The sequence below is a fragment of the Novipirellula caenicola genome (assembly GCF_039545035.1).
In the GTDB taxonomy this organism is placed as follows: Bacteria; Planctomycetota; Planctomycetia; order Pirellulales; family Pirellulaceae; genus Novipirellula; species Novipirellula caenicola.
The window spans coordinates 288,358-519,043 of sequence record NZ_BAABRO010000004.1 but is presented as its reverse complement, the minus strand read 5'-3'; the positions used below and the strand labels follow the sequence as shown (position 1 = coordinate 519,043).

Below are 230,686 nucleotides of genomic sequence, written 5' to 3'. Positions count from 1 at the left end.
GCAGGCTGTATGCTGCATCACTTGCAAAAGCAGAAGCAGGTGATTGAAGAAGGGGATATCGAAGAGGGGTTGCGTGCTGCGGCGGCAATCGGTGACGACCGACTTCAGAAGCGAAGCCGAGGTTACGTCGACGTTGAATCGTTCACGCATGGATCCAGCGCGCAGCGGTTGCGGTGGTTTCGGCTAGGGCTACAAACCGGCGATCTTCGGCAAGGCGATACGTTTAACACGAAAGATTTGTAGGGTATGGCGAACGAAACGAATTTGGCACAACGCGTCATCGAACTTGAAATCAAGATCACGCATATGCAACACGCTTACGACCAATTGAATGAAGTGGTTACCGAACAAGCGATGCGGCAAGATCGTCTGCAAGCGGTGCTCAAAGCGATGAAGGAGAAAATGGAGGATTTGAAGGCGGCCAAGGAACCGGCTCAGGATCCGCTGGACGAAAAGCCACCTCACTACTAAACGCGTATCGCTGAGAGAGCTGCGTCAGCCGATTTGGTTGGCGAGTTTTTCTGCAGCCGCAATCACCGGAGCGATACCGACCCCGTCCAGCGCGTTGCTGATCAAGTGAATTCCCGGGGCGGAGGCGATCGATTCGCGAATTCGCTGCACCCGTTCGACGTGACCGAGCGTGTACTGAGGCATTGCGTCGTTCCAGCGAACGACGCGAGTGAGGACAGGGGTACCGCGAAGCCCAATCAGTTCTGCCAATTCATCACTGGCAATGTCCACAAGGGTTTCGTCATCGTGTTCTAGCAGTTCTCGTTGCAGTGTCCCTCCGATAAAGACACGCACGATGACGTGATCTTGTGGTGCGCGTCCGGCATATTTCTCGCTGGCAAAGCTGGCTGCCAAAATGCGTCGGCGTTCGATCGGCGGAACGACAAAGCCGAACATGCGACGTTTTTCGGCAATGTCCTCTCGGCGAACTGCCATCACGACGATCGCTGTCGAAGAGGATTCGATCGAGGAAAGCTCGGCAGCCGCAGCGGGAGCGATGTCCCGCAAAAATGTTGCACTGATCCGCGGCGGGGTCGCCAAGACCACATCGTCGTACTGCCCCGAGCCGCCTTGGGTATCCTGGACCAACCACTGATCCTCGAGTCGCTGGATCGACTGAACGCCACATTGCAGACGAACCGTTCCGACGGGCAAGGACTCGCTGAGCAGTTTGGGCAGCTCGATCATTCCGCCGGGGAAGGCCCGAAATTGTTCGTAGCGAGCTCCGGCACTGCTGCGTTCAACCGAGTCTTGTCCCGATCGGCGACGTGCAAGCGTTGCTCGTGTCAACGAACCGTATTGACGCTCCATCTCGACGAACGGCTTCATTGTCGCGTTCATGCTGAGCGATTCAACGTCAGCGGTATAGATGCCAGCGACCAAAGGGCCAACGATCCGCTGCAGCACTTCGTTTCCGAGCCGTCGGCGGACAAAATTGGCCACGCTTTCGTCATCGAGCGTGTAGCGTTTGGGCACGAACGCCTCAGCCGCCATTCGTAATTTGCCACGCAGCGACAGCAGCCCCGTTGTCAGCATCGGCAGCATTTTGGTGGCCCGCATCAAAACGAAACCATCCGGCAGCGGTTTTAGCTTTCCGTGATGAACGATCATCGCCCCACGGCCGGTTTGATTGGGCAAGATCAGACGGTCCTCGGCACCCAGCTGACGGCACAAATTGATGGCCGCGGGAGGGTTCAATGCGAACATGTCGGCGCCATGATCGAGCACAAAATCGTCGATTCGCTCGGTATGGATCACGCCGCCCACGCGGGGGGACGATTCGAAGACCGCAAGTCGACGATTGGGGTTTTTCAGATGCAGATGGACGGCGGTGGCGAGTCCCGACAAACCGCCACCGACAATTGCAACGGTGGGTTCCGTTTTTTCCGACACGCCTGATAGGATTCCGATCGAGAGTATTTCGCTTGTATCACCGAGGCCCCGCCCCAACGCCAGTCGACCTAGTGCCAGCCGACCTAGTGCCAGTTGCCCCAACGCCAGTCGACCAAATCAAAGGCTGCCCTCGATCACGGTGCGTCCGAGTTGTATTGCATTTCCATTTCTTCGCGATACGCTTCGTCCGGGTAACCGTCGCTCCGCTGTTGGTTGCTGGAGGATTTGGCGGGTTGCCACGGATTGGAGATCCCCGACGAATTTCCGGCAAGTCCCCCAAGCACCGAAGCAAAGGTTTGTGCTTGTTGAAACACGGTTTCCATCGCTTGATGAAATTCTTCGGCGGTGTTTGCAGCGGAAAGCGTATCAATCGTTGGTTGCAGCATCGACCCCACTGCGGTGATTGCGGGCGAACTTAGCAACGACATCAATCCCGAAGAAGCTGCCTTTTCTTTTTTTGCCGCAACGGATTCCTTCCAGTTCTCGGACAACGATTTTGGAATCCAGTACCCATCCACTCGGACCATGTCGAGAATCACCGAACGTCCGTTTTGCGTGACTTTGACTTTCGCTTCATTGGATTCCGGCTTGGGTGGCGTCGCGGCATCCGGCTTGGCGGGTGCGTCGCCGGGAGGTCCTTCTTCGCCCGATAATTCGGCGATTTCCATGCTTGAATCGTAATCGGGGTCATAGCCGGGTTCGTCACCGTAGCCTCCGTACGGATTCTGTTTGCTTGCGTCGTATTCTTCAAACGTCACGGCAGAGGCGGGCAGCACGCTTTGCAGAGCATACAGGTACGGAGCAACGGCGCGGTCGCGCTGGACCAACCAGTCACGCAATTGCATCGAGTCAAGTTTCTCGGCGGTAAGGGCAGCCGGGTCCAGGGTGGCGCGGATCGCGCCGGCCGCATTGAGAAGCAGCGTACGCAAGGTTTCTCGGGTGTTGCCGTCAAGCATTTTCATTCGTGGATGACTGAAAATCCAATTTTGATGCGTGACAACAAGATCGGCTGCATTGTAGAGCGGGCCAACGCTGGAATTGATGCTCGCAGCGTCCAGCTTCGAAGTTCCCGCTTTGACGATCCCATCGAGGTCGGCGCGATATTTCGGGGGTAACGAATCAAAGTAGGCCAACAACAAATGACCCGAGGAAGATTGGTCCTGTAGGTGCTGTAGCGTTTCGATCGCCGTCGCATCCTTGTCGAGCGGTCGGTATTCCGGAGCCTCTGGCGGTTCAGGGAGCGTGGTCGGCGCGGGGGCCGCCGCCTCGGCCGCTTGAGCCTTGAGCTCGCTGACCAATTCGGCGCGATGCGTTTGAATGGTTTCGTTGACCTTGTTGGCGTGAATCCGGCTGTCGCTAATCAGGTGGATCAACGGAACCGAGACGCGCCGGCCGTCGGGCATTTTTAAGATCGCATTGCCTTCCCAAATGCCGAGCAGTTCGGCGTCCACGCTGTGGTTGCCTCGCAATGCGGTCCAGGTTTCCGCTTGAACCGGCCCCGGCACCACCAACCACGCGGACAGAATCACCAGCAATGGCATCACCACTGGCAAGCGACGAGTGGTCAGAAGTAAGCGGGACACGCAATCCGCAGCAGGATGGATTGCAACAGACCGCAATTGGAGGAATTGCATGGAACGCTCGTCTAATGAAACGACAAAGAAACGGTTAACAAGAACAACGCCTTTGAAAAATATTCAGTTTGCGCCGCGATTTGAAGCCAAGTTATCAAGACTCGGCTGATAAATACCTATTATATTGATTCAAAGACGGCTTTAGGTCACGAATTGAGTCGCTAATCCCTATTTAGGGTGATTCCCTTCAGTATTCACGGTGGAGAGTTCGCATTGAGTGAGACGATAGATTCGGGGCCCCTGACCGCCGAGCAGATCCGCAGTTTGCAGGAAAAGCATTACAACGCGACCATCATCGAGCGGATCGACTCTCACACGGACTTGAGCCGCTTTCGCATCCGTCCCGACACCCCGTTTGAGCCTTTCGAACCGGGGCAGTACGTGACGTTGGGGCTGGGCAACTGGGAACCTCGGCTGGCTGGGACTCAGCGAGAAGTGCTGCCTTTTAGCAAGCAATCCAAGGTCGTTCAGCGAGCCTATTCGATCTCGTGCCCGATGCTGGATCCGTTGGGCAATCTCAAGTCGGTCAACTCTGTCGATTATCTCGAGTTTTACGTCACGCTGGTTCGCAAAGCCGATTCAACCGAGAAGGGGCCACCGGCGTTGACGCCGCGATTGTTCCGGCAACAGGTGGGCGACCGATTGATGGTCGGCAAGAAGATCGTCGGGCACTACACGCTTGGCCCCGAGATTCGTCCGGACGAGACGATCTTGATGCTCGGCACCGGAACGGGCGAAGCACCGCACAATGCGATGACCACCGAGTTGTTGGTGAACAACCATCGCGGACGAATTGTCAACGTGACCTGCGTCCGCCACCGCAAAGATTTGGCGTATGCCAAAGAACACGCTCGGCTGATGGATTCATTTGGCAACTATTGTTACTTGCCGGTGACCACTCGCGATCCAGAGAATCTCGATCCGCATCATCCTCGTTACGTCGGCAAACAATACATCCAAGAGTTGTTCGTGTCGGGACGATTGGCGGAAATGGCCGGCGATCCACTCGATCCAAAGCGGACGCATGTTTTTCTGTGTGGCAATCCTGCGATGATCGGTTACGTGCCGCCTGGAGCGGAGCCGCCGGTCGATCCCGGGATGATTCCATTGTTAAAACATGCTGGTTTTCAAGACGCTCACGATTATCACGGACCTGGATCGATTCGTTTCGAGAAGTATTGGTAAACCCGACCTGAATAACACTTCGCGCCCGCATGCGAGCAGGTTAAAAAAACGGGCTCCCCCTTTTCCTACTTCACTCTTCGAAATCCACGAAAACCGTGCGACAGCGATGTGCGTTTTGGGGTGACAGGGCACCTGCCACTTAGAAGCTTTTCTTACTTGGATTAACTACGAGATTTGTCATGGACCTAAAAAATACGATTGCTTTGATTCTGGGTGGCGGTCGCGGAACTCGCTTGTTTCCGTTGACGAAAATCCGTGCTAAACCCGCCGTCCCGTTGGCTGCCAAGTATCGCTTGATCGACATTCCGATCAGCAACTGTATCAACAGCGGACTGAATCGCGTTTACGTGCTGACGCAATTTCTGTCGGAAAGCTTGCATCGTCACCTGCGGCAAACGTATCACTTTGACCACTTCAGTGGCGGTTTTGTCGAATTGCTAGCCGCGCAGCAAACGGTCGACGAGTCGACCGATTGGTACCAAGGCACTGCCGACGCGGTGCGAAAAAATCTAGTCCATCTGCAAGAGGACTGGATCGAACATGTGCTGATCCTGTCGGGGGACCAACTGTACCGAATGGATTTTCGCGACATGCTGCGGACCCATATCGAATCGGGCGCGGATGCCACCATCGCTGGGATTCCAGTTTCGCGAGGCGACGCTTCGTCGCTGGGAATCATGCAGGTGAATGACTCTGGCCGAGTGACCGGGTTTGTCGAAAAGCCTCAGACCGAAGAAGAATTGGCGACGGTACGCATGGATCCCGCTTGGATCGATGCACGAGGCGTCGAGAGCCACGGACGTGATTGTTTGGCCAGCATGGGGCTTTACATTTTCAACAAATCCGTGATGGTCGATCTGTTGAACGAATCGTCGCACGAAGATTTTGGCAAGGGAATTTTCCCGCAGTCGCTGCAATCGCACAAGGTTCAAGTGCATCTGTTCGATGGCTACTGGGAAGACATCGGAACGATTCGTGCCTTCTACGAGGCCAATTTGTCGCTCGCTGGCAAAGCACCTCCGTTTGAACTTCGTGACCCCAACGCGCCGATCTACAGCCGGCCTCGTTTTCTGCCTCCGACGATCATGGGCGACGCGCATATTGAGTCGAGTTTGATCGCCGACGGTTGCCGCATTGGTGATAACGTCACGATCAAAAACAGTGTGATCGGGCTGCGGACCGTGATCGGCGACAATGTCACGATCAAGGACTCGGTGGTCATGGGAGCCGACGATATCGAATGCGAAAAAACCGAGCTTCCTGCGGGCGTGTTGCCGATGGGAATCGGCAGCGGTAGCGTGATCGAGGGAACAATCTTGGACAAGAATTGTCGCATCGGCGAAAACGTCAGGATCACCAACCAAGCCGGGGTAGAGAATCAAGGCGAAGACGAAGCGTTGCAAATCCGTGACGGCATCTCAATTGTGATCAAGGAAGGCCAGATCGAATCGGGACACCAAAGCTGACGCAGTTCAGTTGAGGCGGCAGCAAAGGCTCAAGTCCCGCACGGTCGCATCTCAACTCGTCCGCGAGTTTGTTAATTTTTCAAAGGGTTCGCCGTGACATGCGGTGAACCTTTTTTTATGGACTCGCCAAAAGTAATTGGTCGGGGCCTTTAATGGGCGTGACCAAGGCCAAACTTGCGGGTGGAAACCCGTCTTGAACAATCACGATTGCATCGGTACCGCCCCCAATAGTCTCTGCACCGCGTGATCACGCATCTTGAGCCCGCAGTTTGATCTCCAGTGCATCGCAACTTAGACTGGTGTTCCGCAGTCGCCGGATGGTGCCCCCGAAAGTCGCCGCATGACGCGACTGAGCGTTGGCAGGGACAATCGGTTTAGCAAGATCACTTGAGGTAACAAATGAGACGGATCGCAACGGCGGCATTCCTGTTGGCAAGTGTGGTGGGGGGATATGCCGAGGCACAAAATCGTGTGGGTGAAGGTCCGACGGAGTTCACGCCTGCGCAGAAAACGGCACTGGCTTCACTGCCTCGCAACAACGGTGCGGCGAATCCTCCGCTTGAAATGGTCCGAGAAGAATCCCAGCGGATCGTCGGCACTTTGCAGGGCTCGTTGACCACACCGTCGATGGCGGTCGATACGTGGGTCGTGGTCGTACCGAAAGTGCCAATGTATGCCTGGGACGCTGCCAAACTTTTGGCTCAATCACGCGCCCCAGCGTTCGGCAAATTGCTGGACCACGGGACGCTGTCCCAATCGCGGATTGATGTGTGGCCGCGCAGCTAGCAGTGCCGCCTGGGCGTCGCTGATCGACAGCCCGCGATGTTTGATCAACCAGCAAATTGCTACGGTTGCACTTCGTGCGCGGCCAGCCTTGCAGTGGATATAGACTTTACCTTCGTTCTCCACATGCTGCTGGACAAACTCCACCGCGTTGCACACATCCTTCAGCAACGGATGCGTGAAATCGGTCGTCGGCATGTGGAACTGTTCGATCCCAAAGGATTCGTAGGCCCTCAAGGGACCTGGATACTCTTCGCATGTATTGACGACCGCGCGAACGCCTTCGGCCGAGAGCCCAGGGACATCGCGAGCAAACGGGTAAGCTCCGACAATGACGCTAGGGTCGATGTAATCCCACCAACGACGCACTCGCAAGATTCGCCCAAGCGTGAAGTTCCAAGCCAAGGTGGGGTAAAACACCGAGCGTGCATAAAGTCGTTGCCGTATCGATGCAGCGATGCGAGTCGCAGGAAGTTCGCTAAGATCGACTTCGCTCACGCCGGCCTCGTGCGATGGGAGTTCGATATCGCGAGCTAGCGGCATCGCAGGCCGATCCGCTGGTGCTTGCTGCGTTTCGGCAGCATCCCAATCTTGGTCGGAGGCATTGGCGGCCCGGGGCCCTTCACTGTCACTTGGCATCGCGTTGACTCGGTATCGCGTTGGGGTGGTTAGCGTCGCAGACTTAGCTGCATCATTGCGACTAATTCGACGAATTGACGCAAATTATCGCAATGAGCGGTATAGCGTAACCGTGGCCGAATTTCATCGCAAAGCGCTCGGCCGCCCACCAGCAGCGGAATGTGCTCGCCGAGGTCGGCTGCCAATTGGGTTTCTTCGGCGATAAACGCCGCAGCGTCGGTCAGTGCTGAAACGCTCAACCAGACCAAATCCGACTGATAGTCATGTGCCGCCTGAGCAAAGCTTTGCAGTGGCAAATGGTTCCCCAAGCACACCGAATTCCAGCCTAGCTCGCGAAGCGCTAGCTGGACCAACATCATCGGCAGTTGATAGTGATCGCCCTCGGGGGCCCCTCCCACAGCGGTCAACGCCGTCGATTTTGGTGGCGGCAAGGTGGCGGTCAGTTCGGTGATCAGCTGATGGGCGATCCCACAGGCACGACGCTCTTGGTAGACGTCCAATTCGTTGCGGCACCACGCTTCGCCGAGTCCGTGCATCGCGTCGGCGATCAATAATTCCGCAATTTCGGCACGCGTTTGCCCCTGCTCGGTTTGGCGAAGTTCAATTTGATGATGGAGGATTTCGCGACACGCTGGTTCGTCACCGACCGCCAGCGCACTGCGGAACTGTCGTTGGTAGTCCGTTGCCGCTCCTGAAATCTCGGTTTTTCGGCAGGAAATCAGGGCAGGAAGTCCAAGAACGTCTGGATTGACCAACGTGCGGTCGGCCTGTGACAGAAAGACCTGCAGCCCATCCAAAGTGATGCGGCGATGGCCGCCGACGGTGCGGATGGTGGGGATCGTGCCGCGATCGCACCAGCGTTTGACCGAGGATTCACTGACTTGAAGGGCGTCGGCGACTTGCTTGGGAGAGTAATGAGGTTGTCGAGCCGCCACGGGTTTGTCTCCGGAAAGGCCAAGTTTTGAGCGACGAGCCCATCGTGAGCTGCGGGCTTGATTGAACCAAAAACGTCCAGGCCGGACTCGTTTTGAACGTTTAGGACGTTTTGCGATCGAATTAGAAATCGCCAGTGATTGTAGGAGTCGAGCCAAATTCGCCAACGGGCAATGACGCGATAACTCAGCAAAAAACGTGTTTTTAATTGGTTCCTAGTCATCCGCTGCGGATTTTCGGTGGTTTTCGTGTTTTATTTTGTTGTTTCTACACACCAGCGACGGTCTAACGTATTGAACGGTTTTGGCGTTCAAGACGTGCATGTAAGCTGTCGGGCGTTTTGGCCTGTTCTTTGCGTTAGGTGCTTCGGCCTCGCGTGATTCGTACCGCTGCCGGGCGCTACGGTCGCTGTTCAACGCGGTCGCTGTTCAACGCGGTCGCTGTGAAGCGAAAACTCAACCCCTGTGATTTTTATGACTACCACCATTTCAATATCAAATGAGCCAGCGGCTAGCGAAGTTGCAGCAGCAAAACGTTTGACCTCCTGTCTGTCGTCGGACCGCGAGTCGGATCCTCCAGCGGTCCACGCAAGTGCAGAGCCGGCTCCGGTACCTGCGCGAGCGGGCAGCTGGATTCGATCGCAGGAGTTATCCGCGGCAACTGCGGCGATCGAACCCTACATGACCGACTACGAGTCGATGGACAAAGACGAATTGGTGCGTCGCACTAAGGTTCAGCTTCGTCACGAGATCAGCTTCATTGCCAACAAGGACTTTGCCGACTCGAAGCAGGGCGACATTGTGTTTGCCGCGCCGCTGAATTTGGCGGATCCCACGCCTGCGGTCGGAGCACGGATCGTTTCTCGCAGTGGCGCGGATCTGCCGATTCACCTCGGTCGACTGTGTGAGGCACCGCTGTTAAAGCCGGAGCAAGAGGTGATGCTGTTTCAGCGGATGAATTTCCTGCTTCATCAGGCTGCGGTGCATCGCCGGCTACTCAACCCGAAACGCCCGTCCCGCGCCCGTTTGGCTTTGATTGAACGGTTGATTGCATTGGCGAATTGGCACCGCGATCGAATCGTCGAAGCCAATTTGCGGTTGGTGTTTTCGATCGTCAAAAAGTTTGTCAATGGAAACAATCCGTTTGACGAACTGCTTAGCGATGGGATCGTGGCGTTGATTCGAGCGGTCGAGAAGTTCGACTACGATCGCGGGTTTCGCTTTAGCACCTATGCAACGCAAGTGGTCCGGCGCAATGCGTACCGTACCGTGGTGTTGAACCAGCAAGAACGTCAAAAGGTGATGGGCGGGTTGCAGGACATGAACTTGGATTTGACGGACGAGGGATCAGAATCATCGATCAGCGAAAACCGCTGGCACGAGCTGCGTCGACGGTTGGCCGAGATGTTGGACGAACTCGATCGCCGGGAAAAATTGATCATTCGGTCTCGTTTTTCGCTTGGCCCGCATCGTAAAGTGCGAACGCTACAATCGCTGGCCGACCGCCTCGGGATCAGCAAGGAACGGGTCCGCCAACTCGAAAGCCGAGCGATGGAGAAATTGCGATTGATGGCGAACGAAGTGAGTTTGGCTGAGCTCGAAAGCTAGGGGGTGTGTCCGCAAGCCATCGCATTGACGTTACGATGAAGCGATGACCACGGTGGTGCAAGACTGCCGGCCGGGATACATCCGTTGCCTTTTCTAAACAAGCATCATCGCTGATGGGTTCAAAAAATCATTACCGCGTCACCACTCCGCTTCCCGTTTCGGTGGCGGACGCATTCGCTTATCACGAACGGCCCGGAGCGCTGCAGCGTCTGACTCCGCCCTGGGAACACGTGACGGTTGAATCAAGCGACGTGGGCTTGGATGTCGGCAACGAAGTGGTGTTGAAAACCCGTTTCGCCGGAGTGCCGCTTCGCTGGGTCGCTCGACACACCGAGTATGATCCGCCCCGTCATTTTGCCGACACCCAGGTTTCTGGCCCATTTGCATGCTGGAATCATCATCACGAATTCCGCGACCGCGTCGGGGATCCATCGGAAACCGGATCCTCGCTAACCGATTCCATTGAATACGAACTGCCTGCGGGTGCATTCGGTCGTTTTTTTGGTAGTTCGATCGCACGTCGCAAGATTGAGTCCATGTTTGCCTACCGCCACCGCGTCACTGCGGACGATCTGCAGTTGGCTGCTCGTTATCCGTCTACCCCGCTTCGATTTGCGATCTCAGGTTCGAGCGGGTTGGTCGGCTCAGGCTTGACGCGTCTGTTGACACTTCTGGGGCACCAGGCGACTCCGATTGTGCGATCCAAGCAGGATCCGAGCAGCGACCTGCAAGGTCGTTCGATCGCCGCATGGGATGATGCCGACGAAATAAAGAAGTTCAGCGAAGTCGATGTGGTCGTCCACTTGGCCGGAAAATCGATTGCCGGAGGCCGCTGGAGTGATCAGGTCAAGCAGCAGATTCGTGATAGCCGCGTGGTCAAGACTCGTCAACTTTGTGAATCACTTGCCTCGCTCGAGCGAAAACCGTCCGTGTTGGTTTGTGCGTCGGCCACCGGAATCTACGGTAACCGCGGTGAAATGGTGCTCGACGAGACATCAGACGCTGGCGACGACTTTCTGTCCGATGTGGCCGTACAGTGGGAGGCCGCTTGCCAACCGGCGGTCGATGCAGGCATTCGTGTCATCAACGCCAGATTTGGGTTGGTGTTATCGGTCGCAGGCGGCGCCCTCGAGAAGATGTTGTTGCCAGCCAAGATGATGGGCGGCAAATTGGGCAGCGGAAAACAGTGGTGGAGCTGGATTGCGCTGGACGACGTGCTGGGAGCGATCTACCACTGCGTGCAGCGTGAAGGGATTTCTGGGCCGGTGAATTTCGTCTCGCCTGAACCGATCACCAACGCCGACTTCACCCGTGTGCTGGGGCGTGTTTTGAATCGGCCTCCACTCGTGCCAGCCCCCGCATTTGGGCTGCGATTGGCGCTCGGCGAAATGGCGGATGCGTTGTTGTTGTCGAGCACCCGAGTCATCCCGAACGTCTTGCAGCAATCGGATTACTCATTCCGCTTTACCGATCTCGAGGCCGCGCTGCGTTACTCGCTCGGGCGTGACCGGCTGCAATCCGAAGCGGTGTAAGACGAGTCATCCCAGATGTCGATCCAAATGGATCTCGGAAAGCGTGATAGCGCCGCCAAAGCATTGTTCGACATCCAGTCCCGGTTTGCGTGGTCGCGAGTGGAAATCGCTTTCGAAATGGATCTCGGATTCACGATGATGCGCTATTCGTGTCATTGGTTCCCAATCAACATCACATCGCACCCGTGGCGGCTGCTCGATTTCCGGATCGATGGCGGGCAGGTTCAGGTTCCACAGCAGCGGCGAATTTTGTTGCTCACGCGACACGTGCAAGAATTCACGGATCGTTTCTTTGGTCCATCGAGGGACGTGGTCCCAGGTTCTCTCGATCTCGGGGCGGCGGTAATGCGACAACGCCAGTGCGGGGACTCCAGAGATTGCCGCTTCCCGCGCAGCGGCGAACGTTCCGCTGACGTGTAGGTCGACCCCCAGGTTTGCTCCGGCGTTGACGCCCGAAAGTACCGCGTCGGCTCCTTTGGCTAACGCGCCCAGTCCGGCACGCACACAATCCACCGGGGTACCGTCAATCTGGAACCAATCCGGGCGAACGGATTTGACCGCAAGCGGGCGTCCGGTTGTCACGCTGTGTCCACACTCGCTGCGTCCGCGATCGGGGGCCACGACAATCACGTGGACATTGTCGCCCATTGCATGAAGCACCGATTCGACCAACGCCGTCAAACCAGGGGCATCGATGCCGTCATCATTGGTGATCAGCAGTTTCATGGATTTCCTAATAGCTGACAGAGTTCAAAAACGTCCGCTTCGTCGATGAGGAGCGCTCGGTGGTCGAGCACACAGATTTCGTTGGCGAGGGCTTCGGATCGATCCAGCGGGACCGGTTTGCGGCAGCGCCGCTCGCTCGACCGTGCCATCGAGCGAAAGCCATGTCCAAGTGGCAAATGGTGTTCCGCAGCGGTGGCGATGACGCGATCGCGGATCGATGACGAAGCGGCACGCAGTGCGAGTTTGTAATAGGCGGGATCGATGCCATCACGAGTCTCGGCCATGCACTTCAGTGTCGAGTTTTGTCGTTGGAGTTGCTGTTGAATTTGCCGAGCAATGTGGTCTCGCTGCGTATTGTCGCTTTGCAGTTCGGCCAATTGCGGAACCAGCACACTGGCCTGCAACGCACTCAGCGGAAACGCCTCGCTGGGGCGGTCGAGCAATGCCGCCATCCGCGCGGCCATTCGGTCATCGCGGGTCAAGATGGCACCGCCATTTCCAGAGGACAATGGTTTGCTGCCGCCAAAACTAAGTGTGGCCAAATGGCCAAACGATCCTGCCGGTTTACCGTTGACCCTCATTCCGGGGGCCTGGCACGTGTCTTCGATCAGCACCCAGCCCTGTTGGTCACACAAATCGCGTAGCGACGCAATGTCGCAGGCGTGGCCATACAGATGCGATGCAATCACCGCGCGAACACGCGTGCTGGCGGCGGCCGCAACCGAATCCACGTCCGGACCAAAATTTTCGCGAGCCACATCCACGAGCACTGGTTTTCCGCCCAGCAATTCGATGCAGCGAAAATTGCCTGGGTAATCAAAGGCCGACACGATCACTTCATCGCCGGCGGTCACCCCAGCGGCACGTAGCGAGATTTCGATTGCCGCCGTTCCACTGCAGCACAATCGCACGTGCGGGGTCTCGAAAAGCGACTCTAACGCCGCAATTAGCGTCTTTTTTGCTTGGCTTTGGTAGCTCCCCCAATCGGCTGATTCGATGCACTGCGACACCGCCCTGGAGATTTCGGGGGTTTGGCGAGGCCAGGGGGGAATCGTCAGTGGCATGAAAGTGGCGTGCTTGGGCAGGATGGGGGCTGCCGCAAGGGCGGCCATTTTGACGGTCAGAATCGCAGGTCCGCTACGCTCCGCTGGGGTCAGGGCGGCTACGGAGACTGCACTACGGGTCAGGAAGATACGTGTCCGTCACGTAATAACCGCCGTGCTGGGCTTGTGACGTTTTTTTCGCTTCCATATCATGCCGCATTCGCTGACCCAGCCCTAGTGGAGGCTGCGCGGCTCTACTGAGACGCTTTTCAGTAGAGTTACATGATACCGCTGATTGCGTAAAGGACGTGTTTTTGTTCGCTGAATTCTATCCTGGTCTTGCTTCGATCGCATCCGAATTGATGGTAGCGACGGTTACCATTTTTGCCCAAGAGGCGGCTGCGCCCGAGGATTTGAATTGGATTCAGCAATTATTTAACAATCCTTTGCTGCCTTTTGTGATTCTCTTTTTCCTGGCTTTCCAGATCTTTATCGCTCCGGAACGTCGGCGAAAGGCAGAAGAGGCCAAGATGCTGTCCACTTTGAAGAAGAACGATCGTGTTGTGACCGCTGGCGGTATTCACGGAACGGTGGTTTCGACCTCGTCCGAGACGAACACGCTGACGTTGCGAGTCGACGATAACAATAACACTCGGATCAAAGTCAATTTCACGGCAATTGCTCGTGTGATCGACCCAAACAAAGAGAATAAGGGATCGGATCACAAGGATGCCGATTCCAAAACGAAGAGCTAGAACCTAATTTACTTCTGCGATAGCTCACGATGCGCTACTCGCACGACTGACGAATCCCTCCTTCGATTCAGAAACCTACGATGGACTGCAATTTCTTTTCCCAATCGTTTTTCGATTCCTTCGTGATGCCGCTGGCCCAAGCGGACGAGCTCGCCGAGCCGGTCAAGGAAGGGATCACAATCGATCAGTACATTTGGCTCGCTGCCGCGTTGGCTGTCTTGATTGTCCCGTTCATCCTGGGTGGGTGGCTGGCGAAGATGCTCAAAATGCCTAACTACTCAACCCGCTTGGGGTTGGTGTTGTTGGCTGTCATCGCAAGTTCAACGGTTCTGATCAACAAGCGGCCCAGTCGCGGTGTTGACCTGCAAGGGGGAACGATCCTCGTTTACGAGATCGACCAAAGCAAGAATATCGGCGAAGACAAGGCGACGGGGCAACGGATTACGTCCGAAGACCTCGTTGAGCCGCTTTCACGCCGAATCAACCCCAGCGGTACCAAAGAGATTGTGATTCGCCCGTATGGCGAAAGTCAGATCGAAATCATCGTGCCGGCGAAATCCAGCGGCGATGACGAAAACCGCGAATCGAGTGGGGTTGGCGAAGTCGACGAGCTTGATCGTATCAAACGCCGTGTCGAAGAAGCCGGGATTTTGCGATTTGCGATTCTTGCCAACCGTAACGACCACCAACGCATCATCGACTTGGCCATCGAGCAGTCCGAATCCGACAGCCAAGCCGAACGCACCAGCCCCGTCGTGATGGATGTGAACGGCGAGATCGTCGGCCGTTGGGCACGTGTTGACCAAGAAAAGAACGAGAAGCAAGGCGTTCGCCCGTTGCGAGTGAACGTGGGCAACGCGATTGTCCGCAATCCAGAAACAGGCCAATTGATCGAGCTTCCCGTCAGCGTGCGGGGCGATAACGGCGAAGTCAAAATCGTCAAATGGATGCAGCAACAAGGCCTCGACAGCATCGAAACGCTGATGATTGTTGATCCAGATTTGGACATCAAGGGAGACGATTTGGCGTTCGCTGCAAGCACGTTCGACCAAAATGGCGCCCCCGCCGTGGCGTTCAATTTGACCGACGAAGGATCTGGACGCTTCTTTGCGTTGACCACCAACAATGCTCCGGTGGGAACGATGCAGCGACAATTGGGCATCATCTTGGATGATGATTTGCTATCAGCGCCGAACATTCTGCAACCGATTCGCAAGGAAGGCCGCATCACCGGCAGCTTTACCAAGGAAGAGGTTCAGGATTTGGTGGCGGTTCTCAAGGCGGGGCAATTGCCAGCCGCGTTGACCCCGCAGCCGATTGCAGAAAACCAGATCGACCCGACGCTCGGTAAAGACACAATCAACAAGGGATTCTTCGCGATCGGATTGTCCTTGAGTTTGGTGCTTGTCTTCATCCTGTTCTACTACCGCTTCGCCGGCGTGGTCGCTTGTATCGCGTTGGTGCTGAACTTGGCCATGATCTTGGGCACGATGGTGCTGATCAACCAACCGCTGACGCTGCCTGGACTTGCAGGTCTGGTTTTGACCGTTGGTATGTCGGTGGACGCCAACGTGCTGATTTTTGAACGTATCCGCGAAGAGCTCAAAAAAGGTGCGGCACCTCGCATGTCGATTCGCAACGGTTTCGCCAAAGCGACCGTGACGATCGTCGACGCGAACTTGACCACCTTGATCACCGCGATTGTTTTGTATGCGATCGGAACCGACCAGATTCGTGGTTTTGCTGTCACGTTGATTCTGGGGATTCTGTACTCGATGTTCACCGCGATCTACATGTCGCGAACGTTCTTTGACATTGCCGAACGTCATGGCTTCTTGACGCTTAGCATGTCCGACGGCGTCAACTCGCTGCGAGGTATGTTTACCCGTGGCGACAACTTCGATTTCATGGGCAAAGGCAAGATCGCGTTGGCGGTTTCCTCGCTGCTTGTGATCATCGGAATCAGCTCGATCTTTGCTCGCGGGCAAGGCATTTTTGATATCGACTTTGCCGGTGGTTCGTCGGTTCAGTTCCGAGTCGACAAGCCAACCGAAACGGACACGATTCGAAAGATCGTCGGTGAAGTGATGGTGGCCGAAGACGGCCAGCCGATCCAGTTCACCGTCAACGGCGTGACCATGGAATCGAGCCCCAATGGGACCGTTTACAAGGTGGATTCGTCGTACGAGCAAGTGGATCAGCTGAAAGATGCGATCTCGGCTGCGTTCGCCCAATCCGAGGACGTTAATCTCGTAACCTACAAGATTGATATCTCTCCGGCTGATCCAAAAGCGCCGCTTGCACCGAAGGCCTCTTCGCTGAATCCGCTCGAATCAAACGGAACGAAGTTGGCGGTCTTCTATCCTCAGGATGATGCCGAAACGGATATGGTTGCTGAGGAGGAAGACGACGCCGAAGCGGAATCCACAACGCCAGCGGTTTCAGATCGATCGTCGATCGTCTATAGCACCGCACTGATCAAACTTGGCATCGAAGGCGAGGAAGGCGGTGCCGGGATCAACGCTCCGACCCTGGTCGAAACGCTGATGAATGCGGCCAAGGCGGTCAACGTTCCACTAAACGAACGTGGCATCGAACTTACGCCGATTGGCGAAGGGGCGGACAAGTGGAACACCAAGTCCTCACTCTCGTTCAGCCAATGGACCGTCAAGTTGCCTTTGGAGTTCGCTCAAGCCGATGCGATCATGGAACAAATCAAGGACAGCCTTGGCAACAAGCCGGTTTGGATCAGCAGCAGTAGCGTCGGAGGCCAAGTGGCCGGCGACATGATCGGCCGTGCACTCGGTGCACTGTTTGGCAGTTTGTTGTGTATCATCGGCTACATTTGGTTCCGTTTCCAACGAGTGATGTACGGTTTGGCTGCAGTGGTCGCGTTGTTGCATGACGTGATCGTCACCCTAGGTGCGATTGCGGTTAGCTACTGGCTTGCCGATGCACTCGGCTTCCTGCTGATCGATCCATTCAAGATCAGCTTGACGGTCGTCGCAGCTCTGCTGACGATCATCGGTTACTCGCTCAACGATACGATCGTGGTGTTTGACCGTATTCGTGAAACCAAGGGCAAATCGACTCACCTGACTGGCGAGATGATCAACACCAGCATCAATCAAACGCTCAGCCGTACGTTGCTGACTTCGATCACCACCTTGATCGTGGTCGTGCTGCTGTACGCGGTCGGCGGAGCTGGGATTCACGCCTTTGCGTTTGCCTTGGTCGTCGGCGTGTTGGTCGGAACCTACAGTTCGATTTTTGTGGCCAGCCCCGTGCTGTTGTATTTGATTCAACGCAACGAAAAGGTTAACGCTGCGTAATCTGCGGCGAGCGAACAATCGTGTCCGGCTGACGTAAAGCTAGTCGGACACGCTTTTGGATCGGTTAGGCAATAGGAGTGGATCGATGCGTACCCTCGGAGCGGTTTCTCTTCTTTTTGCCTATGTGATCCTTGGAAGTCATCCGATTGGTGCGGAGACGCCGTCGGCTGGACGTTCCGAGTCGCGATGGCAAGCTCAGCTGCGTGCAGATGTGGTTCATTTGGCCAGCGACGAGCTTCGTGGTCGCAGCGTCGATGACGAGGCAATTCATGTTGCTGCCGATTACGTCGCCGACCGATTGGCCGAGAGCGGGTTACGCACCGATCTTTTTCAGGGGACACCGTTCCAACAGCTCGAGATCCCCGTCGGCGCACGTGCGGGTGACGCCGATCAGAATTTCGTGCGGATCTTCCGCACGCCAACTCCGACGGGAATCGTCACCGACACCCGCGCGGATGCCCAGGTGCCCGCGGAGATCGCGAATCTGGTCGAGATCGATGAGTCGTTGTCGATTGGCATGAACCCCATGTCGATTGGTGCAGCCACCGGCGACGTTGCCGCTGAGCTGTGTTTTGTTGGCTACGGCATCACCGCTGCGGATCTGGACTACGACGATTACGCAGGGATCGATGTTCAAGGCAAGGTCGTCGCCGTGCTGCGAAAAGAACCGGGCATGCGTGATGCCAACAGCCGTTTCGAAGGCACGAAAACCTCGCCCCACGCCTATTTTCAAACCAAGATTGAAAATGCGATCAAACATGGCGCTGCGGCGGTGATTTTGATCAACGATCCTGCCAGCATCGAAGCGAGCGTCGCCGAGGCCGAAAAGAAACTTGCCACTGAGCTCAAGCGGCTTGAAGCCGTTGGGGAACAGCTCGACCGATTGCCCCCCGAAGCCGAGAACATTCGAGCGACGTTGACTTCGCGAATCGCGGGGATCGAAACGATGATTGACGGGCTCCGCGACGATGTCCAGCAAAAACGTCGTGGTGTGTTGCAGATCGCAGAAGCGGGTGGCACCGTCACGGTGGCATCGCCCCGGGCGGCCACCACCGAATCGGTCGATGGCGAGCAGCCCGCTGCGGAAAAGAAAACCATTCCGGTCGTCTCGTTGGCACGTGACCGGTTTGAGCTCGCGATGCAGGCAACCACCGGATTCACGCTGTCGGAGCTCGAATCCGAAATTGATAGCACCTATCAACCTCACAGCATGCAGCTGCCCGGTTTGACTGCCCACGTCAGCGTCCAACTGAAGTCATCCAATGCTAGCACCGCCAATGTGATTGGCGAATTGGAGGGACGAGGTCCGCTGGCCAACGAGACGGTCGTGGTCGGCGCCCATTATGATCACGTGGGAATGGGGGGCTATGGTTCGCTTGCCCCCGGAACGGTCGCGATCCATAACGGTGCCGACGACAACGCCAGTGGAACATCGGCAATGCTAGCATCGGCATCGCTATTGGTTGATCGTCTCAGCGAGCTGAAGTCGCACCGCCGCGTGTTATTCATCGGATTCACCGGCGAAGAACGCGGGTTGGTTGGTAGCAAATACTATGTTCGTCATCCTCGATATCCGCTCGATTCGACCGTGGCGATGATCAATTTGGATATGGTCGGGCGGCTTCACGACAACGAATTGACGATCTATGGGACCGGCACGGGTGACGGGTTCGAGCCGATGGTCGATGGATTGAATCGAACCTATCAATTTAATTTGTTGAAGGTCCCCAGCGGTTACGGTCCGAGCGATCACCAGTCGTTTTACGAGGCGGGCGTGCCTGTATTGTTTTTCTTTACGGGGCTGCACAACGATTATCATCGCCCAAGTGATGATTCCGACAAAATCGATTACGGTGGACTAACCCGAATAACCGATATGGTTTCTGATGTCGCGTTTGACTTGGCGACCCGCGAAGTGCGTCCGAGATATGCCGAGACCGAGAAACGCGTCCAGATCCGCCGACAATTAACGGCGTTTATGGGAGTTTCTCTGAACGATCGGGCGGATCATGTGGTGATCTCAGGATTGACTCCGGGAGGCCCCGCAGAGCGAATGGGTTTGAAGCCAGGCGATCGACTTGATCGGCTGGGGAAAAAGTCGGTTCGAACGGCGGTGGATGTGTTGGATTTACTTCGTCATCGCTCACCAGGCGATGTGTTGAAAGTTTCACTGACACGAAACGGCGAACCGCTGGAAATCGAGCTCCGATTGGATGCACGTCCCGGTGGATGACAAGCAAACGCGACGGAAAAAAACAGAGTAATTTTTTTCGGGGTTGCTCAGATCTGCACAGATTAGTCTTTACGGCAATCGGTGTGGCTGGCACAATTCCGAGTGAGTCAGTACTGCGAGTGACAGTTCTGATCGTGTCGGCGTGAATGTCTCGGCGATGGCGATGGACGCCACGTATACGAGTGTTTGCATTCGCGTCGAGTCAAGACCTGCGCACCCATAACGCAAGGAGAGCGGACGTGCGATTTAACTGTGTAGCGGCCATTCTAGTGGCCATCCTTACCATGACAGCCGTCGTCCCTAGTGTCGCTACGGCTCAGGAAGCATCGAGCGGACACCGCGTCGCCGTGGTGGATGTCGCTTACATCTTCAAGAACCACCCCGGCATCAAAGCTCAAGTCGAGCGAGTCGAAGGCGATTTGAAGAACTACGATGCTCAGCTTCAAGGCAAACGTGAAGAGCTAAAGCAAGCTGCTGAGCGTCTGAAGACGTTCAAAGTAGGTACCCCTGATTACACCGCTCAAGAAGAACAAGTGGCATCGATGGAATCGAAGCTTCGCTTGGACATGGCGCGTAAGCGTAAAGAGCTAGCGGATGCCGAAGCACGCATCTACTTCGAAAACTATCAACGGATTGCATCGGGCGTTCAATTCTTGGCCCAGCACTACAAGATCAACATGGTTCTTCGCTACAACAGCGAAGAGATGGATCTTGAACGGGGTGACTCGGTTATCCGTGGCGTCATGAAGAACATCGTTTATCATGACGAAGCACTCGACATGACCAAGGGTGTGATGCAGTACTTGGACAAAGCGATTCAAGAAGACGTTGCCAAACGAGGCGGAGCGGGAACCACTCGCTAGTTGAGACTCGATTGCGTAATCCGCGATCAAACGAAGTAAACCGACCTGTGGCATTTGAAACGAATCAAATGCCATGGTTCGGGGATTCTTCACCGCCGACGATTGCAACGCGATCGTCGACGCAGTGAATAACGTAAACAAACAAGGCTCTCGCAAGGATGTGAGAGTGGGCACGGCAGGGGAGGCCGAAGCGTGACACCATCACGCAACGAACATACAATCGCAGTCTCGTGCGAAGTCCGTGGTCGAGGCTACTGGAGCGGTCGAGACGTGCGTGTCGTGATGCATCCGGCCCCGGTGGGCACCGGAATCCGCTTGGTCCGCAGTGATTTGCCATCCAAACCAATGTGCCAAGCGTCGGTCGAGAAACGACACGATGCAAATCTTCGCACCATCTTGCAGGATGGTGAAGCTCGGTTCGAGATGATCGAACATTTGATGGCTGCCCTGGTGGGACTCGAGATCGATAATTGCGTGGTCGAGATCGATGCCGAGGAATTGCCGGGACTCGATGGCAGTGCGGCGGCGTTTGTGGCTGCATTGCGAACCGCCGGGCTGATCATCCAATCAAAACCCAAGCGTCGCTTGACGGTGCGTGAGCGAATCTACGTCGAGTCACCTGCTGGGTGGATCGAAGCAACTCCCGCAGAAGATGGCCGCACTTCGTACGAGTATCGCTTGAGTTTCGATGGTCCTTCGCCGATCTTTGATCAAACCTTCACACTGCGAATGACACCGGAACGATTTATCCGTGATGTCGCTCCGGCTCGAACATTTGTCACGGAAGCCCAGGCTCAATCACTGCGACAGCAGGGGGTCGCGTCGCACGTCACCAATCAAGATTTGTTGGTGATCGGCGAACACGGTCCGATTGAAAATACGCTACGCTTTCGCGACGAATGTGCACGGCACAAAGTGCTCGATCTGATTGGCGACTTGGCGCTTGCTGATGTCGAATTGGTCGGGACCTTTGTTTCCTATCGTGGCGGACACAACCTTAACGGCCGCATGGCTCAGCGATTGGCTGAACTTGCTGCTTCGCAGATTCCCCTAACCCCTGTCTCGCAGTCGCGTCGAAATGTTGCTTAGCCATAGCAATGATTGGTCGATGTGGTTGTGGGATTACAACCGAGAGATGTTTGGAGCCGAAACATGAGTACCCAGATTGCTCAGACTGCGGTGGTTGATCCACGTGCCAAGTTAGGGACGAATGTACGCATTGGTCACTTCTGTGTGATCGGGCCAGACGTCAGCATCGGTGACGATACGCTGCTTGAAGACCATGTTGTTCTTTCCGGCGTGACCTCGCTTGGTGAAGAGAACCATGTGTTCCCGGGCTGCGTGATCGGTGCAGACCCGCAAGACACCAGCTACAAAGGGACGCCGACGCAGGTCCAAATCGGTGACGGTAATGTTTTCCGCGAGTACTGCACCGTCAACCGCGCAACGGAAAAAGAAGATGGCGTGACACGCGTGGGCCATAACAACTACTTCATGGCTCACACTCACATTGCGCACGACTGCAAAGTGGGTGACCGCAACGTGATGGCAAACAATGTGATGATCGGTGGCCATGCGCATATCGGCAACGACATCACGATTGCCGGCGGCGTGGGGATCGTGCACTTTGCATCGGTCGGAAACATGGCATTTATCAGTGCGATGGCGCGAGTGCTTCATGACGTTCCGCCCTACATCATCGTCGATGGTCAACCCGCCAAACCTCGTGCGGTCAATACAATCGGGATGAAGCGACATGGGTTTCCCAAAGAAGACATCGAAATCCTGACCAAAGCCTACAAATTACTCTATCGATCCTACGTGGGACTCGATGCCGCCAAAGAACAATTGTTGTCCACCGGCCCCATTCGGCCTGTGTTACGCGAACTGTTCAATTTCATGGATACAACGGTTGCCGGTCAAAAAGGCCGTGGTCGCGACCGAAGGAGAAAAGCAGCGTGAGTCGGTTACGAATCGCAGTCATCGGTGCAGGTCATCTAGGGCGTATCCATGCCAAGTTGTTGCAACAAGTCGACGGAGTCGAGTTGGTTGCGGTGACCGATCCGTTTGAGCAAGCTCGAGCGAAAGTGGAAGAGCTGTTTTCGGTCCCCACATTCGCGGATTATCGCGAGTGTATCCCCAAGATCGATGCGGCCGTGGTTGCCGCCCCGACCGATCTGCATGCGGAAATCGCAACCGATTTGCTCAAAGCGGGTAAGCACGCGTTTGTCGAGAAACCGTTGGCAGCCAACGGCCCCGATGCCCAGCGAATTGCCAATTTAGCAAGAAGCCGCAACTTGACGCTACAAGTCGGGCATGTCGAACGATTTAACCCCGCCTTTGCGGCACTGGAAGATTTGGCGGTGGACGCAAAATACGTCGAAGCGGTTCGCGCTTCACGCTTCCCCGGTCGCTGTTTGGATGTCGGCGTCGTGATGGATTTGATGATCCACGATCTTGACCTTGTGCTGTCGCTGACCAACGCACCCGTGCGGTCGGTATCGGCCAGCGGTATGTCGGTGATCAGCAGTCATGAAGACATCGCAGAGACTCGCATCGAATTCGAATGTGGGTTGGTCGCCAATCTGAAGGCGTCGCGGCTCAGCCCGACCCCAGCCCGACAGATGCAAATTTTCGGTGCCAACGGCTTCGCCGATATCGATTTTGGCAAACCTTCGCTGACTTCGGTTTGCCCTAGTGCGTCGGTTGTCGACCGCACCTTCGATCTCGATAGCGAGGTGGCAAATCCGCTGGGATGTGCTGACCAAATCTTTGCTGAATCGCTGAAGTGCGTGACCAAGGAACTCGAGCCGCGAAATGCGATCCTTGATGAACTGCACGACTTTGCCATCAGCATCCAAACCGGCATCTCGCCGGCCGTCAACGGAGACGCAGGTGCAAGGGCTGTGGTTGTCGCCGACCAAATTCTTGATTCGATCAAGCGGCGAACTTGGTACCGCGATTCGAGTACAACCGAAGTCGGGCCGCATGCGATGGTTCGGCAGCGAATCGAATCGATCAGCCGTCGGGTAGGACAAGATCGACGCGCTGCGTAGTCACCGCGTTTCACCTGCGTGATTCACCGCCGCGATTCGCTTCGGCGTGCGGTGCAAACGGCGAATCGGTGTTGTGACGCCGACACCTTCCCCTCATTCAGAGGTTGCCACTCCGTCTGCAGGGGCATTGGGAAGCAGGCGATTGCGCGGGTGATTTTTTTTTGAGCGGCAGTGACGCCGCTGCGGTTGGTCGTTTCAGAAGCCGGTCGCTTTCGCCCGTTTTAAGTGCCCTTCTGCATTCACCCAAGTGCCATCCACGCTGATCCATAGATGATGCTGGATTAGGTTGCCCCCCCGCGTAGATGAGAGGGCTAGCACAACCACTATGCGGGTATCCGAAATCGCTTTCTAAAGCATGGTTTCCTGCGGAGGGGATACGGTCGTTAGGACGGCATTGCGACCTCGTTGAGGAAATCGTTGGCATCAAGATTGCCGCTGACGTTCGATTCGGATGTCAAAACGACATCGGAAGTGGTGGGCATGCACTGCGGCTCGTTAGGGATTGGCGTGCATCCAGCCGAGGGACTTGCTACACTAACTGACGTGCGACTGCGCCGGAGCACTTCAGAATCGAAAGCCCCCTAGATGATTTATCTTCCTGAAATTTTGTCCTCGATCGAAGACCCTACCGGTTTTCTGCTCGAGTCAATTAAATCAGCGCTGCTCATTGATGATGTGACAGCGCTGGTCGCCCTTTTGGACGAGGTGGAGAACGCATCGGCAACGTCCCTGCTTGAAAAGCTGCAGTTGGATTCCGAGTTTCGTAGCAAGGTCTTTGCTGGGATTAAAACGGTCACGTTCAACGAAGCGGCAATTGAGTTGTTCGAGGCGGATTCGATTGAGGAGTTGAGTCGTCGTGCCTCCGAAATTGCGCCTCCAGACTCGCTTTCGTCGCTAGCGATCTACCTGCAAGCAATTGTTCGCCGCGACCCGAGTTTCAGCGATGATGTTGCTTTTTTGACGCTCAAAGGAAAGCGGATCTATGTCCGAGCCAACGTTAGCGTTTTCGAGAATGGCGACAAGACGTTTGCCGTCAATTCGTTTACCAACATCACCGATTGGTTCAACGACCGAAACGCGCTTGCCGCAGTGCGAACGCGTTACGCGCTCGCGTTGAAGGGCAGTCAGTTTGGAGTTTGGGATTACGATATTGTCAATCAACAAGTGATCCGAGATGCCGAGTACCACCGCATCCTTGGCTATGGCGAAGGCGAGCTTGATTCATCGGTGATGGGGGTGCGTGCGTTGATGCATCCCGAGGATCTAAGCCAGCTCGACGCGATGTCAGAGTTTCCCGATTCGTTCGATTACGAATTTCGTGTTCGACGCAAATCCGGCGAGTATCGTTGGGTTCGTCTCGAAGGATCGGTTTGCGAATGGAACGCTGCGGGTGAAAAAATCCGTGCGGTGGGAACGGTGCGTGACACCACCGTTGAACGCCAGCAGTTGGAGTTGATGAATCTTGAAAAAGAGATCTTCAAATATGCATCCGAAGGAACGTCGGTCGAATCATTGATTTCGCTTGTGGCCAGCAAGCTTGACGTCGCCTTTCCAGCACTGCGTTGCTTGGTGCTGATGCTTGACGATTCGCGTCAATCGATCCGGTATGCGGCTGCTCCTTCGTTACCTGAGGATGTCCGCAAGTCGCTGCTGGGATTTCCGATCATGAGTGAGCCGACGACTTGTCGCGCGGCGATGCAAGCGGGATCGTTTCAATTCATGCACGATGAGGGACAGGTTCGTCAATTCTCAACCACCGCCGCGTTCTGTGCATCGGTTGGGATCAAGACCATCGGATCGATGCCGATCACCGACAGCACCAATACAACGCTGGGGACGATTTGTTTGGCGTCCAACGACTCTAACAGCAGTCCGCCTGAGGATCTTGTCAGCGTCGAGCGCGTGGCGAGATCGTTAGCATTGGTGATCGAACGTGAAAAGCAGCGAGACCGGGCGCGAAAACGTGAGCTGCAAATTCAGAACCAGCAAAAATTCGAAAGTCTTGGAAAACTGGCAAGTGGCATTGCGCATGATTTCAACAATTTGTTGACCGTGATCACGACCAACGCCGAGCTGTGCAGTTTCAATTTGCCGTCGGAAAACCAAACGGCCAACGACAACTTGGATCAAGTCGTCTACGCAGCCGAGATGGCATCATCGCTGTGTAAACAAATGCTGACGTTTGCGGGTCAATCGAAATCGAAAACGCAACACGTGGACCTCGCTCAAGCCGCGGCCAAGGTTGCTAGTTTGGTGGGGTCAGCGACGAAGAAAGGGATTCATATCGATTTGCAAATCGCTCAGGGAACACCGAACGTTTGGGGAGACGTGACCGCGCTTTCACAGGTCCTGTTAAACCTATTGACCAACGCGATCGAAGCGATCGGGGAATCCGGCGAAGTGCACATTGACGTTGCCACCAAACAGGTCGAGCAAGCCGATATTGATGGGTTCGTCTATGGTGGCAAGATTCAACCAGGCGAGCATGTCTATGTCACCGTCAAGGACAACGGAGCGGGGATTTCACCTGAGACGCTGCATTGTATTTTTGACCCTTTCTTCACGACCAAATCGACGGGGCAAGGGGTCGGGTTGGCCACGGTACTCGGAATCGTGGAGCAGCACGGCGGCGCCATCGATCTGCAGTCCTCGGTAGGATCAGGAACCGAGTTTACCATCCTGTTTCCCGCGTTATCCGATTTGCAGCCTGCTGCCGAGAAATCGGTTGCCAATTAAAGTGCAGCGGTGTTGCCGTTTGCGACAGCGATGCCGCCGCAAACGGTGCTTCGATCCAGTTCGCCCTAGGTTAGCGATTCGCCTTCTTATTCGATTGGCGTTTCTTTATTGCCGTCGCGAAGGAACGGGGCGCGTTCTTGTTCGCCCACTGCGGGTTTGAACTCGCGGATCCAAATGTTGCGGAATCGCACGGGATTGCCGTGATCTTGTAGCGAGATTGGGCCGACGGGCTTGTGGGCTTTGTATTGGGGCGGACGGTTATACGGAGTGTCCCCTTTGAGTTCGAAGTGATTCAGGATCAAGACTCCGTTATGAACCACGGTAACGTAAGCGGGCGAAACCAATTTTTCGCTGTCGTCAAAACGGGGGGCGGTCCAGAAGATGTCATAGGTATTCCATTCGCCTGGCGGACGAGTTGCATTGACCGCTGGAGGCGTTTGTTTGTAGATCGCTCCGGCTTGTCCGTCGAAATAGGTTTCGTTGTCGTACGAATCGAGCACCTGGATTTCATAGCGTCCCATCATGAACACGCCACTATTGCCTCGGCCTTGTCCGTTGCCTTTGACGGGAGTTGGCGCAGACCATTCGATATGAAGTTGACAATCACCGAATTCTCGCTTCGTCGAGATCATTCCTTTACCGGTACTTGCAACGCCGTCTTTGACATTCCATTTGTCTCCGTTGTTCCATTCGGACAAATCAGCGCCGTCAAACAAAATGATGGCGTCCGAGGGGGCGTCCGCATTGGTTTCGCCTGGCGTCACCTTGGGCGGTTCCTGCCATTTGATCCCATTAAGGTACTCTTCGGCCGCGAGCGATGAAGCCGACAATGCGACCGACAATCCGAGGCCGCTCAATAGGGTAAGGCGAGTCAAAGCGTGGAAAACACAACGTTTCATGAAGTTTCTCAACGATCGGGGGGAAGGTTTCAGGAGAGGTTTCGTAGGGATCGAGTGCCGTCCAAATCAAACTCGATCGGACAAGGCGTTCTCGAATAAATCAGAGTTTACACGCCGTCAAAAGTGTTGACGAGCACGAAGCTGCCGATATAGTGAATTAGCGGTTCGCGATCTCTCGCTATGAGAGATCCGGCCCACTCCCGCCCGCCCTTCTTTGGGCTACTCGTATCAGCCTGTAGCGTACTGATACTGGATTGGCGTTATCAGACTCGCTGTTCTCTGAAATCCAATCGCTCTGATCACTTCGAGTTTGCTGCCCACGCACAGGCGCGAAGACAAAACGCTATTGGCATGACTTTCAGAGGGCTGCGTGCAAACGAACTCTGTCAGCCCAACTCTGCCAGCACGAGTAATGCCATGGTCTTTCGAACGATCTTGTTCGCAGTCGTTTCCCTGATCTGTGTGGAATTAACGGCGAACGACGATTCAGTGGCAGGCGAGCCCTCCGCTTCCAAGGCGTCGCCTAGTTTCGCTCGCGACATCGAGCCGATCTTTCGCAACAAGTGTTTTGGATGCCATCAACCGGCAAAACCGCTCGGCCAATACGTCATGACCGACTTTGCGTCGCTGGTTGCCGGTGGTGAAAGCGGCTCGCCGGCGATTGTTCCTGGCAAACCCGACGCCAGTTATCTGATCGACCAAATTACGCCGATCGATGGGCATGCCGAGATGCCAAGATCTCCGGCCAAACCACTGCACGCGATCGAGATTCAAACGATACGCCAGTGGATTTCCGAGGGAGCAAAGGATGATTCGCAAACATCCGCCGAGCCGATCTTCACCGCTGAGTATCCGCCCGTTTACGTCGGTCCGCCGACGCTGCCATCGGTTGATGTTTCTCCCGACGGAAAACAGATTGCTGTCGCAGGGTTTCATGAAGTCATCTTGCTTCATAGCGACAACGGGGAAACCATTGCACGATTGATCGGCATGAGTCCGCGAATCAATGCGGTCCGCTTTTCGCCCGATGGGAAACGGATCGCCGCGATCGGAGGCACGCCTGGGGTGCAAGGCGAAGTGCAGATCTGGGACGCCGCATCCCATGAATTGCTGATGTCGCGGCCGTGGACGCATGACACACTTAGCGGTGCCAGCTGGTCTCCGGACGGCAGCAAGCTTGCGTTCGGCGCCACTGACAACGTCGTTCGCGCTATCGATACTCAGTCGGGCGAACAGGTGCTGTTTCAAGGGGCGCATGACGACTGGGTTCGCGATACCGTCTTTACCCCCGATGGATCTCATTTGGTTTCAGTCGCTCGTGATATGTCGTGTAAGTTGACCGAGGTTGCCAGCGAGCGTTTTGTCGACAACATCACCTCGATCACGCCTGGAGCCCTTTCCGGCGGACTTAATAGCGTTGCGATTCATCCCCAACGCAATGAAATCTTGATCGGAGGTGCGGACGGGGTCGCCAAGGTCTATCGTGTGTTCCGCGAAACCGCTCGCAAAATTGGCGACGATGCCAACTTGATCCGCAATCTGCCAGCGATGCCAGGCCGAATCTTTAGTGTGGCGATCAGCCCCGATGGATCTCGGTTGGCCGCCGCATCGACGCTCGATGGTCGTAGCGAGGTGCGTGTTTGGAAGTACGATTTCATGGGGACTTTGTCGGACGAAGTCAAAAAGATCATGGCCAAACGAGCCCCTCAGCGCTCGGCTAAAGAAAAGGAAATGTTGGCAGCGTATCAGTCCAAGGAGACCACCGAGATCGCGAAATGGAATAGCGATACCGCCGCCGTCTACGCGATCCGTTTCTCGAGTGACAATCGCTTGGTGTTTACTGGGAACGACGCGGTGTTGCGGCAGATGGATGCCAACGGATCACAGGTGTCCGAGTTTCCCATCGTGGCGATCGAAAACGAATCGAGCACGAAACACCACGCCTTTGATGCCAAGGCATGGATGAAAATGCAGGCCGCGACCGCAGTATCGTTGACCGATGAGTCAGGGGTGAATGCCAAATCAGCCGCGAATGCTACATCGGCGGTGGACGCTAAATCGGTACGTGGATTGACAGTCTATCCCGCGACGATTCGTTTGGAATCGCCTTATGCCTATTGCCAGCTCGTCGTGATGGCAACGCTTGCGGACGATTCGGTGGTGGATGTAACGCGTCACTGCGACATCAACGTTCCCTCGCTAATTGCCATCAATGATCGCGGCTTGATCCGGCCTATCGAACAAGGGCATCGCGAGCTTGTCGTTCGTTTTGGCGAGCTGACTCAGACGGTCGCTGTCGATGTTCGCTTGGACGGTAACGATGCGAACGGTAACGATGCGAACGGTGACGGCACGGATGGTGACAACGCAGCGCCCGGCAGCGTCGATTACATTCACGACGTCAATCCGGTGCTCAGCCGATTGGGATGTAATCAAGGAACCTGTCACGGGGCGCAGAAGGGCAAAAATGGATTTCGTTTGTCGCTTCGTGGGTATGATCCCGTGTTCGATTTGCGAGCACTCAAAGACGACTTAGCAGCGCGGCGGATCAACCCGGCTTCGCCGGATGATTCGTTGATGCTGAGGAAACCGCTCGGTTTGACGCCGCATCAAGGGGGCGTGCTAATGGTCGACGGCGACCCGAACCACGCGATCCTGCGACGCTGGATTGCCGATGGAAGCCACGTGGATTTACAGTCACCCCGTGTCGCATCGATCGAAATTTTTCCAACCAACCCGACGGTCCAAGCGATTGGGGCGCGGCAACAAGTGCGAGTGGTCGCCACGTATCGCAACGGCACTTCGCGTGACGTGACCGGCGAAGCGTTTATCGAGAGCGGGAACTCCGAAGTGGCCACCGCCGATGCCAATGGATTGCTGACGACGATTCGCCGCGGCGAAGCCCCCATTCTTGCTCGTTTCGAAGGTGCCTATGCCGCAACAACCTTGACCGTGATGGGCGATCGCTCGGGTTACGAGGATCCGCTGCTGGTGACCCACAACACGATCGATGAACTTGTCGCCCGGAAATGGCACCGAGTCAAAGTCGTCCCCAGCCCGTTGTGTGATGACGCGACGTTTCTACGCCGCGTCCATCTCGATTTGACCGGATTGTTGCCCACCAGCGACCAAGTCAAATCGTTCTTGGCCGATTCGACCGAGTCACGCGTCAAACGATCCAAGGTGATTGATCAGTTGATTGGTAGTGAGGCCTACATCGCCTACTGGACCAACAAGTGGTGCGATCTGTTGCAAGTCAATCGTAAATTTCTCGGGGTCGAGGGAAGCACAAAGTTTCGCGAGTGGATTCGTACCTGCGTTGCAGAGAACCGGCCCTATGACGAATTTGTTCGCCAAGTGTTAACCGCCAGCGGATCGAACAATGAAAACCCTCCGGCTTCGTATTTTAAAGTGCTGAGAACGCCTGAAGATACGATGGAAAACACCACGCACTTGTTCTTGGGAATTCGTTTTAACTGCAACAAGTGCCACGACCATCCGTTTGAACGTTGGACGCAAGACCAGTACTTTGAACTGGCGGCCTACTTTGCTCAGGTTGATCTGAAGAAAGACCCCGCCTCGGGTGATCGCAAAATCGGTGGCTCGGCCGTCGAAGGGGCCAAGCCACTGTTTGAAATCGTGGCTGATCAATCCAGCGGCGAAATCAAACACGGCAGGACCGGAGATGTCGTGGCCCCGGATTTTCCCTTCGCCGTCGAGCATCCGACAAGTGACGATGCGTCGCGTCGCGAGCAGCTTGCTCGCTGGATGACCGATGCCGACAATCCCTATTTTGCCCGCAGTTACGTCAACCGATTATGGGGCTATCTGCTTGGCGTCGGTTTGATCCAGCCGATCGACGATATCCGCGCCGGCAACCCGCCGACGAACCCCGAGCTGCTGGATTTTCTGACGGATCGTTTTGTTGAATCCGGCTTCGACGTACGGGCGATGCATCGTTTGATTTGCAATAGCCGCACCTATCAATTGAGCATCGAGTCGAACCCGCTAAACGAAGACGATCATCTGAATTACTCGCATGCCATGCCGCGGCGATTGCCGGCCGAAGTGATTTATGATGCGGTGCATCAGGTCACCGGAGCGGTCAGTTCCATTCCCGGAGTGGCCAAGGGGACACGAGCCGCCGCGCTCCCCGATTCCGGGGTGAAACTTGCCGATGGATTCCTGCAGAACCTGGGCCGACCAGCCCGTGAAAGTGCGTGTGAATGTGAGCGATCCTCGGATCTGCAGCTGGGACCGGTGATGGCGTTGATCAGCGGTCCTACGGTCGGCACCGCGATTTCGGATCCGCAAAACGAACTCGCCAAAATCGTCGAAAACTGCCCCGACGACCAAACGCTTGCCGAAGAGGTTTTCTTGCGTGCGCTTGGACGCCGCCCCAGCGAACCCGAAGTCGCTGCGTTCAAAAGCATCATCGACCAAGTTCAACGCGATCACGATGCGCTGCAAAAACAGCTTGCTCAATCCGAGGCCGATTGGAAGCTTCAACGGGCTGAGTTAGAAGCCGTTCGTGAAACGAAACTTGCCGAGGTGGTCGCGGAGATCGCGAAACGTACTGAAGCGATCAAACCCGAACGAACGCGGCTCGAAGCAGAGCGGGCGAAACGGATCGCCGCGGCTGAAAACTCGCTTAACGAAGCACAAGCGAACTTGGTCACAACGACCGAAAAACGGTTCGCCGGTGCGGCGGACGTGGAGTGGCATCCCTTGGCAGCTCGCGAATGGTCGGCGTCGAACAAGGCGGTGTTGACACCGCAAGCGGACCGATCAATCCGAGCATCCGGTAACGCGGATAAAGGAATCTACACGATCAAGATGTCGACGGGGCTAAAGCAGATCACGGGGTTCCGGCTCGAAGCGTTGCCGGCTGACGATCTGCCTCGTGGTGGACCGGGGTTGGCCGACAACGGCAATTTTGTTGTCACTGAATTGCTGATCCAAGTGCAAAACAATGGCAAAGATCAGAAGCCGGAAAAGGTTGAAATCGCCAAGGCTGAAGCTGACTTCACTCAAGGCGGTTTCGACATCAAGGCCACGTTTGATGGAAATGCAAAGGACCAAGGCGGTTGGGCCGTGTCGCCTTCACTCGGCGTTGTTCATTGGGCCACGTTCAAGTTGAAAACTCCGATTGCGAATCCCGAAGGTTGTACGTTGACGTTCGAACTGCATCAATTTCATAACGCAGCGAAACATCGGTTAGGGCGATTCCGCATCTCGGCCACCACGGCCGAAGGTGAAATTCCGCTTGGCCAGAGCGAATCGATTGCCGCGGCGCTTTCGACTCCTGCGGCGCAGCGCAGCGAAGCGGCAACCAAGTTGATCGTCGATTACGGGGCGGCCACGGACAAAGGCATCGCTGATTTGCGTGCGGCATTGGCCGAAGCTAGGAAGCCGGTTCCAGCGGACCCGACGCTGGTGCAGTTGGAACAGCGTAAAAAGGAATTGTCGGTCGCGACGCCTGACGATCCCGCCCTGGTCCAACTTCGCAAAGACCTTTCCGAAAGTACGAAGCAGCTCGGCAACGTCCGTTTGACGGCGGCCGAAGATTTGGCGTGGGCGTTAATCAATAGTCCCGCGTTTCTGTTTAATCACTGATTCACCAACCGAGAGACCAAACGATGTTGTCATTCAAAGGGTTCAAAGCCAAGGATCTTTGCGATCCGCATCTCTCGCCTACCCGCCGCACGTTTCTGCGAGTGGGGGGTTGTGGCATGCTCGGTTTGTCGTTGCCATCGCTGTTGCAAATGCAAAGTGCTGCGGCCTCGGAAAAGCATGTCGGCGGTCCGGGATGGGGCAAAGCCAAAAGCATCATCCTGCTGTATTTGCAGGGCGGCCCAAGCCAATTGGATTTATGGGACCCTAAAGAAAATCTGCCCGACAACGCCAAAAGTGTTTTCAAGCCGATCAGCACTAAGATCCCCGGAGTCAAATTCACGGAAAACCTGCCAAAGCTGAGCCAGGTGAACGATCGCTTCACGATGATTCGGTCAATGTCCTACACGCCCAATGGTTTGTTCAATCACACCGCGGCGATCTATCAAATGATGACCGGCTACACGACGGACAAAGTCAGTCCGTCGGGGCAACTCGAACCGCCATCGCCCAAGGACTTTCCGAATTTCGGCAGCAACATCGTCAAAATGCGTCCGCTTGATGAGCCGATGCTTCCGTTTGTCATGCTGCCGCGACCGCTGCAAGAATCCAACGTCGTCGGCAAGGGAGGGACGGCGGGGTTCCTCGGTAAAGCGTTTGATCCGTATACGCTTTACCCCGACGGCGATGACATGGATATGGACAAGATGAGTCGCATCAAGATTGATGATCTTCAATTGCGACCCGAGGTGTTCAGCGTCCGTTTGCAACGGCGTGCCAAACTTCGTGATCTGTTGAATGCTCAAATGCCTCAAATCAATGAAGCAGTCGAGTCGTTCGAACTGGACCAGTACTACGATCAAGCATTGTCATTGATCGTTTCGGGGCGTGCGCGAGATGCGTTTAATCTGTCCGCGGAATCCAACGAGATCCGCGACGCTTATGGACGCAACACGTTCGGCCAGAGCTGTTTGTTGGCTCGGCGATTGGTCGAAGCCGGGACTCGCGTGGTCGAAGTCATTTGGCCCAAGGTGGCCAACAGCGACAACCATTCGTGGGACCATCACACCGGGCTCAGCAAACGGATGAAGGATCAATCGGCTCCGATGCTCGACTCGGCACTATCGACGCTGATCACGGACATGGACACTCGCGGATTGCTCGAAGATACCTTGGTGGTGGCGGTAGGCGAATTCGGTCGCAGTCCCCAGCGGGGCGTCAGCACCAGCGGAAACAACAACAGCGACGATGGCCGCGACCATTGGCCGTATTGCTACACCGCGGTGGTGGCTGGGGCGGGAACCAAACGCGGGTACATCCATGGCAAGAGCGACAAGACCGCTTCGGCGCCGCTGGAAAACCCGGTGCATCCGGCGGAGTTGTTAGCGACGATTTACCACAGCTTCGGGATCGCGCCAGAGACGATCGTCTACAACCATCTGAATCAACCGCGTGAATTGGTTAAAGCCGAAGCGATTTCCGCACTGATGGCATGACAATCGGTGCGGCGAGGTTTGAGTGCTTGCCGGCATTTTCGCCAATTTTTGGCAGCATTCAGGCTAACAACGGCGGGTGAAGGGGAATGGGCCGAACTTTTGTGGCTTCTAAGCCTGACAAAGTTGGCGCTATGGTTCCTCAGTTCGCATTGGAAACGTATATTTTTAGCTTCTCGGAAACGTTTCCCTTGTGCGCGAGCGCGAAAGCCCCCTTAAAGTCGATGAAGATTCACGAATATCAAGGCAAGCAACTGTTCCGCAAAGCTGGTGTACCGGTTTTAGAAGGACATGTTGCGAAGACCGCTGACGAAGCGGCAGCCGCATTTGACAAACTCGGCGGTTCGATTGCTGTTGTCAAAGCCCAGATCCATGCGGGCGGACGCGGTAAGGGAACCATTATCGATAACCCAGAGCAACGCGGCGTCGTGCTTGTCAAAAGTGCCGACGAAGCTCGCGCAGCAGCCAACGGATTGCTTGGCAAAACGCTGGTCACCATCCAGACCGGCGAAGAAGGCAAGGTCGTCAATCAGGTTTTTGTCGAAGCCGGTTGCGACATTGCCCGCGAATTGTACCTCGGCATCGTGGTAGACCGCGAAGCGTCCCGCCCGGTTTTGATGGTCAGCACCGAAGGGGGTGTTGAGATCGAAAAGGTCGCCGAAGAGACCCCCGAACTGATTTTCAAGGAACACTTTGACCCCGCCGTCGGGCTGGAGGCGTTCCAGGTTCGCAAGCTTTGCAAAAAACTCGGAATCGAAGGTCCCGCCGCCAAGGCTGCGTTCAAGTTCATGACCGCGATCTGTCGCTTCTTTGTCGATTACGATTGTGCGATGGCCGAGATCAACCCGCTTGTAATCACCGGCAGCGGCGAAATGGTCGCGTTGGACGCGAAAATCACCTTCGACGACAACGCAATGTTCCGTCACAAGGACTTGTTGGAACTGCGAGATTTGTCCGAAGAAGAGCCAAGCGAAGTGCGTGCTAGCGATTCCGGACTCAGCTACGTCAAGCTCGATGGCAACATTGGTTGCCTCGTCAACGGTGCCGGATTGGCGATGTCGACGATGGACATCATCAAGTACCACGGCGGCAAACCTGCGAACTTCCTCGACGTTGGTGGTGGAGCGAACGCTCAACAGGTGACCGAAGCCTTCCGGATTTTGTTGTCGGACCCCAATTGCAAGGGCGTGTTGGTCAACATCTTTGGTGGGATCGCACGCTGTACCACGATCGCATCGGCATTGATCGAAGCGAGCAAGACCGTTGGCTTTACCGTTCCATTGGTCGTCCGGCTCGAAGGCACCGAGGTCGAAGAAGGCCGCAAGATGCTTGCCGAAAGCGACGTGAATGTCATCAATGCGACCGACATTACCGACGCGGCCAAGAAAATCGTGGCTGCCGCAGCGGGCTAACGCGGCGGGTTCGCCAGACCGCGGACCGATACAAGCCGCGGCAAGAGACAAAACCGCGTCAAATCCGCCGCGATCAGCGGCGGAGGACCATTACCAAGTCGGTTCAACATTCCATTCCTACACGTTCTCTACAATAGTCATTCGGTCATGAGCATTCTGGTTGACGGAAACACAAAAGTCATCTGCCAAGGCATCACGGGCAACGCCGGCACGTTCCATAGTCTGGGGTGTCGTGACTACGGCACCCAAATGGTCGGCGGAGTCACTCCGGGCAAAGGCGGCCAAAACGTCGAAGGCATTCCTGTTTTTGACACCGTCGAAGAGGCGGTTGAAAAAACAGGGGCGAACGCAACGATGATCTTCGTTCCGCCGCCATTCACCGCCGACGCAATCCTCGAAGCAGTCGACGCTGGGATCGAGATCATTGCCGCGATCACCGAAGGCGTGCCTGTCATCGACATGGTTCGCGTCTACGAAAAAGTACGCGCGAGCAAGTCGATCTTGATCGGCCCTAACTGCCCCGGTTTGATCACCCCAGGATCTTGCAAAATCGGCATCATGCCCGGTTATATCCATAACCCAGGCAAGGTCGGGGTGATGAGCCGCAGTGGTACCTTGACCTACGAAGCGGTCTGGCAAACCAGCAGCCTCGGTCTTGGGCAGAGCACCTGCGTTGGACTCGGTGGCGACCCGATCGTCGGCACCAGCTTTATCGATCTGCTAAAGCTGTATCAAGAAGACGATCAAACCGAAGCCATCTTGATGATCGGTGAAATCGGTGGATCGGCTGAAGAAGAAGCCGCAGCGTTCGCCAAAGCAAATGTCACCAAGCCAATGGCCGCGTTCATTGCCGGTCGTACCGCACCTCCCGGAAAGCGAATGGGGCATGCCGGAGCGATCATCAGCGGTGGTAAGGGAACCGCCGAAGAAAAGGTCGCGGCGCTCGAAGATGCTGGCATCGTGGTTGCCCCCACCCCGGCCGATATGGGGCAAGCGGTGGTCGAGGCGATTGGTCGCAAAGGCTAACACGCAAACGCGGCGTGTTTCGCTGCGGCGATCATTCGCCGCTTTGCACGCGGACGTAAAAACCCGCGTCGAGACTGCGTCCCGATTGATCTTGAATTGTGGATCGGCCCGTTTTGAAACGGAGCCGATCTTTTTTTTGCGCCGCTTTGATTGCCGCCGATTGCATCAAGTACTCAAGCACGTCGCTGGCGTCAACTTGAGGGGAATGTCCCGTGATCAGCATCCGGAAATTCATCGGATCGATCAATTCGAGACAGTCATTTACCAGCGGCCAAAGATCCCGTTCTAACCGCCACGTTTTCCCTTTGGGCGAGTGCCCGTAAGCGGGGGGATCCATCACGATGGTGTGGTACCGCCGTTGGCGACGGACCTCGCGTGCTGCAAATTTCGCAGCATCATCGACCAGATAGCGGATCGGGGCGTCGGATAGCTGATTCGTTTCGGCCGCCACTTTCGCGGCCGTCACGTTGGGCTTGGCCGCATCAACGTGAACAACCGAGAAACCAGCGCGTGCCAGCGCCATCGTGCTTGCCCCGGTATAGCCAAATAAGTTCAGTGCAAGCGGTTCATGGTCGCGATGCTCGGTCGATAACCATTGCCAATTCTTGGCCTGTTCGGGAAACAAGCCGATGTGGCCAAACGGAGTGGGGCGGACTGGCATTTTGAAATGTCCACAATCCAGCGTCAGCGATTCAGGCCACTCGGTGCGGTGATTCCATCGTCGCTGCTGCCCATCGTAGGTCGCATCGGCGTCGGTCCAGCGGCGTGGATGTTTCTGGCGAATCCCTTCGGCCGCGGGCGAAGGCCGAGAAACCAAATAACCGCCTAGCGATTCAAGCTTCAGCCCGTCGCCGAAATCGATAAGTTGATAGACATTGCTCATGGTCCGCAGGATTGTAAACCGAAACTGCGGGTGATGCCGAGACGAGAGACGCCGCTTTCGTTCGAGGACGGTCAAAGCCCCAATGCCGCGCGGCCTTGGAAAACGCCCGTGCGTATGAGAGTGGATCGCGCCAAGAGAACACTAACGGGTTTCGCTGGCCGGCTCTTCTTTTTCATCCGACGGTTCGGGCGGCTGCGAAGCGATCGCCATCGCTTCGTCCGATGTTGCGTCGACGGGGCCTTCGATGAAATCCAGGAATGCTCCGTTGCTGTCAAACACAGGCCAGCCATCTTGGAATCGCGTTTCCGCCGCGTAGTTGACCGGAGGGCGGGCAAAATTTTGCTGCGGCGAATCCTTGTGCACGGTCCCACCAAATCTCAGGTACTTGCTGCCTGCCAATTTGGTGCGTTCGCGGATCGAGCCGCTTTGGAAGGGGCCGATCCCAAGCACGTAGGTGTCTCGGGCTGTCGCGTTGGATTCACGGATCCCCGATTGCCAAACGACTTGGCGGCTGTCTCGCTCATACGCAAACGCAGCAATTTTTGCCGCCCCCTCGCGGGAATCACGTCGTGCCAGCGAAAATTCAGGCATCGCGGGCAAGCTAGGCGAATTCGGCAGCAGCGATGCGGCGGATGACAATCCGTTGTTCTCGGGAATACCAAAGGTGACTCGGTGTTCGTCGGCACCGAGAGTCCCGATTCTCGCTTCGACGATGATATCCGCGTCTTTATTGGTGTCTTGCAACAGACAGCCCGCCGCCGCAATTTGCTGGCGAAGCGAACTGGTGACATAGTCCGCGTTGACGAAACCCACGTCCTTGGCCTGACGCAAGTAACTTGTGTCGAGATACACCTTTCGTCCTGATAACGGACGAAAGTCGATCCCTGCCACGCTGCGATCGATCGCCTTGCTAAGCACTAATTGCTGAGTTGCCAGCTGTTCTTGGGTGGTTCCGCACCCTGTCACTGCCGTTGCAATGGCCATCCAGGCCAATGCAAAAACGAGGCGGCAGTTCGCTGGGGCTGGAGATAAACGCATCGATAACGATGATTCGGTGGGAGATTCTTTGGCGGGAACATAGCTGTATGACACGTTGAATGCTGCTTTTAGCGTAAAACGCCGCGTGTGGGCAACCTCGATCTTGAATCCGAAATGCTGGCAAATGATGCCGATGCCCTCAACGCTCTGCTTACTTCATTCGAGATACGTACTGCAGATGCCCTTCGCGGTTCACCAATAACTTCAGCTTGCCGTATCGAATCAATTGGCTGGTTTCAAACGAAGGGCCCGATCGCAATCGGGGCGCTTCAAACGGAAAGAGGGGGCGGGCGGCGTCAGGGATTCCGAAGGTACGCAGCAGGTAATCGGCGTCGACAAGGCTCGAGTACGCCAATCGGCCATGAGGCGACACAAACCGGCGTCCGCGGGTCGCCGGAAGTCCTTTTTCAATCGAGGTGATTGCGTCGGCGATAGGAAAATCCGGTTCCGAACCGCGAACGACGTCTGCGGGTCTCGGTTCGCTAGGCATTGATTTGAGTTTTTCAGCAACGTTGGTCACCGTCGGGGGCGAAAACGGCTGCAAGCGTATCCAGCCTGCCATCATCGTCTTTTCTCCTTGGCTCCAGCGGACCGATGACAAGTATCCAATCAATAATGCATCCGCATCGCGTCGTAAAAAACAATCTCGTAGCGGACGCCCGGCAATCGTGGGCGGCGAGGACATCATGCCCTGGAATCGCATATGCCCATCGGTCGGCTGGACCGGGGAATGAAGGTGTTTGGGATCGATCACGTCATAGCTGGCTTCGATCGTTTGCGGGCTCGAAAACTCGGGGGCATCGCTGTGGCGATCAGTCCACGAATAGTCTCCGGTCCACGACCGGCCATGCGGCGAGAAAATCACGCAGGTGCCATCGCTGCGAAACGAAATCGCAAGCGAGGCCGGTGGTTTTGGCAGGGGGGCGGTAGACGCGGTTCCGGTAGATACGGTCTCGGGGGACACCGTCTCGGCAGACACCTCAATCCAATCGCCGAGAACACGATCTAGCGGCATGCCTGCGGTTTGATATCGTGATTGGAAAATGCCGGCCGCTGCAACCGCGGACAACACGGCGAGCGACCACATTGCCACCGGTGACCTGCGCCATGGCCGGATCCGCGTCGCGAATTGTCCCAACCATTCTCGTGGACGCAGCCGATCTCGTAGACGCAGGCGGAATCGTTCGCGATGCGAGCGATCGTTCGTTACATCGGCTTCGGCTTTGGGGGCTTCCGCATTAGAGGATTCTGCCGCAGCGGATGCATTGTCCGGCCGTGGGGTATCTGTGGTGACGGTGGCAAATGGGCGATCTCTGAATTCATGTTCGGATGACTTGATGCTGGCATCGCTGTGGTGTTGCAGCGATCTCGCGACCGTGGCCGGAGCGACTGCAGCGGCATAGGTTGGCGTCGCAGTGTTGGGAGGGCCAACCAGTCGAGGAGACGCCGGATCGGTTCGCCGCTGAATTTCGCCTTCTGATCCAAGCAAGACCAGGTCGCCGTCCAAACAGGCTCTCAAAACATGAATGCGGTCGACTGGAATCCAGGTTTGGGTCACATCACTTTGGATTTCGGCGTCAGCCGCCAGCATTCCGCGAGCGGCAAATCCAATCAATTCCCTGAGTTTGAAAGGGCCCTGGGCGGCTCCGAGCATGCCGCGAACGTGATAGTGAGGGACGACGGTCCCTTCAGGGTGCGAAAGTGCGATTCGCTTCTCGGAAAATAATCCGATGGCCAATGCGGGATGCCAAGGGCCTGCTTGGGTGTCCCCTATCAACGAATTGGGACCAATGATCCCTGACAACGTAGCTTCGCGGAGTTCGACCCCGGTAAAAGGGCCCGCAGCGGAATGCTCGGTTTTTACAAAAAAGCCAGCCATAGGTCTTAACGAGCCCCTGCTGTGTCCCTCATGTTCAGCCCCGTGTTCTTGATATCCCGCCCTTCATGTCTAGCTACGTTGCTAAGATGAAGTGATGCGGAAGCGTCATGACAGTGCCCGTCATTCTGTGTCATCGTGAATGGGCTCGTCATTTTTAGAACGCGACCCAGTCATGGGGGGTACCCAGATGATGATCGATAATCGTCAGAAAAGCCGAGATTCCGCCTCGGAAGATCACTGTTCACATTTCCACTGTTTCGTAACTCACTGCTTGGCGCCTCACTGCTTGGCGTCTCACTGTTCGGTAACGCACCGTTCGGTAACTCACTGTTCGGTAACTCACCGTGGCTGGCGTCGATCGCCCCACCGCCTCGGCTTTACCTTGGTTGAATTGCTAGTGGTCATCGGCACGATTGGCGTGCTGGTGGGACTGCTACTGCCAGCGGTCCAAGCGTCGCGGGAATCGGCTCGGCAAACGCAGTGTCTGAATCATCTAAAGCAGATTGGGCTAGCGGTCCAGAACTTTCATGCTCAACGCAACGAATTGCCGCCAAGTCGAAATTACGATCACTACACCAGTTGGGCATTTCTGCTGCTGCCGCACTTAGAGCAGGCTGCATTGTCGGACGAGTGGGACGATTCGCTTAAGTATTACTACCAAAGCGACACGGCAAGGATGACGGCGATTGCACCGTATTTTTGTCCCTCACGTCGCGACGCCAATCTTCACAGCACCCAGGGTGACGACATTTTGTCTCCCTACGAAACCAGCGGTCATGTCCCGGGGATTGTCAGCGACTATGCTTGTTCGGCGGGGCATGGGCCATCGGGAGTATGGAATTGGATCTATTCCAATGGAGCATTTGTGATGGGCGAAGGGGTAACCGATCCGGAAACGGTGCCTGACGGAAACTTTGCACCTCCCAATGCCAAGCTGGTCACGTGGAAAAGCCGCACTCGGTTCGCCAGTCTCAGCGATGGAACCAGCCACACCATCATTGTCGGTGAGAAACACGTGCGGCCGTCACGACAAGGCATCGCGCCCGAGGATGGCGCGATTTACAACGGAGATCATCCGGCGAATTTTTCACGCTGTGGCGGTCCCGGTTATCCGCTGGCACGCTTTCCGACCGACCGCTTTCAAACCAATTTTGGCAGCTACCATGTCGGCGGATGCAATTTTGTCTATGCCGACGGCAGCGTGCATGTGATAGATGTCGATATCTCGACCGATTTGTTAGGACGGCTGACCCATCGAAACGATCACCAAGTCATTGATGCGTTCTGAGCCGCGTCTAAGACTGCTGTTTGTCTTCCGCTTTGGCGTCATCGACCAAGGCTTGAAATCGCTCGAGTTGTAAGTGGTCCGAGGTCAGGCCAAGGTGCCCGACCGCTCGAGCAATTTCGGCCAACGTTGAATAGCCAAGCTTGCGTCCGATTTCGGTCTTATGTCGCTCGATGGTACGCGGACTACGGTGCAGCATCTTGGCGACCTCGGGAACACTCTTGCCATGTCCCAGCAAGATGAAAATTTCGAGTTCGCGATCACTGAGCGTCGACAAGCAACCGAGATCCACGTACTGGCTTGTCACCGTTTCGATCTCTTCGGTCGCATCCAGCGGGGCTCGCCGCGAAAGGATCAGTGCGTATTGAGCGGCGCCGGGATCGTCGTCAGGATTCGCCTGCGGATCGTCGGTTGAACCGACGGAGGGCTGCTCTTCATTTGCTTGGCCGGTGATGTCACTTTGACCAGTCCTGTCGGGTTGGCTCGTCGCGTCACTCTGGCTCGTCGCGTCACTTTGGCTACTAGCGTCACTTTGGCTTGACACGTTGTTTGGCTTGGACGTCTCCATGCTTCTGAGCAGTTCACCCCCATCGCTGATGGGGTAAAACGTGGAAACCATCTGGTGGCCGTTGTAGATATGCCTAGCTCGCAACGGCTTGCCGTTGTTGAGGACCTGTTCGATCCACGCCATCCGTTCCCGCACAAATTCGGGATGGAACAGGGCGCTCAGATGGCGATAGGTGCCTGGTTCGGCTGACGCGACACCAAACAGCGAACGAGCGGCCTCATTACTATATGCCACCCGCCCGTCTCGAGTGACGATCGTCACTCCTAGCCCAACTTCCATACGGAAGATGTCTGCCCAATTGATCGAGCTAAATGGACTGCTCATAAAGAATTCAATTCAATTCAACTCATTGCTTACCGAGGCGTGTTCACGTGAACCCGCGAGCGACGTGATAAGCGAATCACACACGCTTCCATGACACCTGTTAAAAAAACTACCTAAAACATTCTGCATTCACCGGAGCAGGGCTTTGCCCCCATGGCCGAGGTACCAATCCAAGTCTAGCTTGCTTTCTCGGGGGGGTAGCACGCGGTTTTCCGCAAATTACGACAATTGCCGCAGCTCTGTGGAAGAACCAGGGCGATCCTACGTGTTCACGAAAAAAGCGAGTACAGATGATTCGTCATCCTGAGCCGACGAGAGGAGACATCGCCCGTCGCGTTGATCGGATGCTCACGAGCCCCACTCTTAGCCCGCTGCTAGATGATAAGAAACTTTGCTTTCAATGCACTAGGACTGAAGCGATTTCCACCGCAAGAACCTAGAATCTTTGTGGTTGTTGGTACCTCAGCAAACGGTGGCTTGGCGCGGACTAATGCTGAGTGTCCCTTTTGTGGGGTGTCAGGACTAGTCCGCTAGTGATGGAGGATGGCGGTGACGGCAGGGCGGCGGTTTCGATTCTTGACCGCGTCATGGTCGATCATGCTGAATCACGCCGCCGTTAATCGAGGAAACCGACCAAGCTGTTGACCTCGTCGTGCTGCTGCAATTTCCGCAACGCCCGCCGTTCGATTTGCCGCACTCGTTCGCGGCTGATGTTGAATACCTTTGCCACTTCCGATAGCGTTTGAGGCGAGTAGTCATCAAACCCGAATCGCATTCGCACGATGGCCTGTTCTCGTTCATCGAGTTGATCGAGCAACGATTCCAAACGGTGGCTCAGCGAATTGGCATCCACTTCGTCGCCCAACGGGGTGGTCTGTTCTTCCTGCAGGATGTCACGCAGGTTCGTGGGGACCTCGCCCGCAGAGCTGTTATCCAGACTGTAGCTGGTGCTCAGTGAACGCTCCAGTACGACCAATCGCTCATCGCTCAGCCCCGCGGTATCGGCCACTTCACGATGGGTGGGGCGATGACTCAGTTGCTGGTAAAGATCGCTGATCGTTCGTTGCAGTTCATTCATTTCGCCAACGACGTGCACCGGGATCCGAATCGTGCGACTTTGTTCAGCCACGGCACGTCCAATCGCTTGGCGAATCCACCAAGTGGCGTAGGTCGAAAGTTTGAATCCTTTGCTCGCTTCGAACTTCTCGACGGCCCGCATCAATCCCGAGTTACCCTCTTGAATCAAATCCAGAAAGGCTAAGCCGCGACCGCGATACTTCTTCGCAATGGAAACGACCAAGCGTAGGTTGGCTTCGACCAGCTTCTGTTTGGTCGAGGTGTAAAGCGAATAAGCTCGTTCGAGTTCTTGGACACGTCGATCGAGACCACAGCTGGAGTGCTGAGTCCGACGCAGAATGGTTTCGTACTCGGCATGCTCTTCGAGGGTTAACTCCGAGCGACGCTGACGCAAAATCTTGAGTCGACGGTTCATCCAGAGCAGGTTTTCGTAGTGCTGTTCAATCGCCGGCAATCGCAACCCGAGCTCTTCGATCAGCGTCACGATGGATTCTCGTCGACGCAGATAGCGGCTGCGAGCCTCGCTTCGTTGGGCCAACGTCAATTGACGATCACGGATCGCTTCGTAGTCGGCATTGTTCAGCGATAGCAGCGACTGCAGTGTTTGAACATTCGGCTCGAGCCGGCTTAAGATTTGACGCTTGACCTTCTCGTCGGTCACGGCGTAACTGAGGCTTCGATCCGCCCTCGCGTCACCTGTGACAATTTCGCGAAGGGATGCGACGGCATCCTCGGCAATAAAACGAACGCGAAGCAAGTCATGTCGAAATAGGGTACGGGCATCATCCATCTGCACTGCCAACGCCAACTCTTGGTCGGCTGACAACAGCGAGGTGCGGCCCATCTGTTTCAGGTACATCCCCAGCGAATCCGAAAGCTCTTCCTGACTTCGCAATGGATTGTCATCCTGTCGCAACGTCGGAGTATCGAAGCCGCCGCGTATCGTCGTGTGTTCGGAATTCGAATTGAGAGAAACCATTTCCTATTCCTTTTATCTAAAATGAGAAAGCGGTTGTGGCTGACCGTTCAAGCCGGAAAATCAGACTCGCAAAGCCAACCCCGCAAAGCTCTTTGCCCGGAAGAGCTCTATTCCTCTTTCTCAGCAATGTTTGTATTCACGCACTCACCATTTCAAGGACGCCAATGAATCCACCGGAGTGACGCACGCAATGAATCACGTTTAGACAGACCGTATTGCGCTCACTGTGTTTACGCATTGAGAGACTCGAAAGTTCCCACGGGTTCGACTAATCGCCTAAACCCACGTGAGCCAGTTTGCCAATCTCTCACCCTCGGTGCTTACAAAACGCTCCTACAGTGACGCCTTGTTTTGCCGTTTTTGACAGCCTTTTCTAACCGTTTTTTGGTAATTTCCATAACACGCAAAGATCATGCCGCGTGTGGTTTATTCCGCTTCGACGCCAATTCGGATTGCCCTCGGACATCCCCTCAGAACCCCCCTTCGTATCTATCGTTTTGGTCTGTCACCTGAGGTTGAAACGCTATGATTGTAGGACGATTTTTGGCGTGAAATTGAACGTTTGGGGGGGCGGGAATCCATTACAATCCAGCGACGCACGGGGCCGTCAACCGCAGTAAACACTGCAATGCGTGACCATGTCGACGCGGTCAATCAACGTCGCCCTATTCTGAGAATATGGCTATCTGCAGTGACGCTGGCGTCCTGAATTAGTAATGGACATCGGGCATAATGCCCCGCCTGGGGCAAGTTGCCATCCAAAGGGGACGCGTTTCGGCAGTGCCATGATTCCGAGGCCGTCAAACGCGTCCGCCGTCCTGTCCACCGCCCGCCTTTTTGACCACGTAGCCATGACGTCCACGATCAAGCCGTTTCACATCTATCTGTATGGGCCCGAGCAAAATGGGCCTCAGCGAATTGGGCCCGAACAAGATGGGCCCGAGCAACAAGGGCCCGAGCAAAGCCCGCTGCCAACTCGTTTTGAAGATGCTGCCGCGCGATTGCAATTATTGCCACGACTCTATTTCGAGCTGGATGGATCGTTCGTTTGGTCCGCCGATCAGGGACAGCAAGTCGAGGGAATGCTCTACGACGCCAACGACCAACTGCAGTATGTCGATCTTCAAGGACAATGCACCCGGGGAACTTGGAACACCGTCTTGCAAGCAATCGTGGGTAGCAGTGCGGCAGATTGCATTGTGATGGTAATTCCGGCTAGATCGTTGAAAAACTTACCAACGTTTGAACAGTCGATCTGGGGTGACTAAGTTTTTTAAGAAATCGGCGAGCAAATAAAAACCGGCTCTTTTACGGTGTTTTTGCTGCTTTTTGATGCGAAATTGCCTTTGGCAGGCGAACTTTCTCACTTTTTCGACGCTCTGTCAGGTTGGGTTGGCATCCTGATTGCTTCTCTCCTGTTTCGTCCTCGGCGATGTCAGCCGATGTGGCGAATACAAATGTAGCTGAAGCCTGAATAACGCCTAAGCGATTACTTTCCTGGAGGGATTCATCAATGTTGACCGCTACTCGTCCTGAGACTGTCTCTAAATCAACTTCGTCGACTCAAAATGAGATTCGGCTTTCAGATGCTGAGATTTCACGCCGAGTCGTGGCGATCCGCTCTGGCTGGAGCATTGCTGAGCGAGTCCGCCGTCGACGTGAAGCTGACAAACGCTTCCTCGATTTGATCAGTGCGTTGTCGGCTTGCGAAGCCGCTTAATCATTACCGTTAGAACGGTGTTCGGGATCTCCCGAGCCGTTGTCTAAAGCGTCGGTTGACTGCTTTGATCGCTAGTTTTTTTGATTTCAAATAGGAAGGATTCGACCATGTCGACAATGATTTGTGAGAAGAAAGTGACCCCCACGATCGCCGCTAAGCCATCGAAAACAAATCGCACGAATGTACGTGTTTCGGACGCTGAGATTTCGCGTCGCGTGCTCGCGATTCGTTCGGGCTGGAGCATTTCAGAGCGGATTCGTCGTCGACGTGATGCCGACCAACGCTTTCTTGATTTGATGGTGGCATTGTCGGGATGTGACGCCGCATAGAGATGGGCCGGCGATCTACGTAGCCTTTGTAGCGGCGGTGAGTCGCCCAAGGCGGGTTCGTTGAATCGCCAGAATCTGACCAGTTAATCTGAGCCAAGTAATCTGGGCCAGTTAGAACGCCCGCGGCGGGGTCAAGCTGAAAAGCCTAGTCAATCGATTCTCCCTTGCTGGGGATTGGTTCGCTTGACGGTTTGCCCACAATTTCGCCTCGATAGCGACACGCTTCGATAAATGACTCGAGGATCACCAAGGCGGCAACGGCGTCGATTCGTTTCTTTTTGCCTTGACGACTGTAACCCGCAGCCCGCATTCGATTGTTGGCGTCGGCCGTGGTAAATCGCTCGTCGAACAACCGTACCGGTTTACCGGTTGTCTTGGAAAGCCAGCGAGCAAATTCGCGTGCTTGAAGGCTCTTTTCACTCTCTCCACCATCCAAGTGGATGGGAAGCCCGACAACAAAAGCGGAGATTCGCTCCGACTTCGTCAATTCGCGGTAATAGTCGCCGTCCTGCTTCCATTGATCCGCTGCGCGGACCTCCAACGGGCTTGCCAAAATTCGATCGGGATCACATATCGCGATCCCAATCCGCACACTGCCAAAATCAATCGATGCAAGTCGCCCGGCCAAGGGGAAGTCGTCTGTGGGTGCGGTCATCAAAATGCAGTCAGGGGTACCGAAGAGTTCGAGAGACGGTAACGAAGGGACGCCATCCGTTCTTGCCAGCCGGGATGATGGCTTACCCCACATTACTGATTTTCCAGCCATCTGCAATGCAGCTCGAAATGCGAGTGACGGCGAATTCCCATCACTTCAACCTCGCTAATGCTTTGCATCCCCTTCGAAATAGCGTTGTAGAAATGCCTTTCGGTCTTCTGGTTCTGCGGCCAGCTGTACCATTGCGTACAAACGCTGTTGGTCACGTCGTTTTTTTTCCGCCAACGACTCCTGGTTTAAGAAATGGTCCGGAGCTGCGGTCAATAGATCGAAACACTGAGGCGGATGGGGGCCTGCGATGACTCCGGCTCGATCAAGCATGGCAAAGGCGGTGGCGATGCGGTGGTCGTGACGACTAACACGTTGCAGTCGCTCGTTCATCCAATCGACTCCGAATGCGCGGCACGATTCGTTATGTTCGATTAGCAAATTGAGTAGTCGACCGTAGAAATCCGCGTCTGGGTTGGACCATTCGATGAACTGCATTTGCGTCATCAAATCGCTCTGGTCATACAGCCACACGCATCGGCTTGGCTGATTGTCACGGCCGGCACGGCCCACTTCTTGGTAATAAGATTCAATCGAACCCGGCGTTTCCGCATGAATCAAAACGCGGATGTTTGCTTTGTCGATCCCCATTCCAAATGCGTTAGTGGCCAGCACCACATCAGTGTCACCATTTAAAAATCGATTATGAACTTGTCGGCGTTTTTGGCTTGGCAAGTCGCCGTGATAACACTCGTGGTCGACGCCTTGGCTGAGTAAATGGTCGCTGAACCGAGTCAAGGTTTTGATCAACGAAAAGTAGATCACCACGCTGCCGCCGCGATACTGATCGTCATGAAGCAACCGCTCGATGGCATCAAGTTTCTCTTGATCGCCCATCACGTGTTCGACATCCAGCCGCAGATTGGGGCGTTCGATGCCCTGATAAAACAATTGGATCTCGTCCTCCGGGATTCCCAACTGAGAGTAGATATCGCGACGGCACTCCTCCGTTGCAGTCGCTGTCAATGCGATCGTGGTGGGAAATCCCAACTGTTCTCGGATCTCGCCGACACGCGAGTAGTCGGGGCGAAAATCGTGTCCCCACTGACTGACGCAGTGGGCTTCGTCGATTGCCAACAACTTGACATGACGCTTCGCGATGATCGTACGAAACTCTTGCTTGCGAAATCGCTCGGGGGTCACGTACAGCAGCCGGTACTTTCCCGATGCGACTTCCTGATAGCGAGTTTCGCGAGTCGGGCGGTCCAGCGATGAATTGATGTAAGCTGCATCAATGCCTCGCGATCTCAAATCGCTGACTTGATCATGCATCAATGCGACCAAAGGAGACAAGACTAAGACGATTTCATGAGCGTCCGCTTTGGGGTCGGCTTGCGGGATGGTCAGCGCTGGAATCTGGTAGCACAACGATTTTCCCATTCCCGTCGGCATCACCACCATCGCATGGTTCCCAGCCAAGACGTGTTCGATCACCGCCTGCTGCGCAGGGCGGAATGACGGATAGCCGAAGTGACGAGCCAAAACGGAATGGATTGATTGCGGGTCAGGCATAAAAAGTAGCGTCGCTCTAATCGAGCGAGTAAAGATGAGTGATTAGGAAACAGGAAATCAATGGCAACAAGGATTACAGTAAAGTCCAACTACGCGCGGTTCGCAGACGCAAAAACTTGCATCCCTGCCGGTGTTGGCAGCGAACTGGATAAATTAGCAAATTTCCCGAGTCTTTCCGATGCTGCGGCAGCGTTAGCCTGAAGGCCAATTGCCATCGGGGACACCCACGCTAGGTGCTTCGGAGGTCCGAAACTTGACTTGCGTGTGGTTCTGGGGGGTGGCGATCCACCGTGTCGTTTGTGAAGCAGTTTGTTGCAATTTGCCGTTAAAACTTCATGTTTTTACGTGGGATAAGCAACCAACGTTGTGCTAGTTTAAGAGTTGTTCTCTCCTTTCTTATTTTGTTTGTCTATTTGGAGTGATGTTTACCGTGAAGGCCAAAAGAGATCCGCGGCTTGCCGACATATCGTCTCGGCATTCCAATGCCGCTGCCGATTTGCCCATGCCATCGATAGCGATGGAGCCCCCAACCAAGCGAAGAAAGGAACCGCCTGCGATTCCCACTCGCTCTCGATTTCGGTGGTCCAACCGTCCCGAATGGCTGACGACGTTTCTAGCCGCGTTTGGGGTTTTTTTGGTGGCGTTGGTAATCTATGGAGCCAGCCATGAAATCAGCAGCACGCTAAAACGGAATCAACACCACCAAGCGATCACCGACGTGTGGCGTCAATTGTTGGTTTCCAATGTCGCGGTGTCCGGGTCGCCAACCCGAATTGTCGAGGCAGACCTGCCCGTGTTTCCCTCGGTCTCATTTCAAGCCGTTCGTTCCCCGCTGGAACTGAACCGCAACTTGCGACTCGCCGCGGCGCTGCCCGGTATTCGCCGAATTGATCTGTCCCCCGAATCCACGCGTTTTATCGGTGGCGGACACGCTGACGATTCGACGCTGGAAATTCTAGGCCGCAGTTTTCGTGAACTCGACTCGTTGGACCTGAGTGGGACCGCGATCAGCACGCTCAAGCCGATCGAATCGTTGAAGGTGCGTGAATTGCGAATCATCAACTCAACGATCAAGCCGGACAATTTGTCATCGCTGAAGTACTTTGATTCGGTAACCGATTTGTGGGTCGGATGGTACGGAAACGCCCAAGACGGCGACAGCATCTTTCTTTCGGACGCCTATCGGGCTCGCGTCGTCGATGCCATGGCGGAAATGAAGGGGCTGAAATCAATTCACCATGTCGACATGGCGTTTACCAAGGAACAGCGTGAACAACTCTCTCGGTTCAACCTGATCCAAGTTAAATAGGACCCGCTAAAATCGGCCGCTCGCCGGTGGTTACGACATCCAGTATTCGTCGACCTGCAATCCCCCGCATCGTTCATCGATGCGGGGGATTTTTTCTTTGGGGGAGGAGAGCATTCTTAACTCCGAACCTTGGCGAAAAATGACTTCGTTACTTGTCCGCTCCGCAAAGCACGCTTTTCGGTCCCCACGTCGCAATCGCTACCCAAAGTGGATGCCGTGGTCCGTCGGCCACCCTCTCGCATGCAAACCCAACCGCAAAAATTCCCTCGGTTTAGGCCACGCTCCACTGTGTCAACGCGGGCATGCTTAACTCGCTAGCACTGCGATGCCTAAGAAGTGTGCGTCAAGTGGGCTGTCCTAAATCCTTCTGTCTACAAAGGGTTAGCCATGAAAATGGAATTGACAAAAATTTTCAAAAAATGGCGGGTGGGTAAGGGGACGGCAAGGCAGTGAGAAGATCATTCAGAGCGAGACTATGACCCATTAATTGCCCCGCCCCCTCTGGCGGTCTGGGTCACGCCGTCGTGTGGTTTGGGTGTCGGGCATTCGGATTGCTGAACAGGTGCCAGTGCGTGAATTTCATTCCGATCGAAAGACCGGGGTGAAGTTTAGTTTTTACATCAAGGTTGAAGCATTAGGAAAAGTTATTTCATGTCGATTCTCAAATTCCAGTACGCCCGACCCGTGCGTGCTGAGCGGCGCAGCGGTTTTACATTGGTCGAGCTATTGGTTGTCATTGCGATCATTGGCGTATTAGTAGGACTGTTGTTGCCTGCCGTGCAGTCGGCCCGCGAAGCCGCTCGCCGTATGTCGTGTTCCAACAACTTGAAGCAACTCGGTTTGGCACTACATCTCTATCACGACACCTACCGTTCGATGCCGCCCGCAGTGATTCCTGCAACCGCGACCAACGACCGTCCGGCGTCGTGGCTCGTTCGCATCTTGCCCTTCATTGAGCAAAGTGCTGCCTTTGAAGCATCGACATTCAGCGGGACCGATTGGGCGTCTCGTGACACCGGCGTCAATCGCAATTGGGAAGCGTTCCACGGTTTGGTGGTTCCTGGTCTGAACTGTCCTTCGAGTGCGCTTCCTACTACCCGGCTCGACAACACAAGTGCTGCCACCAAGGCGTTGGGAGCGCCGGACCAACTCGAGATGCAAATTTCGAACTATGTCGGTGTGGCGGGACGATTCAGCAATAACAACACCAACTATTCGACGTGGAACGGATACCACGGAATGACCGATCACAACGGCGTGATCGTGGCGTTGGATAACTATTACAACCAACCCGTGCGTTTCGCATCGATCCTAGATGGAACCAGCAACACGCTGATGGTAGGCGAGCAATCCGCTGAGATCCGCATTCGTAATTCCGATGGAACCTCTAGCTTCTATGACCAACGAGCCGGCAATTGGTATGGCGGTGCTTGGTCCGGTGGCGGTGGTGCAAACCACAATGAATCCGAAGCTTACTGGATGAACATTGCGTCGACGCGTGTCGGTATCAACTATTCGTCGACCAGCCGTTATTCGCCTCATGGAATCGGCCCCTATTGGTACGGACGACCGGGCCGTCACACTGTGTTCAACTCGACGCATGGTGGCGGAGCTCAGTTCGTGCTGGCGGACGGAAGCGTTCGTTTTATCAGCGAAAATATTCGTTTCGATATTTACGCTCTGTTGGCGGATCGCCAAGACCGTACTGTTTTGAACGAAGAGTACTAGGATTCATTCTTTGCCTGACAATGCAAATCAATACACCTTTTGATCTATCTAGAAACTCATTGATGAAAATGAACCACGTCTCGAAACTTTCGCTGGGCCTAGCAATGTTTTTGCTGGTCGGCACCCTTGGATGCAGCCGAAGTGACAAGCCATCGTTGGCTGAGGTCAAAGGCAAGCTAATGAAGGAAGGGAAACCTTTCGTCAACGCTCAGGTGGAATTCTATCCAACGGTCAACGGCGCCGCTTCGTATGGCGAAACCGATGAAACCGGTAGCTTCACCCTGTATTACTCGACCGGCGATCCGGGGGCCGCCATTGGCGACCACAAAGTGACCGTCATCGGAGGGCACGTCGCTGGCGATCCCAGTCCGCCAGCACCGGCGGAGACCATCGCGCCGACCATTTCGACCGAAGAAATGGCCGAAGGAACGCTGCAACCCGTCGGGATGGCTCCCCAAGGTCGCTCTCGATCCAAAGATGGTTCGCCAAGCCGAGTCGAAGGCTTGACCGCCAAGGTTGAAAGTGGGCCAAACGAGATCATCTTGAGCTTGTAGTTCGTTTGCTGCGAATCTTGATCCAATCATCGCGACGATTGAGGGTGACCCAGGTTGCCCTCAGTCGTTTTTTTTTGCACATCGGGACAAGGAATTGACTTGGCAGCCCCCAATGAACAGACTGGTGGGCCGTGATTTTGCCGTCCGCACCGAGCGGACGGTCTATCGACTTCCCTGTTGACGTTCAAAAAGAGATCAAGATGGTTCGGTTTACGCGAAGGGTAGCACTGGGGCACTCATCCGGCGTCCGACCGACGCTGATCCCAATGTTTTGGCAATTCGCGTTGTTGGGATTGCTTATCGGGGCTGTGACTATGATCACCGTTGCCGACTCCGCTGCACAGCAATCAAGTGCACCTGCCGCGACACGACCGGGGCAACCATCGCGTCCCAATCTGATTCTGATTCTCGCGGACGATCTAGGTTACGGTGACGTCACCTGCAATGGAGCGACCGATGTGCAAACGCCGCATCTAGACCAATTCGCTTCCGAAGGAATGACGTTGACTCGGATGCGAGCCAATTGCACGGTGTGCTCACCGACGCGAGCTGCGATCATGACGGGAATGTATCCCGATCGTGCGGGCGTCCCCGGAGTCATTCGCACGCATGCCCGAAATTCATGGGGATACCTGCGAACCGATGTACCAACGCTGGCCGACCGGCTCGGCGACGCAGGGTATCAAACCGGCATCATTGGAAAGTGGCATCTCGGGTTGGCGTCGCCCAACACACCATGCGAACGTGGTTTTGACCACTTTCACGGGTTTCTTGGTGACATGATGGATGACTACGACACGCATCGTCGCCATGGACACAATTACATGCGTCTGAATGATCAGGAAATTGATCCCAAGGGGCATGCAACGGAGTTGTTTACGCAGTGGGCTGATGATTACCTAACCGAACAAGCCGCCGCGTCCGAGTCGCCGTTTTTTCTTTACCTTGCCTACAACGCCCCTCATTTTCCCATCCAACCGCCCGACGCGTGGCTAGAGCGTGTGCAACAACGTGCTCCACATCTTGATGCCAAGCGGGCGTTGAACGTCGCGTTTGTCGAGCATTTGGATGACCAAATCGGAAAATTGTTTGCTCGTATCGATGAACTCGGGCTGCGTGAAAATACGGTGATTGCGTTTACGTCGGACAATGGCGGTTCATTGCCTCATGCTCAAAGCAATGATCCTTGGCGTGACGGCAAACAGAGTCATTACGATGGTGGGCTTCGTGTTCCCGCGTGGGTGCGTTACCCCGGCAAGATTGCTGCGGGAAGTCGCAGTGATCAACCTGTATTGACGTTTGATCTTGCCGCAACCTTTCTGCAATACGCGGGCGTACCACAGCCAAGCGAGATCGACGCCATTGGATTGAAGGATCTGCTCCACGGCGATTCGTCTACCTTCGCTTCCGCCAATTCAGATCGCGAGCTTTATTTTGTCCGCCGCGAAGGAGGCGGTCATTACGTAGGGCACGCTTATCACGCACTGATTCAGGGGCGATGGAAGTTGATGCAGAACGATCCGTTTTCTCCGCTGGAACTATATGATCTCGAGAGCGATCCGCAGGAAGCCAACAACCAGATCGCCAAACAAGCTCGGGTGGTCGCGAAGATGAAACCGCGTTTGGCGGCACAGATTCAGCAAGGGGGACGTATTCCTTGGCAAGCCCCACCGTCGACCGAACCCTCGGAAACGCCTGCGCAGTAGCGTCCACCGATGTGCGCATGATCGGTGTTTCAAAACGCCGCACATGTATCACTTTGCCTTAGGCTGCTCAGTCGGTTCGATGTGAAAAACGCGGTAAAGCGTGCTTGGCATGCTTTGTGCCTTGTTGTTTCGGTGCTGCTGGTTTGATCGCGTCACATCGACGTGTCGATCGAACCCACTTCGCCAAATCAATGACAAGGGATTCCAATGCGTTGTTTGCCAATCCGTCGCGGTATCGTCACCGCCGCAGTGTTGCTGTGGATCGGTTCGTTCTCGAGCCACAATTTTGTGGCTGCGAATGAACCGGCGGTTTCCATTGCGTTGTTCGAAGCAATCGATTCGAAACAGGTTTCTGTCCAATTCATTGCACTCGATGCAAACCGCGCGAATGTGTTGATTGAAAACAATACAAATCACGTCTTACATCTCGAACTGCCTGATGCGATTGCCGCAGTTCCTGTGTTGGCGCAATTTGGATTCGGTGGACAACAACAAGCCGGATTCGGAGCAGCGCAGGGGCAAGCCGGTCAGAGTGGCGGCAACCAAAGTGTCGGCGGAGGATTCCAGCAAGGTGGGCAACAGGGCGGCAATGCCTTTGGCAATAATTTCGGCAATGTCGGCGGCGGGAATGCGCGGCAAAATGATGGTTTCGGGATGGGGTTCATGCGAATTGCCCCTCAGAAGACTCGCAAATTGGTCGCCACGACGGTCTGCTTGGAACAGGGCAAACCCGAACCCAATGCCAAGGTGAAGTACCGCATGGTCCCGATCGAGCAGTACACGCAAGACGCGAGATTGATTGAACTTTGCCGTCAATTGGCTCTTAAAAACGTATCGCAAAACGTGGCCCAAGCGGTCGCATGGCATTACGCCAACGGTCTAACTTGGGAAAAACTTGGCAAACTCAATCGCATCGAGTCGCGGTATCTTGGCAACGTGCCGATGTTTCGGGCTCAGGAACTAAAGGATGCGAAAACGCTGGCCGAGGCACTTGAAACGTCACATGGTGAGAATTCCCAATCGCAGCTGGAGTCATCGCTCTCGCAGGATTTTTCTATCTCGCAGGCCCCCGAAACCTTGACGAGCAAATAAATGGCCGGATTTGACCTTTTCGACGTCAAGCGGGTTTTGGTATCTGCAATGCACGATGAAGATTATTGCATTCCCCACCCCGCGTTCTCGGCAAGCAACTCCGCATCTCTCTGATGGCGGTGATGGCGGATCGGCTGGACGTACGTCGCGTGTACCGGCGAAACCGAAATTGTTGGGTTTCGATGCGGTTCGCGGCGTCGCTGCGCTTGCCGTGGTGCTGCTTCACGCTTGTGTACCGTACCTGCAAAACCCGATGCCGGGATTGGTGTGGTCGGTTCGTGATTCCGCCAGCCCATCGGTTGATTGGCTGTTCTGGGGCATCGAAGTCTTCATCATGCCGTTGTTTTTGGTGTTGGCGGGCTTTTTTGCTTGGCAAACCTTCTCCAACCGGGGCAGCGGTCCGCTTGTGCGAAGTCGTGCCAAACGATTGTTGGTGCCACTTGCGTTCGCGGTGTGTGTGATCTTGCCAATGGACCTATACACCTGGGTACTTGGTTGGGTCGGCGAGGGCATCGTGGAACCGGTCAAGTTAAAAAGTTTGAAGTTCGACGGCGTCGTCGATCAAGATTTATGGGGCCTGAGCCATCTTTGGTTCTTGCACTACGTGTTCTTCTACGTGGTGGTCGTCGCGGCAGTCGCTCGCTTTGATTCGCTGCGAAATCTATGTAGTAAGATTGCCGAGCGTTGGCCGTTGGCGTTGGCATTGCTGGCCGGAACAGGCGTTGTCACGCTGTTGGTTGCACCCGAAGTCGTGTGGGGATTTCAGCACGCTTATCTTCCGGTGCTCAGCAAGTGGGTTTACAGCGGAACGTTCTTCGCCGCGGGAATGTTGATTGCCAAAGTGGATCCCAGTTTGGTGTTTTTTGAAAACCGAGTCACATCGATGGCGATTGCAAGCGTGATGCTGTTGCTGACCGCCGTTTCGCTAGGACGATGGAATCTGCAATACGGCGACAGCCTGTTAGCGCATTCAGGACTTGCCGTGGTGACGGTGTTGGCGGCTTATAGCGTGACTTTTTTGGCGATCGCGGTCAGCCGAAGAATCAATCATCTTTCACTGACGCTTCAGTATTTGGCGGCCGCTTCGTTTTGGATCTACCTGGTTCATCACCCCATTCTCGGGTTGGTGCATATTGATCTGAAACAGTGGATGCCTGCGACGCCGCCAAGTGTCAAGATGGCGGCAGCTTTCTGCATCGCGGTCGGACTGAGCTTGTTGACCTACGAAGGGCTGGTTCGCCGCACACGACTAGGGCGGATGCTGGGAATGCAGTGGACACCTCCGACGCAGACGGTCGAAGTGTTGTCAATGCGACGCGAGTCTGTGGCGACCGAATCGGTGCCGCAACGCCGCGCGGCTTGATCGGCGTCGAGGAATTGCCGCAACTGGCTGCTACGGCGATGGCAGCACAATTTCGACCTGCGAAGGGACGCTCATCGAATCGATGGGAATTTCGCTGCTGAATGAGTTCATCGGTTCGAGACATCCGATGCCGCATCCCCCGATCATCTCGAGTTCAACAGAACCCCCGTTCACACGAACGCGAGGATGATGGTTTGGGCAGTCGGGGTTCCGGCAATCTGGAGTGTTGGGACAAAGGCTGGCGTACGGTACTTGGTCCAATAGAGCGTTGGCCACACAGGCGGCTTGGTTCTCGCGAAGCGTTCCCGCGGCGTATTGGGTAATGATCTCTGGCTTTAGAAAGACGATCAACTCACTTTCGCGAACCTCGCTGCCGTGGCTACGAAACAGTCGACCGATGTATTTGACATCTTTCAAATAGGGGACTCCCCGTACGGTTTCGGTAATGCTCTTTTGACGCAGCCCTCCCATCGCAAACAGTTGCCCATTGCCAACGCGGACCGTCGTCTCGGCATTGCGGCTGTCGATCACGGGGTAGGCGTCACGATATTCGGCAACGACGCTGTATTCAGGTCGCACCTGCATTTCAATAGTCCCGTCGCGGCTGATCCGCGGCGTGACGTTCAAGATGATTCCCGCTTCCTCGAACTCGACCTGCGGAATGGACCCGGTGCTGGTCACGATCGAAGTGACGATCGGTAGCCGCTGGACAATTTTGATCGACGCTTGGCAGCGATCGCCCACGGTGACGGTTGGGTCCGCAAGGATCTTGGCTTCGGATGTGGCGCTGAGTGCTTGCAGTGCCACGGTAGCATCATAAGAGTTATTGAGCGTGCGAAATCCGAGGGAGGACGTCGGGCTGCCCAGCCCCAAATCGGTGCCCGCTTCGATCGCATTTCGAAAAACGCTGATCTCTTCGTCGGTGCCCGCATTGAGCAAACTCGTCGCTCGGCTATGAGGACCATGCGACCAATTCACGCCAAGGCCTTCGGCCTCTTTCAAAGAAACGTCATAGATCAATGCGGTGATGCGGACTTGGGGACGAGGGATATCAAGTTGTTCGATGGCTTGAGCCGCCAATCGCAATTGATCCGGGGTTCCCTTGATCATAATGCGATTTTCTTTCGCATAGGTTGCCACGGTGATGGTGTCACCGAGCGCCGCTTGCAACGACTCGGTCATCTCTTCGGCTTCGGTGAATTGAGGCGTAAAGTAGGCGATGCCGTCGGTCGCGAGAAACGATTCATTGGTCGGTAACGTTACCGCAGGTGCGGGCAGATCTTGGACCGCCGGACTTGCCGCAGCGTGTTGTGGCGATAGATGCGAGATTAGCTCTTGCACGTTGTCGATGCGTTCGGGGCGGTCGACGATCAAGATCGCTCCGTTGCCAAGTTTGCGGATTTGCCCCCGGTCGCTCAGCAATAGCTGCACTGCATCGATCGTTGTATCGGAATCGCCTGCGGCAGATGGCAGCTGGATCAATCGCGATACAAAATCAGGATTGTCGGACCCTACTTGATCCATCGGCAACACGATCAAACTGTTGCCCGTTTGACGGTAGCTGTAGCCGGATGAATTGAGGACCGCGGACAAGACTTCGCGCAGCGGGGTTTCAAAAAAGGTACCACTGACCTCACCGTTGATCGTATCAGCCGCGACGATGTTGACCTTCCAAAGGTCACTCAGCAGAAAGATCACCTCGTTCAGCGGCGTTTTGCGAAACGTGATGCTACCTTTTGCGTCCAGCTGTGCGGCGACGTTGTGCGGACTCGTCTCGGTTTGCCGCGAGTCGGAGAGGTCGCGAGGATTTGACGCTGTGGTTAGATGCGGTTCTGCGGGCAGATGCGGTTCGATGGGCAGCGACGTCTTGCTGTGATTCGCAGCAGAGCTGGGTGGTTGCGGTTGCAGCGGCGAAGGCGGCAGCGGCACAACGGGGGACACTGTGTTCAGGGGCGCCGGTGCATCGGCCGCAATCAACACACGGCCTTCGGGTTTGACGATGACGGGGTGACCGCTGCCGGGAATGGGGATTAGATCAGGGACGTCGGCGACCATCAGATTCGTCGCCGCTGCATCCGCATTGAAACCTTCGGCGGAGCCAATCGATTGCTCGCCCACCGCGCTGCCCAAGCCGCAACCAGCGACGAAAATCGTGATCACGAGTCGTCCGAATAGACCCCGCGTCGGTGCAAAGCACGTCGACGAGGCGATAGAATCATTTTGCGACATTGTGCCATCCATGGCATTTGTGTTGATTCAGCTAGTTCTGGTCGGCATTACGTTAGCGGATACACGTGGTCTAGTAAAAATGTCGAATGCCCCGGGGGTGACGAGCGAACTCGTCTTCATCTTCGTCTTCGATTGGTTTGGGGCTAAGCCCAAACACAATCAATCGCATCTCCGACGCGACAACCGGCAGATCCCCTTCCGTGGGCATCATCACCATGCTGTTGGTCGTCATGTACCATCCCTGCTTGGCGATGCCCTGCAGGATTTGGGTTACCTTTTCGAGGGACCCATCAATTCGCAACTCAATTTCGTGAGTATGCAAGATGTAATCCGATTCGTCACTGTATTGGGGAGGCGATTCCTCTCGAGGATCATCATTTTCGATGGCCCACGGTCGGACACGTCCCTTGCTAATTTCGAGACTTCGTAGTCGTCCTCCTGCATCGCGAATGATCGCGATCAAGGTGCTGCGAACCTCTTGGCTTTTTTCGGGATCGATGGAACGATTCAGATGAGAGACCAAGTCGGTGCTGATGCGGTGTTCAAGTTCGCGTAAACGTTGTTGATTGTTTTGCACTAACCTGAACTGACCATCCATCGCACGAAGTTCGCGTGCTTCACTACGCAGCCTAAAGTATTCATCGACCCATGGAATACCTATCGCGATGATCGCAAGCAAACTTACGCTCGCGACGATTGCTCGGGTTGCCCGGCTATTCAAATTATTCATGTTGTGCTGGCTCCACAGAGTGGGGGTGACGCGGAGTCATGGTCAAACGAATCGAGAATCGGGTCGCTTCGGAATTCGCTTCGGGCGTGGTGGAATGCAGCGCCACTTCGCTAACCTCAGGCAATTGTCGCAATTGTTCGAGGATTTCGTACACCACGCGCTCTTCGAGCACCGTGCCCTCGATCCGAACATGCGAACCCGATTCGATTCGATATTCATTTAATTTCGCCAGATCCGGTAAACATTGTGTGATCTGACGCAGCAGCGCCATCCAATCGACTTCGGCGGAATGACGTTCAACGGTCCTGAGATGTTCAAGCCATTCTCGTTTGCGTGCCAGGTCGGTCATCCGTGCTTGAGTGGCAACCACCTGAGCCTGGACCTGTTCGGTCCCCTGTTTCAAATCTGCCGCGTGACGGCGAGCATGACCGAGCAAGCTGAAGCTGAGTATGAGAAACAAAGCCGCCACCAACGCAGGCCATGCGACACGCAGGAATTGAGCGGGCAGCGAAAGCTCGGGAGCTCGGCGGACATCACGAAGCAGATCGGGAACTTGATCGACCGTCACACCAAGCATCAGCGGCAGCACCGAAGCGACGGCGGGAACACAGTGCGATTCACAATCCACGCTGCTGATGTCGTACAGTTGCGGGCACGGGGGAACCCGGAGGACGACCGCGTCAAATTCGACGCTGCGGCGAAACCGTTCCGCGGCATCGATGACTTTCTCTGCGGTGCCGCAAATCAATAGTGTCTTCAGTCCGCCACCGTCGATCCCCAAGTGGCGATGACAGAAACGTTGTAGTCGGGAAATGTGCCCGTCCAACGTCGCCTGCAGCGCTTCGACCGTTTTGGCGGTTGCCGGACGGTAATCCAGAATCAGCCGCCCTTCATGAATGATTCCCACGTTCCAGCGTGTCCCCGTTCCATCGGCGATCAATTGCGGATGAGGGGAATCGATGCTGGTGTGGCCGATCAATCGAGCCATGCTGATCAACGAAGGTTCCGCCCAGGCGACTTCGATATCGCTTTCACGCAGTGTGTCGTAAATCATTCGCATGACCGATTCATTTGCCACGCTGGTAGCGGCGTAGTCGGATTGCGAATCGATGCGAGTTCGCTGCAATCCGGTGACCTTTTGGCCTGGCCCCAATTGCAGATAGCGTGGCACGCGATGTTGCAGCGTCGACAATTCATGGTCGACCGTGTCGGACGTACCGAGCGTGATTCGATTGACGCAAATGTCCCCATCCAACGACAAACAAACCGTGCCACGACGCATGTCATGACGATCGACCAACGTGGCAATCGCGTCGGCAAAGGCCGAAGCATGCGACGCGGTTAACCAGCCGTTGGCCATCGGACAGCGAATCGCGTCAATTTCAAGCCGATAGCGTTCCCCTTGGATCGGGGTGGCGATCGCAACTTGAACCATTCGGTTTTCAATCCACAAACCAAACAGCTTGCCGCGTTCAATGTCGTTTTTTTGTTGGGATGACGGACTCGTCATTGCAGGAAATCCTCCTGCGTGAAGCCTAGGTCGCGGTTAACGCCGCGAAACAAAATTTAGTTTGCAAGCATTTTCACTTTGACGGTCCTGTCGATCGTGCCGGTTTGGCAAGATGGAGTGATGGTAGGGGGGGGATTTGGCCGATGAACCTAGTGGAATTGGAGGGACAACGATGGTCGTTCCCATCTAAAACTCGTTCGCCTCACTGTTTCGCAATCGCCATGCTCGACACACCGGTCGCCTTTATCGTATTCAATCGTCCTGTGCAGACACGGCAGTCGTTTCAAGCGATCCAAATGGCTCGTCCAAAGGACTTGTTCATCATCAGTGATGGTCCCCGAGACGATCGGGATGGCGAAGCCGAATTGGTCGCACAATCACGGCAGATTGCCGAACAGGTTGATTGGCCGTGCGAGGTCACACGGATCTATTCGGATCACAATTTGGGCTGCGCCAAGCGGGTTAGCAGCGGCATCACGGCGGTGTTTCAGCAGGTCGAACAGGCGATCATTTTGGAAGACGATTGCGTCCCCAACCAAACGTTTTTCCGCTTCTGCAACGAACTACTCGATCGCTATCAAGATGACACCCGCGTGATGGCGATCAGCGGCGATAATTTCCAGCGAGGGCCACTTGACCCAGCGGATTCCTATTACTTCTCGAAATATTTGCACTGCTGGGGTTGGGCGACGTGGCGCCGCGCTTGGCAACATTACGCAGGCACGCTCGAGGCATGGCCCGAGTTTCGTGACCGCGGTGGTCTGCAGACCGTTTGTCACTCGTTGAGCGAACGAGATTATTGGACGCGAACGTTCAACCGCGTGCACGAAGGAAAAATCGACACCTGGGATTTCACTTGGTTGTTGGCGTGTTGGATGAACCACGGTTTGACCGCACTGCCGACCAAGAACTTGGTGTCCAATATTGGATTCGGCGAAGACGCGACTCACACTTCGCACTCAAGTCCGTTTGAGAATTTGCCCACTTACGAATTTAAGACGCTCGAGCATCCGAAATACGTCAGCCGTTCGGTCGAAAAAGATCTGGCGACCGATCGGATGATGTTCAGTCGCGGCAAGCTGCGGTTCCGCCACGTGATCCAGTTTGCTCGGCAGTACGTAACCTCGGATCGTCACGCCGCTTGACGCTTGTGATTGGTTTACGCTGATTGGGCGACATGGTCGTCGCAACCAATCTCGCTTGACAATCGGCCGAAGCAAGCGATCGAACCAAGCCGACCGAACCAGGCGATCGAACCAATACCGCAAACCGAGGGCAGAGCGGCAGAATCGGTTGCCGCCGTTTCGCATTGGCCCAAACTACGTGTGTGTTGGAGTCGGCTAAACGCGTTAGCCCCGATCATGCGTTACGCAGCACTGCGGGCCGAGTAGTGGAAGTGGTCAAGTCGTTCCAACATGTCGAACTCGTTGTTGTGCACCGTAAAATCGGTGACACCCATCCGTGGGAAATCGACATAGTTACCATGCAACTGTTCGCCACCATAGCGATGTAACAACATCAATTGCCCGGGGAACAACGCGTTCATGTAGGCGGCACCGCCTTGGACCGAAATCCTGTGCTGCGAATTCGCAAGCAGACAAAGTTGGAATTCATTGAACGAAATGTGTCGATAGTTTTCGTAAAGCTCTTCGGCGAGCACCACGCCCTGTTCGCGTAGATGTTCTTTTTCGTTCAAATTTCCGACTGGCATGTGGTCGTGAACGATGTGGGCCGTCGGACGCAAGTAAATGATGCTGAATCGATCGCTTGCCTTTTGAACAACCCGGTCAAGGAACGGTTTGGACAAAAAGTTGATGGGCGGATGATCCCATTCGATGTTGTATTTGTTGAAGATCAGTAACAACGGTTTGGCAAAACTCAGCTCGATTTTGTCGCGGTAATGGGCGGCAAAGTTTGGCGGTTCCCAACGACTCGCAACGGGGCTTTCGTGCGGCGTTTGAGCAATCGAATCCATGTACTTCACGAATTGCCGTCGGTCATATAATTCGCGATGGTCCGGCGAAAAAAAGTAGAAGCAGCTGGTGCCTAAACAGCTGACCGTGCGCTGCAGACAACCGATTTTCGCGAGATGGTAGGCGTACGGTACGTGGTAAAACATCTCGTAGCCAAATTCACATCCTTGGGTATCGACAATCGAGCTGGGATAATTGCCGATCGGGCGAACATTCGGTTTGCCTTGTAGCCGATGCTTCAGCGCCGAGAACCGATTGGCAAGTGAAATTTTGGGTGGCACCGCGCGGTGGAGCGGCGTCGATTGGCTGGGATCATGCGGCATTTTTCGTTCTCCACAATTTCGCATTGTGCGTCGTGTGATGTTCGCCATTGGGGATGGACGATCCGGTTTGGCAATCAGGCGGCTCGCCGCGTGGGCGATGCATGCTTGGGGATTTGCAGGATGCGTCCCGAACGACGCGTGATCTCTTTGTCGGCTAAGTGCATTGCCGACGCGATCACTTGGTGCATGTCGTAATAGCGATACGTTGCCAAGCGTCCCCCGATCAAATAGTTGTCCGGCAACATGTCGACATAACGCTGCTGCAATCGTTCGCCTTGATCGTTATTGACGGGGTAATACATCTCATCGCCCACCTTCCAATCCGCAGGGTACTCGTGGGTGATCACGGTATGATCGCTTTGGACGGGATCAAAATGCTTGTGCTCGACGCACCGCGTGTATGGCGTTTCGGCGTCGGTATAGTTGATCGCTGCGATGCCCTGGTAATCGGACACGGGGATGACTTGTCGCTCGAATCGTAGGCCTCGCCAATCGTGGGCGCCCAGCTGGTATTCGAACAATCGATCCAATGGACCGGTGTAGACGATGCGTTTGCTACGCGATTCGAAACGGTCACGATCACTCAGGAAATCGACATCGGTTTCCACGGCGATCCCAGACAACAAGTTCTTGAACAGTTGGGTGTAACCGCCTTCGGGAATCCCGCAGAATCGATCGTTGAAATAGTCATCATTCCAGGTCAATCGAATCGGTAAGCGGCGAATGATCGAGCTGGGCAATTCTTTGGGTTCGCGGCCCCACTGTTTTTTGGTGTAGCCGTACACAAACGTTTCGTAGATTTCCTGGCCAACTTGCGACAACACCCATTCTTCGAGATTGGCAGGGGCGTCGATGGGCACGCGTTCCGCGGCCAATCGCTGCTCCGCTTCCTGTGGTGTTTTGACGCCCCACAGTTGATTCAGTGTTGTCAAATTGATTGGAAACGAGAGCATCCGCCCCCGGAAATTGACTTTGGGCCGATAGCTGAATCGACTGAAGCGTGCGAACTGATTGACAAAGTTCCAAACGCCTTCGTCGTTGGTATGAAAGATATGCGGGCCGTATTGGTGGACGTGGATGCCATCGACGTTGTCGGTATAGCAGTTTCCCGCGATATGGCTTCGTTTTTCGATGACCAGACACTTTGAACCCGCGTCGGTCATCCGTCTTGCGAAGACCGAACCAAAGAATCCGGCTCCGACGATTACGTAGTCATACATCCTTGTCTCACTTCAGCCATTCTGGCGAATTTGCCGCGATCGAGCACACCGATGTTGTCAGTCGGACGCGTCTTTCTGAAAGTAGCGGTCGCGCGCTTCCTAACGGTCAGCTTCGTCTGGAATATGCCGATTGCTTGAACAAAAAACTTGACTTTCGTTGTTTTGGTGAGTGTCATGTTGGGTGACAATAAGATCTCGGAAAATTCGCTATAACAAGCGAATTCGCTCTTATCCGATCGCTTGCCCCTCCTTTCGATTTAGTTTGTGCTTTTTGGAGTCAAACGCCATGCTTCCCCCGCTGCGACGTCGTAAATTGCCCGCCACCCGTTGCCGGGCTCAGCGTCGCGATCGTTTGACTTGGACGTTGGCTGCTTTAGAGCCACGGGTGTTGCTCGCAGGCGACGCGGGTGCCGCCGTCGGCACCGCGGTTGATTTTGTCGAGGTCGGACCGCCGGCGGGTAACGCTGCGGCATCACCGGCTGACTTGGCCGCGACGAACGTCGCCGGAAAAGGGCACGTCACTGGCAACGATGCGAGGCAATCGGTCGTGTCACGCTGCATCGTGTTTGTCGATTCGGACGTCGCGGACGCCAATCTATTTGCCGACGCCACGTCGCCGGATGCCGAAGTCGTGCTGTTGTCGGCCAATCAAGACGCGATCTCACAGATCACCGAGACGCTTGCCCGCCGACATCACGTGGCGTCGATTCATATTGTCAGCCACGGAGCCGCCGGACAATTACAACTCGGGGGTGAAATCCTGGACGCCGCGGCGGTTCACGCGCGGGCGGATCAATTGGCCAAGTGGTCGTTTTCGCTCACACCCGATGCGGACATCCTGTTGTACGGATGTGAAGTAGGGGCGGGCCGTGGCGGCGACGCGTTGATGCGAAGCATCGCTGCATTGACCGGCGCCGATGTTGCCGCGTCGATCGACACCAGCGGGGCAAGAACGCAAGGAGCAAATTGGACGCTCGAAAAAACGATCGGCCAAATCGAATCGGGACTCGCGTTTCAAGCCAACGTGCTGGCACGCTACAAACACACGCTGCCGGTCAATACGTCGTTGGTGAATCTGAACAGTTTCTCGTCGGCTGATTCCATAAACCTCAATGGCGGGGCTTCGATCAGCGGCGACGGCAAGTTGCAGCTCACCTCGTCGGCGATGTACCAAGCAGGATCGGGATTCTTCGCAACCCCGGTCACTCTTAGCGAGAACACGTCGTTTCAAACCAGCTTTTCGTTCGAAATCAACGGGGGATCGGGCGCAGGTGGTGCCGACGGACTTGCGTTTGTCCTACAGAACTCGCCTCAAGGAGCTGACGCCGTCGGCGGAAACGCGGGTTGGTTGGGGTATGGAGGCATCGGACGCAGCGTCGTGATCGAACTTGATACCTGGAAAAACAGCTGGGATCAATTCAGCGACGAAATTGCGGTCACCCTTAATGGTGACTTCAAAACGCAAATCGCCGCGTCGCAGTCGCCGATCAACCTCAATTCCGGTTCGGTGGGCTACGCGTGGATCGATTACGACGGAGCGACCAACACGCTAAGCGTTTTTGTTTCCGATTCCAACAGCAAACCGAACACGGCATCGTTGGTGACGAACGTGGACCTGCAATCGCAGCTTGGGGATCGTTTCTTTGCCGGGTTCACCGCAAGCAATTACAACTTGCCCAATGCTCATAAGATCGGTTCGTGGTCGATGGAGATCCAGGATGACTACGGCATCGGAGGCGTGACCACTTATGCGGTCGGGCAGAGTCAGATCTCGGTGGGCGAATCGGCCGGGACCACCCAATTCCAAATTGTGCGAACCGGCGACATTTCGCAGGCGGGTTCGGTGCGTTACCAAAGCAGCAACCTATCGGCAACCGCCGGCAGCGATTACACAGCGGTCAGTGGCATCGCCAACTTTGCCGCCAATCAATCGGTGGTCCAAGTGCAGTTAACCATCTTGGATGACGACGAAACCGAATCGGCTGAATCGTTTCGGCTGTCGCTGAGTGATCCCGACGCCGGCGTGTTGGGGACGCGACAAACAACGACCGTGACGATTTACGATGACGAACAAGCCGTTCCTAGTTTCGCAAGCTTTGCATCGGGAGACCCGGTCAAACTCAATGGCGGAGCCTCGATCACGGGCGGCGCGTTGCAGGTGACGTCGGATTCGCCTTACCAGGTTGGATCGGCGTTCTTTAACTCACCCATCAACGTCACCGAGAATACCTCCTTTCGAACAAGTTTTGCCTTTCAAATCAATGGCGGGGCGGGGGCCAGTGGCGCGGACGGATTTGCGTTCGTGCTACAGAACTCGCCGAGCGGCAGCAGTGCGTTGGGCGGTGGCGCAGGATGGCTCGGGTATGGTGGCATCTCACGAAGCGTCGCGATCGAATTTGATACGTGGCGAAACGGATGGGACCAATTCAATGACGAAATTGCCGTCACACTTAATGGTGACTTTCAAAATCAACGAGCCGCTGTGGTCGCGCCGACCAATCTGAATTCGGGTTCGGTCAAATATGCTTGGGTCGATTACGACGGGACCACCAATGAATTGACGGTTTACGTTTCCGATACCAATCAACGCCCCACGTCACCAAGCTTGACGACGCAAATCGATTTGCGTGCGGTGGTTGGCAGCCAGTTTTATGCCGGATTCACGGCAAGTAACTACAACGTGCCCAACGCGCATCGGATTGTTTCTTGGGCAATGGACGTGGACGAACAAGCGATTGATCCACCGTCACCCACGTTTGTATTGAACAGCAACCGAGTAAGCGTTGGTGAAAAAGACGGCCAGGTTGTCTTGCAAGTTCGCCGCACCGGCGATCTGTCCCAAGTGGCGTCGGTTCGCTACGAAACGACCAACCAAACCGCGATTGCGGGCAGCGACTACACCGCAAAAAGCGGAACGTTGTCGTTTGGCGTCAATCAATCCGTCGCCGAAATTGTGATCGACATCCTGGATGATGCCGAGGCCGAGTCGCTGGAATCCTTCACCGTTTCGTTGTCCAATCCGAGTGGTGCGGTACTGGGCAGCATTCAATCCGCGGTGGTGAATATTCTAGATGACGAGCAGTCGCTACCGAATTTTGCCAGCTTTGATGCTGACAACCTCATCACCCGCAACGGTAGTGCCTCGGTGACGGGCGGGCGTCTTCAAATCACGTCGGCGGCGCCCTACCAAGCGGGGTCGGCTTTTTACAATGATGCGATTGAGCTGACCAGCAACACCTCGTTCCAAACGAACTTTTCGTTCGCCATCAATGGTGGATCCGGATCGAGCGGCGCCGATGGATTTGCGTTGGTGCTGCAAAATTCGCCGCAAGGTCTACGGGCGCTCGGCGGAAACGGGGGATGGCTCGGCTACGGTGGGATTGCGAAAAGTGTTGCGATCGAATTTGATACTTGGAAAAACAGTTGGGATGCGTTCAGCGACGAGGTGTCGGTGAATCTGAACGGGGATTTTCAGAACTCCATCGGCGCTGCCGCATCGCCGATCAATCTGAACTCGGGTAGCGTCGGCTACGCCTGGGTCGACTACGATGGAACGACCAACACACTGCGTGTTTATCTGTCGGAAAATAACCAAAAGCCAACCACTCCGACGTTGGTCCGTAACATTGACTTGGCCGCCACGTTAGGCAACCAATTCTATGTTGGCTTTACCGCCAGCAATTACAATCTGCCCAATGCGCATCAGATTTTATCGTGGTCGCTGAACCTTGATGTGCCTGATGATCCAAGCAACAGCGGTCCAGGAACATTCGGGTTGCAGTCGTCTCAAATCACCGTGAATGAATCCGCGGGCGAAGCAATCGTCGGCGTTGTTCGTACCGGCAATGCATCGAGTGCCGCTTCGATCAATTATCAAACCTATGACAAGACCGGGGCACAAGCGGCAACCGCATCTGCCGACTATTTACAAACCAGCGGCGTGTTGCGATTCGAAGCAGGGCAACGTTATGCCGAGATCCGAATTCCACTGTTGAATGATGATTTAGAAGAAGGGCTTGAAGCGTTTGTTTTGACGATTGACAACCCGGTCAATGCCGAACTAGGGGTTCCGCGAACTGCAACGATTTCGATTCTCGATGATGAACAGCAACTTCCGTCGTACGTTGATTTCAGTTCGTCCGAATTCATCAATCTCAATGGAAACGCGTCGCTGAGCGGTGGCTATTTGCAATTGACATCCAATGCGGCCTACCAAGCCGGATCGGCGTTTTATTCCAACTCGATTGACGTCACGTCGACATCGTCGTTCCAAACCAGTTTTAGCTTCCAGATGGACCAGGGCTGGGGCAGCGGTGGTGCTGATGGCATCGCGTTTGTGATGCAGAATTCGGCGGCGGGTTCCGATGCGATTGGCTATGGATCGTATGGACTCGGCTACGGTGGACTCGCCAACAGTGTCGCGATTGAACTTGATACCTGGAAAAATGGGTTTGATAAATTCGGTGACGAGATCGCGATTGTCGTGAACGGCAACGTGCAAAACGCACTGGCGCAGGCCCCTGCCCCGATCAATCTCAATTCAGGCGGAGTCTATTACGCGTGGATCGACTACAACGGTGACAGCAACGTGCTTGCCGTCTACGTCTCCGACACGCCCGAAAAGCCAGGCTTGGCAAACGTCCGAGCGACGATCGCACTGGATCAGATCGTTGGCAACCAAATGTACGTGGGCTTTTCTGCCGCTGATTATGATCGCCCCAATCGCCACCGGATTGCATCGTGGTGGATGAATTCGCAGACTCCGGTTGCGGATCCCGGAGTCCTGCCCACCGGCGAAATCCAGACGAAAATTGTGCATAGCGGTTTGAACCAACCGACGGCAATCGATTGGTCGGATGATGGTCGCAATCTATACGTCTCGGAGAAAGCGGGCGTCGTTAAGGTTTACCGAGACGCCCAACGGGTTTCGGATCCGATCATTGATATCTCGCGGATCGTCAACAACGTTTCGGATCGTGGGTTGCTTGATGTTGCGGTGCATCCCGATTTGGAAAACAACCCTTACATGTACCTGCTGTATACCTATGATCCACCGGAGGTGTGGAATCATGTCGGCAATGGTTTAGCGGGACCTGATGGAACGGGCAATCGCGTTGGACAATTGATGCGAATCACGCTCGATGAGACCACGAATTTCACGACGATGGTGGCGGGATCGGAAACGATTCTGTTGGGTAATGCGAGCACTTGGGACAATTTCAACGCGTTCACCAACAGTGTCACCAATATGGCCGAGCCGCCTGCGGGACAGAATGCGGATGGTTCGTACATTCAAGACTTCATCAACAGCGATAGCACGACGCATTCGATTGCGTCGCTCGAATTCGCCCCCGACGGCAGTCTGTTTGTTTCGATCGGTGACGGTGCCAGTTACAACCAAATGGATCCGCGTGCCGTGCGTGTCCAGGACATCGATAGCTTGTCCGGCAAAGTGTTGCGAATCGATCCGGTCACGGGCCAAGGCTTGTCCGACAATCCGTTCTTCAATGGCGACGCCGACGCGAATCGATCCAAAGTCTATCAACTCGGACTACGCAATCCGTTCCGGATCGCCGTGGACGACGCCACCGGCCGATTGTTCATCGGCGATGTGGGCTGGACCACGTGGGAAGAAATCAACACCGGCGACCCAGGCACCAATTTTGGCTGGCCTTACTACGAAGGCGGGCAGGGCTACAACATTGTGACGCCCGGAGGCTACCTTGGACTTCCGGCTGGACAACAGTTCTTGGCCAATGGTGGGGAAGCCACTCCGTCGATCATCGCGCTCAGCCATGCGGGGGATGGCATCAACGCGATTGTGATGGGGGACGTCATTCGCGGCGGCGACCTCGGACTGCTTTACGAAGGCGACATTATCTTCAATGATCTTGGTCAAGGAATCGTGCGACGTGCGTCCGTGGACGCCGATGGAAATGTCACCGATGTGTCCGTCTTTACCACCGGAGCTCAGTACGTGGTCGATATGCGTCAGGGGATCGACGGCGAGATGTACTTTGTCGACCTTTTGGATGGCCAGATCGGCCGCTGGGAAGTGGTCTAGCCGCCAGGTCTTTTTACAGCGGAGCGGCGCGAGCCGCCCGGTCATAATCGAACGACTTGCTTAGAAGCGGCGATTGACGGCAAATTCGGCAATCGCATTGAGCGACGCTTTGGCGGGAGAATCCGCCAACACGTCAAGCGCCGTGATCGCTTTGCGTTGATACTGCAACGCGGTTTCTCGTGTGTATTGGCGAGCATCGCTTTGGTCCAACCAAGGCATGATCGTCTCGGTGCGGCGACGACTTGGCTCGGCCAACAATTGTAGAATCTGGTTTCGTCTCGCTTCGTCGGCGGTTTGCAAAAGTCGAATGACCGGCAAGGTGATTTTGCCCTGCTGAAGATCGGTCCCGAGCGTCTTTCCGACGCGCTCGTCGCTACCCCATAGATCGAGGTAGTCATCGGCAATCTGAAAGGCGATGCCAAGTGAGTCTCCGTACTCAGCAAGCGATGTGGTGACTTCGGGGCTGCCATCAGCGAAATGGGATCCCAATTGGCAGGCGACTCGGCACAGTTCGGCGGTCTTACCCTGAATCATCTCGATGTAGGTCGTCTCGTCGATATCCAATACATCTCGCTTCAACACTTGCCGCATTTCGCCTTCGCACACCAATCGCGCCGCTTCGCCGATCCAGCGACATGCTTCGGTCGAGGGCAAGGTCGCCGCCAAGCGAAAGCTTTGGGCAAACAGGTAGTCGCCCAACAAGATGCTGGTGTGATTGTTCCACTTGGCGTTGACCGTGGGCACATGCCGGCGGGTATCCGCATCGTCCAGGACGTCATCGTGGATCAGCGTGGCGGTGTGCACCATTTCGATCACCGCCCCCAGCACCACGTGGTCCTCGCGGACCGATCCAACGGCCGAGGCGGCCAACAGCAACATCGCGGGTCGCAGCCGTTTTCCGCCTAGTTGAGTACCGTGGCGGAGCACCGGGACGAGCGATTCATAGGGCGACTGCAGCTCTTGGTGGAATCGTTTTTCGACAAGCAGAAGCTCTGCGGCGACCGGGCCATACAACTTGGCAAATTGGTCGGCCAAGGCACCCGAAATCGCGTGGCCGTTGGATTCGCTAGGGCGAGATTCGCGATGATTTTCCGTCGTCAATTGAGCAGCGTGAAAGGTTGAGGTCGAATCCATTTCGGCGAAACCGTAAAGTGAAACAGGATGGACGAGCCGATGCGGCATACCACATTCCGATGGAACCGCAATAAAGCACGCGAAGCAACCGACAATCCCCCCGCTAGCTTGCTAGAAATTTAACGATTTCTAGCCGCGACGTTAATTCCAGCCATAGCTTGGCAACAAATCGCGGTTTTGGCGATAGGGCTTAGCCTCTCACGCCCCGCCGAGCTCTCGTTGACATCGACGCTTTCGAGCCGCATACTTCGGCAAGACTTGGGTGCTGAATCGACCTGTCGTCGCTTCAGAGAATAGGGAAAACGGTGCAAATCCGTTGCGGTCCCGCCGCTGTAACCGGAAATGAACCCCGCACAATGCCACTGTGGTCGAATCGACCTCGGGAAGGCGTGGGGGACAAATAATCCGGGAGCCAGAAGACCTGCCCAAACGTCATTTTTAGTTGTGGTAGTACCCTCGGGGAATTGGGAACTATCGCGTCTCTACCTTGATGATTTCGGGAATTGGTATCGCGACCGCAATGTGGGCGTGATGCGATCTTCGTTTGTCTGCGCCAGAGTCGTGATACGTGATCGATTGATCCTGCCGGGGGGGCTGCGCCGGAGGTTCACGCCTCCGCTCATTCACTCGAGGAACAAGATGAGCAAGCGTTATTGTCGGTCACAAGGTTTCACGTTGGTCGAATTGCTGGTGGTGATCGCAATCATCGGCGTCTTAGTCGGGCTGCTATTGCCCGCGGTCCAGGCCGCCCGCGAGGCGGCGAGACGAATGCAGTGTGGAAACAATCTGAAACAGATCGGATTGGCACTGCACAATTACGAGTCCGCGTATCGGGTTTGGCCAGCGCAATCGTCCTCTCCGAGTCAAGGAAAAGGGTTCATTACCAAACGCGGCAGTTGGTTCACGGCGGTGCTTCCATTCATTGAACAAGATGGCCTGTTCCAATCCTTTGATGGAAATTACCACTGGCACGATCCGCAAAACGCGGACGCGGTCAGCGCCAAAGTGCCCGCCATGAGCTGTCCGTCGGTTCCCGATCGTCGTGGTTTCGAATGGACCGTGCTGGTCGATTACGCCAATGCCACGACGACCTCGTACACATTGTCCGCTCGTGACTTTTACGACGGTGCAACAACCGATTACGCCAACGTCGGTGGCGTTGGGACGCAGCTCAACGCCGTGTTGCCCGCATCGCAGCAACTGCATGATCCTCGGAATTGTGGGATCTTAAAATCGACCGCCGTGCGGCTATCGGATGTTATCGATGGTCTGTCAAACACCCTGCTCGTTGTCGAGTGTGCCGGTCGACCCGAACTTTTCCAAAACGGTCGACTCGTCGGCGATGGGGCGTCTCCGAAAACGTGGAGCGGCAGTTCCAGTGTCACGCGTCCGTTTCCAACCGGCGGCGTGTGGGCCAGTCATAACAAAGGCTTCACCGTGGATGGGGCAACGCCCGAAGGCAACACCGCGATCCGCCCAGGATCGTGTTCGATCAATTGCAGCAACGACAACGAAGTCTACTCGTTTCATGTCGGTGGGGCACAAACCTTGGTCGCCGATGGTTCGGTGCGGTTTTTGACGAGCTCGCTGCCCATCGATCAGCTTGTCGCACTTGTGAGCCGCAATGGACACGAAGTGGTGACGTTGGACTAAGCCGATCCTCGGACAAGCTTTGCCTTGCTTCCACTGGGGCGGTGAGCGTTCATTTGGCTCGACGGGAAGTGTTCGTTCGGCTTGGCGGGAAGCAAGGCACGAAAAAATTGCAGCAATGAAAGTGAGACAACGATGACCGCCAAGACATTGATGATCCAAGGAACGAGCTCGTCGGCGGGCAAGAGTTTGCTGACTGCGGCGATCTGTCGTTGCTTTGCGCGTCGGGGTGTCCGCGTTGCTCCGTTCAAGGCTCAAAACATGTCCAATAACGCTGCCGTTTGCGCGGACGGATCCGAGATTGGGCGTTCTCAAGCTCTGCAAGCGATCGCCGCAGGGGCGCCCCCGACCGCCGATATGAATCCGATCTTGCTGAAACCCGAGGGGGACTCGCATTCGCAAGTGATTGTCAACGGTCGACCGCTCGGATCGCTCGCAGCGGCAGCTTACTTCCGCCGTCGCAGCGAATACTGGGGTGTGGTTACCGATGCATTGGATCGGATGCGAGACGAATATGAATTGGTCGTGATCGAAGGGGCCGGCAGCCCGGCGGAACTCAACCTCGCCGATGTCGAAATGGTCAACATGTCAGTCGCTCGTTATTGCCAATCGCCTGTGCTGCTGGTGGGCGACATCGAACGAGGCGGTGTGTTTGCTCAGCTGCTGGGTACCCTTTGGTTGTTAACGCCCGAAGATCGAGCACTCGTGCGGGGGCTAATTGTCAACAAGTTTCGTGGTGATTTACGGCTGTTTGATCGCGGTGTCGAGATGCTCCAAACGCGAGGCGAGGTTCCTGTTCTAGGCGTCTTGCCCTGGATCGATTCGCTGCGGTTGCCCGAAGAAGACGCGGCCACGCTGTCCGAGAAATCTTTCAACCCTGCACCCACGTGCGACGCCGGCGGGATCAATGTGGTCGTCATTCAGTTCCCTCACATCGCAAATTTTGACGACTTCGATCCACTGGAGAATGAACCGGGCGTGTCGCTCCGTTACGTTCGTTCGTCGGGATCGTTCGGACGCCCCGATCTGATTATTCTGCCAGGCACCAAAAATACGATCGCGGATTTGGATTGGCTGCGATCAACCGGATTGCAGCAGTGCATCATGGCGTCCCATGACCAGGGATCCAGGGTAGTTGGGATCTGCGGCGGCTATCAAATGCTCGGTCGCCGAATCAACAACCCTCATCATCTCGAACATGTTCGCAGCCGTGTCGAGGGTCTCGGGTTGCTCGAGATCGAGACGACGTTTCAGCACGAAAAACAAACCTTTCAAGTCGAAACTCAAATTACCGACGACGCAATCGCGCCCGGTACACAGGGACAACGGGTCCGCGGCTACGAGATTCATGTGGGCCAAACGGTTTCGCAATCGACATGGCTTCAGCGAGCAAATTTGTCGACTGGATCGGTGCCGCCTGCGAACGCATCGGACGGTGCCCGTTCCGCCGATGGTCGCGTGTGGGGCTGTTACCTGCACGGTCTGTTTCACAACGACGCCTTTCGTCATGCATGGCTGAGAACATTCCAAACATTTTCGCAAGACTCGTCCTCGGTCAATGCCGACGACGTTCTGACCACATCGCTGGATCGGCTTGCGGACGCCTTTGAATCGCATATCGACATCCAACAACTCGAACAGATTATCTGGCATCAGGAGACTTCTAAATGAATCCAGCAAACGACGGACACCAAGAACGCGACGTTAACCAAGAACACAAAGCGAAGATGGTTCGCATCAACGAGGCTGCCGATCGGAAGCTTGCCAAAGCAACGATCGAAAAAGGGTTGATCATCGTTCACACCGGAGCCGGCAAAGGAAAATCGACTGCGGCGTTTGGGATGGCGATCCGGGCACTCGGGCAAGGGATGAAGGTCGGGATCGTCCAGTTCATCAAAGGAGCGATCCCGACCGGGGAGGCCGCGTTTTTTGCCAAGCTCGATCTACCCGTCGAAATGCACACGCTCGGGGAAGGGTTCACTTGGAAAACGCAAGACCGCGAGCGGGATATCGCAACCGCTGAAAAAGGCTGGCAAAAAGCAGTCGAATTGATGCGAGATCCATCGTTCGACATGGTGATCCTCGATGAATTGAACATCGCGACCAAATATGACTATGTAGCGATTACGCGAGTCATCGATGAATTGAAGCAGAAACGACAAATGTTGCATGTCGTTTTGACCGGCCGCAACGCAAGTCCCGAATTGATCGAAATCGCCGACCTCGTTTCCGAAATGAAAGTCATCAAACACCCGTACGGGCACGGTGTGAAACCCCAACGCGGAGTCGAGTTTTGAGCGACATGCTTCACCCCCAACGCAAAGGAACGCTGACCTTGGTCCTAGGCGGTGTGCGAAGTGGCAAGAGCCAATTTGCACACTCCTTGGCGCTCGAGCTGGGCCATGACGACGTGCTGTTTGTGGCCACCGCCGAAGTGGGCGACCAAGAAATGTTGCAAAGGATCGAACTGCACCGCCGGTCACGCCCTGCGACGTGGCAGACACTCGAACGGACTCGCGGTATCGGTAAAACGTTAGCCGCGATGCCATCGCTGCCCGCGGTGGTGCTGGTGGATTGTCTGACGCTTTTAACCAGCAATGTGATGCTGAGCGAGGATCCTGTGCACGATCCCCTCCACAAGGATAATCAGGCCCCACGCGAACCTGTCATCGAAGCCACGGACGCGTCGATCGAAAGTCGTTTGGAAACCGAAGTGGATGAATTGATTCAATTCGCCGAACGTCACTGCGTGCATCTGATCGTCGTCTCCGGCGAAGTCGGCATGGGGATCGTGCCGGAGTACTCGCTCGGACGTCAGTTCCGAGACTTGTTAGGACGAGCCAACCAAACGCTTGCGGCCCACGCCACCGCGACCTACTTGATGGTGGCGGGATTACCCGTCGAGGTGTCTGCGATTGCGACCACGGTGCAGCAAGCGTCGAGCCATTTACAGGCGACGAGCACCAAGGAGATTCGATGACTCAGAACGTTATTATCCTCAGCTTGTTGTTGGCCATCCTTGGTTGCCACGACCACTCGCCACAGAGGCCCGCGCCTCCTACGGGTGCCAGCGTCGTGGTCGTTGATCGCTTGGATCGCGAGCTGCGGTTCGAAGCGATACCACGACGGATCGTTTCGCTATCCCCATCGACGACGGAGTTATTGTTTGCCATCGGTGCCGGTCCTCAAGTTGTCGGGGCCACGAAACATTGCAATTACCCCGATGCCGCCACCGAGGTGCCTCGCGTGGGAGCCGGAACGTTGGAAAGCATTAGTCGTGAAACCATTCTCAGCTTGCAGCCGGATCTCGTGCTTTGCAAATGGGATACCCATCAACCGCTAGTCGATCCGCTGACGCGACTCGGCATTCCCGTGATCGCGATCGGTCCCGAAAACCTTCAAGCCCTGTTTCAAGAAGCTCGCTTGCTAGGAAAGGTTCTCGGCCGAGAATCCGAAGCCGACGCGTTAGTGAATTCGATGACGACGCGACTCGATCACGTGACCTCGTTGGTCGAGCAGATACCGCCGCGTGAGCGTCGAAGCGTGTTTTATGAGGTTTGGGACGATCCGCTGATGACGGCGGGGCCGAATTCGTTCATCGGCGAATTGCTGACACTTGGCGGTATGAAAAACATTTTTGCCGACACATCGGTGCGCTACCCCAAAGTCAGCAGCGAAGTGGTGGTGCATCGAAATCCCGAGGTGATTTTGGCGCCCTCGACCCACGCTGACCAAGTCAGTGTTCAGCAATTGCTCTTACGCCAAGGTTGGAGCGAGATTGCTGCGATTCGCGAGCAACAAGTTTTCTTGATTGATGGCGATCAAGTTTCACGCTGCGGGCCGCGACTGATCGATGCACTCGAACAAATGATCACCGCGGTTTATCCCGATCAAGTGGTGATGATGAAGGGATCCGATCTTTGAACCGTTGTATTTTTGTCCTTGTCGCTTCCTGCGTGCTGTTGTTGGTGCTGGCGTTAGTCAGTCTGATCGTCGGGCCGATCCCCATTCGACTCGCCAGCGTCGTGCAGTGGTTGATCGGCGGCGATGGCGTCAGTTTAACTTCGACCGAACAGGCGATCTTGTGGGAGCTCCGCTTGCCACGCATCGTGACCGCTTGTTTCGTCGGCGGATCGCTTGGAATATCGGGCGTCGGTTTTCAAGCCTTGTTCCGTAATCCGTTGGCCGACCCGTACGTGATTGGTGCCTCCAGCGGCGCAGCGTTGGGGGTGACACTAGCGTTGGTCACGGGGTTTCAGGTCAGTGTCATGGGGCTTGGCGGCACCGCACTCGCAGCCCTGTTGGGATCGATTCTCGCGGTGATCGTCGTCTTTGCGATTGGATCGGTCGGTCGCGACGGTTCTTCACTTTCGCTGCTGTTGGCCGGAGTGGCACTTAGCAGCATGATCAACGCCCTGGTTTCACTGATGATGTATTTGCATGAGGAAAAGGTGGTTGTGATCCTGGCGTGGTTGATGGGCAGTTTAGCGGACAATGATTGGAACGTTGTGTTCGCGACTGCCATCGCATCGTTTGCGGGATTCAGCATTCTGTTCAGTTTGTCGCGAGCACTCGATGCGTTCTCGCTCGGGGACGTTGCCTCTCAATCGTTAGGCTTGGACTTAGTTCGCTTTCGCATTTTGATGGTCACGGGATCCAGTTTGGCAACGGCCGCCGCCGTCGCCGCCGCTGGCATCATCGGATTCATTGGCTTGATCGCTCCCCATATTGCCCGAGCGCTGGTGGGGCCGCGACATCGCTTTTTGATTCCCATGAGTGCAGTGGTGGGAGCCACCTTGTTATTGATTGCCGACGGTTTGGCACGCACGATTGTGGCTCCGGCCGAGCTGCCGGTGGGGATTGTTACTGCGATCCTCGGCTGCCCTTTCTTTCTGTTTTTACTCAAAACGCGTGCAAAAGTAGGAGGCTTGGCATCATGACTCGTTTCTATGCCCAAGGGCTGACTTTTTCGTACGCCGATCGTTTGATTCTCGATTCGATCTCGTTGGAATTTTGCGCAGGCGAAATCTTGGTGCTGCTGGGAGCCAACGGCGCGGGTAAAACGACGCTGCTGCAATCGCTCAGTCGCCAATTGAATCCGGTAAATGGCGTCGTTGGTGTCGACGGCCGCGATATCCAAACGATGTCGCGACGTGCGCTCGCTCAATCAATCGCGTTCATGCCTCAGCAAGAGAACCGGGGAACGCCGCTGCGAGTGATCGATGTCGTTCGACTCGGCCGCACACCGCATCGCGGTTGGTGGATGCCTTTGACCGGCGATGATTCTGAAATTGTGGATCAATCGCTCGAGGCCGCCGGGTTGATGGAACTGCGAGATCGTGTGATTACGGAGTTGTCCGGCGGTGAATGGAGGCGAATGATCTTGGCGAGAGCATTGGCTCAAGCGTCCCCGATTGTTTTGTTGGATGAACCCACCGCAGGGCTTGACCTGAAATTTCAATTTGATGTTCTCGATCGCGTGCGTCAGATGGCCAAGCAACGGGGGCTAATCGTCGTGGTGACATTGCATGACCTGAACCATGCGGCGTTGTTCGGCGACCGTTTGGCACTGCTGTCGCAGCGTTCCATTTTGGCGCTCGGTTCGCCGCAAGAAGTTTTGCAGCCGCACCTTATCGAGCAGGCCTTTGGCGTTTCGGTGGTGGTGATCGAGCATCCCGTTCATGGCACCCCCTTTGTCGTTCCGTTGGGTGAGTCGCGTCCGAGTGAAACTCAACACCGCCACGGCAAGGGAGCGTCCCGTGAGTGAAGTGACCGCTGTCTGCGTCCTACTAATCGCCGTGGTTCTCGATGGCGTACTGGGCGACCCACCCAATTCGCTGCACCCCGTTGCATGGATGGGACGCTTTGTTGGTTGGGGACGTAAACGAAGCCGCGCGACGCAAAATTCAGTCCGTTTTCTGCAAGGATGTGCGGTGGTCGCCGGTGGCGCCGTCATCGTAGCCACGGTGGGAATCTTGATTCAGATCGCTTGTCGACACTTCCCCCACTGGTTTGCCATCCTCGTTCAAGCGGCGGTGTTGAAGAGCACGTTTAGCGTTCGCTCACTCGCGGGCGCCGCGGGATCCGTTGCCAAGGCGTTATCAAACGAAGATCTAAACACAGCACGTCACCAAGTTGCCTATCATCTGGTCAGTCGCGATGTGACGAAGCTCGATGCGTCTCAGTTATCTGCTGCGACGATTGAGTCGGTCGCCGAGAATACAAGCGACTCGTTCATCGCTCCGCTTTTCTATTTTGTCGTCGCCGGACTCCCCGGAGCACTGCTGTATCGATTCGTCAACACGGCCGATGCGATGCTCGGTTATCGCACTCAGGAACTCGAGTGGTTTGGCAAACCCGCAGCAAAAATCGATGATCTTCTGAATTTGATTCCGTCACGATTAACGGCTCTCGTGATGCTGATGATCTATGCCCCCTACGTGCGCCGGACCAATCCTGCGATTGCGATTTGGTGGCGAGACCATTCGTTGACGGCAAGCCCGAACGCGGGGCACCCGATGAGTGCGGCGGCTGGCGTGTTGGGGATCGTGTTGGAAAAACAAGACCACTATCGTCTTGGTGAGGGGCAACCGCTGCCCGGCATCCGGTCGCTCCAACAATCGATCGCGATGTTGTGGACAACCGCCATCGCCGCCGTTGTCTTGAGCGTCGCGGGGTTGCTGATGTGGAGAACGTTATGAGACGAGTCAGCTCTGAATACGTGTTGAGCCGCGGTCATCACACCGAAGCGGTTCATGGTGGCTTGGATCCAAGTGAACTAGCACACTACGGCGTTGCCATCGATACCGTGCTTGATTTTAGCAGCAATCTATTGCCATTTGGGCCTGCCCCGAGTGTTCGCCGAGCGGTGGAGTCGGCGCCGCTTGACCGTTATCCCGATCGCGATTGCAATGAGCTTCGTGATGCGATTGCCAATCGGTATGGCGTTGATCGCGAAGCGTTGTTGGTGGGCAACGGATGTAGTGAATTGATTCACTTGGTGGCATCGGAGTTCGTGGATTCCCATCGGCACACGCTGATTGTCGGACCCACGTTCACCGAGTACCAGCGGGCAACGCGTATCGCCGGCGGGACGGTGCGTTTCGTTACCGCCGAAGCAAACGACGGCTTTGCCGTGGATGTGGACGTCATCGATCAAGCTGTCTCTTCGCAAACATCGCCCAAAGTGGTTTGGATATGCAATCCGAATAACCCCACCGGCCAGAGTGTCGCAAAAACGGATCTCGTCGATTTGATCCAGCGACACCCGCAGGTGGTCTTTGTGGTCGATGAGTCCTACATTGAATTTGCAGAGAACACCGAATCACTGCTCGACACCGAGCATGAGAATTTGGTGGTGCTGCGTTCAATGACCAAAGCCTATTGCATCGCCGGATTGCGATTAGGGTTCGCTAGGCTTCCGGAAAACCTGCACCGCACGCTTCGTGGTCGCCGCATCCCATGGTCGGTCAACAACATCGCTCAAGCCGCTGGCGTTGCCGCGATCCAAGACGTGTCGTACTACCGCGAAGCGATGGCACGCTTGCAGGATGCGAAACGGGATTTTCTTTGCGAGTTGACCGTACGCTCGCTGACACCGCTGGCGAGTGACACAGGATTCTTTTTGCTGCCTGTCAACAATGCGTCACAAATCCGAAAGCAATTGATCACCCAAGGCATGGTGGTCCGTGATTGCCATTCCTTTGGACTGGATGATTTTCTGCGAATCGCGGTACTTGCCCCGCCACACAACCGCCGATTGGTTGAGGCACTGACACGACTGCTTTCGAAGTCGGCGTCCCCAACTTTAACACCATCCCCTCTGCCCTCTTTGCGTGATCCGAGGATCCAATGACCGATACTGTCACCCACGTTTACAGCGATCTGGTTCGTGATCGTCTGAATCGACTGTGCAAACCGCCAGGCAGTTTGGGGGATCTCGAATCGCTGTCGCATCAATTGTGCACGACACAGCAAACGTTGACGCCGAAAACGACCCCGCGACGCACGGTCGTCTTCGCCGCCGATCATGGAGTCACGCGTGAAGGGGTAACGGCGTGGCCCAGTGAAGTGACCGCATCGGTCGTCCGCTTGATGCAACAACAACGAACTGCCAGCGGGGTGTTCGCCCGAGCGCTACAGTGCGATTACGAAGTCGTGGATGTTGGTTTGTTGCATCCTGTCGAGTCTGTGTCGTCAAGCGTCCAGTTTATCAATGCCGCGAAGCGACGTGGGACCGGTAATCTGCGATGCGAACCGGCAATGACGGAGGACGATTTCGATTATGTCTGGCAGGTCGGTGGACGACGAGCCGAAGCGGCCGCGAACGCCGGATGTCATTTGGTCGTCGGCGGCGAAATGGGAATCGGCAATACCACTTCGGCCAGTTGCATCGTCGGTTTGCTTGCCGATGTAGACGCGTCCCAAGTCGTCGGGCGTGGGGCGGGAATTGACGACGCCGGATTGGTTCGCAAACGCGGCGTGGTCTGCGACGCGATTCATCGAGTTCGCTCACTCGGTGACACCGATGCAAAACAAGTGGGACGTCAAGTTGGCGGATTGGAGATCGTCGCGTTGGCGGGGTTCTACGCACGTGCCGCCGATCTTGGTTTGACCATTGTGCTGGATGGTTTTATCGCGACGGCAGCGGCGATTCTTGCGGAATCGATATGCCAAGGAAGCGTGCAGTGGATGATCGCGGGGCATTGTTCTTCGGAACCGGGACATCGGGCGGCACTATCGCATTTGGGGCTGTCGCCGCTGCTGGATCTGAACTTTCGACTCGGCGAAGCCACTGGTGCTTTGGCGGCACTTCCGCTGATCGATTTGGCCGCCGCGATGATCAATGACATGGCAACCTTGGATGATTTGGAAAACCCATGAGTAATCTCGAAACGACCATCGCCGACGATGATGCCATGTCATTGCGACGGGACTTCTTCACCGCGGTTCAGTTCCTGACTCGCATTCCGATTCCTCATGATGGTGATGCAACGCCCGAATCCTACACACACTCGCTCCGCCGATCGGTCTTGTTTTTTCCACTGGTTGGCGGATTGATCGGGCTTGTCACCGCGACCGTGGCATTGACGACGTCGATTGGATTTTCGCCGCTGGTCTGCGGATTCCTGGCGATCGGGATCGAAGCGTTGTTGACGGGGGCGTTTCACGAAGACGCACTCGCCGACACTTGTGACGCTTTGGGCGGCGGATGGACTCGCGAACAAGTGCTCGAAATCATGAAAGACAGTCGGCTGGGCACCTACGGGACGCTTGGTTTGGTCGTGGGGGTGGGGGCGCGGGTAGCCGCCACTGCAACGCTGTTGTCCGCCGGTTGGATGTGGGCGATGGCCAGCATCGTGGCGGCGTCAACACTCGCTCGCATCGCGATCATCGCCATGATGATTTCGGCGCCACCCATTACGAGTCGGCAATCGCAAGCCAAGGACGTATCGGGGATGCAAACAACACGGACCCTGATCGTGTCGGCATTGATGACGATGCCGCTTTGGGTGGGATGGTTTTGGTTGTCACCGATGACCGCGTGCGGATCGACCCTCGCTGCGTTCATTGTGTTGCTGTGGTTTCGACGCAAAATCCTTTCACGCGTTCAAGGCACCACCGGTGATTTATTGGGGTGCAGTGCGTTTCTAGTTCAGCTTGTCATCTTGATAGGGGCTACGTGGAGCATCCATCATGGCTGAGCTGATCATGATTCGACACGCCGAAGTCGAGGCTCGTTGGAAGTCGATATGTTATGGCGCGAGCGATGTGCCGCTCAGCGAGGCTGGATTGCTGCAATCGCAAAGGCTCGCTGATCGTTGGAAACATCGGTCACAACCGATCGCTATTTACCACAGCGGCGTGCGGCGAACTGAGCTGCTTGCACGAATGATCGCGGATCATTTCCCCTCGATGAATCTCGTCGTGGACAAGCGGCTTTGTGAGCGTGACTACGGCGATTGGCAGGGGAAAAGCTGGGACGAGGTCTACGTCGCCGATCCTGATTTTCATCGTCTGATTCATCAACCCGAGACCTATCGCCCGCCTCGCGGCGAGTCAACGAGTGTGATGCAGTCGCGAGTCGTAGCTTGGTTCGCGTCGGTCACCAAGTCGACACCCGAGGGAACGGTGGTCGCGATCAGCCACAGTGGACCGATTGCGGCGCTGGCGGGTCACTGCTTGGATCTACATGCTTCGCAGTGGGAACCGTGGATGATGAAACCGCTCGAAGCGATGCGGTTGTGGTGGGATCGATGCGACGGCAAGGTTCACGTCAATCGTGATGGACGCCGGTAATCGCCCGACTTGCCCCCGGATTTAGCCTCCAAGACCACCGGCCCGATTTCGATCCCGCGGTCGATCGATTTGACCATGTCATAGACCGTCAGCGCCGCGATCGAGGCCGCCGTCATCGCTTCCATCTCGACCCCGGTCTTCGCGGACGTTCGCACGGTGACATGACAGAGCAGCGTCGCCTGAAGCTCTCCGGTGACAGCGGTGGACTCGTGATCGGCTTTCCAGCTGAAATCGACGTTGACCGATTCGATCGGGATCGCATGGCACAGTGGAATCAGTTGCGAGGTCAACTTGGTTGCTTGGATTGCGGCCAAGCGGGCCACGGCCAACACGTCGCCTTTGGCGGCTTTGGATCCTCGGATCACTTCGGCGGTCGCCGGGGCCATCACGATTTCAGCCGACGCGATCGCTTCGCGTACGGTGACCGGTTTGGCCGACACGTCGACCATGTGGGCGTTGCCCGAGGCATCAAAATGAGACAAGGGTGAATCCGAATTGCGAGGAGGTAGCTGGTTTCCCATTGAAACCGAATCTGCAGGGATCCATTTTATCGGGAGCGCGTCGCGATTTTTCGGTTGGAAAATAAAAAAACGTCGCACACCTCGGGATGGTGTGCGACGTCTTTGATCGAGGCATTCAGGATCATCTATCAGCGGCGAACCGACTTGTTTCAGCCGCCTTGGTTTGCTGACTAGACTAATTCTTTCTTGCTTCCGACGAGTGTTCGCAGGCGTTCGGCGAGCAGATGCGCGTCGAATGGCTTCTTGAACGTCTCGTTGATACTGCTTCGGTCGAAGCTCATCGGTTGCCCGTCGTCGGGAAGCAATGCAATCAGCACGATATCGGTAAAGTCGATGTTCTTGCGGAGATTTTGGCAAATCTGAACCGCTTCGATCTTACCGATCGAGAAGTCGACAATGATACAGTCTGGATTGAAGCTTTCCGCTTGAATTCCCGCTTCGAAACCGCTCGCGGCCACAGCCACTTTGAATGCTTTTTCGGGTGGAAGTTCACGCTTGAGGTTCTCGATCAGCACCTGGTCTTGGGCGACGATCAGGCATTTAGCCATCGCTTCGTCTTCCAAGTCGCCTAGGGGCATACCGTGTTCCTTCAAGAACTTGATCAGGTACTCACGCGGAATGCGTCGGTCCTGAGATCCTGGAATGCGATAACCTTTTAATCGTCCCGAATCGAACCATTTTGATACAGTTCGGGGTGCTACTTTACAGATCTTGGCGACCTGTCCAGTTGTGAAGACCTTCATACTAGGTACTCCATAACGCCTCGTTTAATTTTCCCTCGACCAATGGTGCGTCGGTAACCATTGATCTAGCGGCCTTGTTCGTCCTTCATTTCCTGTTCAACCGGTCCTGAGTCGGTCGTCTTGTGTTCGTAGTGGGTTACGAACGCAAAGTTGACAGTCATGATTAACGCTGGGTCGGGCCAGCCGGCTCGCATCCTGCGACGCTTACCGAGCGGGATTCCTCGCGGTTTGTTTATTAAAAATTAGGCGAACCCATTTACATGAGATCGTTTTTCAGGGGATAGAAGCTGCGAGTTGTCGTGACAAACCGTTATCGCGAGATTGGACCCCCAACGTTTCGAACACCCGTGCCGAAGTAACAAGGATGTTGGTTCGCTGTGGATTGCAAGCCCATGCCATATTGGTCGTTCGTACTCGCGGATCGCCAAACCAGCCACACAGATGCAGCAAGGTGTTGATGATCGCGTTTCCCAGATTCCCCCCTGGGTAGATCGAGGCTAATGTCTTGGTTGCTCTTCGCGAAGAATCGCTGCCATGCTTTTGAACGAATCAAAAAAATCGCAGCGTTCGACGCGTCAAGAAAAGACACCTCGATCCGAGAGTTAATGTCGAGTAAATCAGGGTCAACTCTTTAGTGCGTTTGATCTCGAAAAAGCAGTATCAACGGTTTCGCCTGTCAAGAGCGTTTTGACGACCACAACGCCCAATCGGGATGTTTCGCAAAAACTCTTGTGTTTCTCACGCTTTCGACGCACTGACGACGTGCCAAACCACTGGCAATCCCACTCGAATTCACCATAAAAAAATTTTTGGGCGCGATCGGTTTTTCGGAATTGCGCGATCGGAGGGGGCCTTCAGAGCGGCCAAAACCTGGGAAAAGATCCGAGAAAACGCCGTTTCGCGACGAACTTCCCTCAAGTTTTTTGATGCGACATCGAGCTCGCAGGTGCTGCTTCTTCTTCCTCTTTTACTCTAGTCTACCCGCTCGCTTTGAGGTTCCGCTAAACTTTGCCCACGAAATCGATTTCAACGTCCACCCGTCCACGTTCAATAATCGCGTTTCGCTCTGATCTGCTTTTCACTTTGCCTGCTAGCATTCACTGACATCCACAGGAAACCCTTTAATGCAAGACGCCGCGCACGCCTTCTTTCGGTCCGCGATCGAAACCCCCAGTCCGTCGGGGTTTGAAGAGCCGATCCAGTCGCTCATTCGCGACTACGTTCGCCCTTTCGCCGATAACGTCCGCTCGGATGTGCATGGAAACTTGGTCGCCAGCGTTGGCGATCTATCGGGCCCGCGGCTGATGTTTGCCGGTCACTGCGACCAAATCGGGATGCTGATCTCGCATATCGATGAACTGGGGTTCCTGTACGCCCAGACGATTGGCGGGTGGGACCCCCAACAATTGATTGGCCAATCGATGACGATATGGACCGCGCAAGGCCCCGTCGCCGCCGTCATCAGCCGCAAACCGATCCACTTGCTCAATGAACAAGAGCGGAAGCAAGTCGTTCAGCTCAAAGAGATGTGGTTGGATATCGGTGCCAAAGACGAGGCCGAAGCGAGGCAATTGGTTCGTATTGGCGACCCGGTGACGTTGGACCTGACCTACCGTCCACTTCTGGGGGATTTGGTCAGCGGGCCAGGAATGGACAACAAAACCGGCATGTGGACCGTCATGGAAGCGCTGCGCCGGGCATCCTCGTCGGTCGACTCGCTTCGCTGTCACCTGCACAGTGTGTCGACCGTCCAGGAAGAAATTGGGCTTCGCGGAGCCAAAACGGCCGCGGGCAGCATCAATCCCGATGTCGCGATTGCGGTGGACGTGACCCATGCATCGGATTGTCCGACGATTGAAAAGCAACAGCAAGGCGATATCCGGCTCGGACGCGGGCCGGTGATTTTCCGCGGGCCGAACATCAATGCGAAAGTGGCGGATCGCTTGATTCAATTGGCGGAAAAAAACTCAATTCCCTACCAGTTGGCCGCCATCGGTCGGGCCACGCCCAATGACGCCAACGTGTTGCAAATCCACGGCGGAGGGGTGGCGACCGGTCTCGTCTCGATTCCCAATCGCTACATGCACTCGGCCGTCGAGGTCATTTCATTGTCCGATATCGACCATGTCGCCGAATTGTTAGCAAAGTTCGCACTATCCTTAACATTGGATGATGATTTTATTCCATCATAGACAAGGGTGCTTGAGGATGATGCGAGCATCGATGGGAGTGAATGGCGGTTTATGGCTCAGGACAGCGGATTTCTTGAACGCGTGTTTGCAGATGCACGCTCTACCTACCAGGCGCTCGCCGATGCGCTGCCGGTCAGTCTGCTGATCAAAGATACCGAAGGCCGGCGACTGTTCGCCAACAAAAAGTATCTTGAGCTGCGAGGCCAATCGCTCGGCTCGATATTGAACAAAGACGACTTCGACCTGTTTCCTGTCCATTTGGCGGCAAGCTACGTGGCGGATGACCAAGTCGTGATACGAAGCGGCGAGGCGTTACACAATATCGAAGAGACGGTTTCCGCCGATGGCAGCCCTCGCTGGATCGAGCGGATGAAGTGTCCGATCAAAGACAGCCACGGCAAAGTGATCGGCATTCAGCTGATGTTCTGGGACGTGACCGAGCGGATCGCTGCCGAGAAAGAATTGCGGCATGAACAAAGTCTGTTGAAGACGTTGTTGGATAATATCCCGGATTCGATCTACTTCAAAGACACCGAAAGCCGCTTTCTAAGAATCAGCAATGCCATGGCAAAGAAATTTGCGATGGAAAACGCAAGTGATGTCATTGGTAAAAATGACTCGGACATCTTTACGTCCGAACATGCGTTGTTGGCTCGCAAAGACGAATTGCGAGTGATGCAAAGCGGTGAAGCGTTGGTGGACCGCATCGAACGCGAAACGTGGGCCGATCGCGAAGACACATGGTGCATCTCGACCAAAATGCCTTTTCGTGACGAGTCGGGGAAGATCATCGGCACCTTCGGGATCAGCCGCGATATCACCGAGTTGACCAAGTCTCAACAACAACTTCGTGAAGCGCGTGATGTCGCTACCAAAGCGAATGAGGCCAAGAGCAATTTTCTGGCCAACATGAGCCACGAAATCCGCACTCCGATGAACGCCATTATCGGGATGTCCGAACTGTTGGCTCAATCGGATCTGACGCCCGAACAGCGTGACTACAACACGCTGGTTCGCGATTCTGCCGACTCGCTCTTGCGATTGCTGAACGAAATTCTCGATTTTTCCAAGATTGAAGCCAACAAACTCGAACTCGAGTCGATTCCCTTCTCGGCCAGGGACGTGATTGAAAAAGCGGGCCAGACGCTGTCGGTAAAAGCATCGGAAAAAAATCTCGAGTTGCTTTGCCGCATCGCTCCCGATGTGCCGAGTCGTTTGATGGGTGACCCCGGACGGCTGCGGCAAGTGTTGGTGAATTTGATCGGCAATGCGATCAAGTTTACCGAGACAGGCCATATCTTTGTCGACGTCAATACCACCGATCCGGTGCCGACGGACCATGAAACCGAAAGGTCGAATGGTAAAGGCGAATCGGAGGATCGACAAACGCTGTGGCTACGCTTTCAGGTATCCGACACTGGCATCGGCATCCCAGAGGACAAGATCCAATCTGTGCTCGAGGCGTTCACGCAAGCCGACTCGTCGACCACACGTCGCTTTGGCGGCACCGGACTCGGGCTTGCCATTTCTCGGCAGCTGATTGATTTGATGAAGGGGAAATTAGAAGTCGAAAGCCAAGTCGGCAAAGGCACGACGTTCTGGTTTGCAGCCCCATTCCCGGTCGCCGCCAAACAAGCGACGCCCGATCGTCAACTGCGACAATTGGCCGGGACGCGAGTGTTGATCGTCGATGACAACCCGGTGAATCGTCGGATCTTGGAAGAGATCTTTGTTGTTTGGGGTTTCAAACCGACGCTGGTCGATGGCGGCAAGCATGCGTTGATGCGAGTGCGTGAAGCCAACGATCGTGAACAGCCGTTTCAGCTGATCGTGCTCGATTGCATGATGCCCGAGATGGATGGTTTCGAGTTGGCTCGTCGACTTCGTCAACAGTTCCCCGGCGACACCGCTCGGCTGATCATGTTGTCGTCGGCGAATCTTCCGGATCGCTCGGACCAGCTCCGCGAGCTCGACATCTCGCGTTACTTGAACAAGCCGGTGATCCAATCGGAATTGTTGGATACGATCGTGCAAGTGCTTGAGGTCGGACCCGCGTCGGATCCGCCGGTGCAAACGCCGGTCAATGCCGTTTCACCGATGCGAGTCCTTGTTGCCGAAGACGGGCTGGCGAATCAGCAAGTCGCGATCGGGATGTTAAAAGCATGTGGGCACAAAATCAAAATTGCCAATGATGGAAGCGAAGCGGTTGCGTGTTGGCAGAAAGAACCCTTCGATGTCATCTTGATGGACATGCACATGCCGGTGATGGATGGGATCGAAGCGACCAAACGGATACGTGAGCAGGAAAAAAAGTTCAGCCCGCCGCGACATATCCCGATCATCGCTTTGACCGCCGCCGCGATGCAAGAAGACTCGGATTCCTGTTTGTCCGCCGGGATGGACGCGTTTTTGACCAAGCCGATTCACCCTCGACGGCTGCAGGAAACGTTGGCTCGTTTCGCAGACAATCCCGCAGGTGGCTGCGGCAAAGACAAGCCAGCGAAGGATGAATCGGTCAAGCAACCGGGAACAGCCGATCATGATCCGGCCGCCGAAGGTGTCGACGCGGCGGATGGGCCGCAGCACGACGGGCGGCCGGATGAGCAGTCCCAAGAGGATGAGCTGCCGTATGACGATGGTGATGTCGTCGATCTGCGTGCGGCCGAATCGCGGATTCCCGGCGGACGGCGGGGAGTACGAAGGTTGGCCGAGGTCTTTATCGGTGAGTGCGAGATGCTGATGGGGATCTTAGTGAACACGGTTCCCGACGGCGATTTGGCCGAGATCGGACGCGCCGCGCATACCTTAAAGGGCTCGGCAAACCTGTTTTACGCCCATCAGGTGTACGGAACAGCACGCGAGATCGAGCAGGCCGCCAAAGAGCAGCGTCGTGAAGATCTCGTAAAACTTCTCGAAAAACTCAATGCAGAAGCCGCTGCGATGCTTCGTGTTCTGCGGCACATCGTTGCCGCATCTTCCGATTCCAAAAGCACTTAGGGCTGGTTTCGCCAAGTGTCCAGTAGGATTCGGTTGCGGCTTGCCCGACGCGGCAAGGTCTATGGAGATAAAGGGACATTCGGGGCGCCCCCCTATTAAACATTCGCTGAAATCCTTGCCCCACGCAGGCCAACACGCCTGGATCGCCTACCAATTCCGCCTCTTGGTGCTTAGCAGGCCCCCGAATATCATTGACTTTCCCCCGTTTTTTTGCTAGAATCGTCCTCTGAATCGCGTGGTTGTCTTACAATCCCGCTGAAAAACAAGCCTATAGACTTGCTTCCCTCCCCAAATACACCAGAGCCACCGGCAGCTTTTTTTCAGAAAAAAACAAGTTGCTCTCCGGATCTGGGCCCACCTTAATGCCGCATCGTGTCTCTGGCGAGCTTGACTTACTGCACGCACAGAGATGTTGTCCCCTCCTTGAGCTTGACGTGATGAAACAGAGTAACATCACATCCGACTCTTCGAGACTGTGCCCGTCGAGCGTTCTCGGTTCCCTCTAGATCGCTCGAATTCTATCCAATCACGTTGAACGTTTCTCAATTCGGAGAATTGCAAACATGCGTTGTCACGGAAATCCTTTGAGCCGTCGTGGCTTTCTCGCCGCCGGAACCCTCGGCACGATTGGGTTGTCGCTACCCGAATTGCTAATGCGTCAGGCGGCGGCCGAGCAAAAACAATATGATTTTGTCGAGGCCAAGGCGAAGAGTGTCATTCACATCTTTTTGCCCGGTGGTTTGGCACAGCAAGAATCGTTTGACCCCAAACCCTATAGCCCGATTGAATATCGTGGCGAACTGAAGACGATCAAAACCAATACCGGCGAAGTCTTCTGCGAGACGGTGCCTCAATTGGCCAAGCGAGCGGACAAGTTCAGCGTCATTCGATCGATGAGTCACGGTGAAGCGGCTCACGAGCGGGGCACTCACAATATGTTCACTGGATACAAGCCGAGCCCGGCGCTTCAGTATCCTTGCTTCGGCTCGGTCGTCAGTCACGAGTACGGGCCTCGCAACAACCTGCCTCCATACGTTTGCATCCCGAATGTCCCCAATGAATTCGCCGGGACCGGCTATCTGCCTAGCAGCTATGGTGCGTTCGCCCTTGGTTCGGATCCCAACCGCAGTGATTTCAAGGTCCGCGACCTGAACCTCGCTGGCGGTGTGGACGAACAGCGTTTCTCGCGTCGCAAGCACGCCTTGGAAGTGGTCAATAGCCATTTCACCTCGGTGACCCAGGCCGACAATATCGAAGCCATGAATACGTTCTATCAACGAGCGTATGATCTGCTTGACACCCCGGCTGCTCGTGAAGCATTCGATATCGAAAAAGAAGACGCCAAGATGCGTGACCGCTACGGCCGCAACGAAGCCGGTCAACGCATGTTGATGGCACGTCGTTTGGTCGAAGCTGGGACTCGTTTGGTGACCCTGACCTACGGCGGTTGGGATATGCACAACGACATCACCGGCGGCATGCGGCGATTGACTCCGGCGTTGGACGTTGCGTTGGGCGCGCTGTTGGACGATTTGTCCGAGCGAGGCATGCTCGATGAAACGCTTGTCATGGTCAGCAGCGAGTTCGGCCGAACGCCGAAGATCAACAAGGACGCCGGGCGTGACCATTGGCCAAAGGTGTTCAGCGTGATGCTGGCCGGCGGTGGGATCAAGGGCGGCATGATCTATGGTGCCTCGGATTCGACCGCATCAGAACCCGAAGAAAACGCGGTTTCGCCGGCCGACCTGGCGACCACCATGTATCGCTTGTTGGGCATCGTTGCTGACAAAGAATTGATGGCTCCTGGTGATCGCCCGATCGAAATTGTCGACGGCGGCAATCTCATCGAGCCGCTATTGGCGTAACGCTTTCGCACGTTGTGCGGGGGTTGTTGATGTTGTCAAAAGCTCAAGCGGGGTGAGGCACTTAGTGTCCTCCTCCCCGCAATGACGCCTGCTGTTAATTATTTTTAGTGCGGTATTGATTTGCCGCTTCGCATCGTTTGAACTCGCCACCTTTGGACGTCCAAGTGAATTCACGATTTTTTGCTGCCACGTTTGTTGCGTTTAGCTTGACCACGCTGGTTGCCACGACCGCAATGGCAACGCTTCCTGAAGTCACTCGTCTAAAACCTCTCGGCGTTCGCCGTGGGGAAGAAACAACGGTGTTGTTTCAAGGCGCACGCCTGAAGGATGCCCATCAAGTGTTGACCGATGTCCCCGGCATCACGATTCTCGAAGTCAAGCCGATCGACAACTCGAAGGTCGAAGTCAAGTTAAAGGCCGACGAGAACCTCGCTCCTGGTCTGTATCCGGTCCGCTTGATCACCAAGAGCGGGATTGCCAATCTGCGACTGTTGGGCGTCGGGTCGATGCCAGTGGTCCAAGAGGTCGAACCCAACAATGATTTCAGCAAGCCGCAGCCGATCGAACTCAATACGACGGTCGAGGGTGTGGTCGAACGCGAGGACGTTGACCATTTCCAAGTCAAACTAAAGGCTGGCGAAACACTGAACGTCGAGATCGAAGGTCTGCGTATCGCGTATTCGCTAAACAACCAAAATATCCTTGACCCGTTTGTCGCAATTTTGAACGAAGGCCGTTTCGAAGTCGCCACCAGTGACGATTCGGCTCTGTTGCAACAAGATGGCCTGTGTTCGTTCACCGCGACCGAAGACGGCGTCTACACCGTTTTGGTGCGTGACAGTTCGTTCGGAGGCAGTAGTGCGGCCGGTTACCGGTTGCACGTGGGCACGTTCCCACGGCCTGTTGCCGCCATTCCCGGTGGTGGTGTTCCCGGCGACACGCTGAAAGCCAACTTGGTGGCACTCGATGGCACGGTCAGCGAGGCTTCGGTTCAACTTCCGAGCGAAGCACACGATCAATGGGCAGTGGTCACCGAGAACGAAAAGGGCATTTCGCCATCGCCCAACTGGGTGCGAGTCAACGACTTGCCCGTGGTCATGGAACAGGAACCCAACGATGACCGTGCCAAGGCGCCCGAATCGGCGGTGCCCGCAGCATTTTGTGGCGTGATTGAAAAAGAGGGTGACTTTGATTGCTTCAGCTTCCAATGCAAAAAAGGCCAGCGTTTTCGAGTCACTGTGTTCGCACGCAATGTGATTCGATCACCGTTGGACGCGGTGTTGAACGTTTATGGGCCGGATGGAAAAACGTTGTCTTCTTCGGATGACATCGGCACCAACATGGACCCGTTTGTCGAATTCACGGCACCAGCGGACGGCAAACACAGCGTTCGCATTTACGATCATCTCCGCGGCGGCAGCCCTATCCATCATTACCGAATCGAAGTCGCCCCGGCGGTGAGTGAGTTTGATTTGAACTTGGCCGAGTTGCGACGTTATTACCCTCAAGTGGTTTCCGTACCAATCGGCGGCCAAACCGCGTTCATGGTCAACGCCACACGTCGAGGTTACAACGGCGAAATTTACATGGAGCTTGATGGGCTTCCCGAAAACGTCGTCGCACAAACCTTTTCGATCCCCGCAGGGCGTGGCGAGATCCCGGTGTTGTTGACCGCCAAAGCCGACGCGACTCACGCCGCTTCGCTGTTTGATATTCGTGGCAAAGGCGACGAGAAAAACGCCACTGTCACGGGCCAGCTAAAGCAGACTCACCAATTGGTGCTCGGTCAGAACCGTCGCCCGATGTGGGGCTACGATACCGATCGTGCTGCGGTCGCCGTCACCGACGCGGCCCCGTTTGAAATTGAGCTGGTTCAACCGAAAACGCCTATCGTGCGTGATGGCAGCAAAGAATTGGTTGTTCGCATCAAACGTGGCGAAGGCTTCGATGGGGCGGTTTCGCTTCGCACGCTCTACAATCCGCCCGGAGTCGCGGTCAACAATAGCCGCAAAATCGACAAAGGCCAAACTGAAGTTCAAATTCCGATCACCGCGAACGGCAGTGCTGCCGTGGGAACGTGGCCGGTGATTATGATCGCAAGCTATCCCACCGATAACGGGACCGCGGAAATCGCGACACAACCGATCATGTTGGAGATCCAACCACAGCTGTTCAGCTTCAAGTTTCCTCGCTCTGCTGCAGAACTTGGAACTGACGCGTCGGTGGCAGTGGAAATCGAAGTGCTCAGAGAGCTGCCGGGCGAAGCGGAAGTGGAATTGGTCGGAATCCCCAATGGGGTGACCAGCTCGGCTGCGGTTCAAAAAATCAGTCAAGATGCAACCAGCGTGGTTTTCCCGATCACGGTTGCCAAAGACGCCAAAACCGGAAACCACAAAACGCTTGTGTGCAAATCACGCGTGACCGTTGGGGACGAAGTGATTGTGCAAACCAATGGCACCGGCGAGATCCGTGTGGACAAACCGTTGCCACCGAAGAAAGACGAACCAGCCAAGCCGGCTGCAAAACCCAAACCGGCCGAAGCGAAACCCGCCGCGCCAAAACCGCTTAGCCGGCTCGAACAGCTTCGCCAAATGAAGAACCAATAACACGCATGGCGACTTGGGGTGGGCCTATATGGTCCGCCCCGTCGCTTCCCTTTCCCACCGTATTCTATCGATCCCGCATTTCATCGATCGCTTTAATTGTTCAACGAGGAACATCGGCATGAAGTTTCCATTCATCAAATCACTCGAGCGGATCGCTCTTGGCGTGGCCATCCTGTGGACCGGCGCCGTCACCGCGATCGCGGTCACGCCCGAGTCATCGACTCCTAGCGGCAACGCGGCGCGTCGACCGGACATCGCGGTTTATCCAAGCGAGATCAAGCTTGGTTCCGCTCGCGATTTCCAATCCTTTGTTGCTGTCCTTCGACGCGACGATGGGATTACCGAAGACGCCAGCGAGCGGATGGAGTGGTCGATCGCGGATGCATCGAAAGTGCGTCGCGATGGTTTCATGCTGTATCCCGTTGCCGATGGAAAAACCGAACTGGTTGGTTCCTATGCGGGCACCGAAGTTCGCGTGCCGGTGACGGTGACCGGTGCGACAACCAAGCCCGAGATCAGTTTCGAAAAAGACGTCATGCCTGTGTTGACGCGATCGGGGTGTAATACCGGGTCCTGTCACGGTGCGGCTCGCGGGAAAGACGGTTTCCGAATCAGTTTGTTTGGGTTTGACCCCGAAGGCGATTACTTTCGCATCACCCGCGAAATCGGTTTTCGCCGGATCAATCTAGCCGTCCCCGAAGAAAGTCTGTTTCTAAAGAAAGCGATCGGTGCGGTGCCTCACTCCGGAGGCAAGTTGTTTGACACCGATTCGGATTACTACGCCACGATTTTAGAGTGGTTGCAAAAGGGTGCCAAATCGGATCCTGCAGACGCCAAACCACCGGCCGTCCAATCGCTTGCGATCTATCCACCGCAAGCGGTGATCGAAGGCGAGGGATCTCAGCAGCGATTTGTTGCCGTGGCTACCTATAGCGATGGCAGCACCCGCGATGTCACTCGTTTGGCCGCGTTCACCTCCAATAACTCAGGCACCGCCGCAATCGATTCGCTGGGCGTGGTCACCGCGGGCCGCCGTGGCGAAGCATTCGTGACGGCTCGTTTTGTCACCGAAACGGTGGGCAGCCAAGTATTGGCACTGCCAACTGATTTGCAGTACACCGCTCCGAAAATCGAAGGCGAATATATCGATCAGTTGGTTGGCAAAAAGCTACAGCAACTTCGCATCTTGCCAAGCGGACGCTGCAGTGACGAAGAATTCCTGCGACGGGTCACGTTGGACATCACCGGATTGTTGCCGACCGAACAAGAGTATCAACAATTTGTTGCCGACGCCGCGCCGAACAAACGTGCGGAATTGATCGATCGTTTGCTCGAACGCAAAGAGTTCAGCGAGATCTGGGCTATGAAATTTGCTCAGCTGTTGATGATCAAAAGCAGCAATACGGTCAGTTACAAGTCCGCGTTCTTGTATGCCAATTGGTTGACCGACAAATTTGCTCGCAACGTGCCGATCGATCAAATGGTCCGTGAATTGTTGACCAGCACCGGGGGAACGTTCACGTCGCCGGCAACCAACTTCTACGAAATCGAGCGTGACACGCTGAAGACGGCTGAAAATGTCGCGCAAGTCTTTATGGGGATTCGCACGCAATGTGCCCAGTGTCACAATCACCCGTTTGACCGCTGGACCATGGACGATTACTACGGTTTCGCATCGTTCTTCTCGCAAGTCGGACGCAAACAAGCCGAAGATTATCGCGAAAAGATTGTTTACAACCGCTTTAGTGGCGAGGTCAATCACCTCGTCACCGGCAAACCGGTTCCGCCTCGTTTCTTGGGTGGTGAATCGCCCGACACCAAAGGCAAAGATCGACGCGAAGTGTTGGCAAATTGGTTGACCAGCAAGGAAAACCCCTACTTCGCACGCTCGATTGCGAACCGAATTTGGGCTCATTTCATGGGCGTTGGGTTGGTGGATCAAGTCGACGATATCCGCATCAGTAACCCGCCAAGCAACCCCGAACTGTTCGACACGCTGGGCAATAAATTGGTTGAATACAACTTCGACATGCGGTCACTCGTTCGCGATATTTGCAACAGCGAAGCGTATCAACGCAGTTGCCAATCCAACGAAACCAATGCTCATGACAATCGCAACTATGCGTATGCCGTGGTGCGACGTATTCCGGCCGAAAGCATGCTTGATTGCTTGTGCCAAGTCACCGAAGCTCCGGAAAAGTATCGCGGGTTGCCGCTCGGAGCATCGGCGGTGCAGATCGCCGACGGGGCAACCTCGACTTACTTCCTAGACACCTTTGGCCGTTCACCACGGGCCACGGTATGCGAGTGTGAAGCGACCACGTCGCCATCGCTTTCGCAAGCACTGCACCTGCTAAACGGAAGCTCGGTAACCAACAAAATCGAGCAGGGCAAGGTGATTCAAAAATGGGTGAAAGAAGAGAAGCTCAGCAACGAGCAGGTGATTGAGCGAATCTATATCCGCTCGCTCGCTCGCAAACCGACCAAGGAAGAGCGAGAAAAGCTGCTGGCCACAATGCCGGCCGAAGGGGACAGCACGGCTGAACTATCGGATGTTTTCTGGGCCGTGCTGAACAGTCGCGAGTTTGCGTTTAATCACTGATTAAAATGAAAGACCGTCTTTGATTTCCTACTCGAAAAAATTTCGCCTCTCCACACGATTTCCAATCGCTATGAATCGACTGAATATTGCCGCACTGTTTGTTTTAGCTGGTTGCGGAGTCAGCTTCGCGGCCGACGAAAAGTCCACTCCGGAAGTGAAAAAGGTCACTTTCGAAGATGATGTGAAGCCGATCTTTCGCCAACATTGTGCTAGTTGTCACAACCAAGGCGATAAAAAGGGCGGCTTGGCTCTCGACACCTACACGGCATTGATCGAAGGGGGGGGTAGTGGCGAAGTGGTGTACGACGACGGCGATCCATCGGCCAGCCGTTTGTGGCAATTGGTCAATCATGACGACACGCCGATCATGCCGCCAAACCAAGACAAACTGCCCGCCGAACAGCTCGCGGTCATTCAAGCTTGGATCGAAGGAGGAATCCTGGAAAACTCGGGTTCCAAAGTCAAAGCGAAAAAGAAGAACTCGCTTGCGTTTGTCGCCTCCACCGGCGGGAAACCCGAAGGTCCTGTGGCGATGCCCGAATCGATTCCTCAGCGAGTGCCCGTTGCTACCGAACGTGCTGCCGCCATTTCAGCGATTGGGACAAGCCCATGGGCACCCTTGGTCGCGATCGCGGGACAAAAACAGATCTCGCTGTACCACACCGAAACATCCGAGTTGCTTGGAATTTTGCCATTCGAAGAGGGCATTGCTCAGTCGCTGCGGTTTAGTCGCGGCGGCAGCTTTTTGATCGCAGGCGGTGGCGAGCATTCACTCAAAGGGATCGCGGCGATTTACGATGTCAAAACCGGCGAACGTGTGGCGACCGTCGGTGACGAATTCGATGTGGTGTTTGATGCCGACGTCAACGCGAGCATGTCGCGAGTCGCGATGGGCGGACCACAAAAGATGTTGCGTGTCTATGACGCCACCGATGGCGAGTTGATCTTTGATCTCAAAAAACATACCGATTGGATCTTTGCGGTCGCCTACAGCCCCGATGGGGTGTTGATCGCGTCGGGGGATCGTTCCGGTGGCTTGAGTTTGTGGGAAGCCGACACGGGGCGACTGTACCTGGATTTGACGGGACACAAAGGATCGATCAATTCCGTGGCATGGCGGGACGATTCGAATGTCTTGGCCAGTGCGAGCGACGACGGAACGGTCAAACTGTGGGACGTCGTCGAAGGGAAAACCATCAAATCATTCAATGCTCATGGCGGCGGGGTGACCGCAGTCGCTTTTGATCATCAAGGTCGACTCGTGACCGCCGGTAAAGACAACCGAGCCAAACTTTGGGACGCTGGCGGGGGACTGATTCATCAATTCCAACCCGTTAGCGAAGACGTGCTCGAAGTTGCGATTTCTCACGATGGCAGCCGAGTGATCTACGGGGATTGGGATGGCCAAGTCTTCAGTGCATCGGCTGAAAAACCAGAACAGAAAGAAGCGTTGGCGGCCAACCCACCGCCGGCAGCCGAACGTGCCAAGGTCGTCCAGCAGCAATTGGCATCGATTCAAAAGACGATGCAACCGATCAAAGCCGAGCTCGATGCCGCGATGAACGCTGTCGCCGCGGCTCAAAAACCGATCGACGAACTCAATGCCAAGATTGCCGCGGCCAAGGCGGAAGCTGAAAAATCAAAAGCGGCTGCCGACGCCGCAGCCAAGAAAGTAGGCGAGCTCGATGGACAGATCCCTGCGTTGGCGGGGGCGTCACGTGACAAGCATGACGCGGTGATCGCGGTTCGCGTGCAAACCAACGGCGACGCAAACAAGCTGGACGCGGTGGCAGCGGCCGAACAGGCACTGATCGATCACTTGAGCCAATTGGTCAAACTGCGTCGTGATCGCATCGCGACTCATCAATCGATCGCGACGCATCAACAAACCGCTGCGGCGAAGACGGCGGAAGCTGCCGAATTGGCCAAAGGCTTGCCCGCACTGCAAGAAGCATTGGCCAAAGCCCAGCAGGCGGCTGATGCGATGAAGCAGAAGTATGACGGCGTGGCCACTCAATTGACGGCAGTCCAAACGAAATTGGATCAATTGTCAGCCGCCATCAACTAGTGCTAAGTTAAATGAGGTGCAGTGGGGATCGTGTGCTACCACGCGTAGACGTGTGGTTCGCCATCCCCAACGCGGTACGCTTGCAATGCCGCCCGTTCAATTCATCGCGTTGGAAATAAAACTCGGTGGTGTTGGAAAACGTGCATCAAGGACGCGATTATTGAGCTCGATTGACCTCCATGACTTTTCCATCATCACAACAACGTGCGGGCATGATCGCGGATGATCTCGGCCGCTTCTTGACCAAGCAGCTTAGCACTCGACGCTGCGGAGCGAACCGATCTCGCCGCTCGGATCGGTTGGAACCGATGTATCCCGGGTTGGCCTACGGTCGCCATCGCGGCCCCGCACGTCGGGGGTGTCGCCAAGCCGCCGTGGCGATTTCGTTGTTCCAGGACACACATCAGCAGTGGGTGATTCCGCTGACGCAGCGTCCGCTGACGCTGAAGCATCACGGCGGTCAGATCTGTTTGCCTGGAGGCCGGCAGGAGCAAGGCGAATCGGCCGAAGACGCTGCACTGCGTGAATTCGAAGAAGAGCTTGGAGTACGGCCGCAGGTGCAAACGTATTGCGGCCGTCTGCACCCACAATACGTTTATGCCAGCGATAATGCGGTCCAGCCGGTGGTCTTTGTCATCGAACCACCATTAACTCAGTGGCAGCCGGATCCGATCGAAGTCGAAAATGTGATTCTGATGCCGCTGCAGGAATTACTTCGTCCATCGCGGCGAACGGTGGTCCAGATGAAAAAGCGAGTGCATTTCATTGAAACAAGGGCCGATCGAAACCCTTCAACCGGAGCTGATACGCTGCAATTCGCCGCTCCGGCGTTTCAATACCAAGACTATCGGATTTGGGGTGCAACCGCGATGATTTTGGACGAATTGGCTCGGATATTGCTGCCCTATCCTAATCGATGAAAAGTAACTGGTAATTAGGCCACTTTGACAGTGGGGCAAATTGACAGCAGACGCTCTTTGACTAACAATTTGCGCTGGCAACCTATTTTTAAAAAGGAAGTTTCCATGGCATCTGATGCTGTAAAAGAATTCACTGACGAGAACTTCGATAGCGAAGTCCTTCAGTCTGACTCCCCTGTGCTTGTTGACTTTTGGGCACCTTGGTGTGGTCCATGTCGTCAGATCGCTCCGATGATTGACGAATTGGCCAGCGAAAACCCATCGGTCAAGATTGGCAAGATCAACATCGACGACAACCCTGGAATCGCCCAGAAGTTCGGAATCAGCAGCATTCCTACGCTGTTGGTTTTCAAAGGTGGCGAAGTTTCAGAAAGTTTTGTTGGCGTTCGCCCCAAGGCAGCGCTCCAACAAGCACTCGATGCGTCGGTGGCTTAAGCATCACAGGATGCGTTGACCTCCTAGGCACTGTGGCGATTCACCGTGCCTTTTTTTATGCGCCGATTCTTGCGCCGTGACCTGGCCCGTTGGATCTTTACGGATCGCTACGCAAGGTTGATGGCATTGGCCGTGTACTGGCTAGTACTGGGCTTGGGTGCTGCGGACACGTCCGTCTTGGGCGACTTGCCATACTTGACGGCTGTACAGATCGATTGCTGTCAGCCAGCCTCCGCCGTAGCAAAAGGTGTCGATGTCCAGCAGATGGCCGATATCGAGGATTTCGCCGTCACGCATCGCCGTATGGCCGACGACAGCCGTTTTGCCGCTGATGTGAGCCGCTGGGAATCCGTCGTTTAGCGTGTACCACCGCAGCATCTCAGGCGGTTGGTGTTCCAGCGGCGTGTCGGGATCGTAGGCGGCATGCGTAAAGAAATAGTCTTCGTATTCAAAGTAATCGCCGAGTGAATCGAAGAAATCCTCATGGCTCTGCGGCAAAAAGTCCAATCCGCCATCGAAACCGTAGCTATCAAGCGTCTCAACGCCGCCGTATTTGAGCCAACCGTGCGGCGATTGTCCGTCACGAACGACCTCCAGCATCATTTCTTCGTGGTTTCCCACCAATCCAATCAACTGAGTCGATTTACGCAATTCGATCAGGGTGTCGATCACCCCCCGGGAATCAGGCCCTCGGTCCACGTAATCGCCCAGGGTGACGACAATGTCTTTGGTCGTCGGCGCAACCTCTGCAATCAATCGCTCTAAAGCGACCTTACAGCCGTGGATGTCTCCGATTGCGATGAGTCGCTCAGACAATTTTGAAAAGCCCCATGCTGTATTCAGTTTGACTATTGTGGATTCAATTTTCCGCTAGTTCTAACGGTATAAAATCAAGGGTACTAATACAAGTTGAAGTTGGCAATTAGCAGCCCCCTGCCTCTGGCGAGCGGAAGCGTCCCAGATGGATGGCGTCGCAGGTTTTCTGGGTACAAAACCGGACCGTTTTCGTTGTAATTTAGTGAACGGCGGGCTGCGAGAATCGACTTCAAATCGATAACACCTTGGACGATGATAACGTTTTTTGGACTTTCGTGGTGCTGTCCCCTTTTTTTGTCGTAAATTGCGATTTTTTGTCGCCGGCGTGGTTGGACCATGCGAGGCCACCAAACCTTGTCCTTAATGCCCTTGTTCGCAAAACGCCGTACGTGACACCCGCGGCGTTGGAATTGAAGTAAAATAAAGCCATGTCGTCTCACTGATCACTTCGCCGGGGGGATCGAGATGGATCATGCAAAACTTATCGCCTTCGCTCTCCGAACGATGTCCTGGCGCGGCGAGAGTGTGATCCTTTTCCGTGATGTGATTCGCAACTGGCTCCGACATTTTTGAACCGAATGGTTAAGTGCAAATGACGATTCCGACCCCTCCAAGCAATTCGCAAAATGGTCCTGTTGCGACCGAAGGCTTGCAGAGCAATCTCGAAGCGGTCGATGCTTGGGACGAAGAAGAACTCGAAGAAGAGTCGTTCTTTGCGGCGAGCGAGACCACTGCGTTTGCTGGCAGCATGTTGGTGCATTTGATCATCATCTTGTCCTTGGCGCTGGTTCCCTTAGTCATGCCGGTGGACGAAGAAGCCGTGGTGTTAGTGTCGCCACCGGCCGAAGAAGAAATCGAAAAAGTCGAGATGATCGACGATGTGACCTACAGTGACCTGCCGCAAACCGAAGTCGGCGCGAACAGCACCGCCGATGCGGCGATGGCGGAAGCTTCGGCCGAGATGTTTGCCGAGATCTCTGAGATTCCCAACCCGGTCGATCTCGAACCGACCGATTTGGGGCAGATCATGGTCAACAAAATGTTCACCCAAGCGGTCGCGCCGCTGGATCGATTGAAGAACCAGAAAGGGCAAGTTGGCCAGAGCACCCAAGGTGCCGCCGGCGCGGTGGACCGAATCACGTTCGAGATTCTGCAGTCACTCGAAGAACGTCCGACGTTGGTCGTGTGGTTGTTTGATCAAAGCGGATCGCTTCATCGTCAACGCCAAGAGATCCGAGACCGCTTCCATCGAATCTATAGCGAGCTGGGGATTGCCAAAGAGAGCAACGCGGCTGGGTTCCGCCGTGACACCCACGACAGCCCACTGCTGAGTTCGGTCATTGGCTTTGGCAAAACCGTCACCCTGTTTACCGAAGAACCGATTGAAGATCTCGAAGAGATGCAATCGATTGTGCAAAACATTCCCGTCGATGCCTCCGGTGAAGAACGGGTCTTTTCCGCCATTTCATCTGCTGCCGATCAATACAAATCGCTGCGTCGCAGCCGTGGCGGCAACGGCCCTCAACGAAACGTATTGTTTGTGGTCGTGACGGACGAACGAGGCGATGATGCCCACATGCTCGAGCAATCGATCGAGGCATGTCGCAAATGGGCGATTCCCGTTTACGTGATCGGGGTTCCCGCGCCGTTTGGTCGCGAACATACGTTGGTCAAGTACGTCGACCCTGACCCTAAATACGATCAATCGCCTCAATGGGCTCAGGTCGATCAAGGTCCAGAGACCTTTTACCCAGAACAAGTTCAGGTCGGTTTCACCGCGGACTTTAAAAAGGAGCCGGTGATCGATAGTGGATTCGGACCTTATGCGTTGACGCGTTTGTGTTACGAAACGGGAGGAATCTATTTCACGGTCCATCCCAATCGCAATGTTTCGCGACGCGTTCGGTCGTCCGAGATCGACGCTTATGCTTCGGACATCGAATACTTTTTTGATCCAGGTGCGATGGCCAGATATCGCCCGGACTACCTGGCACCTCAAGATTACGTGACCAAGGTAAAAGCCAGCCCGCTGCGACAAGCCCTTGTGCAAGCGGCTCAGATGCGACCCGCGCAGGGACTGTCACGTCCGCAGACCCGCTTTGTCAAACGCAGCGAAGCCCAGTTGGTCGGCGATTTGACCAAGGCACAACAGGACGCAGCCAAGTTGGAACCCACGTTGATCCAAATGGCCACCATCCTTGAACCCGGCATGAAGGCGCGCGACAGCGAAGAAAGTCTTCGCTGGAAAGCGGGATACGACTTGGCGATGGGACGCGTGCTGGCTCAGAAGGTCCGTACCGAAACCTACAACGCGATGCTGGCCAAAGGCAAACGCGGGATGCCCTTCGAAGATGCAAAGAACAACACTTGGATCTTAGAACCGAGCGAAGAGATTTCCGTGGGCAGCAAATGGGAACGCGAAGCCGCGCTGGCCAAGGAGCTGCTCGAAGGCGTCACACGCGATCACAAAGGTACGCCTTGGGCACTGCTTGCCGAGCAAGAGCTTGCGGTACCGATTGGATGGAAATGGAAAGAGACCTTCACCGATTTGACGCCTCGTAAACCTGGTCGTGGTGGTGGCGGCAATAACAACAATCCACCGCGAGACGATCAGAAACGAATGCTCAATAAGGCACCTTCACGTCCGATTCCTAAGCTGTAAGCAGCTAGGCAGAAGTCTTTCAATCGATCGGCCGTTTTGCCCAACGATGTGAAGCATTTGCGTTCCGTAGCTACGCTCGCCAGAGCGTGGATGATTGCCAGAGCGTGGATGATTGCCAGAGCGTGGATGATTGCCAGAGCGTGGATGATTGCCGGCCAATACAAATCACCACCTTCTGGCGAAGGTAGGTACGAGAAAAAGCTTCACAGCGTTGCGTTTTTCCGCTAGCCATGGTTCCAGCGCGGAACCGGGGCCAGCGCACAAACAGCTAACGGGGTTTCACCCAATGATTCCTGCCTACATGTTCAGTGGGATTGGAAGTCGACGGTTCCCTCTGCAAATTCGTCGGCTGGCAAAATTGGCGAACACTCCAGCCGACTACTCGGCGTTTGCCGAGTCCGTGGTGTCGGTCGATTCTGTTGCGTCGGTCGATTCTGTTGCGTCGGTCGATTTCGTCTTGTCAGTTTGTCGCTGCTCGGCCTTTTGATAGAGCTGGGCCAGTGGCAACATCAGTGATTCAAGTTGCTTGTAGTACGCCGTCTCGTCCATGGTCGCCTTCTGCGACTTGAGCGTTTCAATTTCGCCTTCGATCTTGTCTCGGTTTTGTATCTCTTCGGGCAACAGCGGGGCTTGATCGGCTGCGGCAAATAACGTCATCTTCGCCGCGTGTTCACCGTCGAGTTGCTGATCGGTTTTGGCAGCGGCCGCCGGAAGCTTTCCGCGAAATGCCTTAAATGGTGTCCCCAGCCCATCGCCGTTGTCGTCGATCAATGCATGTTCGCTGCTGATCCTGGATTCGGATTCATAAAACGATTGCACCGCCGCGTTGGCTTTTAGAAACGCTTCCTGCACCGAAACCTCTTGATCGTGATCCAGATCCGCATCGAGCGATCCGATGGCGTTGGCAAAATAGTGACCGAATCTGGCATAGTTGTGTTCGCTGCCGCTTTGGGTTGCGGTGACAATCACACGCCCCGGCGCCGACAACGCATTGATAAACGGACCACTCGCTGAAGCACCGTTGACAATGACCAATGGACGATCCAGTGGTTTGATCCACTCGGCCAACTCGGTGGCTGAAACATCGGGCCCTCGCAAATTAAACTTGGCCACGTTTTGTGCGTACGTGCCGTGACCGATCAAGACAATCCACAGCGGAGCCGAGGTGGGGCTGGTCGCTTTGCCGATCCAGGATTTCAGCAAGTCGCGATCCGATGTCTTTGCGGAGGCTGCTTCGCCATTGCCGATTTGGTGAAGTTGGACCGAACTCGATTGGACATGCTGTTTCCACTGTTCTGCGGTCTCGGCAAATGCTGCTGCATATTCGTCCGTGCCGCCTGCGCCGACGACCAATACCAATTCGGCGGTCGTCAGATCGTCGATCGGCCCCTGTTCTGCAGAAACGCAACGCGTGCCCCCGTTTGATGCGATCAACGTGAATGCTAATGCGACGGTAAACCTTCGTTTCATGATAAACCTTTCCATCGTCGTAGTCCCCATTCACCGCACAAGCACATGATCGCGGCGACCAAGACCCAAACGTTGTGCCACAGCGGGTAGACCCACGTTTCGGTCACAGGGACCTTTAAATTTGGCAATTCGGCGGCAAAGGCATCTAGGGCATGAGAGTCAACCACTTTGCCGCCACTTTGTTTTGCGATGGTTTCCAGCAAGGGGCGGTTCAATTCGAGTTGGCGAAACTCTGCCGCATCGGGTTGGGCGACCCAACCGGTTTCTGCTTCGCCAACAACATGACCGTCTGCCGACTTTGCCGACACATGAACTCGGAAGCCATTGGTTTCGTTGGTCCAAAACGCGGCTCGGTACACACCCGGAGCAGCGTCGTCCGGTGTGGCTTGGATTTGAATCACTTCGTCTGGATCCCCATCGCCGGTTTCGTTTTCGATCCGGGTAATGTCGAGATCGATGGTGGCATTGTCGATCGGCAAGTAAGCTTCGTCGCGTACGTGCACCACAATGTTCGCTGGTTCGTTGGGATCGACGTTCGGTTCGACTCGGGCTTCGACTTGACGCGGTACGTCGCCGACAAGCCAATGTGCCATTTGTCGCCACGCCTGGGCCGCATCGTCGGCATCACCGCGTTTCGAATCCGGATCGCGATGCATCGACCATCGCCATAGATCACCAATGGGGATCGCCGCGGTACGTCCTTTGCCGAATCGCTGTGCGATGATCGCGGGCAGTGGATCACCCGTGGGATCTTGGGCGGTGGCAAGTGTCAGTGCACCAGGCTTGATGTCGCCGACCGCGTTTACCGAGGTGAACGGTGGCATTTGAGCGAAGCGATCCGATTCCGCCGCTTCGTTTTCTCGCAGCCGCGCCCACGGTTCGAGCATGCCCTCGCGAGTTAGTTTCATTCGGTACGCTCCCGCCACATTGACGTCGCCTGATCGCGGTGCATAGACCGGTGCTAGTTCGCTAAGTGGGCTGTCGGCGAATGCTTTCCCTGCAAACGATTCTTGGCCGCCCAGCATCAACATGCCGCCGCCTCGGCTGCTGACAAATTGCCGCATCAGCAACAGTTGGTCCTGCGTAAAATATTCGCTTTCGATGTCATCCAGAATGATCGCATGGTAGGCGAACAGCTCTTCGCGTGTTTGAGGAAATCCGTCGCTCAATTCTTCGGATTCTTTGACTCCCAATCGAATCATCACAGGTTCATCGTATTGTTGGACCAATTCGTCTTCGGCACTGTCGACCCCATCGAACAGACGGTTAGTGCTATTGGAATTGGATCCGCGGACTCCCTGATCACGGAAACTAAACTTGGGTTCTTTGTTTGCAATCCGCAATAAACCGACCAATTGGATCTCGGCATCGGTCGCGAGTGACCGACGCAAAAATTTGAACTCCCAATTCGGACGCCCGGCAACATACAAGATGCGATAAGGCCCCGATTTGCGATCGATCGCGATCATGCGTTGATTGTTAACCAGCGTGGCTTCGGCGGTTCGGATTGCGGCTGTCGCTTTCGAATCGTCCGCTACATCAAACGCTTGGCGATCTTGCTCTGCAAACACACAGGTGCGGTAGAACCCCAAGCCCGGTTCATCCGGTCGAAAGCGAAACGTGACTTCGTTGTCCGTTTGGGATGTCGATGTGGTGAGCGTTTGTTCTTGGACCAGTTTTCCGTGGTCGAGATCTCGCAGTTGGATGACGAGTTTCTGTTTCGCAGGATTGGCATCGACTTTGACGCGGATCGTGACAGGTGCCGATTCAAAATCGGTTTGGCTGACGCTGACATCCGAGATCCGGACGTCGGTGATCGCTTCATCCGTGGACGACAAGACGGGGTAGACGGGAAATCCCAATGTCGACCAATCAAAATTGGCATCCGGTGGATCGGTCAAATTGCCGTCGCTAAACAGCATCACGCCTGCGACAGGACGAGCCGAGAAGCGTTCACTGAGCGACTGCAAACTGGTCGACAACGAGGACACCGTACCGTCGTTTTCCAGTGCCGGGTCTGACAACTCGAGTGCCGTGATCCGAGAATCAAACGAATAGCCTCGTACATCAAAATCTTGTTCCAATCGGCTACGCCAAGCATTTTGCGATGCGATTTGCTTGGCAACGACGCTGGCCCGCGTTTCGTTGGCCCCCTTGGGTTTCACCTGCATGCTTTTGCTGTTGTCGACCAGAATCGGCAACACATTGGCTTTGGGCCGTGGTCGCGTGCCGCTTCGCATCGGTTGCAGTAAACAAACTGCGATCAAGGCGATTGCGGCAATTTTTAATGCCGCCGCCAACCACCGGAACGTTCCCATCTTTTGCTGCGATGCATAGTTCCAGACCGTCAGCGCGGTCAAAATCGCCGCAGCGATTAATACGGGAACCACCCAATCAGGCGCACCCCAAATTAAATTTTCGAACATTGGAAATGCTGCGTCGGCGGTGAACATCGAGAACATCATTGGCCACGCCCGCTTCCGAGGTTCTCGTAATATTGACGCACCGCGTCGCTGAACTGGTTCGGAACCGGATCACGATCGATCGGGACTTGTGCATTTTTCTCAGCAGATCGTCGCATGTATTCCTCCTGAACGTCTCGATGCAATTCGCGTAACGGGTCGGCGATCAGGTCTTGGATCAAATCCCATTGCGGTGTCTTGGAATGACGTAGCAGATCGGTGCGGACTTGGCGTGCACGATCACGGATTTGCGAGGCGCGTGAACGCAATTCGGGGTCTTCGACCATTTCTTCGACGTCACGTAGTTGATCAGACCATTCGCGAAATCCATCCCCGGCGATTGGGGATCCACTGGGGCTCTGGGCCGCCGCACGACTTTGGCTTGCGCGGCCTCCTCGAAGTCCCGTTTGCCCTTCCGGTTGAGCACCAGCAGGACGTTCGCTCTGATTCTCACCTGCATTCTGGCCCGGACGCATTGACTCTCCTGACGGTTGCCCTGGCTGTCCCGCAGATTGCCCCTCGCCTTCACTTTGTCCTTGCCCATTGTTCTGCCCGTTGTTCTGCTCGCTACGGGATTCGCCGCTTGACTCGCCACGTCCCTCCGCCGCTTGCTGCCCCGCTTCCTCCGATTGTCTCGTCTCTCCCTGCTGCCCGTCCGCCCCCGGTTGCCCGCCTCGGCGCTGCCCCGCTTCTCCGCTCTCCTCTTCTCCCAACTCCCCCTCTCCCCCTCTACCTTCCCCTCTTTCTTCATCAATTTCTTGCTCTAGATCACGAGCCAGTTGTTCCAGCGTGTTGGCGGCGCGTTTCAGTCCTTCGGTTTCATCGCCAAGAATGGAACTGGCGGCTTGTTCGAGTTCTTCTCGCAATGCTTTGACGCCTTCGGCTGCCTCTGTCTCGGATTGACGAGCCTGTTCTTTGAAGCCTGCTTTGACCAACTCCGCCGTTTCTTCTAGCCGACGATCGACCTCGCGTTGCTGCAAATTGCGAAACGAGTCGTACAATTCCTTTGCCAGTAGCGGTTCGACGGTTTCGGCTTGCTCGACCGTCTCTTGCATTCGATTTTCCAACTGCGATAGATCGCGTCGTTGCTCTTCGAGTTGCTTCTCGAGCTGCTGTTGTTGCTCGTTTCGGCGTAGCCCAGGCGATGGATTCTCTGCCTCGTCTCGCAATGCTTCGGAGAGTCGTTGTTGCTTTTCGTCAAGTGTTTGCGCGTCGGCTCGCATTTCCCGCATGGTGTCACTGAATTGGCCTGAGGTGCGTTGTCGAAATTCCTGCTGCAATTCTTCGAGGTCACGCTCGGCGCGTTTTCCAGCGGCCAACGCCGACGAAGCATCCTCTTGTTGCAGGGCTTCGCTGGCTCGACGTTGATTCTCGCGAGTCTCTTCGAGCTGCTCGCGTTGCTGCTGCATCGATTCTTGGTTCTCGGGACTCTGCATTCGCTCGGCCAATTCGTCGGTCTCGCGTAACAAATTCTGCTGCTGTTCGCGTAGCCGTTTGATTTGGCGACGGATCTCGTCTTTTTCTTTCTCTGCCTCGGCCAATTCGAGTGCGGATTGCAATTGAGCCAGTTGTTTGTTGATGTCTTGTTGCCGTTGAGCCAGCTCGCGAAGCCGGCTCAGCACTTGTCGTTCTTCGCGTTGCTGCGCGTCGTCGGGTGAATTGGCTTCCGCTTGCTGCTCGGTTTCATAACGGTTTTCGTCCTGATCCAGCTCGAGTTCGTTTAATTGCTTTTGACGCTGTGACGATGAGCTGCTCGAACTGCTTTGACTTCGTTGCTGAGCCCGAGTGACTTGAAATTCCCGCGCTCGCAATTTTAACAGTCCCGCATAGCTGGCTTGTTCCGAGGCCAATGCATCGCCGAGCGTCGCCGCGGTATTGGATTCATGCGATTTTTCGAGTTCCGCTGCGGCGGATTGCATGTTCGCGCGAACCTCTTCGACGATCGCCTTCGATTGAGCATCGTTCAACTTTGCCGCGAGTTCGTCGAGCATCTCGAGGGCGTTTTGTTGGCCGGTTAGGATCTCATTGACGTTCGCTGTGAATTCCGCGGATACCTCAGCACGGGTTTCGTCCCGAATGACTCGCCAAGTCGCATTGATGATTTGCTTCTGCAATTCCGCGAGCTCTTCGGCAGCTTGTTCGTTTTGGCTTTGCGGAGCCTGGCCACTCGGAGGCGGCTCTCCTTCGCGGTAGATTTCTTCGAACGGACGCACTTCAGCAAAATACATGTCGCTTTGCGTTCGCCGGACGACTCCGCCGGGGCCAATGTCTTCGGCCCAGAAGTAATAGGCAAACAATTGATCAGGTTTCGCATCAAGCGTTTCAAACTCAACCAGATGCGAGAATCCCTGTTTTCGTTTTGCCATGTCCGTGTTTTCAAAGACGACTTCCGTTGCCTGGCCGTCAAAATTGTACGAAATCCCTGCTCGATTCAGCCCAAAGTCGTCCGCGATCTCTGCAGCGAGTGACAACTCCTCGAGTGGCGAAACGCTGACATCGCCCCCTTGAACCATTTTGATGCTTGCCGCTTGATTCGGCAGCACTTTTGCCACCAATTCGGCCGGATACTTATTTTTGCGTCCTTCGTGATCCACTAGCTCCAACGCGTAACGTCTGGTTGTGTCCATCGGTAACTGAACCATCATCGCATCGCCTGTCACGCGGTCCATTGGTTCTAGCGAAGTTCGGGTTCCATCCTTTTCCACCAGAGTTGCTGATGCGACCGGTTTGTTCAGATGGCAGACCCAAGTGAGCATTGTCCCCTCGACCGCCGTGACGCGAACGGTATCGTCGATCCGCTTGTCGTCCATGCCGGTGTACTCGGGAAAGTCCAACAGGGCATCGCTTCGCACCAGCTTGGGAAACTCAAACACGCGGATCGAATAGGTGGGGCTCGACCAATCTCGCGTCAAAATCTGGTACTCGAAGTCATCGTCGACCGAGGACAAGAACGCCGCCACGACCGGGTCCTGCAAGTTTTGCTTCATCGTCACTCGCTGTTCGCTTCCATCACGAGCGATCACTCGCAATTCCGCTTCGCTTGGTGCGACGGATTCAAAGCGAGCTGTGACCACCAAACTGGTGCCTCGTTCGATCTCTGCGTTACCGGGATCGACAATGGCATTGCTTTGGTTTTTTCGCGTGACGCTCGCTCCGACTTGCGATGGATCCGCGGACGTTGCAAACAACATGCCCAGCATCAGCGCCATCACCAATGTCGCACTGAATCCCGACATGCGGCTGATCCACAATTGGCTTTGTGGCACCGTTTCGATCCAGCGGTGACATTGCGAATGATCGCACGCTTCACGAATAACACGTTGCTGCAAATAACTCGATGATTTTTCTTGACGCGTGGTGAGTGAAACCGCCGTTAGCAGCCGTTGTTGCAGGCTCGGGAATTTCGATTCGATCTTACTAGCGATCGAGCGAGGATCGGAGAAGCTTCGCCGCGTCACCAACCAAGCGATTAGCATCGACAACGACGCGACGCCGAGCAGCACGACGGCGGTTTGCGAGCCCATGATTTGACCCGCACGCGCGGCCGGCAACAAACTCCACGCCAATCCCGCAAAGACGATTGCAATTAGCGCTAGCAGCCAACCCAAGCGTCGTTCCTGAAATCGAGACGCCACTTGATGCAGTCGTTTTCGTAGTGTTGTTTCCATCATCGTGAACCCCTGTTATTGTCGGATTCGAACCAGCAGCGTTTCGGTGACCAGTAACCCCATCGCAGCCGCCATTAACCACTGCCACAGTTTTTGGTTACTTTCGAGTTCGATGTCTTTGGATTGTCGCTCGGACGATTTACGTGCTTCGTTGGACTCGGTCTTTCCCAACCGAACGCCAAATTTTTCCAGTGACGCCGCGTCCATCGGCTCGACACGACTCTCTGCATCCGCCAAGTTGACTGCGATCGTTTGCGTGTGCCCGTCTTGCCCGATCCGATACACGCCCGGCTGATTCAAACAAAGGTCGAAATCCAGCGATGTCGATCCAGACGCCGCATCCTCAGACGCCGTTATCAGCGTTGGATTTGCCGTCGCTTCGTCCAAACGATCCCCCACGCGGTAGCGATTGCCGTCGGTCGTTTCGCGTCGGCCTCGATCAAAAATGCTAAACATCAATGGGATGAATTTGGTCGACAGCGACAATTGGCTGGCTTCGGGATGCCATCCTGCCGCCAACACAATCAGATGCCCCTCTCCCACCGCGTGTTCAAACACAGCGGGATCTCCGTCGTCAAACCTTGCTAAGACTTTGGTTTCTTCGGGCAACCCTCGAATTTGGCGATGCGACCAGAACCGAACTTTGGTGAAGTCATTGAACTGCGGATCGGCCATTGGCATGAATACGGGATGTTCGAAATCGATGTGAGCAAGCATCGCATAGTCATCCTGGGATGCTTCGCTGACCTCGATTGCTGGTGTTTCACCATCACGTTCTTCATACATGGCGTTCAGCGTCGAAGCCCAGTTTTCACTGGGCTCTGCAAGCACCAGAAGCACCGTTCCTCCCGCACTCGCATAATGCTGGATCCGTTGTGCCATCGCTTCGTCGACGCTCTGCGTTACGACAACCAATGGTGTGGCAATGACGTCGATGTCCCGATCCGTGACGCCGGGTAACGAATTCGTATCGGTGGTGATGGTTACGGTTCGCTGTGGTGTATCAAAGGGAACCTGTTCCAAGTAATACCGCAAACGGTCGCGTGGGGCTTTGTCGTGTTCCGTCGGTCCGGCAAAGACGATGTTGGCGGTGACAGGTTGAGGAAGAACCAGATAGGTGGCATTGTCATACGGTTCTTGATCACCGCTGAGTACCAGTGCGGTGACGTCGGCGTCAGGCAGCGGAACCGAGATGGTTCGTGATTCGCCAGGCGGGACGTGGACTGGCATTGCGTCGATGGTTTTGTTTCCAGTGGTCTTCCACGCTAAACGAAAGTCGCTTGCGTTTGTTCCTATCGAATTGGTTACACGGATCCGGCGATTGGCCGTTCGCGAATCGATACGTTGGGATGGCCCGTTGTTCGGATCGCTCTGAATATCGGCTTCGTCGCCGGACGAACGCAGGATCTGGGCCCAGGCGTTGCCATCGTTTCGCCCACGAACCGTGCGTACATCAAGCTTGACGTTCTCGGGCCAACTGAAACGCTGCAGACTTTCAATCTTGCTTCCCGATTGCATGTCACTGATTAGGATCAATGCAGCATCGCGTGGGTCGTCTTCGTGATCCGCTTCGCTGGCTGCGGCGATGTCCGCCGCATAAACAAGGGCTCGGCCCAAATCAGAATCCTGCCATGATGGAGACAAATTCTGAAGCGATAATCGAGCCGCCGAAAAACGCTGGTCGGCGGCCAATTCGTAGGACTGTTCCAGCGAAAACAGTGTCCGCGGCTGATTATCAAAGGCGACAACCGCAAGATGGTCATTGGAACCAAGTTCGCCGATCACCCGGTCGACTTGTTCGATCGCTTGCTCCCAAACGCCAACCCGTTTCATGCTGGCACTGGTATCAAGCAACATCACCATTCGTTGGCCGGTCGCTTCGGAATCGGTCAGCGATTGCGTTCGGAAAAAGGGGCGTGCGAACGCTGCGGCAAGTAACAAAATTGCCAACGCTCGAATCAGCAGTAGTAACCAATTGTCCAATCGGCTGCGCCGCGTCAATCGCGGCGGTGTGGGTCTCAAGAACATCAGCGAGCTAAATGCGATGTTCCCTTTGGGTTGCCTGCGAATCAAATGAAACAGGATCGGAAGCCCGATCGCCAATGCTCCGGCGAAATACAAGGGGGCCAACAGACTCATGTTGTCCCTCCGCTACATGCAGATCGAGTCAGCATCCCGGCACGTGCGGTACCACGCGGTCGCTGCTGTTGTGAATTGAGCAAATGGAACAAGGATTCATGCAGCGGTTGGTTGGTCACGAGTTCATGCAAACTAACGCCTAACGAACTGCACACCGTTTGTAGTTGTTTTTTGTGTTCGGCAAATTGCTGCTGATACTGCGCCGCAGCGGCCTCGGGATCCAGATAGATTTCGCGTCCTGTTTCCATGTCCAAAACCATGCTAGGCGATTCGAGCTTGAAGTCGATTTCCGCCGGGTCCAAGGTCCGCAGAATGACAACTTCGTGTCCTCGTGATCGTAGGTAGGCAAGATTGGTTCGAAGCGATTCGGTGGCGGTCAATAAATCCGAAATCAAAATGACCAAACCGCGTCGTCCAACGAGATTGGCAATCTGTTTCAGCGGCGAATCAATGTCGGTTCCTTTGCCGCTGATTGGGCGAGAAAGCGCCACCAACATTTGGTGCAAGTGGCCGACACGACGTCGGGCCGGAATGAATTCGCCAATCGTCTCGTCAAACGTCAGCACCCCGACGCAATCTCGCTGCAACGATAAAAAATAAGCGAACGTTGCCGCCATGGTTCGCGCGTATTCGATTTTGTTGTAATCGATCGATCCGTAGCCCATCGAACGGCTTTGATCGACCAATAGATAACAATTACGATTGGTTTCGTCTTCGAACTTTTTGATATACAGCCGATCGCTGCGGGCAAATCGTTTCCAATCCAAACCACGCAGATCATCCCCGATGGTGTAAGGCCGATATTCACTGAATTCCACGGATGATCCGTGCATGGGGCTACGATGCAGCCCATCAAAAAAGCCTTCCACGACGGTCTTGGCTCGCAACTGCAAATTTTTGATTCGCATCACCGCGGATGGATCAATCGAGGCGATGTCACTTCGCGAAGGATGGACCATCACGGCATCTCCGTGGGTACGGTTTGCAACAGTTGATCGATCACATTTTCGATCGTGACGCCTTCGGCTTCGGCTTTGTAGCTGAGTAAGACGCGATGTCGCAGCGTGGGGTGCGCGAGCGCTCGGATGTCCTCCATTCGCACGTGGGCATTTCCCGACAGCAATGCTCGCGCCTTGGCACCGAGCACCAACGTTTGCGCGGCACGCAGTCCCGCGCCCCAGCTGACCCATTGGTTAATGAAATCAGGAGTACCGTCGCGATCGGGCCGAGTCGATGCGGCCAATCGAACGGCATAGGCTCCGACTTCCTCGGCGATCGGCACGCGGCGAACGGTGTGATGAAACCGCAAGATGTCATCGCCGCTAAACAGCGGTTCGATGGGTTCAGCTCGCTGTGACGTGGTTTGCATCACCACCGCCAATTCATCTTTGGGCGGCAAATAGTCAATCAGGACGTTGAACATGAAACGGTCCAATTGAGCTTCCGGCAACGGATACGTCCCTTCCATTTCGATCGGATTTTGCGTCGCTAGCACAAAAAAGGGTTCCTCCAGCGGATAGCGTCGCCCGGCCGCGGTGACTTGGTGTTCCTGCATCGCTTCGAGCAGTGCGGCTTGGGTCTTTGGCGGAGTCCGGTTGATTTCGTCCGCCAACACGACGTTGGCAAAGATCGGGCCTCTGACAAACGTCATCTTGCGATGCCCATCTCCGGAGTCTTCCAAAATTTCGGTCCCAGTGATGTCCGCCGGCATCAAGTCGGGGGTGAACTGGATCCGTTGGAATTTCAAATGAAAGATCTGCGCGACACTGCGTACCAGCAGCGTTTTGGCTAACCCCGGCGCCCCGGTGATCAAACAGTGTCCGCCTGCGAACAGACTGATCAGCAGCTGCTCGATCACCTCGTGTTGACCGATGATGGTTTTGGAAAGCTCTGCATAAATTCGCTCGCGACCTTCGCGAATTTGTTCGACCGTGCGTGCTTCGTCTTCTACGGACAATGCTTCAGTGCTCATGCTGCGTTCCTGAGGGTGATACGGATCTTTGCGATTTTTGCCGAACGGGGTGTTAGTGAGTCATCGCGTAGGTGACGATGTTGATTCCCATGGGGTAGGCTTTCTTGACGGAAAACTCTTCGAAATACCATTGGTTTTCACCTTCGCGTTCCCAACCGTCACCGAGATCGGTATTGTGGCAAATGAAGACCATGATCCGCCCTTCGTCGTCGTGGATGGCGCGGTAGTGAGGCGTACGAGTATCGCTGCCGTCGGAAGCCCACTCGTACGATCCGGCGTCGCCCCCCATGGCACGCCGCGCCGCGTTGATTGAGGGGACTTGAGGCTTCTCTTTCAAATCGTAGACGTTGTGAAAGATTTCGTGCGACAGCGGCACTTCGACCGGATCACGATCGGGAAAGACTCGTTTCAGCTCGCGCCGCATATTCTCGTATTGGGAATCGCCCCAAAAATCGTCGACCATCAAAAAACCGCCGTTCAAACAGTAGCGGCGGAGTGCTGCGACTTCGGCTTGGCTGAACACCAAACTGCCTGGTTCGATGATATAGATGAATGGATAGTCAAAGAGTTGATCATCGGTTAATTCCAGCACGATCGGTTCAGGATTGACCTTGAGCGAGGTCAATTGTTGCAAACGCAATGAGAAATTCAGATCGCTGTCGCGGTAATCGGTGGCCCAACCTCCGCCCCCGCCACGTCCACCATAGGAATCGTATTTGATCCGCACAAAGGTAAACAAATCACCTGGGAAATTGGGGTTCACTTCCCAATCAGGCACTCCGTTGCGTTCGGTATGAGGGGCCGACATTCGCCATCGATATCCGCGTTGAGCCAGCGCTGCTCCGGCAATGAAAACAAAACACATGCCGATCAATAGGGAACGTCGCGTGATCATTTTTTCTCTCCGCTGTCTCTCACTCTCGGATTCGATACCGCCCGTCCCAGGGCGGATGACGTTCGCCGTTTACCGCTCACTTTCGACGATTTCCAGCAGCAAGCGATGGGCATCGCGGTAGCGTGGCGCGTCCTCTAACGCCGCCAATACATGCCGCTTGGCCAATGCCGTATCGCCGGTTTCGAATCCGGCACGTGCTAATCGAAAATTCAGTGCGGCAGGGTCGATTGGATCCATCTGCAAAAGCGTTTTTAACGGCCGGACTTCTTTCTCAGGCCTCTTCAACTGTTCTGCCGCTGTGGCCATGTGCTGATATCCAAACGGTTGCAGTGGCTGAATCGCCAACATCTGTTCGCTATACTCCAACACCTGTTGCCATTCATTTTGTTCCGTTGCAATTTCGATTAAACGCCGGTACGAGGGCAAAGCATCGCTAGAAATTGCTAAAACTTGCTCGCGAATTTCGCGTTCGCGTTTTGCCCGCCCCAATCGCTGATAAACGTCGGCTAATAATTCGAGAGGACCGTCCCGCTCGGGCGTCACGGCACCGAGTTCGACGATTTTCTCGAGTAATGGCAATGCCTTTTCGTCTTGCTTCTCCGTAATCCAAGCTTCAGCGAGGCTCCGCAGCCCCCAATAATTTTCGGGGTGTTCGTCTACCCATTTGGCTAGTTCCGTCGTCGTTGTCTCGGTTGGCAATTCTTCCCGCGACCAATCGGCGTCCGGGGCAAATGCCTCTGCTTTTTCGCGTGCGTACGTTGCAAATTCGACGTCAAGCCGATCAAGCGATCCGACCGACCGCGTCAACGCATCGTCGATCGATAACCCATCACCCAGCGACACGAGTGCCATTTTGAGTGACTCAATCCCGTGCTTTTCAATCAGAAACTCAATTACAAGCGAGGACTCGTAATAGGCAAATTGCAGGTGTAACGCGGACGGAGGGCTCAAAAAGGCCGAACTCAACTTGCTGACCGGTGTTAGCGATTCGTTCAGAATCATTTCGCGATATTGAGGCGTCATTGACTCGCCCCACGTCGGGTTTCGCATCCGTTCTTCGTACACCGAGATGCCTTCGCTGAGCCACCGAGGCATACGGTTTTTGGTCTTCTCGAGTGTCACGACATGACAAAATTCGTGCCATAACACGCTCTTCCAATTGTGCGGTCGCTCACCCTGACTCGCCGGACTATTGGCGGTAATCACACGGCCGAAACAAACGCCCAAGTAACCCGCGCCGCCAGGCAATCCAAAGGTGCGAATGGCAAAATCTTTCTGCTCAGGAAAAATCTCGACCATGATCGGCGCATCTGGTTGGACGTCATACTTTTCGCACAGCGTCGCTCGCGCTTCGGTCAGCAATTCGAGCACCGCTTCGCCATACACGTCCGCTTCCTCGGGATCCATGCGAACATGAATATCGCCCGCTTCTAAAATGCTAAAGTCCTTGATTCGGTCATGCAGCGTCAACAAGTTGTGGGCGACGACGTTGTACGGATCGTCCTCAGCGACCGATTTTGCCAACGTCCACCCCTTGTCATCGTTGCCCAAACGAAGCAGGTCTTGCGCGAGTTGAAAATTGGCGGCATGATAATCGGGATCGAATTCCAAGGCGCGGCGTTGGTACGCAGCACCCTCGGCGAACCGGTACTTTTGCGACAATTTGCTGCCGATCAAATAGTCGACTCGCGGATTTTCGTGCCACGTGCTGAGCGCCTTGCGACGCATTTCTTGTTCACGTTTTGGGTCACCCTCGAGATGGGCGATCACGCTTTGTAATGCCCAAGCGTCCGGTTCGGACGGATTGATTTTCAAGACCTGGGCGATCGACGATTTGGCATCGTCGTACAGTTCACGATCCAAGGCCAATTCGGCAAGCATCAACAAGCTCGGAATATGGTTTGGGTTTAATTCGAGTGCTTGTTGTAGTGCCGCGGCGGTGACTTTGGCATCCGATGACTCAAATGCACGCGCTTTCAAATAGCTGGTACGTGGGTCGGTATCGTCGATCCGCTCGGCCTCGGCAAGCGTTTCGGCGGCCACCTTGTAATCGCCTTTTTCTAATGCGAGCTCGGCAGTTGCGATGTAAGCTTCGAGGAAATCGGGATTCGAATCACGCACGCGATCGTAAAACATTTCCAACACTTGACGCGCATCCTCGCCCTCGTCGACGAAATAGCGGCCTGCCGCTATCAGGCTGTCACGGCTGGCAAAGCGAAGCGGCGAACTCTGCAGCAGTTGGAAAAATCGCTTCCGCTCCTCTTCGGATCTTTCGGAGAGATTGTTGAAGCGAATCGCCTCGAGCCCCAACAGCCTAAGTGTCATGCTGGTGGGGTAACGCCGAATAGCGGTGTCATACGTTTGCAATGCCTCGGCGTACTTCCCTTGCTCTAATTGGCATTGGATTAATAGTCGCGGCCAACGTTCGTTCCAGATTCCGCTTTCGACTGCCGCGAAAGCTACCGCCTCTGCAGCCTTGTATTTCCCCGTCCGAAATTGATTTTGAGCCGATTCCAAATCGTTGGCGATCGCGGGCACAGCCCCTAATGCAACGCAAAGTAACATCACGAGCTTGAAACGGTGGGCAGACAACGGCGAGGCTCCTAGGCAGGGGGAATCGAGAAGCTGCCTATGATTCTAGCGTGTTCGCAAGCGTCTGTCTGGTTTTGCAACAGGGCGATTTATTCGCCGGCATGGCAAACTGTATCGACTACGGGGACTTTGTCAGCCGTTTTGAAGCCGTGAAAAGCGGGGCAATCCCCACTGCGGGGATGACGGGGTGGCTTCGGTCCACTCGAATGATTTTTCAGAATGCGTCTCGCAGAGGCGTTGTCCATCGCTTCCACAGTGATGTCCACGGCACGTCAATCTTGGCGTAGCCTGTGGACCGTAACGCCAATATCCGATCGCTCGGATGCAATCGGACTCGCACTTGGTAATTGGCATCGCCTGGACCATTGCCACGGCGGAGGGGCAGCACCATCCGCTTGCTCACCAATTCCTCGGGGACTCCGTCAGTCGCCGACGATGCGACTTCGATGACTTTCCCTCGAATTGCTCCGGCCGAAACGTGGGTGAGCATCAATGACACCGATTGTCCCTCACGCACGTAAGCTAGGTTCTGTTGTCGAACCAAGACAATTGCATCGTACTGTCCAGGCGTCCCCAAGGTGCCCAATTGGGTTCCCGCCTCGATCCAAGCTCCACGATTATGCTTCGTTAGCGGCGTGTGGTCCCACGTCCTGAGCTCACGCGTCGAAACAACCCGCTGCACCCGGTGGGTGGCGGGGAAAAGGACTCCAGATGCGGGGGCTAAGATTTCCAACTGTGACGCTTCTGACGCCAGCAGTCGCAGCTGATGTTCACTTGCATCGATTGACTTGGTCACAACCGCAATACGATCGGAAATTTGTCGAGTCGCGGGGCGGACACTTTGTAGGCTCGTTAACTCGGTTTTTAATGCACTTAGCTTTGTTTGTTCCTGGGCAATCGATAGCATCAGATCGGGGTTCGCCAGCGTGGCGATCCTATCGCCCTGCTTTACGAACGATCCATCGGGAATGCCGTCGACCATCCGGCCTGCCGACGTTGCTACGATTGGCTGCGAATCAGCGAGACGGATTGTCATCGGGGCCTTGATCCGGTGTGGAAACGGAACCCAGACCAGGATTGCAATCACCAATGCCCCAATCGCTCCGATCACCAGCGGACGCCTGAACCGTCCGGATCGATTTCGTCGGCGTGATGGCGGAGGCGTCAGTACCGCTTTTAGCCATGGAGTCACCCCGAATATCAGCGCCGATGACAACAAAATTGCCGCGAGTGGCCCCAACCCCGCCGGATCGGCCTTGTGATACACCCACATTCCTAACGTCGCATAAACCAATCCACGATAGAGCAAACTGGCGATCCAATAGATCCGCAAACGTATCGGCGAGATGCTGCAGCGAAAGCGGTTCGCCGATTCGATCCGTGCCTCCGATACGACGTCATTCCATATCCATTGTCGTACCCACGTTTGCATCGAAACAGAAGCTTGCCGGGCGAGATTGGGAACGCCGACCCAATCCGAAAGGATGTAGTAGCCGTCGTAGCGAAGCAGAGGATTGCCATTGAACACGACCGTGCTGACCGAACCGACCAACATCACCGTGACGCACAGATCGCGAAGTAGCGAATCGGCAAGCAGTAGCCACAGCAGCATTGCCACCGCGGCAATGAACAATTCTGCCATCATGCCGGCGCTGGAAACCATGATCCGTTTCCAACGTTGTTTCAGCAACCAAGCGTCCGACACGTCGCAGTACAGGACCGGCATCCCAAATAACAACATCACTCCGATTTGCCGGCATTCGGCTCCGAACCATTTGCATGTCACTGCATGCGCGATCTCGTGACATACTTTTAGAACCAAGATCACAACGAGGAACAAAATGCCCCAATTCGCCACGGGTTCACGCGTGACGGCGTCGAGATGGATGGCAATTTGATCAAAATACACGACGGCCATCCCCGCCATGATCAATGTAAAGACGACCGCAATCATTCGCACTGCCAAGCTGAGGATCCTTCTCGCAAGCGGCATCATACGCTCGATCTGCCGATCGACCGAGACGCCGGGGATACGGATCGCCAACGGTTGATGCCACCAAGGTCGCGATAAGTTCGGCGACATCGCCGCTTGATCGCCCGCCCCATCGTGTTCAACCAACGCGCTGCATTCGCCAGCATCGCCGGTGGGTGAAGACGTGATCAATAAACCGCTACGAAGGGCTTCTGCGAAAAAATCGACGACCGACTCTGGCGATACATATTCCGGTGCAAACAGGGTTTTGCACGTTTGAGTAATCTCGCTAAGCGAACGTGTGCCGTCGGCCAGCATTAGCAGGCGGCGTTCTTGCGGACGAAGATAGAAGTACTCATTGGCAAACGGATCTCGGACGATCCAAATGTCGTCGGTTCCGGATTCTGTGCGTTGCCACTTCAGATCGGGCCGCACTCGCAAGTGGTTTGCAAACGCGCTCATTCGGTCCTCAGTTGCATCGTCATTCGCATCCCCGGCAGCACCACGTCATCGGGATTTTCGAACTCGATCGTCAATCGGACTTGTTGATTGACGGGATCAATTTCGGGGCTGACAAAAACGATGTCTCCCGTTCGTTGGATCACCTCGCCCGTCGAGTTGTGCAGGATTAGGGTGGGCGAATCAATCGTCAATAATCGTGTTCTCAGCGCGGCGTCGACGTAACCTTCGGCTCGAAGCCGACGCAGTCCCACCAACCGCACCACCGGATCACCGGCGCGGACCCAATCGCCTCGCCGCCGCATCACTTCGACCACGGTAGCGTCAAACGGAGCGACCACGGTGTGTTGATCGAAAACGAGTTTGGCCAGTTCGCTTTGGTGTTGATGCTGTTGTTGTTCGAGTACTTCGATTTCGTGTTGATGCGATGATTGCGACAGTTGAATCTCTGCCTCGTTCACGGCAATCTGTTGCGCGATCTCGGCCTGCTTTTCCGAATCGACATTCAATTGATCAAGTTGCCGTTGAAAACGGGCCTGTTCCTTTTCAAGTCGTGCGCGTTCGTAGGCGAGATTCAATCCGTCGATTTCCGATTGCGATACGCTATCGATATAACGTTTGCGAGCATCGACGGCACGAGCCAATTCGTTTTTCGCAACCGCTTCGGCTTTGGTTGCGGCCAACACACTCAGTTCGTTGCTCGCCTTTTGTTTTGCAATCGTGACATCAACGGTCTGCTGTTTACTGATTTGTTGTTGTCGCCGATACGCCTTTTCTGCCAGCGCGACGATCGATGGATCGTCTGCTTTGGCGGTTGCGATTTCCAGTTGGATTTTTGCGAGCCGCTGCTGCAGTTCGGCTCGTCGACGATCAAGAATGGCAAGAACATCACCACGCTTGACCGTCATCCCCTCGTGAACCGACAAGGTGTCAATCGCTCCGGTTTCCAGTGCCGGTACTTGAACCTCGTCGATCACGACCACGATCAGGTCGCGGATCTGCAGCGGATCGGATTCGGCACGCAACGGAGTGGTGCACATTGCAATCGCCAAGATCGTCAGCGACGCGGCCAATGTGTGAAAACGGTTCATCATCAAAATCCTCTTGCGTCTGCAGCGACGCTACAAAAAATACTTTCTAGATCGCTGTCCGCCACCACTGCAGAAAGCCACGAAACCAAACAAACCCGATCGGCCGCCGCCCCGTCCATATTTCCACTCGTGCCGTCGCTCCCGTTCGCAGCGAATCGATCGAGGTGGGATTGGGGGCTTCGGGGCGAACGATCCCCTTGATCACCCAATCGCCTAGATCACTGAGCTGTGTCACGCGGTCAAGCTGTGTCAGTTCCGCTTCGTAAACGTCCTGCGGATTCGACCGCAGTGAAAATCGGCAACGACGATGGCCGTCGCGATCCAATTGGAATAGATAACCGCTATCCGAATCGCTCACTTCAATCTCGAGTTCCCAGCCTGCGTCAGGTGAATGAACCTCAGCGAGGAATTGCCCACGAGTGATCGGACGTGATGCCAAATTTTCTCGCATGTTCCAATGATCGACCTTGCCGGTGATCGGACTTGGCACGACCAACGCTTGTTGTTGTGCCATCACCAAATCGAGTTGCAGCAGCAGACCTTCGATTTTTGACTTCAGCACCTGTTCCGTTGTTGAACGGGTTTGATCGCGAATATCACTTGCGGATGATCCTCGTCCTGCGACGATCGCTGCCAAACTCGTTTGCAACGCGGCGATTTCGCCTTCGATCTGTTTTTGTTTTGTATCCAAGTCGTGGCTGCGTATCACGACCAACGTCTGTCCCTGTTTCACCGAGGAACCGTTGTCGACCGGCAGTTCGATCACCACGCCATCTGCCGGGGCGTAGACACTTTGGCGTTGCTTGGCAACGACGCGTCCTTGCGCGGGGATCCAAAAATCAACATGAACGAGCGTCATCAACAGGACCGCAGTCGCAACGATGATCGCCGCGACTATCGCTTTTTGGGAGAATGGGATTTGAGGCCACCGATCGATCTGCGAACGCAGACTGGCTGCGTCACGGTGAAGCGATTGCGTCAATGCGGCACTGACGACATCACGCAAATCGGCAAACGTGCCATGTTCGGCGTGCGAAGACAACGTAAACTGCTCACACAGGATCACAGCGGAATCGGCACGGCCGTTTAGCGGAATCGTTTCGATTGCAATCGCACGAGATCCCGATTCGATCAAATAGGCATCAAGCGTTTCACGCAGCGGATCGGGGATGGTGTCGCCACGCCCCACCACGAACTCGATTGGCTTGCCGTAACTCGCGGCCTGTGCGGCAAGGTCTTGCATCCGTCGTGCAAGTCGACTGCGACGATCGACATTCCTGCTGATTGAACACGCAACCAATCGAAAACTCGATGTCGGTTTGCCGGTGCGATTGTGAAGAATGCTGACCCGGTCGGAACCGACATAGCTCGCGATCGCTCTTGCCGCATGGGTAAATGAATCGCGGATTCCGACGCCGCGATTGAGTTGCGAAACAAGCTGGTTCCATCGTTGTCGCCTGTTCCGATGGATCTGTAGCGTGTCGGCTTGGTGACGCAAAAAAACGAGCATCGCCGATTCGAGCACCGCTTTGCACATCTCCGAAAGAGGTTGCTGGGTTGTGACGTCCACTGCGTCGGACCATCGGATCTCGATCCCAATCACGATGTCGTTTGTCACCCGCGCCACAGTGATGCATGTTTGCGCATCGTCAAACCAATGCGACGTGGCGGTGAAGTCGGCTCGATCGACTGCGTCCCCTTCATCCGATGACGTGTCATGATGAACGTCGATTCCGGATCGCGCCAAGATATGGCGTTCGCCGTTTTGAAGCGTCCAAACGATCACGCTGCGGGATTTTGCGGTTTGCTGAGTCGTGTCGACAAGGTGCTCGAAGAACTTGTCTGCGGGCATCACCACGTGAGCAAATTGATCGACTTGGCGTACCAGCGATTCCGCATCTTTCCACGTTTGCTCGGTTTGACGCAGGGGGTCGGACATGACGAAATGGGATCGATCGCGTTGGGCAAGCGACGTTAAAGGTCGGGACGTTGAAGACGGACGCAGCGTGTTCATTTTAACCACGGGTGCCGAGTTTCCCGCCGCCGGAACCGATGTTTCACGCGACTTATTGTGTCGTTCGCGCGAAACATCCCGAATTCGCTCAATCTCGCCTTCATGAATGTACGAATAAGGGTAATTGTACGGATTGGTCCGAATCTGCGGGGAATCTGCCTCCCTCGCACCAAACGAGTAACGGAAAACAAAGTGCTGCGACGTCCCACACGCACCGACGGCATTGCATTTACAAGGCGAGGTGGCCCGTTGCGGCCGCTCGTGTTGACGATGCTGGCGTGCGCGATTGGCGTGATCACGGCGGTCGGTTGCCAAACTCACCGCAATTTTTCCGAGACGGTTTATAACGACACCTCCTCGATCGATGCGATCATGCAGATGGTCGATGCCGGAGCCCCTGCGGTGACGTTTCCGGACGTCTCGGCCGCGCCCCGGACGGTACGCTCGATCGACGATTTCGCCACGCTGCAATATCGTGACATGTCGTTGCAAGAAACGATCCACACGGCGCTGCAGCACTCGCAAGTGATGCGAGATTTGGGGGCGACGATCCTGCGGGCTCCGCAAACCGTCGTCACCGATCAAACGAAATCGCTCGCCGAATTGGATCCGCAAACCAGCATCGAATCGGCGTTGGCTGCCTATGATGCTCAGTTCTATGCGCTTGGCAAATGGCAGAACAACGACCGCCGATTCAACAACCGTTTCTTTGGTGGCGGTGCCAACGCGTTTAAGCAAGACACGCACGACTATGTCTTTCAGTTGTCCAAGCGGACCGCGACCGGCGCCGAATTTGCCGTTCGTAATGTCATCGACTACGACGCCAACAATGCCACCGGCAATCTGACCGACAGTGCTTGGCAGAGTCAGATCCATGCCGAGATGCGGCAACCATTGATGCAAGGTGGCGGGCTGCAATTCAATCGTATCGCCGGTCCCGCGGCACAGCCTGGGATTTATGCAGGCGTTCTGATCGCGAAAGTTAACGATGACATCACCTCGGCAAAATTTCGCCAAGGGGCTCGCGATTACATTAGCAACGTGATCAATGCCTACTGGGATTTGTATTTCGCCTATCGCGACCTCGATTCCAAACGTGATGCTCTCGAACGGAGCCGCGAAACCTGGCAAAATTACGAGGCTCAGAAGTCAAGTAATCGAAAAGCTGGCGCCAGCGAAGCGTTTGCACGCGAACAGTACTTTCGTTTCCAAAGCGAATTGCAGGATGCGGTGGCGGGCAAGTTGATCCAGCGAACTCAGGTCAACAACTCGACATCCGGAGGCACGTTCGCAGGCCAAGGTGGTGTGTTGGCGTCCGAGCGACGACTGAGATTGTTGATCGGGTTGCCGCTCAGCGATGACGCTCTGATTCGTCCCAATGACGAACCGCTCAATGCACCGATGACGTTCGATTGGGACTCGATTTCCATTGAAGCTATTCGGCTCCGCAGTGAGCTGCAGCAACAGCGATTGCTTGTCAAACGACGTGAGATGGAAGCCCTCGCCGCCAAGAACTTTTTGATGCCGACACTCGATCTAGTGACGATCTACCGCGTCCGAGGATTGGATCAAGATCTGGCGGGCGATAACTCGGCGTTCAAACAACTTGGAACGCTGGACTATCAAGAGTACGAGGCAAGTTTGGAGCTGAAGCTGCCCGTTGGGTTTCGACAAGGCTACTTGGCGGTTCGCCATGCCAAGTCGCAATTGGCACGCGAAGTCGCGGTGCTCGAAGAACAGGAACGGCAGATTCTACACGATCTTGCCGCGGTGGTTGGCGAAAGCGACCGTGCGTTCACGCAGATGGAAACCAATCTGAACCGCTATCTCGCTGCACGCGATGCACTGCAGATCCTCGAGGCGAATCGTGCTGCTGGGTTGCCGGTCAACCTCGAGCAATTGCTCGATGCGCAGCGACGCGTCACCGAGGCTCAATCGCGATACTTTTTGTCGATGGTCGAATACACCGTGGCGGCCAAGAACGTTCAATTTGAAAAAGGAACGCTCTTGCAGACCGCCAATCTTTTCTTGGTCGACGAATCGACCTCGCCGGTCCTGTTGGCCGAGCCTCTGATCGAGTCGTCCAGCGAACCGGTCGACGCGTCGTAGACCGTGTGTTTGTAGCGGTGGGTGCGCGGATGATCGGGGGCTCTTTCTGCCGCTGACGCATGGGGGCTGCGAAACCATTGCATCCAAAAATGGCTGGCGGTCACAAAAATCGGCATCGTTTTAGTATATTGGCCACGCAGGCCAACGGCGGCGGACGCTGGCACGCTTGCCTTACCCCGCTAACCCCGGCCCGCCACGCCCGTCCTACCATGCCGCTTGGCCCGCCACGTCGGAGCCTTCCTACCTCGCGATTGACCCAAAATGATGTCATCCCATCCAGCGAAATTCTGTTTTATTTTTCTACTTACCCTGGCGTCCGTGCTTCCGGCGTATGGGGGGACAACCACGTGGGACGGAAAGTACGATACCAGCAAGATCGAAGTCACGATGGTCTACTTCGTCCCTGCAGATCGTCAAGCGTTGCCTGATTGGAAGGATCGTGTCCAGTACTATGCCCGCCGCTTGGAACAGTTCCACGCTCGCGAGTTTGGCGATCAATCCAAATTGACGATAGTCGTCCACCCCGAACCGTTTGTGTCAAAGAGCACGACCGAAACGCTTCGCGAAGGGGACGCAAACAAAATTTACTTCCGCACGTTAAGCGAAGTCGATCGGACGCTGGCATTCGCACAGGACAATCCCGAAGACCGAGACGCGTTTCCAATCCTGCTTGTGCTGAGCGAAATCAATTGGCGACCGCTGGACGACTTCTATCGCTTGCACCCTGAGGGCGGAAATTTGGTTTTTGAAGGCAACTTAAACCAAGGCCAGCACTTTCCCGGTGCAACTTCGGGTGGTGCCAGAGCCGCTTATCTTGCCAACCGCGGCGTCGGCTGGGGATTGGTCAGCGGCGATGGATGGCGGGTGCCCTATCGCGGAACCGATTGCGTGGTCTATCACGAAGGCTGTGGTCATACCGTTGGCTTGCCACACCCCGAACCCGGCAATGGATCGGTGATGAGCATGGGACAATACCGCGGTTGGATTAGCGAATCATGGATCGACAAAGACCAGAAAAGTCGGATGGGATGGGAGCCGGCGTCCCCAGAGTCACTCGAGAACCAAGGCGACGAACCGTCGTTAGCAGGTGAACTGTTTACACGTTTCCGCGCGATTCCCGAGCCGATGGTTCCCGCGCCCAACCAAGAAGTCGCACTGAAGTTGGATTGGCCCGAGGACGCGAACGTCAAATCGCTTCGCGTTCGCTATCAAACGGCAATCGACGCACCTTGGATCGATGTGCCTACCGTCATTTCCATCGCACAGCCAAAAACGGTTTCGCTTGGGCGTTTTGACCGTGAGATCCCCATCAGCTATCGCGTCGATGCCGAACTCCATTCGGGTGAAACCGCTGAGATCTGGGGGTATCTACAAGTAAGATCCGAAGCGAATCAGAATCCGCTGCCGCGAACGCTGTCGGATGATCTTTTTCAGGCACGCGCGTCCGTGACCCCGGACAGTTCTCAGAAATCAAAGGTCATCGACTCGTTTCCAGAGAACGCAGTCGATTTGCTGTCATTCGTCGATCCCACGAAAGCGTTTACCACCGGCCAATGGTCAAAACGCGATGGCAAACTGGAAAGCAGCAAAGGTTATGGCGTCCGTATCGAAGTGCCTTTCACGCCGCCAACCGAGTATCGAATCGTCGCGATCGTGGAACCTTTGGATCCGCCTGATGCCTTGTTGTTTGGATTGAAGGCGAGTGACAAGCGATTCGTAGCCTTATTTAATTATGGCAAAACGGGGGTTGCCAAGTCTGCGATCGAGAACATCGACAACAAGAATGTGGGCAACGAAACCACGTTCTCGGGCAACTTGTTCAAACAGAACCAAATGTCACAAGTGGTCGTGGAGGTGCGAGGTGAGCGAGTGCAGATGTCGGTCGATGGACATCGGATCGTGGATTGGCAAGGGGATGCCTCGCGTTTGTCGCTCTCGGATTACTGGGCGACTCCGAACGATCAAGCGTTGATGTTGGGAAGTTACGATTGCCGCTACCGTTTTCACCGCATCACGCTTGAGCCGATCCGTGGCGAAGGTAGAGAGCTCGCCCAAAGTAGCGGAGAAGCTGTCGTCCGCTAGAAACCAGGGCGATTCGTCTTGACTTCCGACGCAAAAATGAAGGACTGTCAGCCGAGACTGCATCTTACTTTAGAAAATCTGGATAAATTTCCGGAAAAAGGAGTTTGTCTCTGTGTCCTGTCGGTGGTTGATTATTGCATGGATGACGTTGTCTTGGTTTGCCCCGATTGCGACCGGAACGGTTGCAGCGCAGGGAGTGATTTCGTCAGGACCGAACGTGATCGTCAACAACTCCGGTTCGTTTGATCCCTATTCGGCTCAGGCGTCGGCGGGGGCGGGCAGTTCGTTCAGCGGCGGCAATTTGTTGTCGTTCCCTTCGGTCGGCGGGTTTGTGCCGAACATGCAGCAGCGAATTGCCGACCGTCTATGGATTCGCGGCGAATATCTGTACTGGGAAGCCTCGGGGATGGATACGCCTCCGTTGGCAACGACCAGCCCCGATGGCACGCCACAAGCCAGCGCAGGAATCCTGGGCGAATCAGGCACCACAGTGCTGTTTGGCAATGGTGAACTCAACGACGGCGGACACAGTGGGTTTCGTGGCAGAGCCGGATTTTGGATCACCCCGCAAGGCTCGTTTGCAATCGAAGGCGAATACTTTGGTCTATTCGGCGATGGCGATTCCTACGCCGCCGCAGGCGATGGGACGCCGATCTTGGCGCGGCCCTTTTTTGACACGACCACCAACCGCGAAGCTGCTCAATTGGTTTCCTACGGGAATGTTGTCAGTGGAGCACTGCGAATCGACTCGGATACGGACCTGCAATCGGCGATGGTCAATGTACGAGCCGCCTTGATGCCGACCTATATGGGGTACAACAGTGGCGAACCCGACCGAGTCGACTGGATCATTGGCTATCGCAATCTTCAACTCGAAGACCGATTGTCATTCTCGGAATCACTGTCGTCCCAAGTCGTTGGTGAACCGGACACGACCGTTCGAAGCGAACAATTTCATACCGAGAACCGGTTCAATGGACTGCAGCTAGGCATGATCCACCAAGCGACATTCGACCGCGCCTGGTTAGAATCAACGATGCGAGTCGCCGTCGGTACGAACAGCCAGCGAGTCAATATCTCGGGCTCCACCACCCTCACGGACAATGGCGTCGCCGAAAGTTATCCTGGAGGACTGCTGACCCAAACCAGCAACATTGGTTCGTATCGCGAGGATGAGTTTACGATGATCCCCGAGCTTGGCGTAACGCTAGGCGTTCGCGTCACCAGCTGGTTACATGCAACGGTCGGATATTCGCTGCTCTATTTTCCCAACGTCGTCCGCGCTGGGGATCAAATCGACCCCACCGTAAACTCGAATCTGATTCCTGAACCCAGCACACCCGTCACCGGTTCCCGTCGCCCGCAATATCGATTTGTCGAAACTGACTACTGGGCCCAAGGCATTCACTTCGGTGGCCAGCTACAGTTCTAAGTCGCAGGCTCAATTCGAAACGGCACAAAAAACGCCAGCATGGCGAAAGGAAGCTACAGAAAGATTGATGCAACTGGTTAATGCTCAGCACCCAAATGCAGCCTCCCAATTTTTCTGTCGCCCATTTTCCTGTTGTCTCCTGACCGTGTGATAATGCAATACTCGGCGAAGCATTTCAACGGAGTGCTGGGATGCATCGAGCCGCACTCCCCACTCGCGTTTGGTGATGTCAACCGACGTCGCTTTAACGATCCAGCCGCCTTCCGCCACAAAGCGGCTTGCCTTGAACATGGGCTCGGGATCAGGCTCGTTCCTCGCTGCTCCCCATACCATAAGAAGTTGTCGAACGCTTTACCGTGTCTTGTGTTGGACTTGCTCGCCGTGTACATCCGTCTTACCGATGTTGTTGATGCTACCGTGGGCGGAGATCTCATACTTGCCTAGGTCACCAATCTGCAAGCCGTTCAACCGCTCTGAATTGAGCGTCACATTAAACTTTGGGTTTCCAAAGAATTCGGGCGGCAGGAGGTCACGCCAGCTAACATCAGAGCCAAACTCCGCTGCGCGTTTCATAGCGTAGCGGATTGCCTCAAAACGGGCATCGATATCGGAAACGTTGACGGATGTCAAATTCGCTTGTGCTGGGTCAGTGTGATCTGTCATCCATTCTCTAGTCCGACAACGGGTTGTGTACGACTCGGTGTCGTACATTTCGGAGAGGAGACGCCACGCCGGAGACTCGCTTCTGATTGCCCTGATTCTATTTCATACTTACTGGCAATGTACGGTGGGTTGCCAATCAATTTAGTACGTAGGGATTGGTCTCGGGAAGCATCGCTTCATTGATCAATCAAGCACAGGTGAATTTACAGGAAGATGAGGGACAGGAAAATGGTCAGCCCCGCAAATGCAGCATCATCATTTTTCTGTCACCCATTTTCCGGTTTTCTCCTGACCGTGTGATAATGCAATACTCGGCGAAGCATTTCAACGGAGTGCTGCGATGCATCGAGCTGCACTCCCCACTCGCGTTTGGGCATGTCAACCGACGTCGCTTCAACGATCCAGCCACCTCCCGCCACAAAGTGGCTCGCCTTGAACATGGTTTTGGAATCTGGCTCGTCCCTTGCTGCCCTCGAACCCTAAGTCGTTGGACGCCGAACCGCCGATACGGTTACCAACCGAACAGGCGTGCAAAGAACCCACGCTTCGGTTGAACATTGGAGGGGATATCCGTTTCGTCCCAGCCACCATCGGCAGTCCGTGTCCATTTTTTCGGAACACCATCCAGCATGATTTCGGTACCCGCTCCGTGATCGACGAACTCAAGAAGTTCAGGGGCGAACCAATAGTCTTGGTCAAGTTCCTCGAAGTGAACGTTGATTGCGAAGTCGTCGGCAACCACACCGACAACGTCAACTCCCGTAACGGATGGAGTGGTGTGCCCGTAGACCGATCCAACCTGCCCGGCCACTCGAAGAGCCTCTGTGTCAGCGGTTGCGAGAACACGAACATTGTCGCCAAAGCCAATTGGTTGATCGGGCATAGGAAAGCCTGGGGCGGCGAACGGAGTTACGTACGACGCGGTGTCGTACTTTATCGGGGAGACTCCACGCTGGAGGCTCGTTTTTTGGTGATCTGATTGTAATCGTTCTCGGTTGGCGAGCTGTGGCTCGTTGCTGCACTGTCTTTCGGATTTGCAGAATCCGTTTTCAGTTGCACATGCTTTGCCGTTCGTTAAATACAGCGATTTTCACGACCATTTTCACGCTCGCCGGTGAAAAGGAAAGATGGCTTCGGCGAATGACTCGGCCGATGAGAAACGGCGTGCCGGGGCGACGTCAATCGATTGTCGGATTACTTTAGCAAGTGTTCGTGGCAGGTACGTGGCGAGGTCGATCGCGGCGTGCGTTTTCTCGGGCTGAAACACGATGTCCGGTTCTTCGCCGATTGCAAGTCGAAAAAGGCAGCATCCGCACGCGAATAGGTCGATCGCGGGAGTCGCAACGGATGCGTCCTCGCGTTCCTCGGGGGCAAGGTAGTGCTGAGCGGTGATCGCCGACCGATCATGCGTCATCGAACCCGAATCATTCTTTTGCGAGTCGATGGTGGGGGCAAAGTTACCGAGTTTGATTTGCAAATGGCGTCCTTCGCGATAGCCAAAAATATTCGACGGATGGATCCGGCGATGCACGACTTTATGTTGGTGGGCAAAATGAACCGCCTGCAAAAGGCGTGAGACGATCCAGGTTGCCGTTAGGATTCGTCGCTCGGGCGATTGGCCATCGATGGTGGCAAGTAGGTCCAGGCGGTCGACCGATTCCATCACCAAGAATGGTTGATCATCTTCGATTCCAAATTCGAGTGTTTTCAGAATACGAGGATGATCGAGACCCGCCAGCACTGCAGCTTGCTGAAAGAATGTGTTTTTAGCTTCGTCACTAGCCATCACATCCGCCTGAAAGACTTTGACGTAATAGGAGGCTTGCGTACGAGCATCTTTCGCCTTGAAAAGCGTCGATGTCCGGTCATAGGTGAGCGGACGTTGTAGCAGATACCCGCCCAAAGTCGGAACGTTCGTCTCTGTGTGCGATCGTTCAAAATCTTCGGGCTGCCAGGACGGTTGCAATTCCTGGGACGTGATCCGTGTTTGCAAGATCGACTGCGGTACCGATGGTCGGTTCGAATTCGCGGATTTGGGGGCGGACGGCGACGGTGAGGATTGATCACGCGTCCGCTCGGCCGAGTCCTCGACCGGGTCTTCCTGCGGTTCGCTTGGCGATGGGATCTTCACCGTGTCCAAGACTTCGCAGCGAATTTCGGTCTCGCCGACACCGAAACGATCTCCGTCGACCAGCGATGCGGCGACCAAACAAACGCCGTTGACCCACGTTCCGTTACTCGAGTGGTTGTCCGTTAACTGCACGCGAGGGGGCGTGATTTTCAAGAGCACGTGTTCACGCGAGAACGCTTTTTCGAGCGGCAGTTTTATCTGCGACGGGCTTTCGCGACCGATCATGATCGTGGCATCTTGAGCGAACGTCCACGAGTCGCCGGCGTGAGGCCCCTGGATCACTCGCAGTCGGACTTGGACGCGAGGCTTCGCGTCAGATGGACCCGCGGGGTGGATCAAGATGGTTTCGTCGCTCATCGGTTCATTGCAGTGCGGAGTTGCCAGCGATTATTCGGCGTTCGCATTGGCGTTCGGTGCGTCCTGTTGCTGGGCATCGGGCTGTGGCGGCTTTGGCACTGGTTCATCGCGAACCTGTTTCGCCAAATCCATGTTGACCATTGCATCGGTGATCCATTCTTCATTCGGATTGATTTCCAATCGGGCCAACAGTTCGCGAAATTGGGGAGCCAATTGATCGTAAACAAATTCGGTCCCCGGTTTGGCTTTCCCAAATTCGATTCCATTTTGCAGCATGAATTTGCTGAGGGTGGCGATGTTGCGGTGTTCCGGTGGATAAGCATCGGTATAGGCTTGTCGCTGGATCGCATTCACATCGGTGTCAGCTGCTTGCGTCACGGTTTGATTGACTCGGCGAAGAAATGTTTCGGCATCGTTAATCCGACGCCACTGGGCAAGCGACAGACCTTTGCGTTGATTGGGAGGGTAGCGATGATAGAATTTCGAAGATATGGACTCAAACGCAGATGTGAATTTCTCGGAAACCTCAAATTGTTGTTCGGGAGTCAATTCGCGACTCAGCATTTGTTCCCCCAGTTCCGTCATGGCATCACGCTCGGCAGCGAATTCGGAATTCCGAAACAAAAACGGCCACGTGGTGAACAATTGCGGCAGTGGGCTAGTCAGCGAGACGGCGATGGGGCCTCCGGACGAAGACGTTTGCACCTGTATCGCCTCAAGCGTCTGGTCGTCCAGTAAAGCTAAATTGGCCGAGATTCCGGGCGACATATCACCCCCGGAAAGAAAGCCACTTTGCTGAGCATTGATTTGGTCGAGTAAGAAGTTAAACAGGTTGCCGGTACGCACGGCATATTTCGAGTTCGCTGGGTCGCTGAAGGCGCGGTCAAGTAGCGATGCCATCCGAGCTCGTTGCTCGACCATCGGTTTGCGACGGTTTTCGATGTCCGCGGCAAGTTTGTTCCACTTGCGAACGTCATACTCCTCCTGCATGTTCCAATAGTTCTGCATGACTTTGAGTTTCAAGTCGACTTTCTTCGAAGCCGCCTCGACCAATTTGATTTCTGATTTTGCGAACAACAATCGAGCTTCCGCGAGGCTTCGAGTTCGCTCCGCGTCCGCTTTTAACAAGTTTGCTTGAGCATTGACGCGGTTGCTAATCGTGTCGCTGGAATTGTTGCGGATCACGATTTGGGCCGTTGCCACCGAGGACGTTAGCAACAATGCAGGTCCAACAAGACAAATGAAAAGCATGAATCGCATGTGCAAAATTCCCTAAGGAGTGGACTTGGACTTGACCGGGATCGAAGCGGCGATTGTTTGCGGCGTGACCACCTCGAGTATAACCGCTGAGTCTTCGTCGGGCGGAGACTGAAAAACTACCAACCCCAATAATGTGGCGTTACGCACGACCGGGGCCCCAAGCAGGTTCCGCCCCTGGACCTCGTTAGCTGTCGCTCGGATACGCAGCGCACCGGCTACCCCGTCGTACTCGGGGTCTTGCCCGAGCACACGTAACGCGATCCGGTGCAAGTTCGTTTTTTCGCTTGAGTCAAAGAAGGGATCCTCCTGATCAAACCCCGTGTCCAACAGATCGACGGCTAAAACCGGTCGGACAGATCGGTCGTTTTCGGTCGACGCATTTTGGATCGACACGCGGTCAACTGACATATTGACGACGGATCGGGCGATTTTTAACCAACCGACATCGGCGGACGTGGCGGCGGTCATCGCCAAATTGACAAGCCGAGCGGCTTGATCAAGCGAGGGATCGGCAAGTTTCGACGCCTCTCCACTGTTGGTGGCGGCCTCGTGTTGCGTCATGTACTGCTGGCGAAGCAAGTCCGCAGTTTGCACCCGTTTTTCAAATTCGGGAAGCACGCCCGAGGCAGTGATCGCGTACTCTTGCATCGTCGCAAGGTGCACCACTTTGGGGTGCGAATATCCGTTTTGTTGCATCTTCGTCAGGGCGTGCACAATCGAGCCCGTGGTGGACAATATCTGATCGTCGGTGGCGATCGCAGTGCCGAGCCGAAAATAGCTGTGCGTTTCATCGTTTAGAATCAACACCCAATAGACACAATCATCGATGGTGGCGGATGCCGTCGATGCGGTGTTTCGCGCCGGTTCACTCGGGGGCATCAGCTCACTCGATTGCATCGATTCACTCGGTGGCATCGTGCCGACGTTATCGGAGACCGGTTCGGCGGAAGGCGAGGGTGTTTCGGGATCGGCGTTCGGTATCGTCTCGGATTGTTCCGCTGAACGAGGCGTTTGTTGCACCGCAACGCTCGGTTTCACTGCAACGCTTTGCGACGCAGGTAGCGGGGGCGTATCCGATGGTGACGCCGTAAGCAGGTAGATCGTCCACAGGACGGCCAGCATCAACCCAATCCAGGTCGATGCAAGAATCCAAGTCGGTCGACGGATCGGTTCGGCGATGGGGGGCGACGGCAGTCGGCTAGCAGTCCACGTTTCGTCCGCGGGAACCGTCCTTGTTGCCCCAAAGAATCTTTTTGAATCGATCGGTCGAGATCCGAAGTAAACCGGGCGATTCGGATTCAACAAGCAAGCCTCGACGTGTTTCGAAAAATCCGCATCCACATACAAGCCATTGCGGCTGTGGGTGTCTCGCAGCACACGAGTCCCGCCGCTGCCCACGATCAAGATCGCATGTCGCCCTGAGATTTCGGGATAATCCAAAATCAGATCACAATCCGACGCACGACCGACCGTCAACACGGCCGCAGCGTCCTGTTCACACGGCCACGGCAATGAGATTGATTGCGTCAAATAAACGCGATCGCTGGCGACGATCCGTTGTGGTTGATCAGTGAATTGAAGTCCCGAGCGATGCTTCGCGAATCCCACGCGGCCTTGACGCGGTAGCACGGTGAAAATGCCCGCTTCATAACGAAGTTCGCAGTGCAGTGGTTTGACATCCGCATCGGTCACCACCACGCTACAGTCGCGGTCGCTGCCGATTGTCCACGTCAATCGTTGGTGATGAGTCATCGAATCATCCTCGGTGAATCGAAGCTGCCAGTGTCGAGATTGGGCAAGCGAAACACAAAACGCTGTTCCCCGAGGATAAAACGGGATTCCGAAGCCAGCGTCACGGAGTTGATTCGATGCCAAATTCCGTTGCGACTTTGTTGATCTTCGAGAATCCAGCCTTGATCGGTTTCGTACAGCTCGGCATGAAGCGGATTGATCGTGGGATGGGGCAAGATGATATCTGCCGCCGATTCATCGCGGCCGATCTGAAGGCGTTTGCCGAGTGGAATGTGGATGGCCGGCGAGGAGCTGCCGATTGGGGCGATTTGAAACGATGGTGGATCCCGCTGTGACCGTTCCCAGCGGCAACTGACACCACCGATCATGAACGAGTCGTCTTCAGCAAGGTGAATGATCGGTTTGTATACATAGGTGCCGTTGGTGCTCTGTTGATCGACCAATTGCCAAACACAACCTCCGCGACCATCGCTGGTTCGCTGGATTTTCGCGTGCAAAGACGAAATGTCGGCATCGTTGGCAAAGCACCAATCGGCGTGACGTCGACCAAGTATCGTTTCGGCCTTTCGCAACCTCAGCACTTCGCCTTCGGTTTCACTGTCATCATCCAGCGCGATCAGCAGCGGTGTTGGCACACGGCGCTCAGGAGAAAGCGGGTGAACGTCTGTGTCGTTGGATGAGCTCGTGCTGTTGGCCAAGCCGGGGACGTTGGCCAAGCCAGGAGCGTTCGCCAAGTTCGGGCCATTGTTGACATGGAAATCAACCGCCGTCATCTGAGCATCAACGGTTCCGCATGCGGCGCACCTCTGCCCAAGCTCGATCCAGCGTTTGCACTTTGGACAGACAGGCATGGCGAAACTCGCAGGAACAGCGGAACGAGACGACGTCGAGCTGGACTTCGTCGGGGAAGCCCGGATTCGATCGTGTCGCATAGAAAAGGGGGAGCGGTAAACCAAAGGTCATGCACACGCGTGATGCCTCGGTTAGACTACGATGATGTTAGTTTAACCCTCAGCGGCGATGGCGTGGGGGACAAACGAATCCTCGTTCCATTTCCTTTTTCCGGGTTTTGAGAAAGAAGTCCCTTCAAATTCGTTGGCTCGCTGACCAAATGCGTACAGCGGTCTTGATTTTGCAAGCGAGCGAACGACGGCACTTTTCACCGTAATTGAGGCGATGCTTTGGCGATCGAGCTTCAAACCGAATGCCCGGCCTGCGAAACGTTCTCGCTGATTGACGCCTCGCTGCTAGGAAAAAAGGTAGGCTGCCCGAGCTGTCACCGGTCGTTTTACGCCAATCGGGCTCGTCCTGCCGCCGCGGGTCAGACCATGGCGGCGGTCGTGACACCGCCAGCGAAAACATCTGCAGCAAAACATTCGGATGACCAAACGCGAACGTCGCCATCGTTGGACCCAGCGGCTGAATCCGCGAAGCGACTAGGCCATTACCAGCTTCGCCGCATCATCGGTGAAGGCGCCTTCGGCACGGTGTGGCTTTGCAGCGACACGCACACGTCGCGGAGCGTCGCGGTCAAACTGCTGCACTTCGACGCGAGTGACCGAAAGCGAGCGGCGCGGTTCCTCACCGAGGCGCGAGCCGCGGCCTCGCTGCGTCATCCCAATATCGTCGCGGTACTGAACGCCGGTCGCGTCGAAAGGCGACACTTTATCGCAACGGAATATGTACAAGGCCCAACGTTGGAGGAGTTTGCGGCCGCTCAAACGCCGTCGCAACACGAGGCTGCGGATTGTATTCGTAAACTGGCATTGGCACTCGACTATGCTCACCGTCACGGCATTGTGCACCGCGATGTCAAGCCGCTCAATATTATCATCGACACCAAACGCGAGCCTCAGCTATTGGACTTCGGTCTGGCCAAGCGACTCGATTTCGATTCCGCGTTGACGATCGACGGTTCGGTGTTGGGAACGCCCGCCTACATGCCGCCCGAGCAAGCTCGAGGCGACATTGCCGCGATCGGTCCGGCGACCGATCAATATTCGCTTGCCGCTTGTTTGTACTTTTTGCTTACCGGGCAATCGCCGTTTGTGGGGAATGCTGCGGAGGTGTTACAGATGGCGATCCACAGTGCACCGACGCCGATTTTGCAGTTGAATCCGCAAGCCGATGCGAACCTCGTTGCGATTTGTCAGCGTGCGATGGCCTACGATCCCGCCAAACGCTATGCAAACTGCAGCGAATTCGCTCATGAGTTGCAGCTTTTTCTAGCGGGGTTGCCGGTACAGGCGAGACCGATTTCGGTACGTGAACGCGTGACTCGGTGGTGCCATCGCCATCCCGCCGAAGCCAAGTTTTCCGCTGCCGTCGTAATCGTATTGATGCTCGGCGTTCTCATTAGTAGCGTCGGTTGGTTATCGGCACGACGAGCGATGGCGGAAGCGACGCAGCGAGAAAAGGACGCTGCCAAGCTTGTCGCGCAGCGTCAACAAGTGCAATCCGATTTGCAGCAGCGATTGAGTGAGATCGAAGCGGCGACGCGGCGGGCACAAGCAGCCAAGACCATGGCTGAGAAACAACGAGCTGCCTTTGAAATCGAATCTCAAAAATTGAAACATGCGATTGAGCAAACCCAGCGGAACACTGCGTTGGTGATCGAAACCACCGAATCGCTCAAAGCAGAAGAAGCCAAGATTGAAGAATTGCATCAAGAGATCGCAGGAACCGCGTCTGCCGTTTCGCAAACCAAGCAGGCGTTGGTTCATCTGCGTTTGCAGAGCGAAGCTGACAAATTATTGAAAGAACGGCTGCATCGGGTGCGTCAGTCGATTGAGTCGGAAAACTTTGACGAAGCGAAGCGTCGTTTGCAGGAGATCCCCGCGTCGCTGCACGGATGGGAAACGCATGTCTTGGCTTCGCTTGTCCAACAACAGCAGTCGGCAATCCCGGTTCGTTCGATCGACCTGTCGCCCTTCGGAAACGATTTTGGAGCCCAGGAATGGCAATGGGGCGAAACCGATTCGCCCGACAAATTCGTGTTGTTTCGCGCCGGATCACCAACCGCAACCCAGTTGTTGATGATTGACTTGGCGACCGCCACCGTGTCCGAGCTCGGCGAGATTCGATCGGTCCGCCAGGTTTGTTATAGCGGACAACACGATTCGATCACGTTCGGATTGGGCGTGCAGACGATGCACTGGAACACGGTCGTCAACCAAGAACCGTTCGATACATTGCTGTACTCGGTCGCTCCACCGACGCAATCGATTTGGCAGCTCCAGCAAACGATCGTGCATCCACGCCATGGGATTGTCTACGCCATCGCCGCAGCTTTGCATGCGAATTGGTACTCTCGATCGAGCAATCCGAATCTTCATCGATCCGCGGCGAGACTGCAGCGGATGAGGCAAGCCGAGGAGAAACATCGATTAGTCGAACAAGTGGTCGAGCGTCACGCGGAGGAATGGTTTGAACCATTCCGCTTGATACGCATGAATGGCGACCGTACTGGAGTGATCTGGGACCGACAGCATGACGCCTATGTCAACGCTGCGTTAAAGCGGTTTCTCAACGACCGAGCTGACACGTGGTTCTCGGCAGAGATTGATTTGATCCAGGCTCCATCAATCAGCGACGTCTATTCCGCGACGGGAATACACCATCTTGCCATGACGGCAACCTACCAAATTGGATTCCGCCCTCCACCACGCCCCGGATTGCCAATCCGGCGTCCGACTCATGAAATCATGACCGTCGTGGTTCCAATTTCGAACGTGGATGCCGACAAGATCCTGCCTACTCAAATCTACGTCACCAGCGACCAGTGGTGGGCCGTTAACGGAGCAGCGATCAAGGGAATGAGCCGCAGGGCGGCATCGATTTTGCCAACATCCGAGAACGCACGGTCGACCTGGATCGTCCCAGCGGAGATGGCCGAACCGATGGACGAGGGGATCATGCAGCGTGCCAACCGCAACCGCGTCGGCAACAGCGTATTGGTGCGTGATTCCACAACCGTCAACAGTTTGCGAGGTCCACTGGTTTGGCGATCCGAAGTGGCTGTCAATCCAATTCCGTCGCAACTCCGCTGGATTACTTGTTATGCCGATGGTGGGCAATTGATGTTTGGTGAAATCGGGAAGGACGACTTTCATGCGATTGCATCACTCCAGCATGTAGACGATCCACGATCGATGCAGTTGACAGCCGAGGCTCGTTATCTAATTCGCAAGAATCCCACCTCGATCGAGTTTATCGATTTGGATCACGTCGTTCCGATGACGCGGCTCGATGTGGAAGACCATCAGAAGGCCGAGGTGGCACCATGAGCCAGGTCACAAAGATCGAGTTGCCGTCACGATTCAAGTTCAATCGCACATTGGGAACGGGGCGAAGGGGCCATGTTGTTTTGGCCATCGATCAGGAATTGCATCGTGAAGTCGCAATCAAGCTGATTCCGATTCCGTCATCGCACACGGATTCGGTGGCAGAGAGTGGCCACGACAATGCCGATCCTCGAGGACGTGCACGACGCGAAGTCGATTTGGCGTGTCGGCTGCGGCATCCAAACATCGTCGCGGCGTATGATTTTTTCGAGACGCAAACGGCAATGGGATTGGTGCAGCAAGCGGTTTGCGGAGGTGATTGGACAAGTGATGCGACTCGTTTGGGCGAACGTGAACAAGTACTGCGGCTCCGCAAACTGGCTTTAGCGATCGACTACATCCATGAACAAGGCTGGGCTCATGGTGATATCAAGCCCGAGAATGTGTTGGTCGATGCCGAGGGGGAACCGTACCTGTGTGATTTCGGTAGCGCCGTTCCGCTATCCGATTGCGACACCTTGGAGCGTGAATGTGACGCGGATTCCCATTCGGTCGAGATCAATGGGACGCCTGCCTACATGGCGCCCGAGTGTGCGTCGGGACGATCACCTGCCACCGTGTCAGCGGACGTCTACTCGATGGGGATATTGTTGATCGATCGGTTGACGGGGCGGTGTCCTTTTGACGGGCCACCTGCAGCGATTCTTGACGCAGTCATCCATCGCGGCCCGCCGCCACTCGTTTCGCTGAGGTTTTATCGCAATCCGCGGATGCAGGCCATTGTCGACAAGGCAACTTGCCGTGACCCACGCGATCGCTATCGGTCGGCAGCGGCATTTGCCAAGGATTTGACTCACTATTTAGAGAACCGTCCGTTGGTGGCCAGAGCACCGGGCCCCTGGGAACGTTGGCGATTGTGGGGTAAACGCAATCCGATGATGCAGGGATTGTGTGCAGTGTTTGTCTCGGTATTGCTAATGGCGATTTTGTTGGTGACTGCCAATTGGCGATCCGCCGCCATGCAAAGCCAGCGACTAATTCAAAGCGAAGCACAGCTGATCGAAGAATTCAATTCGCTGCGACAGAGCGAAAAGCAACTCACGGAATTGATCGAGACGCTGCGGCGGCGGCAAGCGGCGGTCCAACACGCCGAATCGCTGGCCATTCGCTTGCGAAACGATGCCGAGGCGACGCAGGTCGAACGGTTGGCTTTGGTTGAAAAGTCAAAGAAGCTCGAAGCCGATGCCAACCAGAAAATGCATGCGCTGCAGATGTCGATCGCGAAAACGAAAGCCGCCAACATTCAATTGCAGTCGCTCAGCGAGCAATCAAGTGTCGAGCAATCGCGATTGCAAAGCTTTGCTCGGCAAGTTGCTGCTAACGAGAGCCACGAAGCGATTGAAGCCGCCATCGCAGCCATGAAGGATTCGGATTGGGACCAGATGGAACAATCGCTTTGGACGGTCCACGAGGATTTTCGTGGGTTCTTGTATCACCATCTTGCCTTGATCGCTTTTCATGGCAGTACGACGCCGCGTGCTCAGACGTTTAATGTTCCCATCCGCGTTGAAAAAATGGTCTTGGGTTCGAATGCAGCCACCTTGGTCGCCCTTTCAAGAGAGGGCCGTGGATTTTGGATCGACACCGTACGGCACCGGATTTTGTCGCTGAGTGCACCTGCGGACATTCGCGATGCCCGGCCGGATGTCGCGGCCGCCGCAATGTCCAGCGACGGAAGCGACATCGTAATCGCTTGGGACCAGAGGGACAACTCTCGACGAATCGCGACCTACCATGTTGCAAAGGATCGAGTGCGTCAGGAGGATGAACGCTCGATTCCACACAACGTCCACGCATTTCGTTTTGCCGGTAAAAAGGCTTATGCGTTGGTGTCATCGGATCGCGGCGAGACGATTGGGGTGTGGGATCTGCAATCCGAAAACTTTGTTTGGCAATCGGAACGATCGGAAAACGAATCCAATAGCGACGGCTCTCGGCAAGTCTTGTTGTTGGAAACGCAATGCGATCGCGAGACGACGTTGACGTTCGCAATTTTATCGGGCAGTCCGACGGCGTTGCTCGAGATTGTCTGCATCGACTTTCGCTCGCAAATGTCGTTGCCGACCGTCGAGACATTTGAGCTTGGAATGATCGATACCGAATGGAAATTAACTTCGTTATCGTTTTGTAATGGCACGGCGATTGGGACGGTCAAAGAGCAAGGCAATTCGGCCGAACCGGCGTCACTGCTTCGTCGCGATTTGCAAGCGATCGTGAATCGGAATCACACCATGCTGATTCGATTGACGCGGACCGCTGATGGCGCGGGGGTCCGTGCATTCCCGCTCGATCACCAAGATCCGACGGAGATGGAAGCCGGATCGAGGTCGATGCGGAAGGACCAGAAATACAGCTTCGTTTTTCCGGACTCCACGGCGCGTCGTCTGGTTGGCTTTGACACGGATGAACTCGAAATATGGTCGATAGAAGAGCCCGAGGGTGAGGCGGTTCCTCATTTGGTGCCGCTGCACACGGTGCCACTGATGCCCTCGATTCGGCACGCACGAGGGATGTTTACCGCCGACCGGTCTCATTTCGTCGAGTATCGCCATCCGAAAATTGTCGTGCATCCGCTGCAGCACCGGCCGATTCGCAATGAAGTTGCGTTAGAGGATTTTGTGGCCGAACTTCGCGAGTTCAGCGGCCGCAATAACTTCGATGCGATGCTCCGACACGAATAGGCAACACGAATAGAAAAACGTCGCGTTTCGACCCGCCAACGGGGATCGCGGCCTGCGGCAGAGACCGCTGCGAGGGTGATGGTCGGATGCGAGCTCTTTTGCCCTGAAAATGGCAGGGATTTGTAGCCGAAATCCAATCTCTTATCGATAATATTAGGGAGGTCACGGTCCCGGTAATCACGGCTTGGGTGGTGCGATTGCCGGGAGACGAATCTTTCCGGGTTTTCTGAAGTTTTTGGGGTCGGCAGCGACAAAGATTTCGCTAATATGTCGCGACAAATTTGCGCCGGTCTCGGGATCCTTTCACCTTCCTACGCCTATGCCAGAATCCTCTGCGTTGCCCTCGGGGATGTACTCTCTGTTTTTGGGCGCCTTGATCGTCTATCTGATCGCCATGTACGTGGTTGGCTTTATCGCCCAACGCCGCGTCCGCAACGTTGAGGATTTCGTACTCGCAGGTCGTCGATTGCCCACGTCGCTGGCGACAATCACGATTATCGCGACGTGGTTTGGTGCCGAGTCGCTGATGACGACCGCCGACGAAGTGGGCAATGAAGGGCTTCGTAAAGCGATGCTCGATCCGATCGGGATCGCTGGCTGTTTGTTTCTAGCCGGTTTGTTTGTTGCCGCTCCGATGTGGCGGATGGGAATTTTGACGGTTCCCGACTTCTTCTTTCGCCGCTTTGGAAAAACGGCCGAGATCATGTCGTCGCTGATCATCGTGCCCAGTTACTTTGGCTGGGTTGCTGCTCAGTTTTTTGCGCTTGCCCAATTGCTTGACGTGTTTTTTGGAATTCCGCGAGATTGGGGCATCTTGGCGGTCGCCACGATCGGGACTGGCTACACCTTGCTTGGCGGGATGTGGACGATCACGTGGACCGACGCGATTCAGATGTCGTTTATCTTGCTCGGGTTGCTGTTACTCGGACACGCGATTCTGGTCCACCTTGGTGATGGATCGATCGTCGAAGGGGTGTCGGTGATGCAAACCGAGATTGACGCATCACGCTGGCGGATCGCTGACCCACCGACGTTTTGGCGTGACACGATGGTCGCGATCAGTGCGTTGGCAATCGGATCGCTGGGGAATTTGCCGATGCAAGACTTGATGCAGCGAATCTTTTCGGCCAAGAGCGACCAAGTCGCTTCGCGAGCTTGTTTGTGGGCCGGAGCGGGCTACTTGTTGATGGGCGTCTTGCCCGTTGGCACCGGGATGGCTGCCCATTTGTTGTTGCCGCGTGCCGAAGGCGAACTCGATGGCGTCGTCATCCTGGTCGCCAGCAAGCTGCTCAATCCAGTGCTGCTGTTGGTGTTTTTTCTAGCCATTGTCTCGGCAGTGCTATCGACGATCGTCAGCGCTGTGATGGCACCATCGGCGGTAATGGCTCATAACTTGGTCGAACCGCTGTGGCGGAAAGCACGCTCGAATCCGCCGACCCAGAATGGATTGCTGCAACTGCAGCGGGTGGCAATCGTATTGGTCACGGCCGCTTCGGCTTGGTTGGCGTATCGTGGGGAAGGAGCCTACGAATTGGTTCAAGCGTCCTACTCGATGGCGCTGGTCAGCTTGGTGGTTCCATTCTTGGTGGGGTTACGATTCGACAATATTCCGTCACTCGCTGCCAAGCTCGCGATGTTGTTTGGGATCACCGTCTGGTCGCTGCACATGTTGCTCGGGTGGGAGGTCTTTTTCGAACCTTGGCTCGAATCCTACGGCGTCCCGCTGCCTCACGAATTGGCCGGAACGATTTGCAGTGCGGTTGGATTCGCAATCGGGTGGATACTGGGAACCGCCGAAACGACCGCGACTGACGAAGTCACGGATTGATCGCCGAGTCGAGTCCCAATTGGACACCCACCAATGGTTTGACGGGGGCGTAAAACAATCCCCGATGCGAAAGTTTTGCGTACAGATGGTCAATCGGTTCTTTGCATTGGCTGTGTTTCTGCAGGATCTCTTTGGCTAGATGATACGAGATCAAATAGCCCACCGTGCCCAGCGGGGTTTCGCAAACACGGTTAAATGGCCCTTGGTTTTCGACGACAGCGAATTTGCTGTTTTGCCCAATGTTGCGTTGCAGATGGATGTAGTCGAACTGACGAGGCAGCGAGTTCTCGATTTCGACCAGTCCGAAGTCGGGATCAGGCTCGAAACAAAAATCGTCTTCCAGGACGCAGGCCCAAGGCAATCGATAATCGACCACCCGGCGTAATGCACGCAGATGAGCGAGATAACAACCGATCTCGCCGATTCGCATTTCACGTAACGTCTGAGCCGAGACCGGCAATTGATCGAGTCGCCATTTCGTTGCTTCCACGCCGTCGACCACCTCGAAGGGCAAATTCAGCGGTTGGATTTTGCTTAAACCAGATTGCCGACGACGGTGATCGTCGGGCAGCGAAATCATGAAGAGATGCAAGCTGGTTTGCCTTTCTAATGATGAACTGAAATTGCAAACTGACGCACCGAACGGGCGTTGCCGTGCACGACCGGTATCTTGCCAATGCGGCGGCTGATCACCAATCCCTCGGGCGATACGGTGACCTCGCCCACGTGACGGTCGTGCACGCAATAGTTCCAGCCTTGGTCTGCAGCATGCCAACGATCGGGTTGTTGGTGGCAGTACAGATTCAATCCCATTTGGTCGCCCCAATCGGTGGTTCCCGCAAGCTCGGGGCCTGTCCGCATGCGGTGGGCTGCAGAGAAATAGCGGTGCAGCGTCGCCGCAGTTCCCGCAGCAAATCCGCTATTCAAGAACGGATTGCGTTTTAACAGCTCAAAAGCGTTGCGTCGGTGCCAAGGATCGTGGATCGACAACGACCAAGCGGGAATCACGGCGTTGTCGGGGTAGCCCTTCGGTTCGATCACCGCGTGGATCCGATCGGGACGCATTGCTACCGATTGCCAGAGCGAATCGAGCGGAGTTTGGAAAATGACGTCCGAAACATCCCAATACGCGACGGCTGCGTTGGCAGGTAATCGCTGCGTGATTTCGGCAAATTCGTAGAGCCGGCGGATCGGGACCATCGTGCCATTACTGGGGCGAGCCACCACATGGACATTGGATAGCTGTGTTAAACGTCTAATTTCAGACGGGTACAAACCGTAGGTGACCGCGATTACCGGGCACGTATTTCCCCAGGTTCGCAAGGAACGTAAAAACTGGTGCTCAAACCGCTGAAGATCGCGACGATCAAACGCTGCGAGCACGTAAGGCGTGTGGGCGAGCCGATCATCGTGTGACGCGGGCCGCGGCATCACGTCGGCAACGCGGTTGGCTTTTCCAAGGTGAGTCGCTTGTGCGATTCCGCAATAAGTAATGCCGATGCCTTGTCGCCGCAGGTCTTCGCAGCAGCAGGCGCATTCACATTGGTTGGCGGTGGAGCGAAATTGAACTGACTTGAGCACATCGCCACGAAACATGCAGGCGCCCATCCCAACGTGGCCGGCATTGGCGCTGGTTTGATTTTCAAGGTCATAGTCCGCGGCGACCGCGCCAAGCGTGGGTGAACGTTCAAGCCGATGAACGAGCGTGGCGACACAGTGCGGATCGAGCAGCACGTCATCGTCGACGAACATCACCCAATCGGCGGTGGCTCGCTGTTTGATCTGATTTCTCGCCCTTGCGATGGTTTGCCAGCGATTTCGATCGTCGCCGCGTGGCCAACCTGTTGCGATATGCAGTCGCACGTTGACATCGTTTTGGCGGTGGATTGCATCGACCACAACCGATGGCGGTTCGCTGTGCGGGCGACACAGCATCAACACGTCAACGGCAGGCAACAGATCACCCTGCATCGTCACGGGTTGGGGCCATCAACACGGTCCAAGAATCCATCATCACATTGCGATACCGAACCGCTGCTTCGGTCAAGAAATCCATCATCGCATTGGGATAGTGATGCGGAACGCAGGGACGTGAAATCATCGAGATGCGGATCGTACAGTTCCTCGTCTCCCGCCGCCCCAGCTGAACGAATGTAGGAATCGCAAGGCGTTTCGTGTTCCTGCCGCGTCGTGAACACCCCGCTTGCACCGGTTTGAGCTTGCGCCGTCAACGTTGCTAGTTTCGAGCTGCCTGCTTGATAATGATCTCGCGATCGGTCACACGGCAGTGGCGGATAATATTGAGAACTTTCGGCGGCAGTCATCCCGGTGTGGACTTCCAACAAGGTTGGGCTGAACTCGGGCACGTACAGAATGCCAAGCACGCGAGGGGCGTCATTGAGCTGCTTTTGTAGCCCGGGCAACACTTCGGATTCGAGCAGCCATGTCCCATGATCCCAATCGAAATTTGCGGGGTTTTGGGGTAAGAAGACGGCACGCACCTCGGTCACCAAGACGCTGCGAATGATCGTCACGCGTGGCGATGGACGCTCGGTCGCCAACAACCACTCGCCACCAGGTTTGACTCCGCCGCAATCGGACACCGGCAGTTGCTCGATCGACTGCAATGACAACTCAGCCACACGCGGCAGGGTTGCGGGAAACGTGACGGTTCCAGCCAGCAGCAATTGTCGGTAGCGTTCTCGATCCATAACTTGGTTTGTCATCAAATGGGAAAGGGGGATCATGATGTCGATTCGTCGTCCCAGACGCTGGGTTATTGTATTCGCTGATTCGATGACATGGGTTGCTCTGCGGCGAATCGATGACAAATTCTATATTTTTTCCGACATCAAGCTCAGCGGTTTTCGCTAGGCATCGTGCGCGCAATTCGGAATGACAGGTAGACGCGACTGAGAAAGGCCGAGTGCCAATTCCGCTGCGCCGCGCGTGCGTCAAGCGGTTGATACAGAATCGCGCCACCACGACTTGCCATCCGTGTTTCTTTGTCGATCGAGGTCAATGCGGTTGCAGGATCCGACGCCGGTCCGTGGGGAAACGAAGGGTAGGTCGCATACGCGGTATGACACCACTCCATCGCATTGCCAAGCATGTCGAACAGTCCGTAATCATTCGGTAGCAAACGGGCGACCGGATGCATTTCAAAATTCGAATTTTCAGCGGTCCATGCATGCCAGCGTAAACGTCCAGGATCGAATCCAAACCATCGCCCGCGGCTTGATCCACCGCGACAGGCGAATTCCCATTCGAGTTCGCTAGGCAATCGGTAACCGATTCGCTCGCAATGGTTGTTGGGAAGCTGCATTCCCGGTTCGATTTCATCGATTGGCGGGTAACACATTTGCGATTCGGGAATCCCTTCCTGTTCGCTAAGCCAACGACAATATTTTGCCGCATCGAACCAGTTGACTCCGATCACGGGACAATCCTCGCTCGGAGTGTAGCGAGGTGCAAATTGATGTTCTTGACGAAACTGCCGAAATTGGGCCGTGGTCACCTCATGGGTCGCGATCGCATACGCGTGGCCCAGACGGAACGGCGATTGAGGTTCCTGGCTGCCATCGCGGCCTGGTTCGGTCGCCGGCGATCCAGCCCAGAGGAGGTCATCGGGCTGGATCACGACCATGCGATCGCCTGCGGAAGTGCGGAATTCGCCTGCGAATTCCAACATGGGCAGCGGATCAAGCGTGACATCCCACGCGGTTGCAATCGACTGAATCGCTGAACGTAGGCCAGGATCGGAGCTTTCCGTGTACCAGTGCGACAGCTGGGAAATGACATGGTCGCGGTGCGATTCGGAAATGGCATCGGTGGGATAGATGGCTAGTGCCATTGCACAACTGCGGCGAACGCGAATGTCTTGATCGATGTTTTCGAGATGCTCGATCAGCCAATCGGGCGACAATTCAAACGCCGCGAACGATTCAATCATCGCGCCGCGAGTTGCTTCCGAGAAATCGGCCTGCATCGCGGCAGCCATTTGTTGCCGATCGCCCAATTTGAACATCGCCGCCAATAAATTTCGTAGCCGGTTGCACTTTTCAATGTGCTCGGCGATCGAGGTTTGCGGACGCCACCAAAGGGATCCAAATTGAGGTGTCGAATCGTCGGCGGTCTCGGCGATCGCGAGTGATACGGGATAGTAGCCTTTGGACATCGCCGCGCGGGTTTGCCGCAAATGTTCGCGTCGAGGTTGCGGATCGATCTTGTGCACTTCGACTGGCAATTCAGACCACCACACTGCGGTTTCGTCACGTCCCGAATCACCGAACAAACGGTTGTCGAACTGTTGCGACACCAACGTATTGGCACGACCAAAGTGGTTCAGGTCGTTACACATTTGGTGACTTTGGTGCCACGCTTCGTGAAAATCGATTGAGGTGTCGAGTTTCCAGCGAATCGAGGAAAAGTACTCTTCGCCGTCTGATTTTTGAAACGTCAGATTGGTGCGTGGAACTTTGATCCCGCGATCCACCAGTGGTCCCCAGCCGTTTTCATGATGAAGCTCATGGTGCACGTCAACGTATAAATCGGCGTCCAGCAATGCCGAATTGTCGGGAACCCTTATCCACACGCAGCAGTATTGTTCCGAGTCGGCTTGGCGATAGACATGCAGTGTGTCGGGAAAGAATTTGTCGGACCGGTGAGCTTGGTTTTGCTGACGAAGTTCATCCGCATTCACGTCGATGCAATAGCGAGCCACTGCACCATCACGTAACAATAGCATGGCCCAGAAACGGTTGGTTCCGATGTGAAAAGGGGCCAATTCTGCGATTCGGTAACCGGCGTCGGCAAGTTCCTCGAGAATCAATGGAACATCGGCCTCGGCGACCTTGTGCAATAGGATCGCGTGCGATCCGATCGCTGCTTCACACCAACGCAGCCGTTCGTTCAACGATGGGGGTAATGGTGGCGTGGCAATGGCGGCAACGGGTTCGCGTGTACCCACGCACCACCAAGGTGATCCCCACGGCCGCGAGACATCAATCAACGGAGAAGATTCGGCGATTTCCGATCGCCATTGTGCCTCGACCGCATGTCGTCCTACGGCGCCGTACCTTGAAATCGCATCGGTATAGGCAACCAATTCCGAGGGAAATGCATGGGGTAGATGAGTAATCAGTCTGGACAGGTCGTTTGCGGCAAACGCGACCATCAAGTTAGCCGCGTTGACTGATTCATGTTTTCGATTTGGGTCTTTCAGATGCTCGTCCAATAACGGCACCAAGTCGCGTCCGATCGGATTGAATGCGTCGCCCCAACGCTGAATCCACAACGGGTTTTCGTTGAGCAAAAGCTTCATCAATCGAGTCAAGTTGACTTGGGTCCGCAGCCGATCTCGTCGTAACGGATCATTCGCCAACATGCAGGCTGCCCGAATCAATTTGTCTCTCGAGGCGAGCTGCGCGGACCACAGTTCCGAGAAGGACGATCCGCCGATGGAAGTTGCATGGACAAACTTGCGTGCGATGGTGACCACCTCGTCCACCGGGGCTTCGAGCACGTAGTCGGCAATCAGGTCGGCTGCTTTTGGATTGTCGTCGGCGAGTACAAGCGCAGCGCGGACACGGTCGGACATCGTCGCGGATTCATCGTGGATGACGCGAGTGGCTTCCGCGGTCGCGAAATCGGAATCGTGCAGTTCGGTCGCCAATAAAACGGCATCATTCATTTTGGCGTCCAACAACCGTTCCATTGCCATTCGGCTTGCATTGGTTTGGTTGTGATTTTGCACCAACCGGTAGCCCGAGACTGCACCGCCCAACACCAACAACATCGCAAGCGACCACAACGTGACGTTGGTCAGATGCCGTTTTTGGGCCGCTTGCATCATTTTTTGCTGCGGAACACTGCAGCTGCGCAGATCGGTGTATCGGCGTATCGTCAAGTACTCGCTAAGCGTCGGCAACGATTGCGGTAAGGGACGAACGCGATACAGATCCGAGAACTCTTCCAATCTCAGACGGGCTTTTCCATGTTTGGTCGACCGATTTCGATACTCGATCCACTGCCGAATCGGCGCGATCAAAAAGTCATGGGTCAATTGGTAGCCGCCAGATTGGTTTCCGCGATTGACTGATTCGCTGGAATCATCTGAGTCGTTGGTGCGAGTTGAATCGGTTACGGTTTGTTGATCGCTGTCGAGGGTGTCCGCTGCATCCCGATCGGTCGGCGTGATCAGGTGCATCTCGCGGTCCAGGATTGACAGCAGTTCGCGAAACGAACTTTTCTCGCGGTACGAAGCCGCTTGCGCAAGTTCCTCTTTGGTGCGAACCGAACCTTTGATTCGCGAGCTGGCTTCGGGTAACAGGGCGCGCAACACGCGATGGGCGCCTTCGGCATGAATCCGAGTCCGTCGCCGAGCCAACTCGCTGTCAAACGTTTCGTCTAAAAAACGCATTCCTAGCCCGGCGCCACCGTCGGCGAACAAGGCTTCGGCATCATCCCAAGGACGATTCTTTAGCATCTCGGTCAGCAATGCCAATTGCACACAGATCACTCGCCCGCCGGATGCCAAGGATCGCACCGCCTGGTCTAAAAACTGGTTTTGGCTTGCCGATCGCTGCTCGACTTGTTCGGGCAATCGATCGTAAGCCGCACCGAACAACGCCAACACGTTTCGCGCGTGCGATTCGTCGAACAGATCGACCGCGGTTGCGTTAACGTTTTCGGCGATGGTGTAGTCGAGGGCCTGCATCAGCCGAGTCACGCCCATCCAAAAATCGTCTCGAACCATCAGAACGCATTGCAGGTATTCACCATCACATTGACGCAGTGCTTGGACCAGCGCTTCGCGAGTGCCATCGGGGTTGGCGAACAACCATTGTTCGAATTGATCGATAAAGATCACAACGCGGCGCCGTTGCAGACGCCGGATCATGGCAAATGACTCGACAATATCCTGTTGTGCGGCGTTTTCTGGATTGCGAATCAACGACAATCGTGAAACGATTTGGTCGTGCAGGGTGCGTTCGGTGTCGTCTGCGGTGGCTTGGACATAGATTGAAATCACATCGTCGGCTAATCGTGGGATGATGCCGGCTCTCACGAGCGACGTTTTCCCACAACCGCTCGGACCATAAATCACACCGACCGGTACGGGGTGCGCGTCGGTGTTGGTGTCCAGTTTGGAGAGCCAGAAACGGATGATCTCGGGAACGCCTTCGTGATCTCGTGGGCCGGGCAGTAGTTGCAAAAAGAAATCAGCATCCCGAGTGTCAAACGGTCGCAATCCCTTGGGGACCACTCGCGGTAACGGCGGCGTCTGCGGACTGACCAAGCCGCCATCGATCGTTGGCGCGTCATGCGCAGGCGTGAAATTTCGCGTTTCCAGACGTGCGTTGCCCATGTTTCCTTGCTGGGCAAGCCATTGACGCAGGTCGTTGGCAAGGGCTTCGCCGGTGGCATAACGCTCGTTAATCGATTTGGATAAACTTTTCAGACAGATTCGAGCAAGTTCGCTGGGAACGTGAGGTGCGATTTTTCGAGGATGGATCGGTTGGTTGTATCGAATCTCGTCGTACAATCCATCCTCGACCGTCGATTGAAAAGGACGTTGGCCGGTTAGCAATTCGTACATCACCACCCCGATCGAATACAGGTCCGATCGGCCATCCACACGGTGACCTTCGCCACGTGCTTGTTCGGGACTCATGTAAGCAGGTGTACCGACGTAGGCCGGCCCGCCACGCGGATCAACATCCCGCAGCGCCAACCCAAAGTCAGCGACGTAGGGACGCCCGTGCTCGTCTATCAAAATATTGCTGGGTTTGATGTCGCGATGCACAACGCCGTGTTGATGGGCAAACGCAATGGCATCGGTGACTTGTGCCAGAAGGTCCGCGATCGCTTCGTAACAAGGGCGTTGACTCGTTACCCATTGTGACAAATCGCTGCCGCGAATTCGCTTGGTCACGATGTAGCAGGAAACGTTTGCGGCGCTGGCTGCGCGGTAGACCGGGATGATGTTGGGGTGGTCTAAACTTGCGATCGCCCGGGCTTCGCGTAAGTACAGATTGACCGTGGTTGGTTTTGAGATCAGAGATTGATGTGGGATTTTCAGGGCCACATCACGTTGCAGCGTCGTGTCATAGGCGAGAAATACCGTACCAAATCCGCCACGCCCGAGCACTTCGCGAATTACAAATTCTTCGATCCGCTCGGGCACGTCGACAATGGGGGCACCGGATTCGGTTCCCAAAAATTCGAAGGTGAGCGAATCACTGTTTTTCGTTTTCTTGGGATCCACGTATTCACTTCCAGTGCAACTCGCGATTGGCCAACCCCGTCACGGCCCCTGCACCGCGTCAAATGCGATCAAGCACCAGGCTTGCTTGTGTCGTTTTTGTCGAGTTTTCGCCACAGTGTGATCGCTAACGTGCCCCGCCGCGATTGTAGCAAAAAAATTTGGGTATCGAGACGGGGGGAGAGATCGATATCGGGCCAAAGCCAACCGAAAGAACGCGGAGAAATGTCCCGATGCATCCGTCTACAGGTGGTTGAATGTGTGTTCATTTGAATCGGTATCACGTTGTCCCGCCTTCGTGCGTGATCGTGCCACCCGCGTTCCCCTGCAATGGTAAGACGCGTTTAGGTGGACATTGGCTCACGCGTCGATCAAGATAGTGGAAATCCCACCATCGTCTTCCACTTCTCGAGAATTGTTGATGCGCACCGAGCCCTTCCACCTTCTTGCCGCGATAGTCTTGTCCCTGTTTGCTGTGTTGCCAGCGATGGCAGACGAGGCAGAGAAGAAAACGTCCGACGAATCCAAGCAAGAGGAAAAGCCCATCACCATCGATGGCGTCTTTGAATCGTTATCGAGTCACGAGATCTCGGCCGATTCAGAGCAAATTGATTCGTACGTGATCAAGCGAATTTTGCCACACGGATCGACGGTCAAAAAGGATGCCGCAGTCGTTTGGTTTGAGACCAAAGAAATTGATGAAAAAATCAGCAAAGCGGAATTCGATTTAGCACTTGCCAAGCTGGCACTGGAAGAAGCCGAATTCAGTTTTGAACAATTTCGCGAACAACAAGAACTTGATCGCAAAACCGCGGAACTGACACGCAAGGAAGCACGGTTGGCTTATGACAACTTTGTCAACGTCGATCGCGAACAACAAATCAAGGCGGCCGAAGTTCAACTGAAGCGTTCGCAGGAATCGCTCGAGTATGCTCAAGAGGAATTGAACCAGCTCGAAAAGATGTACCAAGAGGACGACTTGACCGAAGAGTCCGAAGAGATCGTGCTCAAGCGTGCTCGCCGAGCGGTCGAACAAGCGGAATACAGTTTGGAATTGACCAAGACGCGTACCCAACGTACGCTCGAGCAAACGATTCCAAGTCAGATGGAAAAACAAGAATCCGAATTGGCGCGTGCGGAGCTTGCGTTTACCAAGGCGATCCAGGATTTAAAAAACGCTCGAGTCAAACGAGACATCGAACGACGTCGCCAACAAAAAGAATTCGACAAACAGCAAGCCGACTTTAAACAGTTGCAAGCCGAACGTCGTGGTTTCGTACTGACCTCGCCGAGCGACGGGCTGGTTTATCATGGCGAATTGACTCGCGGCAAATTGGGGGACAAAGCCAGCAGTTTGCAGGCGAAATCAAAAGTCACGTCGCGTCAAGTTTTGGCGACGATTGTTCAGCCAGAGCGTTTGCGGATCATCGCAGACCTCAGCGAGGAACAACGGGGCAAAGTCGATGTGGGGATGAAGGGGACGGCAATTCCCAAAGCGTTTCCCGAGCTAAAGATTCCGGTCTCGATTCAATCGATCGCCAAAGTGCCCTACGCGTCTAATAAGATCGAGTGTGTGGTGGTGATCAAAGGAAAGATCAACAACGCAGATCTGGTGCCTGGGATGTCCTGCAGCATCGAGTTTGAAAAGGCGGACAAGGAATGATGGGGGCAAGAGATTGGTGGCACGCGGTCGCGTTCGTTGCCACGACGGTGGCGATGAATGGGCCGGTCGTTGCGGAAGAGGCGGCACTGGCCGACCCGTCGCCGACTCGGCTGCAGGAGCTTGACTTCAGCAAGCCTCCGGTGCTGCCCGAGGTGGACGCGCCCAGTTCTGAAACGATCGAGCAAGCGATTCGCGAGGGTGTCGATTTCTTGGTGGCGGATCAAAACCCTAATGGGTCGTGGGGATCGCCAACGAATACAAAAGATTTGAATATCTATGCGCCCGTCCCCGGAGCTCATCATGCGTTTCGCACCGCGACCACTTCGTTGTGTTTGTCGGCGTTAATCGAGTGCGCTGCCAGCGATAACGAGGCTGCGCAGACGGCGATCGAAAAAGGGGAGGCGTGGCTGTACAAGTATTTGCCAAGGCTACGCCGCGCCGACGGCACCGCGATTTACAACGTTTGGGGGCATCTGTATTCGATCGAAGCGCTGGTCCATCTGCACCAACGGCATGCGGGCGATACGCAGAAGTTAGCCGAAATTCGAACCTTGATCGAGCAGCAGTATGACATGCTGCGGCGATACGAATCGGTCGATGGCGGTTGGGGATATTACGATTTCCGTTATCAAGCAAAGCGTCCGACGTCGAGTTCCATCAGCTTTGTTGGCGGAGCCGCATTGGTCGCGATGCAACAAGCGAAATCGATCGGGATCGACCCGCCCCAGGATGTCGTCGATCGCGCGATTGCTGCCATCAAGCGGCAACAAAAAAGCGACTTCACCTATCTGTATGGCGAGTATTTAAAAGATCGACCGATGCGCGAGATCAATCGCCCCGGTGGATCGCTCGGCCGATCACAGTGCTGTAACCTCGCGCTTCGTGTCTGGGGGGATGAAGCGATCACCGACAACGTGCTAAAGCATTGGTTGTACCGGTTGTACGAACGAAATGGTTGGTTGGACATCGGACGCAAACGTCCGATCCCGCACGAATCGTGGTTCCAAGTAGCAGGCTACTTTTATTACTTTGGTCACTACTATGCGGCCATGTGTGTGGACCAATTGCCAGCCGCAGAGCGTGCTCCTTACCAGGCAATGCTGGCGGATTTGATCGTTCCGCTGCAAGAAAAGAATGGTTGTTGGTGGGATTATCCGCTATACGATTATCACCGTCCCTATGGCACAGCGATGGCCATGATGACGCTGCAGCGATGCTTGCCCGCAGAGTAAGTTTCCGGTTCAAACGTAGCGAACGTCGCCAAGACTTTCGGATTGCCGGGGGGCCGAAACTCTTGCCGGGCTGTTGATTTAGTCGTACGACGGACTTCCTAGTCCGTCGAATACACCATTGACGGACTAGGAAGTCCATCATACACCCCTTGCCGCAAGAAACTTCACTAAATCAACAAGCCGTCGATGGGTTGTCGCTACGACGGTTATCGATCGCCACTTAGCTGCGAATCATGCGAATCAGGTCGTCATTGGAAAGCTTCGCAGCGGCCTCGGTTCCTTCCATCACGCCGGCGACCAGATCGCGTTTGGATTCGTGCATCGCAAGTATCTCTTCCTCGATCGTTCCCTTGGCGATGATGCGGTAAACCATGACCGGTTTGTCTTGCCCATAGCGATGGGCGCGGTCAGTGGCTTGGTCTTCGACCGCCGGGTTCCACCACGGATCCATGTGGATCACATAGTCGGCGGCGGTCAAGTTCAATCCGGTTCCGCCCGCTTTCAGCGAAATCAGGAATGCATCGGCAGTGCCTTGCTGAAAACGATCGACGGCTTGTTGTCGCGCGGTGGCCGGGGTCGATCCATCCAGGTATTCGTAGGTGATGCCGCGAGCATCGAGCGCCGTACGAATTAATGCCAAGTGCGCGGTGAATTGGCTGAACACAAGCGCTCGGTGTCCTTCTTCGCGAAGACTATCAAGCGTTTCGCAAAGCTGTTCGAGTTTGGCCGACGAAGCGGTCCAATTTTCGTTGACCAAACCGACGTGGCACGAGATTTGGCGAAGCCGCGTCAGCATGGCGAGGATTTTGAACCGTTGGTCTTTGATTTCAGGTTGTGATTCGAGCTGCTCAATTTCACCGATCGCAACACGACGCACCTTCTCGTACTCGGCGCGTTCGGCGGAACTCAGATCGACATACAAATTCACTTCGGTTCGTGGTGGCAGTTCCGATAACACTTCGGATTTGGTCCGTCGCAACACAAACGGTTTCAGTCGTTCGGCCAACGCGGTCCGGCTTGCCTGGTCGTCTTGTTTTTCAATGGGCAATGCGAATCGTTTGCGAAAATGATCCCAGCCGCCAAACACGCCGGGGGAAACGACATGGAACAGACTCCACAATTCGCCGAGATGATTTTCCACCGGGGTTCCGGTCAGCGCGACGATCCAGTCGGCCTGCAGTGCAGCGATCGCCTTGGACGTTTTGCTGCGGCTATTTTTGATCGCCTGGGCCTCATCGAGCACGATTGTGCCCCACTGGACACTCGCCAGTGCGGCGGCGTCACGCAGCGCAAGCCCGTAGCTGCAGACGACAAGATTGCCGGGGCCGACCGAGGGCAGGAACTCTTCTCGCTCGGTTTCGCGGTAGAGGTGTACGTTCAAATCCGGTGCGAATCGTCCGGCTTCGCGAGCCCAATTGAAACCGACTGAGGTCGGAGCAATCACTAGGCTGGGGCCCATTTCGGATCGGTCCAACAATACGGCAAGCGTTTGGAGCGTCTTTCCCAGTCCCATGTCGTCGGCCAGGATGCCACCAACGCCCCACTCCGCGAGTCGACGCATCCATTTGTATCCGTCGATCTGGTAATCACGCAGCGTCGCGTCGAGATTTTTGGGAACCTTAGGGTTCAGTTTTTCGGCGCGGTCGAGTCGGGTCAGGCATTTCTGCCACGATTTGGCCGCTTTGATTTCGATGTCCGAGTCCATCAATTCACGGATCGCGGGCGCCGCCGTCGCATCGAGCTTCAACGTTTGGCGATCCGCATGCGTTGCATCATGCAGACGTTTTAACCGTTTGCGAAGCGAATCCGAAATTCGCGCCCAGCCTCCGTCCCCGATGCGGATAAAGTCGCCCTCGATGCCGTCGGCGGTTGCCGAGGTGATCCCGTTTAGCAATTCTTTGAGTGGGACCTTCTTGTCACCAAAGTCGCATTCGCCGCTGATGCCAAACCAATTTCGCTTGCTGGTGATGTCGACCCGGACATTTTTGCTAGAAAGGCTGCCGAGAACCGAGATCGGTTTTTCGCTGCTCTTGTCCCACAGGATTTCGATCTCGAGATCACTTGATTTCAGTCGTTCGATAACGTCAAGCGCGGTTCGAAAATCGCCGATCGTGCCGAATCCGCTGCTATCTTCGATCTCTAAATCGAGCGCCTCGGCGATTTTTTCAACTTGCTGATTTTCCGCAGCAGCGCTTCGTTGAACCTGGACCGATTTTCCGTCTCGCATTACCGTGACGATCATTGGATCCGCGGCCGGGCATCGCAACATGCCTGCTGCATCGCGGAAACGAATCCCATAGTCCATCGCTCCGTCGCTGCGTGTACGCAGCAACAAGGCAAGCTTTGCATGTTCGCACAGGATCGGCCCTGCGTGTGATTCCGGCAACCGCAACGAGATTCGTTTTTGCAGCGGACGCACTTGTTGGATCACTGCATCGAGTTGATCGTCCTCGAAGACACCAATGGCGACGACGTCGCGCATCAGATCGACATTCTCGTCCTCACTTTCGCCTAGGTACAAGACTCGGTTAGCCGTGTCGATGCTTAGGAATGCGTCGTGAGTGCAAATTAATTTTGCTTCTCGTATTTTTCCGTATTCGTCGGTAAAGCCAAACGCCCATTTCCCCTTTTGCTTGAGCGGCAACAGCGACAGACACATCGGGGTTCGAACAATCTGGAACGGCTCATTTTCGAACAACACATTGGATTCGTTGACGAGCCGAGGCAACGCATAGAATGGATCGAGAACGAATCCCGATCCACCGAAGTAGTAATTGTTCTCGTTACGCCGGATACCTTTTGCAACGCGGCGGTCCGCGTCGGTCAACGGCAGCGTGGTTTCTTTGACGATCCGATCGAGCCCAATCTTTTTCCCTTTGGTAAATCCATCGCCGCGTTTCTTCTGCATTTGCAGCACTGGATTGACGATAAGGTAGCCTTCTTCGAGCTGGAAATTCCAAACGACTCGCTGTGCACGCAGCTTCGAAAGAATCGGTAAGCTGTCATCCGCAGCAGACTCGTATCGAGAGGTCAGTTCGGCTTCACGTTCGACTAACGCATTCAAACGCCGGAGCACTCGTTCTTTTAGATCGGCTTCAAAACGTTCGTAGCTAGGTTTGCCTTTGGCAAAGTTCCCGCGAATGACGTCTCTTGATAAAGACGACCTCACGTATTCAAGCTGGTCCAGCAAGTTGTCGACGAATTTGACCTGATGCAGACAAACCCGATTGCCGCCGGCGTCGTCGCAAGTGCATCCGGTGGGGGCTTCGGCATCGTCGACTCGCGCATAGACGTCGAACCGATTGCGTGCGACGGTCGCAACGCCATGGAACTCTCCGGTTGAAAAGACTTGCTCGACGGAGCATTCCACGTATCGATCGCTGCTGGGATCTGCAATGCCGGCAGGAAACGCGTTGATAATGTCCACAAGGCGATCATGCCACTGCATGTGGCGGCGAAGCCCCGCGTCGGGGTCGATCTTCGGCGGTTGCAAAAATGAGGGCAATTTCGCTTTATCTGCCATCGACCTTGCTTCGGCGAGTCGAGCAAGCGATGCACGCATTGCTTCGGGGTTCAAAGATCCGTCTTTCATTGCAGCAAGCCTTGGCGTGAAATTAGAACATGGCATCGTGGTCGTTCGACCGAGCGATGCCTCGTTATATCGAATTCACGTTTTTTTGCCGAGTCACGATGGCCCCCAAGCTGATTCCACCCCGCTGATTCCCCCCAGCTGGGCGTTGTAAACGCTCAAGTGTTCGCTTGGCCTTTGATCGTCCGCTGGGCGATTTCCCATGCCTCTACCAGATGAGCACGGTAATCGTCGGGGCTGAGAAGCAAATCGACTTCCTCGCTTTCCATTTCGAACAACCATCCGTCCCCGTAGGTGTCAGCATTGATGATCGAAGGATCCGCCAAGCAAGCATCGTTGATCGCCACCAAGACGCCAGCGATCGGAGCATAGAGATCGCTTTCGGCTTTCTTGCTTTCGATCGCACCGATCAATTGGCGAGCTGCGATGGAGGTGTCGGGTTCGAACGTCCACTCTAGAAAGTAGACGTCTTGCAACAACCGCACGGCATAGGCCGTCAAGCCAAAACGCCACCGACCGCGTGTCGTTTGTAATGCCCACATGTGATTGCGGGCGTACATACGGTCGGCTGGGAATTTGGCTGTAAATTCGCCCATCGCGAACGAGAACGAATCACTGCTCACGTGTAGCGAACCCCTTGATGCTCTGGTTCAAAGAACGCGGGCAACAATGCATCGGCACGCAGCAGTCCATCGCGAGTCAAACGGATGGTGTCGCCATCGATCGTGACCAATCCATCGTCGGCGTAGGTGTTCCATTGGTCTTGCCACTCCGAGATGATGTCGACGCCAAATTTGTCGCGGAAATAGCCGACCTCTAAATAACCACGCTTGAGCAACAAGATCAATTCACGGACCAAGCGTTGGTGGTCGGTTGGCACAAAGCCACGACCGAGTGGCAAATTGCCTGCTTCGATCGCCCCGAGGTATTGCTCTAGTTCAGGCAGGTTTTGGTAGTGCACGCCGCTGGCATGACCAAAGCTGGCGATTCCGGTCGCCAACAGATCGGCCCCCTGCCACAGGTTGTCACGGTACGAGAAGTTCACTTTGCTAGGGTCTTTGACCACGGTGTAGGCGCTGCTGACGCTGTAGCCCGCCGCGATAAATTCGCTGAATGCGTAATCGACCCAAGCTCGTTTGGTCTCCCAATCGGCCACGGGGCTTTCGACTTTGTTGCCGAGAATGTCCTTGCTGTAGACCGTGTTAAACGGCAACTCCATTTGATAGATCGTGACGCTTTCGGGGGACAGCTCGAGTGTGCGTCGCACGTTTTCTTTCCAATTGTCCCACGTCTCGCCGACCATGCCGGAGATTAAATCGATGTTGACGTTGGGGAATTGAGCCGCGCTGATCCATTCCCAAGCATTGAACACCTGCTTGCTTAGGTGGGCACGTCCGTTGTCTTCGAGAATCTTGTCCGAGAAATTTTCGATCCCCAAACTCAAACGGGTCACACCGAGTTCTTCGCGAAGCGTTTTCACCTTGGTCTCGCTTAGCGTTCCCGGTTCACATTCAAACGTCACCTCTTCGGCGCCGTCCCAAGTGATGTGTTGGCGAAGTCGATCGGCAAGCTTGGTGAGCTGTTTCGGGGCCAGAAAACTTGGGGTGCCACCGCCAAAGTAGACAAACCGAAAAGGACGATCGCCCATCACGGGCAATTTGCTGACCATCGAGATCTCGTTGCACAACGCGTCGACATACCGCTGGACTTCGGCCGCGTTGACATCGGTGAAAACTTTGAAGTAACAAAACTTGCAGCGTTTTCGGCAAAACGGGATGTGCAGATAGAGCCCAAGCGGCGTGTCTTCTTTGGGGGCGTGATGTAACGCCTCGTTGACCGCCGGCAACTCGTCTTTTTTCCACTGGCTATAGGGTGGGTAGTTCGAGATGAAGTAGCTACCGACTTCGGTTTTCTTTTTATCGCTTGCGGCCGATGACATGTGGAATGGCTTTGGGCTGTAGGAGGGAATGGATTCAAGCGGGACGACTTGTTGCAAGTCACGTAGGGGATCTCACGTGGAGGATACCCAAGGGATCAGGTCGTGGGTTTGGCAAAGCATCGTATGACCCCATTATCGTCGGCCACAAATACTTCGCCACCGGCGATGGCAGGTGGCGCGATAAACGAGCCGCGAATTTCATATTTCCAGCGTTCGCTGCCGTCGTTAAGTGACAATCGAATCAGCCGTCCATCGGTCGACGCGATCCAAACATCGTCGGCGGAAATCACTGGCGATGCATCGGCACGACGACGCAGAGTATAACGCCACAAGCGTTTTCCGGTCTTCATCGAAATCGAATCGACCTGCTTGTTTTGGCTGCTGACGATCACTTGATCGCCAGCGACCGCCGCGCTGCCGCGGTATTCTTGTGGGCGATCTTCGTCGATGTAACGCCACTTTTCTTTCTGATTTTTCCAGTCCAATGCCAAAACCGCTCCGTCCATGATCGGCAAGTAGACGCTGTCGCCTTGGACCGCGGGGGTGCTGCCGGTAGGACCCCCGAGCGGGATGGTGTCGCCAATCGCTTTGCCTGTGTTCAAATCAACGACGTGCAGTTGGCCATCGCATCCACCAAGAAACGTGCGATCGCCGGCAACCGTGGGGCTACAGCGAATTTGGTCATCGGTTTGGTAGGTCCACACCGACGAGCCGTCGTTGACGGCAAAACAGTACAATTTTCCATCCTGGCTGGCGACGAGCACGTTGTCACCAAAAAATGCCGCCGAGCCATCAATCTCGCCATTGGTTTCGGCCTGCCACCGCAGTTCGCCCGTCTTTGCGTCGAGAAAATAGAAATTGCCTTCGACATCGCCGATCGCCAAGTGACCGTTGTGAAACGCCGGCGCGGCGGTGAACCCGGTGTCATAGTTGTGCGTCCACACTTCGTTGCCATCGGACCGCGAGATCGCGTAAAGTTTTCCCATCACGTCGGCTGCAAACACCAAATTATCGGCGACGACCAACGCAGATTCGATCGCTTCGTCCGCCTTGTATTCCCATTTCACAGCCAAATCCTTGGGAACGACTTGGTCAGTAGCCCCGGTCGATTCGGGGTTTCCACGGGCCAACGCCCAGTTCGAAAGCGATGGATCCGACGCGGTTTGACCTGAAACGGATTGGCCCGAAATCGAATTGCGAGCCGATTCGTCCGAGGCGTTCCCGGTCGCAGCGAATGCGGTGACAGCGGAAATGGAAATCAAAACGACGGCAAATTTGACACAGCCGGCCTTAAAAAACGCGTGTATCTTTAACATTGCAGCTTATTCTCGAGTCTTTGCGATAGCCGGTAGTCAAAATCGGCGATTCCAGCGATTATACGTGCTTGCTTCACCCTGCGAATGCAGGACCGTTTTTCCTCGATGTTTTTTCTAACTTCATGATTTGTGTTAGCCTCGGTCGTGCCCGCCACAAGCGGATGATTGCTGAACATCAGTTTCTCGTCGAACAAGGCGCTGAATTAGTCGAGCTGCGGCTGGATTTCATCGGGCGTGCGGTCAACTTGAAGCGTTTGATTGATGAACGCCCCGGTCCTGTGGTGATCACATGTCGTCGCCGCGAGGACGGTGGACGTTGGATGCGTAGCGAGCAGGAACGATTAATGGTGCTCCGAAGTGCCATTGCTGCGGGGGTCGAATACGTCGATATCGAGGCTGACATTGCTTCGCAAATCCCTCGCTACGGCGATACAAAACGGATCATCAGCTACCACGATTTTGCTGAAACCCCCGACGATCTCGAAAGTCTCGCTGCCGCGATGGCGGACGAGGACGCTGATATCGTCAAAATTGCCTCGATGGCCACCAGCTTCTCGGACAACATCCGTATGCTGAATATGGTCAAAAACGCCAAACGTCCGACAATCGGAATTTGCATGGGCGAAATCGGGATGGTGACCCGAATTCTAGGCGAACGCGTTGGGTCGCCGTTCACCTATGCCACCTACAGCGCGGACAAGAAGTTGGCGCCGGGACAGCTCAATTGGAAAGAAATGAACACGCTGTACCGCTACAAAGAGATCAACGAAGAGACCGAGTTGTTCGGGGTCGTCGCCGATCCGGTGGCCCACAGCTACAGTCCGCTGATTCACAACACCGCGTTTTACGACCAGGGGCTCAATGCACGCTATTTGCCGTTCCGTGTGCCGGCCGACGATCTGCACATTTTTCTTCAGAATGCGCGTAATCTCGGGGTCAGCGGAATTAGCGTCACCATCCCTCACAAGGAGCGGACGCTCGAATACTGCACGCAAGCTGAAGCGAGTGCGAATGGAATCGGAGCGGTCAATACCGTGATTTTCCAGGGCAAAGACAATCTCGGCTACAACACCGATTACCGGGCGGCGATGGATTGCATCGAGCAGGTGCTGACGCTGAGAAAGGATGTCGACAAACCGATGCAGGGGATGTCCGTCATGATTCTGGGCGCCGGCGGGGTGTCGCGAGCCATCGCGTGGGGATTGCGACAACGGGGAGCCGAAATCACGATCGCTTCGCGAACCTTCGAGCGATCCAACCTGTTGGCCACCGAAATCGGCTGCCGTGTGGTCGAATGGGAAGACCGGCATTCACAAAAGGTCAACCTGTTGGTCAATGGAACGCCGATTGGAATGCATCCCGATGTCGATAGCAGTCCCTACAACGCGTCGGCACTGAATCAATTCATGGTCGTCTTTGATACGGTCTACAATCCCGAAAGCACGCTGTTGATCAAGCATGCGAAAAAGCACGGCTGCCGCATCATCACCGGGGTCGATATGTTTGTTCGCCAAGCAGCGTACCAGTACAAATTGTTTACCGGACGTGATGCTCCTTCGCAGTTGATGCGAGATACCATCAAACAGGCGACCAACCCCGTTCAATTAAATTAGGCATTCGCGGCATTAGGAGTGATCGTGACGCAGGATTCTTCGCAAAATACCCCTTCATCGTCGGAGAACCCCGACAACGAGCCCCCTTCGCTGTTGGCGGGGGTGACGATTCGCAAAGCGATGCCAAGCGACGCCGAAGCGATTCACGCGCTGCTTCGGCCGTACGTGGCCCAGCGTTTATTGTTGGCCCGTACCGAAGCCGAAGTGATCGAGTTGACTCGGCATGGATTTATGGCGGTGCGGACCGATGACGGCAAAGAAAAATGCCTCGGCTTTGCCGCCGTGGAAATCTACAGTGCCAAGCTGGCCGAACTGCTCAGTTTGGCGGTGCACCACGAGTACCGAAACATCGGGGTTGGCCGAATGTTAGTCGATCACTGTGTCCAACGCGCCCGCGAGCTCGGGGTGATGGAGGTGATGGCTATCAGTTCCTCCGAAGAATTCTTCAAAAACTGCGGCTTCGATTACTCGCTGCCCGACCAGAAAAAAGCGTTCTTCTGCCAATTGCGTCCGCGCCACCCACACTAAACGGGTGGTTTTTATAGCGGAGCGGCGTGAGCCGTCCGGTAATTTTCGAACGTTCTACTCGTCGCAACCGGGCTGCAATTGAGCACTAAATAATCGAGCACTAGATGCCAACGGAGGTCTTCGCATCAGGCTCGGCGATCGGCACCGCTGGAGTGGGTTGGCCGGATTTCGCTCCACTGGGAGCTGCATCGGGTTTGGGCTTGGGGGGAGGCAACATTTCGGTCGATTCGAGCGTGTTGTCGGCTGGCTTGCGAGGCTCCGCGGCGGCCTCGGGCTGGCGTGAGGGCTCGTTTGCACTCGCACTCGCACCCGCAGTGGCCACGTGAAATTCCAATTGGCGACGCGTCTCGTTGAACCCAGGCAATGCGGTCAACCAGCGAAGTTCGGGGTTAAACGTCACGCCCTGGTAGTTGCGAAGCCGCGACTCGGCCATTTCATTGGACCATTCGCCAGAATCAATCTGGCGAACAATCGCTGCGGGCCCCAGGTAGTCGATCCAAATATCGCTGTCACCCCCTCGTCGGGCCAGACTGGCTTGCAATTGCATCGCAGCGCGACGAAGCAAATCATCCGATGCGGTCCCGGCTGCGGCACGTTCCGCTGGGCTGAAGGTTTGGGGGCCGGGCGCAGTTGGGCTCAAATCGGCTGGGTTCCGCGATGGCGATGTTGCCGAAACCGGGCCGTCACCGAGCAGTGGCGATGGCGTTGCCGAAGCGATGATTGAACTTCCATAGCGATCCGAGGATGGACCGGCGATCGGATTATTTTGGATCGGGGCCGTTGGTAGCGGAGTGCCGTAGACCGAGCTGTCACCATAGACCGAACTGCCACCGACCATTGGCGGTGTGCTTGGATAGCTTGGAGCCGAATAGACGCGTGGGGGATAGCTCGGCACGCTGTAATCGTAGGGCGAAGCGGGCGGGTAGGCATAACTGGGGTAGATCGGCGCGGGATAGCGGCTGTAGTAGCGCGAACCCGAATAGATACCGGTGTTGACGGAGGTCAGCGGCGCGCGAACGCGGGTGCCTCCCCCCCATGGAGCAACGTCGACCGAGACAAACGGGACTCGGACACGGACGCCACCACCAAAGCTGCGACCAATTTGGATCAATTGGGCTTCGGCCGATTGCTCAGTAACGAGCGCGAACATCAATGCAGCGGCGATCATCGCGGCGCAGCGGGGCGAGCAAAGTCGTTTGGGAAGGCCAAGTCGCTTTGGCAGGCAGCCAGGGTTTGAAGCCATCATCGTATTTATCTCACATTTGGGGGAATTTCAGGGTCGGTCGCCATTCGAGATCACTCCCCTCCGTGGAGATATAGGTAATCTAGCGAAAAAACGCAGAGGGGCTAGTTGCTATTCTATACAGCGGAACAGCTGTTCACGTTTCGCATAAAACCGTGGATCCTGTGGTCTGTCCGCGGGGGTAGGACGCGTGCGAAGTAAAGTTAAGAGGGCATTTTTCGTTCCAAGCTAAATTTCCTGTGTTTCAAACGCCGAGTAGCTATTGACAGGTTTCGTGCAAAACGGATACTTGCTCGTTCGTTATGAATTAAGGCCCGACGGAAAAGATCCACAATTACTTTCTATGCCAACCATCAATCAACTCGTCCGCAAGCGACGTAAGCTGAAGAAAAGCCAAAGCAAGTCGCCTGTGCTCGAAAAGTGCCCACAAAAGCAGGGCGTTTGTTTGCAGGTCCGTACGATGACCCCTAAGAAGCCGAACTCGGCTCTTCGGAAGATCACTCGTGTGCGTTTGAGCAACGGCAAAGAAGTCACCGTCTATATTCCTGGTGAAGGTCACAACCTTCAAGAACACTCGATCGTCTTGGTACGTGGTGGACGTGTTCGTGACTTGCCGGGTGTTCGTTACCAAGTGGTCCGCGGATCGCGTGACGCATTGGGCGTTGATGGCCGCAAGCAATCTCGAAGCCGTTACGGTGCGAAGAAATAGTTTGCGGATCTGAATCTGCAACCCCCTCTCGCTTCGAGCATTTTACCGTTTAGATCCATTTCACGGATTTGCCAGCCGATCGTTGTTGTCGGCCGCGATTCCCAACCGACTTACCGAAACCAAACATGGGACGTATCACAGCTAGCCGCACCTCGCTTAAAGGTGACCCGAAGCACGGATCGATGCTTGCGGGCAAGTTCATCAATTGCTTGATGCTTGATGGTAAAAAGACCACAGCACAGCGAGTTTTCTATGACGCACTCGAAGAAGTAGGCAAGCGTAACACGGACGCCGAGCCCATCGAAATCTTCGAAACCGCTTTGGAAAACATCAAACCCTACATCGAAGTTCGCAGCAAGCGAGTCGGTGGGGCGAGTTACCAGGTGCCGATGCAAGTGAACCGTAGCCGTCAACAAAGTTTGGCGATTCGTTGGTTGCTAGCTGCGGTTCGCGACAAGAAAGGTCGCCCAATGCACTTGAAACTTGCTGACGAAGTTTTGGCGGCGTACAAGAAAGAAGGCGTTGCTTACACCAAGCGTGAAAACACGCACCGCATGGCGGACGCGAACAAGGCATTTGCCCACTTCGCTTGGTAGTGCATTCGCACCACGAAATTCATGGACCGCGATCCGGTGTGCCTTACACCGTGTCGCGGTTTTTCATGCGCTAGTGTAGGCTTTGCAAAATCAAAATAGACGGACCTGACGCATCGGCGAACCTCGATTCTATGAACACGTCGAGCTCGAACCGGTTTCCCTTCTTCCTAGCAACACCCCACGAGACTGATGGCTCTCGACATATCCAAAATTCGCAACATCGGCATCATCGCGCATATTGATGCGGGCAAAACGACCGTGACCGAACGCATGCTGTATCTCAGCGGCGCGAAGCATCGAGTCGGCCGGGTTGATCATGGAACCACCGACACCGATGACGATCCCGAAGAACAAGAACGTGGGATCACGATTTTCAGTGCGTGTGTGAAATACAACTGGAATCAGTATTCCATCAACTTGCTCGACACCCCCGGGCACGTCGACTTTACCGCCGAAGTCGAACGCTGTCTGCGTGTTCTCGACGGTGCGGTCACCGTGTTCTCGGCACGCGAAGGGGTCGAAGCGCAAAGCGAAACCGTGTGGCGACAAGCCGATAAATACGGCGTCCCGCGAATTGTCTTTATCAACAAGATGGATCGCGAAGGAGCCAATTTTGAAGCGGTCTACAATGACATTGGTCCGCGACTTGGCGGTCGTCCGGTGGCCGTCGAGTTGCCCGTTGGCCAAGGCCCACCGCACACCAGCGATCCGTTCCGTGGCGTGATTGATTTGGTCGATCTGAAGCTGCTCGAATTCGATCCTGAAACCGAAGGCAAAACGGTCAAAGAGACCGACATTCCCGAAGAACTGCTCGACGAAGCGATGCTGTGGCGGGAACAGATGCTCGAAGTTGTTTATGAACTAAACGACGAAGCGATGATGTTGGCGATGGACGAGAAACCCGTGCCACGCGATATGATCGTAGCGACGCTCCGCCAAGGTTGTATCGATCGAGCGATCCAGCCGGTGTTCTGTGGCTCGGCACTGCACGGCATTGGCGTTCAGCCGCTGATGACCGGCGTCGGCAACTACCTGCCCAGCCCACTGGATCGGCCCCCCGTCGAAGGCGTCGATCCCAAGAAGCCCGACAAAGTCCTGTTGCGAAAACCGGATGTGAAGGAGCCGTTTTGTGGGTTGGTGTTCAAGATTTTGCCTGCCAAAACAGGTGACAACTACTGGATCCGCGTCTACAGCGGCGAATTGAAACAGAACTCACGCGTGCAGTGCCCCAATCGGGACAAGAAAGAAAACATTGCTCAGCTATGGCAGATTCACGCAAGCAAGAAGGAGCGTGATGGGCAAATCGATTCGGTGGGCGCCGGCGATATCTGCTGTGTGATCGGGCCTCGGTTTGCCATCACGGGCGATACGGTTTGTGACACGAAAGAAACGATCGAATTGCCGAGCATCAAGTTTGCGGAATCGGTTTTGTCGATGGCGATCGAGCCCGAAAACACAGGCGACCGCAAAAAGTTAGAAGAAACGCTCGACATGCTCCGCCGCCAAGACCCCACGTTCCATGCGGTGGAAAACGAAGAGCTTGGGCAAACGCTGATCAGCGGAATGGGCGAATTGCATCTGGAAGTGATCCAGCATCGTTTGACGCGTGATTTTGGCTTGAACGTCAAATTCTATAAGCCTCGAGTGAATTATCGCGAGACAATCAGCAGCGAATCGGATGTGGTGGGGCAATGCAATCGCCAAATGGGGGCGTCGCACATGTTCGCACGATTGAAGGTCCGCGTCTCGGCGTTAGAGGATAGTTCGGCGCCGGTATTGGTGTTCGATCGATTGCCGCCGGAATGTCCGCTGCAAGGCAACGTTCGCGCTGCGGCCATCGAAGAACTGCGTCAACGTGCCGAGGGCGGCGGTTTGATCGCTGGATTCCCATTGTCAGGCGTCAAAATCGAAGCTTATGACGCCGAGGTCCACGAAGAGGGCAGCGATGAGGTCGCGTTCCGCATCGCAGCGGGGGATGCATTCGACAAAGGCCTGCAGGCTGCAGGTCCCGTGCTGCTTGAACCCGTGATGCGAATCGAAGTCACGACCCCTGAGGATTACATGGGTGAAATCGTCGGCGATTTGCTGCAGCGACGAGCGATCATTGCGTCGACCGAAACACGCGGCGCGATGACCGTGATCACGGCTCACGCGCCGCTCAAGGAACTGTTCGGTTACTCCAGCGCGGTGCGAAGTCTCAGCCAAGGACGTGCTGGCAGCAGTATGGAGCCGTTTAGCTATCAGCCGGCTCCCAAGGAAGACGCCGAGAGTTTCCAATACTAAACCATCGCGACTCTCTAACGAAGATCGACCGCTACGATGACGACACAGACGCTTGCGTTTAACGACGGATGTCTCGATCTGATTGATCAGACTCGACTTCCGTCCGAGTTGGTGACGCTGCGATGCGAGAACGTCGACCAGACGTTTGATGCGATCCAGCGATTGGTCGTTCGCGGAGCTCCCGCGATTGGGATTGCCGCTGCTTATGGGGTCTGTTTGGCGCGTCGAGCCGACGGGACGCGTTCGCGGCAAAGCTACTTTGATGCGATCGAGCATCTTGCCAAAAGCCGTCCTACTGCGGTCAATTTGTTTTGGGCTCTTGATCGTATGAAAGCAATTGTCGATTCGGTTGATGACGATGACACGCTGTCTGATCGCTTGCTGCGTGAAGCCACCGCGATTCATGACGAAGATCGTCAAATGTGCCGTGATATCGGGCGTCACGGTGCCGAATTGCTTGGCGATTGCCACCGTGTGCTAACGCACTGTAACGCCGGAGGTTTGGCGACGTCGATGTGGGGGACGGCGCTCGCCCCGATTTACCATCTGCATGACGCCGGGCACACCATCGAGGTGTTTGCCGACGAAACACGGCCGCTGCTGCAAGGGGCTCGCTTGACCGCATGGGAATTGTCTCAAGCGGGGGTGCCAGTCACGGTGTTGACCGATTCGATGTCGGGAAGCCTGCTACGGTCAGGTCAGATCGACGCGGTGATCGTTGGCGCCGACCGCATTGCTGCCAACGGCGACGCAGCAAACAAGATCGGGACTTACCCCTTAGCCGTACTCGCTCGCTATCACCGCGTTCCGTTTTATGTCGCCGCCCCGTCCAGCACGTTTGATCCGGCACTTGCTAGCGGCGATCTGATCCCGATCGAGCAACGCGGCCGGGATGAGGTCGCCAACCCTCACGGCGTCAAACTCGTCCCCGACGCCGCCAACGTGATCAACCCTGCCTTTGACGTCACGCCAGCCGACTTGATCACCGCGATCATCACCGAGCGGGGAACTGTGATGGAACCTAGCCGCGAAAAACTCGCGAATCTTCTTGGGTGGTGACATCCACCATGCGAATTCGCCCTCAATCCATTAGCGGTGGGCGGAGACCCATGAACTCTTTTTGAACTTTCTTCGAAAAGAATTTGGTGCGTTGACCTGACTTGTCAACGTGCTCGCTGATACTACTTCTGTCGAGCCAAAGATGAGATTTGCAGCGTCTCAATTCGAGACATGAGGATCATTTCGGTATCGACGGATGAGATTTTGAGGTCAATCCGCAGCCATAATGATAATTTTCAAACCAGCGCGCCAACGCACCAAAATAACTTAATCGACTGCGGTTTTCCGCAATTCATTGAGTTTTATTAAAGTTTGGCAACGCTAGAGAAACTATCTGATTAATGGAGGCGATTTTGGCACAAAAAATGTGTGTATCAATCGCGTTCACGAAGTTCAACCTACCAATCAGGGAAGAATAAAATGCTAGTTTTAAGCCGCAAAGAAGGTGAGCAACTCCTAATCGGTGACAACATCGTTTTGACGATCAACCGAATCTCTGCGAATCGAGTGGCCATCGGAATCGACGCCCCACGTGAAGTACGGATCGTTCGTGGTGAGTTGGACCGCAAAGAAGTGGCGCCACGTGGTAGCGCTCCGATGACCGTTATCATGGAAGAGCAAAATGTCTCGGTCGCTGGCAAACCCGATTGCTAGCGTGCGGTGGCGTCGGTGATGCGACGTCGCTGGCACACTTTCAATGATGAATTGCTCATTGTTGAAGTTGCAGTTCGCGTGAAAGCGAGCCGAGACTCACTTTGTTTCTGGCAAGTGAGTACGCCGATTTTGACGAGACGGGGCATCCAGTTCCGAAGGGGCGTCCAATTCAAACGAGTTGCGAATTGGTTTTCATGTGGGATGAACGGGCCGAATCACGGCCCATCATTCCCCTCACTGCTGAGGGCAATCGAATGCCCACCAGCAGGAAATCTTGCTCTTTCTGCCGACGCCCACGCTGAGATTGCAAGCCGGCAAGATCGTAAGCCCCAAATCGAAAACCAGCTAGGCTCGAGAACCAGCTAGGTTTGGAATCGATCGAGGCTTGGGACGTATCGAGAATCGCGTCGAAGCTGGAGACGAAATTTTTCGTGCTCCCGTTGCCAGCAGCGAATTACGCAGCGCGTCGCGAAGCGGTAAACGAACGATTGGGAAGCGGCAGGACCGCTTCACATTCATCAATCGATTTCACTTCGTCGATATGCACGCGTCGTTTCATCTCGGCCATTGCCGAACCACCGGTCATCATCCCGATCGATTCAAGCAGACGTGAAGGTCGGCCAAGATTCGCTAGCATTCCACGCATTCCGTCGCGGAACCCGCTGCGATCCTTGCACGCGGTTTGGCGAATCGCCCACAAACGCTTGCCACGTCGCAGCGATGCGTCGTTCCATGCGGTGTGGTCATGCTCAGCAATCAAGTTACATTGTTCTGCGGTCACGCATCGCCAACCGGCCTGGGATAACGCCAAGCCGCTGGTGTAAGAAAATTCCAGCAAATTGCTGCCGCGATAGCAATGACAAACGTTTCGCAGTGATTCGCGTCGCCAGAACGAGGCTTCGACAAAGACGCCATCGGTCTTCGCGATCTCGTGTCGGCTCAATTTCGTTTGCGATGCCCCAGCGGGCTGGCAAAGACGGGTTGCACTGTCGAACCAACCGGCTCCGACAATCCGTCCTGTTTGTTCGTGTCGAACCACCGCCGCGATTGCTGCGACATCGTGATGTTCGAATTTTTCCAGGGCGGCATCAACCCATCCTTCTGTTGCCTTAAAGCCGCCACTTAAGACATGGACAAATCGCCCGCGGGCTTCCGAAGCGCTTGCGGAGATCAGTTCAATCAGATCAGCCGAGTCAGCGGACACAAAGCGAACTTCGTCACCCAATTCGAACGGGTCTTCGTAAGTCCCGTCGTGAGCAACAATCACTTCACAGCCGCTGGGCTGATGTTCTAAAACACTGATCAAACTGGTTTCGAAAGACTGAAGGTCTTCCGTCACCGGGACCACAATCGTAAGCCGCGGGATCGGAGAAATATTTGGCACCGAACCACCTCAAGAAAGAATGCTGGCATGCACGCCGGCTTTCAAGACAATACGACGACCGACTCGCCGTCCTAGCTAGTTTTCGGTAGAACCAGCGTCAGAAGATGAGATCTTCGGCTGAACAGACCAAGAAAGATGCAAAGCAAGCATCGTCCGACTCTGCACTGATTCACCAATCGACAAACCCAACCTAATCCACGAACTCAAGCACCCTTATGCATACGCGATTGCTACCCCCCGATGGCTCGAAGGTTTCTGAGATTGGCTTTGGTGCTTGGGCGATTGGGGGAGAGTGGGGACCACAAAACGATGAGGACTCTTTGCAAACGTTGCATGCTGCGATCGATCGCGGAGTCAACTTCATCGATACGGCGGCTGGCTATGGTGACGGCCACAGTGAGATGCTGATCGCCAAGGTGCTTCGGGATCGCAGCGAACAGATTTTTGTTGCGACCAAAACGCCACCCGCAGCGGGGCCCTGGCCGCCAAGTCCTTATTGCCGTTGGCAAGACCGCTACTCGGCAGCCTATTTACGAGACAATCTGCACCAGCGTTTGACGAACCTCGGGGTCGAGCGAATCGATCTGCTGCAGCTGCATACCTGGACGCGCGGCTGGAACGACGATCCTCAACCGTTGTTGGTGCTGCGTCAATTGCGAGACGAGGGCAAGATCAATCTGATCGGCGTCAGCACTCCCGAACACGACCAGGATTGTGTCGTGCAGTTAATGCGAAATGGATTGGTCGACGTCGTTCAGGTGATTTTCAATCTGTTTAACCAGGACGCTGCCGCTCAGATCTTGCCCGTCGCTGCCGAAACCGGCACTGGCGTGATCGTCCGAGTCGCCTTGGACGAAGGGTCGCTGTCGGGCAAATACGCGGGCGATCATGTTTTCGGCGAAGACGATTTTCGCAGTCGATATTTCGCCGGCGACCGGATGCAGCGAACTGCGGATCGCGTCGCAGAGATTCGCGCGGATATGGACGCGTTGGGGTTGTCCGACGATTACTCGATGGCCGATGTGGCACTGAAATTTGTGCTCGCGCGACCCGAGGTGAGCACGGTGGTGGCAGGCATGCGAACGGTCAAGCAGGTCCATCAGAACACGCGAACGAGCCAGCTGCGTGATTTGCCAGACGAGGCGATCACGCGTCTGCGGCGACACAATTGGCGTCGCGGCATTTGGTACGCAGGAAAGTAATCGCAGGAAAGTAACCGTAGAGCGAGAGGCGACGCTTCTCAAACCGTGCCGGCAAACGGGGTTTCGACGCCATGATCCTGCTGTAATTGAAACAGGCAGTCGTCGGCGATTCGCAACCGCCGGCTGACTTCGCGTCCCAGGTTCATCATGATCATTGCATATTGTTCAACGTCCATTCGATACAGCGATTGCAGCACGGTGCGTGGGATCTCAATCGTTTCGCAATTGCATTCCGCTTGCGCCGCAGCGGACCGTGGCTGAAAATCGATTAACGACATTTCACCAAAGCAATCGCCGCTCGCGAGTCGCCCCAGCATGATCGGTTCGTGTTTCCAATTTCGCTGGATCACAACGGTGCCGGCTTCGATCACGTACAGTGATTCACCTGGATCGCCTTCGTGAAAGAAATAGTCGCCTGCTGCCAACACCAATCGATGAGATTCGCCCAGAATCAAATCCAACGACTCATTTTTCAATCCTCCAAACACGGCCATCTGGCGAAGCATTTTTGCTTGATGTTCATTCATCGAGTTTGCTCGAGAAAAGAGAGTCGGATCCGATCGACCGTGCGGAGCGGAAGATGTACTTCGATTGTAGCACTTTCGTCGCCGCGACAAGTAAAATGTTGGCTTTGCGGTCGCTCGGCCCATGCTGGCATGATTACAGCGGGCGAGACTACAATCCAAATCCACACGTTCGACTTACTTGGCTTACTTGATTTTTACTTGGAATCGCCATGATCATCGCATCACGTACCCTGGTCATTTTGTCTGCTTGCATTGCGATTTCGTGTTCTTGCGTCAACGCCCGTGGCGACGATGCATGGCCGGCGTTTCGTGGGCCAGACGGCGACGGGGTGGTGCGATCCGGCGCCGAGTTGCCGCTGCAGTGGTCGTCGGATAAGAACATTGATTGGCGTACCGAATTACCAGGCAAAGGTTGGTCCAGCCCCGTTTGTGATGACGGACGCATTTATGTCACCACGGCGATCCCCAGTGAATCCGGCAAACCATCCGAAGCAGCGGCGAAGGAGTTTTCGCTTTCGCTGTTGGCGATCGACGCCGCCACCGGCAAGTTGTTGAAGACGATTCCGGTGATGTCACAAACCAAAGATCGATCCCCCAAGATTCATTCCAAGAACAGTCATGCCAGCCCCACGCCGATCATCGACGGCGACCGGATCTTCGTTCACTTTGGTTACCAAGGCACCGCCTGCGTGAGCAAGCAGGGCGAGGTTTTGTGGACCAATCGTGATCTGTACTTCAGTCCTCAGCATGGCAATGGCGGATCACCCATCTTGGTCAATAACAAATTGATCTTTACCTGTGACGGTGACAAAGACCCCAAGATTGTTGCGCTGGATGCCGACACCGGTGAACTTGCATGGCAGACACTGCGATTGATCTTTGCGATTCGTACCTTTTCATTTGCAACCCCGACGTTGATCGAAGTCGATGGCCAAAAACAAGTGATCGCGCCTGGCAGCGATTGTGTTTTTGCCTTGAACCCCAACACGGGCGAAGTGATTTGGGACGTTCGCTACGATGGCTATTCGGTGATCCCAAAACCCATCTTTCATCGCGGACTTGTCTTTGTTTCGACCAGCTATGACAGCAGCAAATTGTTGGCGATTCGTCCGACCGGCACAGGAATCGTTACCGATACGCATATCCAGTGGCGTTCGAACAAGAGTGTTTCAAAGACACCCTCGATGGTTGCCGCTGACGGATTGATCTATTGGGTCAGCGACGATGGGATCGCGATGTGCGCCGAAGCCGACACGGGCGAGATTGTTTATCGCAAACGAATCGGTGGCAATTTTTCCGCGTCGTTGTTGATGTCCGGCGACCGCATTTATTTCACCAGCGAAGAAGGTGTCACCACGGTCGTCCGCGCCGGTCGCGAGTTCGAGGTGCTAGCGACCAATCCAATCGAAGAACGCACGCTGGCATCATTGGGCGTTTTTGAAGATTCGGTTTTACTTCGCACGGCAGACGCACTTTACCGAATCTCGCAGTAAAAAGCGGTTAGAATCAGGGCTGCTCGTGTTCCCCCCTCGCTGTTCTTTTTGATACCCGAGATGCCTTGAAGGACGTTTTGATGATTTTGGACCTGCGAAGCCATGCTCATGGCATGCTGCCCGTTTTCGCTTTGTTTGCACTTGGCTTTGCGTCACCGCTGGTCTCGGCCCAAACGCTTCGTTACCAACCCGATCCTGGAACTAAGTTCGCCTATCGTTTCGAGATCAGCGTCGATGGCGGAAGTGAAACGACGCATTACAAAGGGATTACGAAGTACGAGGTCGAAAGCCGGAACAAGGACCAAATTCAACTGACCTATCGGGGCGGATTGTCAGAATCGAAAAGCTACAAGAACGTTGATCGCGGCAGACGAGGTCCGTTTGGTTTCCGGTCGTTCCCGCCGTCGATTCCCAGTCCCTTTTCGCGACCCGCCTTTGCCGGCAAAACGCAAACGACCAACCAGATCACGCTGTCATCGCGAGGCGAAGTGATCAAATTGGTTCGCGATTCTCAGTTGCCCTTCCTGTTAGGCAATGTCTCGCTGATCCCCTTTGAACCGCTGCCGGAGACAGAGGAAAGGGAATGGCAGTTCGACTCGGGGATCGCGGTGACACAAAAGGATCGTCAAGATCGGTTCGGGCCTGGTGGTTTTGGCCCCGGTGGTTTCGGTCCAGGCGGCATCGATCCATTTGGCCGCAGGACCGACAATGACACCACACGCTCGGCGGTTGAAAAGACAAGCTTCCAGCTTCAACGGCAACAAGACGACTTGCTGGTCTTCAAAAAGGACTACGAGTTGAAGATGCCGGAAACCGAAGATGGTGTCGCCTATGAAATGTCCGGCTCGGGAACTTGGTCGTTCGATAAATCGGTCAACATGCCGGCGGGAATCGATTTCAAATACAAGCTGATCGTCAAAAGCAAAAATTCAACCACGACGTTGCCGATCTCGATGAAGTACGAGCGGCTATCGCAGCAGGAAATCGATGCGATCGAAGCCGAGGCAAAAAGAGTGGCCGAAGAACGCGCGATGGCGGCCGCCAAAGCCAAGGCCGAAGCCGAAGCTCCGCTGACCGAAGCACAAAAAGCGGATGCACTCGCGTCGCTGGCGTCCAACGACGCGGCACGTCAAATCCAAACGCTCGGTGAACTGGCCAAAAAGAATTTGTCCGATCCCGATCCGCAGATCGTCGCGGCGATGAGGCCGTTGGTCGATAGCGACGATGACAAGCTACGCAAAGCGGCCCATTCCGCGATGTTGCGTTGGGATGCCGAGTACAAGCGAATCGCAAGCCTGAAATCGGCCTACGATCGAAGCGGCGTGGTGGATGATACCAAACGCGAAGTCAATTTGTTGACGACGCTGTACGTGGGGCAAATCGTGCAAGTCAACGAGCATGGCCCATTCTGGAAACCTGCAACCATCGAAGAAATCCTGACGGACGGCCAAGTCCGTGTTGAACTTCGCGGTGGTGGCAATCGCAAGATCACGGTGGCTCGTCGCAAAATTCAACTGGCCCCGGAGGATCTTCCGCAGCCCAATAAGCCTGCGGCCACCGCGGCGGCAACACTGGCCACACAATCACGCACGTGGTCGGATGCAAGCGGCCGATTCAAGGTCGATGCGATCTTGCTTCGTGTCGAAGGGGCAAGCGTGGTCCTAAAACGCGCGGACAACCGCGAAGTCACCGTGCCGATCGTCAGCTTAAGCGAAGCGGACAAGGATTTCCTTCGCGAGCTGCAGCAACAGCGCGCCGCAGTCAAAAACCCGTTCGAACCCTAACCCGTTGACTTGCGGCAATCCGGGGTGAAGCTGCACGTACTGTTGAATGCCAAGTTCGAGTATAAACAGGGTTGTCGAAAGCCTGATTGCCGAATTCGAATCGATTGGGATTAACTCCATGAAACGCGTTTTATTGCTGACGCTGATTCCGCTGCTGCTGGTCGGTGGCTGTGGTCGTAAAAATCCGGTCGAGGAAATTTCTCCGGAAAAATCGAACGTCAAAGTCGTCGACGTTGCTGTGGACGAGACGAAACTACTGTGGCCAGCATGGCGTGGGCCGCAGCGTGATGGCGTCGTTCCGGATCAACCGTTGTTGACGCAGTGGGGCGAAGAGGAAAATGTCCTCTGGCGGACCAAGGTGCCGGGGCGCGGGCACAGTTCGCCGATCGTTGTCGCAGATTCGATCTATTTGGCTACCGCAATCCAAGACCAACAAAAACAACAAGTGCTTGCCTTTGATCGTGCGACGGGCCAGCCCAAATGGACTACCGATGTTCACACTGGCGGATTTCCATCGGAACGAGCGGTGCACCACAAAGCGACGCACGCCAACGGCACCTTGGCATGTGACGGCGTCCGGCTCTATACCGCGTTTCTCAATAACGACGCGATCATTGCCACCGCACTGGATCTGGATGGCAACATCGTTTGGCAACGTGAAATTGGCAAGTTTGTTTCCAAGTTTGGTTATGCACCGTCGCCAGTCCTCTACAAGTCGTTGGTGATTTTTGCGGCTGACAATATGGGCGGCGGCTATTTGGCCGCGGTCGATGGCGAAACCGGCGAGATCGCTTGGCGAGTGGCTCGCGGCAATCTCAGCAGCTATTCGAGTCCCACGGTTGCCAACGTCGGCGGCCGTGATCAATTGTTGATCAGCGGCTGTGACGCGGTGGCCAGCTTTGATCCGGCCACCGGCGAAAAACGGTGGAGCACACGCGGCACCGCCGAAGCGACATGCGGTACCGTGATCACATCCGGAGACCGAATCTATGCCAGTGGCGGCTATCCCGATAAAGAAACTGTCTGTCTTTCCGCCGATGGAGAAAAGCTTTGGTCCGTTCGCACCAAAGTCTACGAACCCTCGCTGGTGATCAACAACAATCGTTTGTTCGCCGTCAGCGACGATGGGGTGGCCTATTGTTGGGACGCTGATTCGGGAGACGTGGTGTGGCGAGAACGTTTAGGTGGCAACTTTAGTGCCTCGCCAATCGTTTGTAACGACGTTGTTTACGTTTCCAATTTAGCTGGCAAAACATTTGTCTTCAAAAATGAAAACGACTCTTTCAAATTGATCTCCACCAACAAGCTTGGCGACGATACCTACGCGAGCCCCGCGGTGGCCGATAGCCAAATATTCTTGCGGATCGGAGTCGACAAAGGCACCAAACGTCACGAACAATTGGTGTGCCTAGGATCCGAGACGCCCTAGGCTATGTCCGAAAACCGTCGTAGCGGAAGTCGTCAAGACTTTCGGCAGCACGGCATCAGCCCTTGGAGATCGAAATTTTTTGCGGCTTGTTGATTTAGTCGTACGACGGACTTCCTAGTCCGTCGAATACATCATTGACGGACTAGAAAGTCCATCATACGACCCTTGCCGCAGGAAACTTCACTAAATCAACAAGCCGTTGACGAATTTCGCTACCGCGTTTCCGCCTCGGATGCGTTTTCCGGCAGAGCCAATCCCACGTTCATTGAATCTCTAACGATTTCATTTTTTGCTGAAGACTTTGGCGATGAATCCCCAGACGTCTCGCCGCCGCACTGACGTTATGTGATTCGGCGTCCAACGCCCTCAGGATCGCCAGTCGCTCGAAATCTTCGACCAGCCGGGTTCGCGCTTCGGTCAACGGCAGATCCAGGTACCGTTCAAACGGAACTTCGTCCTCGGCTCCGCGATCGAGGCTCAGACCAAGATCGCATCGCGTCACTCGATTCTCTTCGCACAACGCAGCGGACGCATGCACCAATTGTTGCAGTTCACGCACATTCCCCGGCCACACGTGTTGCAGTAGTGCCGTGATCGCTTCGTCCGAGATTGTCACATCCGCTGGCAGAAACCGGTTCGCTAATAGCAGGATATCTTCCTGTCTCGACCGCAGCGGAGGAATGAACAATTCGATTCCCTTTAGCCGGAAATACAAATCTTGGCGAAACACTTTGTCTTCGATTGCCGCTTCGAGGTTTTGATGTGTCGCACTGATCACGCGAACATCGACCTTGACTCCTTGCTCGGTGCCAACCGGTTGTACAATCCCCTCCTGCAACACTCGCAACAGCCGCGTTTGCACCGCCGCTGGCATGTCGCCAATCTCGTCTAAAAACAACGTGCCGCCGTCCGCCTGGCGGAACACGCCATCGCGATTGTGATCGGCACCGGTAAACGCGCCTTTGACGTGTCCAAACAGTTCGCTTTCAGCAAGTGACGCCGCGATCGCGGCGGTGTTCACGGCAATGAATGGCTTGCTCGCTCGATCGCTTCGAGCGTGCAGTTCTCGAGCGACCAACTCTTTCCCTGTGCCGCTTTCACCGCGAATCAACACTGGCAGCGAGGTTTTGGCTGCCTTTTCGATTTGCGTAAACAGCGTTCGCATCGGCCGGCTGGTGCCAAGCAGTTGGCCGAACTGCACTGATTCGCTGCCGTTTTCCAATTCATGCACTTTTTGTTGCAAGACAACCCGTTGCTGCGAACGTGCGGCCATCGAACGAATGTGCTGGACATCATACGGTTTGGTGACAAAGTCGGTCGCGCCTAGATGAACGCACTGGACAGCTAAGCTGACTTCGTTGTTGGCGGTCACGACAATGATCTCGGGCATCATCGTAGCGGTATCTTGTTGCAGCGACTGCAGCACAAACATGCCATCGTGGGTGGGCATGTTTAAATCCAAAAAGACCAGATCGGGGGCCTGCGTGCGAATCAGGTCAAGCGCGGTCTCGCCATTGTCGGCTTCCAGCACTTGTCGTCCTTCGGCACGCAGCGTCTTGGTCATCGCATAGCGAGCCGCCGGTTCGTCATCCACGACCAAAATTTTCATGTCAAATCCGCCTGCGGAATCGCGAGGTCATTTTCGGTTGTCGCAAGGGGTAGTTGCACGATAAACGTAGAGCCCGTCGAATCGCTTTCGTGCGCGATTTTTCCTGATAATTCTTTTACGCGTTGGCCTACCAAATAAAGCCCAAGCCCCGTTCCGTCGGTTTTTCCTGTTACAAACGGTTCAAACAAGTGCGATTGGACCTCACGGTCAATTCCCGGCCCGTTGTCGGCGACCTCGATCCGAGCGAAATCGGGCGTTGGCGGACTTGAATCGGCATCCGTTGGCGTGTCGCCGGACCCGAGCCGCGTCGTAATCCTCACTTCGCCATCGGGCATTCCCCGCACCGCTTCGATCGCATTTTTGATCAAGTTGAACATGATTTCGCTGAACCCTGCATCGGTGGACTCGATCCTTGCCGTCCCCAACTGCAAGTCGGTCGACAGCGCCACGCCATGTTGCCGAGCCAAATGCCCGAGAATCGACAGCAACCGCTCGATCACCACGTCCGGTTTCACTCCGACATGCTGTGAATCGCTCGGCTTGGAAAAATCAAGCAACCGCTGCGTCGTCGAGGTCAGCCGGTCAATTTCCGAGACAATCAGATCAATGTCGCGTTGGGAACCGCTTTGCGGGGCCAAGTCTTCTTTCAATAGCGTTGCGATCGTGCGAATCGAAGAGAGTGGGTTTTTTAATTCGTGAGCCAGCGAACCTGCCATCAATCCCAGCGTCGACAATTTCTCTTGTTGCACCGCCCGCCGTTCGGCCGATTGACGAGCTTGTTCGAGGATCCGATTTTGGATGGTCGCGGCAAATTGATCCACTAATAGTGAAATCGTACTGAGTTGTTCGTCCGACAGCAGTTCGCCGGTGCGTAGCGACCCGAGCATCAAATAACCGTCGACATCGCGATAGTGGACTCGGAACACGGCTGTCAAATCGGCGTCACGCATCCAATCGCAAACATCGGATTCATGGTCTCCGGAGCATTCGATCCAGCGGTCGGGGCAATCGTCAATCTTGCCACACAGCGTCAGCACTTCCTCGACGGCAAGTCGCTCGCAAATGATGTCACGTGTTTGCTCGTTCGCGACCTTGATGATCGAGTTGGCTTCGTGCATCGGTTTCGGTTCGTCGTGGTCGGACGAAGACGTCTTCTCGATAAAACACAACTTTGCGAATCGTAAATTAAATGTCTGCAAGATTCGTTCGGTAAACCAATCGGACAACGATTCGATCTCGTCGTCGGCGCGTCGTGACAGTTCGACCGACAATTGACGGGCAGCGTCACGGACTTTGACCACATCCAGTCCGACAAAGTACCGCAGCCCTTCGCGAAATCGACTTCTCAGCGGTTGATACGCCAATACAAGCGCGACCACGATCAGCGTTTCGAGCACGACGAAATCGAAGTGAAACTCGCGGCTGATCGAACTCATCATTGGCGAGATCGTCAAACGATGGAGATAAAAGATCGCCAGCAGAATCGCGCCGTAAACAAGCGTCCGCTCGAACACCATTGGCAGCAAGCGTCGTCGCACTAGGTACCATGCAAAAACCAACGTGGGTGCCAGTGGTGACAGATTCGTTAACAAGCGGAACGGAGGCTCGAAACGTGTTTTCTGAGCGACCAGCAGATAGACGCCGACCAAACCTGTGACCGTGATCAATCCGACCGAGAACTTGACCAAAAATGAACTGGCCCCGCGAGCGACTTGTTCAAGCCGACTGCGGTTTTTGATGAACATCCATGACGCCGTCAAATTGGCTGCGGTCAACCAAATTAGAAACGGCATGTGATAAGGACGCGTCGATTCAATGAAATCACGCGTTCCACTGTGCACGATCCCGGTCGCAATCGGGAGGATCAACAACACGGGCAAGTAGACTGCGATGTAACGGCGATTCAGACGCGGCCGAGCCTCGCCTCCGGTATGATTGATCCTTAGTCCAGCGTGCAAGATGCTGCAATTCAGTAGCAGCATCCCCAGCGCCATCGTGGTCATGCACATCGCATCGACGGCCGTTGCCGTGGTGCCCGTCGTGTCCCGCAGCAACGTATGTAGAAACGCACCGATATGCCACAACGTCGCTCCGGCCAACGCCCATTTCAGCCAGATCGCCGTCAGCGGTCGGTTGATCCGCTCCAATACGATCAACAGCAATACGGTGTCCACGACCGCCGCAAATCCGATACAAAACAGCTCGATTTGAGGCAACATGGGCGATAGCGAACCGAAGAACAAACGGAAAACGAGCGGCGAGTGATGATTAGTGCTGCATCCAGGTCCGACTTTTAGGTAGCCGACGAGGCCACGAGTCCATTACGCTCGGCTAGTTGCGAGGATTCGTTGCCTCGTCCACTACAGTCAAATCGCTGGATATCAAATTTAGATTGAGCACCGCGTTGGCCAAAACGGCTAACGCAAACTTTAATGCTGGTCGAAGCACTAGCTTAATCATACCTCGAATTCAGCACGGTCGCGGCGGTCCGACTCACTTTCAAAGCACCACCAACTCATCCTCGGCGACCTCATCGCATTGGTCCAAATGCCGCAGTTCGGCTTTCCCGTCGAAGTCACGGCCATTGCGAGTGATCTGTAACACCGCATCCCCGTCGGGGTGATTTAGGAGGTACGTCACCTGGTCGGCAGCATCGCCGATTTGTCGCTGCATCACCTTGAATAGTTCGCCTTTCAGCACCACCCGATCGCCTACTTTTAGCGAGAGCAATCGGCCTGCGGTGGGAGAAACGCGGATCCGATCCACGCGATACCATCCCACCACAAGGCTCCAAAACGCAGTGCCGAGTTTTCTGATCGTCCCGATCATGGTTTTTCGGCGGAAACTTGGTGTTTCAGCGCTTCCAATTCAGCGGCGACTCGTTCTTCGCGTTCTTGTCGCTCAAATTGTCGTTGCAATTCGTCGGCATTAGGATCCTTGCCATCCATTCGCTCCCACGCTTCGCTCATCGCTTCTTCGCGGTCCACTTTTTCTTCGAATCGATTGAATTGAGCGAATGCGGATTGGCGGTGCGATCGATCGAGCGTCGCGTTGATCTTTTGCGCCGACGAGGCTCGTGCCATCCGCGCGGCCAACAGAGTTTTCTTCTGTTTGGCTTGGCGGATTTTGTCTTCCAAATCGCGGACACTCTTTTGCAATTTTTCGACTTCGGTCCGCTGCCGCTCGTGGTCGCCGCTGTAGCGATCTGCACGTTCGGCCGCCGCCATCTTCTGCGCGAGGGCCGATTTCGCAGCCGACTCGTCGCCTCGTTTCATCGCGGTGCTGGCACGCTGCATCCAGACATCGACATCCGCACGCTCTCGTTCGGCGCGTCGTCGCATTTGGATTTCATCGGCCACCGCCTCGGCAACGCTCGCGCGAATGCGGTCGAGCTCCTCTTCCATGTCGATCACCAACTGATGCAACATCCGCTCGGGATCTTCGATTTTTTCTTTCAGTGACGTGACGCTCGAACGCATGACCAAACTAAATTGACTTAACCAGTTCATGATGATTTCCTTTTTAGGAGATTGAGAAACAAAAACAAAAGTGAGTGCGAGGGCGTCCACTACGATCGCCCATTAGTTCCAAGTCGCCAATTCAGCCGACAGGATGCGGATTCGCGTGATCAGTTTCTCGCGATGGTTTTCGCAAAACGCTGCTAACGCGATCACGGCAGCACCTAATGCGACGCCACAGATCCACAACAAACTGGGGTGATCCATCGTCGATCGAATCACCATGGCGACAAGGTCGGCCAGCAAGAATGCGGATCCGGCGTACATCAGTGAGCGAAGTCGCAAGCCGATCGCCGTCAGGATCACCAATACGCTCAGTACCATCAGCGTGAACATGTGTCCCCAGCTGCCTCCGAGGATGTCGAAGAGCGGCGAGACCAAGATGATCAGGGCACCGATGTAACGCAGCGGATCGTGTGATGAGGCAGGCAGTTCGCGTTTGAGTAACTCCACCCCGCCCAGCACCGACAAACCAAACGGCACCATGTAAAATTCGGGGGCGGTCCATCCCAGCACTCGCCATAGCAACATCAGTGCGACGTTGACAATGATGGCCGCCGCGATCGCAAAGCCGCGTTGGCGTTTGACAATCGACTGTTGAAAGTAAACGGCGGCGGCTAGCATCAACGACATCACGTTGAGTGCGGTTGAGGATTCATCGAACGCGCCCGAAATCTCTCGCACCGCTGCAAGCACCGCGACCAAGGCAGGCAAGGTTTGCCCGATCAACCGCATCGGACGGCGAGTGATCTGCAAACGTGGATGGGCGGCAGCAAGATGGTCGATTGTTAACGCGGTGATTGCGATCGCCGACATCACCAATTGACTGATTCCGGCTCCAACCGTGATCACCCCCTGAGAGAACAAAAACAACGCCAATGTTGCGGCGACCATACAAGCCGCCCATACTCGGAACTCTTGTTGGCGACGAATCGCTTGCAACACTTCGGCGACCACGACAATTGCAAACCCGAGCGTCATTGCCACGATTTGGGTGACGTCAAAGTGCATGTCGGTGAACGACAACAAGGTGAGAATGCCCATCCCCACTCGTAACGCCATCGCCCAATCACGACAGGGACTCGAATCGAGTTTCTGATGAGATCGGTCGAACAGCAGGGCACTGATCGCGGCCGTCACGAAGACAAACGGCAATGCAATTGCGATCGATCCGTTCAGCATGCTGGGTAGCACCCAACCACGGCACCCTGCGATCGTCGCTGCGGCGAGCAAGACATGGATGTTGGCGACGATCGCCACCAAGGCTGAAGTCGTTCGCTGCTGGTGTTCGCGGAATTGCATCCATAACACGGGTAAGGTGATCAAACCGACAATCCGTGCCGTGATGTCAAACGACATGCAGGAAATCACCAGCAACGCGAACAGCCACACGACACTGACCCCTTGGATCACCGAGGCCACGGGAGAAGGTGCATCGCCGCTGGCAATGTAGCAGGCCGACATCCACAACACGACTTGCACCACTGCCCACATCACTGGCAATGCAACTAGCGGGAAACTCAGTCCTGATGAAATCAGCACCGCGGACGCAACCAGTGGCAAGATCATGCATGCCAATCCCGACGCCAATCGGCTGCGTTGAATCACGGCGACCGCCAATAACCACAAGCTAACCAACACTGTCGACATCCCGATCGATCCCAATGCCGCCGCCGGTTCACCTAGCAACAGCAAGTGAGTTTTCAGCAACAGCGGGATGTGGACTGCAACGACTAGACACGACAGGGCAACAAAACTCAGGTCAAAAATTGGCACAACAAAAGCTTGTGCCCGTCGCATCCAGCCAGTCGAAGAGGAGAGGGAAACGGAAACCGTTGTGAACCGCTCGGAATCAAAACCAAGCGTGTTTCGCAGTGCCGCGATTGACGTCGCCTTGGAAATCGATCGAGTCGCCCGCATGAAGAGGTAAGCGGCCGTGGAAACGCCAATCGAAAGGTACGTCGTGTACATCAAACCATCGGCGACCGAGATTCCAAAGCCTGCCGCCCAACGTACCGCCGCATAGCTGGTCAAACTCCAGACACAAAGTCCCGAGTGGTACTGGGGATTTCGCAATGTGTACAACGCAAACGCGGCCATCAAAAAGCCAAACGTCATCAGCGATGCCTGTGTCATCGGTTCGACGAAATGAAGGATCGTTTCGCAAGCCCATACGAAGGAGACGATCGCGGCCAGAAAGCAGCCCAAGACTTGCGTCAAATTGCGATCGCTGCCATCGGATCGTTGGACCATCAACGAACCTGAGCCGGATACAGGAATACGGTTCAAAATCGCATCTGGAATACGCGTTGCCGTCATCATCGATGCCGCCGCGGCCATCAGCGTGGGGATCCAAATCGGCGATACGTCGATCCACTGCATCCCGTTCAGTGCCGGGATCGCTGCGACACCACTGACCATCGCACAGCCGAGCGAAATGATCACATAGCGGCGGTCCGCAAACGCTACGGCGAACACCAAGAAGGCGATCGTGTTGGCCAACGAGACCCAAAACGGTGATGCAAACGACATCCACACCATGTCGCTAATCGCAATCGCACACAAGAACACCGCGACCAAGGTCACAAAGTGCTGAATCGGTTTACAGAATTCGATCTGTCCGAGCTTGCGAAAACGATAGCTCGCGGCGGTCAGCAACCCGAGCAGCGGCAAGTAGGTGATTCCGTATAGCGTGATCGGCACTCGCTCTTGTTTCAGCGCTTCAGCGGTGGTGCTGCGAAGCGTGTGCACAATGTCGGCAAACAGCGTGGGGCAGCACTGGTAGGCAATGGTCGCGAAAACGAGACTGATCCATACGAATCCGCTATGGCGAGTGTCTTTTGCGGCCGCCCCCATCAGCACGGCGGCAAGGATCGATGTGGGGATCACCGCGTACGATGTATCACCAACATAGGAAAAACCGTAGAACGACAACCCAACGCCAAGAACCGTCAGAATCAATCCGCAAAACAGTGGCGTGATGATTGACCAAGGCAACGGACGGACGAGATCACCGGTTCGTTGACGATACACGTTTGCCACCGTGCGGGTGGTCAATAGCACCGTTGCGGATACCATCACACATCCCAGCCCGATCCACTGGATGGGGATCGCCGTAACGGTCTTGGTTCCTACCAAGACGACAAATTGCAGCCCCAGCATCACGATCGGCAGAAAGCCAAAGATGCGAGGCAGTTGATGAGTTTCGGCTAACCAAAATGTATGGCGATTGACCTTCATCACGCCCGCGGTGAACACCAACCAACATGCGGCGGTGAACAACATGGCAGCCATTGGCGATGACACGCTTGGTAGGGCTCCAGCGACACACAATGCACAGAAGCTGATCAAGAATGTGGTTTGGCGACCTCGCAAGAAATGGTCTAGAATGCGACTCGATGCAAACCACAACAACCCCGTGGCTGGCAACAATAACATCGCAAACTCGACCACTTGCCAACCTTCTTGCATCGCCGTCCCCGGTGACAACCACGTCAACGCAAGGAAACAGACCGGCAGCAGCAACAGCGTCAACGCGTACAGGACTCGGTAGGTCGCGTTGAGTTGCAAACGCTTGCGAGCAACATTGCCAGCGACAAAAACGAAGCCAGTGTAGGCCAAGATTGTCAGGTACTTAAGCGTCAGCGTCCAATCAGGCCACGCCTTGGTGACCAGCATCAAGGAGGAACCGAAGACGATCGCGGCGCCCATGACGAGCATCCACTTGATGTTCTTTTCTTGAAAGAAGCGGTTAAAGAAATTTTCCAGGAACGATGGTTGGTTGCGTGCTTCGCGAGCCAGTATCACCGGTTCATTTTGGAACGCATCCCCACCGCTGGACGCGGGAAACGAGGAATCGATCGTGTGAAAGTTTGCTTCTGACATGGCCTGAGTCCGCCCAAGTGAAGGAAGGAAAATCGTTGTGCTCTCTCCTCCTTAAACAAACCCCATGCCATGCCGCTGGGGAAAGTCGTATCCCGTTTGCAGGGTTGGACTTAGGCGGAATCGGTTTCGTCGCGATCAACGAAAGTGCAGTGGATCGACTGCAGTTAGATCGCAGTCATCTGACTGCGTTTGGAGTTGCCCAAGATTCGACGAATAGCAGGGTTAGACGAATAGCAGGGTTAATCGTTTCCGATCAACCGAGGCGAGCACGATGATGAAATACAAAAATGGACGTCCCGGACAATTGACGTGTAACAACGCGACGCATAGGTTAATTGCCACCGCTTTTCGTACTGTCGTCCCACCCGTGATTCGATGTCCGCCATGTCACTGTGCCCATCCTGCAAGCAAGAAATTGCAACCAACTTAGCGTACTGTCCTGCTTGCGGAGCGAGAACGCAGCCGAGTGCCTCCCACGCATCGCCGTATGCGGCACCAAGCGACATCTCGTCTACTCCGGTCCACCTAACGCACGCAGCACGCGTCGACGAGGGTGACGCAACCGGCGGTGTGATCCCGTACAAGAATCCGAAGGCGTTGATCGCGTATTACTTGGGGATCCTAAGTGGATTGCCATTGATTGGATTTCCGATTGGTATCGCCGCGTTCGTCCTTGGGGTCCAAGGATTGCGAGCGAGGAAACGCAACCCTGCGATCAAAGGGAGCGTGCATGCAGGAATTGGGATCGGCTGTGGTGCAATCTTTACCGTCTTTTGGGGGCTCGTGATCGTTTTGATTGGTTTCGCCCTGGTGGCAGGAAAGTAGACCATGGGCTGATGCCCATGGCCAAGTGCTACCATCGCTACGCGATGAAGTTTTGATAGCCGCGGCCAGCGGCGGCAGCAATCCTAGGGGGGTGTTTGATGGGCAGTTACACGCAGTTGACGTATCACATTGTCTACGCGACCAAGTACCGTACCCGCTCGATCGTCACAGAGATTCGAGAGCGACTGTACGAGTACATTGGTGGCACGCTCCGCAGTAAAAATGGACGTTTAGTCCAAATCGGTGGCGTTGCTGACCATGTTCATCTTCTCGCCCAACTTTCGCCATCGTTGGCTGTATCCGGCGTGATTCGCGACGTCAAAGCCAATTCGTCGCGTTGGATGAATGAGCAGCCCGAAGTTAAACGCACTTTTGAATGGCAGAAGGGTTATGGAGCCTTCACGGTTAGCTATTCACGTATTCCGAAGGTGCGAGCCTATATTCATAACCAAGAAGAGCATCACCGGAAAATCACGTTTCAAGAAGAATACGTCGACTTTTTGAAACGGCACGATATTCAGTTTCGAACGGAGCATTTGTTCGAGGATGAGCATCATGGTTAAGTGCTGCCGCCGCTTTCGCGGCTCTCGGTTTCGTTGTCACCGTAAACCATGGGCTGACGCCCATGGCTAAGTGCTACCATCGCTACGCGATTAAGTTTTGATAGCCGCGGCCAGCGGCGGCAGCATTTAGCTGCGGGCGTGAGCCCGCAGTGTTAATGCGAAACAAATGAGGGGAGCCGCGAAGCGGCGGCAGCAGTGATCTACGACGTGTTTACGCTTCTTGCACCTTGGTGCGTTGGCCTGTTTTGATGCTTGCATAAATCGCTTCGATCGCCAACAAGTCTCGCAGCCCTTCTTCGCCCGGCACCTTGCTTTGGCGATCTTCGAGGATGCACTGCGCGAACGCGTCCATCTCGGCCGCGAACTGGTCAATTTGGTCAAACTGGATCGGACCATCTTTGCTTTGGCCCTTGATCCCTTTGTAGCTGTAGGCTGGATCGAGTCCTAACCAACCTGATTCGCCATAAGCGTTGAAGCGATTGATGCCGTTAAATGCGTACGATGTGCTGCAGTAACAATTCACACCGCTGGGCATGGTCATCGTCCATGTGATCGTTTCGTCGACCTCGGCAAATTTTTTGGGGTCCATTTTGGTTTCTTGTGCCGTCACCGCGACCGGTTCTTCGCCGGTTAAAAAGCGGCACGCTTGCAGTGCATAGATCCCGACGTCCATCAACGCGCCCCCGCCGGCCAAATCCGCTTTTAATCGCCACTGGTTGGGATCACCAATCTTGAATCCAAATCCCGCTTCGATCGCGTGTAGCGGTCCGTACTTTCCGGATTGAACGGTGTCACGACAGTACAAGTGATGGGGCTCGAATTGACAGCGATAGCCGACCGCAAGTTTTCGATCGTTTTTCTTGCATGCCTCGATCATTGCTCGGCAATCTTCGCTGCTGTTGGCCATCGGTTTTTCACACAGTACGTGCTTGCCCGCGTTCGCACCTCGCACCGTGAACTCTTTGTGCATCCCGTTCGGCAACACGATGTAAACAACATCGATGTCTTTGTTGGCCGCGATCTTGTCAAAGTTTTCGTAGTTGTAGATGTTCTCGGACTTGATCGAGTACTTGTCGGCCCAGATTTTTTCTTTCTCCGGTGTGCCTGTGACGATCCCCGCAAGTTTCGCATGCTTGGTCTTCTGCAGCGCCGGAGCAATTTGGTTGGTGCTCAAACTGCCCAGTCCGACCAAAGCAAAATTGACGGTCGTTTTTTCGTCGGCGGCATGCGTCTTTGCTTGGGTGAGCAGCGTCGACGCGGTGAGTGCTGCAGTGGATCCGATCATCGTTCTGCGACTGAGTGTCATGGTTCGCCTTCGGTGTCATGGGAAATGAAATGTGCGTAACGCCAGTGATGCAAAACTTGGGCCAGCATGGTTTCGGCAATCCACGTCACGCCGCATCAGCAGTTCCCTCTATTTGAATCGCTCGAATTTCTCGCAACAAGTGTGTTTCGGCTCCATTTGCTTGCGGCGACCCAGCGGCGTGAGGTGCGGTTGCGGTAGGTCGTCCAGTCCATCGACGCGGCTCGAAACACCGCATGGTGTTCGTGCCAGACAATTCGCCGGGCAACTTTGAACAGAATCGTTTCCAAGGATTGAACGCAAAAACGACGCACCTTTGCCCAATTCGTTGATAGATTGCCTTTCTGATTCTGCTGAAATACCACGTGAGCCCGTTCGTCACGCAAGATCCGCCGACAGATCGCTCGCAGCGTGGGCGAATCGGTCGCTCGCATCAAGGCTAAATAGTACACCTGAGCCAGGATTTCGGCGGTGACCAACACCGAGATCGATGTCCGCAAACCTGCCATGTGACGCAAGAAGCGAAAGCATCCGTCGGACCACTGCTTTTGCAATCGCGGAACTCCTTCTTGAGTCAAAAAACGCCCGAGCCATGCCGCATGGCGATTTTCTTCCTGTAAAAATAATGTCAACGCGGCCAAGTAATCTGGGTCGCCGCCGCATTCGATCCAATTTCGTGCACAACGTTTGATATGACGCCCCTCGCCACTTTCGCCTAACTGAAACGTCTGCACCGAAGTCGCAATCGCAACACGCTCGGCCTCGGTCAGCGTCGGCAAATCGGACCACGGGATCGCGGGTTCGTCCGCTAGGTTACGGATGAAATAACGACTCCACTGCGCATTGTTCCAGTGAGCTTGGTTCTGAATCGAAACTCGCAAATCCGATGTTGGCTCGGCGTGCGAACCACGTCCGAGCGTCGCAGCGGCGTCGCGGTCCGCCAAGAAAGACTTGCGCTGCTTGGTACGAATCATTTGGATCATTGAAGGAACTCCCGATATTTCGCTTTGCATTGCAAAGTGAATGGTGAAATAAAAAAGAACAGGTCAATGTGAATCGGTGGCGAGTCGTGCCGCGGATTTTTTCCGAGCGTTGGTTTCGTGTTGGGCGTTGATTTGATGCTGGGCATCGGCGAGCACACGTTGCAGTTCCGCTAGATACGCAGTAAAACTTTCGCGGCCTGCATCAGTCAGTAAGCACGTCGTTTGCGGGCGTCGTGCCGCATCATCACGCACCAGGCGAACGAGGTTGGCGTCGGCAAGTTGTTTTAAGTGCCGGTTCAAATTGCCGTCGGTCAGATCACAAAGTCGTTTCAGCTCGTTGAACGTCAATCCTTCGGGGGCACCGGCCAAACAAGTCATCAGCCCCAAGCGAGCTTTTTCGTGCATGACGCGATCAAGTCCTTCGTAGGCAAAGCGTCCTGAGGAGGAAGGCGACGCCGCTACCACTTTACGTTTTGCATCCGCCATCAGACATGCACCTCTTGCTTGCGTGTCTGTTGGTGCATCAGCCATGCTGCGAAACATTGACCTCCGCCAAACGGGATCGCCATCGCCAGCGGACTGAGTGCTCCGTCGCCGTGCGACATCATCAACACGGCCAAACCGCAGCCGATATACCAAATTGCAACTTGCGAAAGCGATCGCGGCAGTAGCGAGGAGGCCGCGAAAATCCCCAATCCAAGCAGCAGCGACCACAGTCCGGGCAACATCCAAGCGACCTCCGGCGACGTCACAAAGACGATCAACGTCAACGCGGCACCGACAACCATCGCAGGAGCCAATCGCGATAACACCTCCAACGTCATTCGGCGTGCTCGCGCAGTCGGGTCGCGATAGTAACGAAACGTCATGTCGGCGATCACAATCGAGAGTGAAACCGCAGCGACACCAATCCAAAGCAGTAAATAGGACTGTAGTGGTGTGGGCGATGACGAAACCAATTGTGTTTGCATCGCCGCGGCGAGCAATGCAATGACCCCCGATGCGGCAGTCGGCGCAGCCCGCAACCCATCAAAGGTTCTCGACCGGTCGGCCACCGCCGAGATCAGATCCAATTGCTGCAGGGCCTCGTCAATTCGCATCGACACGCGTTCCGGTGAGCGGGTAAATAAACATTGCTTTGCATTGCAAAGTAAGCGTTTGTTTGAGTGGTGTCAAGCAAAAAAGATCCGCACTCACGTATTTAAAATGTCGTGGATCACGTGAGCGGGTTCGACGCCAGTCAGCCGAAAGTCGAGGCCTTGGAATTTGTAGCTGAACCGATTGTGGTCGATTCCCAGCAAATGCAGCATCGTGGCGTGGAAATCGCGAACATGAACTTTGTTTTCGACTGCGTTGTAGCCGAATTCGTCGGTCGCGCCATAGCTGCTGCCGGCTTTAACACCTCCGCCTGCCATCCATAGCGAGAATCCGTTGATGTGGTGGTCACGACCGCTGCCTTGAGCCATTGGTGTGCGTCCGAACTCGCCTCCCCACACAATCAACGTGTCTTCGAGCATCCCGCGCTGTTTCAAATCATTGACCAGTGCTGCGGTTCCTTGATCGACCAACGACGCGGTTTTTGCCACTCCGTTTTTGACACCGCCATGGTGATCCCATCCGCGATGATACAGCTGGATAAACCGCACGCCTCGTTCGGCCAAGCGGCGGGCTAACAAACAATTACTTCCAAACGAACCGTCCCCCGGCGTGCAGCCATACATTTTAACGATGTGTTCGGGTTCGCCAGACATATCGGTCAACTCGGGCACAGACGTCTGCATCCGAAATGCCATTTCATATCCGCTGATCCGTGTCGCAATTTCGGGATCATCCAGCACTTGGTTACGGAGTGAGTTGATCCGCGAGACCGCATCGACAACCTCTCGCTGTTGACGTGGACCGACGCCGGCAGGATTGCCAACATAATGCACCGGATTTCCGGTCGCATGCATTTGCACGCCCTGATAGCGGCTGGGTAAAAATCCCGAGTGCCATTGCCGTGAACTGATCGGTTGACTTTGACCGCCGCCTTCGCTGGTCAAAACGATAAAGCCCGGCAATTCTTGCGTTTCCGCACCTAGCCCGTACATCACCCAGGCGCCCATCGAGGGACGCCCGCTGATGGCGGTGCCAGTGTTGAAAAACGTGTGTGCGGGATCGTGGTTGATTTGCTCGGTGTGCATCGACTTGATAACGCACATGTCATCGGCAAGGGAGGCGGTGTGTTTGAAGACGCTCGACATCCACAATCCACTTTCACCATGACGAGCAAACGGGTGCTGTGGCGCCATGACCTTTAGCGATTTGCCTTGCAACTGAGCGATCGGTTGTCCGTCGGTCAGCGATTGCGGCATCGGTTGGCCATCGTACTTGGCCATTTCCGGCTTGTAATCGAAGGTTTCAAGATGACTCGGTCCACCAGCCATGTACAGATGGATGACGCGTTTGATGCGGGGGCGATGATGCAGACCGCCAGAGCCAAGTGGCGCGGCTGCGGCCGAATCGTTGGCTCGAAACAGCGACGTCAGTGCGATGGTCCCCAGCCCGCCTCGTCGCAGGAAGGTACGTCGTGCCATCTCGTTTTGGATCGGGAACATCGTTGTCTCGATGGTTCAAGTGAATGAAAAAAGTGCAATCACAAAAGTTAATTTCACGCGATCGATTAATACCGCATCATCGTTTCGTGCAGATTCAGCAAGACGCGAGCCACGCTGGTCCAGGCCGCTAATTCCGCCGCAGGTAAATCCGTAGCGACGGCCGCGTTTCCTTCGGAAATCAACATCAACGCCTCGTCTTGATTGTCCCTGTAATGGGCGAGGTGTTTGTCGTAGATCTGTCTCAGTTCGCTTGCCACCTCGGTTTCAGGTTCGCGAGAGAGCGTCGTTCGATAGGCCCACTCGATTCGCTGATCCACCGCGGGGCCCGATTCACGCATGATTCTAGTGGCAAACACGCGTGCCGCCTCGACAAAGGTCGGGTCATTCAGCAGCGACAACGCTTGCAGCGGCGTATTGGACTTTGCTCGTGCCGCCGTACATTCCTCGCGGCTCGGCGCGTCAAACGCCTTAAGCATGGGGTGCAGAAACGTTCGTTGCCAATGCGTGTAGACACCTCGTCGATATTGGTCACTGCCTTGGTCTGCGACATAGGTGCGGCGAGGGAAATTCAGCTGCGCATAATAGCCTTCGGGTTGATAGGGTTTGACGCTTTTGCCCCCGATTTGCTCGACCAACAAACCGCTGATCGCCAGAGCATTGTCGCGTACCATTTCCGCGTCGATGCGAAAACGACCTTGTCGAGCGAAGAGTTCGTTGTAGGGATCGAGTTTGCGCAGTTGCTCGGTCGGGCGAGAGGACCGGCGATAAGTTTCGCTGGTGACGATCATGCTCAGGATGTGTTTGATATCCCATCCCGACTCGACAAATTCGACAGCCAACCAATCCAGCAGATCGGGGTAAGAGGGAAAGGTTCCTTGCCCGCCAAAATCATCGACACTAGAGCAAATCCCACGTCCAAACATTAAGTACCAAAGTCGATTGACCATCGTACGCGATGTCAAAACGTTGTCCGAGCGACAAAGCCAATTAGCCAAATCGAGTCGCGTTGCGCGTCCATTGGTTTCAAGTTTGCCCAGGAACGCTGGGATCGCAGGCTCGACGATCTCGCCTGAATCGTCCATCCAATTGCCTCGAGGCTGAACTCGAATGGTTCGCGGCGTGACCGATTTGCTGATCAGCGTCATTGGGGATGATTCTTCGATCGCGGTCCGCTCGGCCTGAAGACGCTTTAGGCGTTCTTCAAGCTCGATGACCGGCGGTGAATTGGCAAGGTAATACTCTCGAACTGCTGCGGCTTGAGTCTCATTGCGATCATGGGCAGAAATTTGAAGAGCATCGGCGACTGGTTGGGGAATGCCTGCTTTGGCGATCCAGCCGGCTTTGTCCCAGTAAACGAGGCCTCCGAATTGAGTGAACGCCATACCAACGACAGGTTTCTGTTCGGTTAAGCCCACCTGATTCGCGTCCACTTCGAGCCGCACCCATTTGCCGGTTTCCGGCAGCTCGCCGCGTCGTTGGTACCCGGCCCACGATTCGGTTCGTCGGCCGTAGGAAATCGCATCACTTCCCCACACCGCACGATGATCCCATTGGCCATCGTTCCACTGCAGCATGATCGATTCAGGAGGATTTTTGGGATCGAGGTAGACCCAGACGAAAAACCGCGTGTCGGCAGAAACCTTGGCCGACTTCTTCGCACCGAGAAAGAAATGCTGGACCAATCCTTCACTGGATTGACGCCGCGAGGCAGTGCCGCTGTGCACCGGTGCCAATTCGGAGGAGACGAACGTCCAATCGCCGTCGCTGTTGCCTCCGGTGTCTTGTGCGTCATCAATCCACACCGTTTCGACTTCGGTATTTTCGGACAACTGGTCAATCGCTTCGGCTTCCCATTGTGGCTGGGACGAAATCAGGGTTTGGCGAAGCGACTGTTGCTCGGACGTGACGCTTGCGATGCGTCGATCGATCGCTTCGATCTTTTCAAGATCCGATTCACGTGGCACGCGAATGCTTGGGGGGCGACTACGGGCGCTATAAACGCCGCGTTCTTCCAGATCGGCGAAGAAGGCGCCCAGCGAGTAAAAGTCGCGTGCGGTATAGGGATCGTATTTATGGTCGTGACACTGGGCACACCCTACGGTGGCTCCCATGAACACCTGCGATACGTTGCGAACTCGATCGGCAAAGTAGATCGAAAGGTATTCCTTGGCCTGAGCTCCACCCTCTTCGGTTGTCTGATTCAATCGGTTATAGCCCGAAGCGACAAGCTGGTCGATCGTGGGACTTGGAAGCAGATCGCCTGCTAATTGTTCTCGGACAAATTGGTCATAGGGCATGTTGGCGTTAAACGCCTTGATGACATAATCGCGGTACGGGGATTGTGAAACGTCCTGGTCCCCGTGGTATCCGACGGTATCGGCATAGCGAACTAGATCCAACCAATAGATTGCCATTCGCTCGCCATAGCGTGGCGAACGCAGCAAGCGGTCGACGAGCTTTTCGTAAGCATCGTCACTCGTGTCGTTGACGAACGCGTTGACTTCGTCAAGCGTAGGGGGAAGTCCCGTCAAATCAAACGACAATCGCCGAATCAAAGTAACGCGGTCTGCTTGCGGCACAGGCTGGACCGTTTCTTCGGATAACCGTCTGGCAATGAACCGATCAATCACGTGCGGTGTCGCCGCGTCATCCGGTGACGCTGGTAGCGTCGGACGAACCAGCGGGACGTACGCCCAATGCGGCTCGTAGATGGCTCCTTCGTCAATCCAGCGACGCAGCAATGTTATCTCGGATGCGTCAAGATGTTTGTGAGATTCCGGCGGCGGCATTCGTTCGTCGGGTTCATCCGAAACGATCCGGCGAACAAACTCGCTGTCCGACGCGTTGCCGGGCACGATCGCACCGCTCGCTTCGATCGCCTCGTCACGCAAATCCAATCGCAATCCGCCTTCGACCGTTTCCGCGTCAGGGCCGTGGCAGGCAAAACATTTGTCAGACAAAATCGGACGCACGTCCCGATTAAATCGCAGCGGTCGGTCGGCGAATGCAAACGATCCGCCAACCAATACGAAGGCTAAAGCAGCAACGTAACGGATGCTGGCGAAATGATTTTCACGCATCGAGATGGATCCGAAGGTGGGGCAGCAAGGCGGGATATTGGTCGTCATTGTACCAAGTCCCATTGGTGCCGCACGCATTCACTCGCGGACAACCGTTGGCTTAACCACGCTGAGAGGGGGGGAGGCGTCGGATTTAAGGGAGCCGACTCGGCTCGTTGCTTGTCCAAAAAAAAGGCTGGCGTTTCCATCGATAGGAAACGCCAGCCTGAATTCGTCTTCAGCTTGTGATTGGGTGCCGACTATCGACCTCGATAGTACTGGCTTGGAACGGTCGAACCGTTAGGGTAAACCATTTGACGGTTTTGGGTTGCGGCAGGAGCTTGTGGTTTGGCAGGGGCTTGGGCGGCAACAGGTTCCTTGGGTTCGCTAGCCAAGTTCCATCGTTTGCCGTTCAGACCCGATTGGGGATTCCAATCGACGCCAGGAACGAACAGGATCGAGCCGATGCTGCTGCCGTTGATGGTGGCAATGCCCCATTCGGTTTCGACGGTGACCAGTTTGACGTCGGTTGCACCGGTGATCGAGTCACCATTGAGCATGACAACGGTGGTCGATGCATCTTCGGCCGAAGCAAACTTGATTCCGGCAACTTCCGAAAGAGGGATGTTGGCAACGCCGAACGAGGTTTGCATGTCCAATTGCGTGGTGTCCGTCAGCGTGCCCTTGATGACAGTCTTGCTAATCAAGTCAACGCTGACGCTCAGCGGACGTACTTTGCTGCTGGAAACCACGGCCTTGGCAACCGGGGTGGCTTTGGCAACCACGTCAGCCTTTTTGGCTGGAACGGCCTTGGCTTCGTCATCAGCAAACGCGTTCAGACCGAGCGTCGACGACGAGATCGCCGCAACTGCGAAACAAGCAACGAGATTCTTGAGCGAAATAGGAAATGACATCTTCTGGGAAACTCCGAAATGGAAGTAGGTGAAACGTTGTATTTGGGAAAGATGGAAGGTCGTGTGGGCGACTGTCCCCCCCGCCTGCTATAGATGAAGGTAGTTTCAACCCAAGCGATGTCTAATTTGATTTGCCCATCTTTCTCCAACCCCTCGATTTGTCGCGTGCGAAACCGGAACAACCGGTAAAAACCAGAATTTGCGTCCTTCCCGTTGCCACGATCGTGATCCGGAAGCAACGAGGCGTTCGAGCCATCACCACCCAGCGGATTCGATTGTGAAATCTTCCGCAAATGCACGAAAAAACCGCCCGTCGCAAATGATTTGCGGACGGGCGGTTTCGGTTAAGCTTTGGCGAATGAAACGTGCCCATTCGCCTGCAAATTGTTTGGCAGACTAGCTACCGCAAGCACACGAAGGTGCATCCGAGCCACACGAGCTGCATGCTGGGGCGGCAGGAGCCGAACCGCATGATTCGCAGCCCGAGGCTGCTGCGGGTGCCGAGCATCCACAGCCGCTGCCCGCTGCAGCAGCCGATCCTGCATCGTCGTCACAGCACAGGTTGATGGTTTCTTCGACCAAGCGAGGAACCATCTTGCAAACTTGAACCTTTTGTTCTTTGTTGACAATCACAGGAACGCACACGGTGTACTCTTCGACTTGCTCTTCAGCAACGCAGTCGTTACGAGTCACGGTGTAAGGTTCGACCACGTGCTCAGGAACGTTGTAGGTGTAGCTGACGTCCTTGGTGCGCTTTTCAGTGCGATAAGAAACGTGAGGGATCGTTTCGGTCTTGGTGACCGTGGTGTACTCGAGCTGCTTACGCATACGAGTGCGAACTTCGTTCGTGTACTTGACGACTTTACGCATACGAGTGCGGGTTTCGTCGACGTAGACGACCGACTTTTTGGTGCCGGTGCGTGTTTCGGGACGGTAGACCACTTTGGTGCATTCGTAAGGAACTTGTTCGCATTGTTGTTCGTAAACGGTGTAGCTCAAATCTTGCGAACGAGTGGTGGTACCAGAGACAGCCACTTGCTCGGTCACGACGTTTGGAACCCAAACACGTTTGGTGGTGGTGCCGCACGCGCCGACTGCGGATTGGCTAACACCGGCAATCGAAGCGCCGTTGCCGCAACCACCACAGCTGCCGCAGCTCGAGCCGCAGCTCGAAGCACAACCGCCGCAGGATCGTTTGCAGTGACCGCGAAGCAGACCGCAACCATGGCGGTGACCGGCCGATGAACCACAGCCGCCCATCATGCCGTTGCCACAGCCGTTTCCGTTGCTGTAGCCCGCAGGAGCGGAGGTAGCAGCAACCACTTGTTCTTCCCAATGACCGTAGTCTTTGGTGACCGTTTTCATTGTGGTCGTTGGCACGCAGAATTCGACGGTGCGAGTTTTCGACACGGGAACCGCGTTGACAACGGTGTGCATCCGTTGCTCGGTGACCACTTGAGGAACGCTAACGGTGTAGGTGAAGGTTTCGTCTTGCAGCTGAGGAACCTTGACGGTGTATTCCTCAGGGACTTCGACGAGTTGAGGAACCCGCACGGTGTACTCTTCGGGGACTTCAACCCAAACCGGTACCGTTTCGGTGACTTCGACGGTCTTTTCTGATTTCTCAGGGACCAGCACGCTGTACTCGACGGTTTTGATTTCGGTGACCGGTTTGTTAACGACCTTGGTGCGATAACGCTCTTCGGTCACAGGAACCGTTTTGTAGACGGTTTTGGTGCGATGACGCACTTCTTCACGATTTTCGGTAACACAAACGATGCGTGTTTCGGTGACATACTTTGGTTCCAAAACAACACGATAGTTTTTCACCGGTTGGCACAACGATTCGCTACCGAGGGACGTAGCAGGACCGGTTGAACAACCAAGTTCGGTAGCACATCCGGCACCTGAACTCATTGCAGCGCCGCAATCGGCGGCACCGCCACAGCCAGCGCCCGTCGAAACGGCACCGCTAGCACAAGGATCACTGCATCCGCCACACGAGAGGCAGCCGCCAGCTTGAGCGACGTTGGATACTACCAACGCCAAACAGATGGCCGAGAAATTTGCAAACCACTTCACAGTTGTCACGCTCCAAAAACGTATAGGTAAATGTACGAAAGGCCAAACCATGACCGGTGGCTTGGCTGGTTGCCGGTCCCCCGAGCGACATAGACGAGACTAAATGGGGATCATCGAGTTGCAATCCTTGACCTGGAAAAAAGTCCAGAATCGTTTTTGCAGCGCCGTTGCGTTGCACTTTCATGCACGAAATCACCGGCATAATCGCTAGGAACGTTACATCAGATGTTTCTGGCGGTTTTCCAGACAAAGCGTCGCAATCAAGCAACCAAACAACCGCAAACGTCGGATGTTGAACTAGTTTCAAGCGGACGAGTCTTGGTGAATCGTCGTGATCCCGTGACCCATGCTCTATTTCCCCTCTCTTTTTTCTGCAGGAATGCCGTTCGTGAAGACGTACAAAATGACACTCAAAACGATCCGTCTCCGTCGCCTCGGGCACTATTTCGCATTCGGTGGTTTGATCGCTGCCGGAATCTTGGCAAATGCGTTGCCGACCTCCGCAGCACCGCCGCAAGAACCGGTGGTCGCCCGAGTCGAGATGAAATTGACCGATGGCGAGAAAGTCACCGATGTGATCGAAAAAGGGGACTTGCTAACCGTGATCGAAGAACGTGACGAGGATTACGTGATCCTGACTCACGATGGATCTCGCGGTGCCGTCGACAAGGTCAACGCCGTCCGACTTGCCGAATCGACCGACATTTACACCGATTTGATCGAGCAGCATCCCGACGAAGGGCGTTTTCTGACGCTCCGCGCATCAGCCTGGTGGGCGCTCGGGAAGACCGAGAAAGCCGTCGAGGACTTTGATCAGGCGATCGAGCTTGGCTACAAAGAACCGCACGCCTTTTCGAGCCGCGGACTGTTCCACGCGGCGATCGGTAACTTTGACAAGGCAATTGCGGATTACAACATGGCGATCGAGCTTGATCCGGAATCGATCGCGCCGTTTGTCAACCGCGCGGCGGTTCACATGGCACAAGGCAAGGTCGAAAAGGCAATCGAAGACTACACCGCCGCGTTAAAGATCAAACCGGCTAACGCTTCGCTACTGCGTCAACGTGCGATCGCACTGAAAGCGGCCGGCAAACTCGATCGAGCGATCGAGGACTTCAATGGGATCCTGGCCGGGAACGAAAAAGATGTCGATGCGATCTCGGGGCGAGGATATATCTACTTTCAACAGGGAAACCACGAGGCGGCGGTGAAGGATTTCGCCAAGGTTATCGAATTGAACCCCGAATCCGCGGTCGCGTTCAATAACCGCGGCTACAACCAATATCAACTCGGCAACGCCGCGGACGCGCTAGCCGACTATGACAAAGCGATTGAATTGGCGCCTCAGTATGGTTTGGCGCTTCAAAACCGAGCTTGGTTGCTGGCGACGGCCGAGGATACCTCGCTTCGCGACGCGGCTAAGGCGATCGAGTCGGCCAAGGCGGCCTGTGAAATCAGCGACTACAACAACCTTGGCGACCTGTCGGCGCTAGCGGCTGCGTTCGCGGCGGACGGCAAATTCGAAGAAGCGATCGGATGGCAGGAGAAAGTTGTCGAAAACGCTCCTGAATCGTATCAAGAGTTCGCCAAGAAAATCTTGCAGCGTTATCAGGACAAAAAGCCGTTCACCGCGAATCTCGACGAGGACGAGGTGGCATCCGGCAACGACCCGTCCAACGACGATGTGGCGACCGCGACGACTCCGTCCGCTTCCTAATCGAAGTGCCGTTGGATCGAGATCCAACGGCAAGATCAAACGCTTCGCCGCGAAAACGAGGTCCTGCGCCCTGCCGTTGAGGTTCCCTCGGCGCGTGCCGCCGCAGATCAGGATTGGCCGAGCAAAGCCGTCATCGAACCGCCAGACGGCCCTGCGGACGTGACGTGCGCGAGGGGGTGACGCTAGGTGGGGCACCTTGGGGGACATCGGTAACCAACCGTTTCAATCCGGTCACGCATCGATTATTCTAGGCACTCGCTCGTGCACGCACTCGGCAATCTTGCGGGCATCAGCGATCGGCACAGTGGCACGCCCCACGCCCTGACAACTTCGTTCCTAACTCCTAGCAGTGGTTTTTCAACAGTGATCTTGTTGTCTCGATTACGACGCGCGGTATGGACCGCAGCGGTTTTTTCACTGTTCGCACCCTCTGTCTTTGCTCAGGTCTTTGACAATATCGAATCGGCAAAATCCGATCCCGATTTCATGGTCCAAGGCGAATACGTTAGTGACACCCAAGGGTTGCAGGTCATCGCGCGTGGAGATGGCGAGTTTGACTTGGTTCTCTTCGAAGGGGGATTACCCGGTGCCGGCGGCGATACGACCGCACCACGCCGACTCGAGGGCGACGCCGATGTGGTGGCCGACTTGGTCGAAGCGATGGAGCTAGAAAAGGTCCAACGAAAAAGTCCTACGCTCGGTGCCAAGCCGCCGCACGGCGCGACGGTGTTGTTCGATGGCACCAAGAAATCGATCGATCAACATTGGCGAAATGGAAAACTGGTTGCGCCGAACCTGCTTGGCGTCGGCACGACGACCAACGAAACGTTTGGCGATTATCGATTGCACCTCGAATTCAAAACGCCGTTCATGCCCACAGCGACCGGACAAGGACGGGGCAATAGCGGCGTCTATCACCAAGGCCGCTACGAGACGCAGGTGCTCGATTCATTCGGACTCGAGGGAAAGGACAACGAAGCGGGCGGGATTTATACGGTCAGCCCCCCTTCGGTCAACATGTGTTTCCCGCCGCTGTCGTGGCAAACCTACGATGTTGACTTTACCGCGGCGCGTTTTGATGACCAAGGCAATAAGACGTCTGATGCCAGGATGACGGTGCGTCTAAACGGCGTGATCGTGCAAAACAACGTGGTCATCCCCGAAGCGACCAAGGGAGCTCCGCTGAAGGAATCGGCCGCACCGGGACCGATTCATTTGCAGAACCATGGCAATCCTGTTCGCTACCGTAATATTTGGATCGTCCCGGTGGATACCAAGCGTGAAGCTCGCCGACCGATCGTGGCTGGTTTCGAACGTTTTTACGCCAGCAGTAGTGAGCCCGATGCGATCGCAGGCGAGTTGCTGATCAATGCGTTAGCGTGTGATGCATGCCATGCCGCAGACAGCTTTGCCGATTTGTCGACCAAACGCGGCCCTGATCTTTCTGCGGTTGCCGGACGTGTACGCGTCGATGCGATGGTGGACATGATCGCCGATCCGCACCAATTCAAACCAGGCACGACGATGCCGGATCCCTGGGGCGATCTCAGTGTCCAAGAACGCCGGCAACAAGCTCAGGCGATCACCAGTTTCTTGGTGACCAAGGGCGAGAGAGGACTTCGAGACCGTTCCGCGCCGAAGGATTTGATCAAGACCGGACGGAGACTGTATCAAACGGTCGGTTGTGTCGCCTGTCACGCGGCCGATCCGAAGTCCAGCAAGGAATCGATGGCCAGCACCTCGGTACCGTTGGCGGGCGTTGAAAAGAAATACACCCTGACTTCGCTGGCCGAGTTTCTCCGCCAGCCGCATGTCACCCGCCCGGGCAGTCGGATGCCTGGTTTGGTCGGGACCGAAAAGGAAGCGGCCGCCATCGCCGCCTACTTGTTAGGCGACACCGTCGTGCAATCGGGGGTCGGCAAATTCACACGTCGCATCTATCGCGGTGACTGGAACCGTCTGCCCGATTTTAGCAATCGCAAGCCCGAGAAAACCGATGACGTGTTCGGGGTGAAAATCGACGACATCAAACCGAAACTCCGGTATGCCGTCATCTTCGATGCGACGCTGAAGATTGAAAAGGCAGGTGAATATACATTTCGTGTCCAAAGCGATGACGGCAGCCGTTTGTCTGTCGATGGCACCGAAATCGCCGAAAACGACGGGATTCATCCGGTAACCACCGCCACCGGTTCGATCAAGTTAAGCAAAGGCTTGCACTCGTTGACGCTACAGTATCTGCAAAAAGCAGGCGAAGCGGAGCTCCGCCTTGAATACGACGACCCCGAATTCGGATGGACGCCGGTGGAATTCATGGTTGTCGATCCCGAAAACCCTGTCTCGTTGGATTTTCTGCCCAGCCAATACGTTCCCGATCCTTCGCTTGCCGATGCCGGCCAGCAGTTGTTCCGTTCGGTGGGCTGTGCAAATTGCCATGCGTTCACGGGCACCTCCGCGTCGCTGGTCGCAAAACCTCTGAACCAACTCGATGTCAATCGTGGTTGTCTGGCCAACGACGTTCCGGCCGGTTCGCAGGGAGTGGTTGATTTCGAATTGAATCATTCTCAACGAGCTGCGATCACCGCTGCGATCAAGCAGCGAAAACAATCCGGTGTGCCGACGGTTGACGATGCGACTCGTGTCCACGTGACGATGGCTGCGATGAACTGCTACGCGTGCCACAAACGCGGCACGGTTGGCGGGCCTGAGTCGATTCGCGAAGCTGCCTTCACCGGCACCACTCCGGAAATGGGACTTGAGGGTCAAGTACCACCGCCGCTGGATGGGGTGGGTGACAAGTTAACCGATGCTTACATGAAAACGATTCTGCAGCATGGAGCGAACGAACGTCCCTACATGCGGACTCGAATGCCCGCGTTTCGCTATGAACATTTAAAGGCGATGCACGAATCGATCAATCGACTTGATCGCAAAGGCGATGATCATCCGATTGCGACAGAACCGGCTAGCGAGAATCAAATCGCCGCAGGACGGCAGTGTGTCGGCAATCGCGGTTTAGCGTGCATCAAATGTCACAGCTACAACGGCAACAAAGGAGGCGGCATCGGAGCAATTGATATGCTGAAGATGACCACGCGATTGCGTCCCGAGTGGTTCCATCGCTATTTGCTCGACCCGCCGCTGTATCGGCCGGGCACTCGGATGCCCAAAAGTTTTGTGGATGGCGAATCGCCACTGGCGGATCTATACGGTGGCGATCCGGATAAGCAAATCGATGCGATTTGGAAATATTTGCTTCAAGGAGACAAGGCCAAAGAGCCCGAAGGGTTGACGCAGGGAGCAATCTTGTTGGCGGCCAGCGCCAAACCGTTGATCTATCGCAACTTCTTTACCGACGTCAGTGCGCGGGGCATCGGCGTGGCGTATCCCGGTGAGGTGAACCTGATCTGGGACGCCGAGCAGATGTCGTTGGCGAAACTGTGGAAGAACAGCTTCGTCGACGCATCGCTGCACTGGGTTGCTCGAGGCAAAGGACGCCAACAACCGTTGGGCGATGCGGTGGTTTGGATCGACAAGGCGGTGCCATTGGCAATCCTGCCGACAATGGATGCCGCATGGCCGAGTGAATCGGCACGTGAACTTGGCTATAAATTCAAGGGTTACACGCTGGATGCCAATGGCGTACCCACGTTCCGGTACGAGGTCGACGGTTACTCGATCCAAGACAAGCCAGTGGCAAAGAACGTCGAGGGTGTCAGATCGTTGGAGCGGCAATTTACCGTGACCAAGACTGCCGATTCGGCGGAGACAATGGTGATGCGTTTTGCAACCGGGGCCGTCAAATCCAGCGACGGCGGAACGATCACGCTTGCCAACGGCGTGCGGATGACGATCGAAGGCGTGTCGGTACAGCAAGTGGGCAACGCGGATGCGACGGAGCTGCGTGCCGTCATCCCGCCCGGCGAATCGGTCTCGTTCACGCGAACCATTCATTGGTAAGCGCAGACGCCGATCGCGTCGGTTGCATTGCCCAAGCGTCCTCACGCGGCGCTCGTCTCAAAACTTAATTTCCTCTTTCGTTTCCGTAGTACCACCGATGAATCTGTTTCAACGACTTACCGCTTCGTCGCTTTTCCTGTTGTGCGTCACCCCAATGGTGGATGCCGAGGATTTGCCGAAGGAATCGGATTACTACACGATCACGACCTTTGAAACGCCGCTGGACGAAACGATCGAAGCGTGCGGTTTTCAATTGCTCGACGATGGACGAATGGCGGTGTGTTCACGCCGTGGTGACATTTTTGCCATCAGTGATCCGTTTGCCAAAGAGGTCTCCAAGTCGCAGTTCAAATTGTACGCACGCGGGTTGCATGAACCGCTGAGCCTCGCGTCCCGCGACGGGTGGCTGTACGCGGTCCAGCGTCCTGAAGTCACTCGGATGAAAGACACCGATGGCGACGGCGAAGCGGACGTGTTTGAGACCTATGCCGATGGCTGGGGAATCTCGAGCGATTACCACGAATACGCTTTTGGCTCTAAATTCGATGACGAGGGAAACTTGATCGTCACGCTCTGTTTGACCGGGTCGTTCAGCAGCACGGTGCCGTATCGTGGATGGGCGATGAAAATCACACCCGACGGAGAAACCATTCCGTTTTGTAGCGGTGTTCGGTCACCGGGCGGCGTCGGGGCCAATCTCGAGGGCGACATCTTCTATACCGATAACCAGGGACCGTGGAACGGCACGTGCGGGCTGAAATGGTTGCGTCCAGGCGGATTTATGGGGCATCCCGGCGGTTGGAAATGGTTTGAATTGTGCGAAGACGTGATGGGCAAAACGCCGACGATGCCCGAAGACGGCAGCCGATTACACGTGGAAGCGAAAAAAATCCCTGAACTTGTTCCGCCTGCGATTCTGTTTCCCTATGACAAAATGGGCAAAAGCGCTTCCGGAGTCGCTTGTGACACCAGCGAAGGAAAGTTCGGGCCTTTCGCGGGACAATTGTTTGTGGCCGATCAATCGCACAGCACGTTGATGCGAGTGGACTTAGAAAAGGTCGATGGACTTTACCAGGGCGCCGCATTTCCGTTCCGGCGTGGGTTTGCCTCGGGGAACGTCGGCGTCGAAATGTCGCCACGAGGATCCATCTTTGTAGGCGGAACCAATCGCGGTTGGGGCTCGGTAGGACGACAACCGTTTGCGGTCGAGCGACTTGATTGGACTGGTAAAACGCCGTTTGAGATCCAGCATATGCGGCTGACGTCGGACGGTTTTGAATTGACATTCACCGAGCCCGTCGATGCCGATTCGGCTAGCGATTTGGAAAGTTACAAGATGACCACGTACACGTACGAGTACCGTGAACAATACGGCAGCCCCGAAGTGGATCATACGACACCGACAATCCAATCGGCCACCGTTTCGGACGACGGCCGTAGCGTGCGGATCGTGGTGGACGGATTGCAACTCGGCCACGTGCATGAACTGCACGCCGACGGAGTGCGAAGCGAATCCGCATTGCCGCTACTGCACAGCCAAGCGTACTACACGCTAAACCGATTCAAGTAGGCGACCTTGGCACGCAGATCACGTCGCTGGTGCGGCGAGCCGAATCGCAGATTTGATGCGAGAGGGTTACTGCCAAAGATGGCCGTGGACGATTTCCTCGAGATCCTCGGTCTCGAAATCTTCAAGCTGGCGCGACGTCAGCCAGCAGACTCGCAACAACATGTCCTTGGTCGACGTGATCTCGAGCGGCTTGACATGGATCCGATCGCCATTGATCGGATGTTCAACCGTGCGAGCCGGGATTGAGAGCGAATAGTGTTCATTTCGCGTCGAAATCGCGTCCAATGCGTCTCGCAGCCCTGGATTAGGAGGCTCGGATTCGATCAGATCCGTGATGTTGATGCCGATCGTATCACAGCGAAGTTTTCGCAATCGATCCAACAGCGAATCGGCGGCATGCTCGATCGGCAGCTCTGCAAAGACTTGGCGTAGAAACGGTAAACTGTGTTCGGTCCTCACGATCGCATTCAAGCGATTGATTTCGAACGCGCCGTCGTCATTTCGTTCGATATCGCGCTGCGACAACATGCCCAGCCAGAGCAGCGGGATGTAGCGTTTCGATTCGCTGACTAATTCGGGGCATTGGTTGGGGCTACTCACTAAACTGCCGCGCGCCGACATGGTTACTGCTCCTGGGATTTGATAACGCTAATCATCTTCCCGCCTTGATTGTGCGGGTGATTGTAACCTATCCCAGGTCGCCGTTGGAAAATCGGCAAACCCTCATTGGCAGCGTCCGAGACTGCCAATGCGTCCGGGGCTGCCAAGAGGGAGCTGTCTTCTCGCGGTTAAACCATTGGTTCGGGTTGGCCCGAAATTTTGCGTGAACCGCGGCCTTTCATGAAGCGATGTCCAAAGTCGGTCAGCACGAAGATGCGAAGTGATCCGAGGATCGCTAACAACACCGCCAGGATCAACAGTCGACTGCGACGTGTTTGTTTGAACACGCCTCCTTCGCCCACAGCGGGTTGTTGCTGTGGCTTCAGCGGCATGTTGTACATCATGGCAATTTGGTCCATCTCGACGAGATGGATGACCGGAACGTCTTTTCGCATGAAGCGAGTCATGATTGAGTCGATCTGCATCGTCGCCCGTGACGCCGTGCGATTGAGTCCCGGTTTGTAAGCGCGTTTGCCGATCGTTTTGCCAACCGATACCGCCCCACCGCCGACGTTGATGTAGGCTTTGTATTCCTGCGAACCGGCTTGTTTGCGATAGACATTCATTCGCTCGTCGATGGCACTCGCAAAATCTTCCGCCTCGAGCCGTTTCATGCCGTTGTCGGTAATCGATTTGCGGATCATCTTGCGTGATTCGTCGCCAAGGCCGATACCCAAATCCTCGTAACCGCCGATCGAACATGCGACCGATCGAAACGGGATGTATTGCTCTTCGTAGAGCATCGTTTCCATATCGATCCAAAGGAATTTTGGATGATTGGCGCCCCATTGTGACGAACCGGCGCTCGCCAAAATCACGGGCCGTGCGCCGATGGTTTTCAGTGCCGCCAAGACATTGACATTCATCCCCGGAAACGATCCTGAATAGCCGACCGCCACCAAGTCGCCCTTGCCAACGCCCGCTTTGATCAACATGTCGATCACGACGGCGGCAAGGTTGGGATTGGTCGAGGTTTGCTTGGCACCCAAGCGGCCACTGAGTGTGGTCAGGGGGGTCATCAATTCACCAATCATCCCCGTCGAACCGGGGTCGATCACGGTATTGATTCGCATCCCCAGATGCAGTTTTTCGTTGCGAATCGCCTCCATCATTTCTTTGGACAATTCCGCAGCTTGCATCTTTAGATCCAAGTCTTCCTGCGGCGCTTCGACACGAAAATATTCGACCGTTGCCAGCCCAAGCAGTGAAAATGCTGCCATGAAGACGATGATCGATTGCGAGACTTGGCGAGGCCGCCAATACAGACGTTTCATAGTACGAACTCCAATCCGATCAGCATCAGAACCAAGCGAACCACGGTCGCGGCAGTCAATAGAATCCCCAGGGTTTCGAGCATCCCTTGCCGATCAATCCAAATCGCGATCAACCCGGGAATGATGTAGCCAATGACCTCGTAGTCATTCGATTCGGCCAACACATCCATGCTGAGCGAATCTTCGGGCACTGCCGAAAACGGAGCCAGCGATTCCATCAAGATCCCCACCAGGAAGCCGACAAGCACCATCAACACGGTGCGACGCTTTCCATAAATGACGATCATGTTCGATAGCGAATAGACAATGAAATAAGTGACGATCGCCGCGAAAAACGTTGCGATCACGGTGACCGGGCGGTCCAGCGACAAGGCGATGTAACCGGGCACGACCATCCCGCCTGCGGCGAGACCGAAGGTTTCCGAGAACAGCAGGCTGACGGCCAAGCCGATGCCAATTGATACAGTTAAAGTGTCCATAGTTCCTAAAATGCTTTTTCGTCGACAATGCCGCGATTGCGGAAATATCGCACCACGTCTAAACCAGCGCCGCCAATGTTTGCCATTCCCATCACCAATGATGAACGGCCCGAAAGACTCACCACCTTCTCAAAAATCTCAGGCGCTCCGTCCCCTTCGGCCATCACCAATTTCCGTGAATCCAAGCCCGAATTGATGGCATGCTTGGCAAAAATGTAGGTTCCCGAACCGATCAAAACGTAATGATCCGCCGGACGCCATGCCGCACAGCACTCGGCCAATTGCCGCGAGCGGTCCGGACGATCGAATCGGCAATTGAAGATCATGATCCGCTTGCCCACGCTCGGATAGCGATCACAAGCCATGTCCCAAATGCGTTCGGTTGATTCCGGGTCATTCGCCGCGAAGCCATTGATAAACACGATCTCGCGACCGAAGAAATCCAATTCGGCTACGGTCATGATTCCCGGGTCGGGGCTAGCCGACCACATGCCTTGTAGCGCCGTCGCACGATCGACGCCAAGATCGCTGAGCACTCGCAACGCGAGTGCCACGTTTTCAGCATGCTCGATGTACGAAAACTGAGCCAAATCCAACGGTTGGATGGCATGCACTTCGTCTTCGCCGACGGTAATCAGTTCGCTTTTGCGATCGTCACACACCTTGCGGAACGCATCCAAGTGACGCCGCTCGGCGGTGTACAATTTGCCCTCTTTGGGCACCATGCCAAGTAATGCCCACGCCACGTCCTTTTCGCCCGGCCCCATGACGTCCAAGTGGTCGGCACGCGCATTGGTGATCACGCTGTGCGTCGCGTGAACCAACATGAACTCGCACAACCACTGCAAGTACGGAATCAACGCCATGCACTCGATTACAAGTGCTTCGGATTCGATTTCGGCCGCGGCTCGAACGATCCGGATCTGTTCGATCACGTTTGCGCGTGCCGGACGGAACACCGGATACTCGGCACCATCGGGCAAAATCATTCTTGCCAAAGTGCCCGTCGTCTTGGCACAGGTGCGTTTACCCGATGCGCGCAACCCTGCGGCGATCAGCCGAGTCACCGACGATTTGCCTCGCGTGCCATTGACATGGATACGCGTCGGAATCGTCGCTAGGTTGCGTCGATGTAGGAAAGACTCTAATAAGCCCAGCCCGACCAGCGACCCGGTCGTGCCAAGCAGTGCAAGCGAACCATCCATTCGTGATGGTTAATCCCAGTAAGAGATGCGGAGACTGCGTCAGGTAGGAAAAGGTGAATACGAATCCTGATGCGCAGCGAATTATGGTGATGCAGCAAATGCGTGCTAGTGGATCACCGTAAAATTCTTACGAAATTCGACAAATTTGTCAGAGGAATTGAGCCAATTTCGACAGAAAATCGGCGAGTGCCTTCGCCGCGAGCCACTCATCATTCGCTTAATGGTGACTTGTGGAGCCTTAGAATGCTCAAACGCCATCGCTAAGGTCTGCCGCGATCCGTAAAGCGTTTGACCATCGATCTTCGGTTTAGCGAACTTTGCAAATCCAACCAACGCGTCCAATTTTCGCCCGAATGACGTGGTGCGGATCGCAACACCACTTCCGCAACGTTGCCGCTGTGGGCGAATTGATCTCCGCGGCGTTGACCGGATCACTGCTGGGCAGTCACTACAGGGCAGTGAACCCCATGGCAGTGAATTGCTGGGCAGTGAACCGGTCTGACACGACAACAACCGCAAGACTTTGGATGCTAACGGTTCAGGTGCCGGTGACGGAACGCCTGTTGATCTTGCCGTTCGACTTGCTGGGCGTACTCTTGTTCGCCCATTTGAAGTTCCGCCAAAAAGTCACTTCCAACGCCGCCGATCACTTGGGTATGGTCACTCCGACCACAGCCTGAGATCAAGGCGGTCATCACAAGTGGAAGCACGTACAAGGTGATGTTTTGACAGGTCCGTTTGAATGTGGTGGTCATCTCGATTGGTCCTTAAATATTTTTCGATGGTTCTGGGAATTTGCTGTTAATCTGGTTTTCTCAAACCAAGACTCTTAATTGAACGGTTGATCGATGACTTCATTGGAAGCGCGAGTGCCGAGGGCTCCCCACAGTCCATACGGGCTCTTTTGACCCGGTGCCGACTTCCCGCTTTGTCCGTACTCGACCATGGCCGCGCTTTGGTCGCCGGATTCGATTGAGTCGGTGACGAAGACAACCGCACCGTCACCCATCAGCACGTGACAGCCGCCTTGGTGCCGACTGCTTGGTGGCGCGATGCCTTCTTGGCCCGGCCAATCGTCTTGCCAACACGCAGCGGAGTTAGGTGGGGTGATGGTGAACATTGCCGAGTGAAACGTTTCGCCATTCATCCATTGGTAGCCGCGTCCGTAAATCGATCCGCTTTCCCAATCGCTGAACAAAACCGTCGACTCAGCCCAGAATTTTGGTCGTGAGGGATCGATGGATCCGTTGGATTCACAGACACGTGGATTCGCTTTGACGCCGACTTGGCCGCGTGCGGCTTGTGTCCGGATGTCTCGGTCACCCAAGTCGGTTGTGATTTCGCCAGCGACGATCGTATTGGACAGCCCGTCCCTAATGTCACGAAACCGCATCGATACGTGAGCAACGAACGCGCCTCGTTGTCCGGCACGTGACAATTGTGAATCGGTGCTTGTTTGGACAAGTGCATGATTCATCGGTCCGGTTTCGGCCTTGGAAAACGAGTCGCCCAAGCAAACCGCATAGTTGGTTCGCCCTTGCGATGGAACGCCGTAGCCCGGATCGGACGGGCAACGCAGCGTCGGGATTTCGGTCATGGCAGGTGGGTACAGAAAACTCACGTGAAAGCTCGGCTTGGGGCCAAAGGCAGTCCACGAAGGAACTCTGGGAATGCGTTCGCCATTGGGGCCAAGTTCCTGGCCGAGCGATGAACTCATTTCCTCCCACAGCGATTGTTGCTCGATAAACGGCGTGACACCGACCCAAGCACTCAGTTGGCTCTGGTTGGTGTTTGGCGACCAAATCCACCAGTTGGCCGTGGTCGGATCGAGCCCCGTACCGGTTTTGTGTTTAGGCAGCCGGTTGTAGGCGGAATGGTAGTTGTGGATTCCCAATCCAATCTGTTTGAAATTGTTGCTGCAGCTCATGCGACGCGCTGCTTCGCGTGCAGCCTGGACGGCGGGCAGCAGTAATCCGACCAAGACTCCAATGATTGCAATCACAACCAATAATTCGACGAGCGTGAAAGCAAACCTGGGCCGGTTCGTTGATGACGTCATGGTGGTACCTTTGATACTAAGTTTGGGCAAAAGGGGCAAACGTGTGTGAAACAATTCTGAAACGACATTTGGCTGGCAAAGGGAATCCAAGTGTCGTCAAACAAAACATCAAGCGTTGATCGATTCGCTCGAGGTTCCAAAATCGAGTGTGCATGAAATGGGTTTAGTAACTACGAAGTCAGTGAAGGGGGCAAATTGGATCTGATACAGAAAACCTTATTAGCTTCGGATTCCAGTCTTGATTTACGGGGTCTGTTTCGGGGCAACCTTCTCGGCCGCGGCTGGTTCGCAAAGCGACCGATAGGTTTCGTAGAAGTGAATCGCGATTCCGCCAAAACAATCGAAATCTTGAAAGTAGTTTTCAGCGGCCGAAGTTTGTTCGTCAAAATCGACCATCAAGTCATCTCCGAACGTCACTTTCGAAGGCATCACACTTTCAGTAACGAATCCTCGCATCCGCGGTATCTCGCCCTCTTCCGCGAGGTCGCGTGACTCAAACGTTCGCCACTGCGAGTCCGCGGCAATCACGGATTTTGCGGTTGCTCGTCGGCTCTCAACCTGCTGGTCACTTTCCAACAGCCAATAGAATTGTTTGGCCAACCGACGTAGCGACCTCTCGGTCGCAGCACGCTGTTGATCAGAGGGGGCGTGCGGGATTTCGATCCCTAAGTGAATGTTTTCGCCGTCATCCATTGTGCGAACACGATGTCCATCAATCAGGCTCTGGTCGGCGAACAACGGAATGACCGCCAAGGATTGTTGGAATCTTTTGCGGGGAAGCCCTACTAGGAACCAGACCTTGCGATCGGCTTCCATGAATGTCTCGACTCCCATGAAAATGGTGGCGCCACGTTGACGTTGACCATATTCGATCAACGCTTTTCCGTGAGCGATGATGCCGTCAGCCCCATCGGCCCGGTCGCGATAATTCATAACACCAACGTTGTCTAACATGTCGATGCAGTGAAAACTGGCTGCTTTGCGAACTCCATTGAATTCGACCGCTGCCGTAGCTTCGCCTGTGTTCTTGTCCGTCGCCTGCCACCAAAATGGGATATCAACTCCGAACTGCATGTTCGAGCCTTCACGAATGCGTCGTTGACACTCGGCATTCAATTCCAGGTATTGACGGAGGATTTGTTCGCGTCGTGAAGGCGAATGCCAACCGAGCAACAGATAAGGTTCATTGTCGAAATGAACACCGTCGAATTTTTCTTGCTCTTTGCCTTGCGAATTGAATTGCATCACCGCATCCACGAGGCCAAGCGGAATGTCGTGATTCTTTGTGAGGCAGTATTCGGGTGCTCCGTCCAACGCGTGAATACGGATGTTTCGCGAATGCGCTTCGGTGATGAAGCTGCGTAGTTCCCGTTGCATCAACACGGTGACGCGGGCCGAGAGCGAGGATTCGGGGGCGGTTGCCGATACCTTTGACGGTTCGGGTTGCTTGGACAACTGGGGCCGCTCGACCTTGTAGGGCAACTGCAACCAGATTTGGCCGATTTCGTGTGCTTGGCAGAAATCAAAAAGTTCGTACCAACGCGGTGTGCTGCCTAGCAATTCTTTTGTGGACCATAGCCACAGCGTGCGTGACGGTGTGGTTGTTTGCGGACGCTCCGCTTGCGGTTCCGGCTTGACGTTGGCCGGAATCATTTGATTTGGATCCGATTTGAATGCCACATCTTCGAGATAGATTTTAAATTCGCCGACCTCTGCAAACTCAAGGGTCAGTCCTGCGAATTGCGAACAATCGATATTGGTGGAGCGAAGCGGCACAATCACCTCTTGCCATGCTTGGGTGACTCCGCCATCAAGAAACTGATCAACGGGACCCACCAATTCAGAGTCCTCCTTGGCGATCCAATCTACGTCTGAGCAACGGATGTTGAAGCTTTCACCTCCACGCTCTCCACGTACCCAAAACGACAGATGCGTATAAGCCTGTGCATCGAAGTAGGTTGGCTTTAAAGCATGCATGTCAAAGAAGTGAATCCAATAGCCGCAGAATCCTGCGCTGGCTTTGGTTGCCTCGATTCGCATGCTGTATCCATTGTCACCACGCCTCGGATCAGGCACTCGCATCGCCGAGGAAAATGAGGGTGATCGTTGAAACGTAGAACGGTATCCTTCGAGTCGGTTCTGGACCGGCTGATCAAAACGATCCGCGATCAATAGCGACGATCCGGCGTCGGCGACCAAGGCTTGAATGCGAGGGGATGCAGCGAAATCGTCAGCATGCGATGAAGCAGCGATAAGGGCGGCACAGAAGCACAGCAGGTAGCAACGAGGGTTCACGAGATTTTCTTTCCTGTACTTGCGACAGCTTGAATCAACCATTGCGAGGCTCAATGGCACGTCGACGCCCGTAAACGGACGGGCGTGTTGAACGTCATGCTTCACTCTCACGGGGGCGGCGATGGATGATCGTTCCGGTTTTCGGAGTCGATCCGCTTGGTGTGACCACGACTTTGGGCATGAGGCAAAATCGAGATCCTTTGAATCTTGGCCCCCGAAAGCGGCAGAGTGGTGGGGATCACCTTGCTCTGCCGTTCGGCGAGGCACCGGTACTTCATCAGCCTGTTCTTCTTACTCTGCACCCACATTCATCATGGCAACCTGCGACGAATTGAGGCGAACGACTTCGACTTCGGCCGATCGAGCAACGTCTGCAGGTAAATGGTCAATCGCCATTCCGGCACGCAGATTGGTCGCTTGCGCTGCGTCGGGATAGATCGCTACGATCTGAAATCGAGTGCCTGTGGCCGTGCTGTCGTTACCAAATCGGGCTGACGAAACAAATCGATTTTTTCCAACCTGCGAACAAGCAGCCTGAACCCACCAACTGTCGTTGGCTTGAGTTGAACGAACCAACACGATGGGCTTTCGACCGTCCAACGACGAACACGTGACCAAATCGGCTCGTTCCACTTGACTGTTTTCGATCGGGCTATGGATCAATTTAGGGTGTTCCGCTTCCGAGTCTTCGGGCGTTACTTCGGGCACACTTTCTAATTTGGTCAGGGTTCTTTTCGGTTTTCCCAAGATGCCGTCGGGCTTTTTTAGGACCACGACGGTTTCCACCGAGCGGGCCAAGTCCGGAGGCAAATCTCGAAATGATGCACCAGGTTCAAACAGTTCTCGGCCTTCCGCCGTCGGCACCATCAACACAACAATTTGAAAACGGCTTCCGTCGAGTGAATTTTCGTTTCCGATTTGGGCGGACGCTTTGAAGGAGCGTTGAGATGTCTTCATTGGCCGCTCCTGTGCCCACCATAGGCAGCCGGGCTGATCGGCCCTGACGAGTACAACCGGATAACCTGGAGACATCACTCTGCCGGTAACCTCGACGAGATGTTCCACTTTCTCTTGCGGTTGAGGATTCAGCAGGATAACTCCGGTGGTTTTTGTCTCATCGCCTTGAACCATGGCTACAGGCATGGTGGCAAACAATGCGATGCCGACAAGCTTTGTGATTTTCATTGGGATGTTCCTTTGAACGGAGCGTGTTGGGTTGGTGTTTTGACAACGCCCGAGAAGTTATCAAATTTCTTTGCTTCCCCCCCGGAAATCCATCGCGACAACTGATTGAATTCCAAAGTCGACGGCGGTCGAGACGAATGCGTTCCGTCTGCACGATTATTGGATCTTTCCAATAACACCACTCTGAACGAACAGAGACTCCTTGCGGTTGAAATGATTCGGGTCACAACGTTTATGTCAATTATGGAAGGGACGGCGAACCACACCTCAGAATGAGCCTGGGCTGCATATCCGGAAAAATCGTTGCAACATCCGGCTGCACCGGTGTGTTTGGGCAACTCGGATGATGCTTTTTCACTTCATCGATTCGCGAGAGCTACGGTTTTGCGTAAGCGACGTCAGTCGGATTACAAAAGGGGCATGCGTTTAATTGAATTGAATGGGGCACAACCATGAAATATTTGAGGAACAAGACATGCAACCGTCAGGAAACCATGATGATTTGCGGGACAACGTTGCCGAATTAGAGTCCGTCGAAGCAGCGAATTCGGGCCGGACTGCGACCGAAAACCGAAGCAGCCATTCGCCCCAGCCGACTTGGCGGGGAATTCGTCAAGCGTCTGAATGCAGGCCGCGACGATCCCCCAGCCCACCGCGACCCCCGGCACCTGCTGCCCCGGTCCCCATACGTCCCAAGCGAAGTCTGTTCACCGGTTCGCTGCTCGTCTGTTTGTGCGCGGCCATTGGGTACTTCGTTTGGGATTGGCAACTGCGTTACCAATCGCACGGAGTCGTTCAGGGACGAGTCCTGCAGGTAACACCGCCTTGGGATGGAAACGTGCTAACGTTGCAGGTGCGCGAAGGCGACTCCGTTCGACAAGGACAAGTGCTGCTGACGGTCACCAATATCGAGCAAGAGCAACGGACAGCCGAAGTTGCTGACGCTCTGAAACTTGCCCAAGCAACGTTAGAGGCAAAGGTCTCAGAGATGCGCTGGCAATCGCAATTGCGTGGGGACCGTAACCAGAAAGCACTTGGCGAGTACTACGAGATGTGCGGCGAACTCTCGAGCCAACGCACCCAGTTGTTGCAGGCCGAAAGCGAACTGCAACGCTTGCGGGCGACGCGAGAAAAGAACGAGATGGCCGTCCGCGACAAAGACTTGGAAAATGCAAGTTACCTCGTCGAAGGGCTGCGAGCGAAGTACGAAAAACAAACCGAAGCGGTAGCGGAAATGAAAAAGCGAGTTGAGATCTATGAACAATTTGCTGATGACGCGTCGGCAACGATTCAGCCCGCAATGCTGCAAATCAGTAATCTTCAGGCGGAACTCGTCCGCCTGCGAGAAGTGGTCCAACAAGGACGAATCTGTTCGCCTGTGAACGGAACGGTGCTCAAGGTGCGGCGTTTTGCAGGCGACTACGCCAACGCCTCGGAAACCGTCATGGAGATTTTAGAAGACTCTACGATCGAACCGGTTTTGTATTACTCGCAAAATAACGCGGACAAACTACGGGTCGGAGACGAAGTGGAGATCGATATTCGCCCAGGCCTGAAACGACTTCGTTGCCAAATCACACGGATCGGCGAACAGTTGGAGTACGCGCCGCCAAACATCGAGCGTTATTACCGCAAGAATGAAAAGCTGTTGCCCGTCTACCTTCAGCCTTGCGATGCCAAGAACATTGAATCACTGCTGTACTTGGGCAGCGAAATCGATGTTCCACGTTTTTCTTTCGCAACAGCGAAGTCATAAGACTCGCTTCATGCTCGCGAATGCCTATTGAAGTTGCGTTTTTATCACAACCCGACGCGTAAGCGAGGGAATCTTTGTCTTGATACGGTCCCTCGCTGACGTGTCGGGCTAGGATTTGCCGGGAAAAACGACAATAGCGCAACTTCAAAACGAATGCCTCCGCTGCCAATCGCTGAAACGAAAGGCAAATTGGGCTCGAAATCCGCTTGCTGGTAATGAGCCCACTCGCTGTCAACACTCACAACAAAATCAAAGATTAAATTCATGCACACCTCTATCGATCAACCAAGACATTCCACTGCTAACCACACGGGAGAAACACTTCCGGTTCAAACGGAGTTGCTAGTGGGGGTGGCTTCGGCCGCCGTCAATTCGTCGTCGTTCACTGGGCCCAATGGCCCGTTGAAAGCTCCTCACTTTTCGATGAACCGTACGGATTGCGGTGACGAACTCGACGAATCGCGGTATGCAGTAACTCGAGGAGTCTTTGCCATCCCAATCCTGCACGACCATTCACCCGATGTGAGCCACTCTTCCGAAGGAATAACGATTGAGATCGGCCGAAATAGTATCGTCTTCGAATTGGCCACGAAGGCACGGCCAGCGACTTCGAAATGGTTGCTGGGAATCGAAAGCGAAAACGGCGAATTGGGTTTCAAAACGGTGGTTTCGAGAAACGTATCGCAAGCCGGATTGGGGCTACATATCTCTGCGACAACCGTTCGTCCCGGCGACGATCCTCTGTCGGAGGATAACCTGACCCCGACACTGGACCCACAAGACCTGACCTTTCACACCAAACTGCCACTTGCGGTGTTGAACAAATGGGTGTCGTTGGGTGTGTTGCGGCCACGATTACTCGATCGTGTTTTGGTTTGTCGAGGCTGTGGTTCGCTGCCGACATTTCGACGTGGATGTCGAAACTGCGGATCAATCGAGGTGAAATCGCAACGTATGATTCATCACTTTGCCTGTGCTCACGTTGATCATGTCACCAGCTTTCGCCATGAAGCGGGACTGGCATGTCCTAAATGCCTTGCAAAAAAATTGGTTGTCGGGGCAGACTTTGAATACCTTGACGGACCCCTGCAGTGCCTCGACTGCCAATGGGCCGACACAGAACTGATGACGATCGCACGGTGCGGTAGTTGTGGCGACGAATGTACATTGGACCAAACCGTTGAAAAGGAAATGGTAGAATATCGTGTTAACCGATTGGAGCTATTGGATCTCGTCGCTGCGAACTGATCAGTTGTTGGCCGCTCTGCTGCCGCTGCTGTTGTTCGATAGTTTGAGATATTCGTTAGGTTCGCTAGCTGTTTGGCTGTGCGATTTTGCCCGTGAACTTGGCTGCCTATTGCGAGGCAAGCGGCCTGAGCCGCGGTTTGGACAGTGCCCGTCGGTGTGTGTCGTCATCGCTGGCTTGAACGAAGCCGAAACGTTGCCTCACACGCTGCGGTCAGTTTGGAACACCTACCCGCGGTTGGAAATCATCGTGGTCGACGACGGATCGCGTGACGCGATGAGCCAAGTGGCTACGGAGTTTGCGCGTGATCACGCTGGGGTGACCGTGCTGAGAAAACGCAATCGCGGTGGCAAATCGTCGGCGCTTAACTTCGCATTACCGTTCACCAACGCCGAGATTATCATCGGCGTCGACAGCGACTCGCACGTGGGCGAAAACGCGATTTGGGAAATTGTCCAACCGTTTGCTAACCCACAGATCGGCGCGGTATCCGCCGCCGTCATGGCTCGTAACGCGAACACCAATTTGGTGACCCGGATGCAGGGGCTGGAGTATCTGCGGTCGATCTTTTTGGGTCGGCTATTTGCTGATCGCGTCGGAACCTTGGGAATTGTTTCCGGTGCATTTGGGGCGTTCCGCCGCGAGGCTTTGTTGCGAACCGGTGGATGGGACGTTGGGCCTGGCGAAGATGGGGATTTGGCACTCCGTATACGAAAATCAGGATATCAAATTGCGTTCGCGCCCTACGCGCAGTGTTTCACAAATGTGCCGACCGCTGCGAAGACGTTGATCAAGCAACGTCGCCGTTGGGAGTGGGCCGTGATCACGTTGGAATGCCGTAAGCATGTTGATTTAGCAAATCCGTTGTCCAAGAACTTCTGTGTCAGCAATCTCGCCATGTTGGCGGATCGCTGGACGTTTAATCTGTTCTTGCAATTTGTTTGCTGGGGATACATGGGATGGCTGTGCATTCACGCCAACGAACACACGTGGAAACTGTTCTTCTTGTATTATCTGGTTTTCATGGTGTTGGAGGCGATTCAGGTTGCCGTCCTGCTGTACTATTCCAACGATCGCCGTCGCGAATTGAGCGTTGGTTTGGCCGCGCCGTTGATGCCGTTGTATCAAGTCGCACTGCGGGCGGTGATGTTCTACGGCGTTCTCGAAGAACTGTTTTTTCGCCGATCGCACTGCGACAACTTTGTTCCTGAGCACGTCCGTCGATCAACGTGGCATTGGTAGGTAGGCGTCTCCCTCGATCAATCCAGCATCCTCGACAATGGGGATCAAATCTGGGATTGGGGCCTCCGTGAATTCACCTGCCAATTCACACGTCGGCACCGATTCGATGGCATCGGATTGAAAAAACACGTCCAGATAAGCCAGATAGGTGCCGCGTACGTAGTGAACGGTGGCCACCGCCATCGTGTGTTCGACTTGTGATCGGGCCAATGCCGTTTCGGCATCGACGGCGCGTTGGATCGCGATGTTGACGAATTCCAGCGGAATGTCGACGACTTGGTATTTTTCGCGAATGGCATCGACGCGTTGTCTCGCTCCGACAACGCGATGTTGGTTGGCTTCGTTGGTCGCGAAGGCGCGGTGCAGTTCTGCAAATGCGGCATCCAATTCGATAGTGACTTGACGCTGTTGCTCGCGATAAATGGCTTGTTCTCGCATCAATTGGAACTGAGCGTTTCGCACCGCAGCATGGGCCCGTCGGAAACCGACCGGAGATTTCCATTCAAACCCCACGGTCCAATCCTGTAAATCACCGCGAAACAAATCTGAGTAGGCGCCGCTGTTGGCCTCAGTGGTCGTTCCGAACAAATCCTGGCCAAAACCATGCATTCGATATTGTCCGATCAAATCGAGTTGCGGCAGTAGGAAGTTGCGGGCGGCGACCAGTTCATATTCCAGCCTTCGGATCTTCAATTGTTGCGTCTGAAGTTCAACTCTCTGCTGAAGTGCGAACGCGAACGAACTTGGACGGTCAAAGATGATCTCGGCCTGGATCGTCTCGTCGATCGGTCGAATCAATTTGCCATCGTAAAACGGAATTCCGATCAGAAATCGCAATCGACGTTCGGCTGCCAACAAGCCGGTCTCGTAACCGACGGTGCGATTGTCGGTCGCAGTCGAGGCAGCCAGCCCGGCGGTTCGGCCGATGTAAGCGTCCTTGACCTCCGTGACCCATGCGTAGTAACGCTCGCGAGCAAGGGCTTCCTCTGCGCCGTCGGCATCGCCCGTCGCAAGCCGCGCCTGCACCATACGCCACGTTGCTAATGCGGCATCGCGGCCTTGCAGTTTGGCGTCTAAATTGCGATAGGCAAGCAACAGTTCCCAGTATGCGCGTTCGACATCAAGCAGCAAATCGCGGACGGCAACTTGAAAATCGGCAATTTCAATGTGGGTGTTCAGTTGGGCAACCCGCACGCCCCGATAGTTCCCAGGCGATGCACCTGGACCCGCAATCTGATTGAACTCGCGTCCAGAGCCTTGTTTCAAGGGGTGACGAATCTCGCCTTGAAAACCACCTGTAAAGCTTTGTGGGAACCGATTGAGCGGTGAGTTGTTGCGATCAAAAGTCGTGAGGTTGCCTAGCTTAAGCTGGGTTCCGCTACCGGTGATCTTTGAGATCGAAAAATCAAGGAGCCCGAAGTTGGTGCGCGGATCCCGCGTCCCCTGTCCCTCGATCGCATTGTTCAGCGTCTGCTCCGTTCTGCCGTAAAGCAAACTTGTGGCAAGCTGAGCGTCGAAATCGCTCAACGCAGCCTCAACGCCAAACTGGGGATCCGTTCGAACAATCACGGAATCGAAGACCGTCGAAACGCTGTCTGGGGCGGAAACGACTGCCCCGCCGATGTCGCGAATGACCTGGCTTCGTGACAAAGCCATCTGAACGACGGAATCGAGCGTCAGCTCCCATGTTTCCCTTTGTTCCGGTGGCAATTGCACGTTGTCAATGGAAACAGGATCATTCGATATGCAAGTGTATTTGACCTCCATCCACTGGGGGTCGTAATCTGCGATCGAATTTCTGTTGGCTACGGTGATGTGTGGTTGCTGAGTGTATGTGCGAGAGTGCATCCCACATCCAGCCAGCAAGCCGACGTAACCAATGAATGTGAGGAGACATATCTTCACTGCCAAATTCATAGTAACTTGAATTCGTAACGCGGAAAGCATGCCCCATCAGAACAGTTTGTCGTCCACTAACCAGCCGGGGCATCATTCCGATCACATGGCCCCCACAGGAAGTACAGCCGGCAAACTCATCGCAAACCGCATCGTTTTTCATCCGAGCTTGTCGCAAACGATGACACGACCGGATTTGCCTGCACGTAGCAAACCGTGGATGGCGTACAGGCGAACGGACACCCGGACTCGATCCCGAGGGGCCCAGGAATGTATTAGCTCGAGTCGCGGCAACCCGAATTGCGACTCACCAAAGAGTGTCGAGTCGCAAAAGAAAGATGGGGGTGACCCGAAAGGAAACGTCGATGACGTCAAGTGCGTTCCCACTGTCATGCCGGAAATCCGCCACGGGACGTTCCGGCATACGATACGCCTACGAGTCGGGATCAGGACAACAGGGCTTGGATGACTTTGCCATCGCCGCCGATTTTGAAAGGACGTCCCGATGGTGAGTAGACCTCTTTGTCGATCGGCAGCCCCGCCGCAGCGGCGATCGTTTTATTGAAGTCGGCGACCGACACGTGATCTTTGGCGACTGAATGTCCCCGTTTGTCGGATTCACCGTAGGCTTGGCCGCCGCGGATTCCGGCCCCGATCAACAGACTGCAAAATGCACCAGGATGATGATCGCGGCCCGCGTTCACGTTCAACTTGGGACTGCGTCCAAATTCCGTGGTGACGACAATCAGCGTTTCGCTGAACAAACCTTTGCTGTGCAAATCCCGCATCAAGTTGCCCAGCGCGGTATCAAGATTGGCAGCTCGGGTATCAAGCGACTCGTAAAGGTTTTGGTGCATGTCCCAGCCGCCCGAGGTGACCTCGACGAATTGGGCTCCCTTTTCGACCAATCGCCGCGCCAGCAAACATCCTTGGCCAAGCGAGTTGTTCCCATAGGCATCGCGAATTGCCTTGGGTTCTTCGTTGATGTCAAACACCTTCAATTGATCGCTACCCATCAATTGATAGGCGTCTCGGTACGCTTGGTTGTACGCGATTACTTTGCTGTTATCGCGTCGTTGTTGAAACGCTTCATCAAACTTGGTGGCCAGCATCATGCGGCGACTAAAAAGTTCCGGCGGCAAGTATTTGGGAAGCTTTGTGTTCTGCAGTCCTTTGGCCGCATCGGCAATTGGGACCGGCGAAAACGATGGAGGCAGGAATCCAGCGCCGGGATGGCCGTTGGTGGATCCAATCAAATAGTTGCTTGGCAAACCGTTATTGGGTTTGGGTTGTTGTGACGTCATCCATGCCCCCATTCCTGGGTGCTGGATACTGTTGAGTTGTTTGTAGGCGGTCCGCATCAAATAGCGTCCCTGTTCGTGAGCTCCGGTTTCGGTGCTCAGCGACCGGACCACCGCAATCGCTCCGGCCAAATAGGAGAGCTTGGGAAAGCGGTCGCCGAACATCAATCCCGGCACACGCGTTTGCGTCGGTTTGGTTTCGCCCGCTTCTTCGACTCCCTGTTTTGGATCAAACGTATCAATATGGCTCATCGCGCCATCGAGCATGATGTAGATGATGTGTTTGGCTTTGCCCGCAGGGGTCGCTGCTGCGTCGGCCGAGCCGATCATGGTTTGCGAACCGAGTGCACCGGCAAACGAAACGCCAAGCGTCTGCTTCGCGATCATCTTCATAAAATCACGACGCTGCTGGCTTGTGAATTCAGGTCGATTCATTACACATTCCGCCTTTATTGAACAAATAAGAATTCTCGAGTGTTCAGGAGTGCCCAAATGATGTTGCCGTAACCGACATTGTCGTTTTTCATCTGCGACAATTCTTTCGCGGTTATCAACCGATCCTTCTGTGTCGGCATGCGGCCGAGGACACTCAAGAAAATTGCGTCGATGCGATCCTTTGTTTTGTCGATTGCCAACACGTTGTCGACAATCGCCGAACCGGGCTCGAGCATGACATGGGTGATCGGGCCGTTGAACATGGCCAACGTTTGCGGGACGGTCGGCTCTTGTTCGGCCGTTTGGATGCTTTCACGATTGCCTTGACCAAATTGACGCAAGAAATGGTCTGCCGGCAATGGCGATGGCAGCTCGCTGGCGCGGCACAACACGTTGCCTTGGTAGGCGTGTTGGTTCAGCGAACGCCGGTAGGTACCGATGTCGTACGTCTTTTTGAACTGATCCGCCAATGCAGTGACTTGATCAAACGAGGCATGACGAAAATCGATCGAGACATAGGGAGCGATGTCCTCGGCCGTCGGACGCTGGAAAGGCCAAGGGTTGTGAACCGCCATGGTCAAAATCGAATCCCACACTTGTTCCGCCGTCATGCGTCGAACCACGGGGCCGGGGGCATAATACAGCTCGCCACTGGTGACCTCGTAGTCGCTGGCTTCCCGTTGGTACGTGTTGCTGTATAGGATCGCGCGAATGAACTGTTTCAGATCAAATCCACCTCGCACCATTTGCTCACTTAATAAATCAAGCAGCTCTTCATTCGCACACGGGTTGTCCTCGTTGAAATCGTCAATCGGCTCGATCACACCGACACCGATAAATCGCTTCCATAGCCGGTTGGCGATCATGCGGCTGAATTTCGGATTCTCGGGGCTGGTCACCCAGGCGGCGAACTGCTCGCGTGGCGAATCCGACTTGGCTTCCGCCGGAACGTCGTCCCACAACACGGCCGGTTTTACCGGCGAAAGCGGTTTGGCATCCGAGTAGGCGTAATCATGAGGAAGTTTTAAAACCGCTTTGACCTCGCGAACGTCATACAAGCTGGCGTTCATCACGCGCCGGTATTGACTGGGGAAGCGACCTTTTTCGTCACGTCGCTTGGCTTCGTCCTGGAACTCTCGGCGTTTTTTGCGTTCCTCTTGATAACCCGGCATGTCGCCGCCGATCCGCGTTCGTGTTCCGGCGGTCATCGCGGCGAGTTGATAAAATTGATACTGAGTCCATTGGTCAAACGGATGGTCGTGACATTGGGCACAGCCGATTTGGGTGCCTAGAAAGACACGCACGGTATTGTCGACGTATGCCAGCGGCATCAAATCGTCGCGAAGCTGGAAACCGACGGCAGGGTTTTCCCAGGCCTTGCCGGTTGCCGTCAACATTTCGTAAACCCATTTGTCGTACGGCTTGTTCGAACAAATCGATTCTTTGACGTAAGCCAAATAGGGATCCGAAATATTGTCGGGTGACGGTCGTTCGACCAATCGCAACACATCGGCCCACAGGTTGTACATGTTGCTGACGTAGTCAGGGCTGTTGAGCAGTTGGTCGATCAAATCCTCGCGTCGATCGGGATGCGTCGACTGCAGAAACTCCGTTGCTTCGGCCAAGGAAGGGATGCGACCGGCAACGTCTAGGTACACACGCCGCATGAACACCTCGTCGCTAGCCATCGCATTGGGCGAGAGACCTTCGCTCGCCAATTTTGCCTCGACGGCACGATCGATCGCACGCGACGCCGAGTGGATCTCTGCACGCGATCTCGCCTCGACCTTGGCCACGTCCATTTGGACCGGTGTTTTCTCAAGCACGCTGGCGGGAAGCTTGATCTTAGGAGGCTTCGGCGGTGATGGCTTCTTTCGCTGTGCGAAGGCATCCGTCGCCGTCAAGCTAAGCACCCCGACCAGCATCAGTGCCATGAAAACACGGTGACGGCAAATACGGTTGGAAACATGCGGATCGACACCCATCTATCGCTGTCCCTTTTCTCGAAATTCAAAAAGAAGTGAGCACTGCATCGCGTGAATCGATGCGGAACTTCGTGAACGTCCACGTCGAATTGGCATTTCACGCTGCGTTAAATAAACGCGGTCACGGCCCCGTTGAACTCAGGTTTCCGGGGGATAAAGCGTCTTTGCGTGCCAATAGTGTAGCCTGTTCGCGCAGGCGAGACACGAGAAAAGGCGGGATTTTAGCGGCCAGTGGGGGAAGTGGACCTTCGCAAGCTCTGCTTTTGGGGCTTCCTCCCCTCCTGCCGGGGTGGTTGATCTAGCAGCGGCGACTAATCGATGTAGCTGTCTAACAACCGCAAGACCGCGCGAATGCTGCTTAGAGATGCTGTTTCCGAGGCGGTGTGATAGCTGGTGGTGGGGATTTGCAGCGTGGTGCCGTTGATCTTTCCCTCGGTCGCCGCGGTCAGTCGTCCCAATTCGGTCCGGCCAAACGACAGCGGTTTTTCACGCGTGCGATTGATCGCTTCGACGTAATCGTCTTTGTAGCTGTAGCCGATCCCCAGCGATTCGCAGCGATCTTGCAGTTCCATCGTCATGTCGCCCGCAAAGATGGCGGTGGCATCGCGGCGACGCAAGACGACCTCTTGCGCGGCGGCCGCCAACGGCGTCGGATAGGGGCTGGTGTCCAGCACGATCAAACGCTGCGTCCACAATTGTCGCCGCAGGAACCACTCGAGCGCGTACCGCCAACTTCGGCCCGCTTCTTCGCCGGCGGTGAATAGCACGGTGCCTTGGAATCCACAGCGAAACATGTGGACGAGGATCGCGACCGACAACACATTATCAAGCTGCGCTGAAATGAAACCATCGGCGATCGTCAAGCGATCGACAAACGAAACCGGCGTGCCCGGTTGCAGGTGGCTCAGTCCATCGATCTCGAAAATCAAGTTGCGGCGATTCGGGCAAACAAACGAACGTGTGATCGAGCCTTGGCCCAAATAGGTACCGACGTGCGGCAAGTGCGACTGGACACGCTGGCCGATGAAGCGGTCTTGAATCAATTCCATCATCTGTTCCGAGACCGAATCGCCGTTCAGTTCGCCTCGGTTGCCAGCGATAAACGCCGCGTATTGGAACTCGTTCGGGCCGGTGCAAAGCAATCCATGGCGGTCCACGTGCGCCGACAAGATGATCGAATCTGGCCGGTTTCCCTGTGCCACCAAGACGCCGTGGTACAGCGAAACGTTGACCGACAACTCTTCGAGCTCGCGCAGTACGACTCGAAAAAAAGCCTGCTCGACACCCACCACCGATGGCTCGCGAACCAAGCCACCTAGCAGGTGCAGAAAATCACTTAACCCAGCGTCACTCGCTGCCGAATGTTTTACCAACGTGTTACGACCTTTGAAAAAAAGAGGATATTCCGCCTCGGAATTTCACTACATGCGCAACATTTGGCAATCGAGAGGACGTGACGTCCGATTGCAAAGCGGTCGAGCATCCATGCCACCATCGACGGCTTTAATCTCGTTTGACCCAGGGATTGACGTCGTCGCTAATCTTGACATTGGAGGTGACAAATTTGACGATCGCGGGGATCACCTCCGACGACTCATTGACCAATGCGGGACCGCTAAGACTGGTTCGGACCGTTTGCTGTGTGAGCCCCGTGACTTCGCCTTGGCCTGCTTTCTTCTTGAACACTTCGATCCGTTTGGCGATGCGAGTGGCCTCGGAGCTCTCCGAGCTGCTGTCGCCGGCGACAATCATGATCGGCAATCGCAGCACGTTGATATCGGTCAGCGTGGGGTCGATTCCAACTCCCTTTAGCTGCTTTTCCGGACTGATCAACACGAGTGCCTTGACGTCCTGGCCTTGTTTTTTGCTGCCGATCGATGGCCAACGCCAATCACGCATCGCGAAATGGGAAGCGAGCACGCCGCCTTCGCGAACGCCAATCATCACCAGCGCGTTTAAGTTCAATTTGCCATCGTCGTTTTCATGTTTCAGGAACTGCTTGGCCTCTTCGAGATCCGAGGACAGGATCGCATCGATGTCCCGTTTGTTCATGGTCGACGGGTCGAACGTCTCCGTTTTGCCTCGCACATCGACATACTCTTTGCTGCCGCCATGGCCGCGATAATCCGGAGCCAATACCGCGCATCCGGCATCGCGAAGGGCAACCACCAAATTGTAGTAGGGGCTCACTTGCCCTTCCCATTCATGGACCAAGATCACTGGAATGGCATCTTTCCCCTTGCTCGACGGAAAGTAGAAAGCGCGAAGGGCAATGCCGTCACGGGTTTTCAATGTCACCGGACGTGGTTTCAACGCCGGGTCCTCTTTCTCCTTGCCTTTCCCTTTGCGGTCTTGGCCAACCGCGATCGAAGCGACCACGATGCTCATCGCGAACACCATGAACATCACGACCATGCGGCGAAGGGCATCGTGGGTCGAAGCAGCATCACGGGATAGGTCGGAAGGATTTTGCAGGGACTGGACGGCTACCGCGCTTCGCATGAAGGACTCCTAAACGTATTTTTCCGATCGGATAAAAAAGCGGTCACTTGTTGATCCGCTTCTCTGACTGGCTGCTTGGGTTCACTGACTGCTTGGGTTCACAGACTGCTTGGGTTCACAGGGGCGATGCGTCCCATCGGGACTCGCTGCGCCTCGTTGCTATT

At 55.2% G+C, this 230,686-nt stretch carries 157 protein-coding genes and 1 riboswitch (1 of these 158 cut by a window edge); of the genes, 79 read left to right on the top strand and 78 right to left on the bottom strand.

Going from position 1 to position 230,686, the window contains the following annotated elements:
• Positions 1–243, top strand: partial view of a KPN_02809 family neutral zinc metallopeptidase gene (ypfJ, locus tag ABEA92_RS11515; protein ID WP_345683970.1) — the 3' end only. Its footprint begins 618 nt before the window's first position; 243 of the gene's 861 nt are visible here — the last part of the coding sequence; its start codon lies off the left edge, out of view; it ends in the stop codon at positions 241–243.
• Positions 244–246: 3 nt separating this feature from the next.
• Positions 247–471, top strand: a complete 225-nt coding sequence (locus ABEA92_RS11510) for a SlyX family protein (protein WP_345683969.1) — start codon at positions 247–249, stop codon at positions 469–471.
• 24 nt (positions 472–495) lie between these two features.
• Here ABEA92_RS11510 and hemG read toward each other — a convergent pair whose 3' ends face one another.
• Together hemG and ABEA92_RS11500 are read right to left on the bottom strand one after the other, a co-directional pair.
• The gene (gene hemG / locus ABEA92_RS11505; protein WP_345683968.1) at positions 496–1,902 is read right to left on the bottom strand and encodes a protoporphyrinogen oxidase; all 1,407 of its coding nucleotides are present in this window, start codon (positions 1,900–1,902) and stop codon (positions 496–498) included.
• 134 nt (positions 1,903–2,036) lie between these two features.
• A complete protein-coding gene (locus ABEA92_RS11500) occupies positions 2,037–3,485 on the bottom strand; it encodes a hypothetical protein (protein ID WP_345683967.1) in 1,449 nt (482 codons plus the stop codon).
• A gap of 264 nt (positions 3,486–3,749) precedes the next feature.
• Here ABEA92_RS11500 and ABEA92_RS11495 point away from each other — a divergent pair, with 264 nt between their 5' ends.
• The 3 genes from ABEA92_RS11495 to ABEA92_RS11485 all read left to right on the top strand — a co-directional run bounded on the left by ABEA92_RS11495 (position 3,750) and on the right by ABEA92_RS11485 (position 6,973).
• Positions 3,750–4,721, top strand: a complete 972-nt coding sequence (locus ABEA92_RS11495; protein ID WP_345683966.1) for a ferredoxin--NADP reductase — start codon at positions 3,750–3,752, stop codon at positions 4,719–4,721.
• A 179-nt stretch (positions 4,722–4,900) separates the two neighbouring features.
• A complete protein-coding gene (locus ABEA92_RS11490; protein WP_345683965.1) occupies positions 4,901–6,187 on the top strand; it encodes a glucose-1-phosphate adenylyltransferase in 1,287 nt (428 codons plus the stop codon).
• Positions 6,188–6,586: 399 nt separating this feature from the next.
• The gene (locus tag ABEA92_RS11485) at positions 6,587–6,973 is read left to right on the top strand and encodes a hypothetical protein (protein ID WP_345683964.1); all 387 of its coding nucleotides are present in this window, start codon (positions 6,587–6,589) and stop codon (positions 6,971–6,973) included.
• Here ABEA92_RS11485 and ABEA92_RS11480 read toward each other — a convergent pair.
• Together ABEA92_RS11480 and ABEA92_RS11475 are read right to left on the bottom strand one after the other, a co-directional pair.
• A complete protein-coding gene (locus ABEA92_RS11480) occupies positions 6,893–7,609 on the bottom strand; it encodes a dual specificity protein phosphatase family protein (protein ID WP_345683963.1) in 717 nt (238 codons plus the stop codon). The two genes, ABEA92_RS11485 and ABEA92_RS11480, sit on opposite strands and share 81 nt — an antisense overlap.
• 29 nt (positions 7,610–7,638) lie before the next feature.
• Positions 7,639–8,544, bottom strand: a complete 906-nt coding sequence (locus ABEA92_RS11475) for a helix-turn-helix domain-containing protein (protein WP_345683962.1) — start codon at positions 8,542–8,544, stop codon at positions 7,639–7,641.
• Between the two features lie 471 nt (positions 8,545–9,015).
• Between ABEA92_RS11475 and ABEA92_RS11470 the strand changes: the two genes are divergently transcribed.
• Both ABEA92_RS11470 and ABEA92_RS11465 read left to right on the top strand, forming a co-directional pair.
• Positions 9,016–10,149, top strand: coding sequence for a sigma-70 family RNA polymerase sigma factor (locus tag ABEA92_RS11470; protein ID WP_345683961.1), 1,134 nt, complete (start codon positions 9,016–9,018; stop codon positions 10,147–10,149).
• A 113-nt stretch (positions 10,150–10,262) separates the two neighbouring features.
• Positions 10,263–11,681 (top strand): TIGR01777 family oxidoreductase, encoded by a 1,419-nt coding sequence (locus tag ABEA92_RS11465; RefSeq protein WP_345683960.1) that lies wholly within the window; start codon positions 10,263–10,265, stop codon positions 11,679–11,681.
• A 6-nt stretch (positions 11,682–11,687) separates the two neighbouring features.
• Here the strand turns inward: ABEA92_RS11465 and surE are convergent, their stop codons facing one another.
• Both surE and ABEA92_RS11455 read right to left on the bottom strand, forming a co-directional pair.
• A complete protein-coding gene (gene surE / locus ABEA92_RS11460; protein WP_345683959.1) occupies positions 11,688–12,407 on the bottom strand; it encodes a 5'/3'-nucleotidase SurE in 720 nt (239 codons plus the stop codon).
• Positions 12,404–13,519, bottom strand: a complete 1,116-nt coding sequence (locus ABEA92_RS11455) for a DegT/DnrJ/EryC1/StrS family aminotransferase (RefSeq protein ID WP_345683958.1) — start codon at positions 13,517–13,519, stop codon at positions 12,404–12,406. The genes surE and ABEA92_RS11455 overlap by 4 nt, the downstream gene beginning before the upstream one ends.
• 245 nt (positions 13,520–13,764) lie before the next feature.
• On the opposite strand from ABEA92_RS11455, the gene yajC reads away from it, so the two are divergent.
• The 8 genes from yajC (at position 13,765) to ABEA92_RS11415 (ending at position 26,425) form a co-directional block, all read left to right on the top strand.
• Entirely contained in the window at positions 13,765–14,205 is a 441-nt protein-coding gene (yajC, locus tag ABEA92_RS11450) for a preprotein translocase subunit YajC (protein WP_345683957.1), read from the top strand.
• 80 nt (positions 14,206–14,285) lie between these two features.
• Positions 14,286–17,537: a protein translocase subunit SecD gene (secD, locus tag ABEA92_RS11445; protein ID WP_345683956.1), complete on the top strand. Its 3,252-nt coding sequence runs from the start codon at positions 14,286–14,288 to the stop codon at positions 17,535–17,537.
• A gap of 85 nt (positions 17,538–17,622) precedes the next feature.
• On the top strand, positions 17,623–19,770 hold the full coding sequence (locus ABEA92_RS11440; RefSeq protein ID WP_345683955.1) for a M28 family peptidase: 2,148 nt from the start codon (positions 17,623–17,625) through the stop codon (positions 19,768–19,770).
• Between the two features lie 284 nt (positions 19,771–20,054).
• Positions 20,055–20,633 (top strand): OmpH/Skp family outer membrane protein, encoded by a 579-nt coding sequence (locus ABEA92_RS11435; protein WP_345683954.1) that lies wholly within the window; start codon positions 20,055–20,057, stop codon positions 20,631–20,633.
• Positions 20,634–20,825: 192 nt separating this feature from the next.
• On the top strand, positions 20,826–21,722 hold the full coding sequence (gene lpxC / locus ABEA92_RS11430; RefSeq protein ID WP_345683953.1) for a UDP-3-O-acyl-N-acetylglucosamine deacetylase: 897 nt from the start codon (positions 20,826–20,828) through the stop codon (positions 21,720–21,722).
• A 63-nt stretch (positions 21,723–21,785) separates the two neighbouring features.
• Positions 21,786–22,595: an acyl-ACP--UDP-N-acetylglucosamine O-acyltransferase gene (gene lpxA, locus ABEA92_RS11425; RefSeq protein WP_008700230.1), complete on the top strand. Its 810-nt coding sequence runs from the start codon at positions 21,786–21,788 to the stop codon at positions 22,593–22,595.
• Complete coding sequence (locus ABEA92_RS11420; RefSeq protein WP_345683952.1) at positions 22,592–23,689, top strand: Gfo/Idh/MocA family oxidoreductase; 1,098 nt, start codon at positions 22,592–22,594, stop codon at positions 23,687–23,689. The genes lpxA and ABEA92_RS11420 overlap by 4 nt, the downstream gene beginning before the upstream one ends.
• A 585-nt stretch (positions 23,690–24,274) precedes the next feature.
• Entirely contained in the window at positions 24,275–26,425 is a 2,151-nt protein-coding gene (locus ABEA92_RS11415; protein ID WP_345683951.1) for a PAS domain-containing sensor histidine kinase, read from the top strand.
• 86 nt (positions 26,426–26,511) lie between these two features.
• Here the strand turns inward: ABEA92_RS11415 and ABEA92_RS11410 are convergent, their stop codons facing one another.
• Positions 26,512–27,324, bottom strand: coding sequence for a 3-keto-disaccharide hydrolase (locus ABEA92_RS11410; protein ID WP_345683950.1), 813 nt, complete (start codon positions 27,322–27,324; stop codon positions 26,512–26,514).
• A gap of 417 nt (positions 27,325–27,741) precedes the next feature.
• Between ABEA92_RS11410 and ABEA92_RS11405 the strand changes: the two genes are divergently transcribed.
• The 4 genes from ABEA92_RS11405 to sucD all read left to right on the top strand — a co-directional run bounded on the left by ABEA92_RS11405 (position 27,742) and on the right by sucD (position 36,868).
• Complete coding sequence (locus ABEA92_RS11405; RefSeq protein ID WP_345683949.1) at positions 27,742–32,940, top strand: DUF1549 domain-containing protein; 5,199 nt, start codon at positions 27,742–27,744, stop codon at positions 32,938–32,940.
• A 23-nt stretch (positions 32,941–32,963) separates the two neighbouring features.
• A complete protein-coding gene (locus ABEA92_RS11400; protein WP_345683948.1) occupies positions 32,964–34,433 on the top strand; it encodes a DUF1501 domain-containing protein in 1,470 nt (489 codons plus the stop codon).
• Between the two features lie 221 nt (positions 34,434–34,654).
• Positions 34,655–35,842, top strand: coding sequence for an ADP-forming succinate--CoA ligase subunit beta (gene sucC, locus ABEA92_RS11395; RefSeq protein WP_345683947.1), 1,188 nt, complete (start codon positions 34,655–34,657; stop codon positions 35,840–35,842).
• Between the two features lie 147 nt (positions 35,843–35,989).
• Positions 35,990–36,868, top strand: a complete 879-nt coding sequence (gene sucD, locus ABEA92_RS11390; protein ID WP_345683946.1) for a succinate--CoA ligase subunit alpha — start codon at positions 35,990–35,992, stop codon at positions 36,866–36,868.
• Positions 36,869–36,899: 31 nt separating this feature from the next.
• Here sucD and ABEA92_RS11385 read toward each other — a convergent pair whose 3' ends face one another.
• The 3 genes from ABEA92_RS11385 to ABEA92_RS11375 all read right to left on the bottom strand — a co-directional run bounded on the left by ABEA92_RS11385 (position 36,900) and on the right by ABEA92_RS11375 (position 40,668).
• Positions 36,900–37,751: a class I SAM-dependent rRNA methyltransferase gene (locus ABEA92_RS11385; RefSeq protein WP_345683945.1), complete on the bottom strand. Its 852-nt coding sequence runs from the start codon at positions 37,749–37,751 to the stop codon at positions 36,900–36,902.
• A 141-nt stretch (positions 37,752–37,892) separates the two neighbouring features.
• The gene (locus tag ABEA92_RS11380; RefSeq protein ID WP_345683944.1) at positions 37,893–38,735 is read right to left on the bottom strand and encodes a DUF6655 family protein; all 843 of its coding nucleotides are present in this window, start codon (positions 38,733–38,735) and stop codon (positions 37,893–37,895) included.
• A 205-nt stretch (positions 38,736–38,940) separates the two neighbouring features.
• A complete protein-coding gene (locus tag ABEA92_RS11375) occupies positions 38,941–40,668 on the bottom strand; it encodes a hypothetical protein (protein ID WP_345683943.1) in 1,728 nt (575 codons plus the stop codon).
• Positions 40,669–41,050: 382 nt separating this feature from the next.
• Between ABEA92_RS11375 and ABEA92_RS11370 the strand changes: the two genes are divergently transcribed.
• Positions 41,051–41,956 (top strand): DUF1559 family PulG-like putative transporter, encoded by a 906-nt coding sequence (locus ABEA92_RS11370; protein WP_486348734.1) that lies wholly within the window; start codon positions 41,051–41,053, stop codon positions 41,954–41,956.
• Positions 41,957–41,963: 7 nt separating this feature from the next.
• Here the strand turns inward: ABEA92_RS11370 and ABEA92_RS11365 are convergent, their stop codons facing one another.
• Both ABEA92_RS11365 and ABEA92_RS11360 read right to left on the bottom strand, forming a co-directional pair.
• Entirely contained in the window at positions 41,964–42,845 is an 882-nt protein-coding gene (locus ABEA92_RS11365) for a response regulator transcription factor (protein ID WP_345683941.1), read from the bottom strand.
• Between the two features lie 616 nt (positions 42,846–43,461).
• Entirely contained in the window at positions 43,462–44,901 is a 1,440-nt protein-coding gene (locus tag ABEA92_RS11360; RefSeq protein ID WP_345683940.1) for an RNA polymerase sigma factor RpoD/SigA, read from the bottom strand.
• Positions 44,902–45,752: 851 nt separating this feature from the next.
• On the opposite strand from ABEA92_RS11360, the gene ABEA92_RS11355 reads away from it, so the two are divergent.
• The 3 genes from ABEA92_RS11355 to ABEA92_RS11345 all read left to right on the top strand — a co-directional run bounded on the left by ABEA92_RS11355 (position 45,753) and on the right by ABEA92_RS11345 (position 46,950).
• Positions 45,753–46,169, top strand: coding sequence for a hypothetical protein (locus ABEA92_RS11355; protein WP_345683939.1), 417 nt, complete (start codon positions 45,753–45,755; stop codon positions 46,167–46,169).
• A 245-nt stretch (positions 46,170–46,414) separates the two neighbouring features.
• Positions 46,415–46,621 (top strand): hypothetical protein, encoded by a 207-nt coding sequence (locus tag ABEA92_RS11350; RefSeq protein WP_345683938.1) that lies wholly within the window; start codon positions 46,415–46,417, stop codon positions 46,619–46,621.
• A 107-nt stretch (positions 46,622–46,728) separates the two neighbouring features.
• Positions 46,729–46,950, top strand: a complete 222-nt coding sequence (locus ABEA92_RS11345) for a hypothetical protein (protein WP_345683937.1) — start codon at positions 46,729–46,731, stop codon at positions 46,948–46,950.
• 145 nt (positions 46,951–47,095) lie between these two features.
• Here ABEA92_RS11345 and ruvX read toward each other — a convergent pair whose 3' ends face one another.
• Positions 47,096–47,605 (bottom strand): Holliday junction resolvase RuvX, encoded by a 510-nt coding sequence (gene ruvX, locus ABEA92_RS11340; protein WP_345683936.1) that lies wholly within the window; start codon positions 47,603–47,605, stop codon positions 47,096–47,098.
• 165 nt (positions 47,606–47,770) lie between these two features.
• Positions 47,771–49,225, bottom strand: a complete 1,455-nt coding sequence (locus tag ABEA92_RS11335; protein WP_345683935.1) for a RecQ family ATP-dependent DNA helicase — start codon at positions 49,223–49,225, stop codon at positions 47,771–47,773.
• A gap of 430 nt (positions 49,226–49,655) precedes the next feature.
• Between ABEA92_RS11335 and ABEA92_RS11330 the strand changes: the two genes are divergently transcribed.
• The 6 genes from ABEA92_RS11330 (at position 49,656) to ABEA92_RS11305 (ending at position 56,977) form a co-directional block, all read left to right on the top strand.
• Positions 49,656–50,534: a hypothetical protein gene (locus tag ABEA92_RS11330; protein WP_345683934.1), complete on the top strand. Its 879-nt coding sequence runs from the start codon at positions 49,656–49,658 to the stop codon at positions 50,532–50,534.
• 651 nt (positions 50,535–51,185) lie between these two features.
• Entirely contained in the window at positions 51,186–52,262 is a 1,077-nt protein-coding gene (locus ABEA92_RS11325) for a DUF1559 family PulG-like putative transporter (protein WP_345683933.1), read from the top strand.
• 62 nt (positions 52,263–52,324) lie between these two features.
• Entirely contained in the window at positions 52,325–52,816 is a 492-nt protein-coding gene (locus ABEA92_RS11320; protein ID WP_345683932.1) for a transthyretin-like family protein, read from the top strand.
• A 314-nt stretch (positions 52,817–53,130) separates the two neighbouring features.
• Positions 53,131–54,522 carry a sulfatase family protein gene (locus ABEA92_RS11315; RefSeq protein ID WP_345683931.1) on the top strand — a complete coding sequence of 464 codons (1,392 nt, stop codon included), beginning with the start codon at positions 53,131–53,133 and terminating at the stop codon, positions 54,520–54,522.
• Positions 54,523–54,729: 207 nt separating this feature from the next.
• Positions 54,730–55,614: a hypothetical protein gene (locus ABEA92_RS11310; protein WP_345683930.1), complete on the top strand. Its 885-nt coding sequence runs from the start codon at positions 54,730–54,732 to the stop codon at positions 55,612–55,614.
• Between the two features lie 55 nt (positions 55,615–55,669).
• Positions 55,670–56,977, top strand: a complete 1,308-nt coding sequence (locus ABEA92_RS11305) for an acyltransferase family protein (protein ID WP_345683929.1) — start codon at positions 55,670–55,672, stop codon at positions 56,975–56,977.
• Between the two features lie 30 nt (positions 56,978–57,007).
• Here ABEA92_RS11305 and ABEA92_RS11300 read toward each other — a convergent pair whose 3' ends face one another.
• The 3 genes from ABEA92_RS11300 to ABEA92_RS11290 form a co-directional block, all read right to left on the bottom strand.
• Entirely contained in the window at positions 57,008–59,137 is a 2,130-nt protein-coding gene (locus ABEA92_RS11300; RefSeq protein WP_345683928.1) for a type II secretion system protein GspD, read from the bottom strand.
• Positions 59,138–59,276: 139 nt separating this feature from the next.
• Positions 59,277–59,936 (bottom strand): hypothetical protein, encoded by a 660-nt coding sequence (locus ABEA92_RS11295; RefSeq protein WP_345683927.1) that lies wholly within the window; start codon positions 59,934–59,936, stop codon positions 59,277–59,279.
• Positions 59,929–61,446, bottom strand: a complete 1,518-nt coding sequence (locus tag ABEA92_RS11290; protein WP_345683926.1) for a PilN domain-containing protein — start codon at positions 61,444–61,446, stop codon at positions 59,929–59,931. Before ABEA92_RS11290 ends, ABEA92_RS11295 begins: the two co-directional genes overlap by 8 nt.
• Before the next feature lie 143 nt (positions 61,447–61,589).
• Here ABEA92_RS11290 and ABEA92_RS11285 point away from each other — a divergent pair, with 143 nt between their 5' ends.
• Positions 61,590–62,591 (top strand): glycosyltransferase family 2 protein, encoded by a 1,002-nt coding sequence (locus ABEA92_RS11285; RefSeq protein ID WP_345683925.1) that lies wholly within the window; start codon positions 61,590–61,592, stop codon positions 62,589–62,591.
• 221 nt (positions 62,592–62,812) lie between these two features.
• On the opposite strand, the gene ABEA92_RS11280 is transcribed toward ABEA92_RS11285, so the two are convergent.
• Both ABEA92_RS11280 and glf read right to left on the bottom strand, forming a co-directional pair.
• Positions 62,813–63,742 (bottom strand): hypothetical protein, encoded by a 930-nt coding sequence (locus tag ABEA92_RS11280; RefSeq protein ID WP_345683924.1) that lies wholly within the window; start codon positions 63,740–63,742, stop codon positions 62,813–62,815.
• A gap of 74 nt (positions 63,743–63,816) precedes the next feature.
• Positions 63,817–64,962 (bottom strand): UDP-galactopyranose mutase, encoded by a 1,146-nt coding sequence (gene glf, locus ABEA92_RS11275; protein WP_345683923.1) that lies wholly within the window; start codon positions 64,960–64,962, stop codon positions 63,817–63,819.
• A 286-nt stretch (positions 64,963–65,248) separates the two neighbouring features.
• On the opposite strand from glf, the gene ABEA92_RS11270 reads away from it, so the two are divergent.
• Complete coding sequence (locus tag ABEA92_RS11270) at positions 65,249–71,026, top strand: Calx-beta domain-containing protein (protein WP_345683922.1); 5,778 nt, start codon at positions 65,249–65,251, stop codon at positions 71,024–71,026.
• Between the two features lie 60 nt (positions 71,027–71,086).
• Here ABEA92_RS11270 and ABEA92_RS11265 read toward each other — a convergent pair whose 3' ends face one another.
• Entirely contained in the window at positions 71,087–72,160 is a 1,074-nt protein-coding gene (locus ABEA92_RS11265) for a polyprenyl synthetase family protein (protein WP_345683921.1), read from the bottom strand.
• A gap of 243 nt (positions 72,161–72,403) precedes the next feature.
• Positions 72,404–72,603: riboswitch (cobalamin riboswitch) on the top strand.
• Between the two features lie 196 nt (positions 72,604–72,799).
• Between ABEA92_RS11265 and ABEA92_RS11260 the strand changes: the two genes are divergently transcribed.
• The 12 genes from ABEA92_RS11260 to ABEA92_RS11205 all read left to right on the top strand — a co-directional run bounded on the left by ABEA92_RS11260 (position 72,800) and on the right by ABEA92_RS11205 (position 84,109).
• On the top strand, positions 72,800–73,813 hold the full coding sequence (locus ABEA92_RS11260) for a DUF1559 family PulG-like putative transporter (RefSeq protein ID WP_345683920.1): 1,014 nt from the start codon (positions 72,800–72,802) through the stop codon (positions 73,811–73,813).
• A gap of 132 nt (positions 73,814–73,945) precedes the next feature.
• Positions 73,946–75,481 carry a cobyric acid synthase gene (locus ABEA92_RS11255; protein ID WP_345683919.1) on the top strand — a complete coding sequence of 512 codons (1,536 nt, stop codon included), beginning with the start codon at positions 73,946–73,948 and terminating at the stop codon, positions 75,479–75,481.
• On the top strand, positions 75,478–76,107 hold the full coding sequence (gene cobO / locus ABEA92_RS11250; protein ID WP_345683918.1) for a cob(I)yrinic acid a,c-diamide adenosyltransferase: 630 nt from the start codon (positions 75,478–75,480) through the stop codon (positions 76,105–76,107). Before ABEA92_RS11255 ends, cobO begins: the two co-directional genes overlap by 4 nt.
• A gap of 5 nt (positions 76,108–76,112) precedes the next feature.
• Positions 76,113–76,790: a bifunctional adenosylcobinamide kinase/adenosylcobinamide-phosphate guanylyltransferase gene (cobU, locus tag ABEA92_RS11245; RefSeq protein WP_345684038.1), complete on the top strand. Its 678-nt coding sequence runs from the start codon at positions 76,113–76,115 to the stop codon at positions 76,788–76,790.
• Positions 76,787–77,734 (top strand): ABC transporter substrate-binding protein, encoded by a 948-nt coding sequence (locus ABEA92_RS11240; RefSeq protein ID WP_345683917.1) that lies wholly within the window; start codon positions 76,787–76,789, stop codon positions 77,732–77,734. The genes cobU and ABEA92_RS11240 overlap by 4 nt, the downstream gene beginning before the upstream one ends.
• The gene (locus ABEA92_RS11235) at positions 77,731–78,750 is read left to right on the top strand and encodes a FecCD family ABC transporter permease (protein ID WP_345683916.1); all 1,020 of its coding nucleotides are present in this window, start codon (positions 77,731–77,733) and stop codon (positions 78,748–78,750) included. The genes ABEA92_RS11240 and ABEA92_RS11235 overlap by 4 nt, the downstream gene beginning before the upstream one ends.
• The gene (locus ABEA92_RS11230) at positions 78,747–79,577 is read left to right on the top strand and encodes an ABC transporter ATP-binding protein (RefSeq protein ID WP_345683915.1); all 831 of its coding nucleotides are present in this window, start codon (positions 78,747–78,749) and stop codon (positions 79,575–79,577) included. Before ABEA92_RS11235 ends, ABEA92_RS11230 begins: the two co-directional genes overlap by 4 nt.
• Positions 79,570–80,511, top strand: a complete 942-nt coding sequence (locus ABEA92_RS11225) for a cobalamin biosynthesis protein (protein ID WP_345683914.1) — start codon at positions 79,570–79,572, stop codon at positions 80,509–80,511. The genes ABEA92_RS11230 and ABEA92_RS11225 overlap by 8 nt, the downstream gene beginning before the upstream one ends.
• Complete coding sequence (locus tag ABEA92_RS11220; protein ID WP_345683913.1) at positions 80,508–81,665, top strand: pyridoxal phosphate-dependent aminotransferase; 1,158 nt, start codon at positions 80,508–80,510, stop codon at positions 81,663–81,665. Before ABEA92_RS11225 ends, ABEA92_RS11220 begins: the two co-directional genes overlap by 4 nt.
• Positions 81,662–82,693: a nicotinate-nucleotide--dimethylbenzimidazole phosphoribosyltransferase gene (gene cobT / locus ABEA92_RS11215; RefSeq protein ID WP_345683912.1), complete on the top strand. Its 1,032-nt coding sequence runs from the start codon at positions 81,662–81,664 to the stop codon at positions 82,691–82,693. Before ABEA92_RS11220 ends, cobT begins: the two co-directional genes overlap by 4 nt.
• Positions 82,690–83,514 carry an adenosylcobinamide-GDP ribazoletransferase gene (locus tag ABEA92_RS11210; RefSeq protein ID WP_345683911.1) on the top strand — a complete coding sequence of 275 codons (825 nt, stop codon included), beginning with the start codon at positions 82,690–82,692 and terminating at the stop codon, positions 83,512–83,514. Before cobT ends, ABEA92_RS11210 begins: the two co-directional genes overlap by 4 nt.
• A complete protein-coding gene (locus tag ABEA92_RS11205; RefSeq protein WP_345683910.1) occupies positions 83,507–84,109 on the top strand; it encodes a histidine phosphatase family protein in 603 nt (200 codons plus the stop codon). Before ABEA92_RS11210 ends, ABEA92_RS11205 begins: the two co-directional genes overlap by 8 nt.
• Here ABEA92_RS11205 and moaC read toward each other — a convergent pair.
• Together moaC and ABEA92_RS11195 are read right to left on the bottom strand one after the other, a co-directional pair.
• Positions 84,082–84,591 carry a cyclic pyranopterin monophosphate synthase MoaC gene (gene moaC / locus ABEA92_RS11200; protein WP_345683909.1) on the bottom strand — a complete coding sequence of 170 codons (510 nt, stop codon included), beginning with the start codon at positions 84,589–84,591 and terminating at the stop codon, positions 84,082–84,084. The two genes, ABEA92_RS11205 and moaC, sit on opposite strands and share 28 nt — an antisense overlap.
• Positions 84,592–84,800: 209 nt before the next feature.
• A complete protein-coding gene (locus tag ABEA92_RS11195; protein WP_040770725.1) occupies positions 84,801–85,373 on the bottom strand; it encodes a helix-turn-helix domain-containing protein in 573 nt (190 codons plus the stop codon).
• A gap of 1,124 nt (positions 85,374–86,497) precedes the next feature.
• Here ABEA92_RS11195 and ABEA92_RS11190 point away from each other — a divergent pair.
• The 8 genes from ABEA92_RS11190 (at position 86,498) to trxA (ending at position 101,058) form a co-directional block, all read left to right on the top strand.
• Positions 86,498–87,565, top strand: coding sequence for a M42 family metallopeptidase (locus ABEA92_RS11190; RefSeq protein ID WP_345683908.1), 1,068 nt, complete (start codon positions 86,498–86,500; stop codon positions 87,563–87,565).
• A gap of 51 nt (positions 87,566–87,616) precedes the next feature.
• On the top strand, positions 87,617–90,562 hold the full coding sequence (locus ABEA92_RS11185) for a hybrid sensor histidine kinase/response regulator (protein ID WP_345683907.1): 2,946 nt from the start codon (positions 87,617–87,619) through the stop codon (positions 90,560–90,562).
• Between the two features lie 563 nt (positions 90,563–91,125).
• Positions 91,126–92,427 carry a DUF1501 domain-containing protein gene (locus ABEA92_RS11180; protein WP_345683906.1) on the top strand — a complete coding sequence of 434 codons (1,302 nt, stop codon included), beginning with the start codon at positions 91,126–91,128 and terminating at the stop codon, positions 92,425–92,427.
• A gap of 164 nt (positions 92,428–92,591) precedes the next feature.
• Positions 92,592–95,033 carry a pre-peptidase C-terminal domain-containing protein gene (locus ABEA92_RS11175; protein ID WP_345683905.1) on the top strand — a complete coding sequence of 814 codons (2,442 nt, stop codon included), beginning with the start codon at positions 92,592–92,594 and terminating at the stop codon, positions 95,031–95,033.
• 118 nt (positions 95,034–95,151) lie between these two features.
• Positions 95,152–97,635 carry a DUF1549 domain-containing protein gene (locus ABEA92_RS11170; RefSeq protein WP_345683904.1) on the top strand — a complete coding sequence of 828 codons (2,484 nt, stop codon included), beginning with the start codon at positions 95,152–95,154 and terminating at the stop codon, positions 97,633–97,635.
• A gap of 70 nt (positions 97,636–97,705) precedes the next feature.
• Positions 97,706–99,703 (top strand): c-type cytochrome domain-containing protein, encoded by a 1,998-nt coding sequence (locus tag ABEA92_RS11165; RefSeq protein ID WP_345683903.1) that lies wholly within the window; start codon positions 97,706–97,708, stop codon positions 99,701–99,703.
• A 179-nt stretch (positions 99,704–99,882) separates the two neighbouring features.
• A complete protein-coding gene (locus ABEA92_RS11160) occupies positions 99,883–100,623 on the top strand; it encodes an NUDIX hydrolase (protein ID WP_345683902.1) in 741 nt (246 codons plus the stop codon).
• A 105-nt stretch (positions 100,624–100,728) separates the two neighbouring features.
• On the top strand, positions 100,729–101,058 hold the full coding sequence (trxA, locus tag ABEA92_RS11155) for a thioredoxin (RefSeq protein WP_040765998.1): 330 nt from the start codon (positions 100,729–100,731) through the stop codon (positions 101,056–101,058).
• A gap of 141 nt (positions 101,059–101,199) precedes the next feature.
• Here the strand turns inward: trxA and ABEA92_RS11150 are convergent, their stop codons facing one another.
• Positions 101,200–101,874 carry a metallophosphoesterase family protein gene (locus ABEA92_RS11150; protein ID WP_345683901.1) on the bottom strand — a complete coding sequence of 225 codons (675 nt, stop codon included), beginning with the start codon at positions 101,872–101,874 and terminating at the stop codon, positions 101,200–101,202.
• 592 nt (positions 101,875–102,466) lie between these two features.
• Here ABEA92_RS11150 and ABEA92_RS11145 point away from each other — a divergent pair.
• Positions 102,467–104,536 carry a vWA domain-containing protein gene (locus tag ABEA92_RS11145; protein ID WP_345683900.1) on the top strand — a complete coding sequence of 690 codons (2,070 nt, stop codon included), beginning with the start codon at positions 102,467–102,469 and terminating at the stop codon, positions 104,534–104,536.
• Between the two features lie 378 nt (positions 104,537–104,914).
• Here the strand turns inward: ABEA92_RS11145 and ABEA92_RS11140 are convergent, their stop codons facing one another.
• The 11 genes from ABEA92_RS11140 to ABEA92_RS11090 form a co-directional block, all read right to left on the bottom strand.
• Positions 104,915–106,006: a hypothetical protein gene (locus ABEA92_RS11140; RefSeq protein ID WP_345683899.1), complete on the bottom strand. Its 1,092-nt coding sequence runs from the start codon at positions 106,004–106,006 to the stop codon at positions 104,915–104,917.
• Positions 106,003–108,432 (bottom strand): glutamine amidotransferase, encoded by a 2,430-nt coding sequence (locus ABEA92_RS11135; RefSeq protein ID WP_345683898.1) that lies wholly within the window; start codon positions 108,430–108,432, stop codon positions 106,003–106,005. Before ABEA92_RS11135 ends, ABEA92_RS11140 begins: the two co-directional genes overlap by 4 nt.
• Positions 108,433–108,467: 35 nt before the next feature.
• On the bottom strand, positions 108,468–112,139 hold the full coding sequence (locus ABEA92_RS11130) for a coiled-coil domain-containing protein (protein ID WP_345683897.1): 3,672 nt from the start codon (positions 112,137–112,139) through the stop codon (positions 108,468–108,470).
• 12 nt (positions 112,140–112,151) lie between these two features.
• Positions 112,152–114,275, bottom strand: a complete 2,124-nt coding sequence (locus ABEA92_RS11125; protein ID WP_345683896.1) for a BatA domain-containing protein — start codon at positions 114,273–114,275, stop codon at positions 112,152–112,154.
• Positions 114,272–115,234 carry a DUF58 domain-containing protein gene (locus tag ABEA92_RS11120; protein WP_345683895.1) on the bottom strand — a complete coding sequence of 321 codons (963 nt, stop codon included), beginning with the start codon at positions 115,232–115,234 and terminating at the stop codon, positions 114,272–114,274. The genes ABEA92_RS11125 and ABEA92_RS11120 overlap by 4 nt, the downstream gene beginning before the upstream one ends.
• On the bottom strand, positions 115,234–116,247 hold the full coding sequence (locus ABEA92_RS11115; protein WP_345683894.1) for an AAA family ATPase: 1,014 nt from the start codon (positions 116,245–116,247) through the stop codon (positions 115,234–115,236). Before ABEA92_RS11115 ends, ABEA92_RS11120 begins: the two co-directional genes overlap by 1 nt.
• Positions 116,248–116,299: 52 nt before the next feature.
• On the bottom strand, positions 116,300–117,142 hold the full coding sequence (locus ABEA92_RS11110) for a DUF4159 domain-containing protein (RefSeq protein ID WP_345683893.1): 843 nt from the start codon (positions 117,140–117,142) through the stop codon (positions 116,300–116,302).
• Between the two features lie 69 nt (positions 117,143–117,211).
• Positions 117,212–119,707: a tetratricopeptide repeat protein gene (locus ABEA92_RS11105; protein ID WP_345683892.1), complete on the bottom strand. Its 2,496-nt coding sequence runs from the start codon at positions 119,705–119,707 to the stop codon at positions 117,212–117,214.
• 241 nt (positions 119,708–119,948) lie between these two features.
• Positions 119,949–122,168, bottom strand: coding sequence for a site-2 protease family protein (locus ABEA92_RS11100; protein WP_345683891.1), 2,220 nt, complete (start codon positions 122,166–122,168; stop codon positions 119,949–119,951).
• Positions 122,165–123,259 carry an HlyD family secretion protein gene (locus ABEA92_RS11095; RefSeq protein WP_345683890.1) on the bottom strand — a complete coding sequence of 365 codons (1,095 nt, stop codon included), beginning with the start codon at positions 123,257–123,259 and terminating at the stop codon, positions 122,165–122,167. The genes ABEA92_RS11100 and ABEA92_RS11095 overlap by 4 nt, the downstream gene beginning before the upstream one ends.
• A gap of 43 nt (positions 123,260–123,302) precedes the next feature.
• The gene (locus ABEA92_RS11090) at positions 123,303–125,195 is read right to left on the bottom strand and encodes an efflux RND transporter periplasmic adaptor subunit (RefSeq protein ID WP_345683889.1); all 1,893 of its coding nucleotides are present in this window, start codon (positions 125,193–125,195) and stop codon (positions 123,303–123,305) included.
• Between the two features lie 345 nt (positions 125,196–125,540).
• Here ABEA92_RS11090 and ABEA92_RS11085 point away from each other — a divergent pair, with 345 nt between their 5' ends.
• The 3 genes from ABEA92_RS11085 (at position 125,541) to ABEA92_RS11075 (ending at position 130,893) form a co-directional block, all read left to right on the top strand.
• On the top strand, positions 125,541–127,379 hold the full coding sequence (locus ABEA92_RS11085) for a TolC family protein (RefSeq protein WP_345684037.1): 1,839 nt from the start codon (positions 125,541–125,543) through the stop codon (positions 127,377–127,379).
• A gap of 261 nt (positions 127,380–127,640) precedes the next feature.
• Entirely contained in the window at positions 127,641–129,461 is a 1,821-nt protein-coding gene (locus ABEA92_RS11080; RefSeq protein WP_345683888.1) for a hypothetical protein, read from the top strand.
• A 148-nt stretch (positions 129,462–129,609) separates the two neighbouring features.
• Positions 129,610–130,893 (top strand): BBP7 family outer membrane beta-barrel protein, encoded by a 1,284-nt coding sequence (locus tag ABEA92_RS11075; RefSeq protein WP_345683887.1) that lies wholly within the window; start codon positions 129,610–129,612, stop codon positions 130,891–130,893.
• Positions 130,894–131,244: 351 nt separating this feature from the next.
• On the opposite strand, the gene ABEA92_RS11070 is transcribed toward ABEA92_RS11075, so the two are convergent.
• The 6 genes from ABEA92_RS11070 to ABEA92_RS11045 form a co-directional block, all read right to left on the bottom strand.
• Entirely contained in the window at positions 131,245–131,556 is a 312-nt protein-coding gene (locus ABEA92_RS11070; RefSeq protein ID WP_345683886.1) for a hypothetical protein, read from the bottom strand.
• 511 nt (positions 131,557–132,067) lie between these two features.
• A complete protein-coding gene (locus tag ABEA92_RS11065; RefSeq protein WP_345683885.1) occupies positions 132,068–132,439 on the bottom strand; it encodes a hypothetical protein in 372 nt (123 codons plus the stop codon).
• Positions 132,440–132,658: 219 nt separating this feature from the next.
• The gene (locus ABEA92_RS11060) at positions 132,659–134,044 is read right to left on the bottom strand and encodes a protein kinase domain-containing protein (RefSeq protein WP_345683884.1); all 1,386 of its coding nucleotides are present in this window, start codon (positions 134,042–134,044) and stop codon (positions 132,659–132,661) included.
• Positions 134,045–134,074: 30 nt separating this feature from the next.
• Positions 134,075–135,304 carry a hypothetical protein gene (locus ABEA92_RS11055; RefSeq protein WP_345683883.1) on the bottom strand — a complete coding sequence of 410 codons (1,230 nt, stop codon included), beginning with the start codon at positions 135,302–135,304 and terminating at the stop codon, positions 134,075–134,077.
• Between the two features lie 12 nt (positions 135,305–135,316).
• Positions 135,317–137,056, bottom strand: a complete 1,740-nt coding sequence (locus ABEA92_RS11050) for an FHA domain-containing protein (protein WP_345683882.1) — start codon at positions 137,054–137,056, stop codon at positions 135,317–135,319.
• Positions 137,053–137,907, bottom strand: coding sequence for an FHA domain-containing protein (locus ABEA92_RS11045; RefSeq protein WP_345683881.1), 855 nt, complete (start codon positions 137,905–137,907; stop codon positions 137,053–137,055). Before ABEA92_RS11045 ends, ABEA92_RS11050 begins: the two co-directional genes overlap by 4 nt.
• 330 nt (positions 137,908–138,237) lie before the next feature.
• Here ABEA92_RS11045 and ABEA92_RS11040 point away from each other — a divergent pair, with 330 nt between their 5' ends.
• From ABEA92_RS11040 to ABEA92_RS11030, 3 genes are all read left to right on the top strand, one after another.
• Positions 138,238–141,342 (top strand): protein kinase domain-containing protein, encoded by a 3,105-nt coding sequence (locus ABEA92_RS11040; RefSeq protein WP_345683880.1) that lies wholly within the window; start codon positions 138,238–138,240, stop codon positions 141,340–141,342.
• The gene (locus ABEA92_RS11035; RefSeq protein WP_345683879.1) at positions 141,339–144,080 is read left to right on the top strand and encodes a serine/threonine protein kinase; all 2,742 of its coding nucleotides are present in this window, start codon (positions 141,339–141,341) and stop codon (positions 144,078–144,080) included. The genes ABEA92_RS11040 and ABEA92_RS11035 overlap by 4 nt, the downstream gene beginning before the upstream one ends.
• A gap of 319 nt (positions 144,081–144,399) precedes the next feature.
• Positions 144,400–145,908, top strand: coding sequence for a high affinity choline transporter 1 (locus ABEA92_RS11030; protein WP_345683878.1), 1,509 nt, complete (start codon positions 144,400–144,402; stop codon positions 145,906–145,908).
• On the opposite strand, the gene ABEA92_RS11025 is transcribed toward ABEA92_RS11030, so the two are convergent.
• From ABEA92_RS11025 to ABEA92_RS11010, 4 genes are all read right to left on the bottom strand, one after another.
• Positions 145,898–146,488, bottom strand: coding sequence for a glycosyltransferase family 25 protein (locus ABEA92_RS11025; protein WP_345683877.1), 591 nt, complete (start codon positions 146,486–146,488; stop codon positions 145,898–145,900). The genes ABEA92_RS11030 and ABEA92_RS11025 overlap by 11 nt on opposite strands.
• A gap of 26 nt (positions 146,489–146,514) precedes the next feature.
• Positions 146,515–147,864, bottom strand: a complete 1,350-nt coding sequence (locus tag ABEA92_RS11020) for a glycosyltransferase (RefSeq protein WP_345683876.1) — start codon at positions 147,862–147,864, stop codon at positions 146,515–146,517.
• 17 nt (positions 147,865–147,881) lie between these two features.
• Positions 147,882–148,634 (bottom strand): hypothetical protein, encoded by a 753-nt coding sequence (locus ABEA92_RS11015; protein ID WP_345683875.1) that lies wholly within the window; start codon positions 148,632–148,634, stop codon positions 147,882–147,884.
• Between the two features lie 131 nt (positions 148,635–148,765).
• Positions 148,766–154,177, bottom strand: coding sequence for a bifunctional serine/threonine-protein kinase/formylglycine-generating enzyme family protein (locus tag ABEA92_RS11010; protein WP_345683874.1), 5,412 nt, complete (start codon positions 154,175–154,177; stop codon positions 148,766–148,768).
• Positions 154,178–154,634: 457 nt separating this feature from the next.
• Between ABEA92_RS11010 and ABEA92_RS11005 the strand changes: the two genes are divergently transcribed.
• On the top strand, positions 154,635–155,837 hold the full coding sequence (locus tag ABEA92_RS11005) for an HlyD family efflux transporter periplasmic adaptor subunit (protein ID WP_345683873.1): 1,203 nt from the start codon (positions 154,635–154,637) through the stop codon (positions 155,835–155,837).
• Complete coding sequence (locus ABEA92_RS11000; protein ID WP_345683872.1) at positions 155,834–157,069, top strand: hypothetical protein; 1,236 nt, start codon at positions 155,834–155,836, stop codon at positions 157,067–157,069. Before ABEA92_RS11005 ends, ABEA92_RS11000 begins: the two co-directional genes overlap by 4 nt.
• 220 nt (positions 157,070–157,289) lie before the next feature.
• On the opposite strand, the gene ABEA92_RS10995 is transcribed toward ABEA92_RS11000, so the two are convergent.
• From ABEA92_RS10995 to ABEA92_RS10980, 4 genes are all read right to left on the bottom strand, one after another.
• Positions 157,290–160,661, bottom strand: a complete 3,372-nt coding sequence (locus tag ABEA92_RS10995; RefSeq protein WP_345683871.1) for a DEAD/DEAH box helicase — start codon at positions 160,659–160,661, stop codon at positions 157,290–157,292.
• Between the two features lie 155 nt (positions 160,662–160,816).
• On the bottom strand, positions 160,817–161,254 hold the full coding sequence (locus ABEA92_RS10990; RefSeq protein ID WP_345684036.1) for a glycine cleavage system protein H: 438 nt from the start codon (positions 161,252–161,254) through the stop codon (positions 160,817–160,819).
• Between the two features lie 23 nt (positions 161,255–161,277).
• Entirely contained in the window at positions 161,278–162,597 is a 1,320-nt protein-coding gene (locus tag ABEA92_RS10985; RefSeq protein WP_345683870.1) for a coproporphyrinogen-III oxidase family protein, read from the bottom strand.
• Positions 162,598–162,692: 95 nt separating this feature from the next.
• A complete protein-coding gene (locus ABEA92_RS10980) occupies positions 162,693–163,913 on the bottom strand; it encodes an outer membrane protein assembly factor BamB family protein (RefSeq protein ID WP_345683869.1) in 1,221 nt (406 codons plus the stop codon).
• A gap of 122 nt (positions 163,914–164,035) precedes the next feature.
• On the opposite strand from ABEA92_RS10980, the gene aroE reads away from it, so the two are divergent.
• Both aroE and ABEA92_RS10970 read left to right on the top strand, forming a co-directional pair.
• The gene (gene aroE / locus ABEA92_RS10975) at positions 164,036–165,526 is read left to right on the top strand and encodes a shikimate dehydrogenase (protein WP_345683868.1); all 1,491 of its coding nucleotides are present in this window, start codon (positions 164,036–164,038) and stop codon (positions 165,524–165,526) included.
• Positions 165,527–165,544: 18 nt separating this feature from the next.
• The gene (locus tag ABEA92_RS10970) at positions 165,545–166,054 is read left to right on the top strand and encodes a GNAT family N-acetyltransferase (protein WP_345683867.1); all 510 of its coding nucleotides are present in this window, start codon (positions 165,545–165,547) and stop codon (positions 166,052–166,054) included.
• A gap of 100 nt (positions 166,055–166,154) precedes the next feature.
• Here the strand turns inward: ABEA92_RS10970 and ABEA92_RS10965 are convergent, their stop codons facing one another.
• Positions 166,155–167,300 (bottom strand): hypothetical protein, encoded by a 1,146-nt coding sequence (locus ABEA92_RS10965; RefSeq protein WP_345683866.1) that lies wholly within the window; start codon positions 167,298–167,300, stop codon positions 166,155–166,157.
• 340 nt (positions 167,301–167,640) lie between these two features.
• On the opposite strand from ABEA92_RS10965, the gene rpsL reads away from it, so the two are divergent.
• The 5 genes from rpsL to ABEA92_RS10940 all read left to right on the top strand — a co-directional run bounded on the left by rpsL (position 167,641) and on the right by ABEA92_RS10940 (position 172,598).
• A complete protein-coding gene (rpsL, locus tag ABEA92_RS10960; protein WP_008708955.1) occupies positions 167,641–168,006 on the top strand; it encodes a 30S ribosomal protein S12 in 366 nt (121 codons plus the stop codon).
• A gap of 125 nt (positions 168,007–168,131) precedes the next feature.
• Positions 168,132–168,602: a 30S ribosomal protein S7 gene (rpsG, locus tag ABEA92_RS10955; RefSeq protein ID WP_339936314.1), complete on the top strand. Its 471-nt coding sequence runs from the start codon at positions 168,132–168,134 to the stop codon at positions 168,600–168,602.
• 189 nt (positions 168,603–168,791) lie between these two features.
• Positions 168,792–170,885, top strand: coding sequence for an elongation factor G (fusA, locus tag ABEA92_RS10950; protein WP_345683865.1), 2,094 nt, complete (start codon positions 168,792–168,794; stop codon positions 170,883–170,885).
• Between the two features lie 36 nt (positions 170,886–170,921).
• The gene (gene mtnA / locus ABEA92_RS10945; protein WP_345683864.1) at positions 170,922–171,944 is read left to right on the top strand and encodes an S-methyl-5-thioribose-1-phosphate isomerase; all 1,023 of its coding nucleotides are present in this window, start codon (positions 170,922–170,924) and stop codon (positions 171,942–171,944) included.
• Between the two features lie 420 nt (positions 171,945–172,364).
• A complete protein-coding gene (locus ABEA92_RS10940) occupies positions 172,365–172,598 on the top strand; it encodes a carbon storage regulator (RefSeq protein WP_345683863.1) in 234 nt (77 codons plus the stop codon).
• A gap of 454 nt (positions 172,599–173,052) precedes the next feature.
• Here ABEA92_RS10940 and ABEA92_RS10935 read toward each other — a convergent pair whose 3' ends face one another.
• Positions 173,053–173,982 carry a glycosyltransferase family 2 protein gene (locus tag ABEA92_RS10935; RefSeq protein WP_345683862.1) on the bottom strand — a complete coding sequence of 310 codons (930 nt, stop codon included), beginning with the start codon at positions 173,980–173,982 and terminating at the stop codon, positions 173,053–173,055.
• Positions 173,983–174,197: 215 nt separating this feature from the next.
• Between ABEA92_RS10935 and ABEA92_RS10930 the strand changes: the two genes are divergently transcribed.
• Positions 174,198–175,184, top strand: coding sequence for an aldo/keto reductase (locus ABEA92_RS10930; protein ID WP_345683861.1), 987 nt, complete (start codon positions 174,198–174,200; stop codon positions 175,182–175,184).
• Between the two features lie 38 nt (positions 175,185–175,222).
• Here the strand turns inward: ABEA92_RS10930 and ABEA92_RS10925 are convergent, their stop codons facing one another.
• Positions 175,223–175,711, bottom strand: coding sequence for a Crp/Fnr family transcriptional regulator (locus ABEA92_RS10925; protein ID WP_345683860.1), 489 nt, complete (start codon positions 175,709–175,711; stop codon positions 175,223–175,225).
• Between the two features lie 209 nt (positions 175,712–175,920).
• On the opposite strand from ABEA92_RS10925, the gene ABEA92_RS10920 reads away from it, so the two are divergent.
• The 3 genes from ABEA92_RS10920 to ABEA92_RS10910 all read left to right on the top strand — a co-directional run bounded on the left by ABEA92_RS10920 (position 175,921) and on the right by ABEA92_RS10910 (position 180,417).
• Positions 175,921–177,204 (top strand): PQQ-binding-like beta-propeller repeat protein, encoded by a 1,284-nt coding sequence (locus tag ABEA92_RS10920; RefSeq protein WP_345683859.1) that lies wholly within the window; start codon positions 175,921–175,923, stop codon positions 177,202–177,204.
• 65 nt (positions 177,205–177,269) lie between these two features.
• On the top strand, positions 177,270–178,988 hold the full coding sequence (locus ABEA92_RS10915; protein ID WP_345683858.1) for an SHD1 domain-containing protein: 1,719 nt from the start codon (positions 177,270–177,272) through the stop codon (positions 178,986–178,988).
• A 118-nt stretch (positions 178,989–179,106) separates the two neighbouring features.
• Positions 179,107–180,417 carry an outer membrane protein assembly factor BamB family protein gene (locus tag ABEA92_RS10910; RefSeq protein WP_345683857.1) on the top strand — a complete coding sequence of 437 codons (1,311 nt, stop codon included), beginning with the start codon at positions 179,107–179,109 and terminating at the stop codon, positions 180,415–180,417.
• A gap of 262 nt (positions 180,418–180,679) precedes the next feature.
• On the opposite strand, the gene ABEA92_RS10905 is transcribed toward ABEA92_RS10910, so the two are convergent.
• From ABEA92_RS10905 to ABEA92_RS10885, 5 genes are all read right to left on the bottom strand, one after another.
• Complete coding sequence (locus tag ABEA92_RS10905; RefSeq protein ID WP_345683856.1) at positions 180,680–182,026, bottom strand: sigma-54-dependent transcriptional regulator; 1,347 nt, start codon at positions 182,024–182,026, stop codon at positions 180,680–180,682.
• Positions 182,023–184,245, bottom strand: a complete 2,223-nt coding sequence (locus ABEA92_RS10900) for a sensor histidine kinase (protein WP_345683855.1) — start codon at positions 184,243–184,245, stop codon at positions 182,023–182,025. The genes ABEA92_RS10905 and ABEA92_RS10900 overlap by 4 nt, the downstream gene beginning before the upstream one ends.
• A 280-nt stretch (positions 184,246–184,525) precedes the next feature.
• Positions 184,526–184,855 (bottom strand): hypothetical protein, encoded by a 330-nt coding sequence (locus ABEA92_RS10895; protein WP_345683854.1) that lies wholly within the window; start codon positions 184,853–184,855, stop codon positions 184,526–184,528.
• Positions 184,852–185,535, bottom strand: a complete 684-nt coding sequence (locus ABEA92_RS10890; protein ID WP_345683853.1) for a PspA/IM30 family protein — start codon at positions 185,533–185,535, stop codon at positions 184,852–184,854. The genes ABEA92_RS10895 and ABEA92_RS10890 overlap by 4 nt, the downstream gene beginning before the upstream one ends.
• 72 nt (positions 185,536–185,607) lie before the next feature.
• Positions 185,608–189,429 (bottom strand): hypothetical protein, encoded by a 3,822-nt coding sequence (locus tag ABEA92_RS10885; RefSeq protein ID WP_345683852.1) that lies wholly within the window; start codon positions 189,427–189,429, stop codon positions 185,608–185,610.
• A 375-nt stretch (positions 189,430–189,804) separates the two neighbouring features.
• On the opposite strand from ABEA92_RS10885, the gene ABEA92_RS10880 reads away from it, so the two are divergent.
• Entirely contained in the window at positions 189,805–190,254 is a 450-nt protein-coding gene (locus ABEA92_RS10880; protein ID WP_345683851.1) for a hypothetical protein, read from the top strand.
• A gap of 98 nt (positions 190,255–190,352) precedes the next feature.
• Positions 190,353–190,817 (top strand): IS200/IS605 family transposase, encoded by a 465-nt coding sequence (gene tnpA, locus ABEA92_RS10875; RefSeq protein WP_345683850.1) that lies wholly within the window; start codon positions 190,353–190,355, stop codon positions 190,815–190,817.
• Positions 190,818–191,028: 211 nt separating this feature from the next.
• Here tnpA and ABEA92_RS10870 read toward each other — a convergent pair whose 3' ends face one another.
• From ABEA92_RS10870 to ABEA92_RS10830, 9 genes are all read right to left on the bottom strand, one after another.
• Positions 191,029–192,102 carry a Gfo/Idh/MocA family protein gene (locus ABEA92_RS10870; protein WP_345683849.1) on the bottom strand — a complete coding sequence of 358 codons (1,074 nt, stop codon included), beginning with the start codon at positions 192,100–192,102 and terminating at the stop codon, positions 191,029–191,031.
• Positions 192,103–192,218: 116 nt separating this feature from the next.
• Positions 192,219–193,103: a ferritin-like domain-containing protein gene (locus ABEA92_RS10865; RefSeq protein WP_345683848.1), complete on the bottom strand. Its 885-nt coding sequence runs from the start codon at positions 193,101–193,103 to the stop codon at positions 192,219–192,221.
• Between the two features lie 63 nt (positions 193,104–193,166).
• Positions 193,167–193,589 carry a transcriptional regulator gene (locus ABEA92_RS10860; protein WP_345683847.1) on the bottom strand — a complete coding sequence of 141 codons (423 nt, stop codon included), beginning with the start codon at positions 193,587–193,589 and terminating at the stop codon, positions 193,167–193,169.
• A complete protein-coding gene (locus tag ABEA92_RS10855) occupies positions 193,589–194,203 on the bottom strand; it encodes a hypothetical protein (protein ID WP_345683846.1) in 615 nt (204 codons plus the stop codon). Before ABEA92_RS10855 ends, ABEA92_RS10860 begins: the two co-directional genes overlap by 1 nt.
• A 93-nt stretch (positions 194,204–194,296) precedes the next feature.
• On the bottom strand, positions 194,297–195,700 hold the full coding sequence (locus ABEA92_RS10850; RefSeq protein ID WP_345683845.1) for a DUF1501 domain-containing protein: 1,404 nt from the start codon (positions 195,698–195,700) through the stop codon (positions 194,297–194,299).
• Between the two features lie 65 nt (positions 195,701–195,765).
• Positions 195,766–198,828, bottom strand: coding sequence for a PSD1 and planctomycete cytochrome C domain-containing protein (locus ABEA92_RS10845; protein WP_345683844.1), 3,063 nt, complete (start codon positions 198,826–198,828; stop codon positions 195,766–195,768).
• A 191-nt stretch (positions 198,829–199,019) separates the two neighbouring features.
• Positions 199,020–199,673: an RNA-binding protein gene (locus ABEA92_RS10840; RefSeq protein ID WP_345683843.1), complete on the bottom strand. Its 654-nt coding sequence runs from the start codon at positions 199,671–199,673 to the stop codon at positions 199,020–199,022.
• A 396-nt stretch (positions 199,674–200,069) separates the two neighbouring features.
• The gene (locus tag ABEA92_RS10835) at positions 200,070–201,590 is read right to left on the bottom strand and encodes a ferredoxin (protein ID WP_345683842.1); all 1,521 of its coding nucleotides are present in this window, start codon (positions 201,588–201,590) and stop codon (positions 200,070–200,072) included.
• Between the two features lie 67 nt (positions 201,591–201,657).
• Entirely contained in the window at positions 201,658–202,062 is a 405-nt protein-coding gene (locus ABEA92_RS10830) for a hypothetical protein (protein WP_345683841.1), read from the bottom strand.
• Positions 202,063–202,143: 81 nt separating this feature from the next.
• On the opposite strand from ABEA92_RS10830, the gene ABEA92_RS10825 reads away from it, so the two are divergent.
• From ABEA92_RS10825 to ABEA92_RS10815, 3 genes are all read left to right on the top strand, one after another.
• On the top strand, positions 202,144–203,472 hold the full coding sequence (locus ABEA92_RS10825) for a tetratricopeptide repeat protein (RefSeq protein WP_345683840.1): 1,329 nt from the start codon (positions 202,144–202,146) through the stop codon (positions 203,470–203,472).
• Positions 203,473–203,835: 363 nt separating this feature from the next.
• Positions 203,836–207,432 carry a 3-keto-alpha-glucoside-1,2-lyase-like domain-containing protein gene (locus tag ABEA92_RS10820; protein ID WP_345683839.1) on the top strand — a complete coding sequence of 1,199 codons (3,597 nt, stop codon included), beginning with the start codon at positions 203,836–203,838 and terminating at the stop codon, positions 207,430–207,432.
• 97 nt (positions 207,433–207,529) lie between these two features.
• Complete coding sequence (locus ABEA92_RS10815) at positions 207,530–209,002, top strand: PQQ-dependent sugar dehydrogenase family protein (RefSeq protein WP_345683838.1); 1,473 nt, start codon at positions 207,530–207,532, stop codon at positions 209,000–209,002.
• A 66-nt stretch (positions 209,003–209,068) separates the two neighbouring features.
• Here the strand turns inward: ABEA92_RS10815 and ABEA92_RS10810 are convergent, their stop codons facing one another.
• The 8 genes from ABEA92_RS10810 to ABEA92_RS10775 all read right to left on the bottom strand — a co-directional run bounded on the left by ABEA92_RS10810 (position 209,069) and on the right by ABEA92_RS10775 (position 218,159).
• A complete protein-coding gene (locus tag ABEA92_RS10810; RefSeq protein ID WP_345683837.1) occupies positions 209,069–209,623 on the bottom strand; it encodes a hypothetical protein in 555 nt (184 codons plus the stop codon).
• Positions 209,624–209,790: 167 nt separating this feature from the next.
• The gene (pgsW, locus tag ABEA92_RS10805; protein WP_345683836.1) at positions 209,791–210,936 is read right to left on the bottom strand and encodes a poly-gamma-glutamate system protein; all 1,146 of its coding nucleotides are present in this window, start codon (positions 210,934–210,936) and stop codon (positions 209,791–209,793) included.
• A complete protein-coding gene (gene pgsC / locus ABEA92_RS10800) occupies positions 210,933–211,415 on the bottom strand; it encodes a poly-gamma-glutamate biosynthesis protein PgsC (RefSeq protein ID WP_345683835.1) in 483 nt (160 codons plus the stop codon). The genes pgsW and pgsC overlap by 4 nt, the downstream gene beginning before the upstream one ends.
• A gap of 5 nt (positions 211,416–211,420) precedes the next feature.
• Positions 211,421–212,620, bottom strand: a complete 1,200-nt coding sequence (pgsB, locus tag ABEA92_RS10795) for a poly-gamma-glutamate synthase PgsB (RefSeq protein WP_345683834.1) — start codon at positions 212,618–212,620, stop codon at positions 211,421–211,423.
• 530 nt (positions 212,621–213,150) lie between these two features.
• Positions 213,151–213,375 (bottom strand): hypothetical protein, encoded by a 225-nt coding sequence (locus tag ABEA92_RS10790; RefSeq protein ID WP_345683833.1) that lies wholly within the window; start codon positions 213,373–213,375, stop codon positions 213,151–213,153.
• A gap of 74 nt (positions 213,376–213,449) precedes the next feature.
• Positions 213,450–214,679 carry a DUF1559 family PulG-like putative transporter gene (locus ABEA92_RS10785; RefSeq protein ID WP_345683832.1) on the bottom strand — a complete coding sequence of 410 codons (1,230 nt, stop codon included), beginning with the start codon at positions 214,677–214,679 and terminating at the stop codon, positions 213,450–213,452.
• A 243-nt stretch (positions 214,680–214,922) separates the two neighbouring features.
• The gene (locus ABEA92_RS10780; RefSeq protein WP_345683831.1) at positions 214,923–216,974 is read right to left on the bottom strand and encodes a hypothetical protein; all 2,052 of its coding nucleotides are present in this window, start codon (positions 216,972–216,974) and stop codon (positions 214,923–214,925) included.
• A gap of 291 nt (positions 216,975–217,265) precedes the next feature.
• Positions 217,266–218,159 carry a hypothetical protein gene (locus tag ABEA92_RS10775; protein WP_345683830.1) on the bottom strand — a complete coding sequence of 298 codons (894 nt, stop codon included), beginning with the start codon at positions 218,157–218,159 and terminating at the stop codon, positions 217,266–217,268.
• A gap of 475 nt (positions 218,160–218,634) precedes the next feature.
• Here ABEA92_RS10775 and ABEA92_RS10770 point away from each other — a divergent pair, with 475 nt between their 5' ends.
• From ABEA92_RS10770 to ABEA92_RS10760, 3 genes are all read left to right on the top strand, one after another.
• Complete coding sequence (locus ABEA92_RS10770; protein ID WP_345683829.1) at positions 218,635–219,915, top strand: HlyD family secretion protein; 1,281 nt, start codon at positions 218,635–218,637, stop codon at positions 219,913–219,915.
• 423 nt (positions 219,916–220,338) lie between these two features.
• Positions 220,339–221,163, top strand: a complete 825-nt coding sequence (locus ABEA92_RS10765) for a TackOD1 domain-containing metal-binding protein (protein ID WP_345683828.1) — start codon at positions 220,339–220,341, stop codon at positions 221,161–221,163.
• Complete coding sequence (locus ABEA92_RS10760) at positions 221,120–222,403, top strand: glycosyltransferase family 2 protein (RefSeq protein ID WP_345683827.1); 1,284 nt, start codon at positions 221,120–221,122, stop codon at positions 222,401–222,403. Before ABEA92_RS10765 ends, ABEA92_RS10760 begins: the two co-directional genes overlap by 44 nt.
• Here the strand turns inward: ABEA92_RS10760 and ABEA92_RS10755 are convergent.
• From ABEA92_RS10755 to ABEA92_RS10735, 5 genes are all read right to left on the bottom strand, one after another.
• A complete protein-coding gene (locus ABEA92_RS10755; protein WP_345683826.1) occupies positions 222,386–224,251 on the bottom strand; it encodes a TolC family protein in 1,866 nt (621 codons plus the stop codon). The two genes, ABEA92_RS10760 and ABEA92_RS10755, sit on opposite strands and share 18 nt — an antisense overlap.
• Before the next feature lie 494 nt (positions 224,252–224,745).
• Positions 224,746–226,035 carry a DUF1501 domain-containing protein gene (locus ABEA92_RS10750; protein WP_345683825.1) on the bottom strand — a complete coding sequence of 430 codons (1,290 nt, stop codon included), beginning with the start codon at positions 226,033–226,035 and terminating at the stop codon, positions 224,746–224,748.
• A 14-nt stretch (positions 226,036–226,049) separates the two neighbouring features.
• A complete protein-coding gene (locus ABEA92_RS10745) occupies positions 226,050–227,969 on the bottom strand; it encodes a DUF1549 and DUF1553 domain-containing protein (RefSeq protein ID WP_345683824.1) in 1,920 nt (639 codons plus the stop codon).
• Between the two features lie 362 nt (positions 227,970–228,331).
• On the bottom strand, positions 228,332–229,393 hold the full coding sequence (locus ABEA92_RS10740) for a peptidase M42 (protein WP_345683823.1): 1,062 nt from the start codon (positions 229,391–229,393) through the stop codon (positions 228,332–228,334).
• 130 nt (positions 229,394–229,523) lie between these two features.
• Positions 229,524–230,522: an alpha/beta hydrolase gene (locus tag ABEA92_RS10735; protein ID WP_345683822.1), complete on the bottom strand. Its 999-nt coding sequence runs from the start codon at positions 230,520–230,522 to the stop codon at positions 229,524–229,526.
• Between the last annotated feature and the right edge of the window lie 164 nt (positions 230,523–230,686).

Excerpts from the sequence above, each read along its gene's own strand:
- fusA (WP_345683865.1), top strand. The coding sequence starts at position 168,792 with ATGGCTCTCGACATATCCAAAATTCGCAACATCGGCATCATCGCGCAT.
- secD (WP_345683956.1), top strand. The coding sequence starts at position 14,286 with ATGGACTGCAATTTCTTTTCCCAATCGTTTTTCGATTCCTTCGTGATG.
- ABEA92_RS11285 (WP_345683925.1), top strand. The coding sequence starts at position 61,590 with ATGAACCTAGTGGAATTGGAGGGACAACGATGGTCGTTCCCATCTAAA.
- ABEA92_RS10850 (WP_345683845.1), bottom strand. The coding sequence starts at position 195,700 with ATGTTCCCGATCCAAAACGAGATGGCACGACGTACCTTCCTGCGACGA.
- ABEA92_RS11355 (WP_345683939.1), top strand. The coding sequence starts at position 45,753 with ATGACGTCCACGATCAAGCCGTTTCACATCTATCTGTATGGGCCCGAG.
- sucC (WP_345683947.1), top strand. The coding sequence starts at position 34,655 with ATGAAGATTCACGAATATCAAGGCAAGCAACTGTTCCGCAAAGCTGGT.
- ABEA92_RS10910 (WP_345683857.1), top strand. The coding sequence starts at position 179,107 with ATGAAACGCGTTTTATTGCTGACGCTGATTCCGCTGCTGCTGGTCGGT.
- ABEA92_RS10815 (WP_345683838.1), top strand. The coding sequence starts at position 207,530 with ATGAATCTGTTTCAACGACTTACCGCTTCGTCGCTTTTCCTGTTGTGC.
- pgsB (WP_345683834.1), bottom strand. The coding sequence starts at position 212,620 with ATGGATGGTTCGCTTGCACTGCTTGGCACGACCGGGTCGCTGGTCGGG.
- ABEA92_RS11400 (WP_345683948.1), top strand. The coding sequence starts at position 32,964 with ATGTTGTCATTCAAAGGGTTCAAAGCCAAGGATCTTTGCGATCCGCAT.
- sucD (WP_345683946.1), top strand. The coding sequence starts at position 35,990 with ATGAGCATTCTGGTTGACGGAAACACAAAAGTCATCTGCCAAGGCATC.
- ABEA92_RS11015 (WP_345683875.1), bottom strand. The coding sequence starts at position 148,634 with ATGACAAACCAAGTTATGGATCGAGAACGCTACCGACAATTGCTGCTG.
- ABEA92_RS10785 (WP_345683832.1), bottom strand. The coding sequence starts at position 214,679 with ATGACGTCATCAACGAACCGGCCCAGGTTTGCTTTCACGCTCGTCGAA.
- ABEA92_RS11365 (WP_345683941.1), bottom strand. The coding sequence starts at position 42,845 with ATGAGCAGTCCATTTAGCTCGATCAATTGGGCAGACATCTTCCGTATG.
- ABEA92_RS11080 (WP_345683888.1), top strand. The coding sequence starts at position 127,641 with ATGATGTCATCCCATCCAGCGAAATTCTGTTTTATTTTTCTACTTACC.
- ABEA92_RS10940 (WP_345683863.1), top strand. The coding sequence starts at position 172,365 with ATGCTAGTTTTAAGCCGCAAAGAAGGTGAGCAACTCCTAATCGGTGAC.
- ABEA92_RS11305 (WP_345683929.1), top strand. The coding sequence starts at position 55,670 with ATGAAGATTATTGCATTCCCCACCCCGCGTTCTCGGCAAGCAACTCCG.
- ABEA92_RS11030 (WP_345683878.1), top strand. The coding sequence starts at position 144,400 with ATGCCAGAATCCTCTGCGTTGCCCTCGGGGATGTACTCTCTGTTTTTG.
- ABEA92_RS10745 (WP_345683824.1), bottom strand. The coding sequence starts at position 227,969 with ATGGCACTGATGCTGGTCGGGGTGCTTAGCTTGACGGCGACGGATGCC.
- ABEA92_RS11295 (WP_345683927.1), bottom strand. The coding sequence starts at position 59,936 with ATGAATAATTTGAATAGCCGGGCAACCCGAGCAATCGTCGCGAGCGTA.
- ABEA92_RS11350 (WP_345683938.1), top strand. The coding sequence starts at position 46,415 with ATGTTGACCGCTACTCGTCCTGAGACTGTCTCTAAATCAACTTCGTCG.
- ABEA92_RS10840 (WP_345683843.1), bottom strand. The coding sequence starts at position 199,673 with ATGTCATTTCCTATTTCGCTCAAGAATCTCGTTGCTTGTTTCGCAGTT.
- ABEA92_RS11220 (WP_345683913.1), top strand. The coding sequence starts at position 80,508 with ATGAGACGAGTCAGCTCTGAATACGTGTTGAGCCGCGGTCATCACACC.
- ABEA92_RS11060 (WP_345683884.1), bottom strand. The coding sequence starts at position 134,044 with ATGAGCGACGAAACCATCTTGATCCACCCCGCGGGTCCATCTGACGCG.
- ABEA92_RS10885 (WP_345683852.1), bottom strand. The coding sequence starts at position 189,429 with ATGTCAGAAGCAAACTTTCACACGATCGATTCCTCGTTTCCCGCGTCC.
- ABEA92_RS11070 (WP_345683886.1), bottom strand. The coding sequence starts at position 131,556 with ATGACAGATCACACTGACCCAGCACAAGCGAATTTGACATCCGTCAAC.
- ABEA92_RS11405 (WP_345683949.1), top strand. The coding sequence starts at position 27,742 with ATGGTCTTTCGAACGATCTTGTTCGCAGTCGTTTCCCTGATCTGTGTG.
- cobU (WP_345684038.1), top strand. The coding sequence starts at position 76,113 with ATGCTTCACCCCCAACGCAAAGGAACGCTGACCTTGGTCCTAGGCGGT.
- ABEA92_RS11205 (WP_345683910.1), top strand. The coding sequence starts at position 83,507 with ATGGCTGAGCTGATCATGATTCGACACGCCGAAGTCGAGGCTCGTTGG.
- ABEA92_RS11280 (WP_345683924.1), bottom strand. The coding sequence starts at position 63,742 with ATGCCGCATGATCCCAGCCAATCGACGCCGCTCCACCGCGCGGTGCCA.
- aroE (WP_345683868.1), top strand. The coding sequence starts at position 164,036 with ATGATTTGTGTTAGCCTCGGTCGTGCCCGCCACAAGCGGATGATTGCT.
- ABEA92_RS11135 (WP_345683898.1), bottom strand. The coding sequence starts at position 108,432 with ATGTTCGAAAATTTAATTTGGGGTGCGCCTGATTGGGTGGTTCCCGTA.
- ABEA92_RS11055 (WP_345683883.1), bottom strand. The coding sequence starts at position 135,304 with ATGCGATTCATGCTTTTCATTTGTCTTGTTGGACCTGCATTGTTGCTA.
- ABEA92_RS11320 (WP_345683932.1), top strand. The coding sequence starts at position 52,325 with ATGAAAATGAACCACGTCTCGAAACTTTCGCTGGGCCTAGCAATGTTT.
- ABEA92_RS10980 (WP_345683869.1), bottom strand. The coding sequence starts at position 163,913 with ATGTTAAAGATACACGCGTTTTTTAAGGCCGGCTGTGTCAAATTTGCC.
- ABEA92_RS11065 (WP_345683885.1), bottom strand. The coding sequence starts at position 132,439 with ATGCCCGATCAACCAATTGGCTTTGGCGACAATGTTCGTGTTCTCGCA.
- ABEA92_RS10895 (WP_345683854.1), bottom strand. The coding sequence starts at position 184,855 with ATGATCGGGACGATCAGAAAACTCGGCACTGCGTTTTGGAGCCTTGTG.
- ABEA92_RS11325 (WP_345683933.1), top strand. The coding sequence starts at position 51,186 with ATGTCGATTCTCAAATTCCAGTACGCCCGACCCGTGCGTGCTGAGCGG.
- tnpA (WP_345683850.1), top strand. The coding sequence starts at position 190,353 with ATGGGCAGTTACACGCAGTTGACGTATCACATTGTCTACGCGACCAAG.
- lpxA (WP_008700230.1), top strand. The coding sequence starts at position 21,786 with ATGAGTACCCAGATTGCTCAGACTGCGGTGGTTGATCCACGTGCCAAG.
- ABEA92_RS11095 (WP_345683890.1), bottom strand. The coding sequence starts at position 123,259 with ATGATGAACCGTTTTCACACATTGGCCGCGTCGCTGACGATCTTGGCG.
- mtnA (WP_345683864.1), top strand. The coding sequence starts at position 170,922 with ATGACGACACAGACGCTTGCGTTTAACGACGGATGTCTCGATCTGATT.
- ABEA92_RS11270 (WP_345683922.1), top strand. The coding sequence starts at position 65,249 with ATGCTTCCCCCGCTGCGACGTCGTAAATTGCCCGCCACCCGTTGCCGG.
- ABEA92_RS11335 (WP_345683935.1), bottom strand. The coding sequence starts at position 49,225 with ATGCCTGACCCGCAATCAATCCATTCCGTTTTGGCTCGTCACTTCGGC.
- ABEA92_RS10930 (WP_345683861.1), top strand. The coding sequence starts at position 174,198 with ATGCATACGCGATTGCTACCCCCCGATGGCTCGAAGGTTTCTGAGATT.
- ABEA92_RS11480 (WP_345683963.1), bottom strand. The coding sequence starts at position 7,609 with ATGCCAAGTGACAGTGAAGGGCCCCGGGCCGCCAATGCCTCCGACCAA.
- ABEA92_RS11315 (WP_345683931.1), top strand. The coding sequence starts at position 53,131 with ATGATCACCGTTGCCGACTCCGCTGCACAGCAATCAAGTGCACCTGCC.
- ABEA92_RS11130 (WP_345683897.1), bottom strand. The coding sequence starts at position 112,139 with ATGATGGAAACAACACTACGAAAACGACTGCATCAAGTGGCGTCTCGA.
- ABEA92_RS10750 (WP_345683825.1), bottom strand. The coding sequence starts at position 226,035 with ATGAATCGACCTGAATTCACAAGCCAGCAGCGTCGTGATTTTATGAAG.
- ABEA92_RS10755 (WP_345683826.1), bottom strand. The coding sequence starts at position 224,251 with ATGCACTCTCGCACATACACTCAGCAACCACACATCACCGTAGCCAAC.
- cobT (WP_345683912.1), top strand. The coding sequence starts at position 81,662 with ATGACCGATACTGTCACCCACGTTTACAGCGATCTGGTTCGTGATCGT.
- ABEA92_RS11310 (WP_345683930.1), top strand. The coding sequence starts at position 54,730 with ATGCGTTGTTTGCCAATCCGTCGCGGTATCGTCACCGCCGCAGTGTTG.
- ABEA92_RS11090 (WP_345683889.1), bottom strand. The coding sequence starts at position 125,195 with ATGTCCGACCCCCTGCGTCAAACCGAGCAAACGTGGAAAGATGCGGAA.
- ABEA92_RS10920 (WP_345683859.1), top strand. The coding sequence starts at position 175,921 with ATGATCATCGCATCACGTACCCTGGTCATTTTGTCTGCTTGCATTGCG.
- ABEA92_RS11115 (WP_345683894.1), bottom strand. The coding sequence starts at position 116,247 with ATGAGCACTGAAGCATTGTCCGTAGAAGACGAAGCACGCACGGTCGAA.
- ABEA92_RS11260 (WP_345683920.1), top strand. The coding sequence starts at position 72,800 with ATGAGCAAGCGTTATTGTCGGTCACAAGGTTTCACGTTGGTCGAATTG.
- trxA (WP_040765998.1), top strand. The coding sequence starts at position 100,729 with ATGGCATCTGATGCTGTAAAAGAATTCACTGACGAGAACTTCGATAGC.
- ABEA92_RS11470 (WP_345683961.1), top strand. The coding sequence starts at position 9,016 with ATGACTACCACCATTTCAATATCAAATGAGCCAGCGGCTAGCGAAGTT.
- surE (WP_345683959.1), bottom strand. The coding sequence starts at position 12,407 with ATGAAACTGCTGATCACCAATGATGACGGCATCGATGCCCCTGGTTTG.
- pgsW (WP_345683836.1), bottom strand. The coding sequence starts at position 210,936 with ATGAAACGTCTGTATTGGCGGCCTCGCCAAGTCTCGCAATCGATCATC.
- ABEA92_RS10735 (WP_345683822.1), bottom strand. The coding sequence starts at position 230,522 with ATGCGAAGCGCGGTAGCCGTCCAGTCCCTGCAAAATCCTTCCGACCTA.
- ABEA92_RS11375 (WP_345683943.1), bottom strand. The coding sequence starts at position 40,668 with ATGGCTGGCTTTTTTGTAAAAACCGAGCATTCCGCTGCGGGCCCTTTT.
- ABEA92_RS11120 (WP_345683895.1), bottom strand. The coding sequence starts at position 115,234 with ATGGTCCATCCTTCGCGAAGTGACATCGCCTCGATTGATCCATCCGCG.
- ABEA92_RS10905 (WP_345683856.1), bottom strand. The coding sequence starts at position 182,026 with ATGAAAATTTTGGTCGTGGATGACGAACCGGCGGCTCGCTATGCGATG.
- ABEA92_RS11145 (WP_345683900.1), top strand. The coding sequence starts at position 102,467 with ATGACGATTCCGACCCCTCCAAGCAATTCGCAAAATGGTCCTGTTGCG.
- ABEA92_RS11230 (WP_345683915.1), top strand. The coding sequence starts at position 78,747 with ATGACTCGTTTCTATGCCCAAGGGCTGACTTTTTCGTACGCCGATCGT.
- ABEA92_RS10790 (WP_345683833.1), bottom strand. The coding sequence starts at position 213,375 with ATGACCACCACATTCAAACGGACCTGTCAAAACATCACCTTGTACGTG.
- ABEA92_RS10770 (WP_345683829.1), top strand. The coding sequence starts at position 218,635 with ATGCAACCGTCAGGAAACCATGATGATTTGCGGGACAACGTTGCCGAA.
- ABEA92_RS10810 (WP_345683837.1), bottom strand. The coding sequence starts at position 209,623 with ATGTCGGCGCGCGGCAGTTTAGTGAGTAGCCCCAACCAATGCCCCGAA.
- ABEA92_RS11160 (WP_345683902.1), top strand. The coding sequence starts at position 99,883 with ATGACTTTTCCATCATCACAACAACGTGCGGGCATGATCGCGGATGAT.
- ABEA92_RS11170 (WP_345683904.1), top strand. The coding sequence starts at position 95,152 with ATGAAGTTTCCATTCATCAAATCACTCGAGCGGATCGCTCTTGGCGTG.
- ABEA92_RS11180 (WP_345683906.1), top strand. The coding sequence starts at position 91,126 with ATGCGTTGTCACGGAAATCCTTTGAGCCGTCGTGGCTTTCTCGCCGCC.
- ABEA92_RS11385 (WP_345683945.1), bottom strand. The coding sequence starts at position 37,751 with ATGAGCAATGTCTATCAACTTATCGATTTCGGCGACGGGCTGAAGCTT.
- ABEA92_RS11415 (WP_345683951.1), top strand. The coding sequence starts at position 24,275 with ATGATTTATCTTCCTGAAATTTTGTCCTCGATCGAAGACCCTACCGGT.
- ABEA92_RS11510 (WP_345683969.1), top strand. The coding sequence starts at position 247 with ATGGCGAACGAAACGAATTTGGCACAACGCGTCATCGAACTTGAAATC.
- ABEA92_RS11290 (WP_345683926.1), bottom strand. The coding sequence starts at position 61,446 with ATGACGAGTCCGTCATCCCAACAAAAAAACGACATTGAACGCGGCAAG.
- ABEA92_RS11140 (WP_345683899.1), bottom strand. The coding sequence starts at position 106,006 with ATGAAACGAAGGTTTACCGTCGCATTAGCATTCACGTTGATCGCATCA.
- ABEA92_RS10765 (WP_345683828.1), top strand. The coding sequence starts at position 220,339 with ATGAACCGTACGGATTGCGGTGACGAACTCGACGAATCGCGGTATGCA.
- ABEA92_RS10835 (WP_345683842.1), bottom strand. The coding sequence starts at position 201,590 with ATGAGTTCAGGTGCCGGATGTGCTACCGAACTTGGTTGTTCAACCGGT.
- cobO (WP_345683918.1), top strand. The coding sequence starts at position 75,478 with ATGAATCCAGCAAACGACGGACACCAAGAACGCGACGTTAACCAAGAA.
- ABEA92_RS11455 (WP_345683958.1), bottom strand. The coding sequence starts at position 13,519 with ATGGCCGCCCTTGCGGCAGCCCCCATCCTGCCCAAGCACGCCACTTTC.
- ABEA92_RS11490 (WP_345683965.1), top strand. The coding sequence starts at position 4,901 with ATGGACCTAAAAAATACGATTGCTTTGATTCTGGGTGGCGGTCGCGGA.
- ABEA92_RS10925 (WP_345683860.1), bottom strand. The coding sequence starts at position 175,711 with ATGAATGAACATCAAGCAAAAATGCTTCGCCAGATGGCCGTGTTTGGA.
- ABEA92_RS10990 (WP_345684036.1), bottom strand. The coding sequence starts at position 161,254 with ATGGGCGAATTTACAGCCAAATTCCCAGCCGACCGTATGTACGCCCGC.
- ABEA92_RS11360 (WP_345683940.1), bottom strand. The coding sequence starts at position 44,901 with ATGGTTTCTCTCAATTCGAATTCCGAACACACGACGATACGCGGCGGC.
- ABEA92_RS10865 (WP_345683848.1), bottom strand. The coding sequence starts at position 193,103 with ATGATCCAAATGATTCGTACCAAGCAGCGCAAGTCTTTCTTGGCGGAC.
- rpsG (WP_339936314.1), top strand. The coding sequence starts at position 168,132 with ATGGGACGTATCACAGCTAGCCGCACCTCGCTTAAAGGTGACCCGAAG.
- ABEA92_RS11465 (WP_345683960.1), top strand. The coding sequence starts at position 10,263 with ATGGGTTCAAAAAATCATTACCGCGTCACCACTCCGCTTCCCGTTTCG.
- ABEA92_RS11045 (WP_345683881.1), bottom strand. The coding sequence starts at position 137,907 with ATGCCTGTCTGTCCAAAGTGCAAACGCTGGATCGAGCTTGGGCAGAGG.
- ABEA92_RS11240 (WP_345683917.1), top strand. The coding sequence starts at position 76,787 with ATGACTCAGAACGTTATTATCCTCAGCTTGTTGTTGGCCATCCTTGGT.
- ABEA92_RS11410 (WP_345683950.1), bottom strand. The coding sequence starts at position 27,324 with ATGAAACGTTGTGTTTTCCACGCTTTGACTCGCCTTACCCTATTGAGC.
- ABEA92_RS11210 (WP_345683911.1), top strand. The coding sequence starts at position 82,690 with ATGAGTAATCTCGAAACGACCATCGCCGACGATGATGCCATGTCATTG.
- glf (WP_345683923.1), bottom strand. The coding sequence starts at position 64,962 with ATGTATGACTACGTAATCGTCGGAGCCGGATTCTTTGGTTCGGTCTTC.
- ABEA92_RS10900 (WP_345683855.1), bottom strand. The coding sequence starts at position 184,245 with ATGTTGCCTCAAATCGAGCTGTTTTGTATCGGATTTGCGGCGGTCGTG.
- ABEA92_RS11380 (WP_345683944.1), bottom strand. The coding sequence starts at position 38,735 with ATGGCCATTGCAACGGCAGTGACAGGGTGCGGAACCACCCAAGAACAG.
- ABEA92_RS11255 (WP_345683919.1), top strand. The coding sequence starts at position 73,946 with ATGACCGCCAAGACATTGATGATCCAAGGAACGAGCTCGTCGGCGGGC.
- ABEA92_RS11050 (WP_345683882.1), bottom strand. The coding sequence starts at position 137,056 with ATGACTCATCACCAACGATTGACGTGGACAATCGGCAGCGACCGCGAC.
- ABEA92_RS10870 (WP_345683849.1), bottom strand. The coding sequence starts at position 192,102 with ATGATCGGATCCACTGCAGCACTCACCGCGTCGACGCTGCTCACCCAA.
- ABEA92_RS10860 (WP_345683847.1), bottom strand. The coding sequence starts at position 193,589 with ATGGCGGATGCAAAACGTAAAGTGGTAGCGGCGTCGCCTTCCTCCTCA.
- ABEA92_RS11105 (WP_345683892.1), bottom strand. The coding sequence starts at position 119,707 with ATGTTACTTTGCGTTGCATTAGGGGCTGTGCCCGCGATCGCCAACGAT.
- ABEA92_RS10775 (WP_345683830.1), bottom strand. The coding sequence starts at position 218,159 with ATGAAAATCACAAAGCTTGTCGGCATCGCATTGTTTGCCACCATGCCT.
- ABEA92_RS10855 (WP_345683846.1), bottom strand. The coding sequence starts at position 194,203 with ATGCGAATTGACGAGGCCCTGCAGCAATTGGATCTGATCTCGGCGGTG.
- ABEA92_RS11190 (WP_345683908.1), top strand. The coding sequence starts at position 86,498 with ATGCAAGACGCCGCGCACGCCTTCTTTCGGTCCGCGATCGAAACCCCC.
- ABEA92_RS11110 (WP_345683893.1), bottom strand. The coding sequence starts at position 117,142 with ATGATCACGCGACGTTCCCTATTGATCGGCATGTGTTTTGTTTTCATT.
- ABEA92_RS11000 (WP_345683872.1), top strand. The coding sequence starts at position 155,834 with ATGATGGGGGCAAGAGATTGGTGGCACGCGGTCGCGTTCGTTGCCACG.
- ABEA92_RS10880 (WP_345683851.1), top strand. The coding sequence starts at position 189,805 with ATGTCCGCCATGTCACTGTGCCCATCCTGCAAGCAAGAAATTGCAACC.
- ABEA92_RS11440 (WP_345683955.1), top strand. The coding sequence starts at position 17,623 with ATGCGTACCCTCGGAGCGGTTTCTCTTCTTTTTGCCTATGTGATCCTT.
- ruvX (WP_345683936.1), bottom strand. The coding sequence starts at position 47,605 with ATGACCGCACCCACAGACGACTTCCCCTTGGCCGGGCGACTTGCATCG.
- pgsC (WP_345683835.1), bottom strand. The coding sequence starts at position 211,415 with ATGGACACTTTAACTGTATCAATTGGCATCGGCTTGGCCGTCAGCCTG.
- ABEA92_RS11345 (WP_345683937.1), top strand. The coding sequence starts at position 46,729 with ATGTCGACAATGATTTGTGAGAAGAAAGTGACCCCCACGATCGCCGCT.
- ABEA92_RS10985 (WP_345683870.1), bottom strand. The coding sequence starts at position 162,597 with ATGTCATCGGCCGCAAGCGATAAAAAGAAAACCGAAGTCGGTAGCTAC.
- ABEA92_RS10845 (WP_345683844.1), bottom strand. The coding sequence starts at position 198,828 with ATGACGACCAATATCCCGCCTTGCTGCCCCACCTTCGGATCCATCTCG.
- ABEA92_RS10995 (WP_345683871.1), bottom strand. The coding sequence starts at position 160,661 with ATGAAAGACGGATCTTTGAACCCCGAAGCAATGCGTGCATCGCTTGCT.
- ABEA92_RS11265 (WP_345683921.1), bottom strand. The coding sequence starts at position 72,160 with ATGGATTCGACCTCAACCTTTCACGCTGCTCAATTGACGACGGAAAAT.
- ABEA92_RS11085 (WP_345684037.1), top strand. The coding sequence starts at position 125,541 with ATGCTGGCGTGCGCGATTGGCGTGATCACGGCGGTCGGTTGCCAAACT.
- ABEA92_RS11435 (WP_345683954.1), top strand. The coding sequence starts at position 20,055 with ATGACAGCCGTCGTCCCTAGTGTCGCTACGGCTCAGGAAGCATCGAGC.
- ABEA92_RS11165 (WP_345683903.1), top strand. The coding sequence starts at position 97,706 with ATGAATCGACTGAATATTGCCGCACTGTTTGTTTTAGCTGGTTGCGGA.
- ABEA92_RS11125 (WP_345683896.1), bottom strand. The coding sequence starts at position 114,275 with ATGAGTCTGTTGGCCCCCTTGTATTTCGCCGGAGCATTGGCGATCGGG.
- ABEA92_RS11100 (WP_345683891.1), bottom strand. The coding sequence starts at position 122,168 with ATGAGCGCGTTTGCAAACCACTTGCGAGTGCGGCCCGATCTGAAGTGG.
- ABEA92_RS10890 (WP_345683853.1), bottom strand. The coding sequence starts at position 185,535 with ATGAACTGGTTAAGTCAATTTAGTTTGGTCATGCGTTCGAGCGTCACG.
- ABEA92_RS11025 (WP_345683877.1), bottom strand. The coding sequence starts at position 146,488 with ATGATTTCGCTGCCCGACGATCACCGTCGTCGGCAATCTGGTTTAAGC.
- ABEA92_RS11485 (WP_345683964.1), top strand. The coding sequence starts at position 6,587 with ATGAGACGGATCGCAACGGCGGCATTCCTGTTGGCAAGTGTGGTGGGG.
- ABEA92_RS11195 (WP_040770725.1), bottom strand. The coding sequence starts at position 85,373 with ATGAAGGTCTTCACAACTGGACAGGTCGCCAAGATCTGTAAAGTAGCA.
- rpsL (WP_008708955.1), top strand. The coding sequence starts at position 167,641 with ATGCCAACCATCAATCAACTCGTCCGCAAGCGACGTAAGCTGAAGAAA.
- ABEA92_RS11185 (WP_345683907.1), top strand. The coding sequence starts at position 87,617 with ATGGCTCAGGACAGCGGATTTCTTGAACGCGTGTTTGCAGATGCACGC.
- ABEA92_RS10965 (WP_345683866.1), bottom strand. The coding sequence starts at position 167,300 with ATGATGGCTTCAAACCCTGGCTGCCTGCCAAAGCGACTTGGCCTTCCC.
- ABEA92_RS11035 (WP_345683879.1), top strand. The coding sequence starts at position 141,339 with ATGAGCCAGGTCACAAAGATCGAGTTGCCGTCACGATTCAAGTTCAAT.